This window comes from Planococcus sp. TJ-301, assembly GCF_058268475.1.
Genome location: NZ_JBZDOH010000002.1, coordinates 230,686 through 409,635, shown reverse-complemented (window position 1 = coordinate 409,635; position 178,950 = coordinate 230,686). Strand labels below are relative to the sequence as shown.

168 protein-coding genes and 2 riboswitches (1 of these 170 only partly in view) are annotated in these 178,950 nt (G+C 46.4%); of the genes, 62 read left to right on the top strand and 106 right to left on the bottom strand.

Going from position 1 to position 178,950, the window contains the following annotated elements; all coding sequences use genetic code 11:
- Positions 1-723 precede the first annotated feature (723 nt).
- The 8 genes from AC4EHJ_RS12810 to ilvD all read right to left on the bottom strand — a co-directional run bounded on the left by AC4EHJ_RS12810 (position 724) and on the right by ilvD (position 13,233).
- Entirely contained in the window at positions 724-2,061 is a 1,338-nt protein-coding gene (locus AC4EHJ_RS12810; protein WP_490976015.1) for an NCS2 family permease, read from the bottom strand.
- Between the two features lie 121 nt (positions 2,062-2,182).
- A riboswitch (purine riboswitch) is annotated at positions 2,183-2,284 on the bottom strand.
- A gap of 126 nt (positions 2,285-2,410) precedes the next feature.
- Entirely contained in the window at positions 2,411-3,949 is a 1,539-nt protein-coding gene (gene guaA, locus AC4EHJ_RS12805; RefSeq protein WP_490976026.1) for a glutamine-hydrolyzing GMP synthase, read from the bottom strand.
- Positions 3,950-4,075: 126 nt separating this feature from the next.
- Positions 4,076-4,177: riboswitch (purine riboswitch) on the bottom strand.
- Positions 4,178-4,209: 32 nt separating this feature from the next.
- Positions 4,210-6,396 (bottom strand): transglutaminase TgpA family protein, encoded by a 2,187-nt coding sequence (locus AC4EHJ_RS12800; protein WP_490976014.1) that lies wholly within the window; start codon positions 6,394-6,396, stop codon positions 4,210-4,212.
- A complete protein-coding gene (locus tag AC4EHJ_RS12795) occupies positions 6,393-7,607 on the bottom strand; it encodes a DUF58 domain-containing protein (RefSeq protein WP_490976013.1) in 1,215 nt (404 codons plus the stop codon). Before AC4EHJ_RS12795 ends, AC4EHJ_RS12800 begins: the two co-directional genes overlap by 4 nt.
- Positions 7,604-8,554, bottom strand: a complete 951-nt coding sequence (locus tag AC4EHJ_RS12790) for an AAA family ATPase (protein ID WP_490976012.1) — start codon at positions 8,552-8,554, stop codon at positions 7,604-7,606. Before AC4EHJ_RS12790 ends, AC4EHJ_RS12795 begins: the two co-directional genes overlap by 4 nt.
- Before the next feature lie 222 nt (positions 8,555-8,776).
- Entirely contained in the window at positions 8,777-9,601 is an 825-nt protein-coding gene (gene nadE, locus AC4EHJ_RS12785) for an NAD(+) synthase (protein ID WP_490976011.1), read from the bottom strand.
- A gap of 15 nt (positions 9,602-9,616) precedes the next feature.
- Entirely contained in the window at positions 9,617-11,086 is a 1,470-nt protein-coding gene (locus AC4EHJ_RS12780; protein ID WP_490976010.1) for a nicotinate phosphoribosyltransferase, read from the bottom strand.
- A gap of 425 nt (positions 11,087-11,511) precedes the next feature.
- The gene (gene ilvD / locus AC4EHJ_RS12775; RefSeq protein ID WP_490976009.1) at positions 11,512-13,233 is read right to left on the bottom strand and encodes a dihydroxy-acid dehydratase; all 1,722 of its coding nucleotides are present in this window, start codon (positions 13,231-13,233) and stop codon (positions 11,512-11,514) included.
- Positions 13,234-13,735: 502 nt separating this feature from the next.
- Between ilvD and AC4EHJ_RS12770 the strand changes: the two genes are divergently transcribed.
- A complete protein-coding gene (locus tag AC4EHJ_RS12770; protein WP_490976008.1) occupies positions 13,736-14,245 on the top strand; it encodes a GNAT family N-acetyltransferase in 510 nt (169 codons plus the stop codon).
- A gap of 48 nt (positions 14,246-14,293) precedes the next feature.
- On the opposite strand, the gene AC4EHJ_RS12765 is transcribed toward AC4EHJ_RS12770, so the two are convergent.
- The 5 genes from AC4EHJ_RS12765 to AC4EHJ_RS12745 all read right to left on the bottom strand — a co-directional run bounded on the left by AC4EHJ_RS12765 (position 14,294) and on the right by AC4EHJ_RS12745 (position 21,085).
- Positions 14,294-17,338, bottom strand: a complete 3,045-nt coding sequence (locus AC4EHJ_RS12765) for an EAL domain-containing protein (protein ID WP_490976007.1) — start codon at positions 17,336-17,338, stop codon at positions 14,294-14,296.
- 232 nt (positions 17,339-17,570) lie between these two features.
- Positions 17,571-18,245 (bottom strand): GNAT family N-acetyltransferase, encoded by a 675-nt coding sequence (locus AC4EHJ_RS12760; RefSeq protein ID WP_490976006.1) that lies wholly within the window; start codon positions 18,243-18,245, stop codon positions 17,571-17,573.
- Positions 18,246-18,341: 96 nt separating this feature from the next.
- Positions 18,342-18,497, bottom strand: a complete 156-nt coding sequence (locus tag AC4EHJ_RS12755; RefSeq protein ID WP_490976005.1) for a hypothetical protein — start codon at positions 18,495-18,497, stop codon at positions 18,342-18,344.
- A complete protein-coding gene (locus AC4EHJ_RS12750; protein ID WP_490976004.1) occupies positions 18,494-19,732 on the bottom strand; it encodes a helix-turn-helix domain-containing protein in 1,239 nt (412 codons plus the stop codon). The genes AC4EHJ_RS12755 and AC4EHJ_RS12750 overlap by 4 nt, the downstream gene beginning before the upstream one ends.
- Positions 19,733-19,822: 90 nt before the next feature.
- Positions 19,823-21,085 (bottom strand): S8 family peptidase, encoded by a 1,263-nt coding sequence (locus tag AC4EHJ_RS12745; protein WP_490976003.1) that lies wholly within the window; start codon positions 21,083-21,085, stop codon positions 19,823-19,825.
- Between the two features lie 417 nt (positions 21,086-21,502).
- Between AC4EHJ_RS12745 and AC4EHJ_RS12740 the strand changes: the two genes are divergently transcribed.
- Positions 21,503-22,426, top strand: a complete 924-nt coding sequence (locus tag AC4EHJ_RS12740; protein ID WP_490976002.1) for a PhzF family phenazine biosynthesis protein — start codon at positions 21,503-21,505, stop codon at positions 22,424-22,426.
- Positions 22,427-22,480: 54 nt separating this feature from the next.
- Here AC4EHJ_RS12740 and AC4EHJ_RS12735 read toward each other — a convergent pair whose 3' ends face one another.
- From AC4EHJ_RS12735 to AC4EHJ_RS12725, 3 genes are all read right to left on the bottom strand, one after another.
- Positions 22,481-22,921, bottom strand: a complete 441-nt coding sequence (locus AC4EHJ_RS12735; protein ID WP_490976001.1) for a HEAT repeat domain-containing protein — start codon at positions 22,919-22,921, stop codon at positions 22,481-22,483.
- A gap of 379 nt (positions 22,922-23,300) precedes the next feature.
- A complete protein-coding gene (locus AC4EHJ_RS12730) occupies positions 23,301-23,537 on the bottom strand; it encodes a hypothetical protein (protein ID WP_490976000.1) in 237 nt (78 codons plus the stop codon).
- Positions 23,538-23,674: 137 nt separating this feature from the next.
- Positions 23,675-24,907: a cysteine desulfurase-like protein gene (locus AC4EHJ_RS12725; protein ID WP_490975999.1), complete on the bottom strand. Its 1,233-nt coding sequence runs from the start codon at positions 24,905-24,907 to the stop codon at positions 23,675-23,677.
- A gap of 225 nt (positions 24,908-25,132) precedes the next feature.
- Between AC4EHJ_RS12725 and AC4EHJ_RS12720 the strand changes: the two genes are divergently transcribed.
- On the top strand, positions 25,133-25,906 hold the full coding sequence (locus AC4EHJ_RS12720) for an alpha/beta fold hydrolase (RefSeq protein ID WP_490975998.1): 774 nt from the start codon (positions 25,133-25,135) through the stop codon (positions 25,904-25,906).
- A gap of 39 nt (positions 25,907-25,945) precedes the next feature.
- Here the strand turns inward: AC4EHJ_RS12720 and AC4EHJ_RS12715 are convergent, their stop codons facing one another.
- Positions 25,946-26,722 carry a 3-hydroxybutyrate dehydrogenase gene (locus AC4EHJ_RS12715; RefSeq protein WP_490975997.1) on the bottom strand — a complete coding sequence of 259 codons (777 nt, stop codon included), beginning with the start codon at positions 26,720-26,722 and terminating at the stop codon, positions 25,946-25,948.
- Positions 26,723-26,743: 21 nt separating this feature from the next.
- Complete coding sequence (locus AC4EHJ_RS12710) at positions 26,744-28,063, bottom strand: GntP family permease (RefSeq protein ID WP_490975996.1); 1,320 nt, start codon at positions 28,061-28,063, stop codon at positions 26,744-26,746.
- Positions 28,064-28,295: 232 nt separating this feature from the next.
- On the opposite strand from AC4EHJ_RS12710, the gene AC4EHJ_RS12705 reads away from it, so the two are divergent.
- The 5 genes from AC4EHJ_RS12705 to AC4EHJ_RS12685 all read left to right on the top strand — a co-directional run bounded on the left by AC4EHJ_RS12705 (position 28,296) and on the right by AC4EHJ_RS12685 (position 33,345).
- A complete protein-coding gene (locus AC4EHJ_RS12705) occupies positions 28,296-29,177 on the top strand; it encodes a LysR family transcriptional regulator (RefSeq protein WP_490975995.1) in 882 nt (293 codons plus the stop codon).
- Positions 29,178-29,452: 275 nt separating this feature from the next.
- On the top strand, positions 29,453-30,520 hold the full coding sequence (locus AC4EHJ_RS12700) for a Fe(3+) ABC transporter substrate-binding protein (protein ID WP_490975994.1): 1,068 nt from the start codon (positions 29,453-29,455) through the stop codon (positions 30,518-30,520).
- Between the two features lie 75 nt (positions 30,521-30,595).
- Positions 30,596-32,227: an ABC transporter permease gene (locus tag AC4EHJ_RS12695; protein WP_490975993.1), complete on the top strand. Its 1,632-nt coding sequence runs from the start codon at positions 30,596-30,598 to the stop codon at positions 32,225-32,227.
- 1 nt (position 32,228) lies between these two features.
- Positions 32,229-32,972, top strand: a complete 744-nt coding sequence (locus tag AC4EHJ_RS12690) for an ABC transporter ATP-binding protein (RefSeq protein ID WP_490975992.1) — start codon at positions 32,229-32,231, stop codon at positions 32,970-32,972.
- A gap of 97 nt (positions 32,973-33,069) precedes the next feature.
- Positions 33,070-33,345 (top strand): hypothetical protein, encoded by a 276-nt coding sequence (locus tag AC4EHJ_RS12685; protein WP_490975991.1) that lies wholly within the window; start codon positions 33,070-33,072, stop codon positions 33,343-33,345.
- Between the two features lie 332 nt (positions 33,346-33,677).
- On the opposite strand, the gene AC4EHJ_RS12680 is transcribed toward AC4EHJ_RS12685, so the two are convergent.
- The 4 genes from AC4EHJ_RS12680 to nhaC form a co-directional block, all read right to left on the bottom strand.
- Positions 33,678-34,340 (bottom strand): ribonuclease H family protein, encoded by a 663-nt coding sequence (locus AC4EHJ_RS12680; RefSeq protein WP_490975990.1) that lies wholly within the window; start codon positions 34,338-34,340, stop codon positions 33,678-33,680.
- Positions 34,341-34,496: 156 nt separating this feature from the next.
- Entirely contained in the window at positions 34,497-35,156 is a 660-nt protein-coding gene (locus AC4EHJ_RS12675) for a class F sortase (protein WP_490976025.1), read from the bottom strand.
- Positions 35,122-35,919, bottom strand: a complete 798-nt coding sequence (locus tag AC4EHJ_RS12670; protein ID WP_490975989.1) for a DUF4397 domain-containing protein — start codon at positions 35,917-35,919, stop codon at positions 35,122-35,124. Before AC4EHJ_RS12670 ends, AC4EHJ_RS12675 begins: the two co-directional genes overlap by 35 nt.
- 266 nt (positions 35,920-36,185) lie before the next feature.
- Positions 36,186-37,652, bottom strand: a complete 1,467-nt coding sequence (gene nhaC, locus AC4EHJ_RS12665) for a Na+/H+ antiporter NhaC (protein ID WP_490975988.1) — start codon at positions 37,650-37,652, stop codon at positions 36,186-36,188.
- A 193-nt stretch (positions 37,653-37,845) separates the two neighbouring features.
- Here nhaC and AC4EHJ_RS12660 point away from each other — a divergent pair, with 193 nt between their 5' ends.
- Positions 37,846-39,324 carry a phytoene desaturase family protein gene (locus tag AC4EHJ_RS12660; protein ID WP_490975987.1) on the top strand — a complete coding sequence of 493 codons (1,479 nt, stop codon included), beginning with the start codon at positions 37,846-37,848 and terminating at the stop codon, positions 39,322-39,324.
- A gap of 60 nt (positions 39,325-39,384) precedes the next feature.
- A complete protein-coding gene (gene ppsA, locus AC4EHJ_RS12655; RefSeq protein ID WP_490975986.1) occupies positions 39,385-42,000 on the top strand; it encodes a phosphoenolpyruvate synthase in 2,616 nt (871 codons plus the stop codon).
- 70 nt (positions 42,001-42,070) lie between these two features.
- Here ppsA and AC4EHJ_RS12650 read toward each other — a convergent pair whose 3' ends face one another.
- The gene (locus tag AC4EHJ_RS12650; protein WP_490975985.1) at positions 42,071-42,553 is read right to left on the bottom strand and encodes an OsmC family protein; all 483 of its coding nucleotides are present in this window, start codon (positions 42,551-42,553) and stop codon (positions 42,071-42,073) included.
- A 186-nt stretch (positions 42,554-42,739) separates the two neighbouring features.
- Here AC4EHJ_RS12650 and ade point away from each other — a divergent pair, with 186 nt between their 5' ends.
- Both ade and cysK read left to right on the top strand, forming a co-directional pair.
- A complete protein-coding gene (ade, locus tag AC4EHJ_RS12645; RefSeq protein ID WP_490975984.1) occupies positions 42,740-44,467 on the top strand; it encodes an adenine deaminase in 1,728 nt (575 codons plus the stop codon).
- A 98-nt stretch (positions 44,468-44,565) separates the two neighbouring features.
- Entirely contained in the window at positions 44,566-45,483 is a 918-nt protein-coding gene (cysK, locus tag AC4EHJ_RS12640) for a cysteine synthase A (RefSeq protein WP_490975983.1), read from the top strand.
- 51 nt (positions 45,484-45,534) lie between these two features.
- Here cysK and AC4EHJ_RS12635 read toward each other — a convergent pair whose 3' ends face one another.
- Positions 45,535-46,479, bottom strand: a complete 945-nt coding sequence (locus AC4EHJ_RS12635) for a phosphoglycerate dehydrogenase (protein ID WP_490975982.1) — start codon at positions 46,477-46,479, stop codon at positions 45,535-45,537.
- A gap of 366 nt (positions 46,480-46,845) precedes the next feature.
- Positions 46,846-48,168 (bottom strand): MFS transporter, encoded by a 1,323-nt coding sequence (locus AC4EHJ_RS12630; protein WP_490975981.1) that lies wholly within the window; start codon positions 48,166-48,168, stop codon positions 46,846-46,848.
- Positions 48,169-48,394: 226 nt separating this feature from the next.
- Here AC4EHJ_RS12630 and AC4EHJ_RS12625 point away from each other — a divergent pair, with 226 nt between their 5' ends.
- On the top strand, positions 48,395-48,898 hold the full coding sequence (locus AC4EHJ_RS12625) for a spore germination protein GerW family protein (protein ID WP_490975980.1): 504 nt from the start codon (positions 48,395-48,397) through the stop codon (positions 48,896-48,898).
- Between the two features lie 90 nt (positions 48,899-48,988).
- Here AC4EHJ_RS12625 and AC4EHJ_RS12620 read toward each other — a convergent pair whose 3' ends face one another.
- Positions 48,989-49,423: an Hsp20/alpha crystallin family protein gene (locus AC4EHJ_RS12620; RefSeq protein ID WP_490975979.1), complete on the bottom strand. Its 435-nt coding sequence runs from the start codon at positions 49,421-49,423 to the stop codon at positions 48,989-48,991.
- 327 nt (positions 49,424-49,750) lie between these two features.
- Here AC4EHJ_RS12620 and AC4EHJ_RS12615 point away from each other — a divergent pair, with 327 nt between their 5' ends.
- Positions 49,751-50,491, top strand: a complete 741-nt coding sequence (locus tag AC4EHJ_RS12615) for a hypothetical protein (protein ID WP_490975978.1) — start codon at positions 49,751-49,753, stop codon at positions 50,489-50,491.
- 43 nt (positions 50,492-50,534) lie between these two features.
- On the opposite strand, the gene AC4EHJ_RS12610 is transcribed toward AC4EHJ_RS12615, so the two are convergent.
- From AC4EHJ_RS12610 to AC4EHJ_RS12595, 4 genes are all read right to left on the bottom strand, one after another.
- Positions 50,535-52,133, bottom strand: a complete 1,599-nt coding sequence (locus AC4EHJ_RS12610) for an FMN-binding glutamate synthase family protein (RefSeq protein ID WP_490975977.1) — start codon at positions 52,131-52,133, stop codon at positions 50,535-50,537.
- Positions 52,134-52,165: 32 nt separating this feature from the next.
- Positions 52,166-52,792, bottom strand: a complete 627-nt coding sequence (locus AC4EHJ_RS12605; RefSeq protein ID WP_490975976.1) for an NAD(P)H-binding protein — start codon at positions 52,790-52,792, stop codon at positions 52,166-52,168.
- A gap of 76 nt (positions 52,793-52,868) precedes the next feature.
- Positions 52,869-54,302, bottom strand: a complete 1,434-nt coding sequence (locus AC4EHJ_RS12600) for an amidase (protein WP_490975975.1) — start codon at positions 54,300-54,302, stop codon at positions 52,869-52,871.
- 188 nt (positions 54,303-54,490) lie between these two features.
- On the bottom strand, positions 54,491-54,964 hold the full coding sequence (locus AC4EHJ_RS12595) for a DinB family protein (protein WP_490975974.1): 474 nt from the start codon (positions 54,962-54,964) through the stop codon (positions 54,491-54,493).
- Positions 54,965-55,123: 159 nt separating this feature from the next.
- Between AC4EHJ_RS12595 and AC4EHJ_RS12590 the strand changes: the two genes are divergently transcribed.
- The 3 genes from AC4EHJ_RS12590 to AC4EHJ_RS12580 all read left to right on the top strand — a co-directional run bounded on the left by AC4EHJ_RS12590 (position 55,124) and on the right by AC4EHJ_RS12580 (position 58,216).
- A complete protein-coding gene (locus AC4EHJ_RS12590; RefSeq protein WP_490975973.1) occupies positions 55,124-55,840 on the top strand; it encodes a 3-ketoacyl-ACP reductase in 717 nt (238 codons plus the stop codon).
- 133 nt (positions 55,841-55,973) lie between these two features.
- Positions 55,974-56,876 carry an alpha/beta fold hydrolase gene (locus AC4EHJ_RS12585; protein ID WP_490975972.1) on the top strand — a complete coding sequence of 301 codons (903 nt, stop codon included), beginning with the start codon at positions 55,974-55,976 and terminating at the stop codon, positions 56,874-56,876.
- A 197-nt stretch (positions 56,877-57,073) separates the two neighbouring features.
- Positions 57,074-58,216, top strand: coding sequence for a CapA family protein (locus AC4EHJ_RS12580; protein ID WP_490975971.1), 1,143 nt, complete (start codon positions 57,074-57,076; stop codon positions 58,214-58,216).
- Between the two features lie 84 nt (positions 58,217-58,300).
- Here AC4EHJ_RS12580 and AC4EHJ_RS12575 read toward each other — a convergent pair whose 3' ends face one another.
- Genes AC4EHJ_RS12575 through AC4EHJ_RS12565 form a run of 3 tightly spaced genes read right to left on the bottom strand, consistent with a single transcriptional unit; the run spans position 58,301 to position 61,546 of the window.
- Positions 58,301-59,518: a dihydrolipoamide acetyltransferase family protein gene (locus AC4EHJ_RS12575; RefSeq protein WP_490975970.1), complete on the bottom strand. Its 1,218-nt coding sequence runs from the start codon at positions 59,516-59,518 to the stop codon at positions 58,301-58,303.
- Positions 59,519-59,543: 25 nt separating this feature from the next.
- A complete protein-coding gene (locus AC4EHJ_RS12570) occupies positions 59,544-60,563 on the bottom strand; it encodes an alpha-ketoacid dehydrogenase subunit beta (RefSeq protein ID WP_490975969.1) in 1,020 nt (339 codons plus the stop codon).
- A gap of 23 nt (positions 60,564-60,586) precedes the next feature.
- The gene (locus tag AC4EHJ_RS12565) at positions 60,587-61,546 is read right to left on the bottom strand and encodes a thiamine pyrophosphate-dependent dehydrogenase E1 component subunit alpha (RefSeq protein WP_490976024.1); all 960 of its coding nucleotides are present in this window, start codon (positions 61,544-61,546) and stop codon (positions 60,587-60,589) included.
- A 369-nt stretch (positions 61,547-61,915) separates the two neighbouring features.
- Between AC4EHJ_RS12565 and AC4EHJ_RS12560 the strand changes: the two genes are divergently transcribed.
- Positions 61,916-62,455 (top strand): hypothetical protein, encoded by a 540-nt coding sequence (locus AC4EHJ_RS12560; protein ID WP_490975968.1) that lies wholly within the window; start codon positions 61,916-61,918, stop codon positions 62,453-62,455.
- A 49-nt stretch (positions 62,456-62,504) separates the two neighbouring features.
- On the opposite strand, the gene AC4EHJ_RS12555 is transcribed toward AC4EHJ_RS12560, so the two are convergent.
- From AC4EHJ_RS12555 to AC4EHJ_RS12540, 4 genes are all read right to left on the bottom strand, one after another.
- Positions 62,505-62,705 carry an FAD-dependent oxidoreductase gene (locus AC4EHJ_RS12555; RefSeq protein WP_490976023.1) on the bottom strand — a complete coding sequence of 67 codons (201 nt, stop codon included), beginning with the start codon at positions 62,703-62,705 and terminating at the stop codon, positions 62,505-62,507.
- 224 nt (positions 62,706-62,929) lie between these two features.
- Positions 62,930-63,790, bottom strand: a complete 861-nt coding sequence (locus AC4EHJ_RS12550) for a PPK2 family polyphosphate kinase (protein ID WP_490975967.1) — start codon at positions 63,788-63,790, stop codon at positions 62,930-62,932.
- Positions 63,791-63,963: 173 nt separating this feature from the next.
- Complete coding sequence (locus AC4EHJ_RS12545; protein ID WP_490975966.1) at positions 63,964-64,548, bottom strand: MEDS domain-containing protein; 585 nt, start codon at positions 64,546-64,548, stop codon at positions 63,964-63,966.
- Positions 64,549-64,756: 208 nt separating this feature from the next.
- On the bottom strand, positions 64,757-65,575 hold the full coding sequence (locus tag AC4EHJ_RS12540; RefSeq protein WP_490975965.1) for an alpha/beta fold hydrolase: 819 nt from the start codon (positions 65,573-65,575) through the stop codon (positions 64,757-64,759).
- A 621-nt stretch (positions 65,576-66,196) separates the two neighbouring features.
- On the opposite strand from AC4EHJ_RS12540, the gene AC4EHJ_RS12535 reads away from it, so the two are divergent.
- Complete coding sequence (locus AC4EHJ_RS12535) at positions 66,197-67,414, top strand: EAL domain-containing protein (RefSeq protein WP_490975964.1); 1,218 nt, start codon at positions 66,197-66,199, stop codon at positions 67,412-67,414.
- A 37-nt stretch (positions 67,415-67,451) separates the two neighbouring features.
- On the opposite strand, the gene AC4EHJ_RS12530 is transcribed toward AC4EHJ_RS12535, so the two are convergent.
- The 5 genes from AC4EHJ_RS12530 to AC4EHJ_RS12510 all read right to left on the bottom strand — a co-directional run bounded on the left by AC4EHJ_RS12530 (position 67,452) and on the right by AC4EHJ_RS12510 (position 71,781).
- Positions 67,452-67,904: a putative immunity protein gene (locus AC4EHJ_RS12530; RefSeq protein ID WP_490975963.1), complete on the bottom strand. Its 453-nt coding sequence runs from the start codon at positions 67,902-67,904 to the stop codon at positions 67,452-67,454.
- Positions 67,905-67,931: 27 nt separating this feature from the next.
- On the bottom strand, positions 67,932-68,678 hold the full coding sequence (locus tag AC4EHJ_RS12525) for a phosphatase PAP2 family protein (RefSeq protein ID WP_490975962.1): 747 nt from the start codon (positions 68,676-68,678) through the stop codon (positions 67,932-67,934).
- Positions 68,679-68,741: 63 nt separating this feature from the next.
- A complete protein-coding gene (locus AC4EHJ_RS12520) occupies positions 68,742-69,305 on the bottom strand; it encodes an MFS transporter (RefSeq protein WP_490975961.1) in 564 nt (187 codons plus the stop codon).
- On the bottom strand, positions 69,302-70,732 hold the full coding sequence (locus tag AC4EHJ_RS12515; protein ID WP_490975960.1) for an FAD-binding oxidoreductase: 1,431 nt from the start codon (positions 70,730-70,732) through the stop codon (positions 69,302-69,304). Before AC4EHJ_RS12515 ends, AC4EHJ_RS12520 begins: the two co-directional genes overlap by 4 nt.
- Positions 70,733-70,842: 110 nt before the next feature.
- Positions 70,843-71,781 carry a hypothetical protein gene (locus tag AC4EHJ_RS12510; RefSeq protein WP_490975959.1) on the bottom strand — a complete coding sequence of 313 codons (939 nt, stop codon included), beginning with the start codon at positions 71,779-71,781 and terminating at the stop codon, positions 70,843-70,845.
- Positions 71,782-71,933: 152 nt separating this feature from the next.
- Between AC4EHJ_RS12510 and AC4EHJ_RS12505 the strand changes: the two genes are divergently transcribed.
- Positions 71,934-72,467: a DinB family protein gene (locus AC4EHJ_RS12505; RefSeq protein WP_490975958.1), complete on the top strand. Its 534-nt coding sequence runs from the start codon at positions 71,934-71,936 to the stop codon at positions 72,465-72,467.
- A 62-nt stretch (positions 72,468-72,529) separates the two neighbouring features.
- Here AC4EHJ_RS12505 and AC4EHJ_RS12500 read toward each other — a convergent pair whose 3' ends face one another.
- Positions 72,530-72,802, bottom strand: coding sequence for an RNA polymerase sigma factor (locus AC4EHJ_RS12500; RefSeq protein WP_490975957.1), 273 nt, complete (start codon positions 72,800-72,802; stop codon positions 72,530-72,532).
- 1,446 nt (positions 72,803-74,248) lie between these two features.
- Here AC4EHJ_RS12500 and AC4EHJ_RS12495 point away from each other — a divergent pair.
- Entirely contained in the window at positions 74,249-75,115 is an 867-nt protein-coding gene (locus AC4EHJ_RS12495; protein WP_490975956.1) for a GNAT family N-acetyltransferase, read from the top strand.
- 58 nt (positions 75,116-75,173) lie between these two features.
- On the opposite strand, the gene AC4EHJ_RS12490 is transcribed toward AC4EHJ_RS12495, so the two are convergent.
- Positions 75,174-75,632 carry an SRPBCC family protein gene (locus AC4EHJ_RS12490; RefSeq protein ID WP_490975955.1) on the bottom strand — a complete coding sequence of 153 codons (459 nt, stop codon included), beginning with the start codon at positions 75,630-75,632 and terminating at the stop codon, positions 75,174-75,176.
- Positions 75,633-76,323: 691 nt separating this feature from the next.
- Between AC4EHJ_RS12490 and AC4EHJ_RS12485 the strand changes: the two genes are divergently transcribed.
- Complete coding sequence (locus AC4EHJ_RS12485) at positions 76,324-77,235, top strand: DMT family transporter (protein WP_490975954.1); 912 nt, start codon at positions 76,324-76,326, stop codon at positions 77,233-77,235.
- 55 nt (positions 77,236-77,290) lie between these two features.
- Here AC4EHJ_RS12485 and AC4EHJ_RS12480 read toward each other — a convergent pair whose 3' ends face one another.
- From AC4EHJ_RS12480 to AC4EHJ_RS12470, 3 genes are all read right to left on the bottom strand, one after another.
- Positions 77,291-77,446: a hypothetical protein gene (locus AC4EHJ_RS12480; RefSeq protein WP_490975953.1), complete on the bottom strand. Its 156-nt coding sequence runs from the start codon at positions 77,444-77,446 to the stop codon at positions 77,291-77,293.
- Positions 77,447-77,595: 149 nt separating this feature from the next.
- Entirely contained in the window at positions 77,596-78,027 is a 432-nt protein-coding gene (locus AC4EHJ_RS12475) for a VOC family protein (RefSeq protein WP_490975952.1), read from the bottom strand.
- 236 nt (positions 78,028-78,263) lie between these two features.
- Positions 78,264-78,863, bottom strand: coding sequence for a YdcF family protein (locus tag AC4EHJ_RS12470; RefSeq protein ID WP_490975951.1), 600 nt, complete (start codon positions 78,861-78,863; stop codon positions 78,264-78,266).
- Between the two features lie 361 nt (positions 78,864-79,224).
- On the opposite strand from AC4EHJ_RS12470, the gene AC4EHJ_RS12465 reads away from it, so the two are divergent.
- Positions 79,225-81,039, top strand: a complete 1,815-nt coding sequence (locus AC4EHJ_RS12465; RefSeq protein WP_490975950.1) for an LTA synthase family protein — start codon at positions 79,225-79,227, stop codon at positions 81,037-81,039.
- Between the two features lie 54 nt (positions 81,040-81,093).
- Here AC4EHJ_RS12465 and AC4EHJ_RS12460 read toward each other — a convergent pair whose 3' ends face one another.
- On the bottom strand, positions 81,094-81,540 hold the full coding sequence (locus AC4EHJ_RS12460; protein WP_490975949.1) for an SRPBCC family protein: 447 nt from the start codon (positions 81,538-81,540) through the stop codon (positions 81,094-81,096).
- 518 nt (positions 81,541-82,058) lie between these two features.
- Here AC4EHJ_RS12460 and AC4EHJ_RS12455 point away from each other — a divergent pair.
- The 4 genes from AC4EHJ_RS12455 (at position 82,059) to msrB (ending at position 85,673) form a co-directional block, all read left to right on the top strand.
- Positions 82,059-82,898: a DUF4097 family beta strand repeat-containing protein gene (locus AC4EHJ_RS12455; RefSeq protein ID WP_490975948.1), complete on the top strand. Its 840-nt coding sequence runs from the start codon at positions 82,059-82,061 to the stop codon at positions 82,896-82,898.
- Between the two features lie 15 nt (positions 82,899-82,913).
- Positions 82,914-83,753 carry an alpha/beta fold hydrolase gene (locus AC4EHJ_RS12450; RefSeq protein WP_490975947.1) on the top strand — a complete coding sequence of 280 codons (840 nt, stop codon included), beginning with the start codon at positions 82,914-82,916 and terminating at the stop codon, positions 83,751-83,753.
- Positions 83,754-84,011: 258 nt separating this feature from the next.
- Positions 84,012-84,518 (top strand): TlpA family protein disulfide reductase, encoded by a 507-nt coding sequence (locus tag AC4EHJ_RS12445; protein WP_490975946.1) that lies wholly within the window; start codon positions 84,012-84,014, stop codon positions 84,516-84,518.
- An 18-nt stretch (positions 84,519-84,536) separates the two neighbouring features.
- Positions 84,537-85,673, top strand: a complete 1,137-nt coding sequence (gene msrB / locus AC4EHJ_RS12440; protein WP_490975945.1) for a peptide-methionine (R)-S-oxide reductase MsrB — start codon at positions 84,537-84,539, stop codon at positions 85,671-85,673.
- Positions 85,674-85,860: 187 nt separating this feature from the next.
- On the opposite strand, the gene AC4EHJ_RS12435 is transcribed toward msrB, so the two are convergent.
- Complete coding sequence (locus AC4EHJ_RS12435; RefSeq protein WP_490975944.1) at positions 85,861-86,991, bottom strand: hypothetical protein; 1,131 nt, start codon at positions 86,989-86,991, stop codon at positions 85,861-85,863.
- Positions 86,992-87,482: 491 nt separating this feature from the next.
- Here AC4EHJ_RS12435 and AC4EHJ_RS12430 point away from each other — a divergent pair, with 491 nt between their 5' ends.
- Entirely contained in the window at positions 87,483-87,881 is a 399-nt protein-coding gene (locus AC4EHJ_RS12430) for a hypothetical protein (RefSeq protein WP_490975943.1), read from the top strand.
- A gap of 141 nt (positions 87,882-88,022) precedes the next feature.
- Here the strand turns inward: AC4EHJ_RS12430 and AC4EHJ_RS12425 are convergent, their stop codons facing one another.
- From AC4EHJ_RS12425 to AC4EHJ_RS12415, 3 genes are all read right to left on the bottom strand, one after another.
- Positions 88,023-88,253 carry a hypothetical protein gene (locus AC4EHJ_RS12425; RefSeq protein ID WP_490975942.1) on the bottom strand — a complete coding sequence of 77 codons (231 nt, stop codon included), beginning with the start codon at positions 88,251-88,253 and terminating at the stop codon, positions 88,023-88,025.
- Positions 88,250-88,402, bottom strand: a complete 153-nt coding sequence (locus tag AC4EHJ_RS12420; RefSeq protein ID WP_490975941.1) for a hypothetical protein — start codon at positions 88,400-88,402, stop codon at positions 88,250-88,252. Before AC4EHJ_RS12420 ends, AC4EHJ_RS12425 begins: the two co-directional genes overlap by 4 nt.
- A gap of 197 nt (positions 88,403-88,599) precedes the next feature.
- Positions 88,600-89,100, bottom strand: coding sequence for a VOC family protein (locus AC4EHJ_RS12415; RefSeq protein WP_490975940.1), 501 nt, complete (start codon positions 89,098-89,100; stop codon positions 88,600-88,602).
- Positions 89,101-89,581: 481 nt separating this feature from the next.
- On the opposite strand from AC4EHJ_RS12415, the gene AC4EHJ_RS12410 reads away from it, so the two are divergent.
- The 5 genes from AC4EHJ_RS12410 (at position 89,582) to AC4EHJ_RS12390 (ending at position 94,005) form a co-directional block, all read left to right on the top strand.
- Complete coding sequence (locus AC4EHJ_RS12410; protein WP_490975939.1) at positions 89,582-89,902, top strand: hypothetical protein; 321 nt, start codon at positions 89,582-89,584, stop codon at positions 89,900-89,902.
- A 271-nt stretch (positions 89,903-90,173) separates the two neighbouring features.
- Positions 90,174-90,824 (top strand): hypothetical protein, encoded by a 651-nt coding sequence (locus AC4EHJ_RS12405; protein WP_490975938.1) that lies wholly within the window; start codon positions 90,174-90,176, stop codon positions 90,822-90,824.
- A gap of 192 nt (positions 90,825-91,016) precedes the next feature.
- Complete coding sequence (locus AC4EHJ_RS12400; protein WP_490975937.1) at positions 91,017-91,916, top strand: oxidoreductase; 900 nt, start codon at positions 91,017-91,019, stop codon at positions 91,914-91,916.
- A gap of 159 nt (positions 91,917-92,075) precedes the next feature.
- Complete coding sequence (locus tag AC4EHJ_RS12395; protein ID WP_490975936.1) at positions 92,076-92,969, top strand: oxidoreductase; 894 nt, start codon at positions 92,076-92,078, stop codon at positions 92,967-92,969.
- A gap of 148 nt (positions 92,970-93,117) precedes the next feature.
- Positions 93,118-94,005 (top strand): fructose bisphosphate aldolase, encoded by an 888-nt coding sequence (locus AC4EHJ_RS12390; RefSeq protein WP_490975935.1) that lies wholly within the window; start codon positions 93,118-93,120, stop codon positions 94,003-94,005.
- Here the strand turns inward: AC4EHJ_RS12390 and AC4EHJ_RS12385 are convergent.
- Positions 93,984-94,208 (bottom strand): hypothetical protein, encoded by a 225-nt coding sequence (locus tag AC4EHJ_RS12385; RefSeq protein ID WP_490975934.1) that lies wholly within the window; start codon positions 94,206-94,208, stop codon positions 93,984-93,986. The genes AC4EHJ_RS12390 and AC4EHJ_RS12385 overlap by 22 nt on opposite strands.
- Positions 94,209-94,349: 141 nt before the next feature.
- Here AC4EHJ_RS12385 and AC4EHJ_RS12380 point away from each other — a divergent pair, with 141 nt between their 5' ends.
- Both AC4EHJ_RS12380 and AC4EHJ_RS12375 read left to right on the top strand, forming a co-directional pair.
- Positions 94,350-94,793, top strand: coding sequence for a BsuPI-related putative proteinase inhibitor (locus tag AC4EHJ_RS12380; protein WP_490975933.1), 444 nt, complete (start codon positions 94,350-94,352; stop codon positions 94,791-94,793).
- Between the two features lie 517 nt (positions 94,794-95,310).
- The gene (locus tag AC4EHJ_RS12375; RefSeq protein ID WP_490975932.1) at positions 95,311-96,048 is read left to right on the top strand and encodes a YqcI/YcgG family protein; all 738 of its coding nucleotides are present in this window, start codon (positions 95,311-95,313) and stop codon (positions 96,046-96,048) included.
- Positions 96,049-96,125: 77 nt separating this feature from the next.
- Here the strand turns inward: AC4EHJ_RS12375 and AC4EHJ_RS12370 are convergent, their stop codons facing one another.
- Positions 96,126-97,340 carry an aminotransferase-like domain-containing protein gene (locus AC4EHJ_RS12370; RefSeq protein WP_490975931.1) on the bottom strand — a complete coding sequence of 405 codons (1,215 nt, stop codon included), beginning with the start codon at positions 97,338-97,340 and terminating at the stop codon, positions 96,126-96,128.
- 412 nt (positions 97,341-97,752) lie between these two features.
- Between AC4EHJ_RS12370 and AC4EHJ_RS12365 the strand changes: the two genes are divergently transcribed.
- Positions 97,753-98,307, top strand: a complete 555-nt coding sequence (locus AC4EHJ_RS12365; protein WP_490975930.1) for a sigma-70 family RNA polymerase sigma factor — start codon at positions 97,753-97,755, stop codon at positions 98,305-98,307.
- Positions 98,304-99,284 carry a DUF4179 domain-containing protein gene (locus AC4EHJ_RS12360; protein ID WP_490975929.1) on the top strand — a complete coding sequence of 327 codons (981 nt, stop codon included), beginning with the start codon at positions 98,304-98,306 and terminating at the stop codon, positions 99,282-99,284. Before AC4EHJ_RS12365 ends, AC4EHJ_RS12360 begins: the two co-directional genes overlap by 4 nt.
- A gap of 80 nt (positions 99,285-99,364) precedes the next feature.
- On the opposite strand, the gene AC4EHJ_RS12355 is transcribed toward AC4EHJ_RS12360, so the two are convergent.
- Positions 99,365-99,979, bottom strand: a complete 615-nt coding sequence (locus tag AC4EHJ_RS12355) for a TetR/AcrR family transcriptional regulator (RefSeq protein ID WP_490975928.1) — start codon at positions 99,977-99,979, stop codon at positions 99,365-99,367.
- 162 nt (positions 99,980-100,141) lie between these two features.
- Here AC4EHJ_RS12355 and AC4EHJ_RS12350 point away from each other — a divergent pair, with 162 nt between their 5' ends.
- The 5 genes from AC4EHJ_RS12350 to AC4EHJ_RS12330 all read left to right on the top strand — a co-directional run bounded on the left by AC4EHJ_RS12350 (position 100,142) and on the right by AC4EHJ_RS12330 (position 103,431).
- Positions 100,142-100,924 (top strand): SDR family oxidoreductase, encoded by a 783-nt coding sequence (locus AC4EHJ_RS12350; RefSeq protein ID WP_490975927.1) that lies wholly within the window; start codon positions 100,142-100,144, stop codon positions 100,922-100,924.
- A 134-nt stretch (positions 100,925-101,058) separates the two neighbouring features.
- Entirely contained in the window at positions 101,059-101,565 is a 507-nt protein-coding gene (gene mug / locus AC4EHJ_RS12345) for a G/U mismatch-specific DNA glycosylase (protein ID WP_490975926.1), read from the top strand.
- 217 nt (positions 101,566-101,782) lie between these two features.
- Positions 101,783-102,412: a hypothetical protein gene (locus tag AC4EHJ_RS12340; RefSeq protein WP_490975925.1), complete on the top strand. Its 630-nt coding sequence runs from the start codon at positions 101,783-101,785 to the stop codon at positions 102,410-102,412.
- 198 nt (positions 102,413-102,610) lie between these two features.
- Positions 102,611-102,787: a hypothetical protein gene (locus tag AC4EHJ_RS12335; protein ID WP_490975924.1), complete on the top strand. Its 177-nt coding sequence runs from the start codon at positions 102,611-102,613 to the stop codon at positions 102,785-102,787.
- Positions 102,784-103,431: a DsbA family oxidoreductase gene (locus tag AC4EHJ_RS12330; protein ID WP_490975923.1), complete on the top strand. Its 648-nt coding sequence runs from the start codon at positions 102,784-102,786 to the stop codon at positions 103,429-103,431. The genes AC4EHJ_RS12335 and AC4EHJ_RS12330 overlap by 4 nt, the downstream gene beginning before the upstream one ends.
- 485 nt (positions 103,432-103,916) lie before the next feature.
- Here the strand turns inward: AC4EHJ_RS12330 and AC4EHJ_RS12325 are convergent, their stop codons facing one another.
- The 9 genes from AC4EHJ_RS12325 to AC4EHJ_RS12285 form a co-directional block, all read right to left on the bottom strand.
- Positions 103,917-104,543 carry a hypothetical protein gene (locus AC4EHJ_RS12325; protein WP_490975922.1) on the bottom strand — a complete coding sequence of 209 codons (627 nt, stop codon included), beginning with the start codon at positions 104,541-104,543 and terminating at the stop codon, positions 103,917-103,919.
- Between the two features lie 464 nt (positions 104,544-105,007).
- Positions 105,008-105,373 carry an immunity protein CdiI family protein gene (locus AC4EHJ_RS12320; protein WP_490975921.1) on the bottom strand — a complete coding sequence of 122 codons (366 nt, stop codon included), beginning with the start codon at positions 105,371-105,373 and terminating at the stop codon, positions 105,008-105,010.
- 144 nt (positions 105,374-105,517) lie between these two features.
- A complete protein-coding gene (locus AC4EHJ_RS12315) occupies positions 105,518-105,892 on the bottom strand; it encodes a hypothetical protein (RefSeq protein ID WP_490975920.1) in 375 nt (124 codons plus the stop codon).
- Between the two features lie 93 nt (positions 105,893-105,985).
- On the bottom strand, positions 105,986-106,549 hold the full coding sequence (locus AC4EHJ_RS12310) for a hypothetical protein (RefSeq protein WP_490975919.1): 564 nt from the start codon (positions 106,547-106,549) through the stop codon (positions 105,986-105,988).
- Positions 106,550-106,634: 85 nt separating this feature from the next.
- Positions 106,635-107,087: a hypothetical protein gene (locus AC4EHJ_RS12305; RefSeq protein WP_490975918.1), complete on the bottom strand. Its 453-nt coding sequence runs from the start codon at positions 107,085-107,087 to the stop codon at positions 106,635-106,637.
- Between the two features lie 122 nt (positions 107,088-107,209).
- On the bottom strand, positions 107,210-107,710 hold the full coding sequence (locus AC4EHJ_RS12300; RefSeq protein WP_490975917.1) for a hypothetical protein: 501 nt from the start codon (positions 107,708-107,710) through the stop codon (positions 107,210-107,212).
- Positions 107,711-107,863: 153 nt separating this feature from the next.
- A complete protein-coding gene (locus AC4EHJ_RS12295) occupies positions 107,864-108,148 on the bottom strand; it encodes a hypothetical protein (protein WP_490976022.1) in 285 nt (94 codons plus the stop codon).
- Positions 108,149-109,534: 1,386 nt separating this feature from the next.
- The gene (locus AC4EHJ_RS12290) at positions 109,535-110,077 is read right to left on the bottom strand and encodes a DUF1697 domain-containing protein (RefSeq protein ID WP_490976021.1); all 543 of its coding nucleotides are present in this window, start codon (positions 110,075-110,077) and stop codon (positions 109,535-109,537) included.
- A gap of 31 nt (positions 110,078-110,108) precedes the next feature.
- The gene (locus tag AC4EHJ_RS12285; protein WP_490975916.1) at positions 110,109-111,062 is read right to left on the bottom strand and encodes an Abi family protein; all 954 of its coding nucleotides are present in this window, start codon (positions 111,060-111,062) and stop codon (positions 110,109-110,111) included.
- 226 nt (positions 111,063-111,288) lie between these two features.
- Between AC4EHJ_RS12285 and AC4EHJ_RS12280 the strand changes: the two genes are divergently transcribed.
- The 5 genes from AC4EHJ_RS12280 (at position 111,289) to AC4EHJ_RS12260 (ending at position 116,571) form a co-directional block, all read left to right on the top strand.
- The gene (locus AC4EHJ_RS12280; RefSeq protein ID WP_490975915.1) at positions 111,289-111,804 is read left to right on the top strand and encodes a DUF2798 domain-containing protein; all 516 of its coding nucleotides are present in this window, start codon (positions 111,289-111,291) and stop codon (positions 111,802-111,804) included.
- 391 nt (positions 111,805-112,195) lie between these two features.
- Positions 112,196-113,527: a sigma 54-interacting transcriptional regulator gene (locus AC4EHJ_RS12275; protein ID WP_490975914.1), complete on the top strand. Its 1,332-nt coding sequence runs from the start codon at positions 112,196-112,198 to the stop codon at positions 113,525-113,527.
- Positions 113,524-114,852, top strand: a complete 1,329-nt coding sequence (locus tag AC4EHJ_RS12270) for an aspartate aminotransferase family protein (protein ID WP_490975913.1) — start codon at positions 113,524-113,526, stop codon at positions 114,850-114,852. Before AC4EHJ_RS12275 ends, AC4EHJ_RS12270 begins: the two co-directional genes overlap by 4 nt.
- Positions 114,849-116,213: a YjiH family protein gene (locus AC4EHJ_RS12265; protein WP_490975912.1), complete on the top strand. Its 1,365-nt coding sequence runs from the start codon at positions 114,849-114,851 to the stop codon at positions 116,211-116,213. The genes AC4EHJ_RS12270 and AC4EHJ_RS12265 overlap by 4 nt, the downstream gene beginning before the upstream one ends.
- Positions 116,214-116,364: 151 nt before the next feature.
- The gene (locus tag AC4EHJ_RS12260; protein ID WP_490975911.1) at positions 116,365-116,571 is read left to right on the top strand and encodes a TM2 domain-containing protein; all 207 of its coding nucleotides are present in this window, start codon (positions 116,365-116,367) and stop codon (positions 116,569-116,571) included.
- Between the two features lie 108 nt (positions 116,572-116,679).
- Here the strand turns inward: AC4EHJ_RS12260 and AC4EHJ_RS12255 are convergent, their stop codons facing one another.
- Positions 116,680-116,976, bottom strand: a complete 297-nt coding sequence (locus tag AC4EHJ_RS12255) for a hypothetical protein (protein ID WP_490975910.1) — start codon at positions 116,974-116,976, stop codon at positions 116,680-116,682.
- Positions 116,977-117,159: 183 nt separating this feature from the next.
- On the opposite strand from AC4EHJ_RS12255, the gene AC4EHJ_RS12250 reads away from it, so the two are divergent.
- Complete coding sequence (locus AC4EHJ_RS12250) at positions 117,160-118,551, top strand: bifunctional metallophosphatase/5'-nucleotidase (protein ID WP_490975909.1); 1,392 nt, start codon at positions 117,160-117,162, stop codon at positions 118,549-118,551.
- A gap of 86 nt (positions 118,552-118,637) precedes the next feature.
- On the opposite strand, the gene AC4EHJ_RS12245 is transcribed toward AC4EHJ_RS12250, so the two are convergent.
- The 7 genes from AC4EHJ_RS12245 to AC4EHJ_RS12215 form a co-directional block, all read right to left on the bottom strand.
- On the bottom strand, positions 118,638-120,257 hold the full coding sequence (locus AC4EHJ_RS12245; protein ID WP_490975908.1) for a glycoside hydrolase family 13 protein: 1,620 nt from the start codon (positions 120,255-120,257) through the stop codon (positions 118,638-118,640).
- 515 nt (positions 120,258-120,772) lie between these two features.
- Complete coding sequence (locus tag AC4EHJ_RS12240) at positions 120,773-121,762, bottom strand: SPFH domain-containing protein (RefSeq protein WP_490975907.1); 990 nt, start codon at positions 121,760-121,762, stop codon at positions 120,773-120,775.
- A gap of 33 nt (positions 121,763-121,795) precedes the next feature.
- Positions 121,796-122,584, bottom strand: a complete 789-nt coding sequence (locus tag AC4EHJ_RS12235; RefSeq protein WP_490975906.1) for a TPM domain-containing protein — start codon at positions 122,582-122,584, stop codon at positions 121,796-121,798.
- Positions 122,578-123,606, bottom strand: coding sequence for a TFIIB-type zinc ribbon-containing protein (locus tag AC4EHJ_RS12230; protein WP_490975905.1), 1,029 nt, complete (start codon positions 123,604-123,606; stop codon positions 122,578-122,580). The genes AC4EHJ_RS12235 and AC4EHJ_RS12230 overlap by 7 nt, the downstream gene beginning before the upstream one ends.
- 47 nt (positions 123,607-123,653) lie before the next feature.
- Positions 123,654-124,367: a PspA/IM30 family protein gene (locus AC4EHJ_RS12225; RefSeq protein ID WP_490975904.1), complete on the bottom strand. Its 714-nt coding sequence runs from the start codon at positions 124,365-124,367 to the stop codon at positions 123,654-123,656.
- A 401-nt stretch (positions 124,368-124,768) separates the two neighbouring features.
- A complete protein-coding gene (locus tag AC4EHJ_RS12220; RefSeq protein WP_490975903.1) occupies positions 124,769-125,653 on the bottom strand; it encodes a YitT family protein in 885 nt (294 codons plus the stop codon).
- A 472-nt stretch (positions 125,654-126,125) separates the two neighbouring features.
- Positions 126,126-127,403, bottom strand: a complete 1,278-nt coding sequence (locus tag AC4EHJ_RS12215) for a M48 family metallopeptidase (RefSeq protein ID WP_490975902.1) — start codon at positions 127,401-127,403, stop codon at positions 126,126-126,128.
- A gap of 202 nt (positions 127,404-127,605) precedes the next feature.
- On the opposite strand from AC4EHJ_RS12215, the gene AC4EHJ_RS12210 reads away from it, so the two are divergent.
- Positions 127,606-128,310 carry a ZinT family metal-binding protein gene (locus tag AC4EHJ_RS12210; protein WP_490975901.1) on the top strand — a complete coding sequence of 235 codons (705 nt, stop codon included), beginning with the start codon at positions 127,606-127,608 and terminating at the stop codon, positions 128,308-128,310.
- 88 nt (positions 128,311-128,398) lie between these two features.
- On the opposite strand, the gene AC4EHJ_RS12205 is transcribed toward AC4EHJ_RS12210, so the two are convergent.
- Positions 128,399-128,614: a hypothetical protein gene (locus AC4EHJ_RS12205; RefSeq protein WP_490975900.1), complete on the bottom strand. Its 216-nt coding sequence runs from the start codon at positions 128,612-128,614 to the stop codon at positions 128,399-128,401.
- A gap of 212 nt (positions 128,615-128,826) precedes the next feature.
- Positions 128,827-129,051, bottom strand: coding sequence for a hypothetical protein (locus AC4EHJ_RS12200; RefSeq protein WP_490975899.1), 225 nt, complete (start codon positions 129,049-129,051; stop codon positions 128,827-128,829).
- A 316-nt stretch (positions 129,052-129,367) separates the two neighbouring features.
- Between AC4EHJ_RS12200 and AC4EHJ_RS12195 the strand changes: the two genes are divergently transcribed.
- Positions 129,368-129,940 (top strand): DUF4256 domain-containing protein, encoded by a 573-nt coding sequence (locus AC4EHJ_RS12195; protein WP_490975898.1) that lies wholly within the window; start codon positions 129,368-129,370, stop codon positions 129,938-129,940.
- A 130-nt stretch (positions 129,941-130,070) separates the two neighbouring features.
- Here the strand turns inward: AC4EHJ_RS12195 and AC4EHJ_RS12190 are convergent, their stop codons facing one another.
- The 5 genes from AC4EHJ_RS12190 to AC4EHJ_RS12170 form a co-directional block, all read right to left on the bottom strand.
- Positions 130,071-130,220: a hypothetical protein gene (locus AC4EHJ_RS12190; protein ID WP_490975897.1), complete on the bottom strand. Its 150-nt coding sequence runs from the start codon at positions 130,218-130,220 to the stop codon at positions 130,071-130,073.
- Positions 130,201-130,512: a hypothetical protein gene (locus AC4EHJ_RS12185; protein WP_490975896.1), complete on the bottom strand. Its 312-nt coding sequence runs from the start codon at positions 130,510-130,512 to the stop codon at positions 130,201-130,203. The genes AC4EHJ_RS12190 and AC4EHJ_RS12185 overlap by 20 nt, the downstream gene beginning before the upstream one ends.
- A gap of 230 nt (positions 130,513-130,742) precedes the next feature.
- Positions 130,743-131,876: a mannitol-1-phosphate 5-dehydrogenase gene (locus AC4EHJ_RS12180; RefSeq protein ID WP_490975895.1), complete on the bottom strand. Its 1,134-nt coding sequence runs from the start codon at positions 131,874-131,876 to the stop codon at positions 130,743-130,745.
- Between the two features lie 5 nt (positions 131,877-131,881).
- Entirely contained in the window at positions 131,882-133,966 is a 2,085-nt protein-coding gene (locus AC4EHJ_RS12175) for a BglG family transcription antiterminator (protein ID WP_490975894.1), read from the bottom strand.
- 99 nt (positions 133,967-134,065) lie between these two features.
- Positions 134,066-135,988: a PTS mannitol transporter subunit IICBA gene (locus AC4EHJ_RS12170; RefSeq protein WP_490975893.1), complete on the bottom strand. Its 1,923-nt coding sequence runs from the start codon at positions 135,986-135,988 to the stop codon at positions 134,066-134,068.
- A 321-nt stretch (positions 135,989-136,309) separates the two neighbouring features.
- Here AC4EHJ_RS12170 and AC4EHJ_RS12165 point away from each other — a divergent pair, with 321 nt between their 5' ends.
- Positions 136,310-136,924 (top strand): hypothetical protein, encoded by a 615-nt coding sequence (locus AC4EHJ_RS12165; protein ID WP_490975892.1) that lies wholly within the window; start codon positions 136,310-136,312, stop codon positions 136,922-136,924.
- Positions 136,925-137,144: 220 nt separating this feature from the next.
- Here AC4EHJ_RS12165 and AC4EHJ_RS12160 read toward each other — a convergent pair whose 3' ends face one another.
- The 7 genes from AC4EHJ_RS12160 to AC4EHJ_RS12130 form a co-directional block, all read right to left on the bottom strand.
- Complete coding sequence (locus AC4EHJ_RS12160; RefSeq protein ID WP_490975891.1) at positions 137,145-137,813, bottom strand: vWA domain-containing protein; 669 nt, start codon at positions 137,811-137,813, stop codon at positions 137,145-137,147.
- A gap of 313 nt (positions 137,814-138,126) precedes the next feature.
- On the bottom strand, positions 138,127-138,525 hold the full coding sequence (locus AC4EHJ_RS12155) for a hypothetical protein (RefSeq protein WP_490975890.1): 399 nt from the start codon (positions 138,523-138,525) through the stop codon (positions 138,127-138,129).
- Positions 138,526-138,777: 252 nt separating this feature from the next.
- Complete coding sequence (locus AC4EHJ_RS12150) at positions 138,778-139,647, bottom strand: EAL domain-containing protein (RefSeq protein ID WP_490975889.1); 870 nt, start codon at positions 139,645-139,647, stop codon at positions 138,778-138,780.
- Positions 139,648-139,805: 158 nt separating this feature from the next.
- Positions 139,806-144,002, bottom strand: coding sequence for a tetratricopeptide repeat protein (locus AC4EHJ_RS12145; protein WP_490975888.1), 4,197 nt, complete (start codon positions 144,000-144,002; stop codon positions 139,806-139,808).
- 283 nt (positions 144,003-144,285) lie between these two features.
- Positions 144,286-144,639, bottom strand: coding sequence for a helix-turn-helix domain-containing protein (locus AC4EHJ_RS12140; protein ID WP_490975887.1), 354 nt, complete (start codon positions 144,637-144,639; stop codon positions 144,286-144,288).
- A 343-nt stretch (positions 144,640-144,982) separates the two neighbouring features.
- Positions 144,983-145,744, bottom strand: coding sequence for a hypothetical protein (locus tag AC4EHJ_RS12135; protein WP_490975886.1), 762 nt, complete (start codon positions 145,742-145,744; stop codon positions 144,983-144,985).
- 4 nt (positions 145,745-145,748) lie between these two features.
- On the bottom strand, positions 145,749-149,522 hold the full coding sequence (locus AC4EHJ_RS12130; protein ID WP_490975885.1) for a DEAD/DEAH box helicase: 3,774 nt from the start codon (positions 149,520-149,522) through the stop codon (positions 145,749-145,751).
- Between the two features lie 220 nt (positions 149,523-149,742).
- Between AC4EHJ_RS12130 and AC4EHJ_RS12125 the strand changes: the two genes are divergently transcribed.
- Both AC4EHJ_RS12125 and AC4EHJ_RS12120 read left to right on the top strand, forming a co-directional pair.
- On the top strand, positions 149,743-150,084 hold the full coding sequence (locus AC4EHJ_RS12125; protein WP_490975884.1) for a hypothetical protein: 342 nt from the start codon (positions 149,743-149,745) through the stop codon (positions 150,082-150,084).
- A gap of 251 nt (positions 150,085-150,335) precedes the next feature.
- On the top strand, positions 150,336-150,677 hold the full coding sequence (locus AC4EHJ_RS12120; RefSeq protein WP_490975883.1) for a hypothetical protein: 342 nt from the start codon (positions 150,336-150,338) through the stop codon (positions 150,675-150,677).
- A gap of 73 nt (positions 150,678-150,750) precedes the next feature.
- Here the strand turns inward: AC4EHJ_RS12120 and AC4EHJ_RS12115 are convergent, their stop codons facing one another.
- The 6 genes from AC4EHJ_RS12115 to AC4EHJ_RS12090 form a co-directional block, all read right to left on the bottom strand.
- A complete protein-coding gene (locus AC4EHJ_RS12115) occupies positions 150,751-151,656 on the bottom strand; it encodes a hypothetical protein (RefSeq protein WP_490975882.1) in 906 nt (301 codons plus the stop codon).
- A gap of 271 nt (positions 151,657-151,927) precedes the next feature.
- Positions 151,928-152,284: a hypothetical protein gene (locus AC4EHJ_RS12110; RefSeq protein ID WP_490975881.1), complete on the bottom strand. Its 357-nt coding sequence runs from the start codon at positions 152,282-152,284 to the stop codon at positions 151,928-151,930.
- A gap of 40 nt (positions 152,285-152,324) precedes the next feature.
- Entirely contained in the window at positions 152,325-152,594 is a 270-nt protein-coding gene (rpsN, locus tag AC4EHJ_RS12105) for a 30S ribosomal protein S14 (protein WP_490975880.1), read from the bottom strand.
- Between the two features lie 55 nt (positions 152,595-152,649).
- A complete protein-coding gene (gene rpmG, locus AC4EHJ_RS12100) occupies positions 152,650-152,799 on the bottom strand; it encodes a 50S ribosomal protein L33 (RefSeq protein WP_490975879.1) in 150 nt (49 codons plus the stop codon).
- A gap of 23 nt (positions 152,800-152,822) precedes the next feature.
- Positions 152,823-152,978: a hypothetical protein gene (locus AC4EHJ_RS12095; RefSeq protein WP_490975878.1), complete on the bottom strand. Its 156-nt coding sequence runs from the start codon at positions 152,976-152,978 to the stop codon at positions 152,823-152,825.
- Positions 152,979-153,183: 205 nt separating this feature from the next.
- A complete protein-coding gene (locus tag AC4EHJ_RS12090) occupies positions 153,184-154,692 on the bottom strand; it encodes a phytoene desaturase family protein (protein WP_490975877.1) in 1,509 nt (502 codons plus the stop codon).
- Between the two features lie 437 nt (positions 154,693-155,129).
- Here AC4EHJ_RS12090 and AC4EHJ_RS12085 point away from each other — a divergent pair, with 437 nt between their 5' ends.
- Positions 155,130-155,606 carry an SRPBCC family protein gene (locus tag AC4EHJ_RS12085; protein ID WP_490975876.1) on the top strand — a complete coding sequence of 159 codons (477 nt, stop codon included), beginning with the start codon at positions 155,130-155,132 and terminating at the stop codon, positions 155,604-155,606.
- Positions 155,607-155,803: 197 nt separating this feature from the next.
- On the opposite strand, the gene AC4EHJ_RS12080 is transcribed toward AC4EHJ_RS12085, so the two are convergent.
- Positions 155,804-155,977 (bottom strand): hypothetical protein, encoded by a 174-nt coding sequence (locus AC4EHJ_RS12080; RefSeq protein ID WP_490975875.1) that lies wholly within the window; start codon positions 155,975-155,977, stop codon positions 155,804-155,806.
- Between the two features lie 219 nt (positions 155,978-156,196).
- Between AC4EHJ_RS12080 and AC4EHJ_RS12075 the strand changes: the two genes are divergently transcribed.
- Positions 156,197-157,120 (top strand): hypothetical protein, encoded by a 924-nt coding sequence (locus tag AC4EHJ_RS12075; protein ID WP_490975874.1) that lies wholly within the window; start codon positions 156,197-156,199, stop codon positions 157,118-157,120.
- Between the two features lie 172 nt (positions 157,121-157,292).
- Here the strand turns inward: AC4EHJ_RS12075 and AC4EHJ_RS12070 are convergent, their stop codons facing one another.
- The 4 genes from AC4EHJ_RS12070 to AC4EHJ_RS12055 form a co-directional block, all read right to left on the bottom strand.
- On the bottom strand, positions 157,293-158,582 hold the full coding sequence (locus AC4EHJ_RS12070; protein WP_490975873.1) for a TRAP transporter large permease: 1,290 nt from the start codon (positions 158,580-158,582) through the stop codon (positions 157,293-157,295).
- Entirely contained in the window at positions 158,579-159,073 is a 495-nt protein-coding gene (locus AC4EHJ_RS12065; protein WP_490975872.1) for a TRAP transporter small permease, read from the bottom strand. Before AC4EHJ_RS12065 ends, AC4EHJ_RS12070 begins: the two co-directional genes overlap by 4 nt.
- A 65-nt stretch (positions 159,074-159,138) precedes the next feature.
- Positions 159,139-160,164 carry a TRAP transporter substrate-binding protein gene (locus tag AC4EHJ_RS12060; RefSeq protein ID WP_490975871.1) on the bottom strand — a complete coding sequence of 342 codons (1,026 nt, stop codon included), beginning with the start codon at positions 160,162-160,164 and terminating at the stop codon, positions 159,139-159,141.
- Entirely contained in the window at positions 160,161-160,826 is a 666-nt protein-coding gene (locus AC4EHJ_RS12055) for a GntR family transcriptional regulator (protein ID WP_490975870.1), read from the bottom strand. The genes AC4EHJ_RS12060 and AC4EHJ_RS12055 overlap by 4 nt, the downstream gene beginning before the upstream one ends.
- 215 nt (positions 160,827-161,041) lie before the next feature.
- On the opposite strand from AC4EHJ_RS12055, the gene AC4EHJ_RS12050 reads away from it, so the two are divergent.
- The 5 genes from AC4EHJ_RS12050 (at position 161,042) to AC4EHJ_RS12030 (ending at position 165,288) form a co-directional block, all read left to right on the top strand.
- Positions 161,042-162,418: an FAD-binding oxidoreductase gene (locus tag AC4EHJ_RS12050; RefSeq protein ID WP_490975869.1), complete on the top strand. Its 1,377-nt coding sequence runs from the start codon at positions 161,042-161,044 to the stop codon at positions 162,416-162,418.
- A gap of 338 nt (positions 162,419-162,756) precedes the next feature.
- Complete coding sequence (gene hxlA, locus AC4EHJ_RS12045; RefSeq protein WP_490975868.1) at positions 162,757-163,398, top strand: 3-hexulose-6-phosphate synthase; 642 nt, start codon at positions 162,757-162,759, stop codon at positions 163,396-163,398.
- Between the two features lies 1 nt (position 163,399).
- A complete protein-coding gene (hxlB, locus tag AC4EHJ_RS12040) occupies positions 163,400-163,954 on the top strand; it encodes a 6-phospho-3-hexuloisomerase (protein ID WP_490975867.1) in 555 nt (184 codons plus the stop codon).
- Between the two features lie 157 nt (positions 163,955-164,111).
- Positions 164,112-164,954 carry a Cof-type HAD-IIB family hydrolase gene (locus AC4EHJ_RS12035; RefSeq protein ID WP_490975866.1) on the top strand — a complete coding sequence of 281 codons (843 nt, stop codon included), beginning with the start codon at positions 164,112-164,114 and terminating at the stop codon, positions 164,952-164,954.
- Positions 164,926-165,288 (top strand): winged helix-turn-helix transcriptional regulator, encoded by a 363-nt coding sequence (locus tag AC4EHJ_RS12030; RefSeq protein WP_490975865.1) that lies wholly within the window; start codon positions 164,926-164,928, stop codon positions 165,286-165,288. The genes AC4EHJ_RS12035 and AC4EHJ_RS12030 overlap by 29 nt, the downstream gene beginning before the upstream one ends.
- 79 nt (positions 165,289-165,367) lie before the next feature.
- Here AC4EHJ_RS12030 and AC4EHJ_RS12025 read toward each other — a convergent pair whose 3' ends face one another.
- Positions 165,368-166,564, bottom strand: a complete 1,197-nt coding sequence (locus tag AC4EHJ_RS12025; RefSeq protein ID WP_490975864.1) for a M14 family zinc carboxypeptidase — start codon at positions 166,562-166,564, stop codon at positions 165,368-165,370.
- 364 nt (positions 166,565-166,928) lie between these two features.
- Here AC4EHJ_RS12025 and AC4EHJ_RS12020 point away from each other — a divergent pair, with 364 nt between their 5' ends.
- Positions 166,929-168,230, top strand: a complete 1,302-nt coding sequence (locus AC4EHJ_RS12020) for an acetamidase/formamidase family protein (RefSeq protein ID WP_490975863.1) — start codon at positions 166,929-166,931, stop codon at positions 168,228-168,230.
- Positions 168,231-168,278: 48 nt separating this feature from the next.
- Here the strand turns inward: AC4EHJ_RS12020 and nadX are convergent, their stop codons facing one another.
- The 7 genes from nadX to AC4EHJ_RS11985 all read right to left on the bottom strand — a co-directional run bounded on the left by nadX (position 168,279) and on the right by AC4EHJ_RS11985 (position 176,739).
- Entirely contained in the window at positions 168,279-169,058 is a 780-nt protein-coding gene (nadX, locus tag AC4EHJ_RS12015) for an aspartate dehydrogenase (RefSeq protein ID WP_490975862.1), read from the bottom strand.
- 90 nt (positions 169,059-169,148) lie between these two features.
- Positions 169,149-169,511 carry a hypothetical protein gene (locus AC4EHJ_RS12010; protein ID WP_490975861.1) on the bottom strand — a complete coding sequence of 121 codons (363 nt, stop codon included), beginning with the start codon at positions 169,509-169,511 and terminating at the stop codon, positions 169,149-169,151.
- 100 nt (positions 169,512-169,611) lie between these two features.
- On the bottom strand, positions 169,612-170,166 hold the full coding sequence (locus AC4EHJ_RS12005) for a restriction endonuclease (protein ID WP_490975860.1): 555 nt from the start codon (positions 170,164-170,166) through the stop codon (positions 169,612-169,614).
- Positions 170,167-170,193: 27 nt separating this feature from the next.
- Positions 170,194-171,684: a hypothetical protein gene (locus AC4EHJ_RS12000; protein WP_490975859.1), complete on the bottom strand. Its 1,491-nt coding sequence runs from the start codon at positions 171,682-171,684 to the stop codon at positions 170,194-170,196.
- Entirely contained in the window at positions 171,685-172,536 is an 852-nt protein-coding gene (locus tag AC4EHJ_RS11995; RefSeq protein ID WP_490975858.1) for a hypothetical protein, read from the bottom strand. It abuts the gene before it with no gap.
- A 451-nt stretch (positions 172,537-172,987) separates the two neighbouring features.
- Positions 172,988-174,649, bottom strand: a complete 1,662-nt coding sequence (locus tag AC4EHJ_RS11990; RefSeq protein ID WP_490976020.1) for a diguanylate cyclase domain-containing protein — start codon at positions 174,647-174,649, stop codon at positions 172,988-172,990.
- 50 nt (positions 174,650-174,699) lie between these two features.
- On the bottom strand, positions 174,700-176,739 hold the full coding sequence (locus tag AC4EHJ_RS11985) for a sensor domain-containing protein (protein WP_490975857.1): 2,040 nt from the start codon (positions 176,737-176,739) through the stop codon (positions 174,700-174,702).
- An 874-nt stretch (positions 176,740-177,613) separates the two neighbouring features.
- Here AC4EHJ_RS11985 and AC4EHJ_RS11980 point away from each other — a divergent pair.
- A complete protein-coding gene (locus AC4EHJ_RS11980; RefSeq protein WP_490975856.1) occupies positions 177,614-178,363 on the top strand; it encodes an SDR family NAD(P)-dependent oxidoreductase in 750 nt (249 codons plus the stop codon).
- Between the two features lie 187 nt (positions 178,364-178,550).
- Here AC4EHJ_RS11980 and kduD read toward each other — a convergent pair whose 3' ends face one another.
- Positions 178,551-178,950: the 3' portion of a 2-dehydro-3-deoxy-D-gluconate 5-dehydrogenase KduD gene (gene kduD / locus AC4EHJ_RS11975; RefSeq protein WP_490975855.1), read on the bottom strand. 356 nt of this gene lie beyond the right edge of the window; 400 of the gene's 756 nt are visible here — the last part of the coding sequence; the start codon falls outside the window, past its right edge; it ends in the stop codon at positions 178,551-178,553.

The window sequence follows — 178,950 nt, the reverse complement described above, 5'->3', positions numbered from 1 at the left end:
ATGTATTAGGCATGCCGCCAGCGTTCGTCCTGAGCCAGGATCAAACTCTCCATTATAGAGTAGTGTTGATTGCTCAATACTGCTGGCGCATCGCCGTCCGAAGACGCACGATTCGCTTTGATCTGCACAAGGCTGATCAGTAAGTTTTGCGCGGGCCGTTTTGCGCGGCCGTTGCGTGTTGTTGACGTTTTGCTGTTCAGTTTTCAAGGTTCATTGTGTGCCGTTCTTAACAGCAACTTTATTAATATACCTCATCGCATTTCAGATGTCAACATTCTTCTTAATTGCTTTATCTGTTTGTTTGAGGACAGATACTAATATATCAAGTTACTCGTATTAAGTCAATACATTTCGAGAAAAAAATAGAACCGAATAAAATACTATTAAATTATCCACATTTTTATTATAACCGAATTTTCAATTAAATCAATAGCAAAGTTTGTTACATTTTTGAAAGGAAAGTTTTCCTTTACATTCTAACATCTGGTTGCCGATTCATCTCTCCCTTATCAGCTACCCGCACATCCAGTGGATAGCTTCCGAATCGACTTTCTTCTATATATAAAACGCATTCTTTCTAACACGCATTTTGATTGCTGTCATAGGAAGGTGAGCTTCCCGCTACGCAAGGCAGCCAACTGAACTCCACCCTCCCCTATTGAAATCCTTAATGCGCTAAACAGCAAAAAAATCCCACCAAAACCATTGGCGGGATTTTTCTATTTAAACCAAGAAGATGAAATACAATATGAAGATCACGAATAATCCGTACATGATTGGATGAACTTGCTTTCCTTTGCCCGCAGCAATCATTGTAATCGGATAGAAGATAAAGCCGATCGCGATTCCTGTTGCGATGCTGTAGCCAAGAGGCATAGCAATCATCGTCAGAAATGCTGGAACTGCAATTTCGAAATTCGTCCAATCAATTTTGCCAAGTGCGGAAACCATCAGCACGCCGACAATGATCAAAGCCGGCGCCGTCACCGCACTTGTGATGACTTCCAATAAAGGATAGAACAAAATTGAAACCAGGAACAATATTCCTGTCACTACAGAAGCGAAGCCAGACCGTGCGCCTGCTGCTACCCCTGAAGTGGATTCAATGTAAGAAGTCGTTGTAGAAGTACCGAAAATTGCTCCAGCTACAGTTGCCACCGCATCAGCCAAAAGCGCTTTTCCTGCGCGCGGTAATTTATTGTCTTTCGTCATCAATCCCGCTTGGTTAGCTACCGCTACCAAAGTACCCGCTGTATCGAAGAAATCCACGAACAAGAACGTCAGGACGACAACCAGGAATTGAATTGTCATCAATGAGCCCGGATCATTGAAGATCGGCTCCAAAGCTACACCGAATGTCGGCGCCATGCTTGGCACCTGGCCAATGATTGCAGACGGCAGTTCGACGATGCTGAAGATCATGCCGACTACTGCTGCAATCAGCATGCCGAAAAAGATTCCGCCTTTAATGCCTCGGACCATGAAGATTACTGTGACCACCAAACCGAAAATCGCCAGCAGTGTCGAGGAGTTCGTCAAGTCGCCAAGCCCGACCATCGTATCCGGATCGCCGACGATGATGCCGGCATTTTGAAGACCGATGAACGTGATGTACAACCCGATCCCCGCTCCAACCGCAAATTTTAGTTCAGCGGGGATCGCGTTGATGATGCGTTCACGCAAACCAGACAACGAAAGGATGATAAAGAATAATCCAGAAAATAATACGCCGGTCAAAGCTGTCTGCCAAGGAATGCCGTAAGTCAAGATGACTGTGTAAGCGAAGAATGCATTCAGCCCCATGCCCGGAGCAAGCGCAATCGGATACCTCGCTACAAACCCCATCATCAAGCTTCCTACTGCCGCAGCTAATGCGGTAGCCATGAATACCGCGCCATAATCCATACGCAATGCATCTGGCAGATCTGTTACCGAGCTGAGTGTCAGCGTCAGCGGGTTTACCACTAAAATATAGGCCATCGCTAAAAATGTCGTTAAACCGCCAATGATTTCCCGGCGATAATTCGTGCCCAATTCTTCAAACTGAAAATACTTCTTCAATGTAATTTCCTCCGCGTGTCGCCGCAATAATGCTGGAAAACAGAAAAACGCATACAGCAATGTGCCGTATGCGTTCGATTTACCCCTCCAAAGCAAATAAATCCAGAGAGGGTCCGGCTTCCTGCAGCCGGACAAAAATCGTAGTCGAGTCATTTACGGTAACTCGGTAGAAACTTTCGGGCCATATCCCCGACATTATACGACAACGTTATTTAATTTCTATCGTAGAATAACACGTTTCTTTTTAATTAACAAGCCTAAACACGAACATTAATCGTTTTTTTTATTTTATAGTTCGTGAAATATTCAAAAAGCTGGAACACCTTTTAAAGGTGCTCCAGCTTATGCTTTATTCCCACTCGATTGTTGCAGGTGGCTTGCTCGTAATGTCGTACAATACGCGGTTAATATGGTCTACTTCATTGACGAGGCGGACACTGATTTTCTCCAGTACGTCCCAAGGGATGCGCGCCCAGTCGGAAGTCATGCCATCAATTGATGTAACGGCTCGGATGCCGATTGCGTAATCGTACGTGCGGGCATCGCCCATCACGCCGACGCTGCGGATATCCGGAAGGACAGTAAAGTATTGCCAGATGTCCCGGTCCAATCCTGCTTTGCTGATTTCATCACGGAGAATCCAATCCGACTCCCGGACGATTTTAAGCTTCTCTTCTGTAACTGCTCCCATGATGCGGATTCCCAATCCCGGACCTGGGAATGGCTGGCGCCAAACGATTTCATCTGGCATGCCAAGCTCTGTGCCTAGCGCACGGACTTCGTCTTTGAACAATGTATTCAATGGCTCGATCAGTTTAAACTGCATGTCATCGGGCAAACCGCCTACATTATGATGCGATTTAATGGTTTGTGCCGTTGTCGTACCGCTTTCGATAATGTCTGTATAAAGCGTTCCTTGAGCAAGGAAATCCATGCCTTCAAGTTTCGACGCTTCATCGTCGAATACGTAGATGAACTCGTTGCCGATGATTTTGCGTTTTGTTTCAGGGTCTGACACGCCTGCCAGTTTGTTCATGAAACGATCTTGTGCATCGATTTTGATGACATTCATATTAAAGCCGTCCGCGAAAGTCTTCATAACGCTTTCCGCTTCACCTTTGCGAAGCAAGCCGTGGTCGACAAACATGCATGTCAACTGGTCGCCGATCGCTCTATGGATTAATACCGCCACTACAGAAGAATCAACACCGCCGCTGAGTGCACAAAGCACTTTCTTGTCGCCGACTTCTTCGCGAATTTTTTCGATTTCAAGCTCAATAAAGTTTTCCATTGACCATTCATCTGCCATGCCGCAAACGTCATAGACGAACTGGCGCAGAACTTCATTTCCATAAATGGAATGGCGCACTTCAGGGTGGAATTGCACACCGTAGAATCCGCGCGACTCATCCGACATTGCAGCAATTGGGCATCCTGCGCTTGTGCCTGTCACTTCGAATCCAGGTGGCGCTGCAGTTACCAGGTCCCCGTGGCTCATCCAAACAATCTGTTCTTTTGGAAGATCTTTAAAAATAGTGCTTTCTTTTACAAGTTGAAGTTCAGCTTTGCCGTATTCACGGTTTTGGGCTTTTTCAACATTGCCTTTCAAATGCAGCGCCATCAGTTGCATGCCGTAGCAAATTCCCAAAATCGGAAGTCCCATTTCAAAAATAGCAGGATCGATTGAAAACGCATTTTTATCATAAACCGAATTCGGTCCGCCTGAGAAAATGATGCCGGAAGCATTCATTTCTTTAATTTCTTCTGCAGTAATCGTATGCGGATGCAACTCGCTATAAACTCCGATTTCACGAATACGCCGTGTAATCAATTGGTTGTACTGGCTTCCAAAATCCAAAACCACTACTTTCTTCTGTTCTTTCAACATTGGGCTGACTGGCACACTCTTCACCTCTTCTATTCAATTCAAGGCCTCAAAATAGCAAAAGAACGCGAAATATAGTCCTCGCGTTCTTCTGCTCTACATCAAAAAGGCGAATGCACATGTCTAAACGCATGCGTCATCCGCCTTCATAGTCAAGTCATTTCCGGGGACTTGGTAGAGACATCTGGTCCATATCACCAGACATATATGAGGGCACCTGTAACTTATAATTTTCTCAATTGTACAAGGTCGCACTCCCAAAATCAACCGCTTGTCTGTTTGATTAAATTTTCCCAACTTTCTTTCAGCTTTTGCCATTGGACGGTTTCATCTTTGCCGCCATAGACAGACCTTTCATACGCCTGCGTCAATTTCGTCATATCATGGGTCCCGAAGAACGAATCGATATACGAAGCGTACGACTTCAACGTCTGCCCTTCTCGCCTTTTAATACCGTATAAATCCAATTGCTTCAACAAGCGCAAATACGCTTTTTCGAAAGTTGATGCATTATTCCTGCGTGTACGATAATACGGAATGAGCACTGCAGGCAGCCATTTTTGCCGCATTTTGAACAGTATCAAAGCTGCTGCTGTAATCCCCGCCAAAGACCAAAGGATCGCTTTTCTATGTGCATCTGTATACTGTTCGAATCGGCTCCATAGCGATGGGCCACTGTCTGCAGCATCAGCTGCTACTTCTTCATCTTCAGCTGCCAGCGGGTCAGGGCGCTCTGGCATGACGGGATCTTCTAATTCTTCCGTTTCTGTTTCAACGTCGAAATCGACTGCCGATGCGCCTGTAAAACCGATTGTCGGTTCAAAAAGCATCCACCCGACTCCAGGCATGTAAGCTTCAACCCATGAATGGGCATTGTTATTGGTGACCTGGTAAGTTTCCTCTTCACCATTCTGATCTACTAATTCACCTTCATTGAAACCCTTAACCCAGCGCGCAGGGATATCAAGTGAACGGAGCATGACGACCATTGATGTCGAAAAATTATCGCAATAACCCGTCTTTGTGTCGAATAAAAATTGATCAACATAATCTTGATCTCCCTCAGGAACCGGAATATCCTCTTGGCTGTATTCAAAGCCTGCTGTGCTGAAATAGCGTTCAATAGCACGCGTTTTTGCATACACATTGTCACCATCCGCCGTTATTTCAGCCGCGAGGTCCCGCACGCGCTGGGGCAATTCCGCCGGCAACTGTTTAAAGCGGTCAAACTCGGCAGGAAGCTCAGCCAAATCTTCAACGCTAGCTGCCTGCAGCGCGGTCAAGCTATATAATGGTTCACTATAGGCAACCTCATATACTTCAGGTTCAATTTCAGTGCCATCGATATACGTTTCAATGCGCTGGTCTGCCGAATCGTATTGATAATCGACATTTTGATCCATTAAAATTGATTCAGTGCCGTAAGGATAAAGCACGAATGGGAAAGATTGTTCCATTGACACCAAGGCATCGTCCCGCAAAGCAGGTTCACCCGGTTCGAAATCTGTGGAAATAAACTCTCCATTGCCGTATAAGAAGGAATCGCCGACGTTTTCGGTCAACTCCCACCCTTTTGTTGTATAGATATCTTTGGATTCAACTTTCCAATACTGGCCATTCGCGACAGTTGCTCTGAAAACAGGCGTATCGTCACCTATAAAAGAACCGCCGAGTTGGGAATCATCCACGCCATAACCGATGCGCCCGACTTCTCCTCCCGGGCCACTTCCGGCCTGCTCAGAAAAAGAAGTGATGTATGGCACGGGGTCCGGCCAGATCGGACCGGATTTCGGCAAATAAAGGGCAAATGCGGCTGCCGCCGAAACCATCAGCACCAACGGAATTATATACGCCGCGATTTTATTGCCGCTGAGTTCGATATGATGGCGCTCAAGCCATCGTGCTAAATGGAGCAGACCGGCCAATAGAAGGCCAATGACCATGATTCGGATGATGGCCGTATTTCCGGTGTAAGGGCTAAACGTATCCAATACCGCGATAAAGACCACCGTTAGCAAATAGAACAGGAAAATGCTAAGCCGGTAGCTGACCCAGTAATGAATAAGGTAGACTGCCATCCATAACAAAGCGAAAAAAAGTACGGTCCTGAAAATATCTGTTGTGCCGACCCAATCCTGAGCCAACACTGCCGAAAAGTCTTTTGTAAAATTATCCCACAAAAATCGAATTGCATCTCCTGTGAAAAAAACTTTGCCGGTATAGACGTAAACCGTGAACCACAGGACATACAGCGTTTTGACCGTACCTGAAATCCACCATGGCACTTGCAGCAAGGCCATAATCAGCGACATGCCGATAAAAATCAGGAACAGGTTTTTATGCCCTGTTTCGGTCAATGCAATTACAGGCGCCAGCCATTCTGCCAACAGGAAAAAGACCAAAATATACAAGCCTGCCATGAACCATTTGTTTTTTCGGATTGAAGTCATTTATCCTTCACCTCCATAAAGACTGAGGAAAAGTTTTCAGGCGCCACCCATTTGACAGCGAAGCCTTTAGAGCGCGCGAATTGAAATGCTTGTTCATCTTCGCGCGATGGCCGCTCCCCTTTTTTCATGACCACCAGGCACATACAGGCATTCAAGTTTTTAACGTTGCGTTGGATGACTTTAACCATATCCATCGTCAGCTTGCTTGTTACATACAGTAAACTTGATGACTGGATTTTCAGGAGATCACGCCCAACTGCTTCTTCTGCGGGATTTTCAAGGTCCGGCTGCACTTTCGCCAGGAAATACATGACCCGGTGAAGATGTTCTTCTGTCTGGATGATTGGAAACGAATTGCGGGTCGCGCCTACAGACAAATAGGCGACGCTCGATTTCGAATCTACAATCGATTGAAGTATAGACGCCACCAATTCTACTTGGAGCTCGAATTTATCCGTCTTCCGCCGGTCATCCAACAAGAACAAATCTTGCGACTGGCGGTCTTCGAATTCTTTCGTCTGCATTGTCTGGGTCCGCGCGAATGATTTCCAGTGGATCCATGAAACGCGGTCGCCCGGACGGTAGTCGCGGACACCTGTCGCCATTGTTGTATCTTTCACGAGCGTGAAAGGCGCGGCCATGGCTCCTTGGTCGTACCTCGATTCCATCGGGCGGTAAACGATTTCAGTCGTATTTGGATATACCAGGACTTTCTGCTGAAGCGGTATCAGTTTCGACTTCCGCACCCATCCGAAGAAATCCGAAACTTCCACCTGCACCCCTTCCAGCACATGCTCACCGCGAGGCATATCCTGGATTTCATAGCTCCAAGACATGCCGGTAGAAAAACCGGGTACCAGCATTTTCTGATTGCCGCCCGCGGTTCTGGCATTCAGTGCAGGGGAGTGCGTTTGTTCCATCAGTACGGTATACAGCAGCGGAAACCGCATATTCCGCTGTACTTTGATAGTTGCTAAGAATGGCGAACCTTTGCGCACCTGCGGGGTGTGGATTTCCCGGCTCAACTCCATATCCTGGAGCGGATAGACGGCGAGCAGCAGGGAATAAAGCGCAAATGGCAGTGCCATATAAAAAATAAACCAGCTGACAAAGCCGCCTTGGAACATGGCGAAAGCGAAAGTGAAAATCAGGATAAACAGCACAAACAGGAGCCGCCCCCATAGATTCACGAATGAGGCCGTTTTTTTCATTGGCCTACAAGCCTTTGGACTGGCACCCGCGTTTTCGCCAAAATACGATCCGTGATTTCATCAGTAGTGATTCCGTCATAGCGCGCTTCCGAGCGCAGCATGATGCGGTGCCCGAACACGAATTTCGCCAAATATTGCACATCGTCCGGCGTTACATAATCGCGCCCCTTCAACATGGCGTAGGCTTGGGATGCTTTCATCAAAGCGATTGAACCGCGAGGGCTTACTCCCAAATAGACATATGGGTCGTTCCGCGTCTGCCTGGTCAGTTCGACGATATAACTCCGGATCGTTTCATCAACATTGATCTTTTTCACTTCTTCTTGCAGCGCCAAGACTTCTTGGAGTGAAATAACTTCTTCTAAATCTTCGATTGGTGCAGAAAGCTGCGCGCGGCTGAGCACTTCCATTTCTTCTTTCGGCGATGGATAGCCCATTTTAACTTTCAATAGAAACCGGTCTAGCTGTGCTTCTGGAAGCGGATAAGTGCCTTCATATTCAATCGGGTTCTGGGTGGCCATAACAAAGAAAGGCTTTGGAATAGGCATGGTTACGCCATCAATGGTCACAGAAGCTTCTTCCATCGCTTCAAGAAGTGAGGATTGCGTTTTTGGGGATGTTCGGTTGATTTCATCGGCCAAAATGATATTGCCCATGATCGGGCCTGGCCTAAAATGAAATTCCATATCTTTCGGATTGTAGATGGAAACGCCAATCACATCGGACGGGAGCAAGTCAGGAGTAAATTGGATCCTTTTAAATTCGGCGCCTACTGATTTTGCGAGTGCTCTTACCAGCATCGTCTTACCTACGCCCGGCACATCTTCAAGCAGGACATGGCCATGGGATAGCATTGCCACCATGCTCAATTCAGCAATATCGCGCTTTCCGATAATCACTTTTTCTATATTATCAATTACTGCATTTAAACGATCTTTTGACTTCATCCTGATTCCCCCAATATAAAGTGCGTGAAATTTTTTAAATTGTCCAAAACTTATTTCAAGCATAACGAATTCACCGGAATTTCTCAACTTTCCGTAACTTTAGCATTGTTATTATCCATAGAAATGAACGTCCCATGGCAAGCCACTGCTTACGGACTCTTTTCGTCGAATCAAAAACAGGACAAGGAGCGGAATCCGCATCTTGTCCTGTCTCTGTCCAGTTCATTTCCAAAAATCATCAAAGACCGTAATCGGCAAATGGCGTTTATGCTGTGTACGCAGGTAATAGCCTTCCAGTTTTTCTTGCGCATCCCCTGGAATTTTCTTGCCTTCAAGGTAGTCGTCAATCATGTCGTAGGTGATGCCTAAGGCCACTTCATCCGGAATCGCCGGACGGTCTTCTTCCAGGTCAGCAGTAGGAATCTTCATATACAGGTGCTCCGGACTGCCAAGTTCTTTCAGCATGGCGCGGCCTTGGCGCTTGTTCAATCGAAACAAGGGCGTGAGATCGGCTGCCCCATCTCCGAATTTCGTATAAAATCCCGTAATCGCCTCAGCTGCATGGTCAGTGCCGAGCACGACCGCTTGATTGGACCCCGCAATCGCAAATTGCACTTTCATCCGCTCACGCGCCTTCTCATTGCCTTTGATAAAGTCAGTCAATTCGATGCCCACTTTTTCCAACGCGTTATCGCTCGCATCCACCGCTTCCTTGATGTTCACCGTATAAGTCTTCGTCGGCTTGATAAAATCAATCGCGTCTTGGGCGTCATGTTCATCAAATTGCGTGCCATACGGCAGCCGTACGGCATTGAATGCATAGTTGCCGGCTTCTTCCGCGTTCAATTCATCAACGGCCATTTGAGCAAGCTTACCCGCAAGTGTCGAATCCTGCCCGCCGGAAATTCCCAGCACAAAGCCGGTCAGGAACGGATGCTTGATCAAGTATTGCTTTAAGAAATCAATTGTCCGCCGCACTTCTTCCTGCGGATCGATGGTCGGCTTCACTTTCATTTCTCTAATGATCTGCTGCTGCAAATTTGACATGAATCTTCCTCCTTATTATTTCCCAGCCATTTGCTGGATGGCATCTTTCACTTCTTGGATATTGCGTATTTTATTGTCCCAACACTTCTGGCTCAAATCGACCGGATATTCTTCCGGATTCAGTGAACGTTTGTATTCATCCCATAAAAGATTAAGGCTACTGGAAGCGTATGCCTGAATTTGCGGCAAAGAGGGATTTTCATAAACCACTTCCCCAGCCTTAATCACTTGCTGATGAAGATTGACAGCCTCAAAATTCGACACGAACTTCGAGACATATGTATGGACCGGATGGAACATTTTCAAATGGTCTTCTTTAGCCGGATCCTCATCAGACATAGTGATATAATCACCTTCTGATTTCCCATTTTCCCTATCTATAATGCGGTAAACGTTTTTAAGGCCCGGCGTCGTCACTTTTTCAGCATTGCCCGAAATCTTGATAGTGTCTTCCATTTTTCCCTCGTCGTTTTCAATCGCTACAAGTTTATAGACTGCACCAAGAGCCGGCTGGTCATATGCGGTGATCAGCTTTGTGCCGATGCCCCATGAATCCACACGAGCTCCCTGTGCTTTCAAGTTGAGGATGGTGTATTCATCCAAATCGTTAGATACAACGATTTCAGTGTCCGGGAATCCGGCCTCATCCAGCATTTTCCGCGCTTCTTTCGACAGAAATGCGATATCACCACTGTCCAGCCGGATACCGATAAAATTGATTTTATCTCCTAATTCTTTCGCGACTCGAATGGCCGTTGGCACGCCTGATTTAATCGTGTCATAAGTATCAACCAGGAAGACGCAGTCTTTATGGCGTTTTGCGTAGGAATGAAACGCTTCGTACTCATCTTTATATGCCTGTACCATCGAATGGGCATGCGTTCCGGCAACCGGAATCCCGAATTTCTTGCCGGCTCTAACATTGCTGGTCGCTTCTAAACCGCCAATATAAGCTGCGCGGGTCCCCCAGATTGCCGCATCCATTTCCTGCGCGCGTCTGCTGCCGAATTCCATTACCCGTTCCTTTTTCACGATCTGCTTGATGCGGCTCGCTTTAGTGGCTATCAAGGTTTGAAAATTGACGATATTCAAAAGCGCCGTTTCAATAAGCTGCGCTTCCACCAATGGTGCTTCGATCCGCAACAGCGGTTCATTTTGAAAAACGGTCTCTCCTTCGACGACTGAATAGACATCTCCCGTAAAACGCACCGTTCTCAAGTAATCAAGAAAATCATCCTTGAAGCCGACTTCTTCTTTCAAATAAGCCAAGTCACTTTCCGAAAACTTGAACTCCCTTAAATAATCAAGCACTCGCTCCAGTCCCGCGAAAACCGCGTAGCCATTGCCAAATGGCAATTTTCTAAAAAACAACTCGAATACTGCTTTCCGTTCATGCATGCCATCCGCCCAATAGGCTTCTGTCATATTAATCTGGTACAAATCCGTATGTAAGGCTAAGCTGTCGTCTGCATATGTATTGCGCATTATAAAATCTCCTTCTTCCACATTAAATAATTTCTCTAATTATACCCTAAAGAAAACAATTCAAAAACGAAATGCCCAGGAAAGAAAGAAGTTGACATGAAATGCGTTTTATGCAATAATAATCTAGTTAACATATAGGTAACTGGTAATTTTGATAATCTGGCATTCTACGATAATGTTTTTGAGAATACTTATTCACACTGGCGCGATTAAAGGATCGCAAGGACGTAAAAGAAGGTAGGGTTTACGTTGCTTAAGTTAGAAAGCCCCAGTGGAACAATGACCGCGGCACAGAAAGTTAAACCTTTCAATGGAAATGATTCCCCGTTTTTAACGGGTTGAAAAATTGAGTCAAAACTTATAGATGTTACCTTAAACAAACAAAGGGCAGCCCTCACATCGAGGGCTGCCCTTTTCCAATTGTTTCAGCTTTTTAAAGCGAGTGTTTCTTCCGGCGCTGTCTGTTCACGGTTCAAATAATCAGTTACCGCCCCTTTTGAAGAGCAGGAAACATTGTGTGCGTATTTGCCGAGCACCCCTTTTTTATAAAGCGGCGGTGCTGTCCATTCCTTGCGTCGCTGTTCCAGTTCTTCCGCCGCTACAGCCATAGAGATTTCCTGCAATACTGAATCGATCGTGACGATGTCGCCTTCTTTAAGAAGCGCAATCGGTCCGCCGGTCTGTGCTTCAGGCGCAATATGCCCCACCACTAAACCATGTGTGCCTCCGGAGAAGCGGCCATCTGTCAGCAATGCCACTTTTTCATCCATTCCTTTGCCGACCAAAATTGCCGAAATGGACAGCATTTCTGGCATCCCTGGACCGCCTTTTGGCCCTACGTAGCGGATGACCAGTACATCGCCATCGTTTATTTCGTTGGCCATGACGGCAGCTGTCGCCTCTTTCTCTGTGTTATAGACTCGTGCAGGGCCGCTGTGGCGCGTAACTTTGACGCCAGACATTTTCGCAACAGCGCCGCTCGGCGATAAATTCCCTTTCAGAACGATTAATGGCCCGTCTTTGCGTTTCGGGTTGTCGAAAGGCATGATAACCACTTGCCCTTCCAGCAAATCCGGTGCCTCTTCCAAATTCTCTGCCAAGGTTTTCCCGGTAACCGTCATACAGCCGCCGTGAAGATAGCCTGCTTTCCATAGTACCTTCATCACCGCCTGCACTCCGCCTACGCGGTGCAGATCCTGCATGACGTATTTTCCACTTGGCTTCAAGTCCGCAATATGCGGAACTGTTTTCTGGATGCGGTCAAAATCATCCATCGTCAAATCGATTTCCGCTGCATGAGCGATTGCCAACAAATGCAAAATCGCATTGGTTGAACCGCCAAGTGCCTGCACGACGGTTATAGCATTTTCAAACGCTTCTTTCGTCATGATGTCTTTTGGATAAATTCCTTTTTCGAGCAGATTATAGACGGCTGCCCCTGCCGCTTTGCAATCCGCTTGTTTGACGCTTGATTCTGCGGGGTTCGAAGAACTGCCTGGCAAACTCATCCCCATTGCTTCTGCAGCAGAAGCCATCGTGTTCGCCGTGTACATGCCTCCGCAAGAACCTGCTCCGGGACATGCCCCACATTCGATTTTGCGCAATGACTCGTCGGTGATGTCGCCGTTATTATGCTGGCCGACTCCTTCAAATACAGAAACGATATCGATATCCTGGCCGTTGTAATTACCCGGAGCAATCGTTCCCCCGTATGCGAAAACAGCTGGCACAGCAGAATTTGCAATCGCAATCAAGCAGCCTGGTATGTTTTTGTCACAGCCGCCGATTGCCACTAGCCCATCCAAACTTTCAGCCCCGACAACCGTCTCAATAGAATCCGCGATCAAATCCCGGCTCGGCAATGAATAGCGCATGCCTTCCGTTCCCATCGAAATCCCATCCGACACCGTAATCGTATTGAATACTAGCGGAACTCCTCCTGCTTCTCTCGCTCCACTTTTCGCGCTCACCGCCAATTCGTGGATATGTATATTGCAGGGCGTCACTTCGCTCCATGTGCTGGCTACTCCGATCATCGGTTTCTTGAAATCTTCATCCGTCACACCGACTGCTCTGAGCATTGCGCGGTTCGGCGCTTTCATCGCTCCGTCGAATACTTTACTGTTTATGCGCAAATCTTTTTTCATCAGGCATCTTTCCTTTCTTTTGTATCATTATAGAGAAATATTTACTCAATTCAATGAATTTTAAATATTTTATCTAATATTTTTTTAAATAATTCGAAAACTGGTCACATATTTGGGTTGTGAGAAAGCTTTGATTTTCTTCTCATTCCGCTTCAGCGCACTTTCATCTCTCTAAGCTAGCGCAGCGATGCAACGGTCTTTCATGTCCCGAAGCTAGCGCAGCGATGCAACGCATCTTCATGTCTCGAAGCTAGCGCAGCGATGCAGAGACAGAGACAGGGACAGGAGCATATGTCTTAACAGGGCTGTTTTACGGAATATCGGATAAAAAGGAGTATATTTTTCTTACCCTTCCATTTATCTCCCTTGCTTTACACTTAATATTTTTGTCTTTAATAGTCGGATGTTATACTTGCAGTACATCAAATTTCCTCCTTTTCTAGTGATGTTTAGTGAGAAGAAAACGGATTACAGAGCTGAATAAATTTCGAAGGAATCGGAGATGGTTTGGATGCAGATCCGGGAAGCGCACGAAGATGAATACGAATTCATAAAATGGCAGAGGCTGGCTTCTTATAGCCCCTTTGAACAGATGATTCCTGCTCCGCATTGGGAGTTGCTAAAAAAAACCTTATTGTCGGATACTTTTAAAGGTCCTGGAGTGCGCGTTTTTATTGCGGAAGTCAACGGCGCTATCGCCGGCAGCATCGTGCTGTTCCCTGCCGAATCGAAAGCTTATGAATGGGATGAAAGAGCGCTGCAGCATCCTGAAATCCGCATGCTTGCAGTAGGCCCAGCCCAGCGTTCCCAAGGCGTGGGCAAGGCACTCGTCAGCCATTGCATCCAGCAAGCGAAAGCGGACGGTGCTCCTTTTGTCGGGCTGCATACGGCAGACTTTATGGCAAACGCCATGCACCTATACACAAGCTTCGGTTTCGAGCGGGTTCAGGCATTGGACTTCATGCCGCTTGATGATGGAATCATTATCAAAGCTTTTAAGCTGAACTTATAGAGAAAAGGGAAAAGGTTTCGGCTAAACGCCGAAACCTTTTCCCTTTTCTTATCGCTGTGTGCTCCACTCTTTTTCTTGCTGCCAGGTTTTTTCAAATTGCTCCGGCAAAGCGGGTTTGCTGAAATAATAGCCTTGTCCTGTCACATTGAATGACTTTAGCAATTCCATCTGTTCTTTGGTTTCGATGCCTTCCGCAATCACTTCAGTTTGGAGGTTTTTGCCTACCTGGATGATGGCGGTAAGGATAGCCAAGTTGCGATGGTTGCCAATGATGTCGTCAATCAGCGATTTATCGATTTTAAGTGTATCAATGCTGATGTTCTTGATGACAGTCAACGACGAGAAGCCTGCGCCAAAATCATCTATCGCTATTTTCACACCCAGTTTTCTGAGCTCTTCCATTAATTTTGACGCTTCTTCAACGTCAAACATGACGCTTTCGGTGATTTCAATTTCGAAGTAGCGTGTATCCACCTGATGCTTTTTCAAAATGCTGTCCACTTTCTGGCTGAAGTTCGGGTCCCGAAACTGGCGGGCGGATGCATTGACAGACACTTTAACTATAGGGAATCCGAGTCGCTCCCATTCTTTTAGCTGCCTGCACGCTTCATCAAGTACCCATTCGCCGATTGGCAGAATGAGCCCGGTCTCTTCAGCTATCGGAATGAACTCATTCGGCTGGACCATGCCGAACGGCGATTGCCAGCGCAACAGCGCCTCCAGGCCGACCAGACGATTTGATTGCAAATCGATTTGCGGCTGGTAATACAATAAGAATTCCCCGTTGTCGATCGCTTTTCTCAAAGCATTTTCAATTTGGAATTTCCTTGTCGCTTTTTCATTCAAATCATCTGTGTAGAATTGGTAATTGTTCTTGCCCTTTTCTTTCGCTGAATACAGCGCAAAGTCCGCTTGGCGGATTAGCGTCCCAGCATCCCAGCTGGAGCTTGAATGGAGGCTGATGCCAATACTGATGGTAACCACCAAGTCATGATCCATGAGCAAGACCGGCCGGTTCATCTCTTTAATGATTTTTCGGCTGAGGCGCTCCAAGTAATCCTCATCTGCGTCTTCGAGCACAACGATGAATTCGTCCCCTCCATGCCGTGATAGGCGATCTGAAGGGCGCAAACAATTTTTGATGCGCTCTGACACGTGTTGCAAAAAGAGGTCGCCGCCGTGATGGCCTAATAAATCATTGACGCCTTTAAAATCATCAAAATCAATAATTACTACGGCAATCGAGCGATGATGCTGCTTGGCGCGCTCGGCTACCTTAGCCAGATTGGCGTAGAACCAGTGCCTGTTTGGCAAGCCGGTTAATTGATCTGTAAATGCCAAATCGTTCACTTTTTTCTCAATTCGTTTCTTTTCTGTAACATCTCTCGCAATCGAAAACGCTCCTTCAACTTTTCCTTGGCGCTTTATGGGCACGACGTTGACATCTACTTCAATTTCCTTGCCGAATTTATCAATCATCTTTTGCTCTGATCGGAGAGACTTGCCGTGTTTCGCCAATGTGAACGTGCGCTGTACTTCCTGAAGGTCTTCAGCAATGAGCGCAGGAAAAGCCATCGCGTGCAATTCTTGTTTATTATAGCCGGTGAGTTCTTCCGCATTGTGGTTGACGTTTGTAAAATTCCCGTCCATGTCCAGTTCAAATACGGCATCCAGATTCTGCTCAAACAACGAACGGTATTTCTCTTCATTTTCTTCCAAAAGCCGGATCGCTTTCTTTTCTTTCGAGATGTTTTTCGCGATTCCGAAAACGCCGATGATTTCATTGTCGACGATTATCGGCAGGTTTGTAATATGGAACGGCACGCCAGCTCCAGTGCGGTGAATCCCAACAAGCTCGTAATTTCGCGGCGTGCCTTTTAAAGCAAGCTCGAAGTTTCGGATCGTATCCGGCAGGAACTCAGCCTCCACAATTTTATGGAAAGTCATGCTGCCGAACTCAGCTCTCGAGTAGCCGAGCATTTCCATCAACGCCTGATTGACATCCAGCATCTTCCCTTGGGCATCCATTGAATAGACGCCTTCGGGGTTATGCAAGAAAAGCGATTGGTAGCGCTGTTCGCTTTCTTCCAATTTACGCCGTACTCTTTTCTGTTCTGTGATATCACGCAAAATTAGCTGAATGGAGGGGTTCCCTTCAAATTCCATCCGCGCTCCCTTTATTTCAACTTCCAGCGTTTTGCCTCCAGAAATGACAAGTTCCTGTTCAATCGGCGCCTCATCCTCACCTGACACCATCCTGATAACGCGCTGTTTAACCGCTTCGTGGTGTTCGGGCGCCACAAAACTGAGAACGCTTTTCCCGACCAGTTCATGCTCTGCCCGCGCATTTACCATGTTTAAGCAGGCTTGATTGACAAAAGTAATGTCGCCACCGCTCTGGACAACAATCGGTTCGGGTGATAACTCTACCAATCTGCGGAATCGTGCCTCATTTTCTTTCAGCGTCTCCTGCAATTGTTTTTCATTGGCAAGTGACCGATAGTCCAGCACGGCAAAAAACACGGCTAAAAAGATCATGAATAAAATCATTGTCAGGACGAACAATAATAGGGAATAATCCGCGTAATTCAATGCCCTGCCCTCAGGATGAAGCTCCATTGATCCACTAGCGGAACTATAATGCATCACCGCGACTGAAAGTCCCAGAATCACTGCACTGATCGATTTTCGCGCAATCGATTTTTTACCGTAAGCTGCCATAGTGAAAAGCCTTGTGGCCAATGATGAAAAAACGAAAGCCATCAGCAAGGAAAACGCTGAATTAAAAAGGCTGAACTGGAAATCCATCTGTACTTTGACAGCAAGCACTGCAATATAATGGCCAAGAAAAATACCGGCGCCCAGCAGCAGGCTGCTGAAAACACTTTTCCATTTACCGTCATTTTTAAAATAAAGAATGTGGAAGGCACCGTAAGAGCCAAAAATTGAAGCCGCCAGCGACCCAGCTAATATGAGCGGATTATAGCTTATTCTGACATCTGAATGGGAAGCTGCCATTCCAGTGAAATGCATGGTGAAAATCCCTGTTCCGACCGCACATGCCGCAAAGGTGGCCAACGTCCTTTTTTGCATGCGACTTGCACTACTAATTTTTTCTGTTAAAACTAAGGCTATATAAGATGAAATGATGGCAGTAAAAACAGATAAAATCACTAAAAATGGACTGAAAAATTCAAACAATACTGATTTCATCTCCTACTTTGTATTTATTAATATAGATTATTATACCTTAAACTCAATGTTGAAGAACAAAGTATTATTGTACAGGCAGAATTAGTGCTGCATGAATAGAGAAATACAACTTTTACAGCATTTCCGGCTTGAAAGGATTTTTCCATTCCATCAATGCCGCATAATTCAAAGAGTTTGCGTCTTCCAAGTAATCACTGATGACGCAAACAGGCGTCCTGCCGCAGCGCAGCAAAAAGGACACGACCGGGTCTTTGAGTTTACCTAATACTACACCTTCTAAGTACGCTTCAGGTGAAAGTTCAGATGAATGCTTGAAATACCCTGGCATCCTGCCGCCGCCAAGGACGCGTTCGAGCCCGGCACGGACGGCTCGCTCATAATATGATTGCATCAACAATCTTCCAAGATCCATTTTCCGGAAAGCAGGGCTGACGCAGATATCAGCGATGTATAGCGTCTTGCCATTCGGATTGTGATTCGTTATAAAGCCGTCAGCTGTTGCCTCGCTCCAGCTATGGTGCGGAGAGTCGCCATCAAAATCTGTCAGCAGACCTGTAATAGATCCAGCCATTTCCCCTTCCACCTCTACACATAATGCACCTTCAGGATAATACTTTACGTGGTTCGCCAATTGATCTTTGCCCCACCACAATTCTTCAGGAAATGGCGGCGGGAAACTTGCGCGCTGGATGCCGATTAACTCATCAAAGTCTCGCTCTGTATAAGGGCGCACTGTCGCCTTAAACGGTTTACCGTTTTTAATAACGTATTGCTCTTTGCGGTACATATTCATTCCTCCCAGCTATTCTGCCTTCCTCTATTATATAGAAACCAATAAAAAACCTCCCGGCTGATTTCACTGGGAGGTTTTTTATTGGTTTCCTTATAAAGGAGGCAAGATGACCGGTACTGCCATTGGCTTAGCTTCAGCCTGGGATGCAGTTGCCACTTTAACTTCTGGTTCTTCCAATTGCCCGATCGCGCCTGCCAAAACTGCAGTGAAGACTGCAACGGCAGCAATTTTTTTGCCCATTTTCATAAAAGTTCTCCTCCATTTCGGTTATAGTATGAGCGGTAGAAATTCGCTTTTTCCCACTCTTTTTGCTGCTGGTAATAGTTTACTAAATCAGCAGCAATTTTCTTACTTTCTTTTATATAACCATTTTTTCTGAAAAATGGAAACATAATCGTTTCACAATAGGACATTAGGTCTGGTTGGGAAAAGTTTCGTTTTTCGAAGTAGTTGCTGTATATCTCTACTTGTTCGTCGGGGCTTTGCTGCAGCAAGGTCCGAACTTCCCCGATCAAATGGGAGGCATCGATCCCTAATTCAATAGCCGCTTCAATCTTGCTCAATAACACAGCTTTATAAAAATACGAATCCTCTGGCAGGCTGTTCTTCAAGTCGCGCAGAAAGTCGTAGGCTTTTCCATATTCGCCTGTTTCTTTCAACAATTCAATATAATTATAAGAAGTTTGGTGGAATAGCTCTGTCTGTCCGGTAAGGCGCGCATTGCGCTTCAACACTTCGTAAAGGCCATTTGCCTGGACATGCAGATTGCGCCGCGTGTAATTGATGGCCAATAGCAGCTGTGCATGCATGAGCCGGATGTAATTATGGTGGAGCTGATAAAACTGGACGGCCAGTTCTGCGTAATAAGCCGACACTTCGAAACGATCCAGCACGATCATCAGCCGCGCTTTCTGGTAATAATACTCCCCTTCGAATTTTTGCGGGATGCTTTGGATGCCTTGGTCAAGCATCTCGAGGCAGTCCCGAGATTGTTCCGTTTTATTGAGCATTGAGTAATAGACCGATAAGAAGAATTTATACAGCCATTTTTCCGGTGCCGAAAAAGAACCCGTCAGCCGCTCCAGCATGTTCTTCTGCCGCTCTGCTTGCGGCTGGTCGATTTCATAAATATAATAACGGAATTTATACAGCTCATATTGGTTGACCAATTCAGTGGATTGGATATAATCGTTCTCCAATTTCAATTGATGATAAAGTTTTCGCATATTCTCCAAGTCGTAATGCAGCGACGAATCGATAAATTCGCCAAGCTGCCTTTGAAGCCTCTTATGCCGCTCCACTTCTTTTTGCCAGTGCACGCCCATCTTCGCCAACAATGCTTCGATCGTCGATTCATGCGGCACGTACGCATTCGATTCAATTTTACTCAAATGGGAAATTGAACAGATCCCATCCGCTAACTTCAATTGCGTCATGCTATTTTTCGTGCGGTAATACTTGATGACGGATCCGATATTCATACGCTCACCCTTTTAATCCGAATAGTTAAAATTTTACCATAAAAAAACAGTTCCAGCATAATACTGGAACTGTTCAGGGCGTTCTATTCCTTAGCGCAAACGTGCAAAACCGAATCCTGAAGCATAGTCATCGCCGTATCCTGCGCCTGATCCTGAAAGGATGTCGTAATTATAAGCGCGATTCTGCAAATCATTGCGGATAGTCGTGTGGCTGACTGTCGGGTTTGCTGCCCAAACTTTCGCCGCTAGTCCTGCGATATGCGGTGAAGCCATGGATGTTCCGCTGATGGTCGAGTAACCGCCTGTGTACCAAGTTGAGTAGATGGCAGCGCCTGGTGCAGAAACTTCCACATCGCCTTTTTGGATAACGTAGTCGCCGTCTGTCGAGCTATAGCCGCGTGAAGAGAAATCCGCTACGCGGTACGTGCCATTTTGGATGACATTTTCAAGAGCTGCTACAGCGACTGCATTCTGCAATGCGCCAGGATAGCCGATTGATCCTTGATAAGGGCCTGAATTTCCGGCAGCTGCAATGATCAACACGCCTTTGCCATATGCGTAGTTCACTGCATTCGTGATTAAGCTGCTTTCAGCTGATGAACCTAATGACATATTGATGACAACTTTTGTATTTAAAGAAGTTGCCTGATCGGCAACGTGGCGGATGGCATTCGCGATATCATCCGAATAGCCTGAGCCGTCATCGCCCAACACTTTATACGCCCACAGGTCAGCAGCTGGTGCTACGCCGTATACGCCTGAACCTGAACCGCCATCAGCCAACGCTGAACCGGCAACGTGTGTCCCGTGCCCTTGTCTGTCTACGCAAGATCCATTGACGATGCTAGTTCCGACAGTGAAATCTTTACATTGTTCAACGTTGTTCACTAGATCCGCATGAGTTTTGTTGACGCCTGTATCAAGCACGGCAATGTTGATGCCTGCTCCACCTGAAGTCTTGGTCAATGCGCTGTCGTTATAGATTGCTTTGATGCCCCATGGGGTGGATTGCGATGCTGCCATTGCTGCGTAAGCCGCTTCCGGTTTTGAAGAAGTTTCTTCAATAGAGAATTCCGGCACTTTTTCAACAGTCAGGTTTTTATTTTTTTGCAAAGCTTCGAATTGCTTAGCATTCATATTAGTAGTAAATCCTTCAGCCTGGAAATCCCAGTGGACGCCGTAACGCTCTTTAGCGTTCTTCAACTCTGTTTGGTTTGCAGAATCGACCAATACCCGGAATTTCTCATTCGTATTCTGTGTAGAGAAGTCCCCATTTGCACTAACGCCCATCGCCGGTACAAGCAATGTCGCCGCCAGCATAACTGATGTCACAAACTTTGCCGATCTTTTCATCGTCCAATCCCCTTTTCCATCAAATAGTCGGCAATCAAAGCCATGGCGGCGTCCCGCACAACGCTTCCGTATCTCCATCTATGGGAGAACCTTGCCTCACAACTAACATTATCAGATATGAATATTTTCCGTAATTGGGAAAATTCTGTATCATTTTTTAATAATGGCCGGACATTGAGACATTATAACCACTCCTCAAGACCTAAGTAAGATTTCAAAGCTAAACTTCACTGAATATGCCATGTTTTATTATTATTTATACGCTTTTCTTACAAAGCGATTTTAAGCAATTAAAAATAATTAACAGAATAGTTCCTCAAATAGACATTTTAGTTTTATAATTGTATGGACTGGATTTAATGGTTTTGTTTCAGGGTGGATGGATAAATCGGAAGATAAGAAGAACGGAGGCTGGCTATGGAAAGTTTGCATTACACGCTGCTCGATGTATTTACGGCAAAGCGGTTCGGTGGAAACCAATTGGCGGTTTTTTACGGAGAAGAGAATTTAACCGCTGAAACGATGCAGCAAATCGCCCGTGAATTGAATTTGTCGGAAACGGTCTTTATCTGTCCCCCCAAAGATTTGGGACATGAAAAGAGCCTGCGCATTTTCACCCCGACAGTCGAATTGCCGATTGCAGGGCATCCAACTGTTGGGGCTGCATTTGTCATGGCCGATAGGCAACTCGTCAAAACCCATGAAGGCAAGAATGAGTGGGTGCTCGAAGAATTGGTCGGCGCAGTGCCGGTGACAGTTTTTGTTGAAGCCGGGAAAGCGGCAAAAGTGGAAATGACCCAGCCGCTCCCTGAGTTCGGCGAAAAATTCTCCAAAGCCGGTTTGGTCGCCGATCTGCTTTCCTTAACTTCAAAAGACCTCGACAGCCGTTTTCCGGCTCAAACGGTTTCTTCCGGCCTTCCTTTCCTTTTTATACCGGTACGCTCACTCGACGCCATGCGCAGGATCAATTTTAGGACGGACATCTGGGAACGGCATTTCAGCATGCATCCGGACACCCAAAATATTTTCGTTTTCACGACTGAAACACAGGAAAGACAATCTACGGTTCATAGCCGTATGTTCGCCCCAGCAATGGGCATCGCGGAAGATCCCGCCACTGGAGCGGCAGGCGGGCCTTTGGGCGCTTATTTGGTAGCCTACGGAGCAGTGCCACATAATTCCAGCGGCATTTATCAGATTCGCAATGAACAAGGCTTCGAGATGAAACGCCCGAGTTTCATTGACATTACGGTCACTGAATCGGCCGGAACATTCAAACAAGTGAAAATCGGTGGCATTTCCGTACTCATGGGCCAAGGCGAAATCCTTTTGCCGGATTAATGTACAATAAAAAAAAACGCCTCGCAGCGAATAACTGCGAGGCATTTTTTGCGTTTATTTACCTGGAATCGACTTCCAAGTATCTTCTAGCCAGCGGTCGAAGTCTTCACCTTTGTCACCTTTATAAGTGTCATAGATGTCGACGCGCATTTTCTGAAGCTTCACTTTAAAATCTTCATAGCTATGGTCGCGCGGCAAACTTTTCTTGATACGCACCAATACTTTCGACGTGTCTTTGATCAAATCGAATTTTCTGCGCGGCGGCAATTGGACATCTTCGCCAAGGTCGATCAATTTCTCGTATGCAGCTTCCTGCACGTGGTAAACTGGATCGTTTTCCAGACGGTGCAGCAAGACGTCGATTGTCTGCTTGTGCTTGTAATTGCCAAGCTCCTCGACTGCAGCCAAACGTTCTTTCCAGTTCGCTGTGCGGTTTGCGGCTCTTTTCAATTCGGCGTAGTTTTCAGGCAGTTTCGTGTTAAATTGTTGACTCAAAAAATTCAATCTCCTTTTGTTCATTTCCGTTGCGGAAAAGCTTATTAATGTATTGTACCACCATCTGGCCTAAAAAGAAGGCTCTGTTCGTGCTCGCAGCCGATTTTTCTTCAGGCTTCCAAGAGCGCCTTAAAGAGCCCTTGTCATTTCGCTCTAGGCTGACGCGTTCCGCAGGCCTTTCTTCAGTCTCCTTTCCGCTATCAAAAACAGCTGCTCCGGCATCGCTGCGCTAGCTTCGAGACATAAAAGTGCGTTGCAGTGCTTCGTCGCAAAGTTATTACCTCAATTCTTGGGTCAATACCTTTGCAGCTGTTTTGCGGAATACCGGCTTAGGTATGGAAAAGCCCCAAAAAGAAAAACTTCTGGATATCCAGAAGCTTTACATAACGATGGAATAATCATGGATCATGTGTTCAATCGCCTCAGCGGCTGTTTCTATGTCCGTGTAAATCGTGGCTTCCTGCGTCGCGATGCATGTGACTGCAATGGAAGTGGAATCGCCAGCAGATTTAGCGATCAAATAATCTTCCCCATCTTTTGCGAATGTCTGGGTGATACTGACGGTGTTATAAAAACTGATAGTCTTCAAAAGTTCCAGGATAGCGTCGAATTTCATAGGGAATCCCTGCTTTCTTTTGGAAATTGACTAAAGAAAGTCTCGTAGAATCCATTATTTCGATGTATACATATTATAACATGCCTGTTTAATCTTATCAAAAATCGGTTCCGAGGGCTAAAAGAATGATATTCCTGTTAAAGAGCCGCCACTGCGTTAATTAATCTGTCCACTTCTTCTTCGGTATTATAAGGTGCCAGCCCTGCTCGAATCCAGCCTCCGGATTTTTTGATGTCAAGCCGCTCCGCCAGCGTTGACGCGTAGAAATGGCCCGATGCCAAAAAGATGCTATGCTGTTCGGCCATTATTTTACACACATCCGCAGGATCAGTGCCCGTCACTTGAAATGCGATAGTCGGAGTTTTTGAAACTTCGGGCGCCGCCTCAAACAAAGTTACTTTATCCAATTCTCTCAAGCCATCGCGCAGACGCTTTGCCAAACTGTTTTCGTAGGCTTCGAGATGCGTCATGCCATTCACTATTCGGCTGCGGCGCGTTTCTCCTTCACCGAAGCTTGCAAAAAACTCGATGGCTGGACGGATGCCCGCAATCCCTTCGTGGTTTTGCGTGCCCGTTTCCAGGTTGTCCGGATAATAATCTGGTGACGGGACAAGTTTATACGGCTTCAAGCCTTTGAAAATGCTTTCGCGGATAACTGCAATGCCGACATGCGGCCCGAAGAATTTATAGGCCGAGCACAAAAGAATATCAATGCCCTGCTTCTCCCGGTCAAGCACCATATGGGGTGCTGCATGGACAGCATCCGCTGCCACCAAGGCACCAACTTCTTTTGCACGCTGGACTATGGGCTCAATGTCGACGATTGTTCCGACAGCGTTTGACGCCAGTCCGACCGCTACGAGTTTGGTCTTTTCGTTGATCAATTCGTCCAAGTCCCGCAGGTCAAGCGTCAAAGCATCGGTATCCACAGGGATCCAGCGGACATTCAATCCCCGGTCTTGCGCCATCATCAGCCATGGATCGACATTTGCGCGATGGTCCATTTCCGTGACGACAATCTCATCTCCCGCTTTAAATTGCTTGCCGAGCGCATTCGCGATGGCGATTGTCAACGTTGTCATGTTAGCGCCGAAAGCGACTTCATTGGGCTGCACATTCAAAAAGTCCGCAACTGCCCCTTTTGAACCAGCAATCATTTCTTCCGTTTCCCAGCTTGATGGGAAAGAGCCGTGGAGATTCGCACCTCCGCGCTCCATATAGCTGGCAATGGCATCGATAGCCGATTTGACGACCTGTGAGCCGCCAGGCCCATCGAAATACGCCACATTTTTTCCGTGGTATGTACGTTTCAGTGCTGGGAATTGCTCCCGCACAGCTTGGATTGGAAATTCAGTTTCAGTCATTTTCATTAGTTCGCTCCCCTTTGGTTATCAATTTTCACATTAGCCATACCTTCTCTCTACTAAACCATTTTTGGGCAGCCAGTGTCTAATGGAAAGAGCTATTTTCAGAAAATTAATTCATTAAAGAAATTGGCGCATAAGCAAGAAACAGTGGTCCGCTCCCCCGTCTTCTGGATTAACCACTTCTATTAAGGGTAAAGACCTTTATCGACAACGAAAGGAAGAAGCCAAATGCCTTATTTCATCTCAGACGGCTTGGAGTTGTATTACGAAGATATCGGCGAAGGACCGCCATTGCTTCTTTTGCACGGCCTGACCAGCAACCACGCCATGTTCTACCGGGAAATGAATTTCTTTAAAAAGAAATTTCGTGTTATTGCATTGGATGCGCGCGGCCATGGCAAATCTGCCAAGCCGCCGCAGTATACACTCGACGACCACATCGACGATGCAGCTGCCCTTATCCGCTTTTTGAAACTCGAGTCGCTTTCTGTAATTGGCGTATCGATGGGCAGCTACATCGCTCAAGGCATTGCCATCGAATTGCCGGAACGGATTGAAAAGCTTGTACTCGTAGCCACTAAATCACACGGTGAACAATCTTCGATGGACGAGCTGTTCGAACGGTATGAAGAGGAATTCAAAGGGCTCAACACGATTGAAAAGCTACAAAAGTCTTCTGAATTCATGTTTCATGACCAGGAAAAAGTCAACCGCTGGCTTGAGAAAACGGCCGAAAACAGCGATGGGCTGACAGGACGTGAACAAAGCATCGCCTCAGCAGCGATTACCAGCTTCGATTTCCGCCCGAAACTTTCTGCTGTGCAAGCGGAAACGCTGGTCATCAGCGGTTCGCACGACGGATTGAATCCTCCGCCAAAAGGCCGCGAGACCGCTAAATTTATTCCAGATGCGCTCTTCATGGAATTTAAGCATTCGGGCCATGCGCCCAACGTCGAACAAGCACGGCTGTTCCTTGGTATCACAGATAATTTTCTTGACTAAAAAACCCGCCAGGCAATTGCCTGGCGGGTTCGTCTTTGTTTATTGAGCTGTGTAGCCGCCATCAAGAACGACAGCCTGCCCTGTGACGCCTGATGCTTTGTCGCTCGACAAGAACATCGTGTAATCTGAAATTTCCTGTACCGATAGGAGGCGTTTTTGCGGTACCAATGGATAGATGACTTCTTCAAGCACTTTATCCAGAGATACATTGCGCGTTTTCGCCAAATCGCTTAACTGATTGCGCACAAGCGGTGTATCAACATAGCCTGGGCACATGGCATTAACTGTAATGCCATGCTCCGCACCTTCAAGAGCAGCAACTTTCGTCAAGCCGATGACACCATGCTTCGCGCTGTTATAAGCCGCTTTGCCTGCGAACCCGACAAGGCCGTTAATCGAAGCCATATTGATAATGCGGCCTTTCCCTTGTTTTTTCATGATCGGGAAAGCATGTTTTGTTGCAACGAATGGAGCGACCAGCATGATTTTCACCAATAACTCGAATTTTTCAGTCGGAAATTCTTCAATCGGCGAAACGAATTGCATGCCCGCATTGTTGATCAGAATGTCCAACGACCCGTAAGTTTCGACCGTTTTCTTGATCGCCCCTTCAAGTTCTGTTTCTCTTGTGACGTCAACTTTCAGGCCAATCGCTTCAAACCCTTGGCTTTTCAACGTGTCTGCGGCTTGCTGCACCGCTTCTTCATTGATATCCGTCAACACAATTTTTGCGCCGGCTTTTGCAAAATCGGCACTGATTTCATAGCCGATGCCGCTGGCGGCACCAGTGATGAACACTACTTTGTTTTCAACCATCCGAATGACCTCCACTTATTATTAAATTCCCATGCCGAATGAGAACAGGACGATTGCAATGATGGTACCAAGAAGCGGCACAATAACCGTCACAGCCCCTACTGCACCGTAAGCCGCTTTATGCGTCTCGCCACAGATACCCTGAATCGTCGTTACGACATAACCGTTATGCGGCAATGAATCCAACGCCCCGGAAGAAATCGAAATTGTCCGGTGAAGTGCTTCTGTATTGACCCCTAAATCGATGTAATGAGGCGCAAGCAAAGGCAATGCGATTGCCTGGCCGCCTGAAGATGACCCGGTAATCCCGGCGATGACACTGACCGCGATCGCTCCGCCGATTAGCGGGCTTCCCGGGATATTCGTCATAGCGTCAACCGCTGTCTGGAACGCTGGCACTGCTTTTGCAACGCCGCCGAAGCCGACAACTGCTGCAGTATTTCCTATAGCGATCAATGCGCCGATTGTTCCATCAGTCAACGCTTTGCCAAGATCTTGGAAATGTGTTCTGTTTAGAATATATGTTGCAAGAACCCCGCCAAGCAATGCGATAACCAAAGCGGATGTTTTCAATGAATCATGGAAAATGAAAGAAACGACAAGAACCACTAGCAAAGGAATCAAGCCCATGATCGGGTTTGGAAGATTGCGCTCTGGCACCACTGGATCTGTTTTGCGCGACTCAAAACGCTCGCCTTTGTTCACTGCTTTACTGATCATGCGCTTCAGCCACCAGTAGCCGAATACCGCCATAAAGATTGCGACAACGATACTGACTTCCCAGCCAGCGTAAGGGCTTGTGCCTAAAAATTCAATCGGGATCCAGTTCTGGATTTCCGGAGAACCTGCTGAAGTCATCGTGAATGTTACTGAACCAAGTGCCAATGCCGCCGGAATGAAACGGCGAGGAAGATCCGCTTGTTTAAACAAGCTAAGCGCCATCGGATAAACCGAGAATGCTACAACGAACAAGCTCACTCCGCCGTAAGTTAAGACCGCACAAGCGATGACAATTGCAAGTACCGCACGCTTGATGCCGAATTTGTTAACCAGCCAGCGTGATACGCTGTCAGCAGCCCCGCTGTCTTCCATTAATTTACCGAAAATTGCTCCAAGCAGGAACATCGGGAACCAAGCTGTGATGAATCCGGAAAACCCGGTCATATAATTTCCTAAAAAGTTTACTTCCCCTTCTCCGACCATCTGTGGGAACAATGGCAAGCTGCTGAACAACGCAACGACCAATGCACTCAACGGCCCTGCAATCAGCAAGTTTGTGCCTCTCATTGTCAAGAAAATGAGCAACGCCAAACCTCCGATTAAACCAATCATACTGAACATCTTATTTCCCCCTTTGATTTTGCTTGCCGCTCCCATAGCCGACTATGATTACACCATCTCCACGCCCTTCGATGTGAAAGCGCTTACTAACTAGTTTAAGAAAAAATTCAAATATTTGTCACAATGCTAAGACGCGAGCGGCTTTTTTTAGTGTACACTGCGGCATAGGATAGGTAAAATGAATAAAAACTATATATTCTATAACAAATAGTTATATGTCAGGAGCAGTCAAATGGACATCCGCCAACTCAAATACTTTATAGAAGTCGCTAAATACAAAAGCTTTACAAAAGCTGCCCTCGCGCTCCATGTTACACAGCCGACCTTGAGCAAAATGGTCAAAAACCTGGAAGATGAAATGGACGTCGTACTTTTTGACCGGTCATCCCGCCAGATCACGTTAACAGATGCCGGCGAAGTCGTTTACGAACAGGCCACTAAAATCGTCAATAGCCTGGATGATTTATCTGCTTCTTTATACGATGTTATGCATTTAAAAAAAGGGAAAATAAAAATCGGCTTACCGCCTGTCATCAGCACCTTGTTTTTCCCGACGATAATCGCCGAGTTTCAACACGCCTATCCGGATGTCACTGTGGAAATCGCTGAATACGGCGCCCGCAAAGTGGAACAAAAAGTATTGGAAGGCGTTGTGGACCTCGGATTTGTCATGCTGCCGGTCGACGCTGAAAAATTTGATGTCGAGCCTTTTGTGGAACAGGAAATCAAATTGCTGGTCCATGAATCACATCCTTTAGCAGATCGTGAGGTCGTCGACTTGATTGATTTCAAAGACGACCCTTTCCTTCTATTAAGTAAAGAATTTACTTTGAACAGCAAAACCATCGAATTCTGCCTAAGCGAGGGCTTTAGCCCGAGAGTCGCGTATGAGAGCTCGCAATGGGATTTTATTGTCGGCATGGTCGAAAAGAATCTCGGCGTCACTTTGATGCCTAAACTGATCTGCGACCGCGTCAAAGACGGCCCGTTCAAAACTTTGTCGCTGTCCCATACATTTCCTTGGCGCTTAGGAATCATCATGGCGAAAAATCGCTATGTCCCCTACATTTCGCGCTCGTTCATCACACTCGTCAACGACTTGCCAAAATTCTGAATCTGCTGCTTTTGCTTCAAAAAGGTCTGCGTTGGCCAATGAGCTTTCTCATTCTCGCAGAGCTTTCAAGCGCCGGCACATCAACGATCAATGCGGAATAATGAGAAGCATGTACTTCCCGACATATTACGTGAGCGGCATCCAATAAATTTCCTTCTTTAAATGGACTTATAAATTTTAAATGATGCTGTTGACAAACGTTCTCATTACCTTATAATCGATATTGAGAATCATTTTCATTTGGATTCCTACAACAATCAAAGGGAGAGACAGACATGAAAAAAATGCTATGCGCTGCACTGATTTTGATGCTTCTTTTATTATCAGCTTGCGGAAACCAGGAAGCTGGCAACGAATCGTCAGAAGGCGATGCACCTAAAGATACGGAAAGCAAAGAAGTAAACTTATATACAGCACGCCATTACGATGTAGATGATGAGCTTTACAAGAAATTCGAAGAAGAAACGGGCATTAAAGTCAACTTGATTAAAGGCGAAGCGGATGAATTACTTGAGCGCATCAAGCGTGAAGGCGATGCTACTGAAGCCGACCTATTTTTAACTGCGGATGCTGGGCGTTTGTTCCGTGCTAAAGACGACGGCTTGTTCCAGGCTGTTTCAAGCGACTTGCTAGACGAACAGATTCCTGAAAACTTTCAGGATACGGACCAAATGTGGTATGGCCTGACCAAACGTGCACGTGTAATCGTTTATAACAAAGAAACTGTGACTCCTGAAGAACTATCGACTTACGAAGCGTTGACGGAAGACAAATGGAATGGCCGCGTATTGATTCGCGGATCTGAGAATGTTTATAACCAGTCATTGCTGGCTTCATTCATCGAAATTGATGGTGAAGAAAAAGCGAAAGACTGGGCAGCGGGAATGGTTAAGAACTTTGCACGCGATCCTGAAGGCGGAGACCGCGACCAAGCGAAAGCCATCGCAGCTGGTGTTGGCGACATCGCCATCATGAACACGTATTACTTGGGGCAAATGCTTAACTCGGAAGACCCTGAAGAAGTGAAAGTTGCTGAAAACCTTGGCATCTTCTTCCCGAACCAGGAAACTACAGGCACGCATGTGAACGTCAGCGGCGCGGGTGTGGTAAAATCGTCTAAGAACAAAGACAACGCACTCAAATTGCTTGAGTTCTTGTCTGCTCCTGAAGCACAAGGAACATTTGCAGAAGCGAATTATGAATATCCTGTAAACGAAGCTGTCGAAGAAACTGAATTGCTGAAATCATGGGGCGAGTTTAAAGAGCAGGACATTCCATTGTCAGCTCTTGGAACGAACAACTCAAAAGCGATTCTGATCTTCAACGAAGTCGGCTGGAAATAATAAAACGAAATCCCCGTGTTGCGTCCCTTCGCAGCACGGGATTTCTTGCGATTGGAATAGAGAGGTGTTTAGAAGATGCAAAGAAGTTTTAAAAATATCAATGTGTGGACATTTTCGGCAGTGGCCATCATGGCGCTCTTGTTTTTGCCGAATTTGACCATTGTCGGCGGAATCTTCACTCCGACAAACGAAAACTGGGCGCACATGAAGGAACATGTTCTTTGGTCCTTCGTATCCACCTCTCTGATTCTGGTTGTGGCTACTGCCGTCTTGACCATTTCCATCGGGTTGAGCCTGGCGTGGCTGATCGCCCAATATCAATTTCCTATGCGGAATTTTTTGAAATGGGCTTTGATCTTGCCTCTCTCCATCCCGCCTTTTATCGGCGCTTACACGTATCATGGAATCGTCAATTATACCGGCGTCATCCAGACGACGCTGCGCGACCGATTCGGGATGGAAGTGAACCCCTCTTATTTTGACATCATGAATCTGCCGGGTGCAATCTTCATCTATACGATCTTTTTGTATCCATACGTCTACACAATCACACGAATTTTTCTGTCCCAACAATCCGCGTCGTTGATCGAAACGTCACGGGTGCTTGGAAAAGGCCCATGGGGCACTTTCTTCCGTGTCGTGGTGCCCATCTCCCGGGTCTCCATCATAGGTGGTGCAAGTTTAGTCGTGCTGGAAGTACTTAACGATTATGGCGTTGTGAAGTATTACGGCATCCAGACGTTTACCACAGCAATATTTCAAACCTGGTTCGGATTGGGAGACATTGAAACATCCATCAAACTGGCTGCTTCACTCATGGGCTTTGTCATTCTGGTCCTGATGATTGAGAAATTGCTGCGTGGGCGTCGCCAATACAGCTATTCAACGACTAAAGTTCGCCCATTGCCGCTGATTCAGCTGACCGGCTGGAAAGCCGCAGGAGCTACGGGCTTTGGACTAGTGATTATGAGCCTTGGATTCTTCATCCCAGTCATCCAATTGATTGACTGGACGATTTTGACTTTCGGTACGATACCAATGGCAGAATTCATGTCCTACGTAAAAAATTCGGTGACGGTCGCCGGAATCGCAGCCACCGCCATCATTGCATTTGCATTAATAGTCGGGAATTTCGGGCGGCTCGTCCACGGCAAGATGGCTAAACTGCTGCCGCGCTTGAGCATACTGGGCTATTCCATTCCAGGTGCAGTCATTGCCGTAGCCGTGGTAACGGCATTTATCGGCCTTGACCGCACACTCGCCCCTGTGTATCAAGCTCTTGGATTTGACACGACTTTAGTATTGAGTGTAAGTTTAATCATGTTAATATCCGCTTACATCATTCGTTTTTTTGCCATCGGCTATAATTCGATCGAGTCCGGATATGACAAAATTGGCACCAACTTCCGCGACGCTTCTAGGCTTCTCGGAATGGGCATTACAAAGACATTCTTTAAAGTCGATGTCCCGATGCTCAAAGGCGCAATCATCAGCGGGTTCATCATCGTCTTCATCGACATCTTGAAAGAAATACCGCTGACATTGATTTTACGTCCATTCAATTTTGATACCCTATCAACGAAAGTATTCCAATACGCCAGTGACGAAAAGATCATGGAAGCTTCCCAAGCTTCATTGCTTATTATAGGGATCAGCGCACTTTCCATTATCATCTTTTATAAATTTATCGAAAAGGAGCCAAAATAGTATGTTTATTTCCATCGATAACGTGTGTTTCTCCTATTCCAATACAAAAACTGCAGCTTTGAACCAATTTTCCATGACGATCGAAAAAGGTGAAGTCATTTCGATCCTCGGACCGAGCGGCAGCGGCAAAAGCACGGTGCTGCGCCTCTTGGCCGGCTTGGAAAAACCGGAAGACGGTTCTTTCAACATTCAAGACACCGTCATTTTCAATGAAAAGAAATTCCTGCAGCCGGAAAAACGGGGAATTGGCATGGTATTCCAGGATTACGCATTGTTCCCGCACATGACGGTCGCTGAAAACATCATGTTCGGCTTGTTCCGCTTCAAGAAAGCGGCGAAGCAGGAACGCTTGCAGGAAGTCCTGGAGTTGGTGGAACTAGAAGGCTTCGCAGACCGATATCCTTACCAGTTGAGCGGCGGGCAGCAGCAGCGCGTGGCGATTGCCCGTGCAATTGCTCCGAAACCGCATCTTATCCTGCTGGATGAACCTTTCAGCAATTTGGATGCTGAACTGCAAGGGAAAATTCGCAAAGAGCTGCGTGATATCCTTAAAAGAGCCGACATTACATCCGTCTTCGTGACACATGATGAAAATGATGCCCACGCAATTGCAGACCGCATCGTGAAGCTGAAAGACGGCAAAATTGAAGTTATCGGACGCCCGTGTGACATCTTGAACATCAACCGCCAAGCGGTCGTTGAAGCGGTCGCATTAGTTGAACAGCGTGACATGATTTCGGTTTAAAGCAAAAGCATTCTTGGCTATCTCTTCTGTAAAAGGATTAACTTTCAGCTAATCGGGAATTTAATAGCAATACGTCTATTAAACGGAGGAACAGCAAATGGATAAAAAAAATGCTTTTCTTGTATGCGCATCGTGCGCCAGTGCTTTCGTGTTGGTGAATTACTTGAAAAAACGAGGGAAAAGATTCTGGGTCTATCCGGATCATTACAACACCCAAAGCTCAGACCAGAAAGAAAGTCCGAACGCCGACTTGGATCCCGCCGAAAAAGGACTGACAGAATTGGATGCAGCCCATCGCTCGGAATGGGTATCAATGGGCTATCCGTTGACCTACCATGACCTTGACGAGGACCGTAAACCTTATAAGAATTGAAAAAAGCAGGCTATCGAGATACTCTCGATAGCCTTTTTATTGCCTTTCAGGAGGACAAGTTCCGAGGCGGCGGAATCCCTCCATCTACAGTTTCACTAAAAGATATCTCTTTTAATATGCATTAAATTGAAGTTAAGATGACGAACTGGTGATTTATCATGCACTAGCAGGAAGTCAACGTGAACTATTTGAAATTTAATAGGCAAAAGCCAAAAAAGGTGACGCCACGATCTAATTTCAAAAGCTCAATATAAGGAGCCCTTTGCTTTTGCAAAGGGCTCCTCTAAGTGTAAAAGCGCTGACGTTTTTAAGAATATTATTGAGCATTTCTCCTATTCCTTCACAATTTCGATTGTGCCCGCGATATCTATGCCGTTCAATGCCTGGGTCGCCAGCTGGTCCGCTTCTGCGTTGTTTTTCCTAGGCACCAGTTCGTAATTAGGCTGGATGCCGAGTTTCTTTAACTTGCCGTCGATGCGGTCTGCCCATTTTGCCAGGTTGATTTCAATGACAGGCCAGTCCCCATCCATCTGGTTGATGACCACTTTGGAATCGCCAATAAAGCTCACCGGCATGTCATGAACATTCAGCAGTTCCAGTTCCTGCAGGCTTAAATACAGCGCTGCATATTCCGCTTCATTATTCGACAGGTGCTCTGCTGCAGCGGCATTGCGCCGCATCCTGTAGGATTTCCCGCTTTGTTCGTAATAGATGACGCAGCCGAGCCCAGATGCGTTTGTGCCCAGGTTAAAGCCGCCATCAAAATAGACCGTGATGTTATGCGGTTCTGTTTCGATGCCTTTCAAATATTTTTTCAGTTCTTTTAATGACCAATTGCTGTCATAGCGGTCAATGAACGCCAAGTTTTCGACTCTGCCGGTGCGCTCTAGATCTTCAGCCAAAAGCAGCGCTTTGGCGGCTGGCATTTCTTCGGAATGGAAAACTGTCTCGGTCCCTTTAGGCGTTTTATAACCCCAATTGATGCGGAATTCCATTGCTCCGTCCCCCTAACCTTCTATACCCTACCTATTTCCTTTTACAGGGGTTATAAACGTCCCCCTGATTTAATGAAAAACCCGATTTCTTTTATTCACACATAAAAAAGGCGATTTCACTTTCTTCAGTGAAGAAGTGTGAAATCGCCTTTGCTGTTATTCTCCAGCGTAGCTCGCATAGACCACGAGCCTTTCCTCCCGTGTCCCCCTTGAAAAGTCGTACGTGCCAGAACAAGTGATCAACACCATTTCCGGAGAAGAGGAATAGCCAAAGATTTTTGGAACGTCCGCCTGATCAAGCGGAACGGATTCCATCGTATGGACTTTATATATCAATTGGCGCCCTTCTCCTTCTACTGTGATCTCATCTCCCGGCTGCAGCTCTGACAGGTCCCAAAATACAGCAGGCCCGTCAATGCCGTCGACATGCCCTGCTATGACAGCTCTGCCGTTTTGGCCAGGCTTATAGCCCGGAGAAAACCAGCTGACTTCATCTATATCATCCGGCACAGCCATTTCACCGGTCTTCGTAGTTCCCAGATGCTGCACTGACGTGTCGACTCCGATAGCGGGAATTTTCAACGACTCGGGTTTAATACCTGTCCGTGCGCTTGCATTGATTGGATTGCCCGCAGGCGCTGCCGCTTTCACATTCACTTCTATTTCCACTTTCTCTGTTGGTTCAGCGGCAAATCCGACGTTCTCGCTGCGCACGCTCACTTCATCCTCCGCTTCTTGGCAGCCGGCAAGGACGCCAAGGAGGCCGAGCATCAGCAGTAACTTATTCTTGAAATCGTCTTTTCCATACCAGTCCACTGGCTGCAAACAATGCCAGCGTGCCAGCGATCAATAACCATGGTGTTTGTTGTTGGCTAGGTGTTCCCAATCCTGTTGTCGGCATGCCGTCTGGCGATCCTGCCGCTTCGTAATCCACTAATGCCAATACTTCTAATGAATCAGCTGTGTTGACAGCAAATACGCTGTACACTGTATCAGCTGCTAGTTCTGTTCCTTCCAATGGCAGAACCTGAGTGCCATCCGGCAAACGGATTTCCAAGTCGTAAGTGCCTGCATCCAATTCAGCGTAATCAGTGATTCCTGGGAATTCCGCTCCACTGAATACTGCATCTCCACCGATCAATCCTACATCAACTGCTGGAGCATCCGGCGACAAATGGCCGACGCGGATTTTCGTTTTGCCTGCTGTTACTTCCATAGAATCTTCCGCTACTACAAATTCAAGTGCATTCACTGTATTGGCAGCTGCAACTGTATAGGCTTTCCCTGCTTCAATCGCGAGGTCTGCACGCAGCACCCCTGCACCTTCCTCATACGCTGTGCCTGTTGCAAAAACTTCTACATCATGTGTTCCAGCTGGCAGATCCAAATAGCCGGAATCCGCTTTGAATGGAACATTCTCTAATGCCGCATCCCCATTTACATATACATCTACCGCTGGAGCGTCTGGTGAAGCGTGGACGATCCGAACCTTGGCCGTGTGTGAATCTGCAGATACTCCTGTCACTAACGTCATGGCGAGCAGCAAAGCGAGTGAAATTAAAGCGAAAATTTTCTTCATTTTTTCCTCTCCTCTTCCTGTATAGTATTTGTATAACATTTGTACACCTTATTTATAATACATTCAAAACAATTATGCAAGTGATAAAGTCAGAATTTTTTATTAATTTCTTTTATTTTAATAATAAAACCTTTAATTTTGATAAAAACAGTCCATCTCACCCTATAAAATACTAATTTTTTCTTTTAACATCCTCCTTTCGTTTTTATAAAGCTTATTTGAAGACATTAAAAAAAGCGGCAGCCTAAGCTGCCGCCGCTCCATCTTTATGTTGTTACAGTTCCTGAAGAAGCCGCTTGATCATCTTGAAGCTGAAGCGCTTCTTTGCGCTTGAGTTCTGTGATTTCTTCATCGCTGAGGTATTCGATCTTGATGCCGAAAAAAGCCATGATGATCGCAATGATCGGTACCGTGTAGTTTAAAATGGCATATGGCGCATAAGCGAATGGATGCACTGCCAATGTTGCAAGAATGAAGACGCCGCACGTATTCCATGGAACCAGCGGTGATGTAACGGTTCCGCCGTCTTCCAAAGCGCGCGACAGATTTTTCGAATGCAGTTTTTTGTCCCGGAAAGCTTTAGCGTACATGCGCCCCGGAAGCAAGATTGAGATGTATTGTTCAGAAGCAGTTACGTTGGTGAAAAATGCGGAAATGACCGTTGCGGCGATAAGGCTGCCGGCAGAACGCGCCACTTTTAAAATCTGGTTGACGATTGATTGCAGCATCCCAACCTGTTCCATGATGCCGCCGAAGACCATAGCGACAATGGTAAGCGACACAGTGAACATCATTGATTCGATGCCTCCGCGGTTGAAGAGATCGTCAACCATTGTGTTGCCGGTTGAAATGGTGAAACCGTCATGGAGTGTATTGACCGCGTCGCCGATATTGCCGCCTTGCACGGCTACGTGGCAAACCCAGCCCAGAAATACACCAATCGCCAAAGCCGGAATAGCCGGAACCTTTTTTGCGACCATCACGATGACTGCAAGCGGTACGAGCAGAAGCCATGGTGAAATGGTGAAATTGCTTTCAAGGGTTGACAGGATTGCGCTGATTTCACCTGTATCTACAGCAGAACCGCCGAATTTGCGCCCCAAGAAGAAATAGGCGATGAGGGCAATCAACAAGCCAGGTATCGTTGTATAAACCATGTGCTTGATGTGGTCGAACAGGTCAGTTCCCGTAATGCCGGCTGCCAAATTCGTCGTGTCGGAAAGCGGAGACATTTTGTCGCCGAAATACGATCCTGAAATAACAGCACCAGCGACCATAGCGGCCGGAATTCCCATGCTCATGCCAATGCCCATGCCCGCAACGCCAATCGTGCCCATTGTTGACCACGAACTGCCGATCGCCAATGTGACAATCGCGCAAATCATGCAGATCGTTACGAGGAACAAGGACGGCGTAATCAGTTTCAAGCCGTAGAAGATCATCGTTGCGACTACTCCCCCGCCAATCCACGAACCGATGATCATGCCAACAAGGATGATAATTAAAATAGCTGGCAACGCCATACGGATGCCTTTATAGGCTCCTTCTTCAATATCATCCCATTTGTATCCGAGGCGCCAAGCGATAAAAGCTGCAACAGCGGTTCCGATCAATAGCGGAACATGCGGGCTGCCTCCGAATTTAATGATTGTAACTGCCATGGCAGCAATCATTGCCACTAAAGGAACAATGGCCAGAAAGAAAGGTGTATGTATTTCCTGATGTTGTTTCATGCTTTCTCTCCTCACTTGATAATCTATTAGTTATTTTGCCACGATAATAATGTAAGCGCAATCAAAATTTATGAAAACAAAAAAATTTCAAAAATTACTTTTTATAATTATTATGTTATTTTATTAAATATACGATACTTCGTTCAGGCGTGAAGGACCCGCCACAAACTTGAAAAGGAAAGGAGGGTTCTGGATGGGCAAAAAAATATTGGTGATCGGTGCTGGAATCGGCGGTCTGACAGCAGCATCCCTGCTTGCGAAAAATGGCGATGCTGTCACCCTCCTGGAAGCATCTTCAGAACTCGGCGGCTGTGCCGGAAAATTCAAGCGCCATAAATTCCTGTTTCCCGCTGGCGCAACGCTCGGGATGGGGCTGGAGGCAGGCGGCATCCATGAGCGGGTATTCCGCTTTCTGGATGCGCCGCTGCCGATGGAACCGCTCGACCATGTCATGGAAATGGTTCATCCCGAAGCCACTTACCAGTTTTTGAAGGACAGAAAGCTCCATGTTGACGGCATTGTGTCGCATTTTCCGGAATACGATAAACAGATCCGTTCTTTCTATCGGGAAATCCAGCAAACCGCGGCGGTTGTCCGGACTTTGATGGATCCGCTCCCTGCTCTTCCCCCTTCGACGCCAAAAGAATGGGCTTATCTCGCTTCTTCAGTGCGGCCGGTTCATGTCAAACTTCTGCCTTACTTTAATCAGACACTCGGGCAACGGTTGGAGCACTACGGCCTGGCACAGCTCCATCCTTTCCGCCACATGTTGGACGGGCTTTTGATCGACAGTATGCAGACCGGCAGCGAAGACGTTTCCTATCTCCTGGCTGCTACAGCGCTTGATATTTACCACGAAGGCGCTTTTTACGTACCGGGCGGCCTTTACCGTTTCGCCGAAATCATGGCGGACAGCTTGATCGCAAATAACGGTGTCCTGAAGAAAAGGCGGACAGTCCTTAAACTCGAAAAAAGCGAAAGCGGTTGGCACGCAATCGACCACCGCGGCAACGGCTACGAAGCGGATGCGGTTATCGTTAATGCGCCGATTCATTTACTGCCGCAAATGCTATCGCCGGAACTCATCAAGCAATTGAAAAAGCCGCTCGCTGAAGGCATGCAAAGCGAAACTTGGACGACTCTGACGCTCTATATGGCCATTGATGAATCGAAAGTGGCTGTTCCTCTGCCATTGTTCCGACAGATTTCAACCGGGGACGGCTTGGCAGAAGGTGGGCATTTCTTCATGTCTGCATCGCATGCAGAAGATCGGCTGCGGGCGCCGGTTGGATTCCGGACTGTGACCGTTTCCACCCATTCAGAAGCCCGGCACTGGGATAACAAGGACAAATACAAATCCACCCGTAAAAGCCTTACTGAAAAGATGCTTGCTGCAATCGAAAGTCAGATTCCCGGTTTTCGAAATGCCATCGTCCATCTTGAAAAAGGAGCGCCGAAAGCTTGGGAACGTTTTACCGGCAGGCCGAACGGCTATGTCGGCGGCTTTCCGCAAACGCTCGATTCCGCTTTATTCAATTCCATTTCACACCGTTCCGGGATCCCTGGCCTTTACCTTTGCGGCGACCATATTTTCCCTGGCGGCGGCACAATCGGCGCAGCAGCAAGCGGCATCCATGCCGCCCGGTCAATTGCCGGATTACGGCTGGTTTAATGTTTCGGCTATTGAAAATCTATAAGTTCAATTACACAAAATAGAAAGGGGATAGCTATTTTGCGAAATTATGGAGTGGATTTTCACGACATCACAAACAGTGACTTGCCTCTTGTCGGCGGCAAAGGGTTGAACCTTGGGAAGCTGGCAAAGATTCCTGGAGTGACAGTGCCTGGAGGTTTTTGCGTAACAGCGGCGGCATTCAAAAAAATCACCGCCGAAAGCCCGGAAATCCAAAAGGCAATCGAAGACCTCTCCGCGTGCCCTGCCGATGATCTTGCTAGCATCAGCAGCGCAGCCGGGAAGATCCGTGGATTAATCGAAGCGGCGGAAATTCCGGAAGACATCAGACAAGAGATTGTGCGCCGCCACGCCGAATACGGCGAGCAAGGTGAATACGCTGTGCGATCAAGCGCGACCGCGGAAGATTTGCCTTCTGCCTCGTTTGCCGGCCAACAGGACACGTATCTAAACATCATAGGACCAAATGCGATTTTGCACGCGGTCCGACGCTGCTGGGCTTCCCTTTTCACCGAGCGCGCTGCTATTTACCGGAGCCAAAACGGTTTCGCGCATGGCAATGTTTTTCTTGCTGTCATCATCCAGCGCATGATATTCCCGCAAGTGTCCGGCATCCTGTTTACTGCGGATCCGGTTTCGTCCAATCGGAAAATGCTTTCAATCGACGCCAGCTATGGGCTTGGAGAAGCTTTGGTGTCTGGAGTCGTCTCTGCGGATAATTACAAAGTGCAGAACGGGGAAATCGTTCAAAAGACAGTATATTCGAAAAAAGTTGCTGTGTATCCGGTTCCGAGCGGCGGCACTGAAGAACGGGCAGTCGAATCCGAAAAACAGCAGCTCCAAGCTTTATCTGACACGGAGATTTTGATGTTGGAAAGACTGGGCAGGCAGATTGAAGCCCATTTCCGTAATCCACAGGATATCGAATGGTGCATCGATAAGGGCCGGATTTTCATTCTTCAGAGCCGCCCAATTACTACCCTCTTCCCGCTACCGCCCAAAAAGGATGATGCGCTTCGCGTCTACATGTCCATCGGCCATCGCCAAATGATGACAGCGCCCATCAATCCCTTGGGCATGTCGTTTTTCGGATTCATGCCGGAGATTCCGCTGGATTCAATCGGGGGGCGCTTATATGTCGATATATCCCACGACCTGGCTTCTTGGAGCGGCAAGATGATGCTTGTCAATGGTTTGCGCAAAAGCGATATCAAGATGCACCATGCCCTTGCTGATTTCGTGAAAAGAAAAGAGCCGCTGCCAACCGGGGATAGAATGTTCAAAATCGGTTCTGGTGCGCTATCCTGGAAATTTGTTTTTGAATTGTTCAATGTCTACTTCAAGAACGACCGGAATCTAGTCAAAAGAATCATTGCCAAAAATGAGGCTTCTCTCCAGCAGGCTGCCGAGCAAATCGGACTTTTCTCAGGGGATGAGCTGCTTGCTTTCCTATTACAGGATCAAAAGAATTTAAAGAAAAATGTTTATGATCCACAAGGCTTAGCAATCATCATGGTCAGCATTTACGCGATGATGTGGATCAACGGAAACATGGGAAAATGGCTTGGAGATAAAAATGCAGCCGATATTTTGTCCCAATCCGTTCCGGATAATGTTACTTCTGAAATGGGCTTGGATTTACTGGATGTCGCCGACGCTGCCCGCAACTCCCCCGATGTCATCCGTTTTTTGCAGAATCCAGATAAAAAGAACTTTTTCGAGTCGCTAGAAAAGCTCGAAGGCGGAAAAACGTTCAGTGCGGCATATCGAAATTTCCTAGATAAATACGGCATGCGCTGCGCCGGCGAAATCGATATTACCCAGACACGCTGGATAGAACAGCCTTCCATTCTAGCTCCTACAATCGTCAGCAATATCCAGAATTTCCGGCCGAAGGAAAAAACGGCGCGGCTGCAAGAAGGCAAGTTCAAAGCGGAGATGAAAGAACAAGCACTGGTTAGGGGACTCCAACGCCAGCGTGGAGGCAGAAGAAAAATCAAAAAGTTGAAAAAGCGCATCCGCATTTTGGACAACTACCTTGGCTTTCGGGAATATCCGAAATTCTCTTTCATCAAGCGGTATGGCATCTACAAACAGTCATTGATGAAAGAAGCTGCGTTGTTGCGGGATCGCGGAACTATCCGTGAAAAAGAGGATATCTATTATTTATTCTTCAATGAATTGCAGGAGCTTTTCCATACAGGCCACGCGGATTATCAAATTATCGAAGAGCGGAAGGCAGCTTACCGGCAATACAGCAAAATGGTCCCACCCCTCTTGATCACTTCCGAGGGTGAAGTATTGACCGGGGAATATGATATTGGCAATATGCCCGCAGGCGCGTTGCCGGGCATCGCTGTTTCAAGCGGCATTGTGGAAGGACGCGCGCGAGTGATTATGCGGATAGAAGACGCTTCTCTGGCAGAAGGCGATATTCTCGTCACTGCGTTTACCGATCCGAGCTGGACGCCATTGTTTGTTTCCGCCAAAGGACTCGTAACCGAAGTGGGCGGCCTCATGACCCACGGCGCGGTTATCGCACGGGAATACGGGCTGCCTGCTGTGGTAGGTGTTGAAAATGCCAGCCGCCTGATCAAAGACGGCCAGCGCATCCGCATCAACGGTTCGGAAGGTTACGTCGAAATCCTTCCATAAACTTGTGCCCGGCAAAAATAACCTAACCTGGATGCATTAAATTCCAGGTTAGGTTATTTTCTTCAAATTTTTAAATAGCCCACTTGCTATCCGCTTCAAAAATCGGCGGCTCTTTTTCTTCATAGGGCACTACGCGGACCTTCAGTTCAGCATTTCCTTTCACCGCTTTTGAAAGGGGGCATCGCTCATATGCCCCGTCCGCCAAAGACTGTACTTGCCTTAGGTCCAATCCCCTCACCGATACGTCCATTGCTATCGCAAACTTAGAGTCCCCATCTGCGCCATCCGGCATCATAGACACTTTGCAACTTATGCGGGTCCTGCCCGCAACCCCCGCTTCTTCCATGACAGTTGCCAAAGTGAAACTGAAACTGCTGCTGCAGCCTAGTGCCAGAAACTTGGCCGGGCTGAAGCCTTCTCCGCTGCCTCCCATTTCTAGCGGCAAGGACACAAGCGTCGAAAACGAACCGTCTTCCATGTAACTTTCCCCGCCTGGACCGTCAATTGTGATGGCCGCGGCTGTTGTAAGCAGAGCGTCAGAACGATTATCCATTTCTGCCATCCCCTTTCTGAATCTTTCTTTAGCGACAGTATACTCCCATTTCTTCAAGCGTTCCATCAGCAATTACCACGGGAATTTTAACTGGTGTTCCGCTGGCGGGAGTTGTAAAATTAGGCAATGTACCGTTTTTTCACTAGCTCGAAACCCACCGAATCCCTCAAAAGGAGCCTGATAACCATGAACAAGCAACAGCTCACAGCACGCATCCAAGCCTCCAATAAAACCAAAAAGGCGGATGTGGTCATCCGCAATGCCCGCATTGTCAACGTCTTCACAAAAGGGCTGTCATCGGGCGATGTCGCCATCGTCGACGGTGTCATTGTCGGAATTGGCGACTATGAAGGAATCGTAGAAATCGATGCCTCCGGACGCTTCCTTTCCCCTGGCCTGATTGATGCTCATGTCCACATCGAATCATCGATGGTCACGCCGCATCAATTTTCCCAAGTCGTCTTGCCTCATGGCGTAACGACCGTTATCACTGACCCGCATGAAATCGCGAACGTCCGCGGGGCAGCGGGCATCGACTTTATGCTCGATGATTCGGCGGACACGATGCTCGAAGTTTTGTTCATGCTGCCTTCATGCGTACCGGCGACTCCTTTTGAAAATAGTGGTGCCGCATTAAGTGCCGAAGACTTGCGCCCATTTCTTTCAAACAACCGTGTCCTGGGGCTCGCGGAAGTTATGGATTTCCCGGCTGTCCTCGGCGCTGACAGCGCCATGCTCGATAAATTGCTGCTCAGCAGCCAAATCGACGGCCATGCCGCCGGACTTTCTGCAAATGACATCAATGTCTACCGGTCTGCGGGCATTCTAACTGACCATGAATGCACGACAAAAGAAGAAGCATTGGCACGCATCGAACGAGGGATGTATGTCATGCTGCGCGAAGGCTCGGTTGCTAAAGACTTGAGCGCTTTGCTCGGGGCAGTCACTGAACAAAATGCCTCCCGCTGCCTGTTCTGCACAGATGATAAGCACCTCGATGACTTGATTGAAGAAGGCAGCATAGACTTCAATGTCCGCGTCGCCATCGCCTCGGGACTCGATCCGATTACCGCCATTTCAATGGGCAGCTTTAATGCCGCGCAATGCTACGGGCTTTCTTCAAAAGGCGCCATCGCACCCGGCTATGACGCTGATTTCATTTTATTGGACAGTTTAGAGGATTTCACGATTTCCGAAGTTTATAAAGGGGGCAAGCTAGCCGCCAAAAACGGCCGCTATGCAGGAACTACTTCAGAACGGGCAAGCTCACACCAAGTTCGGGATACCGTCCATATGTCTGCATTAACGGCCGATGATATACGCATCCCGCTCCAACTAGGCGCCAAAGCACATATTATCGGCATCCATCCAAACAGCCTTCTTACTTCACATTTAATAGAAGAAGTTCCACAAGGCACAGGCTTTTTCACGGCAGATCCGGAACAGGACCTCTTGAAGATTGCCGTCATCGAACGCCATAAAGCGAGCGGCAATGTCGGGCTCGGAATCGCCAAAGGGCTCGGCTTGCAGCGCGGAGCCATTGCTACGACAGTTGCCCATGATTCGCATAACATCATTGCAGCCGGCACGAACGACGCCGATATCCTGTTGGCGGCGGAAACATTGCACCAAATTGGCGGCGGCCTAGCAGTTGTTGAAAACGGCAAAGTCCTTTCAACGCTCCCGCTTTCCATTGCCGGTCTAATGTCCGAAGCACCTTTTGAAGAGGTCTATACGCAGCTTAAAGAACTTGATAAAAGTCTTCTGGTAATCGGAGCTTCCACCCATTTCAACGCATTCCTCACCTTGTCGTTCCTGTCACTGCCAGTCATTCCCGACTTGAAGCTAACAGACCTTGGGCTTTTCGATGTCAAAGCGTTCAAGCATATCCCGGTATCCGCAGCAGCTGAATGACACAGTCAGTAAGCTTTCTCCCTTGGTGGCTGTTGCTTTTTTAGATTAGAATAGATGATGGATGCATATAGAATCTTAGGAATGAAAGGTTGTTACGCATGAAACCCTTTAACAGCATTACAGACTTGATCGGCGATACGCCGGTTGTTAAATTGAATAGACTTGTCCCAGCAGGCGCTGCGGATGTTTATGTAAAGCTTGAAATGTTCAACCCGACTAAAAGCGTGAAGGACCGTGCGGCTTATAATATGATCAAAATGGCGGAAGAACAAGGCGTCCTGAAACCTGGCGCGACAATCATCGAGCCGACAAGCGGCAATACCGGCATCGGCCTTGCAATGGTGGCAGCGGCGAGAGGCTATCGCGCGATTCTTGTGTTGCCCGACAACGCCACCAAAGAACGCATCAATTTGCTGAAAGCTTTTGGGGCCGAAGTGGAATTGACTCCTGCCGATGACAAAATGCCGGGTGCCATCAGCAAAGCGCTCGCGCTGAAAGAGGAAATTCCGAATAGCTTTATCCCGCAGCAATTTGAAAACGCGGCAAACCCAGACGCACACCGCCATACGACGGCTACTGAAATATTAGAGCAGATGGACGGCAAGCTTGACGCTTTCGTCGCTTCCGCTGGAACTGGCGGCACCATCACAGGGACAGGCGAAACCTTGAAAGATCATTTGCCGGATCTGCATATCGTCGTTGTGGAACCGAAAGGCTCTCCGGTATTATCCGGCGGCAAACCCGGCAAGCATAAATTGGTCGGCACAAGCCCGGGCTTCGTACCGGATATTCTGAACACTAAAATTTACGATGAAATCATGCAAATCAATGATGATGACGCCATCGATATGTTCAAAAGAATGGCGCGTGAGGAAGGCATCTTCGTCGGCCCTTCAGCCGGAGCCACTGTTTTTGCGGCAATCGAAACCGCTAAGCGCCTAGGTGCTGGCAAAAAAGTGCTGTGCATCGCACCGGACACCGGCGAACGTTATTTAAGCATGAATCTTTTTGACTGATTGAAATACCCCTTGTTGCCGCGGCAACAAGGGGTATTTTCATACATGCGTTTATTTGATTTCAAAGTCGAGCGCATCGCCTTTTTGCAGCTTGCGGATGTTTGACACCGATAGCTTGCTGATTCTGGCAACAGCCTCGTACGTTGCTCCCCCGATATGGGGAGTTGCGACTACGTTTTCAAGTTGCGGCAAGCCATTCGCGGGCGGTTCCTGTTCGAAAACATCTAAAGCTGCTCCGGCAATCTCCCCTTTTTGGAGCGCATCCGCTAAGGCTTTCTCGTCCACCAGCGGTCCGCGTGAAATATTGATTAGAAACGCTGTCGGCTTCATTTGGCCAAGCGTCTCTGCATTGACCAGATGCTTGTTTTTCGCGGTGAGTGATGTTGCAACTACGATGAAATCTGCTTCCCGGAACAAAATATCCTTATCGACAAAATGCGCATTCAACTGCTCGGCAAGTACATAATCCTTGTGGTTCCCGTAGACGAGTGTCTTCATGCTGAATCCCGTCGCGCGCTTAGCGAGTTCTTTTCCGATGGCGCCAAATCCAATGATGCCCAATGTTTTGCCGGACACTTCATAGCCCATTTCCGTTTGCCAGACCCCGCTTTTCACTTCCTTGTCTTTTTTGGGGATGCGCCGTGCCGCTGACAGCATCAAGCCGAACGCATGATCCGCCACCGCCGCGGCATTCACTCCCGGGGCGCTCGTAACGCGGATGCCTTTTTGCCTTGCGAAATCCACGTCAATATTGTCGATCCCCGCTCCGTACTTGATGATGCATTTTAAATTCGGCGCGGCATCAATCACTTCTTTATCGAGTTTGACGATGTTCACCAAAATGATTTCTGCATCTTTCACTTCTGCTTTTAATTGTTCTTTACCAATGCCGTTATCCGTATGCAGCACCTTCACTTCCCCGATTTCTTCAAGTTCGGATATCAGGTTTTTATCTGCTTCATAAAATGCTTCCTTCAGTAACAACACAATGTTCATCGAATCCCTCCAGCAATTAGTTTTCTTCCATCTTACCTTTCAGCTTCTCTTACTGCCGCAGTTTTTGCAAATTTACAAATATAAAAGGTGATCGCCATCACCTCTTCCCACTAGTTCTTCTACTGCTATATCCAAATCCTCAAAAGACAGATTGAAAAAGGTCAGCACGCGGGCAGGTTTCGCACAGATTCGCTTGCCGACTCGCTTTCTTTTCAATGGGTAAAAGCGATGCGCGACAATTTCTATGATGGGTGCGCCCATGAGAGCTTCAATGTCGAAGAAGAGCTAAAGCTGCTGATGAGCATCTTTTTGGCCGGGATTAAAACGTAAAAACCACCTTCAAAGAAGATGGTTCGTTTCCTGATTTCAGTTCGAGCCTATGGCCTTGTTGTTATTATTGCCAAGCGACCAAACGACAATCGGTATGAGCAGCAAAGCTAAGAAGCCTCCGCCGAGCGACAGCACCGCGTAGCTGTAACCTGCGACAACCATCCCAGACAACATGCCGCCAGCCGCGCCGGACAGCGCGACAAGCACATCGACTGTCCCTTGGGTTTTGGCCCTCGCCTCCGGCAGTGTCGAATCGACGATAAGCGCCGTACCGCTGATCAATCCGAAATTCCAGCCCAGGCCGAGCAAAGCAAGCGCAAGGATTAGCATAGGAAGCGAGCCACCCGGTGCAATTGCCGCCACAATTCCAGCGGAAAGTAGGGTTGCTCCCGCCGCGATGACCATTGCCGTCCGTCCAATTTTATCGACCAATACCCCCGTCAACAATGACGGCAGGTACATTGCGGTGATATGGATGCTGATGACCATGCCCACTGCGCTGAGGTCATGTCCGTAATGGCCCATATGGACAGGCGTCATCGTCATAATCGCCACCATGACAATCATCGTAACGACCATCACCGAGGCGCCAAGAAACACACCGCGGCTGTGGATTGCCGGCGTGTCATCAGCCGTTTTATTCAACGCTTTGTCGTCCTGCTCTTTTTTATCCGCGACTGCCTGTGCCACAAGCAAAGGATCTGGACGCAGGAAAAGGAACAGCACAATGGCCGCTGTAAAATAGACAGACGCCGATAAGATGAACGGACCAGCAAGCGCCGGAATGCTGATGGACTCGGCGAAGCGGCCCATGACGCCGACAAGGTTCGGTCCCGCAAATGCGCCAAATGTCGTTGACACCATGACGATGCTGATTGCCTTTCCGCGCTGTTCCGAGCTTGCAAGATCCGTCCCGGCATAGCGGGCCAGCAAATTAGTTGCCGTCCCTACTCCATAAACCAACAGCGAAATCAGCAACATCACTATATTATCTGCAATAGCAGACATTATTACGCCGATTGCCCCGATTCCGCCGACAAAGAATCCTGTGGCGAGCCCCGGACGCCGGCCGTATTTCTGCGACAGCTTTCCGACAAGGTACGCCCCGCCCGCTGAGCCTAAAGTGAACAGAGCGGTCGGAATGCCTGCAAAGCTCTCATCCCCGAACATATCTTGCGCCAACAATGCACCGACCGTAACGCCTGCTGCAAGTCCTGCGCCGCCTAGAATCTGCGAAAAGACCACAATCCACAGTGTTTTCCGATACAGCTGCTGCAACATTTCCGGCGATTCAGCATATTGCCTCATCAACTTGGAATTTCCCTGACCAGAATCGGGGGTTCTATTTTTCTGTGCCATAAAGCTTCCTTCTTTCTATATCCCTATTTTGTTTCAGTATGCGCTTGAACCCTGGATTCAACAATACCTTAAATTAAATAGAGGGATAGCTCTGGAGGGAGCGAATTTATATACTATCGGTTTGGCGGGTGAAGGAATGTTCTCGCTTGCGGCTTCGACTTCTCTGGCCATGGCGTACAATAGCTGCACAAAATCTTTATCAAATTATTTAAAAGGAGTGAAGAACATGGAGGGAAAAGATTTTATACCGTTCAAATCGTCCCCAGTGCTTCCGATTTTCGAAAAGTTTTCAACAGTCCGCGATGTTTCGCTCGTCTATGGGGATCCGATCGAGATGCATGGCAGGACCATTATTCCTGTAGCTAAAATCAAATACAGTGTTGGCGCAGGTGCCGGCGGCGGTTATGAACGTGAAGACAAAGATCCCGAGTCATCCGGCTTCGAAGAAGTGGAAGGCGGCCATGGCGAAGGGGCTGGCGGCTCTTTCCAAGTGAAGCCGTTGGGCATATATGATATCACAGCAGAGAAAACCGTCTACCGGCCGATTGTTCCGGTGGAACTTATTATCCTTCTGCCGCTCATGATGGCCGGCCTCGCATTTTTGATGGGGGCAAGCCAGGGCAAACCCGGCCGCATGGATCACAAAAATAGAGGCCGTATAGGCATGGGCTCCCGCTGCAAAACCAAAGGACAAGGCACGAAGATGAAAGGCATGGGACATAGCGATTAAGGCTCATAGACCGTTTTGAAAGCGGCAAGAGCCCTCCGGAATCAACTGATTTCGGAGGGCTCCTTATTTCGTGGGGTTCCAGTTCGGCAACTATTCAATCTGTATTTGAGTGCCTTTGTTTGGCTTCTCTTCTTCTGTCGCCTTCGGAACTTGAAGCTGCAACATTCCGTCTTTAAATGCTCCGGAAATTTTGCTTTCGTCAATTTCCCCTACGAAGAAGCTTCGTTTAAAGGAGCCATAAGACCGCTCTTTGCGGATAAAATGACCGTTTTCTTCTTTCGTTTCCTTATTTTCCTCGTGGGTCCCTTTCACTTCCAGGTAGCCGTCCTTATATTCGACTTTGACGTCTTCTTTAGAAAATCCTGGCACGTCCATCTTCATTTCGTAATGATCTTCGACTTCTTTGATATCCACTTTTGGATAATGAGACTCCTTGAAAAACCGATCGATTAAGTCGGTTTCGAACCCGCTTTCAAATAGGCTCGGGAAAAAATCATCACGTTTGCTCGGCAAAAATTTTCGCATTGCTGTCTCTCCTCTTTTCATTTTATTTTTGAAGGCCGCAAGATGCCCACTTGCATTGAGTGCCATTCAAATCCTTTTTTCCAAACGTTCGGCATCCGCCTCCTTGCATGGATTTTTCGTTTTCACGTAATCCATATAAAGTTATTAGAATATTTAGTTTTCTATAAAAATTATAATCCTAATCAAATTAATGTCAACCGTTTTTCGTTTTGCATAGACTGATTTATCGTATAAGTTCTGAAAATAAAAACTGGTAAGACTATCTAATATTCAATAAAAAGGGTATATAAAATTATCACATGACGTAACTTATTAAGGAGGGATCGGATGTTCATACCGAGCGTGCTCGTAATCATCGGCTTTATCATTGTCCATATCTTCACCGACGCCATCAAATTCCTGGATGAACGCCCCACTAACCGGCTGATTTCATTGGTTTCGGGCGGCTCAATCGCTTACGTCCTTCTACATCTCGTCCCGGAACTGACCCATTACCGGGAAGTAGTTGAAGAGGCAACGCTGCCCAGCTGGCTTGAAAAAATCGATTACGTAACTTATGTAGCCGCATTGCTGGGAATTGCAGTTTTTTATGGCATCAATCAATTGAGCGAGAAATCGGAAAGGGAAAACAAAGAAGAAAAGAACCTCACCCGGCCGGATAAATCCATATTCGCTTTGGAAATCGGCGCGTTCGCTCTGTACAACGGCTTGATCGGCTATCTCCTCGCTGAATTGAGCGGGGATAGTATTGCCGCTTATGTCATTTACTTTATCGTCTTTTCTTTCCATTTCATCGCCAATAACCGTATTCTCCACTTGACCCATGAAGACCTTTATACGAAAATCGGGCGCTGGGTTTTGGCTTTTTCCGTTTTGGTAGGATGGATCCTGTACGAGACAACTCATGCCAGTGACTTGACCCTCGCATTCCTGTCCTCTTTCCTGACAGGCGGTGTCGTGCTGAACATCCTGAATGATGAATTGCCGGATGAAAAGAAAAGCAGCTATCCTGCCTTTCTAATTGGAATGGTATTTATCGCAGTTTTGCTGCAGGTGCTTATTAAATAAGGCAACATAAAAAGGGCCCGAAAGCCCTTTTTATATTGCCTTATTATTTTTCCAGTGCTCCGGTCATTTTCTCCAGCATATTTTCTACTGGTGAAATCCGGCCATTGCTGTCTTTGAAGAGGATATGCTTGCGCTCCAGTTTCGTGGGCGAATCGACGCCCGCAGCAGCAGCAATATTGTATAACCCTGCGCGCAGCGACGTGAGGTAATTTGTCGTCCGGAAAAGCTTTTCTTCAACTACAAGCCCTTCCTGCAACTCTCTGTCCGTTGTGGCCACCCCGGCCGGGCACGTATTCGTATGGCAGACCTCCGCCATGATGCAGCCTACACTGATCATGAAGCCCCGCGCAATCTGCACAAGGTCAGCCCCCATAGCCAGTGCAATCGCTATTTTATCCGGTGTAATCAATTTACCGGAAGCAATCAGTTTGACCTGTCCCCGGACGCCGTATTCACGAAGCACTTCATCCACAATCGGCAAAGCGGTCATAATCGGCAGCCCGACTGAATCCGCCAATTCCTGATACGTCGCTCCGGTGCCGCCTTCACCACCGTCAATGGAGATGAAGTCGGGTCCGCTTTGGCTTCCACGCTCTTTCATGATTTGCGCCATTTCCCGCAATCCTTCGATATCCCCGACCACGATTTTTATACCCACCGGCTTGCCGCCTACTTCGCGCAGCTCGTCAACAAAGTCGAAAAGCTTTGGAAAAGTATCGTACTTTACAAACCGGTTCGGGCTATTGACCGTTTTGCCCGGTTCAATCAAGCGGATCCGTGCAATCTCTTCCGTGACTTTCTTGCCCTCCAAATGCCCGCCGCGTGTTTTGGCGCCTTGTGCAAGTTTCACTTCAAAAGCTTTGACTTGGCCAAGCGCTGCCTTCTCTTTGAATGCCTCCATCGAGAATTCACCGTCTGGCGTCCGTACGCCAAACAGGCCGGGACCGATTTGCATCATGATGTCGGCTCCGCCTTTCAAATGGTAGTCGGACAACCCACCTTCGCCAGTGTTCATCCAGGTTCCTCCAGCGAGCGCTAGGCCGCTTGATAAAGCAGTAATTGCATGATCTCCAAGCGCACCATAGCTCATGCCTGCTTGTCCAATCAGCCCTCTCAAACGGAAAGGTTCGCGCACCCTGTTTTCACCGATAACGACCGCATCGTCATCGCGTAAATAATATGGATCAATCTGCACGCCTTCGCGATGCTCTTTGCGCGTCATCAACCCTTCTTTATCGATGACGTATTTATACGTATCAATTTTTTCTGTGTTGTCGACACGAAGTTCCGTGTCGAGGCGCGGGAACAGGCTATTCCTTATATAATAGCCTTCTTCTTCAAAATTCCGGTTGGAACCGAAACCGATCAGACGCTGATTGTATTTCGCAGACCGTGTAACGTCCTCAAACTGCAGGCGCGAAAACGGCTTTCCTTCATTATCATCCGAAAACAGGTATTGCCGCAGTTCCGGCCCAACCGCTTCCGTCATATAACGGACACGCCCGAGCAGCGGAAAGTTTCGCAAAATCGCATGCTGCTTTTGATTGTCATCCTTTTGATAAAGGTAAGCTACATAAGCCAGCGGCGCTAAAATCATCGATCCTGTCAATGCCGTCGGCAAGTGTTTCGATATTTTCCCCATCAATAACCCACCTTTTTTAAATTTGTCTTCCTTCATTTCAGTGCTTGCAGTGCTTCTGGGATTGCTGTTGTCCCCGGCGCAATTTCAAATGACCGGTTAGCTGCCGCCTCGCTGCCGATCGATTCCACGAGCACCGCCGCCACATCTTCAAACGGAATCTCGCCTTCTGCATCGCCTAAAGAGGAGGCTGCAGCGATCGTGCCAGTCGCAGGCTTGCTGGCGGACTTGGCCGGACGGATTACAGTGTACACCAGCCCAGACTGTATAATCATTTCCTCTGGCTCATCTTTTGCGCCAGTTTCTTTTGATTCTTCCGATTCGTCGGGGCGCACCGGACTTAAATAGATAAAGCGTTTAACTCCCTGCTGCTTTGCTTCTTCGACCACGCGAATTGCCGCTTGATGGTCTACCAGCATGTTCTTGTTTTCGCCGGCAATCGGATTGTCGCGGGCGATGTAGACGACTGCGTCGCAGCCGGCCAATACTCCACTGAAGTCTTTTTCCGTTGCCACAATGACCTTGGATGCGCCCAACATTTGGAGCTCCTCCGCCCGGATTTCCGTTTCCGCCATCGCCATCGCTTCATGCCCACGGCCAGCCAGCTGTTTCAGCACATGTTCGCCGATATCTCCACCGCTGCCAAAAACAAACACTTTCATGCAATCCCTCCTCTATATCTAAGCTCTTATCCTATTTCCCTTCTACGCAGCGAATAAAACAATCGTTCGTACTCCTTTACAATTCCGCCCGCCGGTATCCGGCGTAATGCCGCTCCAGCCATTCACCCAATTCGAACAACGCGTCTTCATTGCCATTTTTGCTGATCAGCTGCACGGCAATGGGCATGCCATTTTCATCGATGCCGACCGGTACGGTCAAGGCGGGCAAGCCCCAGACATTCGCGTAAGCCACATATGGCAAGTATTGCAGGAACGTTTTCTTTAAGGAAAAGATTTCATTATAAACGGCGCCGTGCTTTGCTGCGCCTGTATGGTAAACCGGCAGCACCAGAAGATGGCCGTGGAAATAACCTTCCAGGATATGGTCGCCGTGTTCGATGAACTTGGTGATTTTTTTTACACGGTTCGCTGTTGGTTTGAACAGCGACGCGCCGATGAGGGCCCACGACAGATAGCGGTGGATATCGGCTGTTCCTGTCACCCGTTCTTTCACATATTCCTGTAGTGGCTGGGATGGCTGAGCACCGAACGCTTCCCGCTTCGGCCCCTCTGCTCCCCCGATAGACATGATTTCCTGCCACAGCCCGGCGGAATCTTCAAAATACGGCGGCACTTCCCGCTCGGTATTAAACTCCCGCGACAGATCGGCGTAAATCGAGTCAAGCAGATGCGCGATGGCCAGCGATAATGGGTACCCCGTCTTTGGCAGCACGTTGACAGTGAATTGATGCAATTGCTTTTTCGCAGGCGGCGTTTTGGCCACAATGGAATAAACGAGCCGTGCATCCCTTACCGTTTTTGCTATCGGCCCAATGCCAAGCATGCGCTCTTGAAGTCTTTCTTCAACAGCCGGATAGCTGCCTTCGGAAGATACTTGGCCTTTTCCTGATTTGAAGCCGATGACGCCATTGAAGTGGCTTGGAAAGCGAATAGAGCCGCCAATGTCAGAACCCAGCCCGACAGCCGCCCCACCTGCCGCTATCAATGCCGCTTCACCTCCGCTAGAGCCCCCTGCAGTCCGCGAAAGATCATGCGGATTGTTCGTGCGGCCGTATAGTTTATTGTCGGTTTCCTGGCAAAAGCACAGCTCCGGTGTATTCGTTTTCCCCAGGATGATTGCGCCTTCCGCTTTCAATTTCCGAACGGCTTCTGCATCGGTATGCTGAAAGGAGCCCTTTCGGCGCAGCAAGCCTCCTGTTGTTTGCATGCCGGCCACATTGAACGCCTCTTTCATGCCGATTGGCACCCCAAACAATTTGCCTTTGGCTGTCCCCTCTGCAATTTGCTTATCTGCCCCTTCCGCTTCTTCGAGCGCTTCGTCAAACCTGTCTTCCACAAGGCAGTTGACGGCAGGGTTGATCTTCTTGATATGTGCGATGAAGATTTCCACTGCTTTTCTTGATGTAATTTCTTTTTGTGCAATGAGCCGTGCCAGTTGCGTCGCGTCCATGTCCAATATGCTTTGTGTCGTGCGTTCCATCGTTCCCATTATTTCGCCCCCTGAAAATTTCTATCTATTCTGATTATATAACAGCTAGCGAAAAGCGAACTATTTATTTCCGAACATGAAAAAGCCTGAAGCGAAATCTCTTCAGGCTTTGCATAGTTTAATAGGCGTACCAGTTGATAAGCATGTGGATTCACTGACATTTCGATTCAATCGATCAGGATTTGTCTTCAGACTTCGTAATCATTTTGTGGGGGCCATGTGCCGATCAAACTGCGGGTCGTTATGACTTGGCCCGCGTGATAGCTATTGTGGTTGATTATCACCATCAGCAAATCGCCGCGCGTCCTTTCCGGACTGCTAAAGCCCGCTTCCGCCAAATCTTTTCCTGCTTCCTGTTCCGCTTCCTTCAAACCTTGCAGAAAACGCTCAACACCGTATTCCCACGACTTTCTGCTGTCCGGCATTGGGTCAGCCGGCCAGGATTCTTCCGGATGGTCCGGCGCCTTTACGACATCGCCACGCAAATAGCCCAGCATAAAGTCTTGCCAATAATTCATGTGGTATAGCAGTTCCCAAACCGAGTGAGGGCAATGTTCGGGTTTTTTCCCAGATGATTGCCAATCCAAACCATCAAATATCAGCGCAGTGTCCACGTGTGCGGAACGTCCATGCAAAGCTTTTTGAAACATTGATTCTGTCATCTTATTGCCTCCTTTATTTATCAATCCAAAGAGTATTTATAAGTAAGATTCAACGAAAAGCAATAAAATCCTTTTTCCGAGCGGATGTTTAGCTTGTGTGGAATCGGATTGATATAATACGGAAGACAAATTCATTACATACCAAAGGAGTGTTTGAGCATGCAAGAAGTAAAGGGCAAAAATGCGCTGATTACCGGAGCAGGTAAAGGCATTGGGCGCGCAGCCGCTATCGCTTTCGCCAAAGAAGGCATCAACGTCGGACTACTTGGCAGAACTGGCGCGCATCTAGAAGAAGTTTTAAAAGAGCTTGAACAATACGGAGTCAAAGCTGTCATGGCAGCCGCTGACGTGTCCGACAACGAAGCTGTGCTTTCAGCTGTCGAGCACATCAAATCCGAGCTTGGCCCAATCGATATCCTGGTCAACAACGCCGGCATCGGCAAATTCGGCAAATTCCTCGAATTGCCGCCGGAAGATTTCAAAAAAATCATTGATGTCAATCTGATGGGCGTCTATAATGTGACGCATGCCGTCCTCCCTGAAATGATCCAACGCGAAAGCGGAGACATCATCAACATCGCATCGACGGCCGGACAAAAAGGCGCGCCGGTAACAAGCGCGTACAGCGCTTCAAAATTCGGCTTGCTCGGGTTGACTGAGTCGCTTATGCTCGAAGTACGGAAGCATAACATCCGCGTCAGCGCGTTGCTTCCGAGTACCGTCGTAACTGACTTGGCCCATTCTGAGAACTTGATCCAAGGAGATCCGGAAAACGTTATGCATCCGGAAGATCTGGCGGAAGTGATGGTTGCCCAGCTGAAACTGCATCCACGCATCTTGCTGAAATCGGCTGCGCTTTGGTCGACAAATCCATAAACTGAAAAAAGCGAAGCCTTTCATGATATCCATGAAGGGCTTTTTACTTGCGCACTTGCATTTATTTCCGAGGTGCAATCGGTTATACTTATCTATAATTAACTGAATTTTTAGATAAAAAGGAGGAATTTCAATGCGTAAATCTCTGCAGGCTGCCGCACTGGCAGCAAGCGTAGCCGTTCCGCTTCTATATGTCGCGGATATGCGCCGCGCCTATAAACGGCTTGATGAATATGGAGCGTTAAGTTTCAGATCAGAATTCGGTATGATGGCTTTCGTCGATGAGGGCTGGGGCGAAGTAGTTTTGATCAGCCATGGTATTTTTGGCGGCTATGACCAAGGCATGGCCTCGCTGAAAGGAATAATCGGCGAAAATCAACGCAAAATTGCATTGTCCCGCTTCGGCTATCCGGGCTCCAAGCTGCCGGCCCACCCGACGCCCCAAAATCAGGCGAGAGTGTTCGCGGAATTGCTTGATGAGCTGAATATCGAAAAAACCTTTGTATTGGCCACTTCGGCCGGCGGCGCAGCAGCATTGTCATTTGCCCTCACTTACCCGGAGCGGACGAAAGGACTCGTGCTCATTTCTTCCGATGTTCCATCAAGTAAAATGTCGCCCGAACAATTGAAACCGGCTGGTCCACCCATCCCTTTGCTAAGTGAATTTCCGATGTGGCTGTCCACCAAATCTCTGCGGCCGGTCTTTAATGTGTTCTTCGGTTCAGATATTGACAAAGTATTTTTCCAAACCTTGCTCCCGGTCAAACCACGCCGCAAAGGGATCGAAGCAGACGCAAACATCACTAAGCTCGATATGGACTTGAACTACGAAAAATATCCGGTAGAGGACATCAAAGCCCCAATTCTGGTCATTCACGCCAAAGATGATCCGATGGCGCTGTTCGACTTTACCGAAAAATTCATCACCCGCACCCATCCTGAAACCGTTATTTTCGAAAGCGGTGGCCATCTTCTGTCCGGCCATCAAACCGAAGTCACTGCTGTGATACAGCAATTCATTCAAAAAAACGCATAAAGCGCTACGGGCATGTGGACTAAATGAATTTTTTGGGCATTTTTAACCACAGCCAATAATTCAATATCCCTTTTACGATTAAAATTAACTAGTTAGTTAAGTATAAATAAAGTACAATATTTAGACAGTTAACCTTAAGCATCCAACATTCTAGTAAATTTCTCATTCGAAAGGCAAATTGAACGGGGGTACGTAAATTGAAGTCGCGTTGCAGAGTTTTCATCACCGCTTTGATGTTTTCCGGCTTGGCGCTCACCGGCTGTGCACCAGAACAAGCCGCGGTTTTAGAGGCAAATACCGGTGATTTCGGCACCCGTAATGCACCGTCGAACATCATTCCCGCGGAAATAAGCCGTACCCGCACAGCTTCAATTTCAGCAATCGGCGATGTTCTGATCCACGGCACTGTTTACAAAGACGCGCAAACAGCGAACGGCTATGATTTCAATCCAATGTTCGAAAAAGTGGCCCCGTTCCTCAGCCAATCCGATATCACCATCGCGAACTCGGAAAGCATCATCGGCGGCAGTGAAATTGGTGTATCCACCTATCCATCCTTCAACAGCCCCTATGAAGTGGGCGACGCAATGAAAAACGCCGGCATTGATGTCGTTTCAATGGCCAATAACCACACCCTTGATCGCGGCGTCAAAGCAATCGAAAACGCGGTGACTTATTGGCATTCAATCGGCATCAAACACACCGGCTCATATCTGTCCGCTGCGCAACGCGATGAAATCACCACTATTACGAAGAACGGCATCACTTTCTCGTTCCTATCGTTTACGTACGGCACCAACGGCGTTCTGACGCCCGCAGGCAAAGACTACTTAGTGAAGCGCATCGATAAGAACGTTATCCAACAAGACCTGGCGCAAGCACGAGCCCAATCGGATGTCGTTGTCCTCAGCCTGCATTTCGGTGTCGAATATGAAAATATGCCGAACGCTGAACAAATTGACTTGGCGCATTTTTCAGCTGACAATGGCGCGGATATCATCATCGGTCATCACCCGCATGTTTTGCAGCCGGCCGAATGGATTGAGGCAAGTGATGGGCGGAAGGTATTCGCCGTTTACTCGCTCGGCAATTTCCTTTCCGGCCAGGACATACTCGAACGAAAAATCGGCGGCATCCTTCATCTGGAAGTCGAGAAGAGAGAGAACGCCGACGGAAAAATAATCACCTTGAAAGACCCGGCATTTACACCGACATTTGTGCGCAATACCAATTTGCAGGATTTCGAAGTTGACCTCCTGAAAAATGTCGATGCTAACTTGAACGGCGCAGCAAAAAAACATATGTCGATTTGGGTGCCGGAAATGAAATTCATTGAGTAATAAAGCAGCTGCGGCTGCTTATTTTTTTGGCATTTTATTGCTTCAGCCACATAAAAAGCCGTCCAAGCGGACGGCTTTCTTCTACTATTCTTTTTTCTTCTCCAGAAACAACTTCGGTTTTTCCAGCAATGAAATCAATTCGTCCAGGAATTTCGCAGCCGGCGCGCCGTCAACAGCGCGATGGTCTACAGTCAAACTGAGCGGCAGCCGTTTCCGAACATGTACCTTGCCTTTTTCAAGCACCACGTGATCTTCGATCCGTCCGATGCCGAGAATAGCAATTTCGGGCGGATTGATGATTGGCGTGAAAAATTGGACACGGTATCCGCCCAGGCTAGTGATGGTGAAGGTACTGCCGCTGCTTTCCGTGTTGGCAAGCTTTCCGCCACGTGCTTTTTCCGCAAGCTCCACAAGTTTTGCATGCAGTTCAGCAGTTGGCATTTTATCGCTTTCCTGCACGACAGCCACTTGCAGCCCTTGCTCCGTATCGACCGCAAATCCAAGATTGATCTCACTTCTCGGCTCGATTTTATTGTCTGTGATATGGGCGTTCATGTGAGGATGTGCACTTAATGCTTGAGCAACCGCCTTCGCAAGGAGCGCGGTCCAACCGACAGCGTCGCCAAGCTTTTCTTTCTTGGACACCAGTTTAGTAACGTCCGCCCAAGCCGTTTCGGTAAGCTGCGCACTTTGCTGAAGGCTTTCCATCATCCGGCGCGCAATCGTTCCCCGAATTCCCGACAGCGGAATCGTACCTTCTGCCTCCGCTTTTTCAGCGCTCGCTTCTGCTGGCGGGCTAGCCGCATTGCGGATATCATCCCCGGTTATGTTGCCGTTTCTGCCCGTGCCGCTGACTTGGCCGAGGTCGACTTCGAGGTCCCTCGCCAATTTCCGGAGGCCTGGTGCGATACGCACCATCTTCGGCACTTCTTCACCAGCACCCTCTTCTTTTTGGGGCACCTGCTTCGTAATTTTTTGCACTTCCGGTTTCGTGCCTTTAGAAGCATCCTGCGCCTCCACTTTTTTCACTGCCGCTTTCTGTTTCACAGGAATCGGCTTTGGGCTGCCTTCCGTATCAATCAATGCCAGGACCTCACCCACTTTGGCCGACTCTCCGCGATTCACCATAATCTCTTTCACCTTCCCGCTCTCTTCCGCATCCAGTTCCGAGACCTCTTTTTCGGTCTGCACCTCTACCAGGCGATCGCCTTTTTCAACGGCATCACCTTCGGACACAAACCAGACGACGACCAGGCTCTCCTCTACATCATCCCTTAACTTCGGCAGCTTCACTTCAAACATCCCAACGCCTCCTGTACCTATGTTGTTATTCGTTCATCAAATCCTTCACTTGTTCATAGATTTTGTTCGCATTCGGCAGCACAAATTGCTCAAGTGGACGGCTGTATGGAATCGGCACATCCGGATTCGCCAACCGGCGGATCGGCGCTTCAAGTTCATAAAACGCTTCCTCCGCAGCGATTGCAGCTATTTCTGCTGTCATGCCGTATGATTTATAGTCTTCATCGACGATAAACAAACGGTGAGTTTTCTTGACCGAATCAATGATCGTCTCTTTATCGATTGGCGCAATCGACCGCAAATCGATCACTTCGGCGTCGATGCCATCTTCGGCGAGGCGTTCAGCCGCTTCCATAGCTTGATGCACCGTCATCTGAATGCCCACAATCGTCACGTCCTTGCCTTCGCGCACCACTTTTGCCTTGTTAAGCGGTACCGTGTAAGATTCTTCAGGCACGTGCGCCGCTGATACATCAAGCTGTTCCATCCAGCCCAGGCCCTGCAGCGATTTGTGGAACATGAACACAACTGGGTTGTCGTCTTGAATCGCCGAAGTCATCATGCCTTTTAAATCGTATGGATTAGACGGTGCGACCACTTTCAAGCCTGGCATATGGCCGAACGTCGCGTACAGCGTCTGCGAATGCTGCGCGGCATCGTTATAGCCGCCGCCTACTGCTGTCATCAGCACCATCGGCAATTTCACATTGCCTCCGGACATGTATTGGATTTTGGCCATATGGTTGTAGATTTGATCCATACAGACGCCAAAAAAGTCCACGAACATCAGCTCAACAACCGGACGCATCCCTTCCGCCGCCGCGCCGATTGCTGCTCCAATGAACGCGGTTTCGGAAATCGGGGTATCGAGCACACGTTCCTTTCCAAACTTCTCAATAAGGCCTTGTGTCGAACCGAAAATCCCACCGTAATTCCCAATATCTTCGCCTAGTACAAAGACTTTCGGGTCCCGCTCCATCTCAAGCGCGATTGCTTCAGCCATCGCCTTATTGCCCGTCAGTATTCTTTTTTTCGCCGTTTCCATTCGGAATAGACCCCTTTCTGAATTTAAGATGAGAACACATCATCCAGTGCGGCTTCAGGCGCTGGATAGTTGCTGTCGCGTGCAAATTTATAGGCTTCGTCCACTTCCTGTTTGACCCGTTTTTCGATTTTCTGCAATTCTTTTTCAGTTGCGCCTTTCGCTTCGACGAGGCTATTTCGCAGTTTCAATATTGGGTCCTGGTCACGCAACCCCGGCACTTCTGCCTTATCACGGTACAATTCCGGATCTCCTTGGAAATGGCCGAGGAACCGGTACGTTTCAATTTCGATAATCGTCGGTCCCTGTCCGTTGCGTGCTCGTGCCACAGCTTCTTCAGAAACTTTATACATTGCAATTGGATCATTGCCTTTGACATGTGCCCCTGCGATGCCATATGCATGAGCGCGAAGATCATTCGTTTCAACCGCGGTTGCCGCCTTTTTCGCCACAGAAATTCCGTAAGAATTATCTTCGATGACAAGAATGAGCGGCAAATTCCAGACAGCCGCCAAATTCAGCGATTCGTGGAACGCTCCGGCATTTGCTGCCCCTTCACCGATGAATGCGACAGCTACCCAATCCTTGCCTTGCATCTTCGCAGCCATTGCGGCTCCGACGGCATGCGGAATGCCCGCGGCGACAATTCCGCCACAGGAGAATTTCACGGCAGGGTCGAACAAATGCATGTGTCCGCCTTTCCCTTTGCCCAGCCCCGTTTCTTTGCCGAACATTTCAGCGGTCATTTTCTTCAGATCGACGCCTTTTGCGATGGCATGGTGGTGCGGACGATGCGGCGCGGTCACTGTATCCTCCTTCGTCAAGTGCACGCAAATACCTACAGCCGCAGGCTCCTGTCCAGTCGATAAATGCATTTCCCCTGGCACAGGTCCTGCACCGATATTAAAGACTGGCGTCTTGCCCTCAGTGTAGACTTCCACCATCTGATCTTCGAAATAACGGCTCTTTGCCATCATTTCATACATCCATTTCAATTTTTCCACAGACACGGCAGGCTGTTTTTCTTCGAAAGTAGTCAAATCTCTTCCTCCTTTTCAGATTAATGAGCCCTATTCCTTTAAAATCCGATGTCTTAGCCAAAGTTTTTTCTACTTAATATAGTAGCCTTTTTCACTATATTGTCAATATTCCGATAAAATGAAATGCTCATGCCATGCGCTTTACAAGATATTTCAGCTCTATCATTTCAATTAAAACAACTTTTTTTGCTTTTTTTTTAATTTTTATTGGCTCTCTGTAGTAATTATATGATAAGATAATAGTAATCTGAATCTTCGGAACTATCTAACGGTCCTTCAGGCACAGTTAATCAGGATTCCAAGGAGGCAACGATCATGGATAAAAACAACCCTTTCACAGATGAAAAGATTCGCCGGAGACGGCCATCTAAAATGGGAATGAAGATTCTGCTCGCCTCTTCTTTAATGTTCGGTATGAATTTCGCGGCTGAACCCGCAGCTGCGCATAACGGAGAAGGCAATTGGCCATCCCATCAAGTCCGCGGAATTTCCTGTGCAGGCGCTTATAGCAGCGGCAAGGGGATTGTACGGGCCTATACGCCAAGATCGGCAGTTGCGTGGGATGGCCGGTCCACTGATACGGTGTTTTGGAATCCAATTCTCTACCGCTTCAACGGCCAGCAATACGTCCAATGGTCATCGATGAATTATCCAGCATATGCTTACGTCACGCCTTACGGTTTTAATCCGAACCTGAAAGCCGGTTGGCGCAGCTCGTCTACCAATAACATCATTAGTTCAGTAGCATTCAGCAATTTGCCACCCGGCTCTTATAAAGTCCTGAACCAAATTCACTGGGCAAGCACTGGCATGACCCATGCCGAATGGGGACCCAATGCATGCGCCGTTAAATAACGCCAAAAGGCGGATCCAAGTCCTTGGAATCCGCCTTTTTCTATGTACATCAACGTCCGATTTTCAATAACCAGGCAAGCGGATTCGATCCACCGTGGAGCATGATGGCGTTGGAGTCTTGCAGCAGCCCTGTATTCGCTGAAGTGCGGCCGTGGCCGATTTTGTCCTTATCAATCAGCGCGAGTGAAAGCCCTTGTTTTTTCATCGTATACGCGCTGAGCGCTCCCGACATCCCGTCGCCGACTTTAATGACATCGAACTTAGCCGCTGGCTTTTTTTGTCGTTCTTGCGCATTTCTTTATATTCCGTCGTACTCCAATACATTTCTCCATTATGTAAGTTTACGCGATTTCCCTGTTTCATCGATTCCCTTTCCATTTATCTTCTTTATTCTCTATACAAAACCTACACAAAAAATTTACAGCAGCCAACAAAAAGCCACCGTATCCGAGGATAGGGCGGCAGTTCTCAAGCTTATTCCTGTTCCAGTTTTTTAATTGCTTTGTCCAACTTTTCACGCTCTTCGCCCGAAATTTCCGGGAATTTCGGATCGACGTTCTCCAATACCTTAACCATCGCTTCTACGACAATATAGCGCGAAAACCATTCGTTGTCAGCAGGGAGCGCGTACCACGGCGCATGCTCGGTAGACGTATTGTTCAACATTTCCTCAAAAATGTTTTGGTAGCCGTCCCAATGCTCCCGTTCCTCTACGTCGCTAAAAGAAAACTCCCAGTTCTTTTCCGGATCCTTCATGCGTTCGAGCAATCGGTTTTTCTGCTCTTCTTTTGACATGTTGAAAAAGAATTTTACTACCGGGAAGCCATTTTCCGTCAAATATCGCTCAAAGTCATTGATTTGGCGGTAGCGCGTCATCCAGATATCATCGTCTATCAAGTCGTTCGGCAACGGGGTATCCCGCAGCAAATTGTGGACGCGCGGTGCAATCACTTCCTCATAATACGAGCGGTTAAAAATACCGATCTGCCCTCGGGAAGGCAGCCCTTCGCGGAATCTCCACAAATAATCATGCGCCAGTTCCTTCTCGCTCGGCTTTTTAAAAGAAGAGACTTTCAGCCCTTGAGCCGTCAATTTTGAAAAAATGTACGTAATGGCTTCGTCTTTGCCGGCAGCGTCCATGGCCTGCAGGACAACAACAATCCCTTTCTCTTCCTCTGCGTGCATTTTCATATGAAGCTTTTTCATTTTCTCCAGTGTTTCCGGAATGAGGCGGTCGCATAATTCCTCATCGCTGAATCGCGTTTCTTCAGACGTCGGATATTGGGACAGTTCTACATTTTCGTTCTGTTTCACTAAGTATTTCTCTATATCCATGATCACCCTCCATTCTTCCTATATCCAAGTACTAATTAGTCTTGGCCGATGTATGCCTATAGACTAAATACCCCTTCTCCTCCCATACAAACGAACGGACCGCTGATAATTCAGCTTACATTTATGGACAGCCTTAAATTCGACATAAAAACACCTTTTGAAATCCTAAGATTTCAAAAGGTGTCCGATTTTTGAGTTCTATTCAAAGCCAGTGCATGCACTTTTTCATCAGTCATATACAATCCATGGACTGCCATCAATTTAGTCTTTAAAGAATCAGAGACTTTGGAAGCGTTGTACGCGCAAACGGACACTGCATCCTTCTCATTCACGATCGTGTCCAATTCTTTTTCGTATTCCACAATTTCACGTTCGATGTCTTCTTGCACACCCCATTCAATATGTCCCCACGTCCGGATTTCGTTGCCGCTTTCGAGCAGTGGGCCCGCTACTTCGTTGAAATGATTCATGATGGTCCGCGGATGGAAATTGTTGTTGCGCCAATAAAATTCGAAATTATCGATGTACAGCACCTTTTCTAGTTCCGCTATTGTTAGACGGTGTTCCAACTCCTTGCGGATCATCGGGTAAATACGCGTATTTTCGACTAACAGCACATAATCCCCTTGTTTGATGCCAAAAACAATATATGAAATTGCATTCTCAACGTATTTATCCAAATCATTGGAATAATAAAATATGTGTCCAGTCTTTTTACGCTGCAATCCTTCGCTCATTTCTTTTGCATTTTCTTTCATAATCGAGGTCCTCCTCAGCTAGTCTCATAAGCTATTCACTTATGGGCATCAGAGAAATGCAAATAAGAAAAAAGCTCTTCATCACTATACAGGTTCCTCCTTGCTTATGATACTTTTTTGAGTTGGCGGTTTGAGAGCCGATGTTTTTTTGCCAGCCAGCGTCTGATTTAGACATAAATAAAAGGCAGCTAGTGAGCTGCCTTACATTTTACGCGACGCCGCTGCTTTTCAGGAACTTGATCATTTCTGTATTGAATTTGTCAGGTTCATCAGCGTTTATGCCGTGTCCGCTGTTTTCAAAAGGTACAAGTACAGAATTCGGAATTTCTTTTTGTAGGACTTCTGCCAGTTCGAACGCGCAAATTTTATCTTTTTTGCCATGGAAAATGGCTGTCGGCAAGGAAATGCCAGCGATTTCATCGCGCAGATCTTCATCCCGCAAGGAAATTGCAGAAAGGATAGTGGAATGCGCACCGGCTTCTAAGGCCAAGGTCTGGAACCAATGAAGAAACTCCGGTGTTTTTTTCTGTTCAAAAAACATGTCTGCGAATTTTGATATGAAAAGTGGGCGGTCAGTTTTCAGCTGCTTGATGATATCGTCTACACCTGAAGGGGGCATGCCGATTTTAAAATCGTCCCGTTGTGTAAACAACGGCGCTGCCGGACCCATCAATAGGAGCTTATCGACATTGTCCTGGCCATATTTCGTCAAGTAGCGGATTGCAATCGGCGCACCCATCGAAAATCCTGCTAGCACGAAATTGTCGAGTTTCAAATGATCGACGACTGCTTTGACGTCGCTTGCCGCGGTGTCGTAATCATAACCGGACCAGGGAGTGTCTGACTTTCCGTAACCACGCAGATCGATGCCGATAAAACGGAAATTATTGACCGCCAGTTCACCGACTTGTGATTCAAAAGACTTGCTGTTTAATGGCCAGCCGTGGATAAAGACCACTGGCTGTCCTATGCCAATATCTTCTGCATAAACCTTTACGCCTGCTTCAACTTCAATGTAATGTCCCAATTTGAAATTCCTCCTCATTTTTTCACCTTGTTTTTATCAATTCCCTTGTCCGTTATTTTTAAACAATTCACTTTCTTCAGAAGTCAATTTTAATATCACCCGTTATTCCAGGATATACGGCATCTGTCACTTTTGTTTCCCAGTCCGTCCTCTTGCATAAGCTTTGTCGCAATGGCACAATTATTAAAATGCATATTAGGGAAAGGAGCGGAACAGATGGCACGGCGTTCAAATCCAGAACGGATAAGCCAGCCACTTTATACCCAGCAGCATCTTGCGAATGAACACACCTACCTTGCCTGAATCCGAACGGGGATTTCCATCGTTGGTGTTGGATTTCTAGCGACAAGCCTTCATTTTACAATGAGAGTTATTCGCAACCAGTTTGTTGATCTCTTTACGATTGCCCTCGACATTTTTGCTTGTATTTTCGAGCTGGCAATCATCTTTTCCGCTACCCAAAACTACAAGAAATAAAGGTTGCAAATTATCAATGAAAACTTTTATCCATCAAATCTGCACATTATATTAATTTATTCTATGCTCGCTGTGATGATCATCAGGGTAATCCTTTACTTGTTCATAATCATGTAATGCCATTGCCGCAAAGGAGGATGCGATTTGGATCCACTATATATTATTGAGAATCCCCAAAAATTAAAGCCGGCTTTTCAACCTATCATCAGCGCAGTCACGCATGCGGTCATCGGCTACGAGTTGCTTGGCCGGTTTGAGGAAAATGACGAATGGCTCAGCCTTGCGGAATTTTTCAAAGACGCAGACGTGCCGGACGACTTCAAAATCGACGTCGACCGAAAGCTGCTCCAACAAGCAGTCGGCCAAATGCTCGAAGCCCGGTCTGACGGTGTATTATTCATCAACCGCAATGCGAAGCAGCTGCTGGCCAATGGCGGAGAGGATTTTCTCAACAGCCTGCATGAATTTGAAGCCAAAGGATTTCCAATGGACCGCATCGTGCTGGAAATCACCGAACACGACTTTGACGAGGATTTCGATGTGCTGAGCCATCTGCTCCTTTATTACAAAACCTATGGTATCCAAATTGCGGTCGACCACGTCGGCGCGAAAAGCTCGAACATCGATCGCATCCGGCAGCTGCGTCCGAATATCTTGAAAATCAATACCGGCATCACCCGAAATAATAATCCAGACATCTTTGAAGACATCATTTATTCGTTGTCGCTACTAGCCCGGCGCATCGGGGCGAAGTTGGCATATGAAAACATTGAGGATAAGAACCAGCTCTATTTTGCCTGGAAGCATGGCGGCCATTATTATCAAGGCTTTTATCTGGCAAAACCTTCTTTCAGTCCCCTTCCGACAGGTGCTTTGCAGCTCGATGTCGGAAACAATGTGCGGGAATTCGTTCAGCGTGAAAAATCACTGATCGAAGGCCGTTTCCGTTTCACCGCCGAATGTGAGGAAAAAGTGAAGAAGCTGCTGCCAAAATGGCAAGGGCCCGAACAATCCGAAGGGTTTATCGAATCGCTGCTCGAACCGTTCACTACAGAAAGTTTCCGTATGTACATCTGTGGCAGCGATGGCCTGCAAGTGTCTTCAAACTTCAGAAATCGCGGCGGCACTTGGGAAATCGAACCTCAAGTGCAAGGTGCAAACTGGGCTTTCCGCCCGTATTTCCTAGAGAACGTCATGCACATGAAGACTTGGCATAAAGGCATCTTATCTGACACCTATTCAGATATCGAGACAGGCCAAACTGTCCGGACATTCAGCTATCCACTGCCAGGCGACTATTTCCTGTACATCGATATCAGTTATTCATTCATTTATGAAAACGACTTTCTTTTTATGCAATAAAAGCGCAAAGGGCATCATGCCCTTTGCGCTTTTTCAATTATTTCTTTTGCAATTCAATCAAGCGGTCACGCTGCCAATTCCGTTCATCAGCAATGGCTTGAGCGTCAAATCCACTGGCACACGCCACAGATTTCACTGCATATGTAGAAGCATGTATAGCATGGCCAAACAGGTGGGCTGTTGAAATCGCTTGCCCTGCTGCACGCGCTGCCGCGATTGCCGCTTCATTTCCACTCATACGCGCTGCCGCATGGGTATCAAACGCTGCACTCCTGGCTTCACGCACATTAATACTGCCTGCTACCCAAGCGCGGCATGCCTGAGCGGCTTTTCTGGGGCGCTTATCTTGCGGATGCAGCTCTTCAAAATTCTTCAAAACGTGCTCTGCACAGTCCGCTGCCCAGCCGACAGCTGTTTGGTGATCTGTCTGCTCAAGCAACTTCTCAATTTCCTCTTTGGTTTCTGTATCTGTAAATTGTTGCTGTGACATATCCATTCCACCTTAGGATTGATTTTGTTATTTAAGGACATTGAATTTCTTCAATGTGCCTTTGAGCATTTTTGCCAGGAAATCCCGGATATCGTGTACTGGCCTTACCGAGCTCATACTTTGCCACTGGATCCACTCCAGCGCCAAGATGCTCAAAATCAGCCAAATGGCTCCGGCGATAAAGCCAGCCATTACGTCGCTCGGGAAATGCGCCCCAAGGTAAATGCGGCTGATGCCGATTAAAACGACGAGCACACCCATCATGCTAATGGCGAGCCCTTTGAACAGCTCGCTCTTCCGGCTCCGCAAAACCAAGTATATGACGAAGCCGTAAAAGATGACCGAGCCCATCGAATGGCCACTTGGAAAACTGAAGCCAATTGCATCTATTTCCGGATTGATCGACGGCCGTTCCCGTTCGTATAAATTCTTTAGCAATTTGGTCAATAAGCCCCCGCCGCCTACCGCAATCAGGAAAAACAGAATTCCCCACTTATCTCGCTCCTTGAACCACAACAAACTGATCACTACTAACGAGAATGCCGTCAAGAACCACACAGATCCCATTTCAGTCGTGGCAATCATGGAGCCATCGAGTACAGAACTTTCAATTGACTGGAAAAAACCGATGATGGCTGAGTCGAATAGCCAGGTTTCCTGTTCCATCGCTTCTTCTGCTATTTCGGAAAACAACACGATAAATAAAGTTGAAAATCCAAGCCCCGCAGCAAGCAACAGCACCGTGATACCGATTTTCGTATTTTCATTTATCATCTGATCGCTCCTAAATTTTATGTGAACTGATTAGTATATACCCCGCCAGATAAGAGATATTCGTTATTTTTCCAAAAACGCCGGAGCCGTTTCAGCTGCTGGCATTTTCAACGCTAACAACCCGCTCAAAGCAAATGCAACCGAAGCGATATAAAATATGCTCGCGATGGTCATAAAGTCTACAAGATAGCCGGTTCCGATCACTGCAATAGCTGCCGCAATCGATGTCCAAGTATGATAATTGCCGATTTGTCTGCCCGCTGTCTGCTTATCGACATAGCGCGCCAAAATGGCCTTTTCCGAATTTTTCTGGACAGCTCCTAAAAGCCCCATCACCACTTGCAGTCCATAAACATGCCATATTTCCGTGGCCAGCGGGAAAAACAGCAGCGTTAGTGCCATTCCCCACGAATAGACCCTAAGCAGTGTTTTGTCGCCAATCCGGTCGCCTGCTTTGCCAATTAGCGGATAACTGATAGCAGCTGTGAGCGCGAAGAGCCCGTAAGCCCAACCGAATTGGGCGTAGCTGGTGCCAGCATTTTTCAGCAGCAAGATATAGAACGGGAAAATCATGGTCGATGCCATGCCGACCATGCCTTGGTATTGAATAAATTTTTTATAGTTCATTGCCGATACTCCTCATAAAACATATTCAGGAAGCGGTGCTCCGGATCAAAGCGGTCTTTCAAATCAAAAAATTCTTCCGCCCGGGGATAGGAGCGCGCCATCTGTTCTTGGGTCGGATAGCCGTAATACGGCAAATAATAAGTTCCGCCATGGTCCATCGTAAGGTCTATCATCTCGCGGACGACACGTCCCGTCTCGGCTATGCCTTCGGCGTCCACTTCCTGGTTGACCAGCAGCACCAGCGAGAACATGTCTTCCCTCGCATACGACAGCACGGCCTTATCGTTCTGGCTGGTATAGCGGATTGTGACATTGAGCAGATTGAAGTTTTCTTCCTGCTCGAGCAGTGTTTTCAGTTCTTCGATATAGCTGGCAAACTCGTCCACAGGCACAAAGTATTCCTGCAGAATCTCGGTTTTTGCAGAGTTGCTGTATTCCATGAATTCGGAATCAGAACGCATTGCATTATTGCGAGATATGAGTTTGCCATCAATTGTCCGGATATAAGTTTTTTGTGAATTCCAAAATAATTTCTTGCCTTCGCTATTCAAGCGGGAAATCCCGAGCAGCAGCTTCGGCGCTGCAATCAGCTTTTCCTCTTTCAGTGCGCTGTACTCCGAAAGTTTATCTTGTCCGTCAGCTAAACTGTAATTGATGGCATACATGTCTTCCATAAAGCCTTCAGGTGAAATCGAAATCCGCGCCAAGTGCATTTTGGTTGCCGGATTCCCCAGTACTTGTTGCTGAAAATAGCGATTGTAATCCTTGTAATCGAACAGTTCTGTACTGACCTCGTATAATTCGTCATCCACAAGCTCTAATGTAACATCAAGTATGACGCCGAACAGGCCGTAGCCTCCGATGACGGCTTGGAACAATTCCGGTTTTTCCGAGGCGCTCAATTCAATGATGTCGCCTTCTGCATTCAGCATCCGCAGCGATACGACCGAGTCCATCATGCCGCCATTACGGATATCGAGCCCGTGTGCCTGGACGCTTAGCGAGCCGCCAATGGTGAAAATGTTCTGCGATTGGCTGACTTTCAAGGACAGGCCGTGCGGATTGATGTGGTGCTGGATATCATTCCACGTCGCCCCGCTTTGGACGGTAATCGTCTTTGCCTTCTTATCAAAACCAAGGATCCGGTTATATGGTTTCATATCAAGTAGAATCCCATTTGGGTATAGCGTTTGTCCGCCTTGGCTATGCTGCATCCCCGCAATCGAAATCTTGTCGCCTTTCTTATTGGCGTCCAACACAATCTCGCGGATGCCTTCTTCGCTGGTCCCTGCTTTTACAGCTTTGATTTCGACCGGCAACAGCCGGTTATGGCTGCTGGTCTCCGTTCCTTGCAGGCCGCTGAAATAGATGAACGCCGACAAGCCGAGCACGCATAGGTAGATGCCGGCGATTAAATAAGTTTTCATGGTTGCTTCGACCGTCTCCTTCCGGCAAAATCCTTACTCTCTATTTTACACAAATTTCTACACCTTAGTTAAGGCATCAATAAAAAAACGGCATCTTGAAAGATGCCGTTTCAGTCCATAATCCATTTGTCCAGCTCTTGCAGCAGGCTTTCCGCCAGTTCCGCTGTTATAGCCGTATTAATCGCTTCGAAATCCGCTTCCAGCTTCGCCGTTATTTCCTTCGGCAATTTAGCTCCAAGCTTTTTTGGCAGCGTATACGCCTCGTAGCTGAGAAAAGCCAGTATAACGGGCAGCAGCACATAAGCCGCCGGAATACTCGCTGTCACAGCACCTACACCGATGATCACCGATAACGCCTTGGCGACAGCTGCTTTCGCAATGGCTGCGATTCCGACTTTCGCCAGCACTGCCAGCACAATCGGTTTGATGAAAGATACGATTCCCGTTGAAAACACAGCCTTGCCCATATTTGCGATCACTGCCTTATAGGATGCTTTTTTCAATAGCGACAGCACTTGTTTGATCGCACCCGCCAATGACTCTGCCGAAAACTCGCCAAGCGCTGATTTCACGGTGCTGTCTGCCTGCCCAGAACCGCCGCGCAGCTCCATGACTTTTTGCATGTCCAAGTTGTCGTATAGACCATCATGCATTTTAAGTTCGTCCCGGATTTCGCTAAGCCGCTTCTCCATGCTGTAGAGCACCTCTCCCACCCTGCCGGCGTCCGAGTAAAAAGCGATGAATTCATCTTCTACAGTCTTTGTGATCAATGGCGTCAAAGAGCTGTCGATTGACAAGCCGTCCATTTCTTTATTCGCTATAAATGCCAGCAGCGCTTTAGCATACTTCTTGTTCGCTTTCGGCTGCAGGGCCTCCTGCACTTCACCGCCCCTCACACTATTGAGCGTAAGCAAATTTTTGTGGCTAAGCCCCTCAAGCTGTGCCGCCAGCGATTGCTTGATCCCTTCGAACAGCAAATGCTGGTCTTTCGAATAAAGGCGGCTGATTTCATCCGTATCCACCAATGTGGCAAGAATTACATTCCGCATATTTTCCCTTCTCTCCGTTGCCATTTTCGGCAGCTAGGCATTCAAAGCCTGCTGCGATAGCCGCATGAAAAAATTGAAAAGCAATAGGTTTCCATTTATCATTTTATCTATTAAAATCATATCAATCATAGATGAAGAAAGGGGACATTTACATGAATTTTGATTTTGAAGAAGCAATCGAAATACTTGAGCGCACGCCGCGCACATTGGAAGTTTTTTTATCAGGACTGTCTCAAGATTGGCTCCAATGCAACGAAGGCGATGCGACGTGGAACACTTATGAAGTCATCGGACATTTGATTGAAGCGGAGATTTCGGACTGGATGCCGCGGTTAGAAATGATTTTGGAGAAAGGCGAAAGTGAGCCTTTTCCGCCGTTCGACCGATTTGCTCATCTCCAGACCCCCAAAGCCCATTCGATCGACGCCTTGCTCCTGGAATTCCAAAAGCTCCGAAAAGACAATATTCAAAAACTTTGGGACCTTGTCGATCCGGCGCAGCATCTTGAACTTACCGGCATGCACCCTGAATTTGGACCAGTGCGCTTGAAAGAACTGCTGGCAACATGGACCGTCCACGACCTCACTCACATTTCCCAGATTGTCCGTGTCATGGCAGAGCGCTACAAAGATGACGTTGGTCCTTGGTCCGCTTATCTAGGTATCTATCGAAAAAGGACAGACTGATGCCAGCCCAAAAATGCAGCTTTCCGTTTTTAGGGAAACTGCATTGCCTAACTATTGGCTGTCTAGCAGCATTTTTTCATTTTTTGCTCGATGGCCATTTTCGACTTGCAGCATTCAATCAGCAAGATTGCCAGCTGCCGTCCGTTTTTGAATTCTTCAGGCCTTGCCCAAAGGTGGTTGAAAACATGATGGACCAGCTCTTCACATGCAGCTTGGTCAGCCTGGTTCCGCCGCGCGAAATTCCAGACTAGCAGATGGTAGCGATCATAGATTTCCGATAAGGCTTGTTTATCGCGTTCCGCAAGCCTGCGGATCCATTGTTCATCTATGCTCATATCTGCCACCCCCAGTATTTCTATTTTCTTATACAATATCTATATAAACATAAATATCATCTATATAAACATAAATATCTCGAAATTAGGGTATTTTTTGAAATAAAAAAATAAATTAATGAAAATGTTCATAATTATATAACTAAGTGGTTCTTTATTATTATTTTAATTATCCAGAAAAAGCCAGGATAGGCGTATCCTGTTTACGTTAAAATTTTGAGTTCGATACTTTTAGCTGTTGCCACAATTTTTATACACCCCTACGAAACAAGTTTCCATTAAACTATTAATCTGCGGATTTAATGCTTCGGATTCCCTGTCCGCCTTTTCGATGAGCATATAAAACGCTTCTTCTGAGCCGCCGTCTTCCAGCGCTTTATAGCCCTTCCATAACGGCGAGCCCTACTTCTTCTCGATTTCCGCATACTCCGCGCAGCCGATGTGCACTAATCTTTCCGTAAACTGAGAGGGAAAAAACAGCCGGGGCAATCCTTTCAATGTTTTTTTGAACGAATTCAAGAAACTTTCATGCACTCCGCTCTCCATGGCCGAATGAAGCTGGAACAGGAGAAAAGCTTCATCTTTGGCAGAATCGCCGGTTAGAGAATCCAAGCTGCTTATCAGATCAACCATTGCATTCTAGATGTCGTCTGTATTCGTCTTACTCTCTCCTTCGGGCAAATTGCGCTATTTGTTTGATTCGGTTCCAAAACAGGTAAACAGAAACCATAACTAAAAAGGTGGGATTTCTATGCGCATGTCTTGTATGGGCAGCATCATCATATCCATTATTCTGTCAATTTTGCTCACCATCATCTTGAATCTGATGTTCTGGTGACCTATCAGAGCCTCTTCTAAGTATTTGGAAGAGGCTCTTTTTCGATGTCTACAACGCATCCCGATTATGCTGGCTCCATAATCCCCAATATCACCCGCAATGATTTCAGCGCGTCTTCGCCAGTGACCAGCGGTTCTTTGTCCAATCTCACACAGTTGATAAGTGCATTGGTGACGCCGCCGGAATCTGGTTTTCATTGGTCTACATAGCTTTCACCTTGTATAAAGCTCATTCGCCTTTCGCTGCGATGATTTCAACCCGGTGCTTATCGCTGTGATAAATTCTCAAGATGTCTTTTATTACAGTACAGAATTGTGCTATTGTCTTACTCGCCGTATTAGGTCCAGGAAAATGACGCTGTGGCGAGGCTGCCTTTTGCTGTCTTTTATGTGCACACCAGATTGTCGCATACTTCAATCACTTCGCCATTCTCATCCAGTTGGCGCATGGTGAATTTTCGTGATTCCGTTGAAGCCACTGATCCCTAATTTGATCCCCTTTCCAATTCTCCTATCCTTATTAACGCCTCTAGACCTTTTCAAATTTGTGAATTCCCACGAAAATATGCAATTATAGAATTATATTGAGTTAGACAGGAGTGTCCGCACGTGGAACCGATCATTCGAAAGTTATCACCCGAAGATTTCCCAGCTTTTGACGCCATGGAGTCAGGAGTAGAAGACGATTACGTCAAACGCATTTTTAAAGACATCGCTTCAACAGAACGCCACCAGCTGTATGGTTTGTTCATCGAAGGGCAATTAACGAGCCTATGCGGGCTCTCAGTTTTTGCTGGCAGCTACGCAATGATCGGGCGGATCCGCAGCGACATCCGAATCCGCGGCCAAGCATTTGCCACCCGCTTGACGGCTTATGTAATCGAAGAAGCCAAAAAACGGCCAAATGTCCGTTGGATCGGTGCAAACACACAAGAGGAAAACTTGCCAGCGCGGCGAGTGCTGGAGAAACTCGGTCTAGAGCCATACAAGCCGATGATCGGCGCTATCGGTACAGATGTTTCCATGATGGAAAAAGGCGATGCTCCATGGAGCGAAGTGCATAGCCTTGAGCGCAAAAAACAATGGATCGAGAAATTGTACATAAAAACCGGCGACTTGTTTCCCTATGAATGCTATTACCTTTTTCCGGCTTCGGAAGACCTGTTTTCCGATGATAAGCTTTCCAAATGGTCTTTTTTTGAAAACAGAGAGGGCGACCGCGTGCTGATTTTGCAACATGACTTTAAAGCCCATTATCACCTCCATACCATTTATCCGTGGAATGACCTTATGGAGCAGGATGGCTTATGGGAAACGATTTCTACTGAATACCGGAAATTGAAAGCGGAACACGGCGAAGAAACAGACATTTGGATGGAGCTGACGAAAGACCAGGCGGCTCTCCTCCCTGAAGGGCATCGATTCGACTTTCCTTCTGCCTGGGTTTTGTACGGTATAGAAAACAGCCCACTGTAAGAACAGTTGCAAACAAAACGAATAACAGCCAGTCCCTTTTAAAGGGGGCTGGCTGTTTTCAAGCACTTATTTTATTGGCTTCGCAGACATCCTTCAGGTTCTTAAATGTCTGTTCCATCGCGTTGTCCAAAAGCTTGCGGATGATCAATTTATCTGCCACTTTCCGTAAAAGGCTGCTCGGCATTTCGTATGCTTCGGTGTATGAAACTTTTGTGCCTCGCCCTTCCTTCATGTAAGTCCAGTGCTGATGAGATGTGATCGATCCGGTGACTTCGCCTTTCCAAGAATAGCCTAATCCGCTTTGCTTGTTCTCGCTCACTTCAACAGTAATCGGCATATGCATTCCCATCATGGTGTAAGTGAAATCCGCTTTTGTGCCAAGCTCACCTTGACCGGTCATATTTTTCGGTTCAGACAGACCAACATACCATTGATACCAAAGCATTGGGTTGCTTCCGTATCCATAAACCTCTTCAATCGGACGGTCGATAATTATGCTCTTTTCAAGCGTCCACATGATGTTTGCCTCCTCGTTTCAGATGCAGAACCCTAGGCATAGAATTATCCTTCCCTCCTTTTCATCTCTGAATCCACTGGCTGCGCCAGAATAAGGATGTAATCGTAACTACATAAGTTGAAATAATAGCTGGATACTTGAAACTCTCTTAATTTCTTATAGAACTTATCCAGTGAAGTCGCGTTAAGGGGCTAGGCAAGGAAATGGGCAAATAGAATTTGGACCATTTCCTTTGCATCGAAGCTAGCGTAGCGATGCAAAGCACTTTCATGTCCCGAAGCTAGCGAAGCGTTGCAACGTTTTTTCATGTCCTGAAGCTAGCGAAGCGTTGCAGGGACAGGGACAGAAACAGAAGGTTTTCAGCTATGAGACAGGTGTTCTTCCCGGCTTATTATGAAAGCCATGCCCAAAGCGGCCGAAGCGGTGTTCAACAGGTTTTTTTTGATTTCAACTTAATATAATATGTATGTTTTGTGTATATTCATCTTTATATTAATACGCAATCCATTAAAAGTAAAAGAAATGACACTGCAATTGTCGAATAAAAAACACGAAATCCGACTATTTATTCATTTCCAGTGCCATAAGGAGGAGCCCACTAAAGCTTAAGACTGACTCTCCTTCCTGAAGACATTTCCGCCAATTAGGCATATAATAATAGCTGGTTGTTTTTAATTAGGAGGTAGATTTTTTGAACGCAAAAGCTTTTTCATTGGCCTTATTTTCGATTTTAATCTGGGGCTCTTCGTTTGCGGCAATTCGTGTTGGCCTTCAAGGCGGCTACGATGCCGGACAGAATGTTCTCATGCGTTTCCTTATCGCATCGCTATTATTCCTGATTTACGCACTTTGGCCAGGAACGGCATTCCGGTTGCCTTATAAGAGCGACATCATCCGCATTCTAGTGCTGGGCTGGATCGGCATCAGCATTTATCATATTTTCGTGACTTTCGGTATGGAAAATATTTCTGCGGGCACTGCCGGTATGCTTGTCGGTTCCGGACCAATATTCACTGCATTGATCGCCTACTTTGTCTTGAAGGAACGCCTCACCGGACTAGGCTGGTTTGGTTTAGCAGTCGGCTTTACGGGAATTTCCATCATCGCGCTCGGCTCGGCTGGCGCATCACTAGCAATGTCGGGCGGTGCGCTGCTTGTCATTGTGGCTGCTCTGGCTTCAGCTGTGTTTTTCGTTTTCCAAAAACCATTATTGGCACGATATTCTGCGATTGAACTCACCGCCTATTTCACTTGGGCTGGCACATTGCCATTCTTGTTGTTCTCACCAGGATTGCTGGATACGTTGCAAAACGCTTCGGCAGAAGCTCATTTCGCAACGCTATATGTCGGCATTTTCCCAGCGGCAATTGCCTATGTCACTTGGTCAGCCGCATTGTCGATAGAGAATGCCAGCTCCGTTTCCAGCCTCATCTACTTGGAACCGGCTGTCGCCATTGCTGTTGCCTGGATTTGGCTTCATGAATTACCAACTGGTATGTCGCTTGCAGGAGGCGCAATTGCCATCAGCGGCGTTTTGATTGTCAGCCTTCTTGGCAGAACCCGCCGCAGCGCTTCCCGGAAAACAGCGGAATCAGCCGCTTAGCATTAATTCAGAACATGACAAAAGCTCCCGCAGCAATGCGAGAGCTTTTGTTTTGCTAGTACTTGAAAAGCTTATTCAAAATCCGATTGGCTGCTCTGCCTGCCATTCTCCGTGCTAACCGGCGGCCAATCGACCCGTTGCGGACCGCCCTTGCATCGCCGAGAATACGATCCGTTTTATAAAGGATGCGCTGAACTTTTCTAATGACCATATTTGCCCTCCAACCTTGGGTGATTTTTTATTCCATACCCGTTTTTATTATTTACGGAACAGGCCGTGAAAAGTTTCAGCAAAGACGCTTTTTTTAGATAAATAAAAAGAAAGCCGGATGGCTGCAACGCAGCTACCAGGCCTCCACTTTCAACTTGGAGAATTGGTTCCATCATCGAAGCTGAACTGCCAATCGATTCCGAACTTGTCCTCGACCGCGCCATAAGCGGGGCTCCAGAACGTTTTTTGCATTTCCATCTGCACTTTGCCGTCCTGACTGAGCCGATTGAACTCTTCGGTCATTTGTTCAAGATTGTCGGATACCACCGTAACGTTGATGTTTTTGCCGAAATTCACCGGTGCATCTCGCATGGTATCGGAAAACATCACTTCGCTGCCATGAATCTTCAAGCTCGTGTGCATGACTTTGTCCTTCATTTCTTCAGGCATCTCCCAATCTGGATCAGGCGGCATATCGCCAAACAGCATAATCTCCGGCTTTCCAGTTTTGAAAACTTCAGCGTAATACTCCGCGGCTTCTCGGCAATTGCCATTGAAAATCATATACACATTTACTGACACGTTAAATGCTCCTTTCTTAAAGAAATTTTATATGTAGTATTCAGTACAAGCTTCCATATTCGACTCTTTCAAACACCACTAAAATAAGAACGCTTGTTCCTTTTAATTATAACCTGTCTTTCTCAAAAAGAAAAGAAGTAATTTTAATTTTCAGTCTTTTTATCGCGATTTTGTATTTTCAAGAAAGCTAAAAAATATAATAAGTGCGACCCGGCATCCGGATCGCACTTGACCTTTTAATCCAAAAAATTAAATGTTAGCACATAACCTATATAAGCACCGATTTCACGTGCAAAAAAAGGCAACTGGCTGCTTAAGGATTGATAAACTGAACTCGTCGTCGGCGAAGAATGCGCATCAATTCCTGCAACATGTGCCAACAATAAAGCGCGCTTCATATGTAAAGGATCGCTGACAACAAGAAAACTGTCCAGTTCCTGTTCAGCGGCAATCTCACTAGCGTATAAAAAGTTCTCCTCCGTGATCATCGATTGAGTTTCGATCAAAATATCTTCCGCAGGCACATTCATGCTTAGTGCGTAATCACGGGACACTTCAGATTCGGCGAAATCTGCTCCATCCGTCTTGCCGCCAGTGAAAATGATTTTCTCCACATAGTCGTTCTCGTATAGCCAAATCGAATGGTTGATGCGTTCCTTCAGCACAGGCGAAGGTTGATCGCCGATGACTTTCGTGCCTAAAACGATGGCGGCGTCGGTTTTTATAAGTTCAGATTCTGCAGCAAATGTCCAAATGCCATATGCCGTAAAAATTGTAAAAATGAGCAGCGATACAAAAATCAAGCGCGTCACTTTCCGTGTGATTATTTTCGTCAATATCCGTCTTCCCTTTTATATACTTTTTTCTATACAATCTATGGCGTTTCTTTCCTTCCCCATTATCAACCCATGCTCGCTCAATGAAAAGAGGAATTCCGAAAAAACATTAAATAGTCACATTCTACATTTTCCAAGTCAAAAAGCGATACCTGTCTAAAAAAGCGAATTACGTCTTACAACGGTATGCGCTATCGTCCCAATAAACCTTCAACTTTTCTTTTATAAAAACTCTATAAATATTACATATCGTTAATTTTTCGTCACATCTTATCAATTTTATAACGTTTCTTTGCCCCGTATTAAAGGTAAAGGAATACAAAAATGCTTATTCATTTTGCATTTGGTTCGGAGGTTCCTCATGAGAGATGCTGATTATTGGCTTTATTTGGCTTTGTCGCTGTCTAAAATCTATTTGTTCAGCGTGTTTACCGCGAGCGCTTTTGACTTCAGTTTCTTTGTGATTAATCTCGCGGGAATCCTGGTACTGACGAGCTGGTCACTTGCGCTGAAACCACAGCTGCGCCGATGGATTTTACTGGCATCGCTATTTCTTCATAGCACGCTGCTCATTTCAGACATGTGGTATTACCGCTATTTCGAAGACCTGCTGTCTATTTCGCTGTTATCCGATATCGGTCAGATGGGCGATGTCGGCGGCGGCTTCATGACCTTGATCGAAGCGAAGGATTTCCTATTCTTCGGGGACCTGCTCCTCTTTGCTCTCTTGATTTTCTTTACACGCAATAAAGTGAAAAGCCCGTCTCTACGAAATCGGCGCTTATTGGCCGCCGCTGTTACGACCTTGGGCCTTGTACTTTTCATCGCTCCGCTAGCCTCCAGCTATGCCAATGAAGAAGAATGGCTGGTAGAAGGTTCGATTTCCAATATGCGCGAGTATTATCAGCTTGGTTTCTGGGGCTACCACGGCACCGACATAGCGAAAGGCCTCGCTGCTGCCACTGGTTTCAGCGAAGAAATCACCCAGGCGGAAAAGTTGGAAATCGAAGCTCTTAGACCGGGAGAACCGGTGGCGGTATCAGCCAAGCAGCCGAATGTCATCATGGTGCAGCTCGAATCTTTTCAGGCTTCCGTCATCGATCAGCAGATTAACGAGCAGGAAGTAACGCCGAACTTGAACGGCCTGAAGCAAGAAATGCTTTACTTCCCGTCATTTTACCATCAGACCCATGAAGGGCGTACGTCGGACGCCGAGTTTATCACCAATAGCTCGCTGCATCCCGTGAAATCCGGTTCGGTATATACCCAATACGCGGACAATGAATTCGAGGCGCTGCCCGGGCTGTTGGCAAAAGCTGGCTACGAAACGGCAGCCATGCACGCATTTGAAAAAGATTTCTGGAACCGCGATGATTTTTACAAGAACATCGGTTTCAATCAATTCTTTAGCAAGAAGGACTTCCCCGATGATGGCGTCATCGGCATGGCGTTAAATGATAAAGAGTTCTTTAGCACTTCCGTGTCTTTGATGGAAGGCTTGCAGGAACCATATTATGCGTTCATGGTTGCACTGACGAGCCATACGCCTTATGACATTCCTGTTAAAGAAAAACGGCTGGATCTCGGCGGCTACGAAGATGAGCTTTTGCAGAATTATTACCACACCGTACATTATGTCGATGCAGCTGTCGGATTGTTGGTCGAAGACTTAAAGGAAAAAGACATGTGGGACGATGCATTAGTGGTATTTTACGGTGACCATGACAGCGGATTGAACGCACCAGACGGTGAACTCGCACAAAAAGCTGGCGCTGAAACAGCCGCGGATTCCTTACGCCTCGACCGGCAAGTTCCGCTATTCATCAAACCGCCGAACTTGAAACAAGGAGAAGTAGTCCAAGCGAGCGGTGGACAAATCGATATAGCACCGACCATTCTCGACTTGCTCAATATCAAGCCCGCCTACATGCTTGGACAGTCGCTGCTGGATGAAAAATCCAACGTCACTGTTTTCCGGAGTGGTGCTTTCCAGTATGAAGACGTCTACTACGAACCCGACTTGACACAAACCGCTGGTGAAGGCACTTGCTATTCCCTTGAAACCGGGAGCCCGACAAATTTTGCAGACTGCGAAAAAGGGATAGAACAAGCTGCCCAGCAGCTTCGACTTTCGGATACGATCATTGAACGCAACGCGCTGGAAATAGTGGAATAAGAAAAGGCAGACCTGCAAATCATGTCACTGATTTGCGAGTCTGCCTTTTTGGCATCAATCACTTTCACTGATATCTTTCAGGTTCTGCAATGTCTGTTCTACTGAATTGTTCATCAACTTTTTGACATAAAACTTATTGGCCACTTTCCCAAGAATGCTGCCGTGCAGTTCATAATCCATCTCAAATTGGACTACAGTGCCTTCCTCTGCCGGCAAATAACTCCAAGTTTGAGTCGCGTCGATAGCACCGGTGATCAGGCATCGCCAAATATAGCCACCATTTACCGGCGCATTTTCCTCAACGAGCACGTGCAAACCCAGGTGCCTTCCAAGAAAAAAATACTTCAATTCCAGGCTTGTGCCTTTGCCGCCTTTTCCAAGCAAGTTTTCAGCTTCCGATAAGCCGGCGTACCATTGATACCATAGCGTCGGATTCGTTGCGAATTGATGGACTTCCTCCACCCTGCGGTCGATATAAACAGTTTTCTTCAAATTCCACATGACGGCATCCTCCTCTTGCCTTAAAATCTCTGCATCACTTCGAACGGTTCCGAAAAACGAAAAAGACAATCAATCCGATTACTACCACTGCCGCAGCCATTAGAACAGGTGAAAATGCGAAGACACCTTCCACAAAATCACTTCCTTTATTTAATAGTACAGCAAGCGAGAATTTAAATAAACTGATTTTTCTGATATCTATAAAATTTTATGGTAAAATCAGTAGCATAGAAATGCTGGTGGAAAATGCAGATCATTTGCTATTCCTTTTTACTTATATCTGCAACCTTGCCTCTGCTCGCAATTACCAGATAACAAAGGCCTTAATCGAGCCGCTAGTTACCAGACAATCCTTTCTACCGCAATCGCATGTCTGCTCTGCACGGGTTCCATGATTCCCTTCCTTTGGCTTGCCTTTTTCCTCTTTTTCTTATTATAAGTATTCAACAAACTTCGGAAATACCCTGTTGCCTTGTATAATGCCGCACATGTTTTGATGGAGAAAGGAGAGTCCAGCCATGAAAACATTGATAAAGGGCTTGCTCATTGCCACTGCGCTCCTTTTAATCGGTGCCATTGCAATCCTATACACCATCTACAATTCAGATTCGGCAGAACAGAAAGTGCTGGAGGAAAAAACCTTCGATGCAGAAATCGCAGATATGGAAATCTTGGTGGAAAATTCCCGCGTGGACTTTCTGCCAAGCGATGACGGCACTTCCCGCATCGTGCTGACAGGAAATAGCGATGCTTTCATGTTGAAAACAGATATTTCTGGTGGTCGCTTGGTTATTGAAGTTGAGGATCGGTCTCGAATTTTCGTCTTCGGCTTCCACCGATTTTACTCGCTGCAAGTCTATGTACCCGAAGATGGCTTGGAATCGCTCACTGTAGACAGCAATAACGGAACGATTCAAGCGAAAGATGTCCAGGCCGCTGAACTATCGCTTGAAGCGGACAATGGGCGCATCGATTTGGAAGCGGTCGAAAGTGATATAGTCAATATCGAAACCGATAACGGCGCAATCGATTTGACTAGAATGGACGCTGACATGAACGTCCGCTCATCGAATGGACGCATCATTTTCACAGATGTGTCAGGTGAGCTGCGGGCCAAAGCAAATAACGGACGCATCGAATTGACCACTGATACGCTCGATTTCCCAGTCGACTTTGAAACGAATAACGGCCGCATTGAAATCCGCACCGAAATCGAACCGGTTAACGCCCGCATTCAGGCGAGCGTCGATAATGGAAGCATTGATGTGTTCGGACGCGATTCCAGGCAAGTCAGTTTCGGCAACGGTGATGTGCTGATTAGGCTCACTACGAAGAATGGCCGCATTTTTGTAGAATGAAAGGAGTGGAATCTATTGGTCTCAACACTGAAAAAAATGCTTTTGCCGAATAACAGGGAATTTTCTTATATAGAAGCCGGTGATCCTCTCGGCATTCCGATGATTTTACTGCATGGACTCGGTGATTCCTGCCGGACGTTCGAAGGACTATTCGAACACTTCCCCGGCCGAATACGCGCAATCGCTTTTACGCAGCGTGGACATGACGGCATCGATCCGCCAGAAGCGACGTACAGGACCCAGGATTTTGTAGCAGACCTGCTGCTGTTCATGAATGCTGCAGCCATCCAGAAAGCGTTTATCCTTGGAGCTTCCAGCGGCGGATTTGCCGCCAGGAAATTTGCTGCGCGTCATCCGAAACGGGTGCTTGGCCTTATCCTGGTCGGCGTCCCTTCCGCACTCGGCAACAAACCGGATATCGTTAAAATACAGGAATCCACTTTGTCCCGTTTAACCGACCCAGTTAGCCTGGCGTTTATCAGAAGTTTCACAGAGGACCTGTTCATCAAACCCGTGCCTGCTGATTTTCTTGAGACGATGTTCAGTGAATCGCAAAAAGTACCTGCACGCGTATGGAGAGAAACAAACGAAGCCTTGCTGAAAGAGAATTTTCCAGATCAGCTCCATCTAGTAAAAGCATCTACGCTCATTGTTTGCGGCGGCAAAGACACCATCGCTTCACGCAAAGACCAGGAAAAACTGTCCATCGCCATCATGGATGCCCGCCTTACTGTCTTCCCGCAGCTGGGTCATATGCTGTACTGGGAAGACCCCAAAAACGTGGCTCAAGAAATTACCTCATTTGTCGATGATGTCTGGATGGGACCCGAAGCAGCGAAATTCGAATACGAATAACCCCTGCCAACCACTCGATTCAAGCAAATTTCGAAATCGATTAGCTGGCCTTTTAATGATCTAATTTAAGGTTTGCTGCGTTTAACAGATAAGCATTATCTCTCTTTAAGAAGGGAAATTTCACTGTTTCGCCTTAAAGCGGCACCTCCTTTTATTTTTTTAAGGGTCTTCAATGTATTTTCTGACAATTCGGCTATATGATAAAAGTAAACTACGAAGCTGCGGCCAATCGGGCTTCTTCTAAAGAGGATGATCGAGATGAATAGACAGATAAAAATATTGCTGCTGGCGGCGTTCGTTTTGGCATTAGCGGGCTGTTCATCGGCACCCAGCGCAAATAACGGCGATGCCGCCCCTGATTTCGAGCTTGTCGATATAAATGGCAAAAGCCATAAACTCTCGGAATATGAAGGCCAAAAAGTCTATATTAAATTCTGGGCTTCCTGGTGTTCCATATGCCTTGCCGGCATGGGCGAATTGAATGAACTGGCTGGTGAAGAAAACGACTTTGCCGTATTGTCTATCGTTTCGCCAAGCTCCAATGCTGAAAAGAACAGCGAATCATTCAAGAAATGGTTCAAGGGTGTTGAAAACACCGAAAATGTGCAAGTCCTTTTGGATGAAGGAGGGCCTGTCTTTGAAGATTACGGCGTGCTGGCCTATCCAACCTCCGTCTATATCGGCTCGGACGGTGTGCTTGTAAAAAGCTCTCCGGGCCATTTCAGCAACGAACAAATACGTGAAACGTTCGATACGATCCAATAACGAAAGGCGGACACCCTAATGAATATCAAACGTTTATCAGCCCTTCTCATCTTCCTGTTTTTGCTCCTTGTATTGGCCGGTTGTTCGAATCCACTGACTGAGATTGGCAGCACAAGCGGCAGTAGCAGTGGCTCGGATTCTGCACCTGCCTCTCCTTTTCCCGAAAATCCGAATGAGGACTTGGAATTTGATACCGGCAATTTGAAGGAAATTTGGCTCGCTGGAGGCTGCTTCTGGGGAGTCGAAGCTTATATGGCAAGGGTTTACGGTGTATATGATGTCACTTCCGGCTATGCCAACGGCGACACGGAAAACCCCTCATATGAAGATGTGACGCGCCGGAATTCCGGACACGCGGAAACGGTGCATGTACGCTACGACCCGGAGCGTGTCGATTTGGAGAAGCTGCTTTCGCATTATTTCATGATCATCGACCCGACGCTCTTGAACCAGCAAGGCAATGACCGCGGCGAACAATACCGCACCGGTGTTTACTATAAAGATGAAGCGGACCGCGCTGTCATTGAAAATGTCATGGCTGGCGAAGTGGACAAATACGATGATCCGATCGTTACGGAAGTCGAGCCGCTTGTTCATTATTACCTTGCGGAAGAATACCACCAGGATTACCTTGAGAAAAATCCCGACGGTTATTGCCACGTCGAGTTCGACTCGCTTGAAGACCAGGAAGTTCCGGCCTTGATTGACCCGGCACTGTACCCTAAACCAAGCGATGAAGAACTGAAAGCGGAACTGACTGAAATACAGTATAGCGTCACCCAAAAAGATGACACTGAAACCGCTTATTCCAATGAATACTGGGATAATTACGAACCTGGGATTTATGTGGACATCACAACCGGTGAACCACTGTTCTCTTCAAAAGACAAATACGATTCGAAAACCGGCTGGCCAAGCTTCACAAAACCGATTGAACCGGCTGTCGTGACTGAACACGAAGACAACGGTTTTTTGGGAACACGGATTGAAGTCCGAAGCCGCTCCGGCGACAGCCACCTTGGCCATGTTTTCGACGATGGCCCGGAAGACAAAGGCGGTTTGCGTTATTGCCTCAACAGCGCATCGCTTCTTTTCATCCCAAAAGATGAGATGAAACAGAAAGGATACGGCTATTTGGAAGGCATGCTGCAATAACACAATAAAAATAACTGCCCGGTAAATAAGGGGCAGTTATTTTTTGTTGAGGCGGAGTTTCTTCAGGCAATTCTTTTAAATAGGGGGAATCTTTTTCCTTACTGGATTCCATGTTGATTTCTTCTCGAAATGGCTTCACTCTAACTTAAACTATACAGAAAAAACGGTTGAAGATTTTAAAATCGATTCAACTCTCAGGCCATTTAAACCCATCATAATAATACTTTTTCTTGAGTTGGCTAAGATCGTATTCCCATTCTGCGATAGCGTGCTGGTATTTCTGTTCACCATTCTTCTGTCTTTTTCTTAGCCTTACATTTGCACTAATGATATTGACCACTTTCTTTAGTCCTAATGCCGGTATCGCTCTTCGCAGAACTTCCCATCGTTCATCTCTTGTGATGCCACTAATCCGGTATCCCATTTTATTCAATTCACTTTGCTCGCTGAACAGCGAATCTTCGATTGAATCATTTGAAGAAGATGGTTTCGTATCAATTGAACCCCATTGAATTCCTTCGGTTTCCACACTTTGTTTTTCTCGGACAGGGTGCTTTATATTTGTAAGTTGCCTATGTTTAAGAACCAGTGGTGCGTATCTTGCCAGCAGTTTATCAAACTCATCCTTGACCATGTATATCTCTTTGAGCAATAAATCGATAAAGATGGTTTCTACTTCTGTATACAAGTAAATCTCCCGTGAGTTTTTCGTTTCGTAAAGCGGCAAAATAGCTTCCCTCTCGACTAAATTATATTTTCGTATGAATGTCTCAAGGACTGTTAGATCAATGACATTCACTTTATAGCGATAAATGGAAGGCTTTAAAGAATTACTCAATGCAGTAAGGTCAGTTGCTGCAGATGAACTAATGGATGTTGAATTTTCATAATACGTCTTTTCCCGCTGTTTCTTTTCTTTTGCCACTTCTAAATCATTTCTTACCTGCAGGAGCGTATCCTCCCATTCATCTTCGGCGTCACGCTTATCCACTGCTTCCTGTGAAATTTTGGTCAGCGGTTTTTCTTTGACTGAGGGCTTTATAGTCTCAGAGAAGAGTTTTTTCTTTTCTTTAGCTGCTTCTAAATCCAAGCGGACCTGAAGCAGTAAGTTTTCTCCTTCACTAACTCTCAGCTGTTTTCTTAGCTCTTGAATATCTTTTTGCAGCCGCTTTATTTCTTCTACCTGATTAGCGTATTTCCGAAGCTCTTCTATCTCTTCATTTTGACGTTTAATGGTTAATTCATGTCCAGCCACTACCCGCTTAATTTCTTTTTCAGCTGAAGTAGCTGCTTCAATGATTCTTGATTTAAAATCCATAGCTAATCCCTTTCTGCACTCAAATGGATATATTATACAACTAGTTATATAATAGCATAATTTCAGGAATTGCCGATCTCCGCAAAATATAGTGAAGCACACTGAATGTCGTTTTAGACCCAATTTTTGCCCAACATGGCCCTTTCACCTCGAAAATTTCTTTCCCATTAACTTTATTCCTGTATATAAATTTCAGGGAAAAAACTGCATTATACAAGCAAGCTTTATTTTTCAGTAATACTTAGAGAGATTTATTTTATTTAAATACTATAAAATCTATAGTATTTTTTGATATTTATTATAGAATAAGTTCATTAAATATCACATTTCTACTTTTTCTAAACAAAGAACGCACCAAATAATTACACATTTAAACAACGGATAAAGGAGGTCGTATTCGCTCAAAGTGCATATTGATGAAAGTTTAAGACTCTATGCCTCATCGCCTAGAGGACAAACCAAAATCTAATTATGAAATGGAGAGAGAGAATATGAAAAAGTACTTCACAATCCTAATGGCGCTTTTCTTGATCTTTGGCGCATCTTCTGCCGCGCTTGCGAACGATGACCATAATGACGATCGCAAAGATGGCTATCATGACAAAGACAGAGACCGGGACTATGATAGAAAACGCCATCACGATGATGATGACGACGATAAAGACAGAAAACGCTATCACGACGATGATGACGATAAAGACAAAAAACGGTATCATGACAAAGACAAATACAAACACAACGGCTATTTCAAACATGGCAAATACTATCACAAAAACGGTAAATTCTTTTACAAACATGGCGACCATTTCCACAAACTTGGAAAATACGTTTACAAACACGGCAAGTTCCATTATTTCTTCGACAAAAAACACCATTACAACCGTCATTAATGGACTTTAGCAGGAAAGAACCAAACCCCTAAAAAGGAGTTTGGTTCTTTCTCAGTTTTTATGGTGGATAATTTCTTCATTTCCAATAAAAAAACGCAATTAAACCCGCTCCCAGACTCAAATCCTTGAAAGCGGGCTTATTTAATTTTTCATCCATTTGTAAACTCCGACAGCGGCCACTGTACCTCCCACAATGGCGTAGACTGCGTTCCAGTCAAGAGGATATTCTTTCAAGCCATAAGGCAGCGGCGCTTTATCCGTGTAGCTGTAACGCGACAATATGTCCAGCGCCGGCGTCTCCATTCCGGCTGGTTCGATCAACTTGTAGAATTCATCAGTCAGTTGCTTGACTTCATTTGGTACGGATTTCAAGACAAAATTTCAATCACTTTGTTCTTTCGCATCGGCACGGTGACAAGGTCGTAATACGCCTCCAGATCAAAGCTGCTGACTACCGATACTTTGGTAACTGTCATTTTCTCCATTTCGGTATTTTCGATAACGAAACCAAAGCGTTTCAAATCCTACTGGCGCTTGTCGTGGTCAAGCATCGCGATGTCATGGCCCGCTTCTGTAAGCCGTTCCGCAAACAAGCTGCCAAAAGGCCCAACACTATAAATCAATATTTTTTTGCTTTGGAATCCACTCCTTTATTTAACGGATTCCATATTCCTGGCTGCAGTTCAACCTCACTAAAACAGCCGCTCCTTTTTGCCGCTTATCCTTCAAACGCTTTTTGCAATTCCAGCAAGTCCAGTTTACTCATCTGCAGCATTACCCGGGTGACACGCTCCACCCGTTCTGAATCTTTGTCTTCAAGCATGTCATCCAACTGGACAGGCACTACTTGCCAAGACACGCCGAATTTGTCTTTCAGCCAGCCGCAATTCTGCGCTTGCTCGTCTCCTCCCACAATGAGCCTGTCCCAGTAATAGTCGATTTCCTCCTGCGATTCGCAATTGATGATGAACGACACCGCTTCAGTAAATTTGAACGAGGAATCGCCGTTGAGCGCGAGGAACTTCTGGCCTTCTAGCGTGAATTCAACGGTCAGGACGGTCCCTTCCGCCATGCCATGGAGGTCAAAGCCTTCTTTTGAATAATAAAGGATTCGCCCGATGCTCGCGTTTTTGAAAATGGATACGTAATAGCGGGCTGCTTCCTCCGCCACTTTCTCGAACCATAAATTGGCTACGATTTTCTGGATTTTCTGCTCCATTCCAATACCTTCTTTCGATTAGACTTAAGAGCGGCTATGTATTTTCACTTCTATTATACTATGGACATGAGTCGAATTGTTTATATTTATTTAAATATTCGAAAAACTATAGTATTTATTTGATTGTTGTTATATACTAACATCAATGAACAGCAGATTTATATCATTTTACATATTTTTAAAAAATAATTCTAATTTTTAGCTATGCTAATCTTCGTTGTCGGTTTCGCCTACCGATTTTCTGGGCATGGACAGCGGGGCTCTAGTCAGAAAACAGCGCAGCAATTGCCCTGCGCATTCCTGGCAGACAGGCACAACGGTTTTGTGAAATCTCGGCGAAGATATTAGCGCAGCTGGAATATAACTCACGCAAAAAAGGGGGTCCTAATCTCTAAAAGTACATATAGATGAAAGTTCAAGCTTCTAAGCAGTCAACAGCCTAGACAATGGACAAAATCTAAATGGAATGGAGAGATTGACTATGAAGAAATACTTTATGATCCTGATGGCGGTTCTTTTGGCGTTTGGATTCTCTTCTACTGCATTAGCTGGCGGCGGAGACGATGACCATGATCGCGATGGATACCATCATGACTACGACAAAGACAAAGATGATGACAGATACAAAGACCATGATGATGACTACGACAAAAAATACAAAAAGCATAAAAAATTCAAAAACCATAAAAAGAACAAACATTACCACAAACATTACACTAAACACGGCAAATATTATTACCATTACCACAAACATGGCAAACGCCATCACCACCATGATTACAAAAACCACCACAACCATTAACATGAAAGGATCGGGCAGTTCCAATAGCCCGGTCCTTATCTATGTCAATCTGCGAAAGATTTCATTAAAATAAAGTAAATTTAACATTCTAAATTATAGTAATTTTTTGATATTTGTACTATACTATTTACATGGAGTTACATACACAAGGAGGCGCATATGAAGAAAAATGAGTGGATTTTTGAGTAGCGGTCTACGTCTAGATACTCTGGCCCGTTTTGAAGTTACTTGCTCAGCTAATAAAAATCTGCTTTTAAAGGAGAAATAGAAAATGAAGAAGTTTGCTATGATCTTAATCACCCTATTATTAGCATTCGGATTCACTTCTGTATCATTTGCGCACGACAGCCATCATGGAGATGATGATTCCAAAAAAGTCACTTATCGCGATGGCGTCACGACCATAGTAAAAACGAAACACGAAGTCACTTATGACAAAGTGGTCAAACGCGAAAAATCTTCTGAATATGTAACTGAGAAGAAAGCCGAGAAATCCACTTATCGCGAAGTCGATGTGAAAGTGAAAAAAGAATACCATCCTCAAAAAGACTGGTATCGCGAAGTGAAAACCCGCACCACGTATAAAGTGATTAAACGCGTCACCTGGGATGAAGTGACACGCTACGACACCATTAAAATTTTCACAACGCCAGTGAAAATTACGAAAACCACTGTCACTACCATCAAACATTACGGCAAACCGGGCAGTGGTGGTAAAGTTTTCTATAAAGACACTGAAGTTTACCGCGACAAAGAGTTTGGAAAAACTGAACGCAGAGTCGTCAAAGAAACACACGTTGAGAATAAGAACTACAAAACAACTTACAATAGAAAAGTGATAAACGTTGAAGTAAGCAAAGGCAAATGGATTAAAGACGATCACGGAGAAGACGACGATGATAAAAGAGGCGACGACGACTGAATACCGGGGGCTTTCCCAAAGCCATGGACTATGGCTTTCCGGGAAAGTCCTTTTTCTATGTTTCATATTCGGCTAATGCAGTTCCCAATAGCCTTCCACAGCTCCCCTTCCTTTTTTCATTGTCCCTGCTGGCCTGACGTGGTACGTTAAAGCAAGCAGAACTTTGAATTTAGTGAACCGGGAGCTGATTTTTTGAGACAGAAAAGTTTGAATGGAAAAACCGCCATCATCACTGGTGCGAATAGCGGCATCGGCTTTGAAGCGGCCAAAGAGTTGGCCATCCGAGGTGCACATGTCATTTTAGCGGTACGCAATATGGAAAAAGGCTCGAAAGCCAGAAAGGCGATCATTGCCCTTACCCCCCATACGAAAGTCGAAGTAATGCATCTCGATGTCGCCGACCTGGAAAACATCCGCTTTTTCAGCGAACAAATCAAGAGCCGGCTGCCTTCACTCGACTTGCTGATCAATAATGCAGGCGTGATGATGCCCCCTTATTCAAAAACGAAAGACGGCTTCGAGCTGCAGTTCGGCGGAAACCACCTTGGCCATTTCGCTTTGGCTGGACGTTTGCTGGCGCTCCTTGAGAAAACACCGGGCTCGCGAATCGTCACCATCGGCAGCCTCGCCCATAACCGTGGCACAATCGACTTCGACAACCTTGATGGCTCAAAAGGCTATAAAGCGAAAAAGTTCTACAACCAAAGCAAGCTTGCCAATATGCTGTTCGCGATGGAGCTTGATAAGCGGCTCAAACGAAATGGCTTCCAAACCATCAGCGTAGCTTGCCACCCGGGGATTTCGGCAACAAATATCTTCAAAGTCGGCAAATGGGACGCGCCGAAAGTATTTCGGAATTACGCCAATCGTTTCTTGCAGCCGCCCCACATGGGCGCTCTGGCGACTGTCTACGCAGCTGCAGGCGAAAGCTTGAGCGGCGGTGAATACATCGGCCCCGACGGAAAAGGCGCGAAAAAAGGATTTCCTGCCTTGGAACTGCCTCACCCTTCAGCATTGGATGAAGCAGTTGCACGCAAGCTATGGGACGCGTCCGAACAATTGACTGGCTTGAAGTTTGATTTCACAAAATAAAATAGATTCATATCGCAATCAGGCTGCCGTGAAATTTACGGCATTTTTTTTGTGTCGCTGCTGAATCGCGAAGTTTAAAGAAAAGCCGTTCTGTTTGTTCCTGCCTGAAACTAATGATACGTTTAAGGAAATCTTTCTACCCATTCAGGAGCTGAAATCATGGAACAACATTCATTGTATGGAAAGACGGCCATCATCACCGGCGCCAACAGCGGCATTGGCCTCGAGACGGCAAACACCTTTGCTGAACAAGGTGCCCGAGTCATTATGGCGGTACGGAATATAGAAAAAGGCCATGCAGCACGCGATTTGATCAAAAAGGATCATCCCTATGCGGAAGTTGAAATCATGGAACTCGATTTGGCAGACCTCGACAGCATCCGCTTTTTCGCTGAACGCTTTCAGGACAAGTTTCCTTCGCTCGACTTGCTGATCAATAACGCCGGGGTCATGACGCCGCCCTATGCCAAAACAAAAGACGGCTTCGAGCTGCAATTCGGCAGCAATCACCTGGGGCATTTCGCATTGACCGGACATTTGCTGCCGCTCCTTTCGGCTACTCCCAATTCACGCGTTGTCACCGTCAGCAGCCTCGCTCATAAAGGTGCTGATATATTCTTCGACAACCTCGACGGCACAAACGGCTACAAGGCCATGAAATTTTACGGCCAAAGCAAGCTTGCCAACCTAATGTTTGCGCAAGAACTCGATAAGCGTTTGAAACAGCATGGCCAATCGACAATCAGCATCGCTTGCCATCCCGGCATTTCTGCAACAAACCTGTTCAAATTCGGCGGCAAGGACGCGCCGGGCTTCCTGAAAGGGATCTTGTATAAATTCCTGCAGCCCGCAGACATGGGCGCATTGCCGACAATCTTTGCTGCCACGTCTCCAGCGTTAGCTGGCGGCGAATATATCGGCCCGGATGGCAAAGGGCAGCGCAAAGGCTACCCCGCTATCGATACACCACATCCGGCTGCGGATAACAAAACTGTTTCCAATAAACTCTGGGATATTTCGGAGCAATTGACCGGCGTGACATTTAATTTTTAATTAACGGCACATCCAATCCCTTTGCATTAAAAAGCTACAGCGTTCAGAATTATTTTGAATAATCCGTCATTAATTGTTAAACTATTCAATGAAAGGCTTTCTGTTAGTTTAAATTTTCACGATAAAATTTATCTAAGGAGCTGGGATGATGAATCAACAACAATTCGACCGTGTGAAGAATGAAAAAGGCTTTGTGGCCGCACTTGACCAAAGCGGCGGCAGTACGCCAAAGGCGCTGAAGCTTTACGGAGTTTCAGAAGACCAATATTCAAATGAAGAGGAAATGTACGACTTGATCCACGAAATGCGGACGCGGGTCATGACCGCCCCTTCCTTCAATTCCGACTCGATTTTGGGTGCGATCCTGTTCGAACAGACAATGGACCGTGAAGTTGAAGGCAAGTATACACCGGATTACCTCTGGGAAGAAAAAGGCGTCGTGCCTTTCCTGAAAGTCGATAAAGGCCTCGCTGACGAAGAAAACGGTGCGCAATTGATGAAGCCGATTCCGAATCTTGATGAACTGCTGCAGCGGGCAAACGAACGCCATATTTTCGGCACGAAGATGCGTTCGGTCATCAAAGAACCGAATCCAGCGGGCATCCGCAAAGTCGTGGAACAGCAATTCGAAGTGGCTAAGCAAATAATGGCTGCCGGCCTGGTGCCGATCATCGAACCGGAAGTTGATATCCACAGCGCAGACAAAGAAAAATCCGAGGAATTGTTGAAGCAGGAACTTCTGAACCTTCTCGATTCACTGGGTGAAGAAGAAAATGTCATGCTGAAATTGACGATCCCGACCGTCAACAACTTCTATAAAGAATTGATTGACCACCCACGTGTAATTCGTGTGGTTGCGCTGTCCGGCGGCTATCCGCGCAAAGAAGCCAATGAAAAATTGGCGGCCAATAACGGCCTCATTGCCAGCTTTTCCCGCGGCTTGTCCGAAGGCGTCAGCGCCAGCCAATCCGAAGACGAGTTTAATGCGTCCATCGAGGATTCCATCCAGACCATTTACGAAGCGTCGATTACCTGAACGATATACCCATCAAAAAAGAAAGGCGATTCCGTTGTGACCGGAATTGCCTTTCTTAGTTTGGGTGAATTCAAAAACAAATAGATAATATACAGCGGTACCAAGAGAGTTGCCATGTACTTCAGTAAAGACAGCGAACTGGTGGACAGGCATTTCATCTTTGATATCAATGCATCTTTAAAGTCTTTTGCAATTGCAGGCATAGTGTCTGCCACCTTCTATAAGTAAGATTAGTATAATGCAGCGGCGGCTTCAATGGTATGTTGCTATTTCTTCATCGCGTTGTAACTTTTATCCACATTCAACGGTCTAACTTGTAAATCGCTTTATAAGGAGAGAGAACCATGCGGACATGGACAATTTTATTGCTCGCAGTGCTGGCACTTTTGCTTGGCGCTTGCGGCACACCCGACGAAGGCACAAATGGAGGGAAATCAGAAGGAGGCAATGAAGGCGAAATGGCCGCAACACTCGAAAAGTCAAATGCCGGCTACCGCTATACCCTGAAAAACAGCACGGATAAAGCAGTGACATTTAACTTTACAAACAGCCAGCGCTTCGATTTTGCACTTTACAACGAAGCGGATGAACAGGTATTCCTGCATTCCTCAGTCAGCTCATATGCTCAGGTGCTCGGTGAGGAAACCGCAGCAGCCGGCGGCGAACTGAGCTATGAGCTGGAGGTTCCGCCGCTTGACCTTGAGCCTGGCACCTATAAGATTGAAGCCTGGTTCACACCGCAGCAAGGACCTGCTTATCCAGCAGAGAATGAGTATATAGTGGAATAACTATATATGTTGAATTAAAGAAGTAGTATATTGAAAACCGCTTCGGTCGCTTTGGGCAAGGCTCTCGCCATGAGCCGAGAAGAACACTCATCTCATAGCTAAGACCTTTCTGCTTCTGCATCGCTTCGCCTAGCTTCGAAGCAAAGGAAACAGTCCAAATTCCATTTGGCCATTTCCTTGCCTAGCCCCTTGACGCGCCGTCGCTAAGATATCACTAGATATGGAGCAAAATAGCGGAGAAAACCGTACTGCTCCTGTCCCTGCATCGCTACGCTAGCTTCGGGACAAAAAGTACGTTGCAGCACTGCGTGCTTCGTCGCAAAGCGCGAAGCGACTGAGGAGGCCTGGCGCTCGCCCGCGGCAAGCGCAGCTGTTTTGCGGAATATCGATTATTAACTATAAATTCAACTTATATAGAAACCCCATTTGATCAAATAAAGCGATTGCCCTAGTTTCATTTATGCGCCGACAGGGAAATTCCCTTAGAGAGAGTTATTACTTAATTGGAGGAATTTCAGTGAACTTGACAACACATGCTTTATTAACAAAAGAAGATTTCCAAACCCGTACCGATCTGCCGGAATGGCTGCTGAACGAATACCAGACTTTCCACAACACGGTCACCGATAAAACCTTCCCCTGCTATTTCGGGATGAGTGGTGAATTGAAAGGCGAACTCCGCTACGCTTATGTGACGCAGGATGATTGGAGTAATTTGCCGGCAGCGGTTTCCAGTTTTCTGGAGCTGTTCGACGACCCGAAACACAAACGCCACGGCTTGTTCGTCTTTGTGGAGCCGTTTGAAACGGAAGGGTCGATTGAAGATTACCGTAAGCAGTTCTGGGACTTGCTGCAGTATATGCACGATGTCGACAAAACGGAATGGCCCGCTGAGGCACCGCGCGACCCAGACCATTATTTATGGGACTTTACGTTCGACGGCGAACCGATTTTCGTTTTCGGCAACACCCCTGCATACAAGCAGCGCAAGACCCGCCACCTCGGTAATGCCATGGTGCTGGGCTTCCAGCCGCGCCGCATATTCGAAGGTTTGAAAGGGACGGAAAAAGGCGGCGTCATGTCGCGGGATAAAGTCCGCACCCGTGTTGAAGCGTGGGATCATTTGCCGACGCATCCGGACATCAGCCATTTCGGCGACCCGACGCATAACGAATGGAAGCAGTTCTTCATCGGTGACGACAGCGAGCCGATCCAAGGCAAATGCCCGTTCACGCATAAGGAAATGAAAAAGTGAAGATGCAAAAAAGAGAGCGTTCCGTTGAGGATAGCTCTCTTTTTATGCATTCATTTAATTTAGAAAAAGCGTAGGTTTCATTCGCCTTCCGGCTCTTGCTGCGGCAAGTTTGCGCCGACTACTTCTGCTAGTTTGCGGACACCTTCGACAATCGCTTCCACGTCGGCATAGCTGAACGAAAGCCGCAAGTATTCGCAGCGTCCTTGGTCGAGATGAAAATGCTTGCCCGGAACGTACGATACGCCGGCCGCTAATGCGTGCGGCAGCATTTCCGCTGTATCGATACCCGGAAGCTGGAGCCACATGAAGTAGCCCCCTTCTGGTGCGTACCATGTAACTGCGGGTGGCATGAATTGCTCAAGCGCCTGGATCATCGCCGTGCTTTTCGCGCTATACACACCCGTTAGCGACTCCAGATGCGCGTCGAAATCAACGGCTTCCAGAAACGACGCCATGATCGACTGCGCAAATGGATGGTTCAGGTCTTTCTTGAACCATCCTAAGGTGCTGACCAACTTCTCGCCGCCCGCTACCCAACCAATGCGCATGCCGGGTGCGACGACTTTTGACAGCGATCCGATATGGATGACGCGTTCACTGTTGCCGTCCATCGCTTTCAGCAATTCAGGCTTATCACCAAAAGTTAATTCGCCGTATGCATCGTCCTCCAGGATGAGGAAACCAAATTCTTCGGCCAGCTCAAGCAGATGGCGCCTGCGTTCCGGCGACATCGTTGTGCCTGTCGGATTTTGCGAAGTCGGGATCGTATAAAGGATGCGCGGCAGCGTTAACCCTTCGCGTTTGCGGTTTGCCAGCATTTCCGCAAATCTTGCGGTATCCATGCCTTGCCCATCAACGGGGATATTCATAAAATGCTCCGTGTAATTCCGGAACACTTCCAGCGCTTCCATATATGTCGGAGATTCGAGCGCGACGACCGCCTTATCGTCTAATAAAACACGAGACACCAGGTCAATCCCCTGGCACGCACCGGAAGTCACAAGCAGCTCCTCGTCCGTCAGTTCCACGCCCCGCTTCGCCATCCGCTGGCGGAGAAATTCTTTCAATTGCGGAATCCGCGGACTGCCGATGTATTGCAGCGGCAGATCCTGCTCTTCATCGAGCAGCCGGATGGTAGCGGATTTTATGGCTTCAGCTGGTACTAATTTAGGCTCCGGATAGCCTGAACTCAATCGGATGCAGCCTTCAGGCAATGTCAGCAGCCATTGCCCCGGTGGATCGTTTTTGAAGGCCAGGCTGATATCTTTTGAAAATGGAAATGTTTGCGTCATAAAGTCGTGCCCCTTTCGTTATCCAGTTTGCTTTGTCTCCATTCTACAGATTATTGGCGGCTTTGAATATCGTGAACTGACATTAGGCTAGCGAATCGGTTACACAACAGTTGGTATTCTGTCTTGGCGGAATGCCTTCTTTTAATCGCAGGAACCTTTCGCCCAAGCGAAAGGCTTTTCATCATTGCCTTTTTGAACATTGGAATGATGCTTAATTTGCTAGTGCAATTTATTTTTCCAGAAGTTCATGTTACCGATTGATTAGTGCATGTTAAAGTGGGATTAACTCATGCTGACGCGAGACTTGTTCATGTTAACGCCAAAACAGGGCTTGTAAAATTTTATCTAGAATGCGCGAGATTTTATTCGCATTCGTCGTTGTATACAGTAACAAGGGAACGGAGGGATTCCAGTGGAGGATTTCATCGCTCGGTTGAAACGGCAAGACGAAGCGGCGCTCAACTACATGATTGATACATACATGCCGTTTCTGAAAGGGATTTGCCAGCACATCCTCGTGAAAAACTGCGGCCGACAAGCTGCGGAAGAATGCCTGAACGATGTGTTCATGACCATTTGGCTGCGTGCTAGGCAATTTGACGGGAATGCCGACGATTTTCGGAAATGGGCCGGCATGGTGGCGAAATACAAAGCGATCGACAGTTACCGCCGCCACATGAAGCGGCTCGAGCGCGAATCGGTCACCGGCGAGGTGCGGGAAGCAGGCATTTCCAATAACACAGAAGAAACGGTGCTTGATAAAGAAGCGCGGGACGAAGTGCTGGCCGGGCTCCATAGTTTGCCGGAAGCGGACCGCGACTTGTTCTTGATGAAATATTTCCTCGGTTTGCCGAACGCAGAAATTGCCGAAGCCTTAGGCATCACCGTATCAGCTGTCGATAACCGGCTGTACCGCGGGAAACGGAAATTGGCGACCTTATTCGGTGGAAAGGAGAGGTTTATATGAGCGACTTGAACAAATGGCTGACAACGGATATTGAAGACATTCCGGAGGCCGACGTGTCGGAACTTGAAAAGAAACAAATGAAAAAGCGCATTCTTGGACAGCGCCGCAAATCGCCTTGGCTGAAAAACTTGGCGCTTGCAGCGGGTATTGCCGTCGCTGTTTCAACTACTACATTCGTTGCATTCCCTTCCTTGGCATCGCAAATTCCGATTCTGCAAGACATCGTTTCCTATTTCGATGGCGAAGAACTCATTTTCAACCATTTCAGCGAAGTGGCTCAGCCGATCGGTTTGGAAGAAACAAGCAATGGATCTACGATAACGATTGAAGAAGCGGTATACGACGGTACTTCGGTGACAGTCGCTTTCGCTTTGCAGACGCCAACAGATCTCGGAGCCTCTCCAAATGCCGACGGATTGCTTGAAGCGCCTTGGACGCGCGGTTCCGGCTCCTTCACTTTGATGAACAAAGTGAACGACACGACGTATGCAGGCATGATTACCATGGCCCCGGATTTCCTGTGGAGAGCGCCGCAAACCGTGAAGCTTACTTGGACGCCCGAATCGTTCACTGACATGGAAACCGGCGCTAAAGTCGACGGCGACTGGGAATTTGCTTTCAAATTGAATGCCCTCAACAGCGTTAAGATTCCAATCAGCAAAACCGTTGATTTTGAAGGCGGCTCGTATAAGCTGGACAAACTGCGCCTGACAAAATTGTCAACGGTGCTGACGATGCATAAAAAAGACATCGATGAAGATCGTTACATCACCGATTGGCAGCTCGTAGACAACCTGGGCAATGTGTATCCGATGCATTTCGGCACAGGCAATGAATCCCAATTACAGTTCACTTTCGAAACGCTGGATCCGCAAGCTTCTTCTGTCCAAATCGTGCCGCTAATCAAGCGTATCGAAAATGCTGAAGATGACGGCGTACCGGTTAAAGCCCGCACTATAAACGTCGAATTGCGTTGACGCAAAAATCCCCTTCCGCTGCAAAAGCCGGAGGGGATTTTTTTGTTTGCAAGTATGGAATTGTCCATGCAGCCTTTGCTTTACGCCCGGGAATCACTAGACGCAATCGTGAAGCCATTAGCAAATGCCTGCAAGATGCCGATCAGCAATTGCGTGATTTCAGCCGGCGACTGCTGGTAGCCGTTTCGTGCCCAGTCGAGAATAATGCCTGTGGTGCCATGGGCCATGTACATTTTAAATTGGGATGAATTGATGTCGTGGTGGCCGATTGCGCTGAACGTGAAATTCTCGTCGAGCATTTCGAAAATCGCTTTCGGCAAATCCTGGTACAGCCCTGGAATCGTATCTTCCTTCAAATACAGATTGAAAAAAGAACGGTTATCATAGATGAAACTCACCAGCTCGAACGATTCCGCATCCATCTGCCTGACATTGACCCGTTTGCCTGGCTGGTAGCGTTCCATTCCCGTTCGCTTCACCTGCTGGAACATTTCCCGCTTGAGGTCTTCCGTGATATCCGGCTTGTCCAAATAATGCAGGTAAAACGTTGCCCGGTTGTATTGTGCCCGCTCCACAATATCCGTGACAGACACATGGCTCAAGCCTTTTTCATTGATCAACTGGACAAAAGCCTGTTTTAACTGATGTTTTGTCCGTTCATTATGCGGGGTATTTTTTCGTTTATTTTCCATCATTGCCTCTGCCTCCAATGAAAAAATCGACACTTCGTACTAAATTGTCGATTAATTCGACAATTGCTGTTTTTCTACTGATTGAGCCAGCTTTTGCAACCGGTTACACTTAAGGAGTCTATTACTTACAGTTTAGCATACCTATAAATAGAGGAGAGATTCATAATGATCGATTTTACAGACAAAGTTGTTTTGATTACAGGCGGCGGTTCAGGACTTGGGCGCGCAGCGGCATTGTCAATCGCCAAACAAGGCGCCAAATTGGTGCTCGTTGATATGAACAAAGATTCTCTGGAAGAAACGAAAAAAGAAGTTCTTCAAGCAACTCCTGAAGCGGTAGTCGAACTGGTCGAAGCAAACGTTACGAATGAAGAAGAAGTGAAAAATTACGTACAATTCGCAGTCGACACGTTCGGCAAAATCGACGGTTTCTTCAACAATGCCGGCATCGAAGGCAAACAGAACCTCACGGAAAATTACGGCTCTGACGAATTTGACAAAGTGGTCAGCGTCAACTTGAACGGCGTCTTCTACGGTATGAAACACGTCTTGAAAGTCATGAAAGAGCAAGGCTCCGGCTCGATCGTCAACACAGCTTCAGTCGGCGGCATCCGCGGCGTCGGCAACCAGTCCGGCTATGCAGCAAGCAAACATGGCGTCGTCGGCTTGACCCGCAACTCCGGCATTGAATACGGCGAATTTGGCATAAGCATCAACGCTATCGCACCAGGCGCCATCATGACGCCTATGGTCGAAGGTTCGCTCAAGCAAATCGGCGGCGACGATTGGGAGGCAGTAGGCAAAGAATTTGTCTGCGTCAACCCGATGAAACGCTTCGGTAAACCTGAAGAAGTCGGCAACCTTGTCGCTTTCCTGCTGTCTGACAGCTCACGCTTCATCAACGCTTCTGTCATCAACATCGACGGCGGCCAATCGTACAAATACTAATTTTCCCACTAAACGTTTCCCCTTAGCCCAAGTGGCTAGTGGGAAACGTTTTTTTATGCCATCTCCAAATGTGTAATTCCCAATAAAAAAGGGAAACTTCGTTATACTGTTCTTAGAGTAAGGAGTGACCGATCATGCATTTAGAACCCATCCCAGACCATTTAGAGGCGGGATTGAAAATCTTGTTTGTCGGCTTTAACCCGAGCATCCGCTCATCCGAAACCGGCTACCATTACGCGAACCCGACGAACCGTTTCTGGAAGATCCTCCATGAAGCGGGATTGACGCCGAGGAAATTCGCGCCGCACGAAAACCAGGAATTGCTTGAACTCGGTTTTGGCCTGACGAATATCGTTGAGCGCCCAACCCGTGAAGCTGCGGATATTTCAAAAGAGGAATACCAAGAAGGCGCTGCCCTGCTGCGCGAGAAAATCGAAGCGTACCAGCCGAATGCCGTGTGCTTTGTCGGCAAAGGCGTTTACAAAGAATTCAGCAACAAGCGCAAGATCGATTGGGGTGTCCAGGCAGACCCGGTCGTTCCCGGCGCCATCGAATTCGTTGCCCCTTCTTCGAGTGGATTGGTGCGAATCCAACTCAATGACATCGTGGATGTATATAGAGGCTTGAACAAGTATATTTAATCTCTTTGCGATACTTTGCGTATGAATAGCCCTCCAACACTCTTTAAGAGATTGTTGGAGGACTTTTATGTTGGGGTGACGGGTTTCACAGAAAGGTAAAATGTAAATCAATTGCAAGAAAATTGAAACTGTTTAAAGCTTCATTCGTATTAATGCTATAAGAACATTTTTGGAAGCACAAATAGGTTTTTCTAAAAATATATAAGGAGGTATTTTTATGTATTTTATTAAAAACATCAATTACATATCTGGAAAAAAGGCACTCGGGCTTCTGTTTTTGTTATTCGCTGGTTTATTGATTGTGGGTTGTTCAGCTAACGGGACTTCAGAGGGTAATGGAGCAGAAGCGGAAGAGACGATGGATAAAAGTGAACAAGCGATCCGAGCTGTTATTGAAAAAGAATTCAATGGGCCAGACGAAAAATATAAAGAATTATGGGCTGCTGCGATGGAAGCTCAAAACAATGTGGAAAACCAAGAAGAGTTTGATGCTTTACAGGAAACACCGGTATGGAAAAATTATATGAACTATATGGCTGAGACGTATACTTCTTATTTCACAGAAAATGGCTATGGCAATTTTTTAAATACAACGCCAGCGTTCATGTACAGTGGTTTTGAGGGTGATTACGACCTGGCTGCGTCTAACATAGAGATCAGTCAGAACGAACACAATTCGAAAATGTACCAGTTTACTTTTCAAGTAGAATACAAAAATACAAACGGAGAAGTCCATCCATATTCTTTCGAAGGCGAAGCCATTGCCTCTGAGGAAGGAAAAATTGAGAAGCTGCAATTTTTGGATAAGGCTGACTTGCTTTCAGCTATGAATGAAGATATTTATTGACGCTGCCTTTGGGCAGCGTTTTTTCTGTATGGGTTGCATTTAAACGCTCCCATTAATATTTTTTTAAAAAAACGAAGACAGAAAGAAGTTACAACCTGCGCAAACGGCTCACTTCAGCAACACCCAATCCATTTATTGGAACATGTTTGCGTTTTCCTTTACCATCAATGATAAACATGCTATAAGGAGGGTTATGGAATGGGTAAAGAAATGAAAAATGAATCGACAGCAGTAAAACAGGCTGCATCAAACCATACACTACAGGACCTTAATGGAATTAAGCTGATTGATTTTGGTGATTCCACCGGAATTGCCTGTGATGTCCAAACAGGCATCTGTGGGCCGATTGATCAAACAAAGGAGGCTGAAAAATGAAAATCACGATCTGGTCAGACTTTGTATGCCCGTTCTGCTTTATCGGCGAGGCCCATTTGAACGGGGCTTTGGAGAAATTTGAATATGCGGATGACGTTACTATTGAATATAAAAGCTTTCAGCTGATGCCCGACGGGGAGTATGTGCCCGGTAAAGATTATGCCGAGACTTTTTCGGATATGAAAGGCTTGCCTTTAGCGCAGGCTGAAGCGATGCTGAAAAACGTGGCAGAGTCGGCAACCCGCTCAGGGGTCGATATCAATTACGGCATAGCGAAATTGGCAAACACTTTTGACGCACATCGCGTTTTCCAATATGCAAAAGAACAAGGAAAAGGCAATGAATTCTTCCAGCGTTCCTATGTTGCGCATTTCACAGAAGGCGAAATTTTGAGCGATACCGATACCCTCGTCCGCCTGGCAGAAGAAGCCGGCCTTAACGGTGCTGAAGTACGTAAAGTCGTGGAAAATAAAATGAACGCTGAAAAAGTGCAGCAGGATATTTCTGAGGCGCGTGCAGTCGGTGTGCAAGGTGTCCCTTTCTTTGTAATCGACAATAAATACGCTGTTTCGGGTGCACAGCCGGTTGAAGCATTCAGCCAGGTTTTAAATCAGGTATGGGAAGAAGACTATGCGAAAAAGTGAGCAAGTAAATAGAACGGAAAAAAATGCCCATTCAGCTTATTCCGGCTGAATGGGCATTTTTGGTTTAAAATACGTAATCTGTTCCTATCCGCAACCGTAGCCCTCTCTCCCCCTCACACTTGAACTTTCCGAAATAAAAAACTGCACCTAAATAATCGAGCTGTGTGCCGGCAATATAGTTGATTAAAAATAAGCCTTGTAATATTACTGTACTAAGGATGCAAAGAATTTAGCTGATTAAACAATCTCTGTTGTATCTTCAATTTACAAAAGCTTATAAAAAGATCAGATTCAAATTCCCTTACTTGCGATAAATCTTGACATGTCAAAGTAGCTCTTTTCTAAATCCAATCTTTAATGCCTTGAAGAGCAGCCTTTTGAATGTATCATTTTTTCTTTTGAAATCAGTTTGGAGAAATTTTCTGATAAATCGCCTAGAATACGGATTTCGAATGTAACTTAATTCACAATAAGTTACATTCATTTTATTCGTATTCCTCTATTTTTGAAGTTACAAATCCAGGAATTGTTTGGATGATAGCTTCATAAGTTGAAAATTGAGATTGATTTGAAACTGTTGCGATAAAGTTCCCGTCATGGCCAATCCAAAATAGGCTGGTATCAGCCTCCATTTTAACAACGATCGTTTTTCGAATATGCCCTTCATAAACCCCTGTCCATTCTCTTTTTTTCAGGCTGAATACGCTTTTATGACTGGACCATACTACCAATTCATTGGCAATACTCAGCATAATATAATAAGGGAAGATCGCCTTTAGCTGCTTTTCGTTTTCAATCTCCGAAACGAAGAACGAATAATCTTTTCCACGGCCAATACAATCAGACTGAATGTTCGAAGCGTTGCAATATTGTTCAAATTCATCTTGCCAAAAGTCTAAGACCTTCGCACAAACGTAGATCGGAAATGCCTGCGCATGAGTCATCCATGACGGTACAAGCTCATTTCCGTATTCGGATAAATCAAAGCCTGAAATGGCGAAAACGTATTTGGTTTCACCGTCCAGCGCAAACGGGAAATAGCCGCCCGCATCAGGTTTTGGTCCGTAGTAACTTTTCGGGAAATAGCCGACTTCTATATTTATTCTTCTCACACCTTTCGTTCCAATTCAAAATCATTAAATAGATTGGCTCTGCCTTCGCTCCCACAGTACATTTTTATATAAACTTTTTTTGAATGTAACTTAACTGCACTTTTGTTACATTCAATTCCTTGAACCCATTACTACACCATCAGCAAGCAATTCAAGATATGTAATACGTTGTTATTTTCATTATACCAAAAAATTACATTTGATAAATTGAAATAAGTAGACGTTAGAAAATAAAAGCGTTCGTAAAAGTATACTTTTACAGACAAAAAGGGAGAGAAGAGGTGACCTTGCCACATCTTCTCTCCCTTCATATTCAAGCAGCTACTCATAAAGCAGTCATATGTAAACTATCATTTAATGGTCTAGTTCACCATAAATCACTGAAGAAATACAAGATGCTAAAGTCGAACACCCCTGTAACGCTTACCTTTTACATCATTTTGTAATCTATATTCTAGACCACTTCAATTTTTCCCCTGATAATCGCTGACTATTGAGGAAGGTGAAAATACAACTTTTAAACTTCCATTAAGCTCATCCTTTAACTTTTCAGTGAGATCCATTCCCATTTTATTGTGTTCTTCCTCAAGCATCTGTCCATTAGGAAGCAATCTGTCTTTCTCCCAATCGATCCAGTCCCCATAAGCTACAGCCCACTTATTTAATTCAACTTGCAAGCTAATAGAGACTGGCAAATCTTCTATTTCAAGATTGCATCCACAATGGATGCACCAAAGAGGATCTGTTTCCATATCCCCTTCCAGTTTTACTTCATGTGTTTCCTGTTGTTCGCACAAACATCTCATAGGTTTATCATCCATTCCTTTCATGTCTTCAGCTACATAAATAGATGTTCAGCAAAAGAGAAGGTAATTCAGTAGAAAGTCATTAATAGTTAATACCTTCCGATTATAAGTCCGCTTTTGTACTTTAAGTAAGCTGAAGATGCATCACCACGTATGCATCCTCGGTTTTTAAAACAAGTTGCTTGTGCTTCTCCAGACATTGTCCAATGAATTGTTCTTCGTCCTGAACTTTCCTTTTTCAATTGTTGCGTCACGGGGTAAAAACAACATGTAATTACCTGCGATTCTTTCGCATAAGCAGGCTATCTTCTCCCTGTCCTGTTTGTTCGCGATTTTCTTATAAATACGGCTTCCGTTATTCATCCAAAAAACTGCAAATTCTTCATTTCCATAAATCAGCTCGATTTGCTCAAGTAAGGTCAGCAAACGGGACTTTTCAGGGTAACCGTCTCGAAATTCAGTAATTTTTTTCAACTGAGCATGGAATCGCTCAGCTTGCTGTATTCCAATTATGTCTAAAAAACTCTCCCATGAAGGAGCCACAGGTAGTCCCATCCTTTCTAAAAGTAAGTTCTTAAATCTGTTACAGGTCCTTACCTTTATAAAACGAATGCTGCTAATACTGAAAATCTTTTACTATTCAGTGTCACTATTCTCTAAATCAAGCGAGTAATCTGCAGATATGTATGGTGTGACTTTTTTTGGTGAGTTGTATTTTTCATTCTTCGTAAATATAGTAAGGCCGACCTCATATACATCAATGAATGTCTCGACTTTATCAAAATCAAGGTTTTTAAATTCAGTCGGGCTATCCCAATTTCTTGTTGGGACTAGATTCACTTCAGAAATATCTTCTCCAAAGAAAATAAAAACTTCCAATCCATTTAAAACTAATTCAACCGTATTAGTGCAAAACCATTCTAATATTTCAGTCGAATCAATTTTGATGATATAACCCTCTGAAGAAAATTTATAGTGAGAGATATTTTTCTCGTAAATACTCGTTTTTATATGTTCAAAAACCACAGATTCCAGTACGAAGAAAATGGGGAAGCTACTGATATTTTGAATCAGCGCAAAAAGAAAATCGGTTTCCATGTCCCCAATTCCAATTGCAATTGATTCAAACTTACCTTTCGGAAGAACAAAATTATTGATCAAACTGGCATCTGAATATTGAACAAAATATTGCTTTTTCAATTGCTTTCCTCCTACTTAGACTTATGAGCGAATGTAACTTAATTGATTTAAGTTACATTCACCATCCTTATATACATCTAAAAAATTACTTTTGTTGACCATCTCTTTGTATTATTGAAACCCGTGGAGGTTCAGTCGATATCACATCAATTGTGTGATTCAAAGTATTTATCCCATAATGTTTATATGGCCCAGGATGCTCATCTTCAGCTGTGGTACCAATCTCAATAAAATCTAGATATCGGGATTTTGAATAAAGCGTGAAAAACCGCCCTTCATAAACCTCATACTTGTCCAAAGCAGTAAAGCTTTCGTTTAGAACCGAATAAGCAATGTAAAAATCAAATTCAAGTCGAATGATGGGGAGGGTTTCATCCACATCGAAGGGGTCATAAGACGAAACAGTATCAGTCTCGCCAATTGGAGTTCCAGGTATTTTACAACGGTCAATATCAACGGTTAAAGCATTGTCCTCAGGTTCAAACAGCGAATTCAAATAAAGATAGCTTTGGCACTGAAGCAGTTCTGAATAGTTCATAAAAATCCCTTTCCCCAAATCAACTTTTTAATTTATCTGCTATTGAAAGTAACTTAATTCACGATAAGTTACCTTCAAGTTCCTTCACTTTCGTTTCATATACCCACCAAGAATTTTGTAAATTATTTTAAGTCTATGTTTTCAAATGCTTCTTTTATTGCATGTTCATAAGTATCATCACTTATCTTTTTTGCACCATCTAGAGACAATTTTTTTCTAACGGTATCAAATAAACTGCTTGGAATATTAGGAAATCCATTCTCCCAATCCTCTCTTTCATTTAATTGATCTAGCAATGCCACGATAGTCAGGTAAATATTTGGGTATTGTTTTTTGATATTTGGAGAGTATGTTAAAAATTCTTGAAGATATCTATCAAAATGATGGCAATGGCAGTCGTGTTCTTCAACATCTGTGCAAAATGGAGATCCACTTTCGTCTTCCCACTCTATGAGAAGACCCGAAAAAGCAAGAAGTGAACCTGCTTTATATGTTGGTTGAGCATCATTAAAATGTTCGTAATATGGATACAGCAATTTACCGCACCAGTCTAAGTCTATAATTCCGCCCATGTCTTTTATTTCATCATGCAATAAATCCAATTTTCCCTGAATCAACTTCATGGTTTCCCTCCGGTTCAAATACAATCTTAATTTATTAGTTTACTTCTCATTCTGAATGTAACTTAACTGCACATAAGTTACATTCACTTTCGCTAAAATAGCACCTTTCACTTGTTCCATATCCTAGCCCATAAACATCTTGTGAAATTTCCCCTACCATTCCCGCCATTCTTCTGTAATGTCTTCATCCTTCTCTAAGCCCGCTTGTCGAGCTTTTTCCATGATAAAATCATGCAGCTCCTCCCGTTCCAGTGTCTCAATGAAAAAGTCGTATTTTTCATTCAGCACATTTAAACGGAGTACCGTTTCCTTCACTATTTTTATGATTTTCTTTTCAGTCGGCGCTTGAAGGCGGGAAAGTCCATCCATATAGTCTTGGAGTACGTTTTCTGTTGCCGATAGATTTTCTTCGGTAAATTGGTCATCCCCGTCATCCATCCTTGTTCTCCACTCTTGCGTAGGTAAATGCTGTTCCCCTTGGTTGGCGTTTCGCGGAACAGGTTCAGTCTCTTCTGGTTTGACTTTCTCTATAAAGGAGTGAAGATCATTGAGCCGAGGCCCCTCTTTCAACCGATGGGAATAATGTTTTTGATTCGTAAAATAAGCGTATTCCATCTCGATACAACGGGAGACATCTCCATCTACTACAGTGGAATCTGCCAAAATCAAGGTTTTCAAACGAGGTAGTTGCTCTGTAAATCGAATTGACAGTATATTCCCACAGTCATTCAAACTCAAAGACTCAAGCGATTGGATTTTTCCAATTGGAGAAAAATCTTCTATTTTTTTCGCAAACTCTATTTGGAGTGTCGTCAGGTTTTTAGACAATTGTTGGATCGCTTCGAGATCAGACAAGGCCCTCATTCTGAACAATCCTAGGCGACTCAACTTCTTCAATCCTTGAATCCCCTCTAGGGAAGCGATGTTGGAGCTGATGAGTTCGAGATCTTCAAGAGCTTTCAGGTCTGTGAACTCCTCCAGGTTTTTTCCTTTTGGCTTATAGCCCCAGATCTGCATTTTCTTCAAGTGAATCAGGCTGCCGATGGCCACGGCTTTTGGCGGCAGTGTGCCGTAAATTCCTTCCAACGTGGTCAGTTGGCGAAAATCAATTGTCAAAGAAGGGACAGCATCATCGAGTGACAAATCTTTAAGCGCCTTCAAGTGATAGAGACCGCTCAAATTCTTCACATTCGGCCCTTGCAGCGACAAAGATTCAATACTTCGGCATTCACTCAAGAAATCGATTTGTGATTCTTCATAGTAATAGGTAATCTGTACACTTTTAATCTGGTTTGTTTGGATGTATTGGATAGATTCTTGTACATTGTATTTGCCAATTAATACGGTGATGCCATCCTCGTCGTTTCTAATGCGGAGGTTACTTTTTTCCATAGGTCCTCCTTAGTTCTCTTTTCTCTCTTATTATCAGAATCGAAACTCTTACGTTAAATATACTCAGAACTTATAATATTATCTACATAATTTTGGAAATGAAAGCGTTCGTAAAAGTACACGTTTATGAACACTTTGAAAAGGGCTGAAAACGGCCAAAAAAACGTTCGTAAACGTATCAAAACACTTTACGAACGTCCGCGAATTCTTACACATTTTTACGAACGCTTTCAAGTCATTTAAAGGAAACAAATATTTTTCGAGGCGAGTTATGGAATCCTTCCACTTTTAAAAAACTTCAAAAATAAACCTTTGCCATAACTAAACAGAGCAAAGGTTTATTTCGTACAAATGAAGTTAGATGCTACACAACATGCATGTAAGGTTTGATTCGCTGCAACTACCCCTTCAGCATTAAAGCTGCAGATATTATTATTCCATCGCCCGCATCAATTCATAGATTTTCCTCACCGAGTTCACGTTGCGGATCGTCACGAGCTTGTACAGTTTGGTTCCGACAATCTTGGACATTCCACTTTTCGTCACCTTGTCGCGGTCTACTGACCAGAGGATGGCCCCAGACACATAATGCGCGCGGTCCACTTCCGGTTTCAAAGGCAATTGCTCCAGCACGGATTCGTCATCGGCTTCTTCCCATAAAAACAGCACATCGCTTTTCAGCTTATCGTCATTGGTCCATTCTTCCGGAACCGCTTCGGCAATGAGCGTGTATTCATCGATGGTATAAACCAGCACCTTAATGTGCAAGCCAAAATGTGTGAAGATTGCCTCTTCCAAAATAGCCATGACTTCTTGTTTCGTCCGGATTGCATCCTTAAAAACGATATTGCCGGAATTGATATACGTCTTGACAGCGGTCATGCCTGCTTCTTCAAAAACCTGCTTGAGCACTTTCATATTGACTTTATTATTGCCTCCAACATTAATTCCTCTGAGCAACGCGGCGTATATCACAGACATCATCTCCTATTCCAAGATTGGACATTCAATTTTCACGGAATCCGGTATCTCTCATGACTTCGCCATAGGCACGCCTTGGCAGCTCCGCTTTCAAGCCATCCATCAAGCGCTCCAGTTCAACCCAAAACACTTCGTATTCCTCTTTTGCCAGCAACAGCCGCAGCAAGCACGCCATCGAATACACTGTCCCTTGTCCGAGGCTGCCCCCAGACAAGCGCAGCATCGCTTCAACGCCGTCCAGCTTTTCCGGATGTGTGAGGCGGAACCTGTATAGCACTTCCTCGTGCGCAGACTTGTTGCGATACGGAAACACCAAACGCAAAATCGCATCGAGCTCTTCCGCCTGCAGCTGGGCCGGTTCGTATTCTTCGCTGAACTCTTCGGCGATATCGCGTGCAATCCGCTCCCGCAGCTCTTCATCCACAACGGAATAAAAATTTGAAATTTGTCCGAGCGAAAGGAAATTGACCAGCACCCAAAGCGGTACATTCTTGTGCTTGTCATAGAATTCACGGATAGCGGGATATCTTACCCGGTCCCGCTTCTTATGGCTCTTGATCAGATTTGCCAGCGTCGAAATGATGCGGTCGCGCTCGTGATGCCGCTCGGCTTCCAGACTGTAATTCGCCGTTTCCAGAAAACTGTCCGTCGCCTTAAACTTTTCCGAGAACCGGTACGCTACTTTCGATTTGATGTTCTTTTCGAACTTCAGCAATTCATTGAGCATCAGCATCCGCAGCTCTCGGTCAAACCGGTACAGCGCATACACATGGCCGAATTCCGTGCCCGCAGCGTAGCGTTCAAGGCCATACGGGTTCAGCCGTTCATCCCGCTCAAGGAACGGCTCTTTATAGCCGTCGATCAGCGCGTAATAATTTTCGCGCGCCAAAACCCGTTTCGCCGCCGTTTCGTCCACCACCGTCATGCCGCGCTGGCGCAGGATTTGAATCTGTTCATCGTGCGATGCAAAAACCTTCATTCTTCTCATCCTTGTCTGTCGTTCTTATCCTCTACTGTAAGCTACGCACGGCTTTTTAGAAACCATTTACCAAAAATAAACCGACACAATTCAGACACTTACACACAATACATAAGGTTTGCTATAGTTACTTGCAGCCTCGAAAGTACCGTGTTTCCTGCCAGTTCCCACTGCAATTTTCCGCGTATCGATAGGCCAGTATAAGCACGTTGAAAAGGAGATTCCCATGCATTTAGAAAAAAGACTGCCGCAAAACGCCAAAGAAGGCCTTCTCTACGGCGCCCTAATCTCCACCATGACCGTCTTGTTCATGACATCATTCAGCATTATTTATTTCGCCGGTGACTTCAACCGCGACATCGCATTCACCATCTTGAAAACATTGCCGATCATGTGGATTATCGTCATGATTATTGAGCCGGCCATTTTCGGCCGCCTCGCTGAAGCCTTGACCGCAAAATTCACCAAGCCGACCGACAGCTTCAACGCCAAAATCCTGTTCCGGATCCTCTTCACCGTGCTCGGCATGTCCGCCGCGATGACATTCATCGGCGACCTTGTCGGCAACGGATTCCACAGCCAACTCTTTTCAAACTGGCTAACAAACTGGCCGCGCAATTTTCTCATCGTCCTCATTGCCGAAAGTCTGGTCATCCAGCCGATTGCCCGCTTTGTGATGGTGAAGCTGCACGAGTCGCAAGACAAAAAAACAGAGTTAGCCGCGAAAACAGCGGCACAATAAACGGCTACTAACCACATTCTGATTTGGATGTGGTTTTTTCATGCACTCGCTCTATCTTCTTAAAATAAATTATGATTTTATGACGATATTCCGCAAAACAGCTGAAGGCGCTTTTATTTCTCGTAGCTATTGAAAAATTTCTTAGCGCAGGCGCGTCAAATGGCTAGTCAGGGAAATGACCAAATGGAATTTGCACCATTTCCTTTGCTACGAAGCTAGCGTAGCGATGCAGAGACAGAAACAATCGTCTTTGCTCTACCCAAAACGACCGAAGCGGTATATATATTAACTCCTGTAGATATGATAATTATCTGAAAAAATAAAATTATCCTTGTAATCATATTATTCAATATTGTATAGTCTATACAAGAATGAATAAAGGAGGCCAGGCGTGAATACTTTATTTTTACTTCCTAATACGGAAGAAGAAATCATGGACTCGTATGACGAAGACATCATAGTCACCTCGCGGGAAGGAAAAATCATCAAAGTATCCCAAATCAGCGGCGAGCATTACGGCGTCGGCCCTAAAGACCTTCTCGGAAAATCCGTCTACGACTTGGAAGCACAAGGGATTTTCTCTCCTGCTGTGACGCCGCTTGTCGTTGAAAAAAAGAAAAAGATTGTGACGCTGCAAAGCACTCCATCCGGCAGAAAAGTATTGATAACCGGAATCCCCCTCTTCAACGAAGCCGGCGAAGTGGAATTTGTCATCAGCTATTCCTACGAAATGTCAGAACTGCTGTTGATGAAAGACTACCTGCAGACTTTGGAATCAGAGATGTCTAAAGTGAAAAGTGAATTGGCCTATTTGCGTGACCAGCAGCTACAGGTCGCGGGCTGCATCATGGACAGCAATTCTTCACAGCGCGCTGTAAAATCAGCTGTCAAAGCCGCTCGACTCGAAGTGCCCATCGTGATCCAGGGAGAACACGGCACCGGCAAGACCGCTCTCGCGAAGTTCATCCATTCGCAAAGCAGCCGCAGCGACGAAGCATTTATTGAAGCGGACTGCAGTTCCATACCGGAATCGGTTTTTGACATCAGTTTTACAGGACTCGAAGAGAATGGCTACCTGACTTTAGCGGCTGGCGGCACACTCGTGCTGAATGACATCGACCAGCTCTCCCTCGCTTCACAGGCGATGCTTTTCAAGATTCTGCAACGGCAGCATGACGTTCGCATCATTGCCATCAGCGAGACGCTTTTGGAGAAAGCGGTTACAGAAGGCCGTTTCCGCGAAGACCTATTTTACAGCCTGCATCTCGCATCGATCCAGTTGAAGCCGCTGCGTGAGCGGCCGGAAGACCTTGACCGTGCCATCAGCAAGCTCCTCGCTGAGCTGAATGAAAAATACAGTGAAGAAAAGCACGTCACGGACGACTTGTATTTCCATCTACTACAGTTACCGTGGGAAGGCAATTTCCGTGAATTGAAAAACGTCCTGGAACGGAGCTTTATCGAAAGCGAATCGAACCTCATAACGCTTGATGACCTGCCGGTGAAATACCAGCCCGACGCCAATGAACGCATTGGCATCGAACTTGATGGCCAGACGCTGCCGCATATCCTCGATTCCGTCGAGAAAAAAGTGCTGCTGAATGCGCAGAAGCGCTACAAGACCACAACTGAGATGGCGAATGTCCTTGGCATCAGCCAGCCTTCTGTGGTCCGCAAACTGAAAAAATACTCAACAATACCGTTAGGAGATGAAGCCGAATGACAATCGCCAAAGAACAAGACTGGCAGCACTTAGTGGGATCGATCGGCAATTTCCTCGCCCCAAGCATGGCGAAAGACCATCCGAATCTGCCCGTCGTTAAAGCTGAAGGCTGTTATTATTACGGCGCCGACGGCAAAAAATACTTGGATTTCACTTCCGGCATCGCGGTCGAAAACGTCGGCCACCGCCATCCGAAAGTGGTGCAAGCGATCAAGGACAGCGCCGACCATCTGGTGCATGGGCCATCCGGCGTCATCATCTACGAATCAATCTTGAAATTGGCTTACGAATTGCAGCAAATCATGCCGCCGAAACTGGATAATTTCTTTTTCGCCAATAGTGGCACAGAAGCGATTGAAGGCGCCATCAAGCTAGCGAAATATGTGACAAAGCGTCCTTACACGGTTTCATTCACCGGCTGCTTCCACGGCCGTTCAATCGGTGCGCTCAGCGTCACGACTTCCAAGAGCAAATACCGAAAATTCCTGCAGCCTTCATGGCTGACCTATCAATTGCCTTACGCGCATCCGGATGATTTGCCGGAAGGCGCAGCGCCGGAAAATTTCTTTCCTGACAAGCTTGAACGTGACGTCGAAAAGCTCTTTGCGCATCAAGTGACTCCAGAGGAAGTGGCGTGCATCATCCTTGAACCTGTACTGGGTGAAGGCGGCTACATCATCCCGCCGAAAGAATGGCTGGCAAAAATCCGAGAAATCTGCGACCGCCACGGCATCCTGCTCATTTTTGATGAAGTGCAGACCGGCTTCGGCCGCACCGGCGACTGGTTCGCTGCCCAGACCTTTGGCGTAACGCCGGACATCATGGCGATTGCCAAAGGCATTGCCGCCGGTCTTCCGCTCAGCGCTACTGTCGCTTCGAAAGAATTGATGGCGCAATGGCCGCTCGGTACGCACGGTACAACTTTCGGTGGCAATCCCATTTCCTGTTCGGCAGCGCTCGCTTCTCTTGAAATCATCAAAGAAGAAAAGCTTCTCGAAAACTCGCGCAATATGGGGACATACGCGGTCAGCCAGCTTGAAGGGCTGAAAGACAAACATAGCGTTATCAAGAACATCCGCGGTGTCGGCTTGATGATCGGCATCGAATTGTATGATCCCGCTACCGGAAAACCCGACGGCGATGCGGTCATGAACGTGCTCGACGGCTGCTTGCAGCGCGGTGTCCTGTTTTATCTTTGCGGCAATTCAGGCGAAGTGATCCGCATGATACCGCCGCTGACCATTTCCAAAGAACAAATCGACCACGGCATCGACATATTGGATCAAGCATTAACTGCATACAAACTAAAGGGGGAACACATATGACAATGATTCAAAGCGACAAAAAGGCGATTTCGCCATCCGCTACATGGAAATTCTTGATCCCTTCGCTGATTGGGGCACTCTTATTTCTTTGCCCGATTTCCTATGACGGCCAAATCACCATCGGCGTCGGCATCTTGGCGTCATTCCTGCTGAAGACTTTCGGCTCTGTAATACCCGCATTCATATTATTCCTGCTTGGGCTGTCAGCTGTCGCAACTGTGGTGGCGACTGTGGCCAAACCGGCATTTGTCAAAAACTCGCATTTCCTGCGTTCCCTGTTTATCACTGGTCCGTTCGGATTGGCCGTTCGCGTACTTGGCTTTGTCTTCGGGTTGATGGCATTCTTCGAAATCGGGCCAGAAGCGATTTCTTCCCGCAACACGGGCGGCGTCGTGTTATACGATTTGGCTCCGGTCCTCTTGACGTGGTTCTTGTTCGCCGGCATCCTGTTGCCGCTGCTGGTGGAGTTCGGGCTGATGGAATTCGTCGGCGCTTTGGTCAATAAATTCATGCGCCCTGTCTTCACATTGCCGGGCCGCTCTTCGATTGACGCTATGGCCTCTTGGATGGGCGCTGCGCCGGTCGGCGTACTTGTCACCATGAAGCAATACGACGAAGGCTATTACACAAAACGCGAAGCGGCAGTCATCGCTACGACGTTCTCCATCGCGTCGGTTGCGTTCAGCCTCGTTGTCGCAAATGTTGTCGGCATCGGACATTTATTCCTGCCGTTTTACATAGCCGTCTCGGTCGCCTGCTTGGTCGCCGCTGTCATCATGCCGCGCATTCCGCCGCTGTCTTTGAAAACGGATGAATATTATGAACCCGTCGGCAAGCAGATCGATGATACAATTCCAGAAGGCGTATCATTGGTGAAATGGGGCTTTGATGAAGCACGCCGCAAAGCGAGCAATGCAGCAAGCCCGAAAAAGCTTGCCCAGACTGGTGCAGAAACCGTGCTGGATATCTGGCTCGCATTAATCCCGCTGGTTATGGCGCTCGGCACGATGGCATTGGTCATCGCGGAATACACACCATTGTTCAAAATCATTTCGTATCCGTTGATTCCGGTGTTGACGCTTCTTGGTTTGCCGGAAGCCGCTGAAGCCGCGCCGACATTGCTTGTCGGTTTTGCGGACATGTTCCTGCCTGCTGTACTCGGCAGCGGCATCGAAAGCGAATTAACGCGCTTTGTCCTTGCCGGTGTATCATTGACGCAAATCATCTATATGTCGGAAATCGGCATCTTGATCTTGCGCTCGAACATCCCGGTGAAATTCTGGGAACTGGTCGCTATCTTCATCCTGCGCACCATTATCACATTGCCAATCATTGTGTTATTCGCGCATTTATTCGTTTAAAATGTGTTGAACTTCATCAGTTGGCCAGCTAAAAATCCGCTCCCAGGAACGTTTCATTTCCCGGAAGCGGATTTTTTCTTGCTTAGTAAATTGAGATTAACTTTCAGTGAGAAGGGAAAACAGAGAACAAAGACTGAAAGGATGATCGGATATGAAAAACAAAACAGTTGCAGGCCTTCTCGGTATTTTCCTCGGAGATTTTGGCATCCATAAATTCTATTTGGGCAAGCCCGGTATGGGCATCTTGTATCTGCTTTTCTGTTGGACAGCAATTCCTGCAGTAATCGGCTTTATTGAAGGCGTGATGTATCTCATGTCTTCCGAAAGAGATTTCCAAGCAAAGCACGGCAGACGCTAATATTTTTTGAGCATGCACCCGCTTCCAGCGGCGTGCATGCTTTTTCTATTTTCAAGGCAATAAAAAAATGCTGCAATCGCTCGCAGCATTCTGAAGGATGGGCCTCAGTTAAATGAAATAGCTTTGATAATGGATGAATGTCGCAATGGAAGCGACTAAGAAATACGTTCCGGCAGCAAGTAGTGGAATTTTCCCGAACTTTGCGTGTCGCTCCCCTTCTACTTCGATAAACGGATTGGCATTGAATGCATCGCTCAACGGGTTGTTCGGAGCCGTAATTAATATTCCCAACAATCCGAAGGCGAAGGCAATATCAATGATTTGAATTTGAAAAACATATGAAACTCCAATATTGAGTAAAAAAAGAATGGTAATAGTTGTTAAAAAAGTAATTAATTTGACCATGAGTATTTCCTCCTGTTTCTATCTAAAAAGAGCATAGCAAGCGTCCACGTTTTATGCAATAAGATTTTTCAACCTTCTTTTATCCTTTGGCCAGGTTCACCGAAAAAAGTTCCAGATTATTGAAACTTCGGAAGCAGAAATAACGTAATACATAGAAAGGAAATAACTTACAGGAGGATTCCCATGAAACTTAAAATTATACATACGAACGATGTCCACAGCAATTACGACAATTTTGCACGGGCAGCTACGTTAATCAAAGAATTGAAAGACGAAAACACACTTGTGCTCGACGGCGGTGATTTCGCCGACTTCAAGAGCATTGAACTGCAGGGTACCCGGGGCATCGCCGCTCTTGAATTGCTCGAATCGGTCGGCTACGACGCCATGACAGTCGGCAATAACGAAATGTTCAATGGCATGGATACACTTGAACACATGGCAGCGGCAAGCCCATTCCCGTTCATCAGCAATAACCTGCTCAAAAAAGACCGAACGGAAATTCAAGGCGTCGTGAAGAGTACTGTTCTGCATAAAAACGGCTTGCGGATTCTTGTCACCGGCTCTTCGCCCGACCTTGACGTCTTCAATGACGGGCTCGGCATCAGCGTTTTGGATTATACCGCAATGGCGCAAAGCGAAATCAAACGTCATGCCGGCGAGTACGATTTGTGCATTTTGCTCAGCCACGTCAGTACTGTTGCAGACGAAGGATTGGCTCAAGTTATCCCTGAAATCGATGTGATCATTTCTGCGCATGACCACAAGCTTTACCCGCAGGCGAAAATCGTCAATGGTACCATCATGAATAGCGCTGGAAACTTCGCCGAGCATATCGGAGTCATTGAACTTGAAGTGGCTGGCGGCAAAGTGGAATTACTCCACTCGGCTACTCTTCCGACAAAAGAAGTGGAAAAAGATGCGGCCATTCTGGAAATCCTGAAACGCAATAAAGTGAAAGCGATCGCCGCTTTAGGCAAACCGCTTTATAGCCTGCCTCAGCCGCTGTGGCACGACGTCATTGAAGAAAATCCGCTGGCTAACCTGATCGCAGACGGCTTGCGCGACATGATGGACTGCGATATCGGATTGATCAACAGCGGCATCGCCAATGCAGGTTTGTTCCAAAACGTGTCCCGCCAAAAGCTGATTGAAATCTGCCCTTCTCCGCTGAATCCGACATCTTTTGAAATTCGAGGCAAGCATTTAAAAGAAGCGCTCACGCAGTCGCTGGATGCGCAAGTCTGCCTCGCCGATGGCCGCGGTCCTGGATTCCGCGGAAAATTCGTCGGCCGTCTGCACGTTTCCGGCGCTTTTGTCATACGTGAAGGCAGCCAGGTCCAAGAGATTTTGATCAACGGCGAACCGCTGGACGACAGCCGCTGGTACAAAGTCGCCAGCTCCGATTACCTGCAGCGTGGCTCTGGCTACCCGGTACTGGCAAACAACCGGAACGATATTTACATGGCCGAAGAAATCAAAGACGTCATTCAACTTTACGCCGAAAAGCTGGAATTTGTCGAACAGGCTTTCGAAATGCGCACCACAGCCCAAACGACAGCATTGATTCCGTAAGCAAGATTTAAAAAAAGCCGCATTCCCCTAAGAATCTAAGGGAATGCGGCTCTTTTTATTGAAAATTTCAACTGCCTTGTTCAAGACTAGTCTTGGATCAACTCGTACACACGCGCTTCGTATGGCAGCAATTGTTTCGGATCCAGCCCCTGGTAATTTGCCAACAAAATGGTACCGTCTTTCGGCTCATCCCAATAACATGGAAATTCCGTCAAATTCACGGCCACCAATACAGTCCGCCCTTCGAAATGACGCTTATAAGCGTAAATCGAATCATGTCCCGCGTTCGCCAGTTCGTAGCGCCCGTAGATCAACACATCGTTATGCTTGCGCAGCCAAATCATCTGCTTGTAGAAAGACAGCACAGAATGGGGATCCTGCAGCTGCGTTTCCACATTCAAATGCGTGTAATTCGGGTTGACGCGCATCCACGGCTCGGCATCCGAGAAACCGGCATGCGCGTTTGCGTTCCATTGCATCGGCGTCCGTGAATGGTCGCGGCTTTGTGGGCGGATGAGCGTCATCACAGCCTCGTGTTCCATGCCTGCAGAGCGGTTTAAATGGTACATGTTTTTCGTTTTGACGTCGTTATAATGTTCAAGTTCTTCAAATGGCGCATTTGTCATGCCGATTTCCTGGCCTTGGTAGATGAAAGGCGTGCCTTGCATGAAGAAATACATGCAGGCGATCGCCGTCGCGCTTTCGCGCCAGTATTCACGGTCATTGCCCCACGAAGACACGATGCGCGGCTTATCATGGTTTTCGATGAACAATGCGTTCCATCCGTGGCCTTCGACGCCGTTCTGCCATTTCGTCAATACTTCTTTCAATCGGGGCACGTCAATGCCATGGATGCTTCTGCTCCACAAGCTCATGCTTTCAAACTGAAACACCATATTGAATTTGCCGTCGTCTTCGCCGATCCATTCTTCAACGTCCTCGATTTTGACGCCGTTCGCTTCGCCAACGGTCATGATGTCGCGGCCCGCGAATGTCTTGTCGCGCAGTTCCGTAAGCATCGGTTGAATGCCGTCGACATTCATCATTTTATGCCAAGCTTCGACATAGAGATTTTGTTCCGGGTCGTGGACATCGGTCAAATCCTTTTTGATGTGGCTGATGGCGTCAACACGGAAGCCATCAATCCCTTTGTCGAGCCACCAATTCACCATGTCATAAAGCGATTGGCGGACTTCTTCGTTCTCCCAGTTCAAATCTGGCTGTTTTTTAGAGAACAGGTGCAAATAATATTGCTTTGTCTCCTGGTCGTATTCCCAAGCAGAACCGCCAAAAATACTTTCCCAATTCGTCGGCTCATCGCTCCAGATATACCAGTCGCGCTTATCGTTATCCAAGGAAGCACGTGATTCCATGAACCATGGATGTTCATCGCTCGTGTGGTTGATAACGAGGTCGATGATCAACTTCATGCCGCGTGCATGGACTTCAGCCAGCAAGTGGTCAAAATCCTCCATAGTGCCGAACTCTTCCATAATGCCTTGGTAATCGCTGATATCATAGCCATTGTCGTCATTCGGCGATTTGTACATCGGGCAAATCCAGATAACATCGATGCCCAGGTCTTTCAAATAATCCAATTTGCTTGTGACGCCATTGATATCGCCAATGCCATCCCCATTCGAGTCCATAAAACTCCGCGGGTATACTTGATATGCGACTGCTTCTTTCCACCATTTTCTCTTCATAACTGATCCCTCACAAAGACCTTGGCCAGATCCACGTCCAACTCATAGGCCGCAGCCCATGTTTCTATGCGAATATGCCCATATGTCTGTTCTATATAATAGATTATTTCCATCGTCCAGCAGCAATTCTAATAAAAAAATAAATTCCAGTTGCCAGTGTAGCAGAATTCGCCAGGAACACCAAGACATTTTACTAATATTTCTTTGTGAGAAAATCTGATGGTGAAGAAACACCTCTTTTCGTTTTTGATTTCCTATTGTATAACCCTTTTCAAGCTTTGAAAACCTCATATCAAAACTATTTTTAGATAAATCTGAAATAATATTTTGAAGCCGCTTTCATTTCCATTTTCATGGTTTTTCCTGTCTTAATCAAAAAAAAACGGTGGCAAACCCGAATCCCAGAAACACTACCTAGGACCTATATGGAAAAAATCCCAATCCATGGCAACGTAAATTGCCACGGATCAGGATTTCTGTTTGCTTTATTCAATTAGCCTTGAAAAGATGCGCGGTTAATACAGCTTCTGCCCGCAATTCGAACAGAATTTCGCACCTTCGGTTTTCTGGCCGCAGTTCGGGCAGAAATTCGGGGCTTTGCCCACGGACTCTTCAGCCGCGCCTTCATCCGCTGCCGGGGGCGGGTTTTGCGGCTGGCCGCCATCCTTCATGCCTTCCATCATTTCCTTTGCCATACCCATGCCCATCATCATGCCGGCCATATCAGCCGCACTGCCCGCTCCGGAAGATTTCCCGGAAGCCATCGCATCGGTCATCGACACTTGCTGGTATTTCTTCATGTCGCCGACCATCCCATAGGAAGCGTTTTTGTTGATCATGTCCTGGATTTCCTTTGGATAATTAAAGCTCATAATTTGGAAGCCCATGATTTTCATGCCGTCATCCATCAATTCCATATTAAGGTCATCCTGGATGCCAGCGCCGATTTCGTGGGCGTTGGCCTGCAAGTTGAACATGTCTTTGCCTTCCCGTGGAATCCATTTCATCAAGAGCTGATCCAAAATGGCGGTGATGCGGATTTTCACATCTTCCACGAGGTAACTGCTGCGCACACCCGCTATTTTGTCGATCAACGCCATATAATTGTTCACTTGAAACTGGAACGTGCCGTTCGCGCGGATCGGCATGCCGCCTGGAAGCCCCGGTGCCTGGATATTGATTGGGTTCTGGGTGCCCCACCGGACGGTGAATTCTTTCGTGTTCACAAAAAGCACTTCCACACGCATCCCGCTGTTAAAGCCGAAGCGGAAACCTTTTAATGTCGATAAAAACGGAACGATTTCCGATTCGATGTCGTATTCGCCTTCATCTTCAAAAATTCCTTCCACTTTTCCATGGTCGAGGAAGATGGCATCCTGGCCGGGACGGATGACGAGTTTGCTGCCTTTTTTGATTTCCTTATTGGTCCATTTCCAGAAAATCATATCCTCCCTGAATTCTTCCCATTCCACTACATCTGCAAATTGATTGCCGAAAAATGCCATGTTGTTCATTCCTTCCGTGTATTGAATTGCCGTTTAGAATTTGCGGCCGCCTCCGCTGAACGAACGGCCTCCTCCGGTCATGCCGCCTCCACCGAAACCACCGCCTCCCCCGCCTTTGTTCTGCGGGATTTTGCTGCGGCTTACGGTTTTGTTGCGGAAGCGGTCTTCGCGGTTCGTCACTTGCGTATTGTCGCCATCAAAATATGTGCGCGGTGTCGTGGTAACTCGGCCGCCTGAGTTATAAAGCATCGAACCGACAATTCCACCGCCGAGAGCAAGGGACACCAAGCCGTGGAACCAGGTTTTCAAGAAAATGCTTTCCGGATTGACGCCCGGGCGGTAATCCATATACTCACTCGAAGCGGCCATCATTTCTTCGTAAGCCCCGCCGTAATCGCCTGCCTGCAACTCCGGGAAGATGCGGTCGAGTACAAGATCGATTCGCTCGTCATCAAGCGACGTTTCCGCTGTGCCGAAACCGGACAGGAACACTTCGCGGCTTGCGATATCGATTGTCAGCAAAACGGCGTTTTCCTGGTTGTTATCGACAGCCCATTCATCAAAGAAATCGCCCATGAATGCAACAATGTCCTTGCCATCCATTCCATTCACCGTCAAAAAAAGAAAGTCGACCCCTTCTTCGCGGCTGTATTGAACTGCAGCCGCTTCTAAGTCCTGCGCTTCCGTACCAACCAACAAACCAGCGTTGTCATAAATGTGCCGGTCTGCCACGGCTGACGCTGAAGTCGCACCTGTGAGCCAGAAAATACAGACAAGCGCAATCAACAGGAAGGGTGTTTTCCATACTATTTGGCTCACCATAGCACACCTCCTACCAAGTATGCCGCAGCTTTCATCAGCGCGAATGCTCCCACAGCAATGCCGAGGAACCAGCCCGCGACTTTTGCACTACTGATCGGCGGTTTGCCGACCACTTTGCCGGTCTGGCCGTTCATCGCAAAAGTGTGCTCTTTGTTTTCAAAATCGTAATACACCATCCATACTGGAAAAAGCGTGTAATACGCTTGCTTTTTATTAGCATGGATCTGCTTGTTCGTGTAACTGACGGTCGAGTAGCCGGAAATCGTTGTTCCGATATACGCATCGATATAAGGCACAATTTTCGACTCGACGCGCGAGAACAAGGAATCATCATCGTAATCGTATTTCTCAGACAAATAACCCGCGAGATAAGGCATCCTGAAATCCTTCAGTTCTTGATAATCATAAGGCTCCAGCTTGTCCATCAGCACGTCGTCCATCTTCTCGGAAGCGTCAGCCGGCACTTTCAAGTAGCTGAGGTCGATATCGCGGTGTACGTCGTAAAACTCGGTTTCTGTGTAAATTGTATCCCCACTCGTGTAGCTGCGCGTCCTAGTGGCGACTGCCGCTACTTCAGCGCTGCCGTCAATGTCATAAAGCCAGAACGGTACGTACATTCCGGTCATTTTCTTGATGCGGTCTCCGCTCATGAAACCCCTTGGGGACAACCGGCCTTTGCCGGTCCATTTCCGGAAAGCGGCTTCGGCTTCTTCTCTGCTGACGGAAAAAGGAATGACTTTGGCCGGGGCGAAATCGCCTGTCAGCCGGTCCGCCAGAACGACCGGCGCACCGCAGAAACTGCAATGCGTCGCGGTCGTTTCCGCCTCCGTCAAAAGCACCGCACCGCAATTCTCGCAATGGAACTCTTTTGCTTCATCCGTTTCAGCTATGTGTTCTATGTTCTCGGGAGGAAATGTCCCGATATCTTCCTGCCTGCCGCAGCTCGGGCATGACAGCTTGCCCGACTCGCTGTCGAACGCCATATCCGAACCGCAATTCGGGCATTTATAATGAGTGACCATTGCGTCTCCCTCTCCTTGGCCTGCAGAATCTGTAGCAAAAGCCTCCATTAGGCTTTATTGACTTGGTTTTTTAACGCTTCCAGCTCCGCTTCAACATCCGTGCCGGCTTTCAGCTCATCCATTTGCTTTTCAATAGTAGAATCAGAATCGTATTTCTTGGCAAGATCTTTGATATCGGCACCTGGATTTTTGTTGAGCTCTGACATCGCCATCGCTTCATCAAGTTCGCGGTTGATTTTTTCTTCCATCTTGTCAAAAGCTGAAATCGTATTGCCCGCTCCGCTGAATGAATCATTGAATTCGTTCATGCGCTCCTGCGTCCGTGCTACTGCCGCTTTGCCTTTCAGCTTGTCGCGGCGTGATTCAAGTTCTCCGATATCAGACACCAGTTTTTCGTGCATTTCACGCATCTGTACTGTGTTCGCCGATGCCAATTCCGCCGCTGTCTTTAAGTCTGTTTCTTTCTCAGCCAGCTCCGCTTTGCGCTGCAGGAACTTGCGGGCATCGTCTTCATTGCCCGCTTCGAGCGCTTTCACCGCATAGCGCTGCATATCATCCAGCTCTTTATGCAGCTCTTCCAATTCCCTGCGCTCGCGCTTTTCTGCAGCCATGATTGCGGCCGTTTCAGACTTCACTTTGCCCAAGTCGCTGTTCAAGTCGCGCAAATATTGGTCAATCATCTTTTCCGGGTCTTCAGCGCTGTCCAGCATTGAATTAATATTGCTCGCCATTATGTCTCTGAACCTTTTCAAAATTTCCATCATCATTCTCCTCTTATTCCATATTTTTTATTGGCTGCCTAACAGCCATCCTATAGAGACAGAATACCCATAACCGCCCGGTCCTAAGCAATATAAAAAGCCGCATGGCACGATGCGGCTCTTCTGGCGGCATTCATTTAGCCCAGTGGTGCAAATAGAAATAAACCATGATGAGTACAACCGCGATTGCAGCTAAGACAAGCATCGGCACAAACCCAAAGGTCGCTTCCATCTGACACACACCTCCTTTACTTTCATCATAACCCCATCCAGAGGAAATGAAAACCACTTTATCAGATAATTCCGACACTAAAGACATATGCTATAAGCCATGCTCTAAAATTGCCGAAAAAAAACAGCCTGCCGATTAATGCCGGCAAGGCTGTTTCGTTTGTACCCTTTTAAGTTGTTTGTTCAGTTGGCTCCGCTGCTGCGCGGTAAGACGTTTCCGGGTTCTTCTTGTAATTATCATCCCGGCGGAAATTGCCCATGACTTCCATTGTCTGGGTGATGCTGACGAAAGCGTGCGGGTCGATCTCCTTGATGAGGGGACGGACGTGCGCCAACTCGTAGCGCGTGATGACCGTGTAAAGCACCTTGACTTTATTGCCAGAATAGGCGCCCTCGCCGTCGGTCACTGTGATACCGCGGTAAAGGTTTGCCAGCATTTTCTGCTTGACGGCATCGCCTTGGGTGGTGACCACCATAAGGCTGAGCTTGATGTGGCGCGTATGGATGCGGTCAACGACAAGGCCGGTGATGTAAATGGACGCCATCGTGTACATCGCAAGCTCCCATGAAAAGATAAAGCCCGATATGAAGACGACGAGGCTGTTGAGGCCGAACACCATGAAGCCAAGCGGAATGTCGCGCTTCATCGTCAAGAGCAGGCCGACGACATCAAAGCCGCCGGTCGAGCCGTAGAAGCGGATGATGAAACCGACGCCGATGCCGACCAGCACGCCGCCGAAAACCGACGACAGCAAAGCATCTTCTGTTACCTTCATGACAGGAATGTAAAGCATCGTGACCGAAGTCACCGCAACCGAATAGACGCTGTTGAGGATGAATAGTTTGCCGAGCTTCATCCAACCGAGCACCAAAATCGGGATGTTCAACAAAAGCAGCCAAATCCCTGCATTGATCGGTGTCATCAAACTGAAAATCATCGCGACTCCCGTGATGCCTCCCGATAGGATTTCATGCGGCAATAAAAACATATTAAATGCGAATCCAAGCATAACTGATCCTGCAAAAATGATCAGCGCGCTGTAAAGTTTGTCCATTAAAATTCTCCGTTCCTTTTAAACTCGGTACCTGAAAAAAACCACTAAAAAAAGGCCGCGCATCTTCCGCTCCGCCTTTTCTAGCTTTGGCACAATAGATCAAATTATAGGGGATGGCTCTACGGGAACGCAAGCTTTATTTCCCCGCAAGCAGAAAGTCTTTTGGCAGTCTGCCGGAATCATCGGCTGCCAACAGAACTTCTAATGCTTGTGCGAATTTTAGTTCGCGTCATAACTACTAGCTCTCTTCTATAATCATGCACCACGCATACGAAGAAACTCAACAGAACCCAAACAACAACCTTCCCGCTATGCGATCCGTGTGTATAGGAAGCCAAGCAACGGATACTCCTTTGCCAGAAAAATCCGCGTTCAAAATTTCGACAAGACCTTGCCAGTCTTACATGAAAAAAACGGCAGCTCTTTGGCTGCCGTTTCCTTCATTTTCTAAGCCAGCCTTCGCTGCCGACCGTTATTCCTTCAGCATTTCCATGAACTCCGCTTCGGAACTTGCCCCCATTGCGTCAATCGCTGTCGTCCCTGCCGGACTTGTAATCAGCGGGTCCGCCCCGTATTCAATAAGCAGGGTGGCCATCTCGAAATCTTCATACAGGACAGCGGTCTCGAGCGCAGTTGAATAATCATCGCTCGAATTGACTTCTGCACCCGCTTCGATCAACCGTTCTGCAACTGCCGCTTCTCCGCCTTGAATCGCATACATCAGCGCATCCGCACCATCCGCGTCCTTGGCGTGGATATCTTCACTATCAGCGAGCGCCTTTTCGACGGCATCCAAATCACCATTAAAAGATGCATTCATCAACGGCGTCTCGCCTTCAACTGCAAAAAGCGATTCCTCAGAAAAATCATCCGGCAGCAATTGTGAATAAACAAACCCGCTGCCAGTAAACAATAGGATTGTCGCGATATAGACGCCGGTGAAAATACCCGTCATCAACAGAGCGCCCAATACGATTTTCCCGTTGTTCGGCTTATACAGGTAGCTGTCTTTGCCGGAGAATTGTTCAATCGATTGGATGCGCTTCGGCAAATTTGGATGCGTCGACAGCACTTCGCTGAACCATACGATGCCGTTCGACTCCGTTTCAATCTGTTCCCGGTAAGCATCTTCGTCCACTTCCAGGTACATTTTCTTGCCGATGCCGAGCAGCGTCAATGCGCGTTTCGCAGCATCCGCGTCCCGGATCACGTAAGCTGCATGACGGTCGCACGTGTATTCGCAGGAACGGCTGTAAGCCTGCGCCAAAAACGGGATAAAGCCTGCTGGCAGGATGAAGATGTTTTTCCAGACATGGCGGCGTTTGATATGTGCCAATTCATGCGCAATGATGAAATCCAGTTCCGCCTGCCCTTGTTCACGAGCCAATTCGAAAACTTCCGAATACAGAACAACCATATCGCGCCCTAAAAAGCGGGTCGCGAACGCATTCAACGCACCTTCCGATTGGATGACGAAAACGTCGGGGACTTTTTTCAATCCCATTTCCTTCGACAATACTTGAACGCGGCTATAGATATCTCCAAATTGCCGCTCATGGATGCGCACGCCGTTGCCGCGGATCGACCCGAGCATCATGGCGTTGACGTACAGCATGAAAACGAGAATGACGAGGAGGATCGCAATACCGAAAATCGACACCGCCGCGAGCACATACACCAAAAGGCTAGACAGCACGCAGAATACAAAATACAAAGTTTCTCTTTCAGATTGAATATGGTAGGAGTTCATGTTATCTTCCTTTCGACCGAACTGATTCCATTATAACAGCACTAAAGGTTTAGATAATATACTTTATTTTGAAGTTTCGAGATGAAAGTCTTGAAGTATAGGGGTTCTTCATATTCGAAATATTCTTTTTTTGGACTTCTTATAAATCCCTCTGTATAATCATAAATTGTAATGATTACGATTTAAAAAGAGGAGTGTTACCATGAAATATTCATTGATTAAAGGCTGCGGTGTTGTCGGTCTTGCCGCCTTGCTCGCTGCTGGATGCCAATCCGCTGATTCCAAAGAGACAGAACTGGATGCCCCATCCGTTTCAGCTGAAGCCAAAAAAGCACAAGCCTCAGAAGAAAACCTGACACGCGACGAAAAAGCACAGGTTTACGCTGGTTACTTTGACGACAGTTTAGTGGCTGACCGTCCGCTTTCCGATTGGGCAGGCGACTGGCAATCGGTCTTTCCCTTTCTTCAAAACGGCGACCTAGATGGCGTATTTGCCGACAAAGCCGCGCATTCAGATGACATGACCGCTGAGGAATACAAGGACTATTACACTGCAGGCTACGAAACGGATGTCGAACGCTTAATCATCCAAGAAGACGACGTAAGCTTTTTCAAAAACGGCAAGGAACAAACCGGCCGCTATACATATGACGGTTACGAGATCTTGGAATACGAAGCCGGCAACCGCGGTGTGCGTTTCATCTTCAAACTGGCAGAAGAAACGACTGGCCTGCCGCGCTTTATTCAATTCAGCGACCATGCCATCTTCCCTACCGATGCTGACCATTATCATATATACTTTGGCGCTGACCGTGAAGCACTGCTCGATGAAGTCGTGAATTGGCCGACGTTTTACCCATCGAATATGGATGGAGATGATGTTGCGGAAGAAATGATGGCACATTAATAACAAAAAAGGCAGCCGCCGGAATGGGATTCCGGCGGCTGCCTTTTTGGATATGGGGCTGGTTAAACCTTAAAACATGCGTTTACTTTTAACTTTGGGTATCGCGCGGCTGCTCATTCGATACTTTTTTTGAATGTTCTTTCGCATCTTCCATTTCTTCTTTTCCTTTGACGTCTTCATAATCCGTTGCTTTATTATCCCCATCTAAAGCTTCCTTGGTTTTGTTGATCGCTTTGTCAATTCCGGATTCGCGGGCTCCTATTTGTTTTTCTGGCGTTCGTCCTGCTGTACCTTTTCTAGCCATTGCCGATCCCTCCTGTTTAAATGATTAGTTATGGTTTACCCACTGTCGGCAATGTTAATCCCATTTAAAATCAGCAAGGAGTTGACGAGGGGGAAATGACGCCGGCCGAGAAGCATTGCTCGCGGAAGTCGTGAACTGGCCGATGATATAGCACTACTTAATGGTTTAACCAATAAGATAAAGGCTGGATTGAGCGGGCCGATCCCTCTTCTTCATCCACCCCTTCTCGTCGTATTAACAGGTTCGGTATAATCCTTTATCTTCACTAGTTTAATGTCGTCTTTGTTAAATAAGTTCAGTTCCCCAAAAATATCTTCAAATTGAACGATCTGTTCCGATAATGCCATGGCGGCCACATCTTCTCTCGATTCTGCTTCCACCGTCCGTTCCACCGCTAGCCCTTTTTCTAAAGAATACTGGATGACATACTTTTTCATCTTTTCACCTCCTACGTTCAACTTCTAGATAATGTGGCATAACCCTTTAAATTATATGGACCGTGCAAAAAAAATTACAGCAAAATCAAGAACTGTCATCCTGTAAGGTTAAGTGAAAGCAGCGCACCGAGTCGAAATGTTCACAGCCATTTGTACCCGTATTCCCGAATCTTGCCATAATATTGCATCTACCTTCTAACGCCTACAGTTCCACCTTTCGATCCTGAATCGGTTACTTCTTTTCCCCAGAGAACCGACTTTTCTGTATACTTGAATCATTACGGTTGTGAACCATAATAATGAGGAGGAAACAACTATGGCAAAGAGCAGTACTCAAAAAAGCTTGTCATCAGAACAACGCGAAGCCTTACTCAGCGGATTGAAAGAACGTTTCGAAAAAAACATAACTCGCCATGAATGGTTGGAATGGCCTAAAGTTCAAGCCAAGCTGGAAGCAAATGCTGAAAAGCTGTGGTCGCTTCATGAAATGGAACGAACGGGCGGAGAACCGGATGTTGTGGATTATGATAAAGCGAAAGATGAATATATTTTCTATGATTGTTCAGCGGAAAGCCCGAATGGCCGCAGAAGCGTTTGCTACGATCCGGAAGCACTGGAGGCAAGGAAGAAAAATAAACCTGAAAACAACGCGGTCGGTATGGCATCGGATATGGGCATCGAGCTGTTGACGGAAGAGCAGTACCGCGCGCTGCAGAAGCTTGGAAAGTTCGATACGAAAACGTCGAGCTGGGTGCAGACACCTGCTGATGTCAGGGGCCTCGGCGGCGCCCTTTTCTGCGATTTCCGCTACGGCCGCGTCTTCTTGTACCACAACGGCGCCGATTCCTATTATGCCGCACGCGGGTTCCGCGGGGCGCTGAAAGTTTAAGATTTCAATGGACTTCAAAAGCCAATAAAGAAAATTATGTACATGCGTAAACAAAAATAAGATTCCAAGGTAGATTGTATGCCTTGGAATCTCATTTTTTTGTTGACCGGTTTCAATTTATTGCATCTCTTTAATCCACATTCCGGCTTAAAAACACGAGCCGCTCTATCTCTTCAAATCCATTATTCTTATAGAATTCTTCCGCCGGAATCCCGCGATCCGTCAACAAGGAGATGTTGGTGACCGCACTGTCGCCCATTTCATCCACCAACTGTTTCAAGAGAGCTTTCCCCACGCCTTTTTTTTTGTTGCTTGCCTTTGACGCACATTTCATTGATGAAAAATTCATCTCCACTCCACCATTTTCTGCTGCTGCCAAAGAGAAAGCCAATAATGGTTTCGCCCTCCACTGCCAAAATCCCGATGAATCCTGGAGTCCGGGAAAAGTCCTGCAGATACTTCGTTGCTTTTTCCATCTCCCATTCATCGTTCCATGGCGCCTCATTGAAAACGCTCACGAATGTTTCAGCGCATCCGTGGAGGTCACTGTCGTGAAAAAGTCTACATTCCATACAACCAACTCCCGTCTTTTATGCCACTTGCTTACAGTTTACTATATAGCGCATTATTCCAGCAGCCCCTGTCTCCGGCACAATTCCGCACAACTTTTTCACATGAATAAAAAACCGCCGCTCCTCGGAACGCTAATTCGCTGGGAGCGGCGGTGTATACGATATAAATAGTCGTGCATTGTCAGAATCACCTAGGAATAGTGTGCGGCACAAGTATCCATTAAATTCCTCTACAAAGCCTCATACTGGCGAACCACTTCTTGAGTGATTTCGCTTTCTTCATCCAGTCCGCTTATCTCTTTCAAGACAGAAGCCGGGCCGTTTGCTTTGATCATCGCTTGGATTTTCACTGCGTCTTCATCTTCCGGATTGTTGAATGCCAACGCTGCAGCAATCGCCTTGGCCAAATAAGTGTATGGCAATCCTGCTTTTTGAGCTTGTGTCGCCGGGCGGATCAAACGGTCATCCGGTCCCAGTTTCCGGATCGGTGCTCGTCCTACGCGCGTCACGCCGTCGTTCAAAAACGCATTTTTAAAGCGTTCAATGTTTTTATTGATATAAGCTAGATGCTCTTGCTCGTCGAGGCCGTATTCTTTCACAAGGTATGCGCCTGTTTCCTTCAGCGTTTCCTGCACTTGTTTTTCAATTTCTGGATCGGCCAAGGTTTGGTCGATCGTCAATTTGCCGGCAAGCGAGCCAAGGTACGCAATAACGGCATGGCCGGTATTGACAGTGAACAGCTTGCGTTCGATAAACGGTGCCAGGGTTTCCACAATCGTCATGCCTGTGACCGGCGGAATGTTTTCTGCCGTTTCCACAACCCATTCGAAATATGGTTCTACAAGAACATCTAGAGAGTGGCCTTCTTGAATCGGAACAATCCGATCGACCGCAGAGTTGAAGAAATAGACGGTGCCTTCAAGTTTGTCTTTTGACGCATCATCCAGGTTGTCCAAAATGTGGCCTTTCAAAATATCCGTTGCGCCAATCTGGTTTTCACAAGCGATGACATACAACTTTTCATCCGTCGCTTTAAGACGCTCTGCGATGCCTTTCGCAATGATCGGTGCAATCCGCGGCAAGATATTCGGACCAATCGCAGTCGTCAAATACGTCGCGCTGCGGATCGCTTCGAGAACTCCCGCTTCGTCTTTCATATTGTTGACGCCCGAGACATTTTCAATGGTTACGCTTTCTGGCTGGGCTTGAGCCATGTTCACGTGATACTTTTTTTCTTCATTCAATTTATTGATGACCTCATCGGCAACATCCACGAATGTCACGTGGTAGCCGGATTCGGAAAACAACGCCCCGATAAAACCTCTGCCAATATTTCCTGCTCCAAAATGAACGGCTTGTTTCAACGTCATCAGTCCTTTATCAAATTATTTTGTAGGTATTCGTAAAATACATCTTCCAGCTTGTTTCGGATCATGCTTTCGTTCGACGAAGAAAAAATCATCATTGCCGCATCGCTTTCGATTAAACTCGAACTGATGAGGCTCAAAATTTCCTGCTCCCGGTCGGTCATGTCGAGCGGCGCCAGCATCAGCAGCAAGTTGCGCATCTCTACCTGCCCGCCGTCCATTCCTTTGACCGGGCACGGCGTATCCAAATGCACCACTTGAAATAAAAGTTCCTGAACGGTTTCATCGCGGCAATGGAAAAGAGCCATATTGGTATCCGGAATGCCCAGCCCGCCTTTGGATTCCCGGTCGTCTAATTGGCGCATTGCGGCATCTGCGCTCTTCACAAGCCCGTCGCGTTCCGCTTGTGCGAGCACATCCGCGAGTACGGTCCGATGGTCAGCCGCTTGCGGATGCTTAAGCACTTTGAAATTCGCTAATATCGCTTCCATGCTCTTTTGGACATCTTTAATTTCCCGCAGAAGCTTCTGGACGTTCGGCCTGTTTTTCTTTTTATCTCTTTCGCCCGGTTTTTCAACAACTAAATACTGCTTTTTGCTGGTGATTTTCTCAATGTTGCGTTGCAGGTAGCTTTCGATAGACCCGATGTCTTTGTCGCTGAGCAGCGGGCTGACCATGATGTAATCCACATCCGTTACAGGAAGGCGGATTGTCGAAATCACCAAATCGTAATCCTGGAAATGCGCTGATTGAAAATCATTGATTGATAAGATTTCCACCGAATTGATTTCGGCAAGCTCTTTTTGAATGCGGCTCGCCAGCATTTTCGAGGTTCCGATGCCTGTTGGACAGACGACCACCGCATCGATGCGGACCTTTTCCTCGTTCATGAGCAATGCCGAACCGAAATGCAGGACAATATAGGCAATTTCATTGGCTGGAAATTCAATGTCCTTGAATTCATTCTCCAGGCTTTGCTTCACCGCCATAAATAACACTGGATACTTCCGCTTGATTTCATCGGTCAGCGGGTTGAACGATTCGAGATTTTGTTTCAAGCGGAAAATCGACGGTCCCATATGCGCGAGAAGCCCTTGGTAAAGCGAAAAATCATTGGTCAAGTCGACATGCAGCTGAGATGATACATCGCCAATCAGGTTTTTGATCAGCTTGCCCAACAAGACGCTGTCGTAATAAACCATGTCCGCTGCCTGCACTTTCGAGCCTTTTAAGATCATCGACAAAAAATGGAGGTCTTCCCCAGTTAAGCGGACTCCAAGCTGGCTATACAATTCATCGCCGAGCGCATCCATCAATTGAAACTCGCTGCTGAATTCATTCGCCAGCACGGCCGGCTCCAGCAAGAAACGCTGTTCCGTCCGCTGCAGCGTCAGACAGAAATAGACCACCAAACCGATATAATCGCTGTCGGCCAAACGCGTCTGCTTTTGATTGATGTGCTGGTTCACCAACTGATCGACCACTGACAAATAATGCGGTGAAAAATAGCCCAGGATGTTGTCCTCCGAATTCTTGCCTTGCTGAAGAAAATACAAGCTTTCAACAAGCTCCTCATAAAAGGTGACAAGGAAATAACTAGCCAATGCATGGCGTTTATGGGCTTCCTGCCCCTCCACTTCCACGCCGACGCCTCTCCTCCTGGACAGCCTGATTGAGAACTTATGCAGCCACTCCGTCAAATCATCCAAATAAGATGTCAGCGTGGCCGTGCTGATGCCCAACTCATTGGCGAGCACCTGCTTTTTGAAAGAAGGACCTTCGTGCAGCAAAATGATCAGCAAACTCAACTTTCGTTCTTCGGGCCTTTCATCAGTCGGATTGACGCTGATTAAGCTTTGTACCAGCCGATAGATTTGTTCGTTGTTCCCGTCAATAAAGAGGCCCTCGCTCGCGTTGCGCTTCACAACCAAATCGAATTGCTTCAGCAGCTTCTCAACCGATTTCAAATCTCGCTGAATCGTCCGCGCACTGACATTTAAGTAGGTGGATAACGAGTGCACCGTATGCTTCCCCGATGTTCTGACAATCAACTCTGTGATGGATTTTTCCCTAAATGTGATATACATCAATCTCACTCACTTCACTTTTAAGTTTTCCTTCTTCAAGAGCGAGAAATGCAAAATAGAACAAAAAGGCAGGTATCCCCGCCTTTCCGTTCTTGCTATTTATTTTCTATTGATGATCGCTAATAATTCCTTAGCGGTGCGGGCTTTCACCATTTCATCTACATTGTCCTGTTCCGCGCAAATGACGGCGATTCCTGACAGGATCTCTAAATGCGAGCCGTCTTTGCCCGCGATGCCAAAGATCAATTTTGCGCTTTCTCCATTAAAGTCTACTCCATTTGGAACCTGAACAACAGTAAAGCCTGATTTGATAACCGCTTTTTTGGCTTCTTCCGTGCCGTGTGGAATGGCCACGTTATTGCCCATATAAGTTGTCGTGATTTCTTCGCGTTTCAACATTTCATCGACGTAAGAAGGTTCAACGTAACCGGCCTTCACCATCACTTCACCGGCAAAGCGGATCGCTTCTTCTTTATTGCTGAATTTCTTGTTGATGAAAATGTTTTCTTCAAGCAGCAATTGGTCGTCATCAGCTGGCTGAGGCGTTCCCGTTGCAGCCGCTTCGCTTTCTTCCACAAGCCCGACTTGCTGTTCTGTAACGCCGCTGTCCAAGTTGTTGATCAATTGATCGTATTCCGGGCTTGATAAGAAATTATCGACGGAAATGTGATGAGCATCTGGCACTTTTTGCTGCGCACGCGGCGTCAGCTTTTCCTGTGTAATGACGATTTGAGAATCGCTAGGAATTGTGCTAATGGCGGTGTTCGTTACGTGAACATTTAGCCCCGCTTCTTTCACTTTCTTGCGAAGCAGAGACGCACCCATGGCACTTGACCCCATACCGGCGTCACACGCAAAGACGATTTTACGCACATTGCTTGGGAAAACGCCTGCAGCCGTGGCTGTCGTTCCCGCTAATGCGCCGGCAACTGAACTTTTCTTGCCTTTCATTTCTTCCATTCTCTTTGTCGCAGCGTCAATATCTTCTTCAGTTTCCTTGCTTGATTTCAATACGACAGATGCAATCAGGAAGGAAACCGCGGCTGCCACGAATATTGCGGTGAAGTTGGCGACATACGCCATTCCTTCAGGCGGCGTCACTGCCGCAATCGCCAAAATGCTTCCTGGTGAAGCTGGTGCTACCAAGCCTCCGCCCATCAATACAAGTGTGAAGACACCGCTCATTCCGCCGAAAATAACTGCTAGTAACAACATCGGCTTCATCAGTACGTAAGGGAAATAAATTTCGTGGATACCGCCTAGGAAGTGGATGATTGCTGCTCCTGGTGCAGATTGTTTCGCAATCCCTTTGCCGAATACCATGAAGGCAAGCAGTACGCCAAGACCTGGTCCTGGGTTTGCTTCCAACAAGAATAAGAGAGATTTTCCGTTTTGTTGGACTTGCTCTAAGCCGATTGGCGACAAGATGCCATGGTTGACGGCGTTATTCAAGAACAGGATTTTCGCCGGTTCGATCAAAATGCTCGTCAGCGGCAATAAGCCTGCCTCCAGCAGCCAGTCTACTCCTGACACGAGGACTTCTGTTAAAGCAGAGACTGCCGGTCCGATGCCATAAAATGCAAGAATTGCAACTGCGCCTCCCAAAATACCGGCAGAAAAGTTATTGACCAGCATTTCAAAACCGGTCTTTATCTTGCCTTCAATCAATTGGTCAAACTTTTTGATGACGAATGCCCCAAGCGGTCCAACGATCATGGCCCCTAAAAACATCGGTGTATCTGGTGCGCCGACGATAACTCCCATCGTGGCAATTGCGGCAACGACGCCGCCTCGCTGTTCATAAACCAGCCGTCCTCCTGTATAGCCGATCAGCAGGGGAAGCAGGTACGTGATCATCGGACCGACCATTGTGCCGAGTCGTTCATTCGGGAAAAAGCCCGTCGGTATGAACAATGCCGTAATCAATCCCCAAGCGATAAATGCCCCGATGTTCGGAAGCACCATCGAGCTTAAAAAGTTGCCAAACTTTTGGACATGTACTTTCATCGTCGCTTGATTCATCTCATTCATCCTTTCTGTTAAAAGAGCAGCTGCTCTTTTTATTCTTACTTGAATTATAGAGGTTAAATGGAAGCGCATTCAATATTAAAGAAAGTCATCTTTGTCGCCGTTGTCGGGACAAGGCTGATATTTCTATTTCTATAGCAAGAAAGCGGGTTGAAAGAGAGCTCAAAATGCTGTTTTTGAGTATTCTTTAAATCCGTTTTTAATGAAAAACGACATTTAAAAATATTGGTTAGTTCAGTAAAATAATTCCAATATCTGTTAGTATAAAAGAGACATAAAATTTACGTTGGGATCTAAATCAAGGAGGAAGCATTAATGGAGAAAGTTAATGTTATCAATTCATCTCATACCACCCTAGAAAAACCAGTCGCGGCAGATCACCGTCTAGGCATGACACTTTTTTTATTCTCTATCATGATGGTCGTTTCAAGTTTCATTCCGGAAAAGACAGTAGGGGTGTGGCTTATCATCAACAGCAGTTTCATGTTCGTTTTTTTAGGTATTTTATATTTTTTATGGACGAAGTACAAGCATGACATGGTGAAGTATTACGCGTTTCAAGTTTATATCATGTTGATGGGCATTGTTTTTTTCGCCATCTCCCCTTTATTTAAGCTGTTATTTGGAACCGTATATTTTTGGATGCTGTTAGCAGCAACCATTACTATAAACTTAATCTCCCACCATTTTAAAAATCGAACAGTGAAGAGCTTTGTGAACAAAGACCATAAAGTGCTTGCAACGATTTTATCCATGTATACGATGGTTTTAATTGCCGTCGGAATATTTTTAATGGGGTTGATGCAGCGAAACGAAGCGCCTGAAAATACAGGTGTTGCACTGCTTTTTTATTTTGTAAGTGTTATGTTTTTGGTGTTGGCTCCGATGTTTTTAGTTCGTGAAGCAGAAGTGGAAAAACTAAAGAACTAGATTGATATTCTTTTAAAACTGCATAACCCAAAATAAACCGCCGCTCCCTTGAACTTCGATTCATTGGAAGCGGCGGTTTTTTCGTATGGCAACCCCTGTACCATCAGAGCATTTTGAATTTTTTCTGTTTCGATACTTATGCTTGTTGGCTAATCTTGCTCTGCAAAAAACGCCTGACTTCTTCAAAAATTTCAAATTGGCCTCATAGGAAAAGTCTAGCTTACCGCAAAATCCGTTTCTCTTTCGCTTCTTTCAACCATAGTGGAAACTCATCCAGCATCTGATTGTACAACTCTTCATCCGTCACTTTGCTGACATCCTGCAAATGAAAGAAGTTGGCGTTATCGATAAACCGGCCTTCCATCGTATCCAACTTTCTCAATACATCAAAATTGGCGTTGCCAAGACCGATAAACTGCCAAAAAATCGGCTGGTAAGAAGATTCGATAATGAACTTCTTAATTCCAGGCTTACACCCTCCGTCATTGATGAATACCAAAAAGACCGGTTGGTCGCTAGGCTCTTCTATCGTATACTTGCGTATGACGTCTTCCATCACTTTCGGTTCGTCGTTCCTGCCGAATTTATGTATTGCGTCATTCGATAAAATATTCTTTTCTACGTAGCCAAGAAAGATTTCTTCTGTAGCCGCAGGCAATCGGGAAAACTCGTTGTCGTAAACCCAGACATCCAAAGCGCCATCGTCATCAAACTGGCTTGCCACAGCCAGCACACGCTCCACTACTTCTTGAACTACGCCTTCCCGGTACAAACTCCACATCGAACCTGAAATGTCTAATACAATCGCCACTCTAGCCATTACACCGGTTAAATTCTTCTTCTCCAATACAATGTTGGCCGCTTTCTTTTTCAATGAAATTGTAGTCATTCTCAAACCTCCCAATATATTCCTTTCTCTAGTATAGCAAGAGAAAATCATTTTGAAACCATTACTTTCTAATTATTTTTAATATTCGAAATTTATAAATCTATTTCTTCTTTTTACTCTGGGTATAAGTCCATCCGATGTATATCTTCCCGCATATGAACCCTGTGTTATGCACAATTCAACACCATTCATCTGGGTGAATAAAATAAAAAGCCCCCCAAGAATAGTGATCCACGGGGAGCGGCTTTGCATACAATATAAAGGGTCGTGCATAGTCAAAATCGTTTAAAATCGTTTGCGGGTCCGGGACGTTTCAAAATGTTGACCGCTTCCTGCAACTCAGTAAGCTCCCTTTCAATATCAGGAAACCCCCGAATCTCCAGCCCACCGCCAACGCAGCAAGAACCGGACTTTGCGACAGCAATGTTCCGAGACCCGCGGAAAAAGATAAGCCAAGTGCCGCGAAGAAAATCTTTTTCGAACGCAAGGCGTATGGTTCGTTGAACATATATAAAAACGCCAGGCCGCCGAGACCGGCGATCAATCCATATTGCACCTGTCCCATCAACACCCCGATCAAGACGGGCAGCGTGGAACAAACACCGGCTGACAGCGCTTTTGCCCAAGGAAGTGGAACTTGTTTGTTGATGGCAAACGCTTGCGCTGCAAGCTTCAGGAATTGAGATCTTTTGTTATCCGCTTGTTTGCGCATCCTAGCCCTCCTCTGCCGTTTATCTATTGTTTCCCCATTATCTCTGAAAAATCTATCCTTACTAAGCTCTCTTGAACCCAAGTGTATGGGTCGTTCTTTAAAACAAATAAGGAAAGCATTCTGCATTGCGCAGAACACCTTCCTATGCGTAACACTAGTTCAATTCGCAAACACTTCTACCGCTTCCCGAGAAGCAATCTTCCAGGGAGCGGCGGTTTTAAATGTGTAATGTCTGTCACCGCAAAACTTTGTTCAAAGTGATGGAACTTGGCCGCTTTTCAGCACCGGACCCGGTCGGCCAAGCGCGTAGCCTTGGCCAAAATGGATTCCCAAATTTCTTAAAAAATTCAGTTCCAAGAAATCCTCAATGCCTTCTGCAATAATTTTCGTATTCGATTGCGCAGCAAATCCCAATAGCAATTCTACCAATTGCTGCTGGGCCGGTTCGTTATGTATGCCCCGTATCAGCGATTTATCGAGTTTGATGAATTCAGGTTTCAACGAAATGATTGTTTTCAAGCTATTATATCCGGTCCCTGCATCATCGACCGCGATCCGAAAGCCTTGCTGCCGGTAATTATCAATGATTTTCTCGAATTCCGTGTAATCCGTCACTGCTTCTTTTTCCGTCAATTCCAGCACCACTTGATCGGGGGACAGATTATAGGTCTCCAGCAAATCCAGCGTCGTGCCGCTTCGGTAAGAAGGATCTGTCAAAACTTGCGGCTGGATGTTCAAAAAGATCAAGCCGCCGCGATGGTTTTTTGATCCCTTCAGCTGTTCTGCATATCGCTGAAGAGAAAGGTTACGCAGAAATCCTTCGATGCGAAAGACATTATTGCTTTTGCCTATATAGGAATAAAATTCTTCCGTTGTCGGGAATATCGGTGTGCTGGCCGGCCGGTTCAAAACTTCAAAACCGATCGTTTCCCCGTCCCCTAAAGCCAAAATCGGTTGGAAGGCGGTCTGGAAATTCTCAGCCTGCATAAGCTCTTCAAGTTCTCCGTCTTTTTCGCTTGCCTCAAACAGGGCTTTTTGGTTTTCTGCCAAGTACTTCAAAAATTTGATCATGCTGTTTAAACTAATGATATCCGATCTCCCTTGCGCTAACTTTGAATCCATGCCACCTTACAGTATACGCCAATATTTTTTATTGCATTGTAAAATTTCTGTAAATTTTTTCACGTGGCCTGTTCTGTCCATTCGATGAATAAAACAAAAAAAGCCGCTCCACCGGAATGATGATCCCAGCGAAGCGGCAGATTTTATTAGCAGGTATCTTAAAACAATTCCTCAATCAGTTTATCAATTTCATCATGGATCTCCTCAAACGCCGGCTCTCCAGCAATCACCAGGACGTACATTTCCGCGCCCTCTTTGCGGAATAATTTACGCAAGGTCTTAATGGCCGCCTGTTTGTTGCCGAGCTTCATTTCGCAGAGGGCCAGCTCGTAAATGGCCGGCTGAAATTCTTTTTCCTGCTGCGTCAGCGGCACCAGGATCGCATGAGCTGCTGGCGCATTGCCTAAGGTCAACTGGCTTTGCGCACGGGCAAGCTCGATCCATTCCGGAATCTCCACTTCTTCCGGGATGCCCGCGATAAACGCTTCCACATCCCCTGGCCGCTGTTCAGCCAGTGTCTGCATGACCATAGTATAGGCTTCTCCATTGAAAGGTTCCAAACGGAGCGCCTCTTCATATTTTGCCAATTCTTCATCGTCTTTTTCAAGGCTGCCAAGTGCTTCGGCCCACACCGACAATACCGATGCATCGGCTGGCTGCTGCGCGTTGAGCTCTTTTGCCAGATCAATGGCTTCATGGAGAATTTTCGGTGAATCCTTTTCCTCCGCTAATTGCATCATGGCCTGCAGCTGCAGCACGGCAGCATCATAATGGCCGGTGCGTTTCACGAAGGGCTTTAGTTCATCGACGGCTTCTTTCGCCATTTCCCGGCTTAAGCAAAACGCGGCTTGCCGCATGACAGGCAATTCATTTTTCGGGATTTGCTTAGCGGCTTCGTCGTAAAGCGCAAACACGTTCGATATCATCCGTAGCTGCTGCGCTTTATGGAAGAACCTGCCGATGATGCCTTTTCTCGGCTGCTCTTCTGCCTCTTCCATTTCTTCGGCTTCCATAAACAATTGAGCAAGTTCATCGGCGCAAAATGTTTCGGCCAATCCCAATTGCTCGCCGCGCAGCCGTTTTTTCAGACGCTTGCTGATTTCATTCGTTTTGCCAAGATGCGCGAGAATCCGAATGTATTCACCGTACAGCCTTTCATCTTCCGGCCGTTCCGTTATCAACTCTTCCAATAAAGCCACTGCACGCTTGAAATCGCCTCTTCTTGCGCAGAATTGCACATGCTGGTATCTGGAAGGGAATGCACCTTTGACCGCTTTGGCCTGTCCAAACAACGCTTCCGCTTCCGCAAAATCCCCTTCTTTTTCCGCGCAAAGTGCTTTAGCGGCAAAGAGCCATTCTTCCGGCACTTGCCCGGCCACTCCTTCAAGCGTTTTCGAAATCGCAGCTACCGACTCTTCTGTTCTCGCAAGATCGAACAGCTCATCGAATTCAAGCTCCAGCGAATCATTCTGCAAAATGAACAGCGCCACAGCAAACGCACGCGGAATGTCCTCAACCTCGATATAGGCATGCATCAACGCTTCCCGCACCGCTGTATTGCCCGGGTCCAGTTCCGCGCTGCGAAGAAGCTCGCGGATGCCTTCTTTGTGCCGGCCCGCTTCCATTGCCAATAAGCCCAGCTGGAAATGTGCCTGCGCACTCGGCGCTTTTTGAAGCGCCTGCAAATAAAGCTTGCGGGCAAATTCGTTGTTCCCGGCCTGTTCATGCAATTGCCCTTCAAAACACAGCAGCACTTCGTCGGCTTCGATGTTGCGCATTTCTTTGAATTGATGGAGCACTCGATTCCGGAACAACGGATGTTCCCCGAACTCCATGTATTGCTGCGCGATGTCCGTGAATCCTTCCAGTTCTTTCTTTTGGAGCCCTTTTTCCAATAACGCAATCGCTTGCTGCTGGCCGTCGTATTCCGGCCATTCTTCCCACAGCATCGTCGACGACCGGATGAAGAAGCCGGTGTCACCTTGTTCCGCGCAGTTTGCCAAAAAGGCCACCGCGTCATCAAAACGCTGCTGCTTTACTAAACTATGCGCGATATACGTCACCGTAAACAAGTCTTCCGGATCGAGCTGAAGCGCTGTCCGGTAATCCGCTTCTGCCGCTGTGAATTGTTCCTGCCCCATTGCGATGTGGCCGCGGTAGACGTGAAGCACATCTTTATCTTCAGCTCCTTCGATGCCTCGATTGACAATAGCCATTGCCGGCTCCCAGTTTTCGGCTTCCATATGGATTTCAGCAATCCGCAGATACGCATATGGCCGCTCAGGAGCCATTTTAATATAGCGTTCAAAACACATGATTGCTTCCGCTTCTTCGCCGAGCGCGAGCAGGCAGCGACCGATTTCATAGACGAAATAGCCGTCTTCCGGCAGTTCCCCGCTCAGTTTCCTGAAACGCTCCAACGCTTTTCCGTATGCGCCGGACTCATATTGAATCAAACTATGCGTAATCTGCGCATAGATATCCGACGGCAACTGGGCAAGCGCAATTGCCGACCATTTATGTGCTTGGAACAATTTTCCGACTTCCATATAACAGCGCGCCAGATGGCTATAAGCGGCTGGCTGGTAATGATCCAGCTCAATCGACTGTTTCAAATAAGGGATTGCCCGTTCTTGGCTGTCCTGGCCCATCAAAATAACGCCTCTCAAAAACAAGGCATACGGACTGTTTTTTTCATTTACAGCCGCAAGACTCGCCAGCGCCTCCGGCATTTCGTCTTTCTGGTAATGCATGTGCGCCGCCAACAGCGCCAGTTCCGCATCCTCGCTTCCAAGTTCCTGGCGCAGTTGCTCCACCCAATCAGCGTGTAAAGCTTTCGCCCGGTCTGAAAATAAAATCGAAATTCCGACCACAGCCGCGTAGCGTTGTTCTTTATGTTCTTGCAGAAAATCGATGAATGCCTCGCTCTCGCCTTCGCCTTCTTCATCCAGAAACTCGTACAAGCGCTCGAAGAAACGGTGCTCCCCTTCATCCAGAAGTGCCAATAAATGCATTTGCTCTTCTTTGACGAAGACCATGCTGAGCGAATCGGTCAGCTTATAAGCGTCTTTCATCTCGGCGTACGTCACCAGAAACGGCGCTTGGTCATTCGGATCCTGGATCAGGAGCGCTTGCAGCCGGTCATCATAGCCGACCACGACTTGGACATGCGCGTTGTTCTCGACCATCATGCTGAGCAGCACCGGAACGCCGGCGTTGATCATCTTTTTATAGACGTCCACTGTGCCTTTGAAATATTGCGCCCGTAAACCGAGCGATTCCATATACTCCATTGTGGTACGTAGTTTTGAACCCGTCACATCGAAGACATGCGTGGCAATTTCGTCCTGGCCGATGTCCATGCCAAACGCTTCAAGCATAATTGACAATGAAGCCGGCACACAATAATCAAGCTTCTGGAGTTTCGGCGTCAGTTTCAGTTGGTTGCGTGTTGCGCCGCGTTGGATTGCCGTCTTGCCGTAAATCGTCTTTTCCAACACCCTTTGATGGTCCTGGACCCAAGCATCCAACTCATCCCATTTCTCCAATTTATACAAGCATTCCGCCGTTAAGTAAGCATAATATTCCCGTTGGATGTGAAACGGATTTTTCGAGTTGATTTCTTCCATGAGATTAATCGTTTCTTCATAACGGCCGAGCAGGAACCGTCTTTTCACTTGCTCCATCCAAAATGACCAATTGCCCGGATATGCGGCTTGCCCCGAAAGCAACATGTCCAAAGATGCCTCTTGCCGTCCCATCACCGATAAATGATCCGCCAGCAGCAGGCGCACATACTCTTCGCGCTCTTTGGAGCCATCCGCCAACGCATCCGTTAAAATGTTCTCCGCTTTGTCCCATTCCCCGCCGTGCAGGTAATAGAAAGCTTCCAAGTCCGGCCATAATACGCCTTGCGCTTCGTTGATTTTCTCCAGCTGTTCTTTTGCTTCCGGCAAACGGTTCAGCTGGCAGAATACCCGAAACAGCAGCGTATGTGCCGAAACCCGTTCCTCCACCGTATAGGCCGTATCCGCAACTACTTGAAGGCGTGCGGCCATGCGCTCTTCCGCTTCCAGGCTCTTGCCGTTCTCCAAAAGCCGCGTGCAATGCCAGGCAAACGGGCGCAGCGTCCCAAAACGCTTATACGCATGCGTCGCCAGCAAATTGCTGTATTTATATAAATCCATTTGATCCGCCAAGCGAATTAAGCGATAATAATCATCTTCCGTTTCCAGTTCTTCCAACCATTCGCGCAGCCGAGCCTTCGACCGTGCGTCCCATAAAACGCGAATCGCTTCAATTAATTGGCCAGCTGTCTTTATCTCATTTGCTCTCATTTTCTCCCCAACTCTCATTTCTTGCTATCCCCTTTTTATTCGGATGATTCATTATATTGTGGAAAATTATAGGACGCAATGGTTTTCAAGGTATTTTGTGCGTTTTTGGCATTTTATCTGCAATCTCCAGACGGCTTCGTTGTCCCACGTAGTTCGACGCAATTTATATAGATGATTAAAACCAAAAAACCGCTCCAGGGAATGTTGATCCGTGGAGAGCGGCAGTGTATGCGGTATATATTGTCTGGCGTTGTCAAAATCGTTTAGAATTGTTTGCGGCTCCGGGTCATGAACTTTCATATCAGTTCAAATTAAACTTCTGCTTCAGCCTCTTCACAATATCCGCTTCTTTGCTTTGGATGAATTGATTGCCCAATTGCTTCACTAACATATTGATTTCTTTTTCCAGTTCTTTCTTCATCCGCAGCTGCTCGCTCACTTTGCCGTTTGGCGTAAACTGCCTGCCAGCCAATTCATCAAGGGACACATTATACAAGTCCGCTGTCTTCATTATCAGCTTCAGTGATGGTTCTGTCGTGCCAAGTTCAAACTTGCTGTATACCACTTTGGTGATTTTCAAATGATCCGCAACGATTTGATGGCTTAGCTTGTTCTGTAATCTTAATTCTTTTAAGTTCTCGGCTAATTTTGTCATGGGGATGCTCCTTAAGTTTAGTTTTTTTCCCAACTTTCTACTTGAAAAAAGACAGTTTAAAATGTGGTCATTAAGACCTAACACATAATCAAATAGTAACATATAACTATTTGATTAATATACATAATTTTACTATCCCTTTCGATTGATTTCCCCTTTATTTTCTCTATTATTCCAGTTCCCCATAGACGAACCCGGTATCATGCACAAATCAACATAGTTCATACCAATGAATAAAACCAAAAAACCGCTCCCCGGAATGTTAATCCACGAGAAGCGGCGATGCATAAGATATAGATTGTCGTACATTGTTAAAATCATTTAAATTGGTTGCGGCCCAGGGTTACGCGTTTAAACTCTTCCGCTTTTCCATTGCTCTCCGCCACCTCACTGCTTCCCGCTCTTCAATTCCTTTTTCCAGCTTTTCATCCCAACTTTCGGATGCAGTGTTCCAGACGCGGGCGTAAAAAATGTCCTGTTTCTGGTCGTGTAATTGGAATTCAATGCACGGGATATGTTCAACCGACTGCTCGATACAGCTTGTGATGTCCGTTACGATGATCTGGAAGCCTTGTTCATCGGTTTCCTGTGGCCTGTTGGCGAGCATCTTTCGGATTCGGTCCTTTTTCACTGCACCTTTCACGCTGTAGCGATAAGGCTCGAGCGATTCTTCAGCTTCCGGCGTTTCGCTATCCCTCGGCAAGCAGTATTCGTCGTGGACGGCGCTGTAAACAATCTGCGCTGCTTCCGGTTCCATCTCTTCTTCAAAAATGCCTTTTTCAAGATAGTCATGCCCTTTCGCCGTCAGCCCGTAGCCTTTCTTGTCGAGTCCGATCAAACGGGTACGCTCCATCTTCTCGATCGAGTCGCTGATAAAGAGCTCTTCCACAAACAGCATGTCGGCAAGCGTTGCGGCTCGGCGGATGTCCCGTTCCTGGAACGCGAACAACAGCATTTTCATCAAGATGTCCATTTTCAAGCGCTTGACGCGGTCGATTTTCACATCATAAAACACGACCGGCAGCTTCCACACTTGTTCTTTTAAAATGGCAACATCCGGATTATCCGCTGCAGTCAGCCGCAATTTCTCGATTAGCTCTTCCACACCTTCACCTCCTGCTGCTTTCTAACGCCTTCAAGCCATTTTTCTCTTTGACTACATTGAGCACGTGCTGATACATCGCTCTTGTATCAGGCTGCTTAGCGCGCTTCGTGAACATGTCTGAACTGCCGACCAGCACAAGCAATTCCTTGGCGCGCGATAACGCCACGTTGAGGCGGCGGTAATCTTTCGCGAAGCCGATTTCGCCGTGCTTGTTATCGTTATTGCGCACCATGCTCAACACGATGATGTCCCGTTCGCTGCCCTGGAACCGGTCTACTGTCCCGGTCCGCACCGTCAAATGCGGCAAGCGCAGCTCCTGGTCCAGCATGCGCTGCAGCCGTTTGACTTGTTCGCCGTAAAAACTGATGACACCGATGCTTTTCTGATCGTGCGCCGCCATCCGTCCTGCAACCTTCGCTTCTGCGGCGGCATCGTTCAACTCCACCAGCAAAGTGCGAATTTCCTGCAGCTCTGCTGCATTGTACAAGCTTTTCCCGCCGCTCATGCGTTCTTCAAATGACGCCGGTTCATTCGGCACATCAATCCACATGAGGTGGTTGTTCCGCGACACTGTTTTCGATTCCAATAAATGATCGCGCTCCGCGTCGGAATCCATAATGCCGCATTGCAATTGGTCGTTTTCCAGTTTGTAGAACGGCGATATGGTTTCCATAATGTCTTCGTGCATGCGGTATTGGATTGCGAGCATAGTTTTGTTGCTGTTAGGCAGATTTTTATACAGCCGCTCGAACAGCGATTCTGCGAGCAGCTTCTCGAGCTCCCGCTTTTCTTCGAATCCGCTATTGTCATTGATCATTTCCTCAAGCGTTTCTTCCAAAGTGTCGTTGCCAAGCAACGGCGGCAATTGGTGGTGGTCGCCGACGAGGATGATTTTCTTGCCTTTTAGCATCGGCAGCAATAATTCCGGCGGCGTCGCTTTCGACACTTCATCGATAATAACCACATCGAATACCGGATAATTTTCGATAAAATCCTTGCGCGCGGACGCAACACACGTCGTGCCGATGACGTTCGCGTGCTTGATGTACATTTTCCGGATTTCATCCAGATCGTGTTCATTCGCCCCTTCCAATAAATCCAGCCATTTCTTCTGGATCGACTGCAGCATCGGCAAATCTTTCTTTTCTTGTTTCAGTGACTCTCGCGCAAATGACAGGCTGGCAAGCTGTTTCGCCGCTTGTTCGTAATCCTCCTCCGGATTGGTGGAAAGGATGTCGTGCAACTTTGCCGCATTATGTTCGTTCGCCGCTATAGCCTCATCGACTCTTCGGATCTCGGCATCCAGTTCAGCGATTCGGACCTTGTTTTTCTCCAACGCTTCGGACTGTTCCATGTGTTCACTTTGATGTTTTTTCAAACGCTGTCCCGCTTCTGCGTATGCGGTCTGTTCTTTTTTAAGGTTTTCAAGCTCGGCGCAGCGGTGGCTGATGGCGCCTTCAATGTCTTCAGGAATGACGCCGACAGGTTTTAAATGCCGGCAGCGTTGTTCGAGCGGCGCCATTGCCTCCCGCGCTTGTTCCAGCCGTCCCAGCCATTTTTGCTCGACAGCCAGAAACTCTTGTTGCTGCTTCGAGAGCTGTTCGTTCAACGCTTTTTTCAAGCCTTGGAACGCACGCTTCGAATCTTCCACGTACGCTTCCGCGGTTTTCAGCTTCGCGCCTCTGCGCCAAATATTGTTTTGGCGCTTGTACAAACCGGCAAGTGCAGTTTTCAAAACAGCCGGATCGTTGCGCTGCGCCGTTTTCAACACCGTTCGCAGCTTCTCCATGAAGCTGTCGATTTCTGCGGACGTGAACGCTTCTGGTTTTGATAGCGCACCTTCTTTGACCTCAGCAATTGCAACGCCGAGGGGTGCCGCTGATTTTTCGACGTACGCAATGGCAGTGCTGATCGTCTCGTTGTATTGATTGAGTTTCGTCCATTCGTTCATCTTTTCGCGGTTGGTTTCGAGCTTGTTGAGGCCGTACGTGATGGATGGAACTTCATCAATCCCTTGCTGCGCCATTACCTGGAGCAAACCATCGACTTTCTTGACGCTTTCCAAGCCGTTCAGCGCCGCCTGCTTTTCTTCAACGGCAGACGCTGCTTGTTCGCGTTTTTCCACAATCGCAGCAACATCACGCTCTTTAACCCCCAGTTGTTCCGCAAGCCCTTTAAACTCAAGCGCTTGTTGCAGCTGTCCAATCACATCTGAGACTTTCTGCTTCTCGCCTTCGAACCACTCATCATTTTTTGCGCTGCCCGGCCCATGTGAATAGCTGCGAATCAATTCTTCGAGCCTTTCCAGCGTTTGCGCCATTTCATCGCTGTGTTGAACGGCTTTGCCCTTTTGAATTTCAAACTCTGCATGCTTGTTTTGTGCCGCTGCCAGAGATTCCTGCAGTTCGCGGTGCTGCACTTGCGCTTTCTTTTTGTCTTCGATGGCCGCAGCCAAACTCTCAACTACTGGTTCCAGCTCGCCATAAGACTTTTCATTCACCGCCAGTTCGCTGTCCAGCTGCGGTTCGCGCTGCTGGCGCTTTTCATACTGGGCCGTAATCTCTTTTAAGGTATGGTCTTTCCAATACTGCCCGACATTTTCTTCGATGAATTTCTTGCCTTCTTCTTCGATGCTCTCGGTGCGCCCGACCCGGAGAATCCGGATATCCTTGTTCGCCAACAAGCGCCCGAGCGCATTGTCCACCGCTAAATTCGATTGCGAGGCGACAAGTGTCCGCAAGCCTTTTCGTGCGTTTTGCAGGCAGATCTCCGAAATGACCGTCGTCTTCCCGGTACCCGGAGGCCCTTGGATGACGTACAAGTCTTCCGCTCTCATTGCGCCCGACACCGCTTTTTGCTGGAACTCATTCAACCGGTTGTGGAACGCCAGCTTTTCCTGGGCTTGAAGCGGCTTCACGGGAGGCTTTTCTTCAAAAAGAATGCGGTCGAGATTCGGATTTACCGCGAGGCCTTTCTCCAAATTCCCGAAACCTTGGCGCAGACGCCTGATTTGGCTGAGCGCAGCGAAATTGCTGAATACCACTTCTTTTTTATCGAGTGACAACCCGCGTTCCCGCACTTGCTTGACCATATGGTTTTGAAGCTCGACTTCGATTGTGCGGTTCGCCGCTTTGATGACTGTGCCGACGTCGCCTAGTATCCCCGTCAACCGGACGGTCAGGTTTTTCAGCGTTTTCCATTCCGCGTCTTTTAGCTGGCAACCCGTCAACGTGATACGGCTGAAGTCGTGGCTGAACGCCAGTTTTGAATAGCCTGTTTTGACGTCCGGAATGTCCATGCCGCGCTCCTGAATCTTCAAATAGCCTTCCCAGCTGCCAATACGTTTTTTCACGTAATCCGAACTTTCCTTCGCCGGCTTCATGCGGTTGATCAAATTGAGCAAAGCGGCCGTAGCCGGTTCGCGGGATAGGTCAAAAGCGATCGTTTCCTCGCGCTGCCAATTTGTCCCAAGCGCCTGGTATGCTTTACGAAGCGTCAAGTTCGTCACCAGCAATTGCTGATTCGTAAAAATTCCATGCACGACGATTGAACCGTCCAGTTCTTTCGTTGCCAATCGGAGCGTTTCAGCACCTCCGAAGATCAACGCGACCGAAAGCGAGCCGTCGCCATTTGACGGATAGCGTTCGATGAAAACCTGAAACGGCTTTTCCCCAACAAAAAATGAGCGTTCGCTGATGCCGAACCCTCTCATTTTTTCCTTCGCGGTGTTGGTCAACCGCAATGCCGTTCTGTATGTTGCTGTATGTGTTCTAACCATTTAATCACCTGTTCTATAAAACTGAAGAATTTGTGCCTGAAAAGTTTCTACCTCATCATAGCATCTATTATCGGAGAGGATATTCCCTAATGATGAACAAATTGAAAAAGCTTCAGAATTCGGGAATAAGTTTAGGCACAAAGTCGAGATTCATAACCTTGAAATGGGGTATAGAATTTCATACACAATCAACAAAATTTCATTCTAGAGGAGGAATACAATGCATTATCAACTCAACCTGCATTTGTCCCGTGAGAAAAAGGATTATTTTTGGTTGTTCAGGAGCGAAGAAGATACAATAGAAGTTTTCAATGAAGTTTTACAAACCTTCAAGCAATATGAGCCGCCCAATGCGGAAGCTTTCATGGAGGAAAAGCAGCACGAAATTGATGAGACGGGGAAAAGCAACACAGTTCAGATCGAAGTCGTTAAAGCCGATAAAGAAGCCCTTATCCGCTCCGCTTCTTATAATGGAATGTGGTACGATGACAGGCATTTCCAGGATATTTACTCTACACTGACTGACAAGCTTGGAAAACCGGAAGACGAATCGGCATTGTAAATGTGATTGAATTTTACTTGATACAATATAATCCCCTCTGAACAGACTTTTCTGTTCAGAGGGGATTATTTATATTGGGTAGAATCGCGATTTTCAAAGCTATGCGATTACGGGACGATCAAAACTCAAGAGGTTAACGGGATTTTAAATGCGTCATAAAAAACTATCATTCCGTGCTCTTCAAAACTGATTAAATAGGGTATAGAAATTTATACATAACCGGCAGATTTTATTTCCCTAGGAGGATTACGATGCATTATCAACTTAATTTGCAATTATCGCGTAAGAATAAGGATTATTTTTGGTTGTTTCGAAGTGAAGAAAACACCATCACTGTTTTCAATGAAGTACTTGAGACTTTTAAGCAATATGAACCAAAAAATGCGTTAGTATTTATGCAGGAAGCACAGCGCGAAATTGACGAGACAGGCACAAGCCATACGGTTCATATCGAGGTAGTCAAAGTTGATAGAAAAGTTATCATACGATCTGCTTCTTATAATGGAATGAGTTACGATGACCAGTATTTCCAGGAAATCTACAACATTCTGACCGAGCGGCTGGGAGTGCCTGAAGAAGAGACTGCCGTATAAAATGGTTGATAATAAAATCCCCTCCAAACAGAATTTTTCTGTCTGGAGGGGATTATTTGATTTAACCTATATTTTAATAATTCTTATACTCTGTATTAATAGTTCCTAAGATCGTTCCCAATACTTGCCCTTTGAACGCATCCGGCACCGATTGATTGTTCGGATCCTTGTAATACAGAACCTGAGACTCTTCAATATACGTAAAGCCGAGAGCCTCTAATTTCGTCACAAGCGACTTCGGCACTTCGCTGCTGCCCGTCACTTGTTCAAAATATGGTGTCACATAAACCGAAACATCCACATCGTCCAAGCTCGATTCCAGAATGAACAAGTCCGTTTCGCTTTTCACGATCCATTGGCCTTTTGAGCTGATGGCTAGCTGCGAACGTTCCAACGTCGAAATGCCGTTCAAGTTCACACCGAAAATTTGGTTGATTAGCACACGGTTTTGCGCACCACTCAATTTGTAATCCAGTTCCTTGATATAGCGGTCCATCACTGCGTTTTTCGTCAGCTCCATAATGCGCGCATTCTGCTCAGAAGAAGACGGATTTACATTAAATGAAGCACGCAGGCTTTTCATCACATTTTCCGGATAAATGGCCAGCTTAGAACCGTAATTATTTTTCGACACAACATCCAAATCAATGTTAAAGATTTCTTTCACAGCTAGACGAACCTCATTACCCTTCACTTTTGTGCCGAATGAAGCCAAGTACCGGTCCATTGCCTCCACCTTCGGCATTTGCTCGATGGAGAATGCCGAAGGTGTGATCGCCACGCTTTCTTCCAGCGCTGCCATCACTTTCTTCGAATACTTTGCCTCGAGCTCCACATGCTGGACCTCATTAGCCTGCGGATTTGAATAGGCCGCTGCTTCTGTTGCAAATACACTGACGACTCCCCCGGTCAAAGCTATGCTTGTCATCATACTGAATAAAACCACTTTTTTCGTAATTGTGTTGAATGGGATTCTCACGTTCATTCCTCTTTCTAGTATCTGGATTTGGCAGCATATAGATTATTCGCTTTAAAGTAATCATTACTATTTATCACTTTTCCTTTATATTACAATAATTAAATCCTTTAGTCTATAAATCATTTCTAGTAAAATAGTTTGACTTTAGCTCTCAAATACTTCTTTGACCGGCATTCTCCCCCAAACAAATTATGCGCTTGAATAAAAAGAAACCGCCACTCCCTAAAACGCAGAGGCGTCGGGAGCGGCGGTGTATGTGCTATAAACTTCGTTATTCATTGATAAACAAAAACAAATGATTCTTTCTCTCGCCATCCGTATTTTGATTGTACTTATCACTAAAATCAATCCACTCCACTTTTTCAGAGCGCCGTTTGATTTTCACATGAAGTTCTTCTTCAATGTCCGTGAGCAATGAGACGACTTGATCGTAAGACAAGTTAAAATGTTTCATGGCCAAGTTGATGGGAGATTCCGTCAGCACCAGGCTAAAGAACTCATCAGCTGTTGCTGCCTTTTCAGCCAGGGCATCTTCAGCCTCTGTGATGAATTCATAGAGTTTCCTTTTTTCTTCTGGAAGCCTGCTCACTTCGCTCCTCCGTAAAAAGTCCAGCAACCGTTCATTCATTTCTACCCCACCCTTGCACGTTTGATCTTACACTATCATTTTACCAGCTTGCTTTTTTAATGCCAGGCAGTTGGCCTTTGTGGGCAAGTTCTCTGAATGCAATCCGCGACATTTTGAACTTGCGCATGTAAGCTCTCGGCCGGCCAGTCAATTCGCAGCGGTTTTTGAGACGCGTCGGAGAAGAATTCCGGGGTAATTTGTTTAACGCTTCGGTATCCCCTTTTTCTTTTAATTCTCTGCGGAGTTCTGCATAATGGGCCACCATTTTTTGCTGCTTGTGGTCTTTCGCCACTTTTGATTTTTTCGCCATTTTCTTCTCTCCTTATATATATTAGCTGCTCCGATTTTAAAATATGTAATTTTCTTTACTTGGTTTCCCGGTGCAAAGTTACTTTTTGAAGCCGTGGGCAGTATTTTTTCATTTCAATGCGTTCAGGGTTATTGCGTTTGTTTTTAGTCGTTGAATAATTTCGGTCGCCCGTTTCTGTGCAGGCCAATGTAATGTTAAGGCGCATGTTCCAAGTTTCCTCCTTCCGCTTTAATTTTTTCGTAAAATGCTGGCAGGGGATCCTGGGAATCTCACCGCTCCATGCCCATTTCTTCTTCGGGTTGCACCCAGTTTGCCGTTTAACAGTTCGGTCTTGCCATCGCCCAAATAGCCGTTCAAGACCGTCACTGGAATTCGTTTATCCATCTTCCCCTCTCCATTCTGATAAATCTTAAATTCTTTAAATAGTAATCATTACGCTTTATAGCATATAAGCTTCTCCGAAAAACTGCAAGTGTTTCTCTAAAATTTAGCTTAATTTCGCTAATGTATTTTCAAAACCTATATTTCTTGATAATAAAAAAAGAAGAAGCTTTGTTAAAAGCTCCTTCTCTAACTTTTGAAAAATGTTTTACTTTTTCCGCGCCAAATCGCGCTTCACGATCTTATCGCTCACTTGCTGGCCGCTCAACGTAACCATCGGCATGCCGCCCCCAGGATTCACGGTACCGCCGACGAAATACAGATTGTCGTAAAGTTCGCTTTGTTTTTTGTGCTTAAAGCCGCCATTTCTCTTTTTATCAGAAACCGTTCCATAGATCGCACCACGGTCAGATCCGTAAGTGCGTTCTATGTCATGCGGCGTCCAGACGTCGCGCGTCACAATGTTTTCGCGCAAACCTTCCAAGCCCATGCGCTCCAGCTTGTCGAGAACAAGTTCTTCAAACTCCCGGTATTGCTCCGGCGTAAACGGTTTGTCTTGGATATAAGGAATATGCGGCAAGATCTTGATGTTCTCGTGCCCGGATGGTGCTTGGGATGGATCGGTTTTGTTGACGTTGACCAGATAAATCGTCGGATCGTCCGGCAGCTCGTGTTTCTCGAACACTTTGTCCATCTGTTCATGCAGATTCTCCGAAAAGAAAAAGTTGTGGTGATTCAGGAACGGATAGGTTTTCTTGACGCCAAGATGCAGCACGAGACCCGAACTCGACGGCTCATACTTTTTCACCAACTTGGCGACAAACTTCTCGTCCGCATCCACCATTTTTTTATAAAACGGAATGACTTCCATGTTTGATACATAATAATCAGCCGTCTTGACTGAACCATCTTCAAGTTCAACCGCTTCGATTTGCTGATTTTTTTCATTGATATGCGCACGGACAACACCCATGCCTGTATGGATTTGAACCCCTGTTTCTTTTGCCAGCCGCGTCAAGCCTTCCGCTAATTTATGCGTACCGCCTTCTACATACCAGCAGCCTTGCGCATGCTGCATGTAAATCATCATATTGAGAACGGCAGGTGCGCTATAAGGAGAAGACCCGACGTATTTGACGTAATAGGAAAGCATATCGCGCAAATGCGGGTTGCTGATGCGTTTGGAAATGGCGCTATACATCGTAGACGTCAAATCAAACCCAATCAACGTCGCGATGATGCCGTTTTGCGCAACCGCTTCTTTCGGCGACTCGAAGCCTTCTTTCAAATAGCTGTGTTCTGTCGTCTTGTAAATCCGCTGCGCATATTTCAACAACGCGTAATACTCTTTCATGTCCTTTTTAGAAAGTGCAGGATTTTCCCGTTCCATCAAACGAAGATCATGGTATAAATCGAGAACGGTGCCATCAGGGAAGAATGAACGCCATTCCCGTTCGAGCCGCTTGATGGGCACGTAATCTTCCATCCGCTTGCCGCTCCCCTGGAACAATTTATCGAAAATATGCGGCATCGTTAAAATGGACGGTCCGAGATCGAAGCCGAAACCATCCTGCTCCAGACGGTTCACTTTCCCGCCGACATGATCATTTTTTTCATATAACGAAACAGCGTAGCCTTTTTGTGCGAGAGAAATCGCGGCAGATATGCCGCCGAGGCCTCCGCCGATCACGATTACGGATTTTTTAGGATTCATCATAGCGGTACCATCCTTCTTTCCAATTTTTTATCTCATCGTAGCCGTTCCTAAAGACTGGAAAAAGCTCTGTTGAATGCATCTTGCTTTTTCTTCCAATTCCCTTGTTCAGAAATATCGAAACTTTACTCGCATAGCATTTGTATAGTAATTATATACTATTCGTAAAGGATAGAGAATTGATAATGGTGGAAGACGCTTTTAAAATGAAGATGATAAGTACTCGAAGGGAATATTTATTGAATATCGCTCCCGACGCTTAGGGCATGGCTCCCGCAAAAAGCCAGGCAAAGACCGCCTGTCTTCTTGCTTCGCCCAGCCCATGTTCGCGCCTTCGCTAAGTATGTTCTTATGAAAAACATAAAGTTTATGTAGTTTTGCTGTTTACTGGGTATAGATTATTAAAACATCAAGTCAATTTATATAGGAGGTTTTCAATCATGAAAGGTCCTTCAAGTTATCGCATCGATTCTGCGTCGCGGGTTATTGCAGCAACACCACAGGCCATCTATGAGGCTTTTGTAAATCCCGAAGCTTTGGTTTCTTGGCTGCCGCTCGAAGGCATGTCGGCTCATATTGACGTCTTTGATGCGCGTGCAGGCGGATCATATCAACTAACTCTGACGTATGAAATCGATCACTCAAATCCGGGAAAGACTTCGGACAACACCGACGTGTCCAAAGGCAGGTTTCTGGAATTGGTACCCGGTACAAAGATTGTACTAGTCGGCGAATTCGATTCGGAAGATCCAGCGTTTTCCGGCGAGATGATTCAGACCTGGTTTTTGGAGGCTGTAGCAGCTGGCACAAAGGTAACGATTGTAAATGAACGGGTTCCAGAAGGAATAAAAAAGGAAGACCATGACGAAGGGTTGAATTCTACTCTGGAAAATCTCGCTCGATTTGTTGAAAAATAGACCGCGCCTATTAACTCTGCGATAGTCTAACCAGCAGCGCTTTGAGTTTGTTAATTGTATTCAAAGCCTTGGCAATTCCGAGATGTTCTCTGGGGCCGCATAATTAAATCGTCCAGAGTTTTTTCACCTTAGAAGTGCCATTAACTCCTACTTTTTTGTAAAAAAAAAGCCAGGCAACGTTCGCCTAACTTCATCATTTATTTTTTGGTTTTCTCTTTGATTTTATTCGTGACATCATCTTTCATGACCATGGCTTTATCTTTGTAAGTCGACGCTTTTTCTTTATAGTCGTCTTTGTTTTCTTCCCAATGCGCTTTGCCTTTTTCAATCGACTTGTCTTTCAATGCGTTCAGCTTGTCTAGAAATGCCATTTGAATCATCCTTCCGTTTTCCCTTCCACTGACGTGAAGGGTTCAACTAGCATAAGCATAACCTTCTTTTGTCGCTTTGTCCCAAAGCTGCTCCAAGAAATGAAGGATATAGCGAGAACGCATGGAAGTAATTAAAGATTGGTTTAATACCGCTCAATTCTGCTGCCAATACGATGTCTGAACACTGCACTTCATTATGTTCTGCAGGAGGTTTCCATGATGAGGGTACTTGATTTTTTATTGGATAGCGACCCTGCTATTAGACGGCAGACCCAAATCTATCTGTTGGGAGAGCAGTCGCCTTACACAACTGACGGCTGGATCGGTGAATTCCTTTCCCGTTACGATACTGAAAAGAAAACGTGGGGGAATGGAATTTACGGCCCTAAGTGGATTTCGACATTTTATACGATGCGGGATTTAAAATCGCTGGAAATCGATCCGCTGCATCCTATTTACCAGCAGGGATTTAAGACCTTAATCGAACATATGTGGAACCCGGATGAGTTTGTGGAAGATGATGTTTGTGTCGTGGCTATGCTGATCAGTTTATCTACTTCCGGCAAGCATCCAGAGTCCTCTATAGATGAAATGATCCATTATTTGCTGGATCAGCAGCTGCCGGATGGCGGTTGGAATTGTTCCGCGGTTTATGGGCACAGCACCAAAAGTTCCATTCACACCACGCTGTCTGTCCTGGAAGCTTTTGCTGATTACGAGAAAGAAGGTTATGGCAGCCTGCTGCCCGCTATTAAGGAACAAACAGTGGCAGGCCAGGCGTATTTGCTGCGCCGGAATCTCATGCGCCGGGAATCGAATCATGAGATCATCTTGCCATCCATCTCCGATTTCCACTTCCCTACGAGATGGAAATACGACGTCCTGCGCGCGTTATATTATTTTGCAGCCATCAGTTTTCCTTATGAACCGGCATTAAAAGAAGGGTTGGAACTTCTTAAAAAGAAATTCGAAATAGGCTACTTGACCAGAGGGCCAACTTACTCAGGCCGTTTTCACTTTCAAATGGAAACGACAAGAATTGGTGCAATGAATACTTTGCGAGGCTTGATCGTCTTGAAACATTACGCCCCTGATTATTATCATGAAATTATCAGCAAGGAAATTGCCAATCCACATCCTTAACGTCATATTTACTTAAATAGGAAGGCGCACTCAGAAAAGAGTGCGCCTTCCTATTTATCTTCCTTGTATCAATTGCCCCACCATTTCATAAGGACGTTATTCCTTTCATGCAATTAGAGTTTATAGACTGAATACTTCCTTACACCAAGACGCGATTTTCAAAGAATAGCCCTTATTCGTACAGCCCTGGCAACCAGAGAGAAAGCTGTGGAACGAATGTAATGACGAGCAAGCAAATGATCATCGCGAACAAGAACGGCAGCACCGCATAAGCGATCCGTTCGAATTTTACACCCCCGACACTTGAGGCGACGAACAAATTTACACCAAGCGGCGGTGTGACAAAACCGATCGCCAAGTTCGCGACGAGGACGACGCCGAAATGGACCGGATCGACGCCGACTTCTGTGACAATCGGCAGCAAAATTGGCGTCAGAACAACTAGTGCAGATATCGTATCGATAAACATGCCGACTACGAGCAATAATATATTAATTGCGAGCAAAATAACGAATGGATTGGTCGACAATGCCGTCAAATAATCGGAAATTTCGCCCGGAATCTGTTGAATCGTCATGAAATAAGCAAATGAGACCGACAAGCCGATAATGATCATCGTCGTTGCGTTAATGACTATCGTTACCCGGAAACATTCATACAAACCTTTCCAGGATAGTTCTTTGTAAACGAATTTCCCGACAATGATGGCATAAACGACCGCAACCACCGCTGCTTCTGTCGGCGAGAACACACCCCCATAAATGCCGCCCAGAATGATGACCGGAATGAGCAGCGCCCATTTCGCATCCCAGAATGCTTTTGCGACATCTTTAAAACGAAACGTAACTTGTTCTTCCGGGGTTGGCTTATAGCCGCGTTTTTTCGAAATCAGGTAAGCCGTCACCATAAGTGCGAATCCGACAAGAAGGCCCGGCAAAATCCCGGCTAAAAACATGCTGCCGACGGAAACGCTGCCGATAACGCCATACAAAACAAACGGAATGCTCGGCGGAATTATTACGCCGATTGAGCCTGCAGATGCCGCAACAGCAGATGCAAAGGCACCGCTGTAATTGCGGGCAATCATCGCAGGAATCATAAATCCGCCGATTGCCGCAACTGTCGCAGGCCCAGAACCGGAAATGGCGGCGAAGAACATACAAGCGACGATCGTCACCATACTGAGGCCGCCCGTCATCCAGCCGACCATCGCCGATGCCAGATTAAGCAGCCGCTTCGATACGCCGCCTTTCCCCATCAGCACCCCTGCGAGCATGAAAAACGGAATCGCGAGGAGTGGAAATGAATCGAGTGATGTAAACGCTTTTTGTGTAATGATGCTCAGCGGCATGGTCGTGCCGAAATAAATGGCGGTCAGAGCCGAAACCCCTAAAGCGATTGCAATCGGAACACCGATGAATATACAAACAAATAAAGTACCGAATAACAGGGCAATCGTCATGCTTGCACACCCCCGTCTTTATGCATTTCGTAATCACCGCGCCAAATTCTGCGCAATTGGGCGATTAAACGCAGACACATCCCAATGCCGCCCAGTGGGATCGCAAGAAACGGAATCCACATTGGCAATTGCATAGCAGGAGTAACTTGACCATTGGTTAAGCTTTGCAAGACCAATTCCGTGCCGAAATAAGCCAAAAATAATGCCATTGTAAACCAAATCAATAGGGACACGGTTTCCAGGATTTTTCTCGGCACTCCGTGAAAACGCGTGATGAAGGCTTCCACGCGGATATGCTCACGCAGCTTTACAGCATAGCTCGCACCGATCCACACTTGGAAAATATGGATATAACGTGCCAGTTCTTCTGTCCAGCTCGGCGCATTGGAAAATACGTACCTGCCGACAACTTGCCCGAATATAAGTGCAACCATCGCAACGAGCGTCAATACCAGAAACGCTTCTTCTGCTTTCCCAAATTTTTTAATCATCGGTTTCTTCCTTTCTAAAAAGAAAAATCAAGGAATCTCATCCTTGATTTTTCATCTGTCTTCACTCAGTTATTCGCCTCTAGTGCACGGTCGATCAGGTCTGCCCCAATCTGTCCTTCGTATTTTTCATAAACCGGTGCAGCTGCTTCACGGAATGCGTCACGCTGCTCATCCGTCAAGTCGTTGATTTGCATGCCTTCTTCTTTCAGCTTCTCCATGAACTCGGTATCTTGCTGTTGTGCCAGTTCACGCTGCTGTTCGCGGAATTCTTCGGATGCTTCTGTCAGCAATACCTGCAAATCTTCCGGCAAGTTATTATAGTAATCATTGTTCATGAGAAGAGCTGTCGCTGCATAAACATGGCCTGTCAATGTCAGGTAATCCTGAACTTCGTAGAATTTATTCGTGTAATAAAGTGAGATTGGGCAATCCATTGCATCGTACGTTCCTTGCTGCAAAGCTGTGTACAATTCGCCGAATGCAAATGGCGATGCGTTCGCGCCAAAAGCATTGAATGTATCAGTATGAAGCGGGCTTTCGAGCGTACGCATCTTCAAGCCTTTCATGTCTGCCGGTGTTTCGATCGGCCCTTCGTTATTGGACACATGGCGGAAACCATTTTCCCCGAAAACAAGGCCTTTCAAGTCGTTATTTTCCAGATCCGCCATCAGTTCCTGCCCCAATTCACCATCCAGCGCTTTATATGCCGCTTCGTTATTGTTGAACAAGAACGGCAAATCGAACACTTGGAATTTTTCATTGAAGGAAGCCATCGCAGCAACCGCTGGAATCGTCATTTCAACATTGCCGAGCTGCACCGCTTCGATCGCTTCGCGGTCAGAGCCGTAAAGCTGGCCGTTCGGATACAATTCCACTGTAATCCGTCCATCCGACTCGGATTCCAGCTTTTCTTTAAAATCCAACGCCGCTACATGAGACGATTGCTCCTCTGGCACTAAGTGGGCGATGCGAATCGTATATTTCTCACCATCTTCGCCTTCCCCGCCAGATGAGCCGCCTTCGTCCGGTCTGCCGCATGCTGCAAGAATCAAAACCAACATAAGTAAAATTAATCCTGAGAGTTTTTTCATAGTTCCTCCTGTGAGAAGTATTTTAGCAGCCGACTCTCGACATTTTCGAGGTGGACAGCTAATTGTCTTTTCGTTTCTTCCAAATTGCCTTGTTCCAATGCTTCAATGATAGCGCCGTGTTCTTTGTGGGCCTTCACTGCACTATCAAGAACTTTTTCGGATAACAGCAAGAACGCCCGGCTGCCTCCTGTGTTCACTGCATGGATCAATTCGCGCAAGCGCTTGTTCGGATGACATTCATAAAACTGATCATGAAACCATTGATCCCAATCCATGAACCCGACAAAATCATGCGCTTGAATCGCTTCCCATTGCCGGTCATGGGCATAGCGCAGTTCCTTTAAGACATGCTGTTGATCTGCTTTCGACAACCGTTCAATCCCATAAACTTCGAGCAATCTGCGAAGCTCCATTGTTTCTTTGACATCTTGGCGAGTAAACTTTGCAACCAGCGCCGGTTTTGTTTTCCTCAACTCGATAAGCGCATCAACAGCCAGTCTTTTCAACGCCTCGCGAAGCGGCGTTCGGCTAATGCCAAGTTTTGCTGCCAGCTTTTCTTCCGGCAGTTCTTCCCCCGGCTTCAGTTCGCCGGTAATGATCATTTTTTTGATGGCTTCATATGCTTGTTCAGCCAGGGTTGGCTGCTTGACGATTTTTCTCATAATTCCTCCCTTCCGATCCAAAACTTACACAGTGTATACTGTATACAGAAAGTATAGAATAATCATTTTTATTTGTAAACATGAATTTTCAGAATAAATGAATAGTTCCTTATTTACATCCCCCCCTTGAAACTCCTATACTTTATAGTAATCACCTCACTGACAAATCCAAAGAGCTTGTATATCCTTGTATAAATTAAGAAGGAGCTGATTGAATGACTGCCGAAATGCTTACTGATTGGATCAAGATATTAACAAGTCGCCTATCCGCAGACCAACTATCCACAAGCGCAGGCGAACGCTATCGCCATAGCCATGATGAATCCGACCATTCCCCAGTAGAACCGGAACTTGTGTGCTTTCCGGAAAGCACTCGGGACATTGTGGCGATTTTGAAAATAGCCGGAGATTATAAAATTCCGGTCACTGCTTTTGGCGCCGGGTCAGGTCTTGAAGGCCAAGCCATCCCGGTCAAAGGAGGCATTTCCCTAAACTTCGAACGGATGAACCAAGTGCTGCTTTTTGCACCGGAAGACTTGCTCATCACTGTGCAGCCCGGCATCACTCGATTGGCTTTAAACGAGCGCATCAACCGGCACGGTTTGCAATTCCCGGTCGATCCCGGTGCGGATGCTTCTATCGGCGGCATGGCGGCGACAAATGCGAGCGGGACGACCGCGGTCCGTTACGGCGTCATGCGCGACCAGATCTTGGACATGGAAGTCGTACTCGCTGACGGTAGCGTCATCCACACTGGGACGAAAGCGAAAAAATCTTCTTCTGGCTATTCGGTAGGCGGTCTTTTCACCGGCTCTGAAGGAACACTCGGAATCATTACGGAAATCACCTTAAAACTTTATGCGATACCAGAACATACCATTGCCGCTTCCTGCACATTCGATACGCCGCGGGAATGCGCAGAAGCTGCGAATAGCGTGCTGTTGTCAGGCATTCCGGTCCAGCGCATGGAATTCGTCGATGCCCCGAGCATCAAAAAAGTGAATGAATACGGCGGATATGCACTTCCTGAAAAACACTCCTTATTCTTTGAATTCGCCGGCCTTACCCAATCCGCAATCGAAGACGCCCGACTGGCCGAAGAACTTCTGGTGGACCAAGGAGCGCAGAATTGGCACGTCGCAGCCGACGCCAAGGAACGCGCAGCCATCTGGAAAGCTCGCCACGAAATGGCCTATGCCTATCGCCATCAGCATGGTCTCGCCGTCACCGGTGGAGATGTCTGTGTACCGATCTCTAAATTGCCGGAGCTGCTCGACTATGCGAGGGTATTGATCGAAGCAAGCGGTTTGGAAGGCGGCCTGCTTGGACACATCGGCGACGGTAATTTCCACTCCCTCATCGTCTATGACCCGAAATCCGCCGTCCAAAAAAAAATCGCCTTCGGCATCAATGACCAGCTGGCATTCCGCGCAATCGAACTTGGCGGCACGTGTACCGGCGAACACGGCGTCGGCCTCGGCAAACGAAAATTCCAGGAAGCCGAACACGGCGCAGCACTCGTGCTTTTCAAAAACATAAAGCAGCTGCTCGATCCGGACAACATTCTGAACCCCGGCAAGATTTTCGAATAAGCAAAAGACACACGGATTGTTGAGTCGGCTCATAATGTTGGTTTTAGTCACGATTGCTCCGGGTGGACGCTCACTTATCGCTATTCAAAATTGGTTTTAATAAACGAACGCCCTATTGGAATCGATGGATTTCATTGGAGGCGTTCGTTTTTCTCTGCAATGGGAGTTTAAAATTGAAAGCTGCCGTACGAGGGGACGCGAATCCAGATTCACCCCGCAAGAATACTGACAGTATACTTTTTGTCAGTATGTGATTTTAAAGTGCGTACTTCACAAAAGAGATAGCAGGACTTACACTGAGCCTGAGCCAAAATAAGCAACCGAGGAGATACACCTATATGAAATTACAATTAGCATTAGACTTAGTAGACATTCCACAAGCCATCGAATTGGTGAAAGAAGTAGAGGCATTTATCGATATCGTTGAAATCGGTACGCCGGTTATCAATAAAGAAGGGTTGAAAGCTGTTTCGGCCATTAAAGAAGCCTTCCCGAACCTGGAAGTTCTTGCAGATGTGAAAATCATGGATGCTGCAGCTTATGAAGTATCAAATGCTGTTGCAGCAGGTGCAGACATCGTCACGATCCTTGGACAAGCGGAAGATTCATCGATCAAAGGCGCAGTCGAAGAAGCCAAAAAACAAGGCAAGAAAATCCTGGTCGACATGATTGCGGTTAAAGACATTAAAACGCGTGCTGCAGAACTTGATCTGCTTGGCGCTGATTATATTTGCGTCCACACCGGATACGATTTGCAGGCAGAAGGCAAAGATTCGTTCGAAGACTTGCGCACCATCAAAAGCGTCGTGAAAAACGCACGCACTGCGATTGCTGGCGGCATCAAGCTGGACACATTGCCAGAAGTCATCAAAGCACAGCCTGACTTGATCATTGTCGGCGGCGGCATCACAAGCAAAGATGACAAAGGCGCAGAAGCTGAGAAAATCCAGAAGCTGATGAAAGAAAGCGTGACCGCGTAACATGAACACGACAGGCTTCGCAGATGAAATACTGGCCGAACTCAAAAGGACCCTCACATCAATAGATAACAAGGAAGCTGAAAAACTGGTGTCGGGCATGCTGCAGGCTAAGAAAATATTTGTGGCTGGCGGCGGCCGCTCCGGCTTTATGGCAAAAGCATTCGTCATGCGCATGATGCACATGGGCCTTGATGCATATGTTGTGGGCGAAACGGTGACGCCGAATTTGGAGGCGGATGATCTCTTCATTGTTGGCTCCGGTTCCGGTGAGACCCAAAGCCTGGCAGCGATGACGGAGAAAGCCAAGAAAATCGGGGCGTTGATCGTAGCTGTTACGACCAATTCTGAATCTACGATTGGCCGGCTCGCAGACATCCGGCTTCTAATCCCTGCACAAGCAAAAGCAGACGGTGCCAGCGGCAAGTCCATCCAGCCGATGGGTTCGCTGTTCGAGCAATCGCTCCTTCTTTTCTATGATGCTTTGATCTTGAAATTCATGGAGAAAAAAGGGCTAGAGTCTGACACGATGTACGGCAGGCACGCCAATTTAGAATAAAAGCGAATAAGCCTGAGCCTGAATCGACAGAGGCTTAGGCTTATTTTATTTATCGGGTATTTTAGTCCGCTTCACTGGACAGCCGGATGCCTGACATGCAAAAGTGTTTGTATTGCTAAAACAAGTTCTGAAAAAAGATTTTCAAGGAGAGAAACCCATGTATAAAATGATTGCGATCGACTTGGACGGCACGCTGCTGACAGACGAGCTGACGATTTCACCTGATACTGTAACAGCCATTCAACAAGCGATTGGGATGGGAACCGTGGTCACCATTGCCACAGGGAGAATGTTTTCTTCCGCGAAACTCATCGCGCAGCAACTAGGGATTGATGCCCCGCTCATTACCTATCAAGGGGCGATGATCAAATCTGTGGATGCAACAGAAGTGTTGTATGAGCGAGTTGTTTCCGCTGACATATCACAGAAGTTAATCGAGATTGCATTCGAGAGAAACATCCACCTGCAAGTCTATCAAGACGACATTTTATACGGAGCGACGGAAACGAAAAGGTTGGTGGCTTATGCGGATGCGGTCCAGGTACCGTATGCGATTGAACCGGACTTGATCGGGCTTGCGCAAAAAGGCTTTACGAAATTGCTCTTTATTGATGAACCTCATGTCCTTGATCCCCTGCAAAAAGAATTACAGGCATTGTTCGGCGACTTTGCCTATATCACGAAATCAAAAAAGACCTACCTGGAAGTGACACATCCGGAAGCGAATAAAGGAAGCGCCTTGTTATTCTTGGCGAATGCGCTTGGCATCGACCGGTCAGAAATCATCGGCATCGGCGATAACCACAACGACTCCGAATTGCTGAAACAGGCCGGCTTCGGCATCGCCATGGGCAACGCTGTCCAGGCAGTGAAAGACATTGCGGATTACACGTCTCTCACAAACAACGACGAAGGTGTGCGCCATGCGATTGATAAATTCATTCTCGATCCGAAGGAAGGAAGCGAAGAATATGCCCAATCTAGGAGAAAAAAGCTTTAATTGCGAGAAAGAACTGACCCTTTCAATCATTGGCGGAAAGTGGAAGATGCTGATCCTCTGGCATTTGGGCAAAGAAGGCACCAAACGTTTTGGCGAATTAAAAAACTTGATGCCGGGCATCACCCAGCGCATGCTCGTGACGCAATTGCGGGAACTCGAAGAGCATTTGATCGTTCACCGCGAAGTCTATCCGGTCGTCCCGCCGAAAGTGGAATATTCCTTGACCGACCAAGGGCGCAGCCTGATCCCGATTCTGGACTCGATGTACGAATGGGGCAAGGATTACATGAAGCAAAACTTGGATACGGAGATCGACAACAAAAAAAATGCATAACATAGAACAAAGCGGATTGCAGGGGGATGCAATCCGCTTTGTTCTATTTGTGTTTCTTCTATAATGACTTGATACGTGATTAAAACGCTGGACGGTAAGCTGTAAGCGGGATGTCTTCATAGGCTTCCGGATCCAATTCTTCGACCGAACCGTCTGAGACGCCTTCGATGATTCCAGAAAGGCCGCGTTCAACCGATTTGACCAATTGCCCTTTTTCTTTTTGCCCTAGGCTCTGCGTTTGCCCTCTTACTTCAAACAGGACCGTGCCGCTGCCGTTCAAGGCGTAGCTGCCAAGTGCTGTCCCAGGAAGGTCTAGCCCTTGCGAATAAAGCGAGATGTTGGTGAATTTCGACTCGCCGTAAGACTGAAGTTCGTTATATGCCAACAAGTTCAATTGCCGCGAGAAATCGTAATTGTAAGTGTCGGCATACTCGGCATAATCCACTCCTTCAGGTGTGCTTGGATCCGGTACGAACTGAGCCGATAACGACAATGTTACAGGATCGTTTGTGCCATCGACATAGTACAAGCCTTGGTGGTGCAAGTCGACAAAGACGTCCACATTGCCGAATTCGTCCTGCAGCGATTTATAGACATCGCGGGAAGTTTGCGCTTCCGGAGTAATGAACCAGCCCGGCTCATCCGAAGCTCCCGGGAAGTCTTGCGCTTCTGGCACATAATCTAGATCCGGATTAAAGTCACGGTTTACGTCAAATCCAGGATTTGCACCGTAATCGTAGCTTTGGCTGATGCCGCGGTCCAGGTAGTTCCAAGAAGGCGTTGCGCCAGACAATTGCGGGTAGCTTTCAACCACTTCGTTCCAAGTCAGGCTGTTGCGGCGCTTGTCCGCTTCCGAAGCATCCGGGTTCATCATCGGCATGAAGACGACCGTCACTTCTTCGCGGATCTTTTGGGACTCTTTTGAGTTATTGGATAAAGTCTTTAATAGATTAAGAATCGCGACCGTGCCTGTTTTTTCGTTGCCATGGATTTCACTTTGCACCAGAAGAACCTTGTCCCCGGTGCCGACTCTCGCCGTGTAGATATCTAAGCCTTCATGCGACTGTCCCGCTACCCCCACTTGCACGACTCCTTTGCTGTTGGCTTCGATTTGCTTCAAGCTTTTTTGCAGCTCCTGGTAATCGATAAATCCGGAAATCGCGTTGTCGTGATGATGTTCTGCCGTTTTCGTATTGTTTTCGACCGCATAAACCGGCATTGCCAATGCTGTACACAACCCTAAAACCCCTACTGTACTTGCCCATCTTCTTTTCAAAAACACCCACTCCTTTTAATTTTTATTCGCATTTGGTACCTTCCACTTTTCAGCGTCGTTTCGTCTCCTCTCGCGTAAGATTATTTACTTGGCTCGAAAACAGCTTAACAATAAAAGAAATAATAGTAAATATTTTTAGAATATTCAGTCCTTTAGTAATAAAATGGATTATTTTTACTGCTCATTCTTATACCAATAGATACAGAATGCACTAAATACTTCGACCTACTAAATACTTTTCACAAATAAAAGCATCCCTCTTAAGAAAGATGAACATTGCCTGGGGAGCAACACAATTGTTAATGGCCGTTCCAAGCGATATAATTTAATTAGTCTGAAAACTTAAACCTTGAGGAGGAATATTGTGAACAAAACGGCAACTGAAACATTATTCGTCAACCATTTCGTAGATGGCATTTTGGATCCGAATAAAGAGATGTTGGGGCCGGTAAAAGACGGCGGCTACATTATCGCGAATACGGCGCCTGGCTGTTGGGGACCGATGATTACGCCAAGCATCAAAGGCGGCCACGAAGTGACAAAGCCGGTTTACGTCGAAGGCGCTGAACCGGGAGATGCGATCGCCATCCGGATCCAGTCCATTACGGTCACTTCCCAAGCAACAGCATCCGGCAACGACCAAATGATCGAAGACCGCGCAGACGGCGATGGCTATGTCGCAGCGAAATGTTCGGAATGTGGCACGAAAAATCCAGAAACCGTCATCAAAGGCATCGGCATGGAAGCCATCCGCTGTGCGAACTGCGGAGCGGACGCCACTCCTTTCATCTTCACAAATGGCTATTCGATGTTCTTCGGCGAAAAAGGCGATGTCGGCCTGACTTTACCGCAAGGAGCAGCAGAAACGATTGCGGAAGCTGGACGGTTTTACATGAACACTCCTGAAGCGTCTGTCCAAAATCCGGTGGTGACATTTGCACCGCATGACCTGGTCGGCACGATGGCACGCATGCGCCCGTTCCTCGGGCAACTTGGCACGATGCCATCACGTCCAACGCCCGACTCCCACAATGCTGGCGATTTCGGTTCTTTCTTGGTCGGCGCGACCCATGAATATACGAGCACGCAGGAACAATTAGAAACACACCGAACGGACGGCCATTTGGACGTCAACCGGGTCCGCGCCGGCGCTGTCTTGATCTGCCCGGTTAAAGTTCCCGGAGGCGGCATTTATCTCGGCGATATGCACGCCATGCAAGGCGACGGTGAAATCGCAGGGCATACAACAGACGTTTCAGGCATCGCCCATCTTCAAGTCCATGTCATTAAAGGCATGAATCTCAAAGGGCCGATCTTGCTGCCGAACGTTGAGGATCTTCCCTACACGGCGAAACCGTTCACCGCAGAAGAACGCCAATCGGCTCAGCAAATTGCCGACAATTGGAACGTCGCCAAGATTGAGGAATCGTATCCGGTGTCCTTTATCGGCTCCGGTCCGACTTTGAATGACGCCACTGAAAATGGCCTTGCCCGCGCTGCTGAACTTTTCGGCGTCTCAATTCCGGAAATCATGAACCGCTCGACGATCACCGGCGCGATTGAAATCGGCCGCCTGCCGGGCGTCGTGACCGTGACGTTCCTTGCGCCAGAGCCGTATTTGAATAAAACCGGCTTGCTCGATTTAGTCAAAAACCAATACAAATAATGAAATAACCGCCATTCCGAATACGGAGTGGCGGTTAATTTTATGTTTTTAGTTTCCAATGCGCAGCGCATGGTCTTTGTTCTGCAGCACAGCGAGGATACTCAATGCAGCGAGCAGGCTCGTCTTCGGGTTATTCGGCATCGGATTGTTTTGGACTTGCAGCTGCATCTTCCCGAAATCCCCTTCCGCTTCAATGGTATGAGTATTCCGTTCAATAGCCGGATCGACGATTACGCGCACTTTTGTTTTCTCGACCCCGATCCCAGCGATCGCGAGCACCAATGCAACATTGACATTCTTCGGGAATTTTTCGACGGCTTCATATGCTGAGCCTTCGAATATCACCTTTTCTTCATCCGATTCAACTCCGAGCGATTGGGGTGATTTCCGTGTCGTGATTTGCACCCGCTTCAAGCCACCCGCCGCTTTCGCCGATTGCAAGACGTCCAATCCACCAATGGCACCGGACGGCAGGAAAATGTGCGTGCCGTGTGACTCCGCCAAAGCTTTGACTTCATCCAAAAAAGCGACATCTTTGAAGACGCCGATGCTGCTGACGACGAGGTCTTTCTTATGTGCGACCACATCTTTCACATAGAGGCCAGCCGCTTCCACAGTCGCTGCCTCTACGACAATATCGATCGGCAATTCCAAGAATGAGCGAATGTCCGTGTAGAAATCGACTTTGAACTGTTCACTCAAATGCTTCCCGACTTCCTGGTTGCGCCCGAAAACGGCTGTGATTTTTCCATTGGCCATGTGGTTGGCGTTTATCTGTTCCAGCAAATACGCCGCGATATTGCCTGTACCGATGATCCCGATGTTCATGATTGGCCTCCTTGCATAGAAAGATCTTTTAATTATATCTATCCTTGTTTAGCAGCAGTAAACACGATTTGAACATTCCTTATTTTAAACTTAGAATGACGATTTCATTTCGTCAATGATACTCTGAAGTCCGGACAAATTTCCTTTTCCTAAAGTTGCATAATAATTTATATGCTTTTGGACAGCATTCAAAGCATTTAGATAATAACGTTCTCCGAAGTCTTTTCGAATACTTTCAAGCAAAAACTTATTTGTGCCGTTATTAAATGCCCGCTTATATTCTTCTCCATCCATCATAGCTAAGAATATTGTAATGAAAGCTTGAGCAGATCCTTCGGTCATACCTGATAATCGATTAATTTCGATTTTCCCTTCGCTTCTTGTTATTTGTCCAGAGTATACTTTTTTTGCTGTTTTATATGCTTCCTTACTCATAGCCATTGTGATTTTCATCTTTACCCTCCCAATAATTATTGTTATTCTCTTTTCAAGAATGCACTTCACACTTCTAGCTTAAGAATTTTAACATCAAGTATTTTAGTGACGTCTTAGTTCAACCAACTTTCTTCGCCAATAAAATCTCCACCAATTCATCACGGTTAACCAGTTTCACTTTATTGCTCCGTGCCAGCTCCGCAGCCGCCTTTGTGAAAAAGCTGTTTGTGACGACCCACGCTTCGTCAGCTCCATAATGCAGTTTCGCTGCGGAAATTTCCTGCACTGCTTTGATCCCGACATTGCTTTTATAGCGCTTTGCCTGGACGGCAATCTTTTGCTGATCTTTTTCCAGAATAAGATCCGCTCCATAATCGCCAGTATAGGGTGTTTTTTGAACGGCATAACCTTCAGCTTTGTACCGCAGACGCAAATATTCTTCGAACTCCGCCCCCGACATTGCATCCACTTGCAATATGCCCGAATCGCTAATTCTCTTCTGCTTTTTGTGCTGAAATGTCTTCACAAGAGCAAACAATCCAATAAAAACTATTGCAAATACGCCAATTGTCGCTTCAATGGATTGGGTGTAAATATAAGTTATTGCGGTGCTAAGAACCAAAACCCCTGTCAGCAGCTCCGATAAATTGTCTTTCTTCTTCTTGTTTGCCACAGTAAACCACCTTTCACTTCATTCTTATTATTCTAAGAAAAACGAGTCTAAATCAGCATCAGTTCTTAAAATTTTCGAGTTATCTACACCTAATGCTACTGCCAAATTTACAGAAGCTGCAGCTAGGACATCTGAGTTAGCCTGAATGTCAAAGGCTGCTTCAATAAGAGAGTTGTAGTAATCGTAAGTTGCATTTATTTTAGCAATGATTTCTTGGTATGCTTGATTTACTTCAGCTAGGAGCGAATTTGTATATTCATTAAGTATTTCTTTTAATTCTTGTTCTCTAGTTCCAATTTTATCTTTTGCAAATCCCCAAACAAAATTCGCTGTCACCGTTCCAATAATAGAACCTAATAATGGAACAGGGATCAACATCTGCCCGATTGCTCCGCCAGTAGCTGCAATTCCTGCTTCAATACAAAGAATCTGTCCTTCTGTAACAAACTCATCCATAGAAATTCGTTCTTCCTTTAAATCTGCACTTAATGATGCTAGTCCCATAGCGGCACTTACTACAGCACCTGCAAATGGTGCCGATAAAGATGTCAGGTTTGTCAAAGCATAAATGCTCCCAGCAGTCACACCCCCTTTTGCACCAGCTTTAGCCGAACTTAAACCGATTTCCTTCCAGTCATCTTCATTGAAATTCTGAATCTTTTTTCCTTCCTTAACTTTCCCATATATGACGGTTATAGTATTTAAAGAAGCAGCAATAGCAGCTGCCGAACCCGCAATTTTAACTCCTTCACCAATCGAAGCGCCTCTTTTTGCTTCAAGTAGCTTTTCTTTTCTTTTTGATTCTTTAAGAATTCCATCTTGAATGTTTTGATTTTCATCTATAATTTTATTTTGATAGTTCGAGACCGTTTTTCCGACTACACCAAGTTGTACTTCATCGTAGTTTGATATCGAAGGCCGAACTAAATCTTGGAAACTTCTATCTGTCCGATTCTCTATCTCCTCTACTTTTTGAAGAAGATTCCGAATAAATTTATCACTTAAGTAATTAGGCGGGTTCCCAGCTCTTATTGCTTCAATAACTTCATACTGATCTTTCGGTATTGAATAATTCATCGTTCCATCTTCATATTTATTGTAGTGATTAAGTATGTGCTTGAGCGCGTTGTTTGTACCATTGATAAATTTCGATTGATATTTAATTCCTTCTAAAATGAAATCTTCAGGAGCAGTTCGGCCCACCCCTTCAAAAGTTGCGACTCCACTTTGCCCATTTAAAGCGGCCCGCGCATTCCTCACATTTACTTCTAAGTGCTCTGCTACTTCACCATGTTTTGTTTGTTCTGATCCAAGAATATTTTGTGGATTTGATAAAAATCGACGCATTTTCATCAAATGCTCTAAAGCATTTTCAAAGTTTTCATTTTGCAGATTTTGTTCTTTTATTTTTTCCTTTATCACCTGATCCAATCGATTATTTATAGTAGCTTCTTTCCACTGATTGAATCCACCCACACCGGCCGCATTAATTTGACTTTGCCAGACATTCGTAGCCATCTACTTCCCAATTTCCTGTTTGAACATCGCTGAAAGACTTTCAGTATTGTTTAATAAAGCTCTTAATAGATTTTTTTCTTCCGGTGAAAATTCAGTGTAAGATTTCACTCTTCTTGTATTGCTTACAAAAGTGATTAAAGTTTGCTCAATATTAGTAGCCAATGTTTCAGTGGAAGCATTTAACTTTGTTATTTCTGTAGACGTTGCCTTCAGAATTTTTGATGCCTTTATAACTTCAATACGTTCTTTGTCAGCTTTAATAGCAACCTCTTTATTTTTTTTAGTGGCCAAAAATCCACCCGCTGCAAGGCTCGCAGCACCAATTCCCCAACCGATAGGACCAGCTAACGCTAATAATGCGCCGCCCCCAGCCACACCTCCACCACCTGCCGCAAGAACACCTCCACCTAACCAAGCCAATGCAGCATTAGTAGCCGCCACCCCCGATAAAGTAGAAATAGCTGTACCTGTGGAAGCTACTCCAAAAGTTGTTGCAATTGCCATAGCTGCTGTTGGAGCAATTGCAGCAGTAGCTACTCCTGCCGCTACTCCTACTGCAGTACCTCCGCCTGCCAATTTAATCATTTCTTTTTCATCATATGAAATTTCACTGAGTGTTTTAAAGCTTGATAAATTGAATTGAACTTCTTCAATTGTTTTCTCAAATTCCTTTGGGGTATTTGCTAACGTGTTAATGTATTCTTCTATCTTATTAATAACTTCGACTCCATAAGAACGAGTGTTGTGGAGGCTTATTGCTTTGTTTTGTAATTTTTTTGTAGATTTTTCGTAACTAACTATTGAGTTTTTCAATTTTTCTATTGCTTCTTTTTTCAATGAATTATTTAACATAATGATTCTCCTTTTTAATTTCGTATTGTTATATAAACTCCCATAAACGAATGTAATTCAAATTTAATTTTCGGTTGTAAATGTCATTCCTTTAAATCCTTCAAAAACCTTAGATCTTATATCCTCCGGAGACTTCACATCAAACAAAGAACTGTCCAAAATCTTCATTGTACATCTAGACTTTCCCAAATCTTACATTCGGCAACATGCCCTTTGATTTCCTTAGTAATCATGCGCACTTTTTACTAGTTCTTTTATTAAGTAAATAGTAGCATATAAAGACACCTAAATATAGATACTTTTCCATTTTAATACATTAACAAGTGTTAACTTAAAATGCCCTTCCCAGGTACCCAAACGATTCAAAGACATGAATAAAAAACGCCGCTCCTAGGAACTTAAATCCCCTTAGAGCGGCGTTTTATAACGATATTACTGCCTATACTAGCCATTACAAACAGTGAAAACTATACGTGCTGCGTCCTGCTTTTTTCGATTCATACATAGCAATATCAGCCCGTTTCAATATGGAGGATACCGTAGCACCTGCCGTTGATGCCAAAGCAACTCCCATGCTGGTGGTGACGGCAAGAGAAACAGCATCGATTAGCCATGGCATCTCAATAGCTTCTTGAATTTTTCGGGCAATGTTTCTTGCTTGCTCTTCCGTTTTAATACGTGGCAATAGAAGAACAAATTCATCGCCGCCCAGACGTGCTGCCACATCTTGTCCTGTGATGTTTTCTTGTAAGCGTTTGCCAAATTCTGCAATAACAGCATCGCCCATTTCATGTCCAAACTGGTCATTGATGTCTTTAAAATAATCAATATCAAGTATAATCACGGTCACTTTATCATCAGATTCCGTCCCTTGATGGATGATTTCTTGAAGACATTCTGTTAAAAATCTGCGATTTGGCAGGCCGGTTAATGAGTCGTGGTAGGCATAAAAATGCAACTGGCTTTCATTCTCTTTTTGTAGCGTGATGTCACGCGTAATTGTCAACATGTGGACGAAATTCTGATCCTTATCGAATATAGGCGTCCCTTGCACTTCTGTCCAGATCCAGCCGTTTGTTTTATGTTTTAGCCGCACTTCTAATTTATAAGATTGCGCTTTAACAATTGCCCGCGAGAAGGATTTTCTTAATTGCAGAATATCATCTGGATGAACGTTATGAAAAGGCGAACTCTCCATTTGTTCTGTAGGTTCGAAACCAGCTATTCTTTTGCTCGATGGGGAGACATAAAGTGTTTTTCCATCATGATCCATTAAAACAATCGCATCTTGCGCATTTTCTGCAATAATTCGGAAACGACTTTCACTTTCTGCGTACTGACTGAACAATTTATCTGAGTTTCTCATGTCTTTCATTGTTGCATAAAAACCTACAACTTTGTTTTTCACTTCGATCGGTGCGAAATGAATCAAAATCCCAATTAAATGGCCCGATTTCCCTGTAAATTTGGCGCGGAAATCTTTTGAATCCCCTGCCATAGCTAGCTTGAAATCCGCAGCGAATAATCCATCTTCTTTTTGGTCAATATATCCATCGAACCTCGATCCAATTAACTCATTCAAGGAATAACCCGTCACTTTTTCAACAGCAGAATTCCCGGTTAAAATTCGCCCTTCTAAATCGAGGGAGAAAATTGCATCAGAATTATTTTCATATAACGAACGATAGCGAGAACGGCTTTCTTGGAGCCGTTCCCATGCTTCTTCATTCTCCAGTCGCGCCATCCGTATATTGGTTATATCTTCAACCAATCCAATGATAAAGATACATTCTCCAGTTTCATCGTACAGTGGTGTCAAGGTCGTCTTTGAATAGTTGGGCTCTCCTGATGCAGAAATAAAGGAATCTTCAAAAACCACTTTTTCTCTCTTATGGAAGGCTTGACTATACTGCTGTTCCAAAAAGCTGGCGAGTTGAGGTTCATGTAATTCCTGAAATGTTTTTCCCCAATCATTTTGGCGCATATGGGTTTTTTCAAAAACTGCCTGGTTGAAGAACTCATATTTAAAAGTGGAATCACTTGAATAGCTAACGATAAATATCATGTCTTTTATTGCTTCCATCATCACCATTTGATAAGGGAGTATACTCATTTTTTGCAAGGGTCAAGTTCCTTTCTTAAAACTGCTTTCCAAATATTGTTCTAGTCGTTCAACGCTTGAGACATCACTAAAGATTTTTGTCCAAGCTCTAAGTACTTTCTTTCCAAGTCTTCAACTTTTAAAGGCTTATCATATAAATAACCTTGATAAACGCTGCAGCCATTTGCCTGAAGGAATTCTGCTTCTACCTCCCGTTCGACTCCTTCCGCCACCAATTCACATTCGATGCTTTTCGCTAAGTGAATCAAGGATTTCAAGACGGCTTCGGATTTCGAGTCTTGGCCAATCTTTTGAACGAACGACTTATCTATTTTAATTTTAGTGATTGGAAAATGGGTTAAGTAGGAAATCATGGAAAAGCCAGTACCGAAGTCATCGATGGCAATCGACATGCCCTTTGATTTGCATAGAAGCAAATTTTCCAATGTTTTGGGCGAATAGGTCAGTTCTGCCTGCTCCGTAATTTCAATCTCAATCTGCTTCGGATCGATTTCATAGTCTTTCATCAAAACAAAGAACTGGTCAAAAAAGTCCGTATTACTGATAAGAGAAGGCGTCATATTGATGGCAGCCCGAATTTTCCACTCATATCTTTTTTCCCAACTCTTCAATTGAGTAAAGACTTCTGTGAGTAGATGAAAAGTCAGCGGAACAATGTCCCCGGTCTCCTCTGCCACCTGGATGAATTCGAATGGTGAGATTTCACCGAGGTTTGGATGAGCCCAACGCGAAAGAACTTCCACGCCTATGAGCTTTCCAGAATCCCCATTGATTTGTGGCTGCATCGTATAATAAAACCCGTTTTTTTTAAAATCTCCAGCTAGCCCTTCTATAATGACTGCTTTACGTTCATGCGCGGTCTTCATGCGTGGACGGAAGAAAGCATGGCAGGAACCGCGAATCGATTTTGCTTCGTGCATGGCCATTTCAGCATAAGAATATACTTCTTCCATTGTTTTTCCATCAAAAGGATAACAAGCAATGCCGATGTTGACACAGACTTGAATCTTTTGTCCGGTTTCCAGAAGGACCGGCTTATGGAAAATCCCTTCAATTTGTTCAGCAAAAGGGGTTAGTCTTTCCTTCAAGCTAGTTTCTTTCAAAATGATAAACTCGTTTCCATCCATGCGGGCAATGTGGCATTTTTCATGAGCAAACCCTTTTAGCTCTTCCGACACTTTTTTCATGATCATATCTCCAGCATCATAGTAATGCACGGTGTTGATAAAGTTTAAATTATGAATATGGAGATGGAAAACCGTGAACTTTGTCCCCTCTTCTCGCAGCGAACGGGCCATTTGAGTAATTAATCTGCGGTTCGGCAACCCAGTCAAATAATCATAGTTGGCAGATTCCGCTAATTGGGCCTCTGTCTTTTTCCCTTCACTTACATCTTGTAAATACAGCGCCAGTCCGCCTTTCTTCAATGGACACGCCTTGACCTTGAACCACGTATCGAGTGGTTGGTAATAATCGACAAACTCCACTACGACTCGTTCTTCCAGCGCGCGCTGGTAATGGGAGTGGAAGTAGGTTTCCACCGCTTCTGGAAAATCTTCAAATAACCGGTGTCCTATCAACAAGTCGCGTTTGCTTTGAAGAAATTTTTCAGCAATATCATTTATATAAATCAATTGAAATTGATCATCTAATAAACAAAAGCCCTCTGTCATGCTTTCCAAAATGATTTCTGCTGTAATCGGTTCCATTGAATGAAGCGTAATCGGTTTATGGGAGACAATAGCTTCAGTCGAATTTCCTGAAGGGAATTCCACTCTTCGGACTTTTACCTCAAGCCATTGAGTTTCGCCATTCCCCAAAACGAACGGATATATTTGTTTATGTTCCTTCTTCTTGTAGGCCAATACTTGCTTTATCGCGTTTAGTTCACGTTCTTTCCCCAGTTTTTCAAATTCCTTAAAATAATCCGAGCCTACTTTCCATAAAGATTCTCTTACATTCTGCTCAACACAAAAGTCTACCCACGCCTGGTTCACTCTTAAGATTATTCCATTGACGTCAATTGAAATTAGAAAATCGTCGATTGTATTTACCCATGCTTGAATCTGATTATTATCCAATCATTTATCTCCCTAAAAACTGATTTTCAATAGTAATGCCTGTCTTTTCATTATTTCATAGAGTCGGATTCTTTTTAGTATAAAAATAAAACTTTACTGTTCAGAAATAGTTAAAATTCAAATTTTTTATTTTTATTGATAGAAAGAAGTTGATCTATCATCTAAAGAAATATAACAAATCTGGCATATAGCCACCTATCAGGAATACATCAAAACCAACTCACCCTTTTCAAGTGTTCAGTTCAAGTGATGAACTTTTTAAAAATTTTCAGATTAAACCCTGATAAAGCTAACTTTTTTAAAAAGAAATACACTTTCCCACCCTTATTTCATGATGTTTGATTCTGCATTTAATTGTTAAATATTTACCATAAAATTTAAATATATTAAATAATTAACATTAGAATGAGACTAATATCTTCTATTGTACAACACAAAATATGAAAAAGTACCTAAATTTAAATTTTTTAGTTAACAGATTTCATTTTCCTTCACAACTTAGTTATCCCTGATAAAGTTTCATTTAAAAATATTTAAATGAAAATGGTCAAAAATTGATCCTTCCAGCTGGTCAATTCCTTTTTATTGTAGGATGTAAGAGGAAATCACACCATATGTTTATAGTTATTGCACCGAACAATTGATACATATAAATAAAATAGCGCTCCTAGGAGTATTATTTCCTCAAAGCACCGATCTAATCGCAGCGTCAAGAAAAGTGAAGAAACCCTAGCAATTAAACCTCTACTTGGCTTGGATCTATAAAATGCATAGTTACACCAATTCCCTGCTCCTTGATTAGCTCCTCCCAATTTCGGGAATCGATTAAAGAAAGATTTTTAACGAAGCACCTAAATTAGAGGAGGAAGATCATATGGGCAAAACAGCGATCATTACAGGCGGCGGCAGTGGGTTGGGGCAATCGGCAGCCTTGCGCCTCGCAGACGAAGGCATCAACATCTCCGTTGTCGATGTCAGCGAAAAAGGCGGCAATGAAACCGTTGCGAAACTGAAAGAAAAAGGCGTGGACGCCATCTTCATTAAAGCCGATGTCTCTAAGGCTGAAGAAGTGAAAAACTACGTGGACAAAACACTCGAGCATTTCGGTTCGATCGATTATTTCTTCAATAATGCGGGCATTTCCGGCAGCGGAAAAAACTTCTTAGAAACAGACATTCAGGAAATCGATCAGATTGTCGGCATCAACTTGCTTGGCGCTCTCTATGGCTTGCGCTATGTGGCAGAAGCCATGCTGAAGAATGGCGGCGGTTCGATCGTCAATACCGCTTCCAGTGCCGGAGTCATCGGCCAGGCTTCTGTGGTCACTTATGGCGCTACGAAGCACGGAATCGTCGGCATGACAAAGAGCCTGGTTGCGGAATACGCCAAGGACGGCCTGCGCGTCAATGCTATTGCTCCGGGCCCGACGGAAACACCGATGGTCAAAACCTTCTTCGAGGACAATCCGGACATGAAAGCAAGCGCTGAAGCCGGCATCCCCCAGAAACGCCTAGGTACGCCGGAGGAAGTCGCGGAACTTGTCGCTTTCCTGCTGACTTCAAAAGCGCAGTACATCAACGGCGACACCATCCGCATCGATGGCGGATTTACCAATACGAAATAAGCTACACCCTAGCTGTAAGCAAGATCATTCTCGAAAACATAAAAGCACAAAAAAGAAATGCCGCTCCAAGGAAATCTATTTTCCTTCGAGCGGCATTTTATGCAAAGTACCTTTTTGTTGTAACCAGAATCGCTTAGAGTTGTTACTTTCCCAGGGACGCGTTTCAAACTTGTTGTGATTACTCCTCTTATCTTCCCAACCATCCGCCATCTATGGCCAGCAAATGCCCATGTACGTAATCGGCAGCTGAAGAAGCTAAAAATACCGCTGCTCCTTTGAAGTCGTCTGGATTTCCCCAGCGCCCTGCTGGAATTCTGTCCAAAATTTGTTTGCTGCGTACAGGATCATTCATCAATGCTGTATTCATTTCAGTAGCGATGTAACCCGGCACAATCGCATTGACATTGATACCCAGCGATGACCATTCATTAGCTAATGCTTTCGTTAATTGTCCAACTGCACCTTTGGCCGCCGCATACGCTGGTACGAATACCCCACCTTGGAAAGATAGTAAGGAAGCGATGTTAATAATTTTCCCGCTCCCTTGTTGCGTCATAATCTTTCCAGCTTCCTGACAAAGGATCCAG

What these genes read in the sequence shown, in the direction of transcription:
- guaA (WP_490976026.1), bottom strand. Translation starts at nt 3,949, where the DNA reads ATGTTGAAAGAACAGAAGAAAGTAGTGGTTTTGGATTTTGGAAGCCAG.
- AC4EHJ_RS12800 (WP_490976014.1), bottom strand. Translation starts at nt 6,396, where the DNA reads ATGACTTCAATCCGAAAAAACAAATGGTTCATGGCAGGCTTGTATATT.
- AC4EHJ_RS12795 (WP_490976013.1), bottom strand. Translation starts at nt 7,607, where the DNA reads ATGAAAAAAACGGCCTCATTCGTGAATCTATGGGGGCGGCTCCTGTTT.
- AC4EHJ_RS12790 (WP_490976012.1), bottom strand. Translation starts at nt 8,554, where the DNA reads ATGAAGTCAAAAGATCGTTTAAATGCAGTAATTGATAATATAGAAAAA.
- nadE (WP_490976011.1), bottom strand. Translation starts at nt 9,601, where the DNA reads ATGTCAAATTTGCAGCAGCAGATCATTAGAGAAATGAAAGTGAAGCCG.
- AC4EHJ_RS12780 (WP_490976010.1), bottom strand. Translation starts at nt 11,086, where the DNA reads ATGCGCAATACATATGCAGACGACAGCTTAGCCTTACATACGGATTTG.
- ilvD (WP_490976009.1), bottom strand. Translation starts at nt 13,233, where the DNA reads ATGAAAAAAGATTTGCGCATAAACAGTAAAGTATTCGACGGAGCGATG.
- AC4EHJ_RS12770 (WP_490976008.1), top strand. Translation starts at nt 13,736, where the DNA reads ATGGTTTGGATGCAGATCCGGGAAGCGCACGAAGATGAATACGAATTC.
- AC4EHJ_RS12765 (WP_490976007.1), bottom strand. Translation starts at nt 17,338, where the DNA reads ATGCAAAAAAGGACGTTGGCCACCTTTGCGGCATGTGCGGTCGGAACA.
- AC4EHJ_RS12760 (WP_490976006.1), bottom strand. Translation starts at nt 18,245, where the DNA reads ATGTACCGCAAAGAGCAATACGTTATTAAAAACGGTAAACCGTTTAAG.
- AC4EHJ_RS12755 (WP_490976005.1), bottom strand. Translation starts at nt 18,497, where the DNA reads ATGAAAATGGGCAAAAAAATTGCTGCCGTTGCAGTCTTCACTGCAGTT.
- AC4EHJ_RS12750 (WP_490976004.1), bottom strand. Translation starts at nt 19,732, where the DNA reads ATGAATATCGGATCCGTCATCAAGTATTACCGCACGAAAAATAGCATG.
- AC4EHJ_RS12745 (WP_490976003.1), bottom strand. Translation starts at nt 21,085, where the DNA reads ATGAAAAGATCGGCAAAGTTTGTGACATCAGTTATGCTGGCGGCGACA.
- AC4EHJ_RS12740 (WP_490976002.1), top strand. Translation starts at nt 21,503, where the DNA reads ATGGAAAGTTTGCATTACACGCTGCTCGATGTATTTACGGCAAAGCGG.
- AC4EHJ_RS12730 (WP_490976000.1), bottom strand. Translation starts at nt 23,537, where the DNA reads ATGAAATTCGACGCTATCCTGGAACTTTTGAAGACTATCAGTTTTTAT.
- AC4EHJ_RS12725 (WP_490975999.1), bottom strand. Translation starts at nt 24,907, where the DNA reads ATGAAAATGACTGAAACTGAATTTCCAATCCAAGCTGTGCGGGAGCAA.
- AC4EHJ_RS12720 (WP_490975998.1), top strand. Translation starts at nt 25,133, where the DNA reads ATGCCTTATTTCATCTCAGACGGCTTGGAGTTGTATTACGAAGATATC.
- AC4EHJ_RS12715 (WP_490975997.1), bottom strand. Translation starts at nt 26,722, where the DNA reads ATGGTTGAAAACAAAGTAGTGTTCATCACTGGTGCCGCCAGCGGCATC.
- AC4EHJ_RS12710 (WP_490975996.1), bottom strand. Translation starts at nt 28,063, where the DNA reads ATGTTCAGTATGATTGGTTTAATCGGAGGTTTGGCGTTGCTCATTTTC.
- AC4EHJ_RS12705 (WP_490975995.1), top strand. Translation starts at nt 28,296, where the DNA reads ATGGACATCCGCCAACTCAAATACTTTATAGAAGTCGCTAAATACAAA.
- AC4EHJ_RS12700 (WP_490975994.1), top strand. Translation starts at nt 29,453, where the DNA reads ATGAAAAAAATGCTATGCGCTGCACTGATTTTGATGCTTCTTTTATTA.
- AC4EHJ_RS12695 (WP_490975993.1), top strand. Translation starts at nt 30,596, where the DNA reads ATGCAAAGAAGTTTTAAAAATATCAATGTGTGGACATTTTCGGCAGTG.
- AC4EHJ_RS12690 (WP_490975992.1), top strand. Translation starts at nt 32,229, where the DNA reads ATGTTTATTTCCATCGATAACGTGTGTTTCTCCTATTCCAATACAAAA.
- AC4EHJ_RS12685 (WP_490975991.1), top strand. Translation starts at nt 33,070, where the DNA reads ATGGATAAAAAAAATGCTTTTCTTGTATGCGCATCGTGCGCCAGTGCT.
- AC4EHJ_RS12680 (WP_490975990.1), bottom strand. Translation starts at nt 34,340, where the DNA reads ATGGAATTCCGCATCAATTGGGGTTATAAAACGCCTAAAGGGACCGAG.
- AC4EHJ_RS12670 (WP_490975989.1), bottom strand. Translation starts at nt 35,919, where the DNA reads ATGAAGAAAATTTTCGCTTTAATTTCACTCGCTTTGCTGCTCGCCATG.
- nhaC (WP_490975988.1), bottom strand. Translation starts at nt 37,652, where the DNA reads ATGAAACAACATCAGGAAATACATACACCTTTCTTTCTGGCCATTGTT.
- AC4EHJ_RS12660 (WP_490975987.1), top strand. Translation starts at nt 37,846, where the DNA reads ATGGGCAAAAAAATATTGGTGATCGGTGCTGGAATCGGCGGTCTGACA.
- AC4EHJ_RS12650 (WP_490975985.1), bottom strand. Translation starts at nt 42,553, where the DNA reads ATGGATAATCGTTCTGACGCTCTGCTTACAACAGCCGCGGCCATCACA.
- ade (WP_490975984.1), top strand. Translation starts at nt 42,740, where the DNA reads ATGAACAAGCAACAGCTCACAGCACGCATCCAAGCCTCCAATAAAACC.
- cysK (WP_490975983.1), top strand. Translation starts at nt 44,566, where the DNA reads ATGAAACCCTTTAACAGCATTACAGACTTGATCGGCGATACGCCGGTT.
- AC4EHJ_RS12635 (WP_490975982.1), bottom strand. Translation starts at nt 46,479, where the DNA reads ATGAACATTGTGTTGTTACTGAAGGAAGCATTTTATGAAGCAGATAAA.
- AC4EHJ_RS12630 (WP_490975981.1), bottom strand. Translation starts at nt 48,168, where the DNA reads ATGGCACAGAAAAATAGAACCCCCGATTCTGGTCAGGGAAATTCCAAG.
- AC4EHJ_RS12625 (WP_490975980.1), top strand. Translation starts at nt 48,395, where the DNA reads ATGGAGGGAAAAGATTTTATACCGTTCAAATCGTCCCCAGTGCTTCCG.
- AC4EHJ_RS12620 (WP_490975979.1), bottom strand. Translation starts at nt 49,423, where the DNA reads ATGCGAAAATTTTTGCCGAGCAAACGTGATGATTTTTTCCCGAGCCTA.
- AC4EHJ_RS12615 (WP_490975978.1), top strand. Translation starts at nt 49,751, where the DNA reads ATGTTCATACCGAGCGTGCTCGTAATCATCGGCTTTATCATTGTCCAT.
- AC4EHJ_RS12610 (WP_490975977.1), bottom strand. Translation starts at nt 52,133, where the DNA reads ATGGGGAAAATATCGAAACACTTGCCGACGGCATTGACAGGATCGATG.
- AC4EHJ_RS12605 (WP_490975976.1), bottom strand. Translation starts at nt 52,792, where the DNA reads ATGAAAGTGTTTGTTTTTGGCAGCGGTGGAGATATCGGCGAACATGTG.
- AC4EHJ_RS12600 (WP_490975975.1), bottom strand. Translation starts at nt 54,302, where the DNA reads ATGGGAACGATGGAACGCACGACACAAAGCATATTGGACATGGACGCG.
- AC4EHJ_RS12595 (WP_490975974.1), bottom strand. Translation starts at nt 54,964, where the DNA reads ATGACAGAATCAATGTTTCAAAAAGCTTTGCATGGACGTTCCGCACAC.
- AC4EHJ_RS12590 (WP_490975973.1), top strand. Translation starts at nt 55,124, where the DNA reads ATGCAAGAAGTAAAGGGCAAAAATGCGCTGATTACCGGAGCAGGTAAA.
- AC4EHJ_RS12585 (WP_490975972.1), top strand. Translation starts at nt 55,974, where the DNA reads ATGCGTAAATCTCTGCAGGCTGCCGCACTGGCAGCAAGCGTAGCCGTT.
- AC4EHJ_RS12575 (WP_490975970.1), bottom strand. Translation starts at nt 59,518, where the DNA reads ATGTTTGAAGTGAAGCTGCCGAAGTTAAGGGATGATGTAGAGGAGAGC.
- AC4EHJ_RS12570 (WP_490975969.1), bottom strand. Translation starts at nt 60,563, where the DNA reads ATGGAAACGGCGAAAAAAAGAATACTGACGGGCAATAAGGCGATGGCT.
- AC4EHJ_RS12565 (WP_490976024.1), bottom strand. Translation starts at nt 61,546, where the DNA reads ATGTATGAAATGATGGCAAAGAGCCGTTATTTCGAAGATCAGATGGTG.
- AC4EHJ_RS12560 (WP_490975968.1), top strand. Translation starts at nt 61,916, where the DNA reads ATGGATAAAAACAACCCTTTCACAGATGAAAAGATTCGCCGGAGACGG.
- AC4EHJ_RS12550 (WP_490975967.1), bottom strand. Translation starts at nt 63,790, where the DNA reads ATGGATATAGAGAAATACTTAGTGAAACAGAACGAAAATGTAGAACTG.
- AC4EHJ_RS12545 (WP_490975966.1), bottom strand. Translation starts at nt 64,548, where the DNA reads ATGAAAGAAAATGCAAAAGAAATGAGCGAAGGATTGCAGCGTAAAAAG.
- AC4EHJ_RS12530 (WP_490975963.1), bottom strand. Translation starts at nt 67,904, where the DNA reads ATGTCACAGCAACAATTTACAGATACAGAAACCAAAGAGGAAATTGAG.
- AC4EHJ_RS12525 (WP_490975962.1), bottom strand. Translation starts at nt 68,678, where the DNA reads ATGATAAATGAAAATACGAAAATCGGTATCACGGTGCTGTTGCTTGCT.
- AC4EHJ_RS12520 (WP_490975961.1), bottom strand. Translation starts at nt 69,305, where the DNA reads ATGAACTATAAAAAATTTATTCAATACCAAGGCATGGTCGGCATGGCA.
- AC4EHJ_RS12515 (WP_490975960.1), bottom strand. Translation starts at nt 70,732, where the DNA reads ATGAAAACTTATTTAATCGCCGGCATCTACCTATGCGTGCTCGGCTTG.
- AC4EHJ_RS12510 (WP_490975959.1), bottom strand. Translation starts at nt 71,781, where the DNA reads ATGCGGAATGTAATTCTTGCCACATTGGTGGATACGGATGAAATCAGC.
- AC4EHJ_RS12505 (WP_490975958.1), top strand. Translation starts at nt 71,934, where the DNA reads ATGAATTTTGATTTTGAAGAAGCAATCGAAATACTTGAGCGCACGCCG.
- AC4EHJ_RS12500 (WP_490975957.1), bottom strand. Translation starts at nt 72,802, where the DNA reads ATGAGCATAGATGAACAATGGATCCGCAGGCTTGCGGAACGCGATAAA.
- AC4EHJ_RS12490 (WP_490975955.1), bottom strand. Translation starts at nt 75,632, where the DNA reads ATGTGGACGCTTGAAAAGAGCATAATTATCGACCGTCCGATTGAAGAG.
- AC4EHJ_RS12480 (WP_490975953.1), bottom strand. Translation starts at nt 77,446, where the DNA reads ATGGTCATTAGAAAAGTTCAGCGCATCCTTTATAAAACGGATCGTATT.
- AC4EHJ_RS12465 (WP_490975950.1), top strand. Translation starts at nt 79,225, where the DNA reads ATGAGAGATGCTGATTATTGGCTTTATTTGGCTTTGTCGCTGTCTAAA.
- AC4EHJ_RS12460 (WP_490975949.1), bottom strand. Translation starts at nt 81,540, where the DNA reads ATGTGGAATTTGAAGAAAACTGTTTATATCGACCGCAGGGTGGAGGAA.
- AC4EHJ_RS12455 (WP_490975948.1), top strand. Translation starts at nt 82,059, where the DNA reads ATGAAAACATTGATAAAGGGCTTGCTCATTGCCACTGCGCTCCTTTTA.
- AC4EHJ_RS12445 (WP_490975946.1), top strand. Translation starts at nt 84,012, where the DNA reads ATGAATAGACAGATAAAAATATTGCTGCTGGCGGCGTTCGTTTTGGCA.
- msrB (WP_490975945.1), top strand. Translation starts at nt 84,537, where the DNA reads ATGAATATCAAACGTTTATCAGCCCTTCTCATCTTCCTGTTTTTGCTC.
- AC4EHJ_RS12435 (WP_490975944.1), bottom strand. Translation starts at nt 86,991, where the DNA reads ATGGATTTTAAATCAAGAATCATTGAAGCAGCTACTTCAGCTGAAAAA.
- AC4EHJ_RS12430 (WP_490975943.1), top strand. Translation starts at nt 87,483, where the DNA reads ATGAAAAAGTACTTCACAATCCTAATGGCGCTTTTCTTGATCTTTGGC.
- AC4EHJ_RS12415 (WP_490975940.1), bottom strand. Translation starts at nt 89,100, where the DNA reads ATGGAGCAGAAAATCCAGAAAATCGTAGCCAATTTATGGTTCGAGAAA.
- AC4EHJ_RS12410 (WP_490975939.1), top strand. Translation starts at nt 89,582, where the DNA reads ATGAAGAAATACTTTATGATCCTGATGGCGGTTCTTTTGGCGTTTGGA.
- AC4EHJ_RS12405 (WP_490975938.1), top strand. Translation starts at nt 90,174, where the DNA reads ATGAAGAAGTTTGCTATGATCTTAATCACCCTATTATTAGCATTCGGA.
- AC4EHJ_RS12395 (WP_490975936.1), top strand. Translation starts at nt 92,076, where the DNA reads ATGGAACAACATTCATTGTATGGAAAGACGGCCATCATCACCGGCGCC.
- AC4EHJ_RS12390 (WP_490975935.1), top strand. Translation starts at nt 93,118, where the DNA reads ATGAATCAACAACAATTCGACCGTGTGAAGAATGAAAAAGGCTTTGTG.
- AC4EHJ_RS12385 (WP_490975934.1), bottom strand. Translation starts at nt 94,208, where the DNA reads ATGCCTGCAATTGCAAAAGACTTTAAAGATGCATTGATATCAAAGATG.
- AC4EHJ_RS12380 (WP_490975933.1), top strand. Translation starts at nt 94,350, where the DNA reads ATGCGGACATGGACAATTTTATTGCTCGCAGTGCTGGCACTTTTGCTT.
- AC4EHJ_RS12370 (WP_490975931.1), bottom strand. Translation starts at nt 97,340, where the DNA reads ATGACGCAAACATTTCCATTTTCAAAAGATATCAGCCTGGCCTTCAAA.
- AC4EHJ_RS12360 (WP_490975929.1), top strand. Translation starts at nt 98,304, where the DNA reads ATGAGCGACTTGAACAAATGGCTGACAACGGATATTGAAGACATTCCG.
- AC4EHJ_RS12355 (WP_490975928.1), bottom strand. Translation starts at nt 99,979, where the DNA reads ATGATGGAAAATAAACGAAAAAATACCCCGCATAATGAACGGACAAAA.
- AC4EHJ_RS12350 (WP_490975927.1), top strand. Translation starts at nt 100,142, where the DNA reads ATGATCGATTTTACAGACAAAGTTGTTTTGATTACAGGCGGCGGTTCA.
- mug (WP_490975926.1), top strand. Translation starts at nt 101,059, where the DNA reads ATGCATTTAGAACCCATCCCAGACCATTTAGAGGCGGGATTGAAAATC.
- AC4EHJ_RS12340 (WP_490975925.1), top strand. Translation starts at nt 101,783, where the DNA reads ATGTATTTTATTAAAAACATCAATTACATATCTGGAAAAAAGGCACTC.
- AC4EHJ_RS12335 (WP_490975924.1), top strand. Translation starts at nt 102,611, where the DNA reads ATGGGTAAAGAAATGAAAAATGAATCGACAGCAGTAAAACAGGCTGCA.
- AC4EHJ_RS12330 (WP_490975923.1), top strand. Translation starts at nt 102,784, where the DNA reads ATGAAAATCACGATCTGGTCAGACTTTGTATGCCCGTTCTGCTTTATC.
- AC4EHJ_RS12320 (WP_490975921.1), bottom strand. Translation starts at nt 105,373, where the DNA reads ATGAAAGGAATGGATGATAAACCTATGAGATGTTTGTGCGAACAACAG.
- AC4EHJ_RS12305 (WP_490975918.1), bottom strand. Translation starts at nt 107,087, where the DNA reads ATGAACTATTCAGAACTGCTTCAGTGCCAAAGCTATCTTTATTTGAAT.
- AC4EHJ_RS12300 (WP_490975917.1), bottom strand. Translation starts at nt 107,710, where the DNA reads ATGAAGTTGATTCAGGGAAAATTGGATTTATTGCATGATGAAATAAAA.
- AC4EHJ_RS12295 (WP_490976022.1), bottom strand. Translation starts at nt 108,148, where the DNA reads ATGGATGACGGGGATGACCAATTTACCGAAGAAAATCTATCGGCAACA.
- AC4EHJ_RS12285 (WP_490975916.1), bottom strand. Translation starts at nt 111,062, where the DNA reads ATGAAGGTTTTTGCATCGCACGATGAACAGATTCAAATCCTGCGCCAG.
- AC4EHJ_RS12280 (WP_490975915.1), top strand. Translation starts at nt 111,289, where the DNA reads ATGCATTTAGAAAAAAGACTGCCGCAAAACGCCAAAGAAGGCCTTCTC.
- AC4EHJ_RS12270 (WP_490975913.1), top strand. Translation starts at nt 113,524, where the DNA reads ATGACAATCGCCAAAGAACAAGACTGGCAGCACTTAGTGGGATCGATC.
- AC4EHJ_RS12265 (WP_490975912.1), top strand. Translation starts at nt 114,849, where the DNA reads ATGACAATGATTCAAAGCGACAAAAAGGCGATTTCGCCATCCGCTACA.
- AC4EHJ_RS12260 (WP_490975911.1), top strand. Translation starts at nt 116,365, where the DNA reads ATGAAAAACAAAACAGTTGCAGGCCTTCTCGGTATTTTCCTCGGAGAT.
- AC4EHJ_RS12255 (WP_490975910.1), bottom strand. Translation starts at nt 116,976, where the DNA reads ATGGTCAAATTAATTACTTTTTTAACAACTATTACCATTCTTTTTTTA.
- AC4EHJ_RS12250 (WP_490975909.1), top strand. Translation starts at nt 117,160, where the DNA reads ATGAAACTTAAAATTATACATACGAACGATGTCCACAGCAATTACGAC.
- AC4EHJ_RS12245 (WP_490975908.1), bottom strand. Translation starts at nt 120,257, where the DNA reads ATGAAGAGAAAATGGTGGAAAGAAGCAGTCGCATATCAAGTATACCCG.
- AC4EHJ_RS12240 (WP_490975907.1), bottom strand. Translation starts at nt 121,762, where the DNA reads ATGGCATTTTTCGGCAATCAATTTGCAGATGTAGTGGAATGGGAAGAA.
- AC4EHJ_RS12235 (WP_490975906.1), bottom strand. Translation starts at nt 122,584, where the DNA reads ATGGTGAGCCAAATAGTATGGAAAACACCCTTCCTGTTGATTGCGCTT.
- AC4EHJ_RS12230 (WP_490975905.1), bottom strand. Translation starts at nt 123,606, where the DNA reads ATGGTCACTCATTATAAATGCCCGAATTGCGGTTCGGATATGGCGTTC.
- AC4EHJ_RS12225 (WP_490975904.1), bottom strand. Translation starts at nt 124,367, where the DNA reads ATGGAAATTTTGAAAAGGTTCAGAGACATAATGGCGAGCAATATTAAT.
- AC4EHJ_RS12220 (WP_490975903.1), bottom strand. Translation starts at nt 125,653, where the DNA reads ATGGACAAACTTTACAGCGCGCTGATCATTTTTGCAGGATCAGTTATG.
- AC4EHJ_RS12215 (WP_490975902.1), bottom strand. Translation starts at nt 127,403, where the DNA reads ATGAACTCCTACCATATTCAATCTGAAAGAGAAACTTTGTATTTTGTA.
- AC4EHJ_RS12210 (WP_490975901.1), top strand. Translation starts at nt 127,606, where the DNA reads ATGAAATATTCATTGATTAAAGGCTGCGGTGTTGTCGGTCTTGCCGCC.
- AC4EHJ_RS12205 (WP_490975900.1), bottom strand. Translation starts at nt 128,614, where the DNA reads ATGGCTAGAAAAGGTACAGCAGGACGAACGCCAGAAAAACAAATAGGA.
- AC4EHJ_RS12200 (WP_490975899.1), bottom strand. Translation starts at nt 129,051, where the DNA reads ATGAAAAAGTATGTCATCCAGTATTCTTTAGAAAAAGGGCTAGCGGTG.
- AC4EHJ_RS12195 (WP_490975898.1), top strand. Translation starts at nt 129,368, where the DNA reads ATGGCAAAGAGCAGTACTCAAAAAAGCTTGTCATCAGAACAACGCGAA.
- AC4EHJ_RS12185 (WP_490975896.1), bottom strand. Translation starts at nt 130,512, where the DNA reads ATGGAATGTAGACTTTTTCACGACAGTGACCTCCACGGATGCGCTGAA.
- AC4EHJ_RS12175 (WP_490975894.1), bottom strand. Translation starts at nt 133,966, where the DNA reads ATGTATATCACATTTAGGGAAAAATCCATCACAGAGTTGATTGTCAGA.
- AC4EHJ_RS12170 (WP_490975893.1), bottom strand. Translation starts at nt 135,988, where the DNA reads ATGAATCAAGCGACGATGAAAGTACATGTCCAAAAGTTTGGCAACTTT.
- AC4EHJ_RS12165 (WP_490975892.1), top strand. Translation starts at nt 136,310, where the DNA reads ATGGAGAAAGTTAATGTTATCAATTCATCTCATACCACCCTAGAAAAA.
- AC4EHJ_RS12160 (WP_490975891.1), bottom strand. Translation starts at nt 137,813, where the DNA reads ATGACTACAATTTCATTGAAAAAGAAAGCGGCCAACATTGTATTGGAG.
- AC4EHJ_RS12155 (WP_490975890.1), bottom strand. Translation starts at nt 138,525, where the DNA reads ATGCGCAAACAAGCGGATAACAAAAGATCTCAATTCCTGAAGCTTGCA.
- AC4EHJ_RS12150 (WP_490975889.1), bottom strand. Translation starts at nt 139,647, where the DNA reads ATGGATTCAAAGTTAGCGCAAGGGAGATCGGATATCATTAGTTTAAAC.
- AC4EHJ_RS12145 (WP_490975888.1), bottom strand. Translation starts at nt 144,002, where the DNA reads ATGAGAGTTGGGGAGAAAATGAGAGCAAATGAGATAAAGACAGCTGGC.
- AC4EHJ_RS12140 (WP_490975887.1), bottom strand. Translation starts at nt 144,639, where the DNA reads ATGACAAAATTAGCCGAGAACTTAAAAGAATTAAGATTACAGAACAAG.
- AC4EHJ_RS12130 (WP_490975885.1), bottom strand. Translation starts at nt 149,522, where the DNA reads ATGGTTAGAACACATACAGCAACATACAGAACGGCATTGCGGTTGACC.
- AC4EHJ_RS12125 (WP_490975884.1), top strand. Translation starts at nt 149,743, where the DNA reads ATGCATTATCAACTCAACCTGCATTTGTCCCGTGAGAAAAAGGATTAT.
- AC4EHJ_RS12120 (WP_490975883.1), top strand. Translation starts at nt 150,336, where the DNA reads ATGCATTATCAACTTAATTTGCAATTATCGCGTAAGAATAAGGATTAT.
- AC4EHJ_RS12110 (WP_490975881.1), bottom strand. Translation starts at nt 152,284, where the DNA reads ATGAATGAACGGTTGCTGGACTTTTTACGGAGGAGCGAAGTGAGCAGG.
- rpsN (WP_490975880.1), bottom strand. Translation starts at nt 152,594, where the DNA reads ATGGCGAAAAAATCAAAAGTGGCGAAAGACCACAAGCAGCAAAAAATG.
- rpmG (WP_490975879.1), bottom strand. Translation starts at nt 152,799, where the DNA reads ATGCGCCTTAACATTACATTGGCCTGCACAGAAACGGGCGACCGAAAT.
- AC4EHJ_RS12095 (WP_490975878.1), bottom strand. Translation starts at nt 152,978, where the DNA reads ATGGATAAACGAATTCCAGTGACGGTCTTGAACGGCTATTTGGGCGAT.
- AC4EHJ_RS12090 (WP_490975877.1), bottom strand. Translation starts at nt 154,692, where the DNA reads ATGATGAATCCTAAAAAATCCGTAATCGTGATCGGCGGAGGCCTCGGC.
- AC4EHJ_RS12085 (WP_490975876.1), top strand. Translation starts at nt 155,130, where the DNA reads ATGAAAGGTCCTTCAAGTTATCGCATCGATTCTGCGTCGCGGGTTATT.
- AC4EHJ_RS12080 (WP_490975875.1), bottom strand. Translation starts at nt 155,977, where the DNA reads ATGGCATTTCTAGACAAGCTGAACGCATTGAAAGACAAGTCGATTGAA.
- AC4EHJ_RS12075 (WP_490975874.1), top strand. Translation starts at nt 156,197, where the DNA reads ATGAGGGTACTTGATTTTTTATTGGATAGCGACCCTGCTATTAGACGG.
- AC4EHJ_RS12070 (WP_490975873.1), bottom strand. Translation starts at nt 158,582, where the DNA reads ATGACGATTGCCCTGTTATTCGGTACTTTATTTGTTTGTATATTCATC.
- AC4EHJ_RS12065 (WP_490975872.1), bottom strand. Translation starts at nt 159,073, where the DNA reads ATGATTAAAAAATTTGGGAAAGCAGAAGAAGCGTTTCTGGTATTGACG.
- AC4EHJ_RS12060 (WP_490975871.1), bottom strand. Translation starts at nt 160,164, where the DNA reads ATGAAAAAACTCTCAGGATTAATTTTACTTATGTTGGTTTTGATTCTT.
- AC4EHJ_RS12055 (WP_490975870.1), bottom strand. Translation starts at nt 160,826, where the DNA reads ATGAGAAAAATCGTCAAGCAGCCAACCCTGGCTGAACAAGCATATGAA.
- AC4EHJ_RS12050 (WP_490975869.1), top strand. Translation starts at nt 161,042, where the DNA reads ATGACTGCCGAAATGCTTACTGATTGGATCAAGATATTAACAAGTCGC.
- hxlA (WP_490975868.1), top strand. Translation starts at nt 162,757, where the DNA reads ATGAAATTACAATTAGCATTAGACTTAGTAGACATTCCACAAGCCATC.
- hxlB (WP_490975867.1), top strand. Translation starts at nt 163,400, where the DNA reads ATGAACACGACAGGCTTCGCAGATGAAATACTGGCCGAACTCAAAAGG.
- AC4EHJ_RS12035 (WP_490975866.1), top strand. Translation starts at nt 164,112, where the DNA reads ATGTATAAAATGATTGCGATCGACTTGGACGGCACGCTGCTGACAGAC.
- AC4EHJ_RS12030 (WP_490975865.1), top strand. Translation starts at nt 164,926, where the DNA reads ATGCCCAATCTAGGAGAAAAAAGCTTTAATTGCGAGAAAGAACTGACC.
- nadX (WP_490975862.1), bottom strand. Translation starts at nt 169,058, where the DNA reads ATGAACATCGGGATCATCGGTACAGGCAATATCGCGGCGTATTTGCTG.
- AC4EHJ_RS12010 (WP_490975861.1), bottom strand. Translation starts at nt 169,511, where the DNA reads ATGAAAATCACAATGGCTATGAGTAAGGAAGCATATAAAACAGCAAAA.
- AC4EHJ_RS12000 (WP_490975859.1), bottom strand. Translation starts at nt 171,684, where the DNA reads ATGGCTACGAATGTCTGGCAAAGTCAAATTAATGCGGCCGGTGTGGGT.
- AC4EHJ_RS11995 (WP_490975858.1), bottom strand. Translation starts at nt 172,536, where the DNA reads ATGTTAAATAATTCATTGAAAAAAGAAGCAATAGAAAAATTGAAAAAC.
- AC4EHJ_RS11990 (WP_490976020.1), bottom strand. Translation starts at nt 174,649, where the DNA reads ATGAGTATACTCCCTTATCAAATGGTGATGATGGAAGCAATAAAAGAC.
- AC4EHJ_RS11980 (WP_490975856.1), top strand. Translation starts at nt 177,614, where the DNA reads ATGGGCAAAACAGCGATCATTACAGGCGGCGGCAGTGGGTTGGGGCAA.